This is a genomic window from Streptomyces sp. NBC_01233, assembly GCF_035989305.1.
Taxonomy (GTDB): domain Bacteria; phylum Actinomycetota; class Actinomycetes; order Streptomycetales; family Streptomycetaceae; genus Streptomyces.
Genome location: NZ_CP108514.1, coordinates 3366694 through 3590673, shown reverse-complemented (window position 1 = coordinate 3590673; position 223980 = coordinate 3366694). Strand labels below are relative to the sequence as shown.

The window sequence follows — 223980 nt, the reverse complement described above, 5'->3', positions numbered from 1 at the left end:
GCAGGAGTGGGCCACCCGCATGCGGTGACCTGGCGGTGATGTCACACAGAACAGGGGACGGGGTCCGTGCGGAGCGTCGCGCGGGCCCCGTCCCCTGTGACGGTCTTATGCCGTATCCCCGTGGTTACGCGGTGGGGCGACGGCGGCGGCCGGTGCCCGCGACCAGGGCCGCGCCCATGGCGAGCGCCACGCCGGCCCCGCCGAGGGCCCAGCTGGTGGCCGCGTCGGTGCCCGTCTCGGCCAGCTGACCACCGGTGGTGACCGGGGGCGTGTCCTTGACCGGGGTGGAGCCGCCGTCGGGCTTCGGCTGGTTGCCGGTGTTGCCGGTGTCGCCGCCGCCGTCGGGGGTGCCCGCGGTGATCGAGCTGTAGGCGAAGGCCACGTCGGACGTGATGCCGTCCACGCCGTGGTCGTCCGCGAGCACGACGAGGAAGATCGAGCCGACCGGGGCGTCCGCGGTGAACCTGGCCCGCAGCTGGATGTCGAACTTCGCGTCCTTGCCGACCGCGCGGTCGATGATCGTCCAGGCCGCCTGGCCCGACGGGTCGTTCTTGGCGTCGACCCAGCGCTCGCCGTCCCAGACCTCGATGGCGAGGTGCTTCGACTTGAGGGTTTCGCTGTTGTTGTCGAAGAAGACCGCGAAGCCGTAGTCGTCGATCTTCTCCTTGCCGGAGTTGTCGACGCCGAGCGAGAACGGCTGCCACGCGCCGCCCGCTGTGAAGCCGCCGGCGGGCAGGCCCTGCAGGGCGACCTTCGGTCCGTTGTTCTGCTGCTGCTCGTCGGGCGAGGTCACCTTGGACTCGTACCGGACGCGGTCCGCGGTGCCGCCCTCGGCCGTCGTGGACAGGGAGAAGCGGGAGGGCGGCGTGTCCTTGCCGAACTTCATACGAAGCTTGAGGTCGAAGACCTCGTTGTTTTCGACGTCGACGTCGGCGAGGCCGAGGCTGTAGACCTCCTCGGATCCCTCCGCCGCGACGGCGTGCCAGCCCCAGGTGCCCTTGGAGTCGGGCGCGTAGACCTCCGTCCGGATGTCGCCGGCCTCCCACCCGAAGGTGTCGAGGGTCCACAGGACCAGTTCGAGCGAGTAGTCGTCGACGGCGGGGCGGCCCGAGTTGTCCACGTGCAGGGAGAACTCGCTCCAGCCGGCGCCGGACGTGAACTCCTTCGGGAGGCCGTCCAAGGTCAGCTTCGGGGCCGAGGCGGCGGCCTTCCGGTCGGTCGTTCCGGCGCCCCCGGGCGTGACCGTCTCGGCCGGCTGCGGCTTCGGCTGGGCCTCCGGGGCAGTCGGCTGCTGCCCGGCCTCGGGCTTCGACGCCTCCGGGGCCTGCGGGGTCTCTCCGGTCTCCGGGGCGGTGTCGTCCTTCGGCGCCGCGTCCGGGGTCGTGACCGCCGGGTTGCGGACCTCGTCGGCCATGGCCGGCGTGGCCATCAGGACCGTCGGGCCGACCACCGCGGCGGCGGCGACCATGGCGATGCGCTTGAGCTTCATACGGATTTTCCCCCTTGGAACGGCCCAGGTGCGCGTGAGCGCATCCCCCCCGAGCCGAATGACCATCCTTTTGAACATGATCAGAGTAACGGGGCGGTAAAGAGCTCCTGTGGCAATTGAGGTTACGAATCGACACCGGAAGCGATCAGGAACCGGCATAAACAGGTAGCACGCGCCCGGATTCTGGACGAGCCCTTCCGCTGAGCGGACCTGCTCGCTACTGTCCCCGCATCGAACGCACCGTGGCAGCGCCGCCGCGGGAGCGCAGCCGGTGCCATGGCCGCTACCGGCGGCCTCTCCGTGCGCCGCCGCGGGACCGGCGGCGTTCCACCCCGAGAGTCACCGCCGCCCACCGAAAGAGGGAGAGGCGTCGTGACCGCGGAAACCTCCCAGACTCTCGACAGAGGGCTCAGAGTCCTCAAACTGCTCGCCGACACCGACCACGGTCTGACCGTCACCGAGCTCTCCAACCGCCTCGGTGTGAACCGCACCGTGGTCTACCGGCTCCTCGCCACGCTCGAACAGCACGCCCTGGTCCGCCGTGACCTCGGCGGCCGGGCCCGCGTCGGGCTCGGCGTGCTCCGGCTGGGCCGGCAGGTGCATCCCCTCGTACGCGAGGCCGCCCTGCCCGCGCTGCGATCGCTCGCCGAGGACATAGGGGCCACCGCGCACCTGACCCTCGTCGACGGCACCGAGGCGCTCGCCGTCGCCGTCGTGGAGCCGACCTGGACGGACTACCACGTGGCCTACCGGGCCGGCTTCCGCCACCCGCTGGACCGCGGGGCCGCCGGGCGGGCCATCCTGGCCGCCCGTCAGGGCTCCCTCATCGAACCCGGGTACACGCTGACGCACGGCGAGCTCGAAGCGGGCGCGAGCGGCGCTGCCGCGCCGCTGGTGGGGATCACCGGGCTGGAGGGCAGCGTCGGGGTCGTGATGCTGGCCGATGCGGTGCCGGAGCGGGTGGGGCCGAGGGTGGTGGACGCGGCGCGCGAGGTGGCCGACGCGCTGCGCTGAGCCGCGGGCTCGGCGGGGCTCCCGGTCGTCTGCCGGGTGCGGCGCCGTTTCCTGGGGCGCTGCCCCCGGACCCTCCCCCAGACTCCGTCCGGGGGGACCCCCAGCGCCTCACACGCCGACGGGGCTGAAAGAGCGCCTCACACGCCGGCGGGGCCGAAGTGGCCCGGCGGGGCTGAAGGGGTGGTCCGGCCGGGCCGAAGTCGTGTGCGGCTAGATTGGGCGGGTGCTCTCACGCCTCACACGTCTGTCGCGTCCCGTTGCCCTGGCCGTCTGTGCCGTGCCCGTGGTCGGGTTGTTCGTCGCCGCGGCCTTCGCGCCGTTGCCCTTCGTGGTCGCCGTTCCCGGCCCCACGTCCGACGTGCTGGGGTCCGACAAGGGCAAGCCGGTCATCACCGTCACCGGGGCGCCCGTCCGGGATACCGAGGGCCAGCTGCGGATGACGACCATCCGGGCCACCGGTCCCTCCTCGACCATGCGGCTGCACGAGCTCGTCGGCCACTGGTTCAAGACCGATCAGGCGGTCATGCCCAAGGAGGCCGTCTACTCCTCGGGCGGAAGCGACGAGGAGATCGAGAAGCACAACCTGGAGGAAATGGCCAAGTCGCAGTCGGCCGCGGCCGAGGCCGCGCTCGGCTATCTCCGCAAGGACCCCAAGGACGTGAAGGTCGAGCTCAACCTCGCCGACGTCGGCGGTCCGAGTGCCGGGCTCCTCTTCTCCCTCGGCGTCGTCAACAAGCTCGACGGCGACGGCAGTGGCGGCGATCTCACCGGCGGACGCAGCATCGCCGGTACGGGAACCATCACCGCCGACGGCACGGTCGGCGCCGTCGGCGGGGTGGCCCTGAAGACCCAGGCAGCGCGGCGCGACGGGGCGAGCGTGTTCCTCGTACCGAAGGCCGAGTGCGCGGACGCCCGGTCGGAACTCCCCGAGGGGCTGCGGCTGGTCCCCGTCACTTCGCTGACGGACGCGGTGGACTCCCTGCGTGCGCTGAAGCGGGGAGAGGACGTTCCGTCCTGCTGACGGAAGGCCCCCGGTCCAGGCCGCGCCAGGCCGGGAAGACCAGCGGGGCGAGCGTCGTCAGCAGGTAGGTGCCGCCGAACAGCAGCAGCGCCCGGCCGACCCCGAACCCGTCGACCAGCAGGCCCGCCGCCAGCCCGCCCATCGGCATGGTCAGCTCACAGCCCGCCATGGTCACCCCCGAGACGCGGCTGCGCAGCTCCTCCGGCACCTGCTCGTACATGACCGTGGTCAGGATCGGGTTGAGCACGCCCACGCCCAGGCCGGCCAGGGCCATCGTCACCGCGAGCGGCAGCGGCGTGTCGGTGAAGGCGGCCACCGCGTACCGGGTCGCCCCGGAGAGCAGGAAGGCCCCCGTGAACACCGCTCGGCGCGGGAACCGCTCGCCCCACACCCCGTAGAGCAGGGCGCCCAGCAGCGCGAAGCCGCCGAAGAGGGAGATCATCAGACCGAGCGTGGTGGCGCCGCCGAGGTGGTCCCGGCCGTGCACGGGCAGCAGTACCGAGGACCAGCCCTGGTCCAGGCCGTTGGTCATCATGACCATCACGGTGATGCCCAGCAGCAGCCGGGAGCGGATCAGGAAGGCCCAGCCCTCGGCGAGTTCGGTGCGGTACGCCGCGAAGGACACCTTCCCGGCGGCCGGCTGCGGCTCGGCGGCCGGGACCCCGCGCAGGAACGCGGCGACCAGGAGCGCCGACGCCCCGAAGGTCGCCGCGTCCAGCAGCAGCACGGTCTCGGCGCCGAACGCCGCGATCAGCACGCCGGCCACGGCGGCCCCGATCATCCGCGCCCCGCGCGAGACCGCGTCGTAGAGGCTGGCGGCGCGGGCGACGGTGGTGCCGGCGTGCTCGGCGAGGTTCGGCAGGAGCACGCCGCGGGCGGTCAGGCCGGGGGTGTGCACGAGGCCGCCGACGGCCATCAGCGCGCACAGCATCCAGAAGTCGAGCACGCCCGCGTGGTGCAGCAGCGGGATCGCGCCGACCGACAGGCCGCTGATCAGGTCGGAGGCGACGGAGATCCGGCGGCGGCCGATCCGGTCGATGACCGGTCCGCCGATCAGGGCCGCCAGGACGACGGGGAGGGTGGCGCAGAAGGCGACGACCCCGGCCCGGCCGGCGCTGCCGGTGGTCTGCAGCACGAACCACGGGACGCCGATGAGGGTGAGTGAACTTCCGGCTATGGAAATGGTGTTGGCGGCCAGTACGGCGGCCAGCGGGCGCCGGTTCACCGGGCGTGCGGGGTGCCGTCGGACCGGGTCGACGGGCGGCTGCCGGCGCCCCCGGGCGCCTCGCCGGTGCGGCGCGGGAGGGCGTGGGTGTGGAAACGGACCGTCTCCGTGCCCTCCTCCGCGGGCAGATCGCGGTAACGGTTGATCACGTCGTGCAGTTGGTGGACCAGTTCATCGGTCTGCGCGGCGGTCAGCCTCAGGGTGAAGTCGCTGAAGTCGGAGCCGGTCCGCCACTCGGTGGGCCAGGTGTGCGAGGTGGAGAGCCAGGTGTCGACCTCCTGCGCGTGGGTGGCGGCGATCTGGCGCAGGAAGACGTCGGCCGCGGTGCGCGTGGCCTCGTCGGCGCCGTCGACGAGCGTCTCGTCGAAGCGGGTGCCCTCGTGGGCGGCCCGCCACCAGCGCTCGCGGCCCTTGCCGTGCTCCGGCGCGTCCTCGACGAAGCCGTGCGCGGCGAGCTGGCGCAGGTGGTAGCTGGTGGCGCCGCTGGACTCGCCGAGGCGTTCGGCCAGCTGGGAGGCGGTCGCGGGGCCGTCCCGGCGCAGGGTGGCCAGCAGGCTCATCCGCAGGGGGTGGGCCAGGCCGCGCAGGGCGCGGGCGTCGAGGGCGCGGAGCTCGGGCTCGACGGGCTCCAACGGGTCGGGGTTCTTGGCCATGGCCCCACCGTAGAGTTGCAAAGAAATCTCTGCAATCATTTCTTTGCAACGTCTTCTTTGGAACTTTGGGCTCCGGAAAACCGGGGTCCTTCCGGGCTCAGGGCCGGGTGTCGTCCTTGGCCGCCTGCTCGACCAGCGGGATGATCCGCAGGGGTACCGGGTTCTCCATCACGATCGCCGTCGACGCCCTGACGATCCCCTCGAACCCGACGACGCGGTCGATCACCCGCTGCAGGTCGGCGTTGGACCGGGCCACGAGCCGGCACAGCATGTCCCCGTGCCCGGTGGTGGTGTGCAGCTCCAGTACCTCCGGCACCCCGTCCAGGTGGGCCCGTACGTCGGCCCCCTGCCCCTGCTTGATCTCCAGCGTGGCGAAGGCGGTCACCGGATACCCGAGGGCCGTCGGATCGACCTGCGGGCCGAAGCCGCGGATGACCCCGTTCGACTGGAGCCGGTCGAGGCGGGCCTGTACGGTCCCGCGGGCCACGCCGAGGCGGCGCGAGGCCTCCAGGACCCCGATCCGGGGCTCGCGGGCGAGCAGGACGATGAGCCGGCCGTCGAGTTCGTCGATGCCCATGGACGCCTCCGGGTGCCCACGCGTGCTCGTGGGTGGTCATAGTGCACAGATGTTTCAGCCATCCTGCGCTCAGACTGGTCAGCTTGTACAGGCAAATAGGAAACTATTGCGCAGCTTGTGGATCGGCGGGACTCTGCGCTCATGACTGAGACCCTCGACACCACCCCCCACACCGTGCGTGAGGCAGATCCCTTCCCGGTGAAGGGCATGGATGCGGTCGTCTTCGCCGTCGGCAACGCCAAGCAGGCCGCGCACTACTACTCGACCGCCTTCGGCATGAAGCTCGTGGCCTACTCCGGACCGGAGAACGGCAGCCGCGAGACGGCCAGCTACGTCCTGACCAACGGCTCCGCGCGCTTCGTGCTGACCTCGGTCATCAAGCCGGCGACCGACCACGGCCGCTTCCTGGCCGAGCACGTCGCCGAGCACGGCGACGGCGTGATCGACCTCGCCATCGAGGTCCCGGACGTCCGCGCGGCGTACGCGTACGCCGTCGAGCAGGGCGCCCGCGGCCTGGACGAGCCGTACGAGGTCAAGGACGAGCACGGCACCGTCGTGCTGGCCGCGATCGCGACGTACGGCCAGACCCGCCACACGCTGGTCGAGCGCGGCGACTACACCGGCCCGTACCTGCCGGGCTACGTGGCCGTCGACCCGATGGTCGCGCCCCCGGCCAAGCGCACCTTCCAGGCCATCGACCACTGCGTCGGCAACGTGGAACTCGGCCGGATGAACGAGTGGGTCGCCTTCTACAACAAGGTCATGGGCTTCACGAACATGAAGGAGTTCGTGGGCGACGACATCGCGACCGAGTACTCGGCGCTGATGTCCAAGGTGGTCGCGGACGGCACCAAGAAGGTCAAGTTCCCGATCAACGAGCCGGCGATCGCGAAGAAGAAGTCGCAGATCGACGAGTACCTGGAGTTCTACGGCGGCCCCGGCGTCCAGCACATCGCGCTGGCCTCGAACGACATCGTCGCGACGGTGCGCTCGATGCGCGCGGCCGGAGTCCAGTTCCTCTCCGTCCCGGACAGCTACTACGACACGCTCGGCGAGTGGGTCGGCGACACCCGGGTGCCGATCGACGAGCTGCGCGAGCTGAAGATCCTGGCCGACCGCGACGAGGACGGCTACCTGCTGCAGATCTTCACCAAGCCGGTGCAGGACCGCCCGACCGTCTTCTTCGAGATCATCGAGCGCCACGGCTCGATGGGCTTCGGCAAGGGCAACTTCAAGGCGCTGTTCGAGGCGATCGAGCGGGAGCAGGAGAAGCGCGGCAACCTCTAGGCCGCCCGCGCGGCTTCCGGGCCCCCCGGCCGACGCCGGGGGGCCCGCCCGTGTCCCGGCCGACGGCGTCGCGGCCCCGCGAGGGGAGGGCCGCGGCCGGACGGCCGGTCCCGGTCAGCGGGTGGACGGGGAAGGAGCCGGCTTCGGCTCCTGCGACGCCTTCGGTTCCTTCGGTTCCTGCGACGCCTTCGGTTTCGGCGTCGGGTTGGGCTTGGGCAGTTCCGGCTCGACCCACGGAGTGGCCGGCTGCAGGTGCTCCGGGCCGCCCGGCGCCGGCTGGCCGATCGCCGTCAGCGCCTCCTTCGCCAGCGGCCCGCGCAGCGGCGAGAAGTACGGGTTCGTCCGCATGGTCTCCTGGAGGTGGCGGCGGGCCGCCGCCACGTCCCCGAGGCCGCGCTCGATCATCGCCCGGTGGTACGAGAAGTCGGCGCTGCGCAGGCCCTGTTCCGTGGCCTTCTTCGCGTACTCCAGCGCCGCCGCGTCCTCGCCCGCCCGGTGCAGGGCCCACCCCAGCGCGTCCGCGACCTGCACGCTCTTGTGCCGCGACCACTCCTGCGACAGGCGCCGCACCGCCGCCTCCGGATCACCGTGGTCCGCCTCGTACAGGCCGAGGACCACGTCGTCGTCGACGCCGTTCTGCCCGTCCCGCGCCGTCATCGAACCGAGCATGTCGTACGGCACGCGTGCCTCCTGGGCCCGGCCCAGCGACTCCAGCAGCTCGCCCAGCTCCCGCGCCAGCTGCGGCACCGGGGTCCGCCCCAGCGCCAGCCGGTAGTCCCGCACCGCCTCCCCGGAACGTCCCAGCGCGGCCAGCGCACGGGCCCGGCCGCCCAGCGCCTCCGCCTGCGCCGGATCCGTCCGCAGCGCGCCTTCGTAGTGCCGCAGCGCCTCCGTCGCGTCGCCCCGCTCCCAGCACAGCTCCCCGAGCCGGAACAGCGCGTACGCCTTCTCCGCGGGCGCCTTCGCCGCGCCCGCCGCCTGCTCCATCGACATCACCGCGTCCTCGCGCCAGCCGCGGTCCCGGTAGACCTGCGAGGCCCTCACGTACGCCGCCAGGCCCGGCCGCAGCTCCAGCAGCAGCTCCATCGCCTTCTGGGCGCCCTTGTAATCGCCGAGCCCGGTGTACGCGTCCACGAGCACCGGGTACGCCGTCCACCGCTTCGGCGCCTGCGCCCGTACGAGCTCGCCCCACTTCTTGGCGTTCCCGAAGTCCCGACGGGCATTGGCCAGCGCGCCCATGCCCGTCATCGCGTCGAAGTTGCCCTTCTCGGCCGGGCGGACCTCCAGCGAGCGCTTCAGCGCCTTCTCCGCCTTCGGGAACCAGCCCGAGTCCGCCGTGCGCCGGGCCTGTTCGAGGTAGGCGGAGCCGAGGACCGCCCACGAGGCGTCGTCGTCCGCGTGCTTCGCGACCCACTTCTCCCGGTCCGCCACCAGCGCCGTCAGGTCCACCGCGGCCGCGGGCGCACCCATGCCCACCGCCGAGGCCGCGCGCTCGCTCGGCCCCGGCGGGCGGGCGTCGTCACCGGTCCGGGCGGGGCGGATCAGCAGGGCCCCGGCGATCAGGACCACGGCGACCGCGGCGGCCACGAGCGTCTTGCGGCCGGTGAAGGTCACGGGCGGCGCCGGTGTCTGCGTTTCCTCGTCGATACGGTCCATGGGGTCACTGTGCGTCAATATGAAGAGTTCGCGGAGGTGCCCGAAGAGGGGCGCGGGCGTGTTCACACCGATGGTCCCGCGACGACCTCTGGGAGGGGCCCCACCGGGGTGCCAGGCTGGTCCCATGGATGACGATCTCTCCGCACGTCTGCGAGCGAACCTCCTCGAAGGGCTCCCGGCCGACGCCCTGCTCACCGACCCCCAGGTGACCACCTCCTACGCCACCGACATGGCCGGCTTCTGCGCCGCCGGGACCCCGGCCGTCGTCGTACTGCCCCGGACCGTCGAACAGGTCCAGCACGTCATGCGCACCGCCACCGCCCTACGGATCCCCGTCGTCCCACAGGGCGCCCGCACGGGCCTGTCGGGCGGCGCCAACGCCTGCGACGGCTGCATCGTGCTGTCCCTGGTGAAGATGGACCGGATCCTGGAGATCAGCGCCGTCGACCGGATCGCCGTCGTCGAGCCGGGCGTGGTGAACGCCGTGCTTTCACGTGCCGTCGCCGAACAGGGCCTGTACTACCCGCCCGACCCCTCCAGCTGGGAGCAGTGCACCATCGGCGGCAACATCGGCACCGCCTCCGGAGGCCTGTGCTGCGTCAAGTACGGGGTCACCGCCGAGTACGTGCTCGGCCTCGACGTGGTCCTGGCCGACGGGCGGCTGCTGCGCACGGGCCGCCGAACCGCGAAGGGCGTCGCCGGATACGACCTCACCCGGCTCTTCGTCGGCTCCGAGGGCAGCCTCGGCGTCGTCGTCCAGGCCGTCCTCGCGCTCAGGCCCGCGCCGCCCCGGCAGCTCGCCCTGGCCGCCGAGTTCCCCTCGGTCGCGGCCGCCTGCGAGGCCGTCTGCGCCGTCATGGAGGCGGGCCTGACCCCCTCGCTGCTGGAACTGATGGACCGTACGACCGTCCGCGCCGTCAACGCCCTCGGCAAGATGGGCCTGCCGGAGGCCACCGAAGCCCTCCTCATGGCCGCCTTCGACACCCCGCACGCCCCGGAGGACCTCGCGGCCGTGGGGGAGCTGTGCACCGCCGCCGGGGCCACCGCCGTCGTGCCCGCCGAGGACGAGGCGGAGTCGGAACTGCTGCTGCAGGCCCGCCGGATGTCCTTCCCCGCGCTGGAGGCCCTGCGGCCCGCGACGATGATCGACGACGTGTGCGTACCGCGCTCGCGGCTCGGCGAGATGCTGGACGGGACGGCCGCCATCGCCCGCGCCCACGACCTGCTCATCGGGGTCTGCGCGCACGCCGGAGACGGCAACACCCACCCGATCGTCTGCTTCGACCCCGCCGACGAGGACGAGGTGCGGCGGGCCCGCGAGTCCTTCGGCGCGATCATGGCGCTGGGGCTGGAGCTGGGCGGGACCATCACCGGCGAGCACGGGGTCGGCGTCCTGAAGAAGGAGTGGCTCGCCCGCGAACTCGGCCCGGTGGGGCTGGAGATGCAGCGCGCCGTCAAGCAGGCCTTCGACCCGCTGGGGCTCCTCAACCCGGGCAAGCTCTTCTGACTCCGACTCCGACTCCGACTCCGACTCCGGCGCCGGCCGTACGGTACCGGGGCCGTCCGGCATCACAGGTCCCCGTCCGCAGACTCGTCCGACGGCCACGGGTCGCGCAGCCACAGGTCATCGGCGGGGGTCGGGGTGAGCAGCTCGGCCAGGGCCGCGTCCAGGCCGAGCCGCTCTGCCTCGGTGCCGGGCGGGACCATGCGCAGGGTGCGCTCCAGCCAGGCCGACACGGAGCCGGCGGGGGCCTCCAGGAGGGCGTCGCCGTCGGGGGAGCTGAGCGCCATGCAGAGGACGGACTTGTTGTCGACCTTGGTGGGCCAGATCCGGACGTCGCCGTGGCCGCACGGGCGGAAGACCCCCTCGACGAGCAGCTCGCGGGCGAAGGTCCAGTTGACGGGGGTGCTGGAGCCGGTGTGGAAGGTGATGTGGACGGCGTACGGGTCGTCCGTGAGGTAGAGGAGCCGGGCCGGGACGGGGATGCTGCGCTCGGGGGACAGGACCAGCTTCAGTTCCAGCTCGCGCTCGATGACGGGGTGGTGCATGACGGCCTCACTTCGGTTCGGTGCCGGGGCCTGATGGCGCCCCACACCCCGAGAGAGCGCCGATGTGCCCGGGTATGACGCGAGTTCCTGCAACGAACCGGAGATTGGCTGAATTCATTCGGCTGACCGAAAAGCGTTGGGGCGACGTTCGCTCAATGGCTTGGATTCTCCCGTTACCGGACCTGTCGGGCCGAGGTTCTTGGCTATGGTCCTCCCTTGCACAAGCCTCAAGCCACGATCGGAGTTGGGGACATGACGGCCTCCCCTGGTGACGGCGAGCACGCGGCCCGCGAGGGCTACTACCCCGATCCGTCCATCCCCGGATTCATCCGGTACTGGAACGGTGCGGCCTGGGTGCCGGGCACGAGCCGCCCCGCCCCCGCCCAGGAGACGGGGCCGGTGTTCCTGGACGAGACCTCCGTGACCGAGGCGCTGCCGGAGCCCGAAACGGAACGCGCGCGCGAACGGGAACGCGAACCGGAACGGGAACGCGAACCGGAACGCGGGCCGGAAGCCGTCGCCGAGCCCGAACCCGCGGTGTGGCAGGCCGACCCCCTGCACCAGGCCGGCTTCGGCGGGCCCCGCGACCACCGGGTCTCGTGGGGCAGCCCGCCCGAGCCCGAGCCCGAGCCCGAGCCCGAGCCCGAGCCCGAGCCCGAGCCCGAGCCCAAGCCCGAGCCCGAGCCCGAGCCCAAGCCCAAGCCCGAGCCCGAGCGGGGGGCCGGCCAGGCCGCCGCCCGGCCGACGGGGATCTCCCTGGCCCGTACGGCGGCCGCCGCGGCGGCGCCCGCACGGCTTCCCGCGCAGGCCTCCACGGGAATCCTGTCGGCGCGCTCCCCGGCCGCGCAGGCTCCCGCCCCGGCCGCTGCTGCCCCGGCCCCGGTCGCCCCCGCCCCCGTCGCCCCGGCATGGCCCGACGCACCCGGAGCCGGAGAGTCCGGAGTCACCTCCTCCTGGCCCGGGGCAGCCGCCCCCTCCCGGCCCGCCGCCCCGGCCCCCGCCGCCTCCCGGGCCGCCGCCCCCGCCCCCGCCCCCGCCCCCGCCCCCTCCCGGCCCGCCGCCCCGGCCGATCCGCACCCGGAGGCCGAGCTCCCCGCCGCCCCCCGCCCCGGCACGGCGCAGGCCGCCGAGGCACCCCGGCCCGAGGTGTGGGCGCCCCGGCCCGCGGGAGTCCGCCCGAAGGTGCCCGGCGCCGCGGCGCCGGCCCCGGCGGAGCCCCGGTCCAAGGGCTGGGAGCCGAGCGGGTCCGAGGGCGACCGCCCGGGGAGCTCCGCCTCCCGCCCGGCAGGCACCCGTACGCACCGTGAGGTGTTCGAGCGCATGGCCGAACGGGCGGTGCGCCCCGCCGGGCTGGTGCGCAGAGCCGTGGCCCGCGCGCTGGACTCCCTCGTCCTCGCCGCCGTCGCCGCGGCCGTCGCCCGGCCCCTCCTCCCCGAGGCCACCGCCCACGTGCAGGCCAAGGTCGACGCCGCCCGCACCAGCGGACGCACCACCACCGTCTGGCTGTTCGACACGACCATCGCCGGCCACCTGGGCGTGGTCCTCGGCGCGGTCCTCCTCTTCGGAGTGCTGTACGAGGCGCTCCCCACGGCCCTCTGGGGCCGCACCCCGGGCAAGAAGCTGCTCGGCGTGCGCGTGCTGTCCACCGCCACCCTGCGCCCGCCCGGCTTCGGCGCGGCCCTGCTCCGCTGGCTCGTCTACGCCTTCCTCGGCGTCCTGGGCAGCCTCTGGTGCCTCGTGGACCGCCCGCGCCGCCAGGCCTGGCACGACAAGGCGGCGAGGACCTACGTGGCCCGCTAGCCCGGCACGACCGGCCCCCTGCCGACCCGCCGGAGGCAACCGGCGCAGCCGACCGGACGTCTCCCCCGAACGGACGCCGTCCCGTTGCGGGGGTGACGGAGCCGGGTTCGACTCGGGCCATGAGTACCGACCAGCCGCCGCCGGGCGAGCCGCCCGAGGAGGACCCGTTCCGCAAGAAGCCCCAGGAACCGACGCCTCCGCCGGGCGGTTCGCCGTACGGGGCGCCGCCCCCCGGAAGCGGCGGAGCCCCGCCGCCCCCGGGAGGCCCGGGCGCCGGCGGATACCCGCCCCCGCCTCCCCCGTACGGCGGCGGTGACCCCTACGGCGGCGGCTCCGGCATGCCCGACCCGCTCGCAGGCATGCCGCCGCTCGCGGACACCGGCAAGCGGATCGTCGCGCGCATCATCGACTGGCTCGTCGTAGGCATCCCGGTCTGGCTCGTCTGGTTCCTCCTGGTGGGGTTCAGCGTCAACTGGGACATGGGCGACGCCGATGCGGGGGAGGACGTGCCCGACGCGGCCGCCGGCTGGTACAACGGCGCCTTCTTTCTGTGGTTGTTGATCGCGATCGTCGCCTACATCGCGTACGACTGGTACTTCAACGCCAAGAGCGGCAGGACCCTCGGCAAGAAGGCGATGGGTCTGCGCGTCGCCATGCTCAACGACGGCAGAGTGCCCCCGTCCAAGAGTTCCCTCGGCCGGGCGTGCGCCCTGTGGCTGCCGTGTCTCGTCCCTTGCTGCGGCGGCCTCTGGTGGATCGTCGTGTTCATCTCGATCCTGGTCGACAAGCCCTACCAGCAGGGCCTGCACGACAAGGCGGCCAAGACCGTCGTCGTCCAGTCGACCTGACGCGTACGCAGCGCGGCACCAGAGCACCGGAGCAGCGGCGCAGCACACAGCGGGCGGTCTCCCTCCGGGGAGGCCGCCCGCACCGCGTCGCTCAGTGGTGGACGGGGTGTTCGGCCTCGGCGGTCCGGGGGTCGGGCACCCGGGCGGCCGGCGTCGCACCCTCGTGGGAGGCGGGCTCCGCGGCGGGCGCGGGGGCCGCGGAGGCCCTCGTACCGGCCGCGTGGCGGCCGCGGCGGCGCGGCACGGGCACGGTGAGGGCGACGAGCAGACCCAGGGCGAGCGCGGCTGCGGAGATGACCGCGACCCCGAGCCCGGTGCTCGTCTGCGAGAGCAGCAGCATGGCGATCGTCGACACGATGACCGTGGCGGACCCGTAGGCGAGCTGTGCGACAGTCGGACGCGGCATGGCGATATCCGTCCTCGGGAGGGGAGGGGGAGTCGGCTCAACTAGGTCGCGCGTCAAGTGACTCTATGACGGGAGATGCCCGAGAGGAACCGCCGGTAAGCGTGACCTAACACACGGTGCCGGAGCACGGGGGGCGCACGGGATCATTTTCCGCGCCGCGGCAGAGGGGGAAATGGGGACGGGACGGACCTTCGGCGGGGTCGGGAAGCGCCCTTCGCCCCGTATGGCAGCGGAACGTCCGGATACCGGAACTCCCTGACCGCATAGTGCAGTTGTAAGGGGCAAGTCAAGGTCTGTCTTTTCTTGCTTCTCTCCGGTCAAATGTCGTCACTTGAGACGCGCGCCGCGCGGAACCCCCCGCTCCTATGGAGAAGTTCCGACCTACGTCGCGGCCGCGGGAGGGGAACGACATCAAGTGACCAGCAATTCCGCCAGACGGCGTGCGATACGCGCTGCCGCCGTCACCGTGACCATGGCTGCTTGTGCGACAAGCGCCACCTTCTTCACCGTCACCGCGGCCCAGGCCGAGGGCAAGGCCCCGGCTCCTGCGGCCGACCGGCAGGACCCGACCGCTCCTGCCAAGGTCGTCGAGCACGACCTGAAGGGCCCGTTCAGCGAGCAGCAGGCCCAGCAGCGCAAGGCCGCCCTGGACCAGGTGCTCCAGGGCAAGAAGGGCGTCGAGCAGCGCGGCGCCTCCAAGGTCGTCAAGCTCGACGACAAGAAGTACGTCGAGCTCGGCCGCGAGAAGACCGACAAGATCTTCACGATCCTCGTCGAGTTCGGCGACCAGGTCGACAACACGACCATGTTCGACCCGGACGGCCCCGGCCCGCAGCCGGCGGTTCCGAAGTACGGCGGCACCCCCGGTCCGCTGCACAACACGATCGCCCAGCCGGACCGTGCGAAGGACAACAGCACGGCCTGGCGCAAGGACTTCAGCCGCGAGTACTTCCAGGACCTGTACTTCGCGTCGGGTCAGGGCAGGGACTCGCTGAAGACCTACTACGAGAAGACCTCCTCGGGCCGCTACTCGGTCGAGGGCGAGGTCGCCGACTGGGTCAAGGTCCCGTACAACGAGGGCCGTTACGGCTCCAACTACTGCGGCCAGACCAACTGCTCCAACGTGTGGGACACCGTCAAGGACGGCGTCACCGCGTGGGTGGAGGCCCAGAAGAAGGCCGGGAAGACCGACGCCGAGATCAAGGCGAAACTGGCCCAGTACGACCTCTGGGACCGCTACGACTTCGACGGCGACGGCAACTTCAACGAGCCCGACGGCTACATCGACCACTTCCAGATCGTCCACGCGGGCGAGGACGAGTCGGCCGGCGGCGGCGTGCAGGGCACGACCGCGCTGTGGGCGCACCGCTGGTACGCCTACGGCACCGCGGCGGGCAAGACCGGCCCGGACAACAACAAGGCCGGCGGCACCCAGATCGGCGACTCCGGCATCTGGGTCGGCGACTACACGATGCAGCCCGAGAACGGCGGCCTCGGCGTCTTCGCGCACGAGTACGGCCACGACCTCGGCCTGCCCGACCTCTACGACACCTCCGGTGGCGGCGAGAACTCGGTCGGCTTCTGGTCCCTGATGTCGGCCGGCTCCTGGCTCGGCACCGGCAAGGACTCCATCGGCGACCTCCCGGGCGACATGACCGCCTGGGACAAGCTCCAGCTGGGCTGGCTGAACTACGACACGGCGAAGGCCGCGACGAAGTCCACCCACAAGCTGGGCGTTTCGGAGTTCAACACCAAGGACAAGCAGGCCCTGGTCGTCGAGCTGCCGAAGAAGCAGGTCAAGACCGAGGTCGTCGCGCCCGCCGAGGGTTCCGCCCAGTGGTGGAGCGGCATGGGTGACGACCTCAAGAACACCCTCACCCGGTCGGTGGACCTGACGGGCAAGACGTCCGCCGCGCTGTCCCTCAAGGGCTGGTGGGACATCGAGGCCGACTACGACTACCTCTACACCGAGGTGTCCACGGACGGCGGCGCCACCTGGACCGCCCTCGCCGGCACCGCCGACGGCACGGCCCTCCCGGCCGACGCCTCCGGCAGCCCGTCGCTCACCGGTGTCTCGGGTGCCTGGAAGTCGCTGAACTTCCCGCTCGACGCCTACGCGGGCAAGAAGGTCGACCTCCGCTTCCGTTACCAGACGGACGGAGGCGCGGGCGGCAAGGGCTTCACCGCCGACGCCGTGACCCTCACCGCGGACGGCTCCGCGCTGTTCACCGACGGCGCCGAGAACGGCGACAACGGCTGGACGGGCAAGGGCTTCTCCCGCATCGGCGCCAGCTTCAGCAAGGAGTACGCGCAGTACTACCTGGCCGAGAACCGCCGTTACGTCTCGTACGACCAGACCCTCAAGGTCGGCCCGTACAACTTCGGCTTCGGCAACACCAAGCCCGACTGGGTCGAGCACTACCCGTACCAGGACGGCCTGCTCATCTGGCAGTGGGACACCAGCCAGAAGGACAACAACACCAGCCAGCACCCGGGCCAGGGTCTGATCCTTCCGATCGACGCCAACGCCAAGCCCATGAAGTGGGCCGACGGCACCCTGCTGCGGAACAAGATCCAGCCGTACGACGCCGCCTTCAGCGCGTACTCGACGGATGCGTTCACCCTGCACAAGAACGGCGAGTCGCTGTTCCTGAAGCCGAAGCCGGCCAAGCTGGTCTTCGACGACCGCAAGGGCACGTACTACTACGACGAGAACCCGACCGGATCGGTGAAGGTCACTGACACCAACACCAAGATCAAGATCCTGAAGGAGACCTACGACGGTGAGGTCATGACCGTCGAGGTTGGCCCCTCCTCGAAGTAATTCGGTAAAACCGCAGGTCAAAGCGTGATCGGCCGTCGCCCTCTAGCGGGCGGCGGCCGATCGCGTTTAGATGCCCGGTACGAGTTTCTTATTGACGGGGGAGATGACAGCCATGCCCGATGGAGGTTTCGTCAGATTGCCAGGCGGCAGCGTGGTCGTAGCGCTCACGCTGCCGAGGCCGTGCGGAGAGGGCGGAAGTGTCCGCGTTCTGGTGCACGCCGCGAACCGGGCCCGCGCCCTGACCAGGCTGCGGAACCTCGGGATGCGTGCGGTGTACCTGCGGGGCAACGCGCACCCGCCGACGCCGGACGAGGTCACGGCCGTCCTGCACCACCCGGACGGCCTGCTGTGGCGCGGGGCGCCCGACCGCGCGCAGGAGCTCTGGCACCCCATCCGGGCCCTGCTGGGGACCTAGGACGGCTCCCGGGACGGCCCCCGGCCGCGTCCTAGCCGCCCTGGGCGTCCTCGTGGCCGCCCCGGCCCGCCTGGTGGCCCACCAGGGTCACCCCCGCCGCACGGAGCTCCTCCAGGGCCCGTGCGGCGGTGTGCGGGGCGACGGCGGCCGTCAGGTCCAGCAGGACCCGGGTGCCGAAGCCGGCGCGGGCGGCGTCGAGGGCGGTGGCCCTGACACAGTGATCGGTGGCGATCCCGACCACGTCCACCTCGGTGACCTGCCGGTCCCGCAGCCACTGGCCGAGCGTCGCCCCGTTCTCGTCGGCGCCCTCGAAGCCGCTGTACGCGGCCTCGTACGCGCCCTTGTCGAAGACGGCGGCGACGGCGCCCGAGGCCACGGCGGGGGCGAAGTTCGGGTGGAAGCCCACGCCCTCGGTCCCGGCGACGCAGTGGACGGGCCAGGAGGTCTCGAAGTCCGGCTCCGCCGGGGGGTGCGCGAAGTGGGCACCGGGATCGATGTGGTGGTCCCGGGTGGCGACGACGTGCCGGTACGCGGGCGTGGCCTGGCCGATGTACTCGGTGACGGCGGCGGCGACGTCGGCTCCGCCGGTGACCGCGAGGCTGCCGCCTTCGCAGAAGTCGTTCTGTACGTCGACGACGATCAGTGCGCGGTGCATTTCGCGTGCCCTTCGGCTTGACGGTGTGCTGCGGCGGGCCCTGCGGGAGGCTCTTCCCCCACCCCGCCCCTTCCCGAAACTGGGGCTCCGCCCCAGACCCCCTGCGGCGCTCCGCGCCCGCGCCCCCAACGCCGGCGAGGCCGGATTTCCAGCCCCTCCGGCGTGCGAGGAGCGGGGTCCGGGGCGGCGCCCGGGCTGCGGAGCTGCGGCTACACGTACTCCGTGGGGAGCACGGCCTCGCCGCGCGAGAGCTGCGTCGCGGACAGCGGCAGCCCGGCGCGGGCGGCGCAGTGGCGTTCGCGCGCGGCCTCCAGCGGCTCGCGGGCGACCACCTCGCCGGCCTTGACCAGCTGGGTCAGCAGCTGGTGGTCGGCCAGGGCCGAGGGGACCGGCCCGGTCCCGACGACCTCCGCCTCGGCGACGCCCTCCGCGTCCCTGCGCCGAGCCGCCCACTTGCGGCCGCCGATGGAGGTCTTGCCGCCCGTGGACTTCTTCGCCACCGGAGCCAGCGTCGCCTTGGGGTCCGCGGAGACGGCCCGCGCCACCAGCTTGTAGACCATCGAGCACGTCGGGTGCCCGCTGCCCGTCACGAGCTGCGTGCCCACGCCGTACGCGTCCACGGGCGCCGCCGCCAGCGAGGCGATGGCGTACTCGTCCAGGTCCGAGGTGACCACGATCTTCGTCGCCGTCGCCCCCAGCTCGTCCAGCTGCTGCCGCACCCGGTGGGCGACCAGCAGCAGGTCGCCGGAGTCGATCCGGACCGCGCCGAGGTCGGTGCCGGCCACCTCGACGGCGGTGCGGACGGCCTCGGCCACGTCGTAGGTGTCCACCAGAAGGGTGGTGCCCCGTCCCAGCGAGGCCACCTGCGCGGTGAAGGCGTCCCGCTCGCTGTCGTGCACCAGGGTGAAGGCGTGCGCGCTCGTGCCGACCGTCGGGATCCCGTACCGGAAGCCGGCCGCCAGGTCCGAGGTCGAGGCGAAGCCGCCCACGTACGCGGCCCGCGACGCGGCCACCGCCGCCAGTTCGTGCGTGCGCCGCGCGCCCATCTCGATCAGCGGGCGGTCGCCCGCCGCCGAGGACATCCGGGAAGCGGCCGCGGCGATCGCCGAGTCGTGGTTCAGGATCGAAAGGATCACGGTCTCCAGCAGCACGCACTCCGCGAAGCTGCCCTCGACCCGCAGGATCGGCGACCCGGGGAAGTAGACCTCCCCCTCCGGGTAGCCCCAGATGTCGCCGGAGAAGCGGTACGAGGCCAGCCAGTCCAGGGTCCGCATGTCGATGACGGCCCGCTCGCGCAGGAACTCCAGCACCGCGCCGTCGAAGCGGAAGTTCTCCACCGCGTCCAGCACCCGCCCGGTTCCCGCGACCACCCCGTAACGGCGCCCCTCGGGCAGCCGCCGGGTGAAGACCTCGAAGACCGAGCGGCGGTCGGCGGTGCCGTTGGCCAGGGCGGCCTGCAGCATCGTGAGCTCGTAATGGTCCGTGAAGAGCGCTGTCGACGGCACGTCCACCGGCAGGCCCAGGTCCGCAGGGTTCATGTCACGGATGCTAGCGCACATCTCGTCAAAGTGACGAGATCTAGGACCCGTTTGTGCGACGGGCCCTTCGCGGTGGCAGCATGGGACAAGTGAGTGTTGCTCCTGTAGAGATCGAACGCACCGAATCGGCCGAAGAGACCTTCGCGGTACCCGAACCCGACGTCCCCTGGGTGACCCTGGTGCACAACGACCCGGTCAACCTCATGAGCTACGTGGCGTACGTGTTCCAGGCGTACTTCGGCTATTCGAAGGACGTGGCGCACAAGCTGATGCTCGATGTCCACCACAAGGGGCGGGCGGTCGTGTCCAGCGGCACCCGCGAGGAAATGGAGCGCGACGTGCAGGCCATGCACGGCTACGGCCTGTGGGCGACCCTCTCCCAGGACCGCAACTGATGGGCGGCACGTTCCAGCCCCTGAAGGGCGGCGGCGGCGCCGCCATCGCGCTCGACGAGATCGAGATCTCCATCCTGCGCTCCCTGGCCGTCCAGATGCTCGAACTCATCGGCCCCGGCGAGCCGGAGCCCGCCGAGGACGCCGACCCGCTCGCCGCGCTGTTCGCCGAGGGTCCCTCCGAGCCCCCGACCGACCCCGCGCTGGCCCGGCTCTTCCCCGACGCCTACGGAGGCCCGGACGGGCCGGGGCCCAAGGAGGACCCGGAGGAGCTGCGCGCCCACTCGGCGGAGTTCCGCCGCTTCACCGAGAACGACCTGCGCACCCGCAAGCGGGAGGACGCGCTGGCCGTCGTGCGCAGCCTGGACGGGCTCACCCCGGCCGGTGACGGGGCGGCGGTGCTGGAGCTGACCGGGGAGCTGCCGCTGCGCTGGCTCGGCGCGCTCAACGACCTGCGCCTGACCCTCGCGGCCCGTCTCGACATCACCGAGGACGACGAGAGCGCGGCGCTGTTCCGGCTGCCGGACGACGACCCGCGCAAGCCGATGGTGATGGCGTACCTCTGGCTGGGCGGGCTGCAGGAGACGCTCATCGAGACGCTGTGACCCGAGCGCCGTGACCCCGTGGCCCGCTGTGGCCCGCCGAAGATCCTCTGAAGATCCTCAAGTGGGTACGACGTTCGCTCAGCGGACGCTCAAATCCGGATAACGATCAGATCACCGCGATGCGGTGATCTGATCCATTCACTCGCCTTTGTCCTGAATTTTTGATGCCCTGCGCCACATTTCTCCCCCTCGGGCAGCCGTAAGCACGTGATAGATCTTCACGACTGCCGAAGGGACGCCACCCATGTCCCCCGGCTCGCTTGGACCGGCGGACCGCCGGCGTGCAACTCCATCCGTATCCGGGGGGATCGAGGACCCGATCCGCAGCCAGTCAAGGCGCGGGTCGGCGTGGAGAAAGGCGCACCAGACATGACCTCTGTGCAGGTCGAGCAGCACGGCAAGACGCCCGGCGAGGGCACTCAGGGCGAGGGCGGCGAGGGATACCACCGCACGCTCGGCGCCCGGCAGATCCAGATGATCGCGATCGGCGGAGCCATCGGCACCGGCCTGTTCCTGGGCGCCGGCAAGGCGATCTCCAAGGCCGGCCCCAGCCTCATCCTGGCGTACGCGATCGCGGGCCTGGTCATCTTCTTCATCATGCGGGCCCTGGGCGAGCTGCTCATGTACCGCCCCGTCTCCGGCTCCTTCTCGGACTACGCCCGCGAGTTCCTGGGCCCGTTCTGGGGATACGTCACCGGCTGGACGTACTGGCTGTTCTGGGTGGTCACCGGCATCACCGAGGTCACGGCCGCCGCGCAGTACATGTCGTACTGGACCCACGACAGCTTCCCGCAGTGGGCCTACGCGCTGATCTTCACCGTCATCCTCTACGCCGCCAACCTGATCTCCGTGAAGCTCTTCGGTGAGCTGGAGTTCTGGTTCTCCATGGTCAAGGTCACCGCCATCGTCGGCATGATCCTGATCTGCGCGGGCATCCTCACCATCGGCTTCTCCGACGCGGCCGACACCGCCACCGTCACCAACCTGTGGAACGACGGCGGCTTCTTCCCCAAGGGCATCGGCGGCACGCTGATGACCCTGCAGATCGTCATGTTCGCCTTCCTCGCGGTCGAGCTGGTCGGCGTCACCGCCGGCGAGTCCAAGGACCCCGAGAAGACCCTGCCCAAGGCCATCAACACCGTGCCGTGGCGCATCGCCGTCTTCTACGTCGGCGCACTGATCATGATCCTGTCGGTCGTCCCGTGGACGCACTTCCAGCCGGGCGTCTCGCCCTTCGTCGCCGCCTTCGAGCGCATGGGCCTCGGCATCGGCGCCGCGATCGTCAACTTCGTGGTGCTGACCGCGGCCCTGTCCTCCTGCAACTCGGGCATGTACTCCACCGGCCGCATGCTGCGCGACCTCGCGCTCAACGGCCAGGGCCCGAAGGTCTTCACCAAGCTCACCAAGAGCGGCACCCCGCTCATCGGCACCACCGTCTCCGCCGGGCTGATGCTGGTCGGCGTCTGGATCAACTACGTCGCCCCGGGCAAGGCCTTCGACTACGTCGTCTCCTTCGCCACCATCTCCGGCATGTGGGCCTGGATCATGATCCTGGTCTGCCAGATCCGCTACCGGGCCAAGGCCGACCGCGGCGAGCTGCCGCAGTCCGCGTTCCGCGCGCCCGGCGCCCCGTACACGAGCTGGTTCGCGCTGCTCTTCATCGGCATGGTCATCGTGATGATGGGCGCCGACAAGGACTCCCGCGTCTCGCTGTACTGCGCCCCGCTGTGGGGTCTGATCCTGGGCGTCTCGTACCTGGTGATGAAGTCCCGCGACCCGCGCGGCGCGGCCTTCACCAAGGCTTCGTAGCACCCGAAGACCGTGGGTCCCGGCCGCCCGCCACGGCCGGGAACCGCGCTCCCGTGGCCCTTGTGTCCACCATGTGGGCCCTTGCGTACCACTCCTCGGTACGCAAGGGCCCGTCTGCTTATCCTGTCGCTCATGCTGACCCTCACCCAGGCCCTGTACGACCAGATCGTCGAGCACGCCCGCCGGGACCACCCCGACGAGGCGTGCGGCGTCGTGGCGGGCCCGGCCGGCACCGGCCGCCCCGAGCGGTTCATCCCGATGCTCAACGCGGCCCGCTCGCCCACGTTCTACGAGTTCGACTCGAAGGATCTGCTGAAGCTCTACCGCGAGCTGGACGACCGGGACGAGGAGCCGGTGATCGTCTACCACTCGCACACCGCCACCGAGGCCTACCCCTCGCGCACCGACATCACGTACGCGAACGAGCCCGGCGCGCACTACGTCCTCGTCTCGACGGCGGACGAGGACGGCCTCGGAGCGTTCCAGTTCCGCTCGTACCGGATCGTCGACGGCGTGATCACCGAGGAAGAAGTGCAGGTCGTCGAGGCCTACTGACCATCATGTGAGCGGTCGGCGTCCACGATGCGGGATCACACTCCAAACCCGGGACCGGGAATCGTTAACATGGCCGCATGGTTTCCCACGACGTGAGCATCGAGACGCCCGGCAGGCTGCTGCTCGTGGCGCGGCTGCACGTCGACCTGTGCCGCCTCGCCAGCGCCATCTGTCCTGCCGTCTGAGCACCAGAGCCCCTCCGCGGGGGGCCGACGAACCGCGCGCCGCACCTTCTCACGCCCCTGCATACGCCCTGACGACTGGAGACAGCCATGGCCATCGAGGTCCGCATCCCCACCATCCTCCGCACCTACACCGAAGGCGAGAAGGCCGTCTCCGGTGAGGGCGCGACCATCGCCGACCTCTTCGCCGACCTGGAGACCCGCCACAAGGGCATCCAGGAGCGCATCGTCGACGACGCCAAGGGCGGCGAGCTGCGCCGCTTCGTGAACGTCTACCTCAACGACGAGGACGTCCGCTTCCTCGACGGCATCTCCACCGCGCTCAAGGACGGCGACAGCGTCACCATCCTCCCGGCCGTGGCCGGCGGATCGAAGTAATGCGCTACGACTCCCCGCTCGCCGCGGTCGGCAACACGCCGCTGGTCCGGCTGCCCCGGCTGTCGCCCTCGGACGACGTCCGCATCTGGGCCAAGCTGGAGGACCGCAACCCGACCGGCTCGATCAAGGACCGCCCCGCGCTCCACATGGTCGAGCAGGCCGAGAAGGACGGCCGGCTGTACCCCGGCTGCACCATCCTGGAGCCGACCTCGGGCAACACCGGCATCTCGCTGGCGATGGCGGCCAAGCTCAAGGGCTACCGCATCGTGTGCGTGATGCCGGAGAACACCAGCCAGGAGCGGCGCGACCTGCTGGCCATGTGGGGAGCCGAGATCATCTCGTCGCCGGCCGCCGGCGGCTCGAACACCGCGGTCCGGGTGGCCAAGGAACTGGCTGCGGAGCACCCGGACTGGGTGATGCTCTACCAGTACGGCAACCCGGACAACGCGGGCGCGCACTACGCCACCACGGGCCCGGAGATCCTCGCCGACCTCCCGTCGATCACCCACTTCGTGGCGGGCCTCGGCACCACCGGCACCCTGATGGGCGTCGGCCGCTACCTGCGCGAGAACGTGCCCGGCGTGAAGATCGTCGCGGCCGAGCCGAGGTACGACGACCTGGTGTACGGGCTGCGCAACCTCGACGAGGGCTTCGTCCCCGAGCTGTACGACGCCTCGGTCCTGACGACCCGCTTCTCGGTGGGCTCGGCGGACGCGGTGACCCGCACGCGGGAGCTGCTGCAGCTGGAGGGGATCTTCGCGGGCGTCTCCACGGGAGCCGCCCTGCACGCGGCGATCGGCGTGGGCCGCAAGGCGGTGGCCGCGGGCGAAACGGCGGACATCGTCTTCGTGGTGGCCGACGGCGGCTGGAAGTACCTCTCGACCGGCGTCTACACGGCCGCGACCACCGAAGAGGCCATCGAGGTCCTCCAGGGCCAGCTCTGGGCCTGACCCCTGCGGGGCTGCCCGGCCGTCTCGGGTGCGGCCCCGCCCCCGGGGCTCCGCCCCGGACCCCGTGCCTCAAACGCCGGCGAGGCTCGATCTTTCAGCCTCGCCGGCGTTCGAGGACCGGGTCCGGGCCGGCCCGGCTAGGCGGACAGCAGGTCAGCGAGCACGGCCGCATGGCTGGCGGCCGGGTCCTTGACCGCGGTCAGGAGGGTGAGCGGGCCCGCCTCGGCCAGGGACCGGAGCCGCGCCAGCTCCGCCACCGCCTCCGACCCGGCCAGCTCCGCCTCGTACCGCTGCCGGAACTCCCCGGCGGAGCCGCCCCCGTGGAACCACTTGCGCAGCTCGTTCGACGGCGTGACCGCCTTCGGCCACTCGTCCACCCCCGCCGCCTCCTTCGCCAGGCCCCGCGGCCAGAGCCGGTCCACGAGCACCCTCAGCCCGTCCGCGCCCGGCTCCGGCGGGTCGTACACGCGCCGCAAGCGGATCACCGGTTTCACTGCCCGCCTCCCAGTCCCTTGATCTCGTCCCACACCGCCGGATCCAGCACCCCTCGCCGCGTCCGGAAATCCCACAGCGACACCTCCGCCGGACGGTCCGCCTCCAGGAAGGCCGCCCGGCCCTGCGCCCCCACCGTCCCCGGGGGCAGCGGGATCACCCCGGCCCGCCGGTCGTCGTACTTCCCGGTGATCCACGCGACCCGCGCGCGGTGGCCCCGTACCGACCGGACCGCCAGGACCAGACACGTACGGCCGTCCGCCAAGGACCACAGCTCGCCGGCGCGCGGGTGCGGCGGCGGACCGGACCCGTGCGCCGACGGGGCGCGGCGGGGGAGCCCCAGCCGTCCCCCGGCGACCAGCACCACCAGCGCCACTGCCACGACCGCGGCCACCGCCGGCCACCAGGACGTGTCCATGTCTCGACCGTAGCCGCGCCACCGGCACCCGGCACCCGGCACGGCCGCACGGCGGCATGGGCACTGTGCTCTAGGGCCGCACACCTGACCGCTTGCCATTACTGGGTATGAGTGGTGCAGGCGGTGACTTCCCCCACAACGGCCCGCCGCGGAGGAGCGACCGGACGTTTCGCGCCTTACGCTCGACGCACGCACGGCCCGCATTCCGTCCACGGACCGTCCACGGAGGTTCACGCTCCATGAAGCTCACCGTCGTCGGCTGTTCGGGGTCGTTCCCGTCCGCGGAATCGGCCTGTTCGAGCTACCTCGTCGAGGCCGACGGCTTCCGGCTGCTCCTCGACATGGGCAACGGCGCCCTCGGCGATCTCCAGCGCCACTGCGGTCTCTACGACCTCGACGCGATCTTCCTGAGCCATCTGCACGCCGACCACTGCATCGACATGTGCGCGTACTTCGTCGCCCGTTTCTACCGGCACGAGGGCGGCCGCTGCGGCACCATCCCCGTCTACGGGCCCGAGGGCACCGAGCGGCGCCTGACCACCGCCTACGACGACGTCCCCGACGAGCGCTCGATGAGCGAGGTCTTCGACTTCCGCACCCTGAAGTCCGGGAACTTCGAGATCGGGCCGTTCCAGATCCGCGCCGAGCGGGTCGCCCACCCCGTCGAGTCGTACGGCATCCGCATCGAGCACGGCGGCCGCTCGCTCACGTACTCCGGGGACACCGGGGCCTGCCCCGAGCTGGGGCTGCTCGCCGACGGCACCGACCTCTTCCTCTGCGAGGCCTCCTTCACGCACGGCAAGGAGGACATCCCGGACCTCCACCTGAACGGCCGCGAGGCCGGCGAGTACGCGCGCGGCGGCGACGTCGGCCGGCTCGTCCTCACCCACATCCCGCCGTGGACGGACGCGGCGCAGAACCTCGCCGACGCCCGCGCGGTCTACGGCGGCCGGGTCGACCTGGCGTACGCGGGCGCGGTCTACGAGGTCTGACGCATCCGAAGCATCCGACGCATCCGACGCATCAGCATCTGACGTACCGGAACACGCGGAAGCCCCCGCCCTCCCTTCTTGGGAGAGCGGGGGCTTCGACGTGTGGACGAGCGGGCCTACTTGGCCTCGGCCTTCAGCAGCTCGGCGAGCTCCTCGTCGGACTCGCGGCCCGGCGTCGGGAGGTTGAACTTGACGATCGCGAAGCGGAAGACGACGTAGTAGACCACCGCGAAGCAGAGGCCGACGCCCGCCAGCATCCACGGCTTCTCCGCGATGCCCAGGTTCAGCAGGTAGTCGACGAGGCCGGCCGAGAAGCCGAAGCCGTCGCGCATGCCCAGGGACCAGGTGAGGGCCAGGGAGATACCGGTCAGCACCGCGTGGATCGCGTACAGCACCGGGGCGATGAACATGAAGGTGAACTCGATCGGCTCGGTGACACCGGTGACGAAGGAGGTGAGCGCGAGGGAGAGCATCATGCCGCCGACGACCTTGCGGCGCTCGGGGCGGGCGCAGTGGACGATCGCGAGGCAGGCCGCCGGGAGGGCGAACATCATGATCGGGAAGAAGCCGGTCATGAACTGTCCGGCGGTCGGGTCACCGGCGAGGAAGCGGCCGATGTCACCGTGGACGGCGCCGGTCGGGGTGTCGAAGGAGCCGGCCTGGAACCACGGGAAGGAGTTCAGCAGGTGGTGCATGCCGATCGGGATGAGCGCACGGTTGGCGACACCGAAGATGCCCGCGCCGACGGCGCCGGAGCCGACGAGCCACTCACCGAAGTTGTGCAGACCCGTGCCGAGGACCGGCCAGATGAGACCGAAGACGATGCCGGCGAGCAGGCCCGCGAGGGCGGAGAGGATCGGGACGAGACGGCGGCCGCCGAAGAAGCCCGCCCAGTCCGGCAGCTTGGTCCGGTAGAACTTCTGGTAGAGCAGGGCCGTGATGATGCCCATCACGACACCGCCGAGGACACCGGCGTCGACCGTGGCGTCCACCAGCGCGACCTTGTGGTCGATGACCTTCTCGACCTGCGGCAGGTTGCTGTCGGTGAAGGTGGCGAGGACCTTCTTGAAGACCAGGTATCCGGTGACGGCGGCGAGGGCGGTGGAGCCGTCCGCCTTCTTGGCGAAGCCGATGGCGATGCCCACGGCGAACAGCAGCGCCATGTTCTCGAGGATCGCGCCGCCACCCGCGGCCATGTAGCCGGCGATTTTGGTGACGAACGTGGGGAAGACGTCCGCGTCGCCGAGCATGTCGGGAGCACCGAGGCGGAGCAGGAGTGCGCCGGCGGGCAGCACGGCCACGGGGAGCATGAGGCTCCGGCCGATGCGCTGCATGACGGCCATCACGCCAGCGCCCTTCTTCTTCTCGGCCGCGGGGGCGGCAGCCGTGGTCACAAGGTCCTCCAGTGGGCAAGGCGTCGCCAGGGGAAACGGGGACGGCGGCGTCTTCGAAAGGGGGGATACACGGGGGCTCGAACGCACCTCGTGGTCTACACCAATTGTGGTGTAGACCAGTTGTAACACGGTGAGGGATAGATAAGGAACCTTCGATTTCCTGTGGCCTGGATCACACGTCCCGGGGTATGCCGAAGGGCCCCCGGATCGTGATCCGAGGGCCCTTGACGGACCGGGTTCCCGCCCTGCCGGGGAGCGGGTTCAGGCCTTGGTGGTCTCCTCCTGCATCGCCTCGATCTCCTCGTCCGACTCCCGGCCCGGGGTCGGGATGTCGAACTTCGTGATCGCGAAGCGGAAGACCGCGTAATAGACGACCGCGAAGCCCAGGCCGATCGGAATGATCATCCAGGGCTTCGTCGCCAGGCTCCAGTTGATGACGTAGTCGATCAAACCGGCCGAGAAGCTGAAGCCGTCGTGGACGCCCAGGGCCCACGTCACCGCCATGGAGACGCCCGTCAGCAGCGCGTGGATGACGTACAGGGCGGGCGCCACGAAGAGGAAGGAGTACTCCAGCGGCTCGGTGATGCCCGTGACGAAGGAGGTCAGGGCCACCGACAGCATCAGGCCGCCGACCTCCTTGCGCCGCTGCGGCTTCGCGCAGTGCGTGATCGCCAGCGCTGCCGCGGGCAGGGCGAACATCATGATCGGGAAGAAGCCGGAGAGGAACTGCCCGGCGCTCGGGTCGCCCGCCAGGAACATCGGGATGTCGCCGTGAACCTCCTGGCCGTCCGGCTTGGTGTAGGTGCCGAACTGGAACCACACCGGCACGTTCAGGAACTGGTGCAGGCCGATCACCAGCAGCGCGCGGTTCGCGACGCCGAAGATGCCGGCGCCCCAGGAGCCCAGGCCCACCAGCCAGTCGGAGAAGCTCTCCAGTCCGGCGCCGATCGGCGGCCAGATCCACAGGCAGAGCACGGCGAAGGCGATCGCGACGAAGGTCATGATGATCGGGACCAGCCGGCGGCCGTTGAAGAAGCCGAGCCAGTCCACCAGCTTGACCCGGTGGTAGCGCTGCCAGAACCAGGCGGAGAGCAGGCCCATGACGATGCCGCCGAAGACCCCCGGGTTCTGGAACGTGTACTCGGCGAGGGTGAAGTCGGGCCCCAGGCAGCCGCCCCCGACGTCCCTGGTCCCCTCCGGGCAGGGCTTGGGGAAGGCCCGCAGGACCCCCCGGTAGGCGAGGAAGCCGACCACCGCCGCCAGCGCGGTGGAGCCGTCCGCCTTCTTGGCCATGCCGATCGCGACGCCGACGCAGAAGAGGAGGGGGAGGCCGAGGTCGGCGTTGAGGAGGGAGCCGCCCGCGCTGGCCATGACCCTGGCGACGTTCGTCCAGCCGAGCCCCTCCACGCCGAAGACGTCGGGCTGTCCCAGCCGGGTGAGGATGCCCGCCGCGGGCAGGACGGCGATCGGCAGCTGGAGGCTCCGCCCCATCTTCTGCAGGCCCTGGAACAGGCCGTTCCACCGCTTGGGTTGCGGCACTGCGGCGGCGCTCTTCGCGCTCATCGGCGTCCTCCCTGACCGGCCCGTTTTTGGCAGCCGCAACACTTGCGGCACACTGGTGTAGACCAGTTGTGGGCAGGTTGCTGCTGATCGTCATCATTCGACAGAGGCCGGTCATGCGCTCGCATAGATGCGCCAACCGTGCGTTACCGTGACAAAGCGGACCGCACGGGTGGCTCTCCATGTACCGGCCGCGCCGAGACCCGTTCTTCGAAACACTCAGGGAGAAACACATGGCCACCAAGGCTGAGAAGATCGTCGCCGGGCTCGGCGGCATCGACAACATCGAAGAGGTCGAGGGCTGCATCACCCGCCTGCGCACCGAGGTCGTCAACCCCGACCTCGTCGACGAAGCCGCACTCAAGGCCGCCGGCGCCCACGGCGTCGTCAAGATGGGCACCGCGATCCAGGTCGTCATCGGCACCGACGCCGACCCGATCGCCGCCGACATCGAAGACATGATGTGACCCGGACCCCCTAGTCCGGGCCCCACGCCCCACACCACAGCGGACCCCGTCCCGGAACCACCCGGACGGGGTCTTCGCGTTCCACCGCAGGGACTAGGCTCGGAGCCATGTCTCGCATCGACGGCCGTACGCCCGAACAGCTCCGCCCGGTCACCATCGAACGCGGATGGAGCAAGCACGCCGAGGGCTCCGTCCTCATCTCCTTCGGAGACACCAAGGTCTTCTGCACCGCCTCCTTCACCGAAGGCGTCCCGCGCTGGCGCAAGGGCAGCGGCGAAGGCTGGGTCACCTCCGAGTACTCGATGCTGCCGCGCTCCACCAACACCCGCGGCGACCGCGAATCCGTACGCGGCAAGATCGGCGGCCGCACCCACGAGATCTCCCGCCTCATCGGCCGCTCGCTGCGCGCCGTCATCGACTACAAGGCCCTCGGCGAGAACACCATCGTCCTGGACTGCGACGTCCTCCAGGCCGACGGCGGCACCCGCACCGCCGCCATCACCGGCGCCTACGTCGCCCTCGCCGACGCCGTAGCCTGGGGCCAGCAGAAGAAGCTCATCAAGGCCGGCCGCAAGCCGCTGACCGGCACCGTCGCCGCCGTCAGCGTCGGCATCGTCGACGGCGTCCCGCTCCTCGACCTCTGCTACGAGGAGGACGTGCGCGCCGAGACCGACATGAACGTGGTCTGCACGGGCGACGGCCGCTTCGTCGAGGTCCAGGGCACCGCCGAGGGCGAGCCCTTCGACCGCAAGGAACTGAACGCCCTCCTCGACCTCGCCGCCGGCGGCTGCGCGGACCTGGAAGCCATCCAGCTGGGCGCGCTCGAACTCTAGGCGGCAACCGCCGGGCCCGGCCCGGCGTCTAGGAAGACACGGGCGCACGGTGTCACAGCCGTGCGCCCGTCCACGCATCCGAATCCTGCTCCCGGGGAGAACCGCATGAAGCTCCGCATCGCGGCCATAGCCGTGGCCGCCGTACTGACCGTCCCGGCCCTGTCCGCCTGCGACGCGATCTCCACGGCGATGGACTGCGCCAACACGGCGGTGGCCATCACCGACGGCGCGAACGACCTCCAGCAGGCGGTCTCCCAGGCGGGCAACAGCCCGCAGGACGCCCAGAACGCGCTCGACCAGATCGAGGCCAACCTCAAGAAGATCGGCGACCAGACGGACAACGCCGACCTGGGCAAGGCCATCGACTCGATGAACACGGCCGTGAAGAACGTCCGCACCTCCATCGAGAGCGGCAACAGCGTCCCGGACATCCAGCCGGTCGCGGACGCGGCCAGCGAGATCTCCAAGGTCTGCACCCCGGGCTGATGGGGTCGGCGAGCCGGAAATAATGGGGGACATGACCTCCATGCCGCCCCGCCTGATCCTGGCCACCCGCAACGCGGGCAAGGTCTCCGAACTCCACGCCATCCTGTCCGAGGCCGGTCTGCCGCACACGCTGGTCGGCGCGGACGCGTACCCGGAGATCCCCGACGTCAAGGAGACCGGGGTCACCTTCGCCGAGAACGCCCTCCTCAAGGCGCACGCCCTCGCGCAGGCCACCGGTCTCCCGGCGGTCGCCGACGACTCCGGCCTCTGCGTGGACGTCCTGAACGGCGCCCCCGGCATCTTCTCGGCCCGCTGGGCCGGCGCGCACGGAGACGACAAGGCGAACCTCGAACTCCTGCTGGCCCAGCTCGGGGACATCGCCGACGAGCACCGCGGCGCGCACTTCTTCTGCGCGGCCGCCCTCGCCCTCCCCGACGGCACGGAACGCGTCGTCGAAGGCCGCCTCCTGGGCACCCTGCGCCACACCCCGTCCGGCACGGGCGGCTTCGGCTACGACCCGATCCTGCAGCCCCTGGGCGAATCCCGCACCTGCGCGGAACTCACCCCGGCGGAAAAGAACGCCATCTCCCACCGGGGCCAGGCCTTCCGCGCCCTCGTCCCGGCGGTCCGCGAACTCCTGGGCTGACGCGCGAACGGCGACGGCCGGTCACCTCATGACGAGACGACCGGCCGCTGCTGTGGGCCCGGTGGGACTCGAACCCACGACACACCGGACCTAAACCGGCGCCCTCTGGCCAGCTGGGGTACGGACCCGTGCGACCACCTTACTGGTCGACGGGGGTCCGTTGCGATGGGATGGTCGCCCTTGATCGTTTGGCGAAGGTCGGCGTCTGACTGTGGCAGGAGGGGCACAAATATCGGAGGTTCTCCCGGCGGTTGTCCAGCCGGTCACCGTTCACGTGGTCGATCTCCAGGACGAGTCTCTGGCCGCGCCAGACGTCCCCAATGCCGCACTCCGTGCATACATGTGGCACTCCGAGGTCGTCCAGGGCTCGGCGCAGGATCGCCGTCTTGGTGCGGGAGGAGCCGACTTCAAGTCGCCTCAGGATCTCCGTCGACGACATGCGTGCGGGGGAAGGGCGGCCGATCGTGTGTCCCTGCCCCGTGAAGTGCTCTGTCGACAGCGCGTATTCCTCGATGCTCCGCCTGGCTTTGGCGCGTGCGGCGCCGTCGAAGGGGTGGTGGCCGAGTGTGCGCATGACTCCCGCCATGCTCTTGGAGCCGGCGACCGCGGGTGCGATCTGCTCATGGTCGAACAGCCGACGTGACGAAGGGGTGTCCCGGCTGGGGAAGTGCGGCGTGTCTATCCCGAACCGTTCGAGGAGCCTGGCGATATGGACGGGGGCGCTGTTGTAAGGCTCGACGCCCATGTAGGCCAGCATCCCCGTGATGCTGTCCGTGTGGGCGGCCGCTTCGCGGAGCCGTTCCTCCGTGTAGCGCTGTCGGACCCGTTCAGGGAGTGGCTCGTCGACGAAGTGGGACGTGTCGATGCCGTAGTGAGCCAGCCTGTCACGCAGGTATCGCCGAGGGCCGGCCAGCAGCGGGGCGTCCAGAAGCCGCATGAGGTCGACCAAGCTGTTCGCCAGTGGCGCGGTTCGGCTCAGTAGGTCCCGCGTGTACTTGACCTCGCTCATGCCGCCCTCCTCGCCTTGCGGCCGCGGTACGTGTCCGTAGCCGCATGGCAGTTGGGGCACAGGATCCGGAGGTTTTCCCGCCGGTTGTCCCACCACTCGCCACTGATGTGATCGACCTCGTGTCGGAGTGGTTTGCCGTTCCATACCGTGCCAGCGCCGCACTCGGCGCATTCCTCGGGAACGCCGACTTTCAGCAGCTCTCGTCGCAAGCGCTCGCCGGGGACTCGGCCGTCCTGCGGGTCCCTGAGTGAGAGCGCAGGCCCCAGAGAGCCCTTGGGGCGCCCCCGGGTGGTGAGGAAATGCGATGTGCCGATGCCGAGAGCCGCGATCCGCCGCGCGATGTGTGTCTGGTTACCGCCGACGTTGCTGATACCGAGTCGGCTGACCACCTCCGAGATGGACGTGGATTCGGCCGCCAGCTCCCGGAGCCGCTCCTCCGTGTGCCGGGCCCATTTCGTGGGGAAGTGGGAACAGTCGATCTCCGCTTCCCGCATCTTCGCCCGCAGATAGCGCCTGCTGCCGCTGGTCGGCGTGCCGCCGCACCATCGGACTGCGTCGTCCCAGTTGTTCGTCTCGCGGGCCGCGGCTTCCAGCAGCTCTCGCGTGTATCGGACCGCCATCACTCTCCTTACCGGCCGCGTGCGCGGCACTCGTATGGAGTAACGGACCGATAGTCGGGCGGTTACGGCCGGTTTCGTCCGATAAGCGGAGCGGCCCCCACCGGGTGGGGTGCGGGCCGCTGCGTCGGGCGGGGGTGGGTCAGATGCCCAGGTCCTTGATGATCTTGGCTACGTGGCCCGTGGCCTTGACGTTGTAGAAGGCGTGCTCGACCTTGCCCGCCTCGTCGACGACCACCGTGGAGCGGATGACTCCGGTGACCGTCTTGCCGTACAGCTTCTTCTCGCCGTACGCGCCGTACGCCGTCAGGATCTCCTTCTCCGGGTCGCCGACCAGGGTGACCTTCAGGTGCTCCTTCTCGCGGAACTTCGCGAGCTTCTCCGGCTTGTCCGGGGAGACGCCGATGACGTCGTAGCCGGCCGTGGCCAGGACGTCCAGGTTGTCCGTGAAGTCGCAGGCCTGCTTGGTGCAGCCCGGGGTCAGGGCGGCCGGGTAGAAGTACACGATCACCTTGCGGCCCTTGTGGTCGGCGAGCGAGACCTCGTTGCCGTCCGCGTCGGGCAGGGTGAAGGCGGGGGCGGTGTCGCCCGGCTGGAGTCGCTCGCTCATCTGGACAGTCTCCTCAAGAGGGGATCGCTACGTCTCGAGACTAAGCTGACAGACTGTTCACCGGGGACTACCCCCCACCCGGACCACGACGACGGAGGCAGCGCGGTGCCCGAAGCCAGGACTCCCGCACAGATCGAAGCGGACATCGTCCGCCGCCGCGAGCAGCTCGCCGAGACGCTCGACGAGATCGGCGTGCGCGTGCACCCGAAGACGATCATCGGGGACGCGCGGGCCCGGGTCGTCTCGACCGTCGACCACACGGCCGGGCGGGCCTTCGCCACGGTGAACCGCGTCTTGACGGACCTGCGGGACGGCCTGCGCCACGACGACGGGACTCCGCGCCCCGAGCGGATCGTGCCGGTCGCCCTGCTCGCGGTGGGTGTGGTCGGTGTGGTTGTCCTGTCGGCACGACGCAGGCGCGCGTGACCCTGAGCGGCACGGGGCGGCCGCGGGCAGGTAGGTTCGGGTCGTGAGCGAGAACACCACCCACGACAAGCTGCCCATCCGCATGCTGCACGACCGCGTGCTCGTGAAGTCCGACCTGCCGGAGGGCGAGCGCCGCTCGGGCGGCGGCATCCTGATTCCGGCGACGGCCGCGGTGGGCAAGCGGCTGGCCTGGGCCGAGGTGGTCGCGGTCGGGCAGAACGTACGGACGGTCGAGCCCGGGGACCGGGTCCTGTACGACCCCGAGGACCGTGCCGAGGTCGAGGTGCGGGGTGCGACGTACGTGCTGATGCGCGAGCGGGACCTGCACGCCGTGGCCGCGGAGCGGCTGGAGGGGTCGGAGGACTCCACCGGGCTCTACCTCTAGCACCCGAACGGAAACGCAGAAGGGCCGGTGGCCTTTGTCACCGGCCCTTTTCGCTGCCCTTTGCCCGCCTTTTGCTACGGTGGAGGAGAACCCGACGAGACGCGCCGTACCGGGTACGACAAGACGACGCACCCCGTATCGCTCGATGTCTCGGAGGTGCCGTCATGGCCTGGGTTCTTCTTGTTGTCGCCGGTGTGATCGAAGTCGGCTGGTCGATCGGCATGAAATTCACCGAGGGCTTCACCCGGCTCTGGCCCAGTGTGTTCACGGGCGCCGGGATCGTCGCCAGCATGGTGCTGCTGTCCTACGCCGCGAAGACCCTGCCCATCGGTACCGCGTACGGGGTGTGGGTGGGCATCGGCGCCGCCGGCGCGGCCGTGCTCGGCATGGCGGTGCTGGGCGAGCCCGTCACCGCCTCCCGGATCTTCTTCATCTGTCTGCTGCTGGTCGCCGTGGTGGGGCTGAAGGTGACTTCCGGTCACTGACCGCGCTCGTCGGCGCTCATTCGAGGAACGCCGACGGTGGAGGGCGCAGGCCTTCGGCCGGCCCGCCGTCGGCGCCCTGGGTGCCCGTCGTCCCCTGGGTGCCCTGGGTGGTGCCGCCGTTGTCCTGCCCGCCCTGCGTCTGGCCGCCGTTGTCCTGGCCCGCGTTGTTCTGACCGCCCTGCGTCTGGCCGCCGTTGTCCTGGCCGCCGTTGTCCTGTCCTCCCTGGTTCTGGCCGCCGTTGTTGCGACCCCCTTGGTTCTGGCCTCCGTTGTCGCGGCCGCCCTGGGTCTGTCCGCCCGTCGGCGGGCTCGGCCGTACCGGAGGCCTCGGCGTGAACTCGTCCTCCGGCGTCTCCTGCGGAGGGTTGGATTCCGGGGAGGGGGGCGGGGGCTGCGCCGCGCCCGGCTGGAGTTCCAGGTCGAAGTCGACGGGGTCGGTGGCCTCCAGGGCGGTCTTCGTGTACGCGGCCCAGATCCGGGCCGGGTAGCCGCCACCGCCGATACGGGCCTCGCCGAGGGCGCCGTAGAGCGACTGCAGGGTCCCGGTGTCCGGGTCCTGGCCCATCATCGAGACGACCGTGACGAGGTTCGGGGTGTAGGCCGCGAACCAGGCCGAGCGGTCCAGTTCGCCGGTGCCGGTCTTGCCGGCGGCCGGGTGGCCGGCGGCCAGGGCCGCCGTACCGGTGCCGTTGTCCACGACGCTGACCAGCATGGAGGTGGTGGTGTCGGCGGCTTCGCGGCTGATGGCCTGGGTGGGGGTGCGCTCGGGCAGGCCGATCGTGTCGCCGCCCTTGGTGATCTTCTCCAGGAAGGTGTACGGGGTGCGGCGGCCGTGGTCGGCGAGGGTCGCGTAGGCCTGGGTCATGTCCAGGACGCTGGCCTGCATCGTGCCGAGCGCCATGGCGGGGCCCGGAACGAAGTTCGGGGTGTCCGCGGGGATGCCGAGGTCGATGGCGGTCTGCTTGACCTTGCTGGTGCCGACGTCGACCGCCATCTGTGCGTAGACGGCGTTGACGGAGAGGTCGGTGGCCGTGTTGACGGTGATGTTCCCGTACGAGACCCGGCCCTCGTTCTCGGGGTTGAAGCGGATCCGGCCGCCGACGACCGGGCGCCTGTTGTCGCCGTTGTAGACGGTGTTCGGGGTGATCCGGCGGCCGTCCTGGGTGCGGGAGTCGTTCTCGACCGCGGACGCGAAGACGAACGGCTTGAAGGTGGAGGCGACCTGGTAGTCGTGCCGGGTCGCGTTGTTGACGTACTGCTTGGTGTAGTCGATGCCGCCGTACATGGCGACGACCTTGCCGGTGGCCGGGTCGATGGAGACCCCGCCGGCCCGCACCAGCCGGTCCGCCTTGCGCTTTTCGGGGTCGAGTTTGCCGACCATCTGCTCGTCGACGGCGGCGACGAAGGCGTTCTGACGGCGCTTGTCGATGGTGGAGGTGATGCGGTAGCCGCCCTCGGCGAGGGTCTTGTCGTCGAGGATCTTGTTCTCGACGATGTAGTCCTTGATCGCCTCCACGAGGTAGCCGCGCTGGCCGGACAGGCCCGCGGCCGCGCGGACCTTGCCGGGCTCGGGGAACTGCGTCGCGGCGCGCTCGGTCTCGGACAGCCAGCCCTTCTTGACCATGCCGTCGAGCACGTAGTTCCAGCGGGCGAGTGCGCGGGGGCGGCTCTGGGGGTGGGCGACCACGTCGAAGGCGCTGGGGGAGTTGAGGAGGGTGGCGAGGTAGGCGCCCTCGGCGGTGGTGAGGTTGCTGACGTCCTTGCCGTAGTAGGCCTGGGCGGCGGCCTGGATGCCGTAGGCGTTGCGGCCGAAGTAGCTGGTGTTCAGGTAGCCCTCGAGGATGTAGTCCTTCGACTTCTCGCGGCCGAGTTTGATCGCGATGAAGAACTCTTTGACCTTGCGTTTGATCGTCTGTTCCTGGCCCAGGTAGTAGTTCTTGACGTACTGCTGGGTGATGGTGGAGCCGGACTGGGTGCCCTTGCCGGTCGCGGTGTTCCAGGCGGCGCGGAGCATCGCCTTGGGGTCCACCGCCCGTTCGGCGTAGAAGTCCCGGTCCTCGGCGGCCAGTACGGCCTCCTGCACGGTCCGCGGGATCTGGGAGAGCGGCACGTTGACGCGGTTGACCTCGCCGTCGCGGGCGATCTGGGAGCCGTCGGAGTAGAGGTAGACGTTGGACTGGGCGGTGGCGGCGGCGTTGGCCGGCGGGATGTCGACCAGCAGGTAGCCGGCGACGAGGGCGCCGCCGACGAGCAGGGCCAGGAGCAGGACGGCACCCAGGACCATGCGCCAGGTGGGGATGAGGCGGCGCCAGCCGGTCCGCTTGCGGCGGGGCTTCTTCCCCGGTGCGGGCGGGCGGGGTTGCGGCTCGGACTGACGTTGCTGCCGGTCCTCCGGTTGCCGGTCCCCGGGTTGCTGCCGGGGCCGCTGGTTCGCCCGTGGTCTCCGTGCTTCGGGCGGGGTGTCCGGGTCGCGAGGGGTCCAGCCCGGGGGTGGTGACTGGTCGCTCATCTCCAGGACTCCTCGACGCCGTTCGAAATATCCACTTCTGTACCTCATGGTGTCTACCCGATGGCCGGTGATTCCGCTCCGGACGGGCGTAAATCGGTCGCGTGGATCGCCCCTCCGCACTAAGCTCGCGCGCTTTGGCCGACGTAGGAACGACGTGGAAAACGGAGGGATACGGTGCGCCGGAGAGTGCGTCTCTACCTGGCGGTCGCGGCAGGGGGATTCAGGCGGTACGCCACCTACGGGACGGCGACCGCGGCCGGGGTGTTCACCAACACCACGTTCGGATTCATCGTCGCGTACACGTACATCGCGCTGTGGGACGAGCGTCCGGGGCTCGGCGGCTACGGCCAGGCGCAGGCCCTGACCTTCGTGTGGGTGAGCCAGTCGCTGCTCGCCGCAGGGGCGTTGATCGGTGGCGGCTTCCAGGAGGAGATCCAGGAGCGGGTGCGCACGGGCGACATCGCCGTCGACCTGTACCGGCCGGCGGACCTTCAGATGTGGTGGCTCGCGGCCGACATGGGCCGGGCGGGCTTCCAGCTGCTGGGGCGCGGGCTGGTCCCGCTGGTGGCGGGGGCGCTGGCGTTCCGGTTGGCGCTGCCCACCGATCCGCTGCGCTGGCTGCTGTTCCTGCTCTCCGTCGCGCTCGGACTGGTGGTGAGCTTCGCGGTGCGCTACCTGCTGGGGCTGCTCGCCTTCTGGCTGATGGACGGGTCCGGGATCAACATGATGGCCACCGTCGTCTCGATCTTCTTCTCCGGGATGCTGCTGCCGCTGACCGTCTTCCCGGGCGACTTCGGCGAGTTCGTGCGCGTCCTGCCGTGGGCGGCGATGCTGCAGGTTCCGATGGACGTCCTGCTGGGCAAGCACGCGGGGGCCGGGGGCGCGGCCGGGGCGCTGGGGTTCCAGGCCGGGTGGGCGCTCGTACTGCTGGGCGCCGGGCGGCTGCTGCAGTCGGCGGCGACGCGGAAGGTGGTGGTCCAGGGTGGCTGAGGCGGAGGCGGAGGCGGTGGAGGCGGCGGAGGCGGTAGAGAGGGTGGAGGCGGCGGGAGCAGTGGCGGCCGGGGTCGTCGAGGCGGTGCCGGGGCGGGAGTTGAAGGCCCTGGGGGCGGGTCCGCGCGGCGGGCGCGATCGCGTACGGGAGGTCCGGGAGGGGCTGCGCGGCTACGGGCTGATCGTGGCGATGTGGATCCGGTCGACGATGACGTACCGGGCGTCCTTCGCACTGTCCGCCTTCGGGAACGCGGCGATCACCCTGCTCGACTTCGTCGCGATCTTCATCATGTTCTCCCACGTGGACGTCCTCGGCGGCTTCACGTTGCCCGAGATCGCCCTCTTGTACGGGTCCTGCTCGGCCTCCCTGGGCCTGGCGGACCTGCTGATGGGGAACACCGACCGGATCGGTGCCCGGATCCGGGACGGCTCGCTGGACACGATGCTGGTGCGTCCGGTCCCGGTGCTCGCACAGGTGGCGGCGGACCGGTTCGCGCTGCGCCGGCTGGGCCGGGTCATGCAGGGGCTCGGGGTGCTGGGCTGGGCGCTCTGGACCCTGGAGGTGGACTGGACGGCCGGGAAGGTGCTGATGGTGCCCGTGATGATCGTGGCCGGGGCGGCGATCTTCGCGGCGGTGATGGTGACCGGGGCGGCCTTCCAGTTCGTCGCCGGGGACGCGGCGGAGGTGCAGAACTCCTTCACCTACGGCGGCTGCACGATGCTGCAGTACCCGCCGACGGTCTTCGGGAAGGACCTGCTGCGCGGGGTCACCTTCATCGTGCCGCTCGCCTTCGTCAACTGGCTGCCCGCGCTGCACGTCCTGGGGCGGCCCGATCCGCTGGGACTGCCCGGGTGGGTCGCGTACCTGAGCCCGCTGGTCGCCTTCCTGGTGTTCCTGCCCGCGTCGCTGGCGTGGCGCGCGGGAGTCCGTTCGTACCGAAGCACGGGGAGCTAGCTGTGGCTGACACGGATGCGCTGATCTCGCTGGACGGGGTCGAGAAGGTCTTCGACGTACGGCGCCGGGTGAGCCTGATGCGCCGGGAGAAACGCCGGGTGAGGGCGGTGGACGGGATCAGCTTCGAGGTCGCCCGGGGCGAGATGGTCGGCTACATCGGGCCCAACGGCGCCGGCAAGTCGACCACGATCAAGATGCTGACCGGCATCCTGACCCCGAGCGGCGGCCGGCTGCGGGTCGCGGGCATCGACCCGTCGCGGGAGCGGATGCGCCTCGCGCACCGGATCGGGGTGGTCTTCGGGCAGCGCACCACGCTGTGGTGGGACCTGCCGCTGAAGGACTCGTACGGGCTGATGCGGCGGATGTACCGGATCCCGGCGGCGCGGTTCGCGGAGAACCTGGAGCGCTGCGTGGACCGGCTGGACCTGGCCGAGCTGCTCGACGTACCGGTACGGCAGCTGTCGCTCGGGCAGCGGATGCGCGGGGACATCGCGGCGGCGCTGCTGCACGATCCGGAGGTGCTGTACCTGGACGAGCCGACGATCGGGCTCGACGTGGTGAGCAAGGCGAAGGTACGGGGCTTCCTGCGGCAGTTGAACGAGGAGCTCGGGACGACGGTGCTGCTGACCACCCACGACCTCCAGGACATCGAGCAGCTCTGCGAGCGGGTGATGGTGATCGACCACGGGCGGCTGATGTACGACGGGGCACTGGACGGTCTGCACGCGGCGGGCTCGGCGGGCTCGGCGGGGGAGAGCGAGCGGACCCTGGTGGTGGACCTGGAGCGGGAACTCGCGCCGATCGAGGTGGCGGGTGCGCGGGTGGTGAAGGTGGAGGGGCCGCGGCAGTGGCTGGCGTTCCCGGCGGGGACGTCGGCGGCCCCGCTGGTGGCGGCGGTGGCGGCGGAGTACCCGCTGGTGGACCTGTCGGTGCGGGAGCCGGACATCGAGGACGTGATCGCGCGCATGTACGCGGGCCGCGGCTGATCCTTCGGCTGGTCCGGCGGCTGTTGCGGCGGCTGGTTCGTCGGCTCGATCAGGGGAAAACCGGGGTCGATCTCAGGGACGTGCCCAGGGCCTCCCCATACAACTCCCGGGAAACCCTGCATAGTCTGGTGCGCATGAGTGACGATCGGCCGGAGAAGCCGTTGCCGGAGCTGAGGGCGTCGGATGCCGACCGGGACCGGGTGGCGGAGCGTCTGCGGGACGCCGTCGCCGAGGGCCGGCTCGACATGGAGGAATTCGAGGAGCGGCTGGAGGCGGCGTACAAGTCCCGGACGTACGCGGAACTGGAACCGCTGACGCGGGACCTGCCGGCGGCGGAGGGGCCGGCCGCACAGCCGGTACCGGTCGCCGGGTCGGCGGCGGCGCCGTGGGCGGGGCGGATCGGCGGGGCGGGCACCTCCACGCTGGCCGTCGCGGTCATGTCGGGGTTCCAGCGCAAGGGCCGGTGGACGGTGCCCGCCCGCTTCGACGCGGTGGCGTTCTGGGGCGGCGGCGAGCTGGACCTGCGCGAGGCGGACTTCGCACAGCGCGAGGTGGTCATCAACTGCGTCGCGATCATGGGCGGCATCGAGATCACGGTGCCGCCCGGGGTGGAGCTCGACGTACGGGGCTTCGGCTTCATGGGCGCCTTCGACCAGCGCCACAGCCCGGGCCCGTCCCGGCCGGGCGCCCCGCGGGTGGTCGTCACGGGCTTCGCCTTCTGGGGCGGCGTGGAAATCAAGGTCAAGAACCCGAAACCCCCGCTGGGCGGCCCCTCCCTCCGCAAAGAGCTGTAGCGGCGGGGCCTGCGGCAGCCCCCGAAGCCGGGCCTGCCCGTCCTCGCGGGGCCTGCGGGGCTGGCGCCCGACCCGGAGGCCCTGCCCGTCACCGGGCCTCCGGCTGGACGGTGCGTCGGCCGCCGGAGCCTGCGTCCCCGCGGCGCCCCGGCCGCCGCCGGCCGGAAAGGGCACGGGACGGCTGGTGGTTCGGGCCCGGGAACACCGGCCGGTCGCGGCAGCGAGACGGGACAGGGGCCGGTGGCCGGGCTGGGGGCCTGCTGCCCGGCGCGCCTGCGGCGGTCGGCTTGGGGGCACCGCCCCGTCGGCCGCGGCGGTTCGCGGCAAGCCCGGCGGTGGCTCGGCTCGTCGGGCCTGCGGCCCGAGCCGTCCTCCGGCGGTGCTCGGGGCCGGGGGCGCAGCCCCGTCCACACCGCGGGCCCGGGGCGAACCGTACCGCAGCCCCGCGGGAGCGAAACGGCGGGGCGCGGGGCAGCCCCGTACCGCAGCCCCCGCGGGAGCGAAAGGGCGTGGCGGGAACTCCTCGGGGTTCCCGGGAGTCGGATGCTGTGCAGACAAAACCGGCGCCCCCGGGGGAAGGCAGGAGCACGTGGAGAACCGCAGCACAGCCGGAGGCACCGCCCCGCCACCACCATCACCGTCCGCACCACCCGTACCGCCCCCCGCCCGCGGAGCGTTCGTGTTCAACGCCGCCGACGAGGAGCGCCGGCGCGGGGTCCGGCGGATGAAGACCATCGCGACCGGTCTGCTGGTCCTGGTCGCGCTGGTCTACGTACTGGCCAAGTACGCCCAGCACGCCTGGGGCGCCGGCGGCTGGGCCGCGTACGTGGCGGCCGCGGCCGAGGCCGGCATGGTCGGCGCGCTCGCGGACTGGTTCGCCGTCACCGCGCTCTTCAAGCGGCCGCTCGGCCTGCCCATCCCGCACACGGCGATCATCCCGACGAAGAAGGACCAGCTCGGCGTCACCCTCGGCGAGTTCGTCGGCGAGAACTTCCTCTCCTCCGACGTGGTCCGGGCCCGCCTCCACGCCCTCGGCATCGGCGGCCGCCTCGGCGCCTGGCTGGCCGAGCCCGCCCACGCCGACCGGGTCACGGCCGAGCTGGCGGCAGCCCTGCGCGGGGCCCTGACCGTACTGCGCGACTCAGACGTACAGGCCATTGTCGGCGAGGCGATCACCCGGCGCGCCGAGACCGCCGAGATCGCGCCGGGCATCGGCAAGACCCTGGAGCGGGTCGTCGCGGACGGCGGCCACCGCCGGGCCGTCGACCTCATCTGCGCCAAGGCCCACGACTGGCTCGTCACGCACGGGGACTCGATCACGGACGCGGTCCAGGGCGGCGCCCCGGGCTGGACCCCGCGGTTCGTGGACCGCAAGGTGGGCGAGCGCGTCTACAAGGAGCTGCTCCGTTTCATCACGGAGATGCGGGACATGCCCGAGCACCCGGCGCGCGGGGCGGTGGACCGTTTCCTGCGGGACTTCGCGGCCGACCTCCAGTCGGACACGGAGACGCGCGCGAAGGTGGAGCGCCTCAAGTCCGAGATCCTGGCGCGGGACGAGGTCCAGGACGTGATCGCCTCCGCCTGGTCGGCTATCCGGTCGATGATCATCTCGGCGGCGGAGGACGAGCAGAGCGAGCTGCGCCTGCGGGTCCGCGCCTCGCTGACCTCCCTGGGTGCGCGGCTGGCCACCGACAGCCGGCTGCAGGCGAAGCTGGAGGGCTGGATCGAGGGCGCGGTGGTCTACGTCGTCACCACCTACCGGACCGAGATCACCTCGCTGATCACGGACACGGTGGCGGGCTGGGACGCCGAGCACACCTCCCGCAAGATCGAGGCCCACATCGGCCGCGACCTGCAGTTCATCCGGATCAACGGCACGGTGGTCGGCGCCCTGGCGGGCCTGTTGATCTACTCGGTGTCCCGCGCCTTCGGGGCGTAGCCAGGGGTGGGCCACGGCCCCGGAAGCGGCAGCTCCGGCTGGGCGTGCCCGCGGGCGGTGACGCCCGGCGGCGCGGGGCGGGCCGCGCCCAGGGCGAGGAGTGATCGCAGCGCTGCGATCACGTCGGCCGGTCGGTCCCGGAGGATCGCCGGGGTCGTACTGGCGACCAGGACTCCGCGGGACTCCAGGCGCAGCCGGCGGTGCAGGGTCGCCTGCCAGGAGTCGCGCGTGTAGTGGTACTCCGCGGAGTCGACCTCCAGCGCCACCCCCTCCTCGGGCCAGTACGCGTCCGGGCTGGCGAGGAAGGCGTCGTTCGGGCCGTAGAGGCGGGCGTTCCACAGCGGGGCGGGGAGGTCCGTGGCGGCCAGGGTGTCGCGGGCGCGGCCTTCGGCGATCGAGCGGACTCCGGCGAGCAGTTCCGCGGCGGCCGTGCGGACGGCGGGGCGGTGTCGGATGCGGCCGGCGCGCAGTTCGGCGTGCAGGTCGTGCGGGTGGCACCAGCCGCCCTGGACGACGTTCGCGAGTACGGAGCGGACCAGGTCCGGGTCTTCGGTGCGGGCCGCGAAGTCCGCGGCGGCCCGGACCGGGCGGGTGCTGGGGACGCCGTGGATGTGGAGGGTCGCGGGCCAGCGTGAGGTCGAGCCGGGGCGGACGCGGCCGGCGGCCGCCACCGTGCGCGGGGAGCGGACGAGTACGTGCAGGGGGTCGGGCGGGGCGCCGCGGATGCCGAGGAGCGCGAGTGCGGCGCCGCCGGTGAGTGCGGCGGTCGCCCCGGACAGCGGATCGGCGGCGGGCTCGGCGGCGTACAGGACGGCGGACAGCGCCTGTTGCCTGGGGTCCGGCGGGCCGGTCTGCAGGAGGTACACCCGTGGCAGGAGCCTTTGCCAGGGCCCTCCGTGGCGGCTGCGGCCGCTGATGGTGGCGGCCGGGATCCCGGCCCGCTTGAGCTGGTGGTGGGTGGCCGTGTTCTGCTGGCGCTGGGCGACGGCGATGCGCGTGATCATGCCCCGGGTATGCCCGGTGGGGTGCGGGCGACGCTCAGGCCGAGGGGTGGTTCGGGGCGAGGAAGACGACGACGCCGTTCTCCGTTCCGGGCAGCGGGGTGACCTCGTGCCAGCCGAGCCGGCGGTAGGTGGCGACGGTGTCGGTGGCCACGCGTGCGGTGAGGAGCCAGGCGCGGGCGTCCGGGGCGTCGGCGGTGATCTCGGCGAGGAGGGCGCGGCCGGTGCCGTGGCCGCGCGCGTGCGGGCGTACGGCGAGCTCGTCGATCTCCAGGGCGCCGATGAGGAGTTCCCGTACGCGCTGCCGGCCGAGCTGCGCGGTGACCTGCCCGTAGGCTCGGTCGGTGGGGAAGGCCTTGGGGGTCAGCCAGGCGGTGGCGAATCCCTCGATGCCGACGGCCGACTGGGCGAAGGCGGTACGGAAACCTGTGCGGCGGCTGTCGGCCTGGAGCCGGGCGGCGAACTGGCGAATGGTTTCTTCGTCTTCGTTCCACGGCGGCGCGGAGAAGACCTCGCTGTAGGCGTCGGCCAGTTCGTCCGACAGGTCCAGTACGGCCGGTCCATAACAGATCACGTTTGCAGCTCCTTGGGCCGGCTTGGGCGGCTTCGGTCGTATCGCCCCTCTCAGAGAGTGAATCTACGCCGGGGAGGTTCCCTGGAGGGCAGGTGCGCGGATCCGGAGGGTGTGCGACAAATCCGACTTCCGTACGTTGCCGCGGACCGCCCGTATCGGCGGCGCCCGGGCGGGCGTTGAACCGGTGGAGCGCGAGGCCGAACGCGTCGCACGAATCACGAATCACGAATCGCAGGAACCGCACGACAACCCGGAGCCCAGCGTGCCCAACACCCTCATCACCCGCGTCCTGGTCGCTCTCGGGGGCTGCGCCGTGGCGTTCTTCATCATCCTGGGGGTGATGGCCGTGCTTCCCCGTGCGGTTCAGGACACCCTCCCGCCCGGTGTCCTCGGCGGAGCCGTCGTGGTGCTGGGGGTGGCGGCCGCGCGCCGCTTCACCCGCCGGCCGCGTTAGCCTCGACCGGTGACGTCCGAACGGCTGGAGGCCCCCACCATGGCGCAGATCCCCACCTCACTCGTGGCCGCGGGCGGCCTCGTCGGCGGCTACGCCGCCGCCCGCTGGACCGGCAAGCGCCCCCTCGGCGGCGTGGTCCTCGCGGCCGCCGGCACCGTCGCGGCCCGCGAATGGCACCGCCGCACGTCCCCGACGACCACGGCCCTCCTCGGCGCGGCCTACATCGCCGCATTCGCGGGCTCCCACCCCCTGGCGAAGAAGATCGGCCCCTGGCCGGCGGTCTTCACCGCGGCCGCCACGGTGGCCCTGGCCGCATACGCGGCGGCGGACCGCTAGGGGGCATCCGGCCCTCAGGCCCTCAACAGCCCCTCAAGCTTGTCGAAGCCCTGGGACCAGCCCTCGTCGTGCAGGGCGAGCCGCCCCTCGGTGGCGAAGCCGCCCTGCACGAAGACGAGCCGGGTCGAGCCCGTGCCGTCGTCGTGCAGCTCCAGGATCACGATCGTCTCCCGGTCCTCGGGGTCGGGGTCTTCCCAGCAGAAGGTGTACGACAGCAGGGCGGGCGGCTCCACTTCCAGGAATTCGCCGGTGAGGAAGAAGGACTCCCCTTCCGGCGGTTGCATCTCGATCCGATAGACCCCACCGGGCCGCAGATCGCTCTCCACCCGCGGAATGCTGAACCCGTCCGGCCCCCACCACTTCGACAGCTCCACGGGATCGGTCAAGGCCCGGAACACCACCCCGGGCGCTGCCGGGAACATCCGCACCATGCGAAGCCTGTGCGAGCCGTGCTGAGTCATCGCGCCCCCTGGGCACGCGGCGGAAAAAGCGACTCATTCCATTGTAGGAGGCTGGAACCGCACTGTCGCAGGGACGCCGCAGCTACGGGATGCGCCATCGCAGCTGCGCCGCCCCGGCGGATCAGCTTCAGCAGTCTCCGTTCCGGGGACCGAACCGTCTCACCCCCTGAGCCAGGGGGCACGCGCCGCTGCTCACCGCCAGCCTGGCAGCGCGCACGCCCAACCCCACGAGGGGCCAGGCGCCCTGTCTAGGCGCGACGCATTACAGCCAACCTGACTACATGCATGGCGCATTGAGCCGCCCACCTGCTTGGGTGAGAAGCGTGCAAGATGTCGCAATCGGCTCGACGCAGGAGGCGGTCATGGCACTACGGTTCGTCGGGATCGACCCCAACACGGACACGGGCCAGTGCCCGACCGTGTGGGTTGATGAGAACAATGCCGATGTGGTGTTGCAGGGGTGGAAGGCCGACCAGGCCACCGAGGCCGAGTGCCTGGAGACTGGTTCGATTCCGGACACCGAGGCAGTAATCCGGATTCCAGTCCGCATGGTGCAGATCTTGAGGGAGGCGTGCGATGCCGCGGAACAACGAGCCCGTACCGAGCTTTGACGAACTGCTCGACTCAGCACAGTACTCAGCCGTCCACCTGGAGATGCGCGACGCGTACGGCGTCGCGCACGAGTCCGCGGGCTTCGCCTCGTGGCTGAGCACCGGGGAGCGCGAGACCGACCCGGATTCCGACTACTGGCGCGGGTGGGTCGACCTGGTCCGTCGGACCGTAGCCCGGGGCGTGCAGGTCCGACGGGCTCGCATCGTGTCCGAGCCGCTGAGCGACTATGCCCGGTACGGCCACGCGGGCGCCTCGGTCAACATCGCGGCCGGGGAACAAGTGCGGTACCTGCCCCGTCGCGAGGCGTCGGACATCGCACTGCCTGGCAATGACTTCTGGCTCATTGACGACCGTGTCATCCGGTGGAACCACTTCACAGGCAACGGGGGCTCCGCGGGCGGGGAGATGTGCGAGGACCCGCGTGTGGCGGACCTTTGTGCCACCGCGTTCGAGACCGTGTGGAAGCGCGCCGTACCGTTCGCTGACTACAAGGTCTGACCGCCCCAAGCGCCAACTGGATCGCCGTCCATGCCCTCCCCTCTGTCCAGCGTCCAGGCAGCCCGTTCCGCACTCGCGGCACGGCTGCGGGACATGCGCCTGGACGCTGGGCTGGCCGGGCACGAACTATCCGTTGCCTGCGGCTGGGACCCTGCGAAGACCTCCCGCATCGAACATGCGAGGGCTGTGCCGTCCGATGCCGACATACGCGCCTGGTGCCGGGCGTGTGGTGCTGAGGACCAGTCCGCTGACCTGATTGCCGCTGCCCGTACCGCCGACTCCATGTACGTGCAGTGGAAGAGGCTGAACCGGGCTGGCCTCCGCCACCTTCAGCAGGAAGTCGTGCCCCTCTTCGAGCGCACGCGATCGTTCCGGGTGTACTGCTCCAACGTGGTACCCGGCTTGCTCCAGACCGAGAGATACGCGCGTGCTGTCCTGGGTGCTTACGGCGCCCTCCACCAGATCGCCACCGACGTGGAAGAAGCAGCCGCAGCCCGAGTGGCCCGGTCACAAGTGATCCGGGATGGCCGCCACCGCTTCGCGCTGCTCGTGGAGGAATCGGTCCTCCACTCAGGGATCGGACCAGCCGCCACCACGGCCGAGCAGCTCGCGTATCTCCTAGAAGTCATGTCCCTGCCGTCGGTCTCCCTCGGGATTCTCCCCGTCAGAACCGAACGGCCACTGTGGACGCTGGAGAGTTTCACCATCTACGACGACCTTCAGGTTGGCATCGAGTTGCTGTCGGCCCGCGTCACCATCACATCGCCAGGGGAGATCTCGCTGTACGCGAGAGCCTTCGGTGAACTGGCTGGACGGGCCATCTATGGGGCGGCAGCCCGTTCCGCGATCACCGCCGCCATCGACACCATCGCGTGAACGTGCGCAATTTTCCGCAAGAACATTGAGGCCCAACTTCGGCTATCCGTAGCTTCGTTGGAACAACGCCAACCCGTACAAAGGGTGGTGTCGCCCCCTCAGTGAGGCGGGGAACGGCGGATGCATTCGCAGCCGTCGAAGATCAAGTGATGGAGGTACGCGATGCACCGCGTGAAGCCCCCGATGAAGACCAGCCAGACCGTTACCGCCGAGGCCGTCCGCAGGCTTCAGCAGCGCGTGACGGCGTTCGCCGCGACTGGCACGACCAACAACTCCCCGACCACCTATCACCGGTAGATCCTGCCGATCGGCGTACCGGCGCGGAGGGGGCGTCCGATGTCCCCCTCCGCGTCACACCCCCGGCAACCCTGACCGACCGTGCAAAGGAGTTCGTCATGGCAGCCGCCCCCGTCGGCCTGGAACTGACCTTCCTGGGCCACCAGACCTGGCACATCACCGACGGCCTCTCCTCCGTCCTCCTCGACCCGATCCTTGCGCCCGCCTTCGGAGCCGGGAGCCTGGAGTTCGCGATCTGGCCGCCCCGCACCGTGGACACCCAGGGCATGCCCGCCCCGAACGCCGTGATCCTCAGCCACGAGCACCTGGACCACTTCCACCTGCCCTCTCTGGACCTCCTCGCCCGCACCGTTCCGGTCTACACCGGCACCACCACCCCGGCCGCCGTCACCGACGCGATCGAGGCCCTGGGCTTCGCCGTTCATCGCCTGGACCACACCCAGCCGCTGCACGTCGGCGACATCGAGATCACCCTCTACCCTGCCGGCGCCCGCACCCTCTTCTGGGAGAAGCGCGTCTCCCAGCCCCTGGTACGCCTGTCCGGCACCACCGGGAACGACGTCTTCATCGGCGTCGACGCGGACGTCTCCGACCTCTACATCGAGCAGCTGGCCCAGGGCGCCCTCGCCCCGCCCAGGCTCGCGGTCGTCTCGAACAATGCCCAGACCGTCCCCTTCGGAGCGCTCGGCGCTGACAACAATCTGCTCCCCGGCCTAGATGGCCCCCGCAACCGCACCACCGGCGTCCAGATCCTCAACGGTCTGCTCATCGACTACCTCAAGCCCCTGGACGGCGTTCGCGACGTCGCCCTGTGTGGCAACGGCTTCACCGCGCCGCGCAGCCCCCACGGCCCCTTCCTCTACGCCGACCACAAGGCCCTGGCCGCCACCGCAAACAAGCTCCAGCACCTCTTCCGCGTGCACGGCCCCCGCCCCGGCGACCGCCTGACCGTCCCGGTCGGCGACGGCCCGCTCACCACCTCCCGCGTTGCCTGGGTCACCCCCGACCCCGTGGCGGAGCAGACCGCCCTCGCCGCACTCGCGTCGTTCATCGACTCCCCGCAGCGCGTCGAGCCGACGCCTGTCACCCCGCCCCTGGACAAGGAGGAATGGGAGAAGGCCGAGACTCTGGTGGCCGAGGAGTTGCCCCGCCTGGCCCGCGAGCTGATCGCCACCCGCACCGGCGCCCTCGCTACAAGCATTCACGACTACCTCCACGGCGCCCTCGGCGCCCACCGCGCCGCACTCCGCTTGCTCGACCCGCCGGGCCGCCCCGGTGACGTCGACACCTACGCGTGGAACATCACCGGACCCAGGTGGGACAAGGCGGAGCCGACCAGCAGGGAGGAGGCCATGGCCGCTTATCCCTTCGGCATCGAGATCTACTTCCAGGACCTGGCCGCCGTCTTCCTCGGCCGCGCCCAGGTCTGGGATGTCGTCGGCGGCTCGTACCAGGGCTGGCACATCGGCGAGAACCTCGACTCCCCGGTCTACGCCCTCTTCGCGATCTACGGCGAGCACCAGCGCCCCGACCTCGCCGCCCGCTGCTACGCCCACAGCCTCGCCGCGCTCGGAGTCCACCAGGAGACCCCGGCATGACCACCGCCCCCGCCGGGCCGCTGGACGGCGCCGCCCGCACAAGGCCCGACGGGTGGCTGGCCACCCCGCTCACCACCGACCGGGCCGCCGCCGAACGCCAGGCCCACGTCATCCTCGCCCGCCACCACGACAACGAGCCGGGCCCGGTGTACTGCCTCACCGCCCGCTACCGCACCGCCGTCTTCGCCCTCGGCAGCCCTCCCCGCCGGGTCCTGAAGCGGCACGCGGACGAAGCCGCCTACCAAGGCGAGGTCCTCGCGTATGAGCTGCTGGCCGGCGAGTGCGTCCTGCCGGACCTGCACCGCGTCTGTGACACCTCCCGGACCCTGCTCGTTGACTACCTGGATCAGGCCGTCACCCTCACCAGCACTGATGCGTTTGACGAGCTGATCCGGGCGGTTGCCGCGATCCACACGGTCGCCGCCCGCTGGCATCCGGCGGTCATTGAGGCTATGGCGAGGTGGCGCGCCGGCGCCGCCGTCGACGCCCCGCCCCCGGAGTGGATCAACGACGCCGACGGCTGGCATCGGCTTCTCCAGCTCGTCCGAGAGGCTCACGGTCCCGACCACGTCCCCCTCGGACACCTCGACCTCAAGCCGGAGCACGTCCGTCGACGCGGCGACGGGCACCTGGCTCTCATCGACGCCGAAACCCTCCGCCCCGACATCACGGGGCTGGCCGACCTCATCACGCTCGCCTACATCGCAAGCGACGAGCCGCACCTGTCGCCCCGCTGGGTCCGCCACGCCTACCTGCACCACGTCAACGAACTCGGCGCCCAGTGGAACGACCACACCCTCAGACGCGCCCTGACAGCGTTCGCCGGCGCCACCGGCCTACGTTCCCTGCACGGCGCCCACGAGTGACCGGCACAGCGGTACCGTGCCAACTTCCCGACGCATAGGAGAACCCCAAAGTGCTGCGCGGCATCCGCACCGTCATGGTCTTCGTCGACGACCCCGAAGCCGCCGCCCGTTGGTGGGGCGACATCTTCGGATCCGAGGTCAAACTCGACATCAACGGCACCGCCGTCTACGCCTGGCTCGACCTCGACGGACTCGAGTTCGGCTTCCACCAGGCGTCCCCCAAAGCCAACCCCCACGGTGGAAGCACCGTCCCGTACTGGCCCGCCGAAGACCTCGACACCGAACGCAAGCGCCTCCTGGACGCTGGCTGCATCCACCACCGGGGCCCCCTCGACGTGGAACCCGGCCGGCGCATCTGCCAGCTCGTCGACCCGTTCGGCACGATCTTCGGACTCGACGGGCCCTGACTCCGGAGCCTGCCCATGCGCCACTGGCCCATCACCGGCCTGGAACTCACCACGCCTGACCTGATCCTCCGTCTCCCTACGGACACCGAACTCGACGCCCTCGCCCAAGTGGCCGCCGAAGGCGTCGTCCCCGACGGGGCCGTGTACTTCCCGCAGCCCTGGGCGTCAGCACCACCACCGGAGCGAGCGCGGAACGTCGTGCAGAACCACTGGTGGGCGCGAGGAGACTGGACCCACGACAGCTGGCGCCTCCTGCTCGCCGTCTTCCATGGCGAGCAGGTCATCGGGCAGCAGAACCTCTCCGCCCGCCACTTCGCCACGACCGGCGAAGCTCGCACCGGCTTCTGGCTCGGCAGCCGGTTCCAGGGACAGGGCTACGGAACCCAGATGCGGGCCGCCGCCCTCGCCCTCGCCTTCGACGGCCTTGGCGCTACCCGTGTCACCTCCACCGCGTTCGCCGACAACGCGGCTTCCCGGGCCGTGTCCCGACGGTTCGGCTACCAGCCCAACGGGGTGCACCGTGTCGCGGTGGACGGCTGCCCCTTCGACGAACACGAGGAAGTCATCGAGACGGCCGACTGGCGGGCCCACTCCCATCTCGTAACCGTCGAGATCAGCGGCCTGCCCGCCTGCATCACGTACTTCCGCTGACCGACCGCCGACACGTTGCGCCCATCCGCCGGTACGACCGAGGGATGCAGGCGCAGGGGAAGCTCCGCGCAGCGAGGCGTGCCTAGACCCAGTCGTTGTGCAGCCTGTCCAAGAATGCGCGCCAGGCAGCATCCTTGAACCAAATTGTGCTTCCTGCCGGTCGCTTGGAGTCCCGCACAGCGGTTGAGCCGGCGAGGAGGGCGGCCTCGACACACTCGCTATGCTCGGCCCCGCTGTAGGAGGACTTGACCCAGCCGTCGCTGCCTATGGCCGGTGAAATGAGGTGCATTACAACTCCTCGTGGACACGCTTGATTAGGGCTGATGATGCAGCCATGTCCAACGCTTGTGCGCGGAGGTACTCGAAGGCAAGCCGGTAGCGGTCCAGCTCTTTGTCCTGCTCCATGAACAGCGAACCTACGTGAGTGTCCACGTACACGACATCCAAGGATGGCTCGGGCCCGCCGATGATCACGAAACTGCCCATGGCGGCAGAGTGCGCACCCTTGGAGAAGGGCAGCACCTGCAAGGTGATGTGCTGAGACTCGTTGGCCTCAAGGAGGCGCTCGAGCTGAGCTTTCATCACCTGTCGCGAGCCCACAACACGTCGGATCACCGACTCGTCGAGGATGGCCCAGAGGTGCGGTGGCTTGGGGCGGTCGAGGATCTCCTGACGCTTCATCCGGATATCGACGAGCCGTTCGATCTCCTCGGGCGGCAGCCTCATCTCCGAGGCGTACTGGACGGCCTCTGTGTAGGCACGTGTCTGGAGAAGCCCGGGAACGTAGAGGCAGTTGAAGTGGTCCTCCCTCACGGCCTCGTCCTCCAGGGTGAGCAGCAGGTTCATGCTTTCCGGAATCGAGTCGGCGATGGAGTTCCACCACCCTTGCCGCTTCGCGCCCTTCGCGAGCTCCACGACTGCCTTCAGCTCGGCATCCGTGGCCCCGTATTCGCGGCACAACGCCTCCACGATGGGCCACTTCACCGGCCCTGCCTGAGTCTCGTAGCGGCTGACGGTTGCCTTGGAAACTCCGACGAGGTGGCCGGCATCCTCCAGAGTCATGCCCGCGCGGGCGCGCAGCTTGCGCATGGTCGCCCCGAGCTGTCGGCGTCGGGTGGTTGCTCTGGCTGACATGCGTACCGTCTCCCGAGGTGCTGTTCTGCTGCCGGAGTGGAGGCAACAAGGCTATGCGCGACGGACGTTGCGCCGTCGGGATTCACCCGGACGATTCTCGTGAGAAGTTACATGGTGAGACTTCTCAATGCGATACTCCACTCGTGACGCTACGCAGCGCAGTCGTACGGATACGGCTGGTGCCGGTGCTGTCGTGGCATGGGAGGGAGCTCCATGAGTGGATATCCGTCTGTCGACCGCCGGTCCCGCTGTGTTCTGCCGTTCACGGCGGAGGCTGCGGAACTGTGTCTCCTGCGACGCATCGTCAGAGATCAACTTGTTGTCTGGGGCCTCCCGGCCCTCGCTGAAGATGCGCAGCTGGCCGTCACGGAACTCACGGCCAATGTGATCAAGCATGTGGGTGCGGGCACGTCCGCGACGCTGGTCATGGAGTCAGAGCCTGCCGAGGCACGTCTTCGAGTAGAGATCCACGACAAGAGCCACACCACCCCCGTGATGGAGCGGCCGTCCCGTGAAGAAGAGTCCGGCAGGGGCCTGCACCTGCTGGCTGCGCTGGCGGTCGACTGGGGCACGGTTCTGACGGCAACCGGCAAGGCGGTCTGGTGCGAACTCGCACTCCAGCCGGACCGGCAGTACCGTCGGGTGCAACGCGGAGCGGCCGTCCTGGCGGCCTACCGCGGTCTCTCCGATAGCCCGCACCCTCCCGCCGCCTGGCGCCCGCAGGCCGTGGAGCAGTCGGTGGCTGATCTCATCGCCGACGTCCTCCACTGGCTAGCAGCACAGGGCTGCGACCCGGACGACATCCTGGACCGCGCCCAGACCCACTACGAGGCCGAGACGGGCGCGGCGTGAGGTGGGTGCAGTCGCGGAGTCCTGGAGGCTATCGCTGCGGAGGGCCCGCGACCTGCTCCATCTCTGCCCTCAGCTCATCGGGCGTACGCCATGACGCTCCGCGGTGGCTGCGATGACACATGCGGTGGCAATTGGCGCACAGCAAGGCAAGATCATTCAGCTTGGTCTCGCGCGGGCCCGAAATGTGGAGTGGCAGCGCGTGGTGCACTTCGATGTAGCCGTCCCCAAGCTCCCCGTACGCAGAACTGAAGTCGAAGGTGCAGACAGCGCACTGAAGAGGCAGTCCAAGTTTGTGGATCTGGCTGATCTTGCGCCTGCGCAATGCGGGGTTCCGCTCGCGAGAGATCGCCCACCGTGCAAGCAGTCGACCTTCAGCAGCGGTCGTTCCGTCCTCGTCTGCTTCATCGGGCTGCTCGGGGATCAGGGCAAGCTGGCCGGACCCGATGCCGGCCTCGATGGCCTGTGCAGCTTGAAGCATCGCGGCCTCGCGAGTGAGGAACTCCTCGATGATCCGCTTGTCCAGGCTCCCGCCCTTCGTGGGCCTGCCCGAGTAGCCGGGATGGTTGGAAGCAAGATCCGTGGTCTTGCGGGAGACACTCCCAACCGACCGGTACTCGGGAAGACGCTCGGCCAGGCCGCCACGCTCGGGCAGAGGCAAGGACCGGAGCAGGTCAGAGAGCTCGGTCACAGCTGGATCGCCGACCCGCAGCTCCCGCCAGCCGTTCTTGACTACGAGCGCGCAGGCCAGCAGCAGTTCATCCCATGTCCAGGCAGGGCTTCGCATGACGGATATCGTACAAGCGTTCGTTGTGACGTGGGGGAGTAATGGTTAAGCCGAATCGTGTCGCACACTTGGAGGGTTGTCAGTGGGGTCTGTCACCCTCTGTAAGGGCGGATTGCAAGGTGTGTCCGTCGCGTAAGTCTGGAAGGAGGGTGCATGACCAGCACTGACTCAGGTTCGAGGTTCACGTCGGTCGAGATCTGTGCTGGAGCCGGCGGGCAGGCCATTGGACTGCATCAAGCGGGTTTCAGGCACCTCGCGCTCGTAGAGATCGATACGCATGCGGTTGGGACGCTGCGTAAGAACATCGATGAGCGGAAGGAGTGGAGCTGGGAGAAGGAGCACTGTGACCTCCTACCTCCAACCGACGTCAAGCTGTTCGACCCCGACAAGCATCTGGAGAAGAGCGGCAGGCTGCTGCGGCAAAACGGTCTGGATCTTCTGGCCGGAGGCGTTCCGTGTCCGCCGTTCTCCCATGCGGGCAAGCAACTGGGCAAGGATGACGACCGCGATCTCTTCCCCCGGATGCTGCAGCTGGTTGAACAGCTGAATCCCCGCGCGGTGATGATCGAGAATGTCCGCGGGATCATGGACCCGAAGTTCTCCGACTACCGCGACTGGATCATGGCCCAGCTGCAGGGTGGTAAGTACCGCGAAGAGGACGGGAATGTAGTCGAGGTCAGAGGCCTCGACTACACGGTGTGCAAGTGGGGTGTCCTGGAGGCAAGTGATTTTGGCGTCCCGCAGCTGCGCCCGCGTGCCATCTTGGTGGCCATCCGGAACGACGTACTCAAGGACCTGAAGTACGAGTGGCCGTCCCCGACGCACGAGGATCCGGTGAGCGTCGCGGATGCCCTCAAGCAGACCATGCATGACCGGTACAAGGCCTACTTCAAGGGCGCCTACGCGGAACGCGCTCGCGAGGCGTATGACGCGTGGCTCGAGAAGGCGACAGACCGTGACGCTGAGCTGAAGGGCAAGGGGGGCGGCATTGCGCCCACTCTTGTTGGCGGTTCGAAGAAGCATGGTGGCGCTGACCTCGGACCCAGCCGGGCCAAGGCAGCCTGGAAGCAGCTTGGTGTCTCGGGACTCGGCGTTGCGAATGATGCCGAGACCTGCCAGAAGAAGGAATCCGAGGGCAGGGATCTCTTCGGACCCGATGGGCCGATGCTCACGGTGGAGCAAGCAGCGATCATTCAGGGATTCCCGAGAGGCTGGCATTTCGACGGCGGTAAGACCGCCCAGTACCGGCAGGTGGGGAACGCCTTCCCGCCTCCAGTGGCCGCTGCCGTAGGCAAGTCGATCATTGAGGTCCTGCAGGCTGCCCGGGAGCGAGATCGCGGACAGGCGTGATCAGACCGCGCCCGTGCCCGTATTCCTTGTGCGGGCACGGCGCTTCTGGACCTCTGCGGCAATCCGAACGGCGCATTCCCCCGACGGCTCGTGCTCCCAGAAGCGGAGCACTGTCCAGCCTGCCTCGCGGAGGCGCTGATCGGTGTCCCGGTCGCGGGCCATGTTGCGGGCCACTTTGTCTGACCAGTAGCCGGGGTTTGTCTTGGGTGGTACGTAGTGCTCGGGACATCCATGCCAGTAGCAGCCGTCGATGAACACTGCCACCTTCGACGGACGGAAGACGATGTCTGCCGTCCGTCGAAGACCGGGCAGAGGTCTCGCGGCTACGCGGTAACGCAGCCCTTGTGCGTGGAGCAGGCGTCGGACCAGCTGCTCAGGCTTGGTGTCCCGGCTACGGATCGCTTGCATGTTGCGTCGCCGGGCAGCAGAAGACGCCCATGACCCCTCTGGCGGTGACCACGCATCGCCGTCAGGCTCGTGCAGCACAAGACTCATCGGGATCTGCCTTTCCGGCTACCAGCCTGCCAGAGTGGCGGCCAGTTCTTCGTACGGCAGGACTCGCCGCTGCTCGACGCACTCCTGCCAGTCGTCCTTCTGCTGGCTGCTGCCCACTGCGTCGACGGCCGCGGTGAGGGAGTCGAAGGCGATGTGATAGACGGCGTCTACTTCGCCAGTTCCCCGTGCGATAGCTGCGATGCGGCTAGGCATCGGCTCCGCCGTAACTGTCACAAGGTGTGGCAGCCGCCCTCGGCGGTGCCTGATCATCTGGAGGAACTCATGCCGAATGTTCTGGACTCGGTCTGAACGGATGGTCCACTTGCAGGACACGGCGGCGTGCAGAAAAGAGTGCTTGTCCTCGGGGTCAGGGGACTCCTCGATGCCGACGGTGACATCAGGCTTGATCAGATAGTCCCGTCCGAGTTCAGCACGTAGTTCGGGGTGCTGGCGAAGCAGTTGCGAGAGCCTGGCCAGATGTGCGTACTGGCTGAATGAAGTGACCAGCTCTCGGTGATCCACTTGCCAGGCTCGGGCAGGGGCCAGCCGGCTGAGAGTGTCAGCCAGGTCGCGGCTTACAGCGTGCTCCAGGGCTGGGCCCAGCTCCTTGGGGTTGGTCCTGTGTACTACGGGTGCGATGTCAAGGTGCTCGAGTATTGCGGCGGCCAGAGCCTTGGACGGTTCGCTATTCGTATCTGCGGTGTTGGCGACGAGGGCCGGCGACTTGTCCAGTCGCTTCCAGCCCAGCAGGTGGCTGGCGAATGATGTGGTCATCTTTCGGGGTCCGCCTATTCGCTATGGGACGGAAGGGCCGGGGCCACAGCCGATACTTCTCCTGCGAGCGCGCAGGTCCACATCCGGCCGGCCAGGTGAACGCTCGGCTGCCCATTGTGGAGGTGCGTCACTTCGACGAGGCGCGTGCTTACGAATTCACCTTCCTGAGGAACTGGCAGACCGAGTTCGGCTGCGATCCGGCGGTGACTCCCGTAGTCCCCCATGATGACGATGCCCTCCTCTTTGAGGGCTGACCGGGCGCCGCCATTTCCGCGGACTCGCTTCATGTAGTCCTTTTGCTGCGCGACCGTACGTACAACACTTCGTCCGATGCGGCGATTCTGTGCGCGCCGGAATAGTTCATTGAGCCGAGCCTGGCCTGATTTTGGCGTCATGACCGCATCTCGGTCGGCTTCCTTCATGTGTAGCAGTACGTTCTCCGGGAGCTCTGTGTCATGCCAAAGCCAAAGAATCTTGTTCCGGTGCTCAGCCTTCACCGTGAGTTTCAGATCGCGGTTATTGCCCTTGTTCAGCCAGTCCGGCGTTATGCGTAGCAAGCCGGCGCTCCAGCGGCTCTTGTAGTCGTCTGCCCACACCAGAAGGCAGAGATGGCCCATTGCCTCGGGCGGGATCATCCAGGCGCCGAACTGCTGGGAGTATTTACAGTCAACATCGACGCCCGCGATCTCGTAGTCCATGTCGATGCCGTCGTCGAATGTGAACTCCCGCTGGAGATTGATCTCGACGAGCGTCCCCGCGTGAGTCTTCTCGGTCTTGAAGAGCGTCTTCCAGTCGTACCGGCCAGTGACCTCGCCGTTGAGAAGCTGGTCGATCGTGTCGCGGAGAACGGCGGCGAATCGCTGGCCTGCTGGGTCAAGTCGGAGGATGTGCTTGTGCACCGCTGACAGCTCCGGGTCACCCTCTAAGAGTGCCTGGGCGTGGATGTTGGTCGCGGCTGAAACATCCAGAGGAAGCAAGAGACTGTTCCTTGTCTGATGATGTGTACGTTGGTGCTGTGCATGGCGAACACGGCAGCCCCGATGCTTGTCAGGGCTGCCCGTGCCTGTTGTCTCAGCTACCTGACCGCATCGCCTGATAGCGGAGCAGGCGACGTGAAGAATCGTTGGCTGCGGTGGGCGGGACCACTGTGAACGCCATGATCACTTGCTGGGGATCTGCCGTCCCGTTTGTGACGGCAGAGAGGAGCCCTGTGTCGTTAGACGTGTCGACCACCGGATAGAGCAGGACGATGCCCGTGCGAGGCCCCACACCCAGTGCGCCCGCTCGGGCGCTGGTGACGTCCTCGCCTGCTTCCCTGATGACGGATTCGGCCCATCGACGGTGTTCCATACCGGAGATACGGCCGAAAGCGGCTTTGTCGAGCTGACGCTTGCGCCGGACCAGCGAGGTCGGTGCGGAGCCCAGCACGCTCGCTTCCACCCGTCGGCTCGATGTCGTCTGCGGTGCGACGAGCAGCCAGTCGTCCACCCTGGCGAGTTCGCCGTCGAGCTTGGAGAGGTAGCTGAGGTGCGGAGCGAAGTGGTTGTCGCCTTCCCACTCCAGCTGACGCAGGACGCTGACCAGGCTGGCATGCGGGATCAGTGACGTCCTGGCCTCGAACCTCCGGGTGAGGGGGCTGGTCTCGTCCGGAGGCAGCTCCAGCGTCTGCGCGGCCCGGCCGAACACGTCGAGGAGCGGCAGCCAGCGCTTGCCGTTGGCCTCGATCACCGAAGCATCGCGGGGATAGGCGGCCGGCTCGATAGGCCGCCCCGGTGACCGGATTTCCGTCAGTTCGGCGTTGAACATCTTGTTGCGTGCTGTCGGCTTGATGAGACCGAGATGCTGCGAGACCAGCGGGAGGACCTGAGTAGGCGTCAGCTGAGGCTCGCCGTCGATCATCTCCGCGTACTGGGCGAGTTCGGAACGGAATGCCTCCTCGTCCTGGCAGATCGCCTCGAACGCCTCGTACAGGTCGAGCGTCTTGTCCCTCCCGAAGGGTTCCTCCCGGCCGATGTAGAGGCGCACGAGGTCCCGGTAGCCGGAGCGGAACCCGAACCAGCGGCCCATCTGCATCAGGGTGTCGGCCTGCTGGGTCTTCCGGCGGTAGTAGGTGACGGTCAGACCCTCCACGGTGAAGCCGCGGGACAGTTTGGTGCCGCCAACGAGGATCTTCCAGACGTGCGGGGTGCGGTCGAAGTCCAGTCCGGGCTGCGCGTAGTCCTTTTCGTTCGCGCCATTGACGACGAGGACGGGACTCCCGCCGGATGCGATGAGCTGCCGGGCGCGGCTGACGTGGGGGCGTAGCCCCTCGTACGAGCCGGGGACGGGCAGACCGTCAGCTCGGGCGCCGCACACCAGCTTGTGGTCCGCTTCGAAGAGCGCGGCCAGGCGGCCGTGAGATTCGCTGCTCATGTAAGAGGAATCCCAGAGCGCCTTGATGCGGTCGGCGAGTACTGCGTGGTCCGCTACGCGCACCGACTCGTGAATCAGCATGGTGTGGTGGCGGAAGGCGCCTTCGGGAACGCCGTTCGCCGCTCGGTAGAGCTTCAGAGCTCCGGCCAGCACGAACGCGTCCATCGCTTCCAGCAGGCGGTCACCCGTACCGCTGTCGATGCCGCGCACGTGAGCGGCTTCCTGAGAGGTGGCGACCGTCCGCTCGGAGCTGGGCAGGTCGGAGTGCAGGTCGTGGAAGTCCTCCACTCCCATATATCCGACCGGGCGAGGGAGGGAGATCAGGAAGTCGCGCGGGAAGAGGTCGGCGGAGTCGTCGGGGTCGACGAATACGTTGGCGAAAGGGGTCGCCGTGTAGCCGATGTACTGGGCTCGCGGCATCAGGCGAAGAAGTTCGCAGACGAGACCGTTGATGGCGGACCGGTTGGCCTTGCCCCCTTCCCACGTGGCCGGGTTCGTGGTGTTGACGGACGCCTGGTCGGACTCGTCATCGATGATGAGTGCCGGTACCTCGCTGAGGATCGGGCCGATCTTCTTGAGGTCGTTGACGAGTTTCGTCAGGACCGACTTGTTCTTCTTGACCACCATGACGCGGGCTGCCGCATGGTGTAGGTTCGCCGGGTCATGGAGCGGAAGGGCCTTTTCCACTTTCTCGATGTCGAGCGCCCGGATGCCCCGCTCCAGGGACTGGTAGTCCTTGTCCTTTGTCGTGAGGCGTTCGATGTCGAACGCTCCCCGATGAGAAGGCCGGCCGCCGTGCGAGACGAACTTCGCGGGCCAGTCCTCGTCGTCCTGGTAGTCGACACCGATCAACGCGTCGAGATCGTCCGGGTCCGCGCCGCGGAGGATGTTCTCCTGTCCGATCAGCTCCATGTCGAGCCGCCGCTGCGTCTGGCCGCGCAGCAGGTTCAGCGTGCCACCCAGCACGATGACCAGCCGGTAGCCGGCGTCCATCGCCTTGGCTATGACACCGGTGAAGTTGGCGGTCTTGCCGGATTGCACATAGCCGACGACCAGACCCCGGGCCGCGTACGCCTCCGGCCGTGCCGGGTCCGCCAGCCGTTCGACGACATTGTGGGCAGCTTCCCCGAGGCTGGTGATTGCCGTCTCACTCCAGCCCTTGCGCCGCAGGAGGTCCTCGTACGCCGGCCAGTAGAACGCACGGGCCAGCGCCTTGTCCCGGGTGTACCAGGCCTGGTTGCTCTCGCTGATCACCACGGGCTGGGAGCCCTTGTCGACGGGAACAGCGGTGTCCAGTGCCTTGGACAAGTCGTCATCGAAGCGCAGGAGCGCGTACACGTCGGCCCGCCGGGCGTCCGAGCAGGGCGGCGCGCTGGACCAGTCGGCGGTCAGGACGGCGTCCCACTGGGCCAGGGAGCGGCTCCAGACCGTGATAAGCCCCGGGTCGCTCGCGGCGAGGCGTGCCCGGAAGACGTCAAGGTCGGCGTCGTGGCCGTCGTCCGTCTCCGACAGTCCGGCCGCGATCCGGCTGAAGCCCCTCGGGGCACGGCGCATGGCGGCGAGCACGTCGGTGTGAAGATTGAGCAGATTGTCAGTCACAGGGGGCTACGGCTCCAGTCCACGAGACATTTCACAACGCGCGGCAGACACCAGCACGCTGTTCCACAAGGCCATCTCGTCGTTGCGCTGGGCGCTCGACCGGCCCAGCCGGAAGTTCTTTTCGAGCATGAGGTAGAGCAGGCCTTTCAGCGCCGGAGCGTCATTCGCCCCCGCTCTCCGGCCGTTGTTGAAGGCTGGGCGGTACTCCTTGTTGAGCCGGACGGCGTGTTCCTCGCGGTCGATGTCGAAGAAGACGTCCGGCGGGAGTGATTCCCAGCGGAACGTGATCGGGTCCTCTCCCTCGATCTGCGGCAGCTCGTCCCGGAGGGTGCGCTTGAGCTTGGGATCGATTCCCTTTCCGGGCGGGACGGCACTCGTGCGCTGCACTTCAGTGGAACGCCGGGCAGCCTCGCGATAGACCGCTTCCGCTTCTGCCACGTACGCGGCAAAGGGATGGCCGTCCGTGTCGGAGGCCTTCTCGATACCGCGAGCGAATGCCGGTGTAACGCTGACCCCGTCCTTCTTCACGGTCAGGCTGAACACGCCGTTGGGTGACGAGGGAAGATCCAGCGAGATCCGGGCCAGGCTGTGGTGCGTCTCCGCGCTGCGGATGCCGTTCCAGCCGCCGGCCTGGACGAGGCGGTCATTGCGGTAGATGTAGAAGCCCTGCCGGTCCGCCAGTGGGCCGATGCCCCGGAAGGACACGAGCTGGGACCGGGGCGGCCACACATGGGCCTGAAGAGCCACGCCGCCGACGCCCTCGATGGGAGCCGTGTATGTCCGCGGGTAGCCCGCTCGCCCCGGAACCCGGTAGCCGAAGGGGTCGATCGGCTCCACCCCCCGGTGATCGAGTTCCTCCTTGGTGCGGACGTCCTCCACGACGAGGTCGATGTGGAACCCGTCCCGGGCCAGGAACCTGTGCAAGTAGAGACCGAGATGGGTCTCCAGCTTCTCGATCTGTTCGTTGAGGAACCGGTCGCTCTGGCCGGAAAGCACAGTGTCAAAGGCGCGGACGGCATCCCAGCGGACGATGGTGCCGTGCCATCCGATGACCCCGTCGTAGCGGTCGACCAGATCCTGGCAGTACCGCGGATCCACGATGTCGCAGCTGAAGTCCTGCTGCGCATGAGCGGTCAGCCAGCGCCGCCCCGCGGCGGGACTGCGCTTGGTGCGACTCACGACGGTCAGGGACTCGGCGTGCGAGAGCGAGGCAGCCTTCAGGCCGGCTCCGAAGTGGCCTAGCGCTCCGTCGGCATAGCCCTCGCGGCCGCCGACGATCATCGCGACGTCGAGAGCGGCGTCGTCCATTCCACGGCCGTCGTCGATGACCAGCAGGCTGACGAGCCGGTCGTCGGCGCGCAGAAAACTAATGACGACGTTGCGGGCGCCTGCGTCGATCGAGTTGTCCACGAGGTCGGCGATAGCGGCCTCGAATCCGTATCCCTGATGTGCCAGCGATTTGACGTAGCGGGCAGCTGGCGGAAGCTGCTTGCTGCCCAGTGTGGGTATCTCGAACTGCCAGTCGCCGGATGGTGAATAGGGCATATGAGCAGCAAACCTCTAGAGCGCAGGGATGGATTTATCCGAGAGTGGAGGAGCTTCCACTCCATATCTGCGGATGTCCGATGACGCTAACGCATAGCCAGATTTTCGGGCAGCCCTATGAGGTCACTGTCCGGGATGCGATACCGGCGGGTGCCTGAGCCGTCACCTCCGAGAGGCGCCGTGGCACTCCGCGTACGGCTTGCCCGAGGTGCACCAGCAGGGGGACGTGGGGGTGGGGGGCCAGGGGGTGGCCTTGCCGCGGGCTGCCAGGGTTGTGGCGTATTCGGCCAGGAGGGACGGGGAGGCCGGGGAGGTCTTTTCGGAGGCCGCGAAGGCCTCGTAGGACGGGACGCTCGCGGTGACGATGCCGAGGTTCGTGGTGCCCGAGGCGGCGAGGGCGCGGAGGGAGGTTTCGATCTCTCTCAGGTGGGCCTCGTGCGAGGTGTACTCCGAGGCGAGCGTGGGGTACGAGGTGAGGAGTTCGGCCAGTTCGCGTACGGGCCAGTGGAGGATCGCCACCGGGAAGGGGCGGGAGAGGGCCGCGCGGCGGTCGCCCAGTTCGGCGCGCAGGCGGGCGATCTCGGCGCGCAGTTCGGCGGGGTCGTCGGAGCCCAGCGCCCAGATGCGCTTCGGGTCGTGGAGCTCGTCGAGGGGGATCGGGCCGATGTGGCGGGTGTCGGCGACCATGTCCCAGTCGTCGTGCGGGCGCCCGAGGAGGCGGCGTACCCGGTGGCGGCCCGTCAGGAGGGCGGTGGTGGCCTGGGTGAGCGGGTCGTCCTCCGTGATGAGGAGGGTCGCCGCTTCGGTGAAGCACTCGTGCGAGGCCTCCAACTCGTCGTGGGCCTCCAGGGCTTCCGCGATGACCTCCCACGGCGCCGGGTCCTTCGGGGAGGCGGCGCGGATGCCCGAGATGAGGGCGCGGGCCTCCGCCTCGTGGCCGTACTCCCAGAGGTTCGCCGCCTGCAGGGCCTTGATCAGGTGGGGGTCGGACGGGGAGGAGGAGAGGAGTTGGTCGTAGAGGGTGCTCGCCCGGTCGCGTGCGTCGGCCAGTTCGAGGTGGGCCGCGGCCTGGAGGAGCAAGGGCTCCTGGTCCTCGGGGTAGCGGGTCGCCGTGCGGATGAGGCGCTCGGCTTCGGCGATGTGCTCGGCAGGCGTGTCGGGGCGCATGGTTCACACCGTACTGCTGCTGGTCAGTTGACGGGGGAGGACTTAGACCGACCGGCAGTAGGCGTCACTTGAGTCGTCGGGTGGTGGGGCGGGTGTCCCAGCGGTATTGGAGCGTCGCGCGGCGGATGAGCATGCGGAGCGTGACGATCGTGGCGGTGAGGTGCAGGTAGAAGTCCACGACGTTGCCGTTCTTCTCGGTGCAGCGCCGCAGTTTGCCGAAGCCGTTCATCCACGAGTGTGCGCGCTCCACCACCCAGCGTTTCCCGGCTTGGATTGGGGCGGGCACACCCTTGCGGGCGATCTCGACGGTGAAGCCGAACTCCTCCAGCGCGGTCCGGGTCTTCGCGCTGTCGTAGCCGCGGTCCAGGTTGACGTTGACCTGCTCGGGGAGTGGTCCGACCTGGGTTTTCACGGCGTCGAGGGTGGGGATGAGCAGGGGCGAGTCGTGCCGGTTGGCTCCGGCGGAGACCAGGCCGAGCGGAACACCGCGGGCCTCGGCTGCTACCGAGCGTTTCAGGCCCTGCTTGCCGCGGTCGACCGGGGAGCGGCCGGCCTTCTCGCCGCCGCAGGGCGCCTTGGTGATGCAGCCGTCGACCGACAGTTCGTCGAGTTCCAGGCCGATCATGCGGTCGTACGCCTCCAGGGCCAAGGCGTGCAGTTGCTGACATATCCCCAGGTCGGCCCAGTGTCTGACGCGGCGTCGGATAGTGCGGTCGGAGCAGCCGGGACTGGCGATGCGTTCGTAGCCGGAGCCGTGCACGAGGGCAGCGATCACGTGCTCGAAGACGATCCGGTCGGGGAGGCGCGGATTGTGGCAGCCAAGCGGATGGCCGTCCACGTGCGCGGGCAGCAGCGCCGCGAACTGGTCCCACAGGGGTTCGAGCAGGCATGATGGCAGGACAGGCACGAGCCCTCCGGTGATCACTGAGCGTAGAGAACTCCATGATCACTCAGGCTCGTGCCTGCCTTGCGCTCGGGCCGCCGATCACCGACACCCACGGCCCTACTGCCGGTCGGTCTTAGGGTGCCGCCCGTGCGAGATCGCGTACCTGTGGTGGTGCAGGGGAGCGGCCGGCGGGGGCGCCGGGCCGGTCTCGCGGGGGTGCTGTGGGCGGGCGCCGAGCTGATCGTCACCGTGGGGGTGGCGATCCTGTTGCTGGTGGTGCATCAGGTGTGGTGGACCAACCGGCAGGCCGCGGCTGCCGCGCAGGAGCAGGTCCAGGCGCTGGAGCGGGCGTGGGGTGAGGGGCCCGTCGCTGGTTCCGGGGTCGGTGGCGGTGGCGGGGACGAGGCCGGGGTCGGTGGCGGGCCGGTGGTGGGGCCGGAACCGAGCGGGCCGGCGGATTCCGGGGCGGCGCCCGCGGCGACCCGGGCCGCCGCCCGGCCCGCCGCCGGGCCGCCTGCGCGGGACCGGGCGTACGCCGTCCTGCGCGTTCCGCGCCTCGGCCTCGTCGTCCCCGTCGCGCAGGGGGTCGACAAGCGGGCCGTCCTCGACAAGGGCTACGCCGGGCAGTACCCCGGGACCGCCGGGCCCGGGGAGCGGGGGAACTTCGCGCTGGCCGGCCACCGGAACACCCACGGCGAGCCGTTCCGGTACATCAACCGGCTGCGGGCGGGCGACGAGCTGATCGTCGACCTGCGGGGGCGCAGGTACACGTACGTGGTCGGGAAGATCCTGAGCGAGACGACCGAGCGGGACACCGGGGTGATCGCGCCCGTGCCGCAGAGCCTGGTGAAGCCGGACCAGGGGTACGGCGAGCCCGGCGCGTACATCACCCTCACCACCTGCACGCCCGAGTACAGCTCCAAGTACCGGCTGGTGGTCTGGGGAACCCTCAAGTCCTCCTGACCCGTTCCGTTGTCAGCGGGGCCGGTTACCATCGAACGCGTACGTGACATCGCGCGCGGGAGCGGAGAGGGGGAGGTTCGTATGGCCGGCGTGTTCGCCAGGGCCTCGCGGGCCCTTGCCGTACTGCTCCCGCTGGTGCTGCTCGGGGGAGTCCTCGGACTCTTCGCCGGGGAGAGCGGGCTCGGCGCCGTCGTGGTGGCCCTCGCGGCCACCGTGGCCGTGGGCACCGAGGCCCTGGCCGCCGCCGCACGGCTCGTGCGGCCCGTCCCGCCGCACCGCATACGCACCGCGATGCGTGATCGCGAGCAACGCACGGCGTTCCTGCCGCAGCGTGACCCCGACGCCTCGGGCCGGTCGCGGCCCAGGGCGCCCGGCCGTGCCCTCCTGACGGCCGCGTAGGGGCGCGCAGTACATCTCGTTCCGTTCTCGTTCTCGCCTTCTGCTGACTGATCACTGTTGTCGCCCCTCGCGGGTCGTCACGCCGAAATGCATCTCTTTCGACGTTCGACGAGACCCTCCGGAGGGCCCACGTGTCCGTTTTCCCCCACCTTGTTGCTGCGCTGGGCCGGCTTCTCGAGCCGGTACTGGCCCAGTCCGCGACCGCTGCCGCGATCGTGCTGTTCACCGTGCTCGTACGGCTCGCCCTGCACCCGCTGAGCCGGGCGGCCTTCCGCGGGGCGACCCCGGCGGCGGGATGTCTGCCGCTGCTGCTGCAGCTGCCGGTGTTCTTCGTGATGTACCAGGCGTTCTCCTCGGCGAAGGTCGGCGGCGAGGCCAACGAACTGCTCGGGCACCGGCTCTTCGCCGCGCCGCTGGGCTCCCGGTGGACCGAGGCGTTGGGTGAGGGCGGCCCGTTCGGGGCGCAGGGGCTGGTGTTCCTCGGGCTGTTCGGCGCGATCGCGGCGGTCGCCGCGTGGAGTGCGGTGCGGGGCCGCGAGGCGGCGGCCGCGGCCGCGGCCGCCGCAGCCGCTGCCTCCGCGGCGACGCCGGCCGGCCGTGGCAAGGCCAAGCCGGGGGCGGCGAAGGCCAAGCCGGGCGCCGAGCCGGGCGCCGAGCCGGGCGCCAAGGCCGGGGTCGTGGCCGAGGTGAGTGCCGAGCAGCAGGAGGTCATGCGCAAGCTGGGCGGCGTACTGCCCCTGCTGTCCTTCGGGACGCTGATCACGGCTGCCGTGGTGCCGCTGGCCGCCGGGCTGTACCTGCTGACCACCACCGCGTGGTCGGTGGCGGAGCGGATCTGGCTGCAGCACCGCAAGGAGCGGGCCGAGCGTGCGGAGGCGGCCGAGCAGGCGGAACGGGTGGGACAGGCGGCGTAGGCGGAGCGGGTGACGGCCGGTGGAGCGGCGCGTTCCAGTCCGTGAACAGGGTCTTGCGGATTGGGCAGGCATCTTGGAGGATCAACCAATCCTCCGATGGCCGCAACCCATCGGCCGGCCCGGGGCACGCCCATGGGCCGACCACCCACGACCACGGGAGAATGCCCATGAAGCTGCTGCGTGTCGGACCCGTCGGGTCGGAGCGCCCCGCGCTGCTCGACCAGGACGGGACCCTGCGTGACCTGTCCCGCCTGATCACGGATGTGGACGGCGGCCTGCTCGCCGACGACTCCGTGCTGTCCCGGGTACGGGACGCGGCCGAGTCCGGTGAGCTTCCGGTCCTGGGCGCCGAAGGGCTGCGGATCGGTGCGCCGGTCGGCCGTATAGGCAAGGTCGTGGGCATCGGGCTGAACTACTTCGGGCACGCGGCCGAGATCGGCGCGGAGCCGCCAGCCGAGCCGATCCTGTTCCTGAAGGCCGCGGACACCGTGGTCGGCCCCGACGACACCGTGCTGATCCCGCGCGGCAGCGTGAAGACCGACTGGGAGGCCGAGCTCGGCGTCGTCATCGGCAGCACCGCCCGCTACCTGGACTCCGCGGAGGAGGGCCTCGCGCACGTCGGCGGCTACGTGCTGGTCAACGACGTCTCGGAGCGCGAGTTCCAGATCGAGCGCGGCGGCACCTGGGACAAGGGCAAGAACTGCGAGACCTTCACCCCGCTCGGCCCCTGGCTGCTCACCGCCGACGAGGTCCCGGACCCGCAGGCCCTGGACGTCAAGCTGTGGGTCAACGGCGAGCTGAAGCAGGACGGCAACACCTCGGACCAGATCTTCCCGGTCGGCGAGGTCGTCCGGTACCTGAGCCGGTTCATGACCCTGTACCCGGGCGACGTCATCGTCACCGGTACGCCGGCCGGGGTGGCCATGGGCCAGCCGGAGCCGAAACCGTACCTGCGGGCCGGTGACGTCGTGGAGCTGGAGATCGAGGGTCTCGGCCGCCAGCGCCAGGAGTTCAAGAGCGCGTAGGTCTTGGCGGCAGACGGCAGGGCCTGTTCGCGTGGTGTGGTGATGTGCTGCTCAGCCCTCGGCCGACAAGCCTGCTTCCTGTGCCCGGGCTTCCCGTCCGGGGGCGCCTGGTCGGACACGGTCGGGGCCGACCTGGCGGACGGCCAAGCGGCGTCGGTGGCATGTCACGGCGATTCAGGCAGGGTGGCGGGAAGCTCCACCACCACTCCCTCCCGGGACGACCTGTGGGCCGCCTCCAGTACGTCGAGGCACTGGGCGGCCTCGTACGCGGTGACCGGGTTCGGCCCGCCCTCGCGGAGGGCGGCGGCCACCATCGCGTAGTACGCCGGGTAGTCGCCCTGCTCGGTCGGCACCGGGGTTCCGCCGCCGGTCAGCGGGGACTCGCCGGAGCCCACCCGCCCCCACAGGTGCGGGGGCTCCTCGCCCCAGGGCGTCTCGCCGTCCGGCCGCAGCCCCTCGCGCAGGGCGCCTTCCTGCGGGTCGAGGCCGTACTTCACGTAACCGGCCCGCGAACCCAGTACGCGGAACCGCGGTCCGAGCTGGGCGGTGGTGGCGCTGACGTAGAGGTGGGAGCGGACCCCGTTCGCGTGCGTGACGGCGATGAAGGTGTCGTCGTCGGTCTCGGCGCCCGGGCGGCGCGCGTCGGCCTCCGCGTAGACCCGTACGGCCGGACCGAACAGCACGAGCGCCTGGTCCACGACGTGGCTGCCGAGGTCGTACAGCAGGCCGCCGATCTCCTCCGGGGCGCCCGACTCGCGCCAGCCGCCCTTGAGCTGCGGACGCCAGCGCTCGAAGCGGGACTCGAAGCGCTGGATCTCGCCGAGTTCGCCCTCCGCCAGGAGGCGGCGCAGGGTGAGGAAGTCGTTGTCCCATCGGCGGTTCTGGAAGACGGAGAGGAACGTTCCGCTGCGGTCCGCGAGGGCGGCGAGCGCGCGGGCCTCGGCGGCGGTGGCGGCGAGCGGCTTGTCCACGACCACCGGGACGCCGGCTTCGAGGGCGGTGGTGGCGAGCGGGACGTGCGTCCGGTTGGGGGAGGCGATCACGACCAGGTCGAGGTCCCGGTCCCACAGCTCGGCGGCGGTGGCGGCGATGTGGACGTCGGGGAACTCCGCGCGGGCCTGGGCCTGGCGGGCCGGGTCGGAGGTGACGACCGTGTCGAGGGAGAGTCCGTCCGTGGCGGCCACGAGGGGGCCGTGGAAGACGGAACCGGCGAGTCCGTAGCCGATGAGGCCGACGCGGAGGGGTGCAGGGGAGGAAGGGGAGGCGGGGTTGCTCATGGAACCACTTTGGCAACAGTGTTGCCGAAGTGCAAGGAAGGTGGACAATGGACTCGTGAACAGGGGTAGCGGGGACGAGCGCGGCGGGGTGAACCTGCCGGCGCTGCGCGGGTACAACGAGGCGCTGTTGCTGGATCTGCTGCGCGGCGCCGGACCGGTGGGCCTGGGCCGCACCGAACTCGCGGCCCGTACCGGGCTCACCCCGCAGGCCGTCAGCAAGATCACGGCACGGCTCGGCGCGGACGGGCTGGTCGCGGAGGCCGGACGCGCGGCGTCCACCGGCGGCAAGCCGCGCACCCTGCTCCGGCTGATGCCGGACGCACGTCACGCGGTCGGAGTGCAGCTGGACCGCGACGAGCTGCGGGCGGTACGGGTGGACCTGGCGGGCCGTGTCGTCGCCGAGAGCGGTGGCCCGCTGGACTTCGGGGCCGGCCCGGAGGCGGCGGTGGAGGCGGTCGTACGGGCGGTCGCGCGGGTCAGAGACCCGGCCGGGCCGCCGCTCCTGGGCGTCGGGGTGGCCGCACCGGGGCCGCTCGACCACCGGGCCGGGGCGATGGGGCGGGTGACGGGGTTCCCGAGCTGGAAGGGCTTTCCGCTGCGGGGGGTGCTGGAGGGGCGGCTGGGCCTGCCGGTGCTGCTGGACAAGGACACGAACGCCGGTGCGGCCGCGGCCGCCGGGGCGTGGCTCCGGGCCGCCTGGCCGGCTGCGGATGCGGCTGCGGATGCGGATGCCGGGCGGGACGCGGATGCCGGGCCGGATGCGGATGCCGGCGGCGGGCCCCGCACCTGCGTGTACCTGCACGTCGGGACCGGGCTCGGCGCGGGGTTGTGGCTCGCCGGTGGGGTCTACCGGGGTGCCCGCTCGGCGGCGGGGGAGTTCGGTCACCAGGTGCTCCTGCTGGACGGCCCGATGTGCCGGTGCGGGGCCCGGGGCTGCGTGGAGGTGCTGTGCCTGGGGGCAGTGGCCCGAGGTGATCTTCCCGAGGCGGCGCGGATCCTGGGGGAGGGTGCGGCCAACCTGGTCGCGCTGCTGGATGTGGACCGTGTGCTGCTCGGCGGGCGGGTGGTGGCGGCGGCGCCGGAGGTCTTCGTGGCCGGGGTCCGGGCCGTTCTCGCGGCCCGCGCGCTGGATCCGGCCCGGCCGGTGGTTGCGCTGGCGGGGGCCGGTGTGGCGGAGGGGGCGGCGGAGCTGGTGCTTGCGCCGTTGTTCGGGCGGGCGGGGTGACGCGGTGCCGGTGCCGGTGCCGGTGCCGGTGCCGGGTGCGGTGTGCCGGGTGCGGCGCCGTTGCCGGGGGCGCTGCCCCCGGACCCCCGCGCCTCAAACGCCGGCGGGGCTGAAGGAGGGTGCGCCTCAAGTGCGGGCGGGGCTGAAGGAGGGTGCGCCTCAAGTGCGGGCGGGGCTGAGGGGGTGCCTCAAGCGCGGGTGGGGCTGAGGGGGTGCCTCAAGCGCGGGTGGGGCTGAGGGGGTGTCTCAAGCGCGGGTGGGGATGATCGGCGGGGTTGACCCGTGCGGCATTCGGGCGTAAACCGGAACGACTCGGGCGTGGCTCCCGGGGAGGGGTTGCGCGGGGGTGGCAGGGTGCGGGCAGGGCCGGGGTGATTGTCACCTGGTCCGATCATCGTCCCGTCCGGCGAGCAGCGAAGGTCTTCCATGCGACTACGCAAAGCCCTTGCCCTCACCGCCGTACTCGTAGCCACCACCGCCCCCACCGCGGCCGCGGACATCGGGACCGGCGGCGGGGCCCGACCCGCACCCGCGCTGCCCTCCCGCGCGCACGCCACCTGTGGAGACGGGAAGAGCCACGCCTTCCCCATCGGGGCGCGCATCCGCGGCGGCCCGGCCGTGTACCGCACCGGCGGCGGCCCGCAGACCTGGTACCTGGACCTGACCAACACCACGGACTCCGAGTGCACGGCCATCCACCCCGTCGTCGTCTTCACCGACAAGGCCCGCACCCTGCGCCCCGCCCATCTGCGGATGGAGTTCGACGCGCCGGGCGGCACGTTCCCCGTCAGCCTGGAGCGGAGCGACCGCGACGAGATCATCGCCGTCTTCGACGGCGGCGACGCCTTCCCCGGCTTCACCGTCGGCCCCGGCGGCTCCAAGACCGTCAAGGTCGGGCTCGCCTTCGCCCCCGACGCCCCCACCGGGGAGGTCCTCGCCGACGCCGCCCTCGTCCAGCGCAAGGGCGACGACGGCGACTGGATCGGCGAGGCCGGAGGCTACCGGTTCTCCGTCGAGGGTCCGGAGGATCCCGTCGAGGCAGGCTCCCTCGCCCACACCGGCCCGCGCGAGTGGGCGTACGGGGCGGGCGCCGTCGCCGCCCTCGCCGCCGGCGGCGGGCTCCTGCTGGGAGCCCGTCGGCTGCGTACCGCCGATCGCCCCTGAGCGCCCCCGCGCCGCCCGCCAGCGAAGTCGGCTCCCGCGGGGCCGGGTGTGTGTCGGGGTGATCCCCGCAGGGTGCCCTTGGCCTCGCCGGCCGGAACGCAGCAGCCACGGACCCCGACGCGCCCCCGGGTTCCAGCGGGGCCGGGTGTGCCGGGGCGCTCCCCGCAGGGCGCCGAACGCAATCCCCTCGGCCCTCCGACCCCCCGCCACGTTCGGCGCCCGAGGAGACGCCCCGGCGCGCGCCCGACCCCACCCGAACCGACCCCGCCGCACCCCGACAGAGCCCCCGGCCCCTCGGCCCCCGGCCCCTCGGCCCCCGGCCGACCGGCCGACCGGCCGACCGGCCGACCGGCCGCGCCCGTGCAGCGACCCGTACGACGGTCCCGTACGGCGTCCCGAACCGCCCCGCATAGAGTCCCACCGTGGAAGAACAGACCCCGCGCCACCGCCCCGGCTCACCCGTGCGTTCCGGCATCCCCGAGCACGGCCGCATCCCCAAGTACTACGCCGTCAAGGCCCGGATCTCCGGGCTCCTCGACGAGCTCGGCGAGGGCGGCGCGCTGCCCACCGAGCGGGATCTCGCCGAGCAGTACGAGGTGTCCCGCGAGACCGTCCGCCAGGCCCTGCGCGAGCTGCTGCTGGAGGGCCGGCTGCGTCGTGCCGGCCGCGGGACCGTCGTCGCCGGCCCGAAGCTGGAGCAGCCGCTCTCCCTCGCCAGTTACACCGAGGGCGTGCGCCGCCAGGGCCGCCGCCCGGGCCGTCACCTCATCGGCCTGGAGCAGTTCCCCTGCCCGCCCGACCTCGCCCCCGGCATCGGCGCCGAACCCGGCGAGCCCGTCTGGCACCTGGAGCGGGTCCTGCTGGCCGACGACGAGCGCGTCGGCCTGGAGAGCACGTACATCCGGGTGGCCCGCGCCCCTCGCCTGGACAGCGATTTCCAGCCGGACTCCTCCTTCTACGGATACCTCCGCGACAGCCTCGACATCGCCTTCGGCGAGGCCGACGAGAAGTTGGAGACCGTCCTTGCGACCCCCCGCGAAGCGCTGCTGATCGGCACGCCGCCGGCTCTTCCCATGCTGCTCATCCACCGCTTCTCGCGGGATCAGGACGGCCGGCCCCTGGAGCGGGTCCGTTCGCTCTACCGTGGTGACCGGTTCAGCTTCACGACCCGCCTGCGGGCCGAATAGCCGCAGGTCGATCGACTCTTACCGGTTGTAAAGGGATATATGAGCACCGCACTCTGGTCACAGGAAGATAACGGGTCTAGTCCAAGTGTCGAGGGTCGTTCACCGGCGCGTTGCCGGACGGATCCTTCCGGGTCACGGTCCGCGCCCACCGTTGGCGACGTGAGAGTCATAGTCGTCGGAGGCGGCGTGGTCGGCACCATGCACGCCTGGCAAGCAGTCCAACGCGGCCACGAGGTCGTCCAGATCGAGCGAGAGGCGGAGGCCCGCGGCGCGTCACTGCGCAATTTCGGCCAGATCTGGGTCAGCGGACGGGCCGGGGGAGAGGAGATCGACACCGCCCTGCGGGCCCGCGAGCTCTGGGAGCGCATCGGCGCGGAGGTGCCCGGCCTGGGCTTCCGCGCCAACGGCTCCCTCACCCCCGTCCGCACCGACCGCGAGCACGCCGTAGCCGAGGCGGCCCTGGCCCGCCCCGACGCCGCCGCCCGCGGCTACGAGCTGGTCACCGCCGAGGAGGCGCGGCAGATCAACCCGGCCCTGCGCGGCGCCTTCGAGGCCGCCCTGTGGTGCGAGCGGGACGCGGCCGTCGAGCCGCGCACCGCGCAGCTCCACCTGCGGGAGGCGCTCCAGGCCACCGGCCGGTACACCTTCCTTCCCGGCCGGGAGGTGCGCGAGGTGACGGGCCCCGCCGCCGTCCGCGACGACCACGGCGACGTGCACCGCGGCGACGCGGTCGTCCTCGCCACCGGCGCCTGGCTGTCCGGCCTGGTCCGAGAGCTGGTCCCCGACCTGCCCGTGCGCCGCGTCCGGCTCCAGATGATGCAGACCGCCCCGCTCGGCGAGCGGCTGACGACGTCCGTCGCCGACGCCGACAGTTTCCGCTACTACCCCGCCTACAAGTCCCCCGCGCTCGATGCCCTCAACGCCGGGCAGGACCAGGCGCCGACAGCCGCCGCGCACAAGATGCAGCTGCTGATGGTCCAGCGCCGCGACGGCGGACTGACCATCGGCGACACCCACGAGTACGAGCACCCCTTCGCCTTCGACACCCTCGAAGACCCCTACGAACACCTCACCGGGGTGGTCGAGGGCTTCCTGGGCCGCCCGCTGCCGCGGATCCAGCGCCGCTGGGCGGGCGTGTACGCGCAGTGCACCGACACCACCCGCGTCGTCCACCGCCAGCAGGTGGCCGACGGCGTCTGGCTGGTGACCGGACCCGGCGGACGCGGCATGACCTGCTCGCCCGCCATAGCCGAGACCACCGCGAACGAACTGGGCTGGTAAGCCGGATGACCGACACCACGCACGCCACGCACACCACGCACGCCACGCACACCACGCACGCCACGCACACCACAACCGCCACGGCCACCACCGACACCCGCAAGCTGATCGTCCTCGACATGGCCGGCACCACCGTCGCCGACGGCGGCCTCGTCGAGCGCGCCTTCGAACGCGCCGCCGAGCGCCTGGGCGTCGAGCCCGGCACCCCCGACCACGCGGCCAAGCTCCAGTACGTCCGCGACACCATGGGCGAGTCCAAGATCACCGTCTTCCGTCACCTCTTCGGTACGGAGGAGCTCGCCCGGCGCGCCAACTCCGCCTTCGAGGAGGCGTACGCGGAGCTCGTCGACGGCGGCCTCATCGCCTCGGTGCCCGGCGCCCGCTCCGCCATCGAGAAGCTCCGCGCCGACGGCCGCACCGTCGTCCTGACCACCGGCTTCGCCCGCGTGACGCAGGACGCCATCCTCGACGCCCTCGGCTGGCAGGACCTCGCCGACCTCACCCTCTGCCCCGCCGACGCGGGCGGCCGCGGCCGGCCCTACCCGGACATGGTGCTGACCGCGTTCCTGCGCACCGGCGCCGTGACCGACGTACGCGACACGGTGGTCGCGGGCGACACCGCCTACGACATGCTCAGCGGCCGCCGCGCCGGCGCCGGGACCGTGGCGGGCGTCCTCACCGGCGCCCACGACCGCGCGGCGCTGACGGCGAACGGCGCGACCCACGTCCTCGGCTCCGTCGCGGAACTCCCGGACCTCCTGGCGGAGTCGTCGTGAGCGGCATCCGCTTCGACGGGGTCAGCGTCGCCTACGGCGGCACGACCGTCCTGGACTCCCTCGACCTGACCGTCGAGCCGGGCGAGGTGATGGCGCTGCTCGGCCCCTCCGGCTCGGGCAAGACCACGGCGCTGCGCGCGGTCGCCGGTTTCGTACGGCCCGTCGCGGGCCGGGTGCTGATCGGCGGCCGGGACGTCACCGCGCTCCCGCCGCACAAGCGCGGCATCGGCATGGTCGTCCAGCAGTACGCGCTCTTCCCGCACATGCGGGTCGAGGACAACGTCGCCTTCGGCCTCCGGGCCCAGAAGGCACCCAAGGGCGAGATCCGAGGCCGCGTCGCCGAGGCTCTGGAACTGACCGGCATGGGCGGCTACGCACGGCGCTACCCCCGCGAACTCTCGGGCGGCCAGCAGCAGCGCGTGGCCATCGCCCGCGCGCTCGCGATCCGCCCGGGGGTACTCCTGCTGGACGAACCCCTCTCGGCCCTCGACGCGCAGCTGCGCTCCGGGATGCTCGCCGAACTGGCCCGCCTGCACCGCGAACTGCCCGACGTCTCCATCCTCTACGTCACCCACGACCAGGTCGAGGCGCTCACCCTGGCCGACCGGATCGCCGTCATGGACAAGGCCCGGCTCCAGGACTGCGGGACCCCGCAGCAGCTGTACCGGGCCCCGCGCACCGAGTTCACCGCGTCCTTCGTCGGCAACGCGAACCTGCTGCCGGTGACGGTGGCCGAGTCCGGCGCGGTCTTCGAGGGCCGCGCACTGACCCTCGACCGCGGCCGCGCGGCGCCCGGCTCCACGGCCACCCTGTGCGTACGGCCGCACCTGCTCGGCCTCGGGACCGGCCCCAACGCTCTGAGCGGCACCATCGCCGAGGTCCAGTGGCGCGGCTCGACGCACCGGCTCTACGTCGACGTCGACGGCCACCGGGTCAAGGCGGACCTCCCCGAGCTGCGGGAGACTCCGGCGCTGGGGGACAGGGTCACGCTGCACTTCGAGCCGCGCGACGCCGTGCTGCTGGCCGCAGGGGTGTCGGATGGCTGAGACCATGCGGCGCGCGGCCGTGCCGACCCCCGCCGGGGAGGCTCGGGGCTCCGCCCCGGACCCCGTGCCTCAATCGCCGGCGGGGCTGGAATGTGCGGCGCGGCTGAAAGATCGGGGCTCCGCCCCGGACCCCGCGTCTCAATCGCCGGCGAGGCTGAATCGTGCGCTGGTATGGGCGCTGCCGCCCGTGGCCGTGCTCGCGCTGGTGTTCCTGTATCCCCTCGCACTGGTCGTCCGGCAGTCGCTCAGCCCCGAGAACGGCGGCGGCGCCTTCGACGCGTACGCCTCCGTCTTCGCCTCGCAGAGCTTCCGCGAGGCCCTCGGGACCACCGTGTGGCTGGCCGTCGGGGCCACCGCCGGCTGCCTCGTGCTCGGCTTCGCCCTCGCGCTGATCATCGCCTTCGTGCCCTTCCCCGGGGCCCGCGCCGTCGCGAAGTTCATCGACGTGTTCCTCTCCTTCCCCTCCTTCCTCGTCACCCTCGCCCTCCTCTTCATCTACGGGACCGTGGGCATGGCCAACGGGGCCTGGACCGGCCTCACCGGCGCCGCCGAGGGGCCCTTCCACTTCCTCACCACCCCCTGGGGCGTCCTCCTCGCGGAGATCACGTACTTCACGCCCTTCGTGATGCGCCCCCTGCTCGCGGCCTTCTCCCAACTGGACACCGCCCAGCTGGAGGTCGCCGCCGGCCTCGGCGCCCGGCCCGCCCGGATCGTCCGGCGGGTGATCCTCCCCGAGGCCCTCCCGGCGCTCGCCGCGGGCGGCAGCCTCGTCCTCGTCATGTGCCTCAACGAGTTCGGGATCGTCCTCTTCACCGGAGCCAAGGACGTCACGACCCTGCCGATGCTCATCTACGGCAAGGCCATCCTCGAATCCGACTACGCGGCCGCCTGCGTGGTCGCCGTCGTCAACATCGCGATCTCCGTCGGTCTGTTCGGCCTCTACCGGGTGGTGGGCAAGCGTGCTGGTGCATAGCAAGACCGGCCGCTGGGCCGCCTGGGGCCTCTTCGGCCTCCTCTTCCTGCCGCTGTTCGCCCTGCCGCTGCTCGTCGTGGTCGCGGCCTCCTTCGCCACCCACTGGTCGGGCGCCTTCCCCTCCGGGCCGACGACCGCGAACTACGCCTCCGCGGTACGCGGCGAATCCCTCCGGGCGCTGACCACCAGCCTGGTCACCGCCCTCGCCGCCAGCCTCCTCGCACTCGCCGTCGGCACCTGGGCCGCGCTGGCCGCCGCCACACTGAAGAAGCGCGGGAAGCGCGCCCTGGACGCGCTGTTCATGCTGCCCGTCGCGGTCCCGTCCGTGGTCGTCGGCCTCGCAGTGCTCGTCGCCTTCAGCCGGCCGCCGGTCCTGCTCAACGGCACCAGCTCGATCGTCATCCTGGCGCACACGATCCTTGTCACGGCGTTCGCCCACCAGTCGGTTTCGGCCGCGATCGTACGGCTCGACCCCGCGTACGAGCAGGCGGCGGCCTCCCTCGGCGCCCGTCCCGCGTACGTGCTCTGGCGGGTCAGGCTCCCCCTCCTGCTGCCGTCCCTCACGGCCGCGGCCGGGCTCTGCTTCGCCCTGTCCATGGGCGAGCTGAGCGCCACGATGATGCTCTACCCGCCGGACTGGATGCCCCTCCCCGTCCGCATCTTCACCGCCACCGACCGCGGTTCGCTCTTCGGCGGCTCCGCCGTCGCCGTGGTCCTGATGGCCGCCACCCTGCTGGTCCTCCTGGCCGTCTCCCGCATCCGTACCAAGGCCTCGTACCGCTGACTCCAGCCGGCCCCCACAGACTCCGGCCGGTCCCCGCAGATCCCGCTGATTCCCCGCTGACTCCCTTTCCCCGTAAGGAAGTTCCATGCCCAGCAAGCTCCTGCTCCGCAGTGCCGCCGCCGTCGCCGGCAGCCTCGCCCTCACCGCCTCCCTCACCGCCTGCGGCGGTTCCTCCTCCGCGGACTCCGCCGACTCCCGGGGCGGCGAGAAGGTCGTCACCGTCTACAGCGCCGACGGCCTCAAGAGCGAGAAGGGCGACGGCTGGTACGACAAGGTCTTCGCCGACTTCACCAAGAAGACCGGCATCGAGGTCAAGTACGTCGAGGGCGGCTCGGGCGAGATGGTGCAGCGCGCCGTCCGCGAGAAGACCAACACCCAGGCCGACGTGCTGATCACGCTGCCGCCGTTCATCCAGCAGGCCGACGGCAAGGGCCTGCTCCAGGCCTACGTGCCGCAGGGATCCGACAAGGTCAACGGCGCGGACAAGGCGCCCGACGGCAAGTGGACCTCGGTCGTCAACAACTACTTCGGCTTCGTCCACAACAAGAAGGAGCTCCCCGAGGCCCCCAAGACCTGGGAGGAGCTGCTCGACCCCAAGTACAAGGGCAGGCTGCAGTACTCCACCCCGGGCGTCGCGGGCGACGGCACGGCCGTCCTCGTCAAGTCGATGCACGACTTCGGCGGCAAGGAGCCGGCGATGGAGTACCTGAAGAAGCTCCAGGCCAACAACGTCGGCCCGTCCTCCTCCACCAGCAAGCTCGCGCCGAAGACGGACAAGGGCGAGCTGCTCGTGGCCAACGGCGACGTCCAGATGAACTTCGCGCAGTCCAAGTCCATGCCGAACCTGGGCATCTGGTTCCCGGCGAAGGACGGCGGCAAGCCCACCAGCTTCGCCCTGCCCTACGCGGCCGGCCTGGTCGCCAAGGCCCCGCACTCCGAGAACGGCAAGAAGCTCCTCGACCACCTCCTCGGCGAAGAGGCCCAGAAGCTGGTCAGCGAGGTCGGCGGCGGCTTCCCGGCGCGCACCGACGTCAAGCCGACCGACGCCAACGCCGTCGAACTCACCAAGATCATGGCGGGCGTGGAGATCTTCGAGCCGGACTGGGCCGACATCGACAAGAACCTCACCGGCTACGTCGACGCGTGGAAGTCGGCAACCGGAAGCTGACCGGTTACTTCCTGGCCACCCACGGCCGGCAGAGTGACCTGCCTGGGGGTCCCCCCCGGACGAAGTCTGGGGGATGGGTCTGGACCGAGGCCCGCACCTTCGGTCCGGACCCGGCGCACGTCCCCAGCGCCTTCCCACGATCACTCCCGGAGGAGTTCGTGCCCACTGCTGTCCCCGCCGGACGCACCCTCGCCGTGGCCACCACCGTCACCGCCCTGCTCGCCACCGCACTCGGCGCGCACGCCGCCACCGCCGACGAGGCCGCGGCCGCCGCCGGCACCGGCAAGGTCCTCGTCATCGGCATCGACGGCGCGGTCCTGGACCGTGTCAAGGCCGCCAACGCGCCGAACCTGCAGGGCCTGATGGCCCAGGGCCTCACCGCCCGCAGCACCCTCTACGCGAACCCGATGGCCGCCACCTCCTCGGGCCCCGGCTGGTCCACCATCGCCACCGGAGTCTGGCCCGACAAGCACGGCGTGAAGGACAACTCCTTCACCGGCAAGAACTACACCGCGTACCCGGACTTCCTGACCCGCATCGAGAACGCCAAGCCGGCGCTCAACACGTACGCGGCCGCCGACTGGGAGCCCATCACCTCCACCGACCAGAACGGCCCGATCTTCTCCGCCAAGATCGACAAGCGCCTCTCCCTCAAGGGCGACCGCGACGGCTACCGGGGCGAGGACCCGAAGATCGCCGCCGCGGCCGCCGCCGAGCTGCGCGACCAGAACCCGGACGCCGCCTTCGTCTACCTCGGCGAGATCGACGCGGCCGGCCACTCCTACGGCGCCGCCAGTCAGCAGTACCTCGACACCATCGCCCGCGTGGACGGGCTGGTGGGCCAGCTGCTCACCGCCGTCCAGAACCGCCCGACGTACGCCCAGGAGAACTGGAAGGTCCTGGTCACCACCGACCACGGCCACACCGACTCCGGTGGCCACGGCGGCTCGACCATCCAGGAGCGCGGCACCTTCGTCATCGCCAAGGGCGCGGGCATCCAGGCCGGTTCGGTCCGGGGCGACGTGAAGCTGGTCGACGTGGCCGCGACCGCGCTCGCCCAGGTCGGCGTCGCCGCCCCCGGCATCGACGGAGTCCCGCTGAACGCCCCCGGCATCGACGGAGTCCCGCTGAACGCCCCGGACGACGACCCCTTCGACACCCTGCGCCCGAACCTCCAGGCGCGCGTGGACGAGACGGGCATCCCGGCGGGAGCGAAGGGCTTCACGCACACCCCGCCCGCGGGCTGGTCCGTCGACAACTCCAAGATGGGCACCGGTGGCGTCACCGAGTGGGCCGGCTGGGCCTTCGCGACCGACGAGTTCTGGAGCCAGGCGCAGCGCGACCAGTGGCGCGAGCTGAACGTCCGCTCCCGTGACGTCTTCGCCGTCGCCGACTCCGACGAGTGGGACGACAAGAGCCACACGGGCGCCTTCGACTCCACCCTGATCACCCCCAAGTGGGCGGTCACCGGCGGCAGCACGCGCAACCTGACCTTCCAGACGCACTACCGCCAGGAGGCCGGCCAGACCGCCCAGGTCCTGGTCTCCTACAACGGCGGTGCCCCGACCGTCGTGAAGTCCTACACCGCCGACGCCGTCGCCAAGGCCGAGTCCCTCGCGCTGCAGGTCCCGGCCGGCGCCACCGACGTCCAGATCCGCTTCCGCTACAGCGGGAACAACAACTGGTACTGGACCGTCGACAACGTCCGCCTGGGCTGATCCAGGCCCTCGTGGTCCGGGCTGTGGACGGCCGAAGCGTCCACGGCCCGGCCCCGATAGGGTGGTACAGACTAGCGGTCAGAGGTCAGTCGTCACAGGCCACCGAGAGCGGAGAACAGTCCAGTGGCAGAGCGCAAGCCGATCGAATCCTGGCTCACCGACATGGACGGGGTCCTCATCCACGAGGGCACCCCGATCCCCGGCGCCGATGCCTTCATCAAGCGGCTGCGCGAGTCCGGCAAGCCCTTCCTGGTCCTGACCAACAACTCCATCTACACCCCCCGCGACCTCCAGGCCCGCCTGTCCCGGATGGGTCTGGACGTGCCCGTCGAGAACATCTGGACCTCCGCGCTGGCCACCGCGAAGTTCCTCGACGACCAGCGCCCGGGCGGCACGGCGTACGTCATCGGCGAGGCGGGCCTGACCACCGCCCTGCACGACATCGGCTACATCCTGACCGACCACGAGCCCGACTACGTGGTCCTGGGCGAGACCCGGACGTACAGCTTCGAGGCGATGACGAAGGCGGTCCGCCTGATCAACGCGGGCGCCCGCTTCATCTGCACCAACCCCGACGAGACCGGCCCCTCCACCGAGGGCCCGCTCCCGGCCACCGGCGCGGTCGCCGCACTGATCACCAAGGCGACCGGCAAGAAGCCGTACTTCGCCGGCAAGCCCAACCCGCTGATGATGCGCACCGGCCTGAACGCCATCGGCGCGCACTCGGAGACCAGCGCGATGATCGGCGACCGCATGGACACCGACGTGCTGGCCGGCCTGGAGGCGGGCATGCAGACCTTCCTCGTCCTCACCGGCCTGACCTCGATCGCGGACACCGAGAAGTTCCCGTACCGCCCGACCAAGACCGTCGATTCGATCGCGGATCTGGTCGACCTCGTCTGAGGCGTACGGCGTACGGCCGACAGGGCGTACCGCGTTTGAGGCGTACGGCTGACACGTACGGCGCCGTTCCGGATGCGGAGCGGCGCGCCGCGCGTGAGTCTCCTTGACGAGGAGGTTCACCATGCGCAGTGTCCCGATCGCTCTCCGTGCCGCCGCCGTGTCCGTCGCCCTGGCGGCGTTCTCCGCGGTGACCGTGCCCGCCGCCCTCGCGGGCGAGGAGGACCGCGGTGGCCGCGGCAGCATCACGGTCGACCCGGATCCGGCCCACCCCGGAGCGCAGGTCAAGCTGCGCGTCAACGGATGCGACGGCAGCAGAGGGTCGGCCAAGTCCGCCGTCTTCGTCGCGGACGTCGACCTCTACGGCCGCGACGGCGGCCGCAGCCTGCTCTACGGCGAGGCGGTGATCAGCTCGCACGCCTCGCCCGGCTGGCACTCCATCCGGGTGACGTGCGACGGCCGCGACAAGGTCAGCGGCTCCGTCCAGATCTCCCCGTACCGCCACCCCTCCCACCACGCCTCGCCGGTCTGGCCCGTCCACGCGGGCGGCGGCGGCATGTCCGCCGAGCTCGCGAAGGGGGCCGAGCCGGTCGCCGCCGCGGCCAAGAAGGACCACGACGACGGCCCGAGCCTGCCGCACACGGTGATCGGCGCGATCCTGGCCGCCGTCGCCACCCTGGCCGCCGCGGGCCGGGCGCTGGCCCTGCGCCGCCGCCGCAGCGGCGAGTGAGGTGAGCGGTGGATGAGGCGGGCCGTGCATGAGCGGGGGCCGGATGGTGGACGAGCGGGGGCCGGATGAGTGAGGTCAAGGCTTCCGCCGGCGGCCGGCTGCTGACCTTCGCCGCCTGGTCCGTGCTGGTGCTCGGCCTGTGGCTGTGGGGCCGCCAGCTCACCGTGGCGCCCGCCGCGCCCACCGGCCCGGCCGGCGGGGCGGTGGGCCTGGGACTGCCGGCCGCGCACGCCCCGCTCGCCGCGGCCCTGCCCCAGCGCGTCGACGTGCCCTCCATAGGCATCCAGGCCCCGGTGATCTCCCGGGGCCTGGACAAGGACGGCGCGCTCGAACCGCCCCCGTACGACAGTCCGGGCACGGTGGGCTGGTGGGGCAAGGGCGTCCAGCCGGGGACGGCCGGGACGGCGCTGATGGTGGGGCACGTGGACACCCGCTCCAAGCCGGCGGTGTTCTACGGCCTGAGCACGGTGCAGCCGGGTGACAAGGTGCGGGTGGTGCGGGCGGACGGATCGGTCGCCGAGTTCACGATCGAGGACGTACGGGTCTACGAGCGCGCGGCCTTCGACGCGCACAAGGCCTACGGCCCGCGGGTCCGGGGCCGGGCGGAGCTGAGGCTCGTGACCTGCGGGGGCACCTACGACAAGGCGGCCAAGGAGTACACGGCGAACGTGGTGGTCTCCGCCTACCTGACGGGCGTGGGAGCCCGCCCGGGCACGACGGTCTGACCGTGGCCGGCGGGGAAACGAAGAAGCCCCTCGCAGCTTTCGCTGCGAGGGGCTTCCTCCGTCTGTGCGCCGCCAGGGACTCGAACCCCGGACCCGCTGATTAAGAGTCAGCTGCTCTAACCAACTGAGCTAGCGGCGCTTGCTGACAGGGAAAACTCTACCCCACCTCCGCAGGTGCTCGTGACCAGCCACGCCCGCCTTGTCAGATTAACCCATGTTTGAGGGGTTTATCGTGCACGATATGTCTGCGCCGTGCACATCTGATGCTTTATCAGATGTGGGCCCGGCCGACCAGTGGACGAGCAGGGGACGAGCAGGGGAGTGGACGGATCCGCATGACGACGCAGCCTCCGACGCATGTGCAGATGCCGATGCCCGCTTTCGAGGAGTACGAGCCCGCGGGGGACTGCGTGTGCCGGGGATGCGCCCAGCGCCGCCGTTCCCTCGCCCGCGCGCGGGCCATACCGCTGAGGGACGGGGGGCACCCCGCGGCCCGCGGGGCCCGGCGGGCGCTGGTCCTGGCCACCGCCGCGGGAGTGGTCCTCGGCGGTGGCGGCGCCACCGCGGTGGCCGTGACCACTCCGGCCACCGGTCCGGTGGCCCTGGACGACCCCGGCTCCCCGCAGGGCGACCGGACCCCGCTGCACGGCCCGCAGGGCGGCCCGGTCGGGCGGCCCGGCGCCCCCGCCAAGCCCGGCGCCGTGAAGCGGATCGACCGCACGACGATCATCAACCGGGCGAAGCTGTGGCTGGACGCGCAGGTTCCGTACAGCATGTCCACGTACTTCACGGACGGCTACCGGCAGGACTGCTCGGGCTACGTCTCCATGGCCTGGAACCTCGGCTCGAACGAGTGGACCGGCAGCCTGGACAAGTTCGCCACCAAGATCACCAAGGATGATCTGCTGCCGGGGGACATGCTGCTCTTCCACAACCCGGCGGACCCCAACAACGGCTCGCACGTGGTCATCTTCGGCGGCTGGGTCGACGAGACGCGCAACCACTACGTCGCCTACGAGCAGACGCGCCCCAACACGCGGAAGCTGGCCACGCCCTACGGGTACTGGGCCAACGCGGCCAAGTACGTCCCGTACCGGTTCAACGGGGTGACGGGCGGGGTCGTTCCGGAGGTCCCGGGCGCCGTCCCCGAACCGCCCGCGGCGGGCCCGAAGCCGGGCGACGCCAAGGCCTTCCCGGGGGCGGACAAGTTCGCCCCGGGCGCCGCGAACGACTTCGTGGAACAACTGGGCCGGATGCTGATCGAGCGCGGCGCGTACCGCTTCTACCCCAAAGGGGTGGCGGACCGGACGTGGAGCGACCACGACAAGCTGGCCACCCAGGCCTTCCAGCGCGCACAGGGCTGGTCGGGCGCGGACGCCGACGGCATCCCCGGCGCGCACACCTGGCGCCTGCTCGTCGAGAAGCAGGGCGCCGGCATCCCGCCGTTGGTGGGCGCGGCGCCGGGACCGGGCGGAGTACGGGCCTTCCCCGGGGCCGCCGTGTTCCGCCCGGGCCAGTCCCACGCGGCCATCGAGGCCCTCGGCCGACAGCTGCGCAAGAAGGGCTTCGGCAAGTACTACACGTCCGGCCCCGGCCCCCGCTGGGGTGAGGCCGACCGCCGCAACGTCGAGGCCTTCCAGCGCGCGCAGGGCTGGCGCGGCGCCTCGGCCAACGGCTACCCGGGCCCGGAAACCTGGCGCCGGCTGTTCGCATGACGGAGGTAACGATGTTCCCCACGCGCACCACCTCGACGACGGGCACCCTCCGCGTACCGCCGACGGCAGCCGCGCCACACGCCCACCCGGCGTGGACGGCGGCACCGGAGCCCGCCGCCCCGGCCGGGCACGGCCGGGCCGCGCAGACGCCCGCGACCGCATCGTCCGCGCCGCGCTCCCACCCGGGGCGGGCGGCCGAGCCGGAGCCCGCGCCGCGCTCGGACCCCCGGTCGGCACCGGCCGCGCCCGATGTCCGCCCCGCGTGGACGACGCAGCCGGAGCCCGCCGCCGTCGCCCCGGCCGGACCGGGCTGGGCGGCACCGTCCGCACCGACACCCGACCGCGCGCCCGGATCCGCGCCCCGCCAGGATTCCGGCACGGCACCGGAAGCGCCGCGCTCCCGCCCGGGGTGGCCGGCGGAGCCCGCGCCTGCCTCCGCTCCCGCGGCCGCTTCCGCGTCGGCACCGTCCGCGCCGCCCGCCCGCCCGGCGGAGCCCGTCACCGGCCCGAATTCCCGTACGGCATCGGTCGCGGGGCGCGCGCACCCGGCGTGGGCGGCCGCGGAGCCGGCGCCCGTCGGCGTCGCCTCGTGGGGCCCCGCCCACGCTGCGCAGTCTGCTCCCGTGTCCGCGTCCGCGTCCGTGTCCCGCACGGACCCGGCGCGGGCGGCGGAGCCGGCGCCCGTTCCCACGGTCGGCCCGCACGCCCGCCCGGCACGGGCCCCGGAGCCGGCGCCCGTTCGCACGGCCTCGGTCGCGGGGCACCCGCACCCGGATCCGGCCACCGTCGCCCAGACCGGGCCCAGCCGCGGCACGTCGGCATCCCCCTCCGCGTCCCGCCCGGACTCCCGTAGGGCACCGGAAGGGCCGCGCTCGCACCCGGGGTGGGCGACCGGGCCGGAGCGCGCACTCGCTTCCGCGGCCGCGCCGCATGCACGCCCGGCGGGGTCCGTCCCCGGCCCGGACTTCTCGGGGCGCGCGCACGCGGAGCGGGCCGACGTCGCCCCGAGCGGGTCCGGCCGCGCCGCGCAGCCCGCGTCTGCACCCGCGGCGTGGGCGGCGCAGCCCGAGGCTTCGGCCTCGCGCGGCTCTGCCGTGGCCGCGCCGCGGCCGGGCTCCGATGCGGCAGCGGAGGCGCCGCGCGGGCACCGGGCGTGGGCGGCGGAGTCAGAGCCCGGGGCCCGCCCGGGTTCCCGTACGGCATCGGACGTGACGAGTGCGCACCCGGCGTGGTCGGCGGAGGCCGTGGCCTCGGGCTCGTTCGGGTCGGCCGCAGCGGCGGCCGTGGCCGTGGCCGCGCCGTGCGCGGATTCCCGTACGGCACCGGACGCGCCCCGCTCGCACCCGGCGTGGGCCGCGGAGCCGGAGCTCGCTGCTCCGGCGCCGGCGTCCGCCGCCGTGGGCGCGCCGCGCGAGGAGGCCGGGGCGAGCGACCCTGCCGCGACCTCGTTCGGCCGGGCCGCGGCCCCGGTGGCCCGCTCGGTGCAGGCCGACGAACCGGTGCCCCCGCACGGATGCGAGGTGCCGGCGGCGCGGGCCCGGTCCGAGTCCGAGCCGGTGGCCGCCACCGCGGCCCCGGAGATCCCGCACCCGCAGGACGCGGAGGCCCAGGCCCAGGCCGGGGTGGCCACCCTGAGCCTGCGGACCGTCGACCCCGAGCCCGGACCCGGCCCCGAACCGGTCGCCGAACCCGCGGACCCGCCCGGCGTGCCCGGGCCCGGCGTCGCCGAGATCGTCGCCCAGGCGGTGGCGCGCGGCCTGGAGGGGGACGAGGCCCGGGACCTCCCCGGCCTCCCGCCCCGCCGCGGCACCTCGGTCACCGAGGTGCCGGTGCACCTCCCCTTCCGCGGCGAGCCGAAGCCGATGCCCGCGCCCGCCACCCGGCCCGGCCGGTCACAGGCCGCCCCCCGGCCCGCCCCCGGCCGCCGGGTCCCCCGCGGCGACGACCGGCTCCGGGAGCACCGCGGCCCGGTGCTGCCCGGCTGGGTCGGTGTGGCGGTCGGCGGCATCGCACTCGCCGGATGCACGGCCGTGCTCTGGCGGGCCGGGGCCGTTCCCGCCGCCTTCGTGGCCGCCTTCGGGGCGACCCCCCGCGCCTACCAGGGCCTGCGCGCCGCCCACTGGCCCCCGCTCGCCTTCCTCGGCATCGTGGCCCTCGTGGCGCTCGGCGGTCTCGGCCGGGCCCGCACCGGCCACGCCTGGGTGCTCACCCTCTTCGGCCGCTACCGCGGCACCGTCCGCCTGACCGGCCTGACCTGGGTCAGCCCGCTCCTCCTGCGCCGCCGGGTCGACGTACGGCTGCGGCACTGGCGCAGCGACCCCATGCCCGCCGTGGACTCGGGCGGCCTCGCCCTGCAGGTCGTCGTACAGGTCGTCTGGCAGGTCAAGGACACGGCCCGGGCCACGCTCGCCGTCGAGGACCACACGGAGTACCTCGCCGAGCAGGTCGAATCGGCCATGGCCCGCGTGCTCTCCCAGCTCCCCGCCGACGCCTTCCACGAGGACGCCCCGACCCTTCGGGACGCCGAGGCGGTCGGCGACGCGCTGACCCGCATGCTGGCGGCCGAAACCGAGGCCGTCGGGATCGAGGTGTTCTCGGCCCAGCCGACCCGGATCGAGTACGCGGCCGAGGTCGCCGAGGCCATGCGCCGCCGCCGGGTCGCGGCGATCGACGCCAAGCACCGGGACACCGTGCTGACTTCGGTCGTGGACGCGGTGGACGACACCGTCCACCGCCTGACCTCGCGCGGGCTGGTCGAGCTCGACGACTACGAGCGCAAGGCCCTGGTGAAGGACCTCACGGTCGCCTTCTACACGGGACGCCCCGAGTAGCGCTCCGAGCAACGCTCCGGACGACGGGGCGGGGACGACGGGAACGGGTGGCCGGAAGCGACCGGACCACCCGTTCTCCCATTGGTATGGACATGGCCAACTCTCGTCAATAATCTGGGACTTGGTCTAGACCTGAAATCCCCACAGGTGCACACGCACACCCAGGCGCGCGCTCTCGTCGAACTCCCCCCACGTTCAAGGAGCATCATGCGTAACGTCCGCATGCCCGGACGGGCCGGCGTCGCCGCGCTCGGCCTCGGCCTCGTCGCCGGAATCACCCTCATGGGCGCCCCCAGCGCCAGCAGCCACGGCTACACCGACACCCCCATCAGCCGCCAGAAGCTCTGCGCCAACAAGACCGTCTCCGACTGCGGCGCCATCCAGTGGGAGCCGCAGAGCGTCGAGGGCTTCAAGGGCTTCCCGGCCGCCGGCCCCGCCGACGGCAAGATATGTTCCGGCGGGCTCTCGCAGTTCGCCGAGCTCGACAACCCGCGCGGTGGCGCCTGGCCCACCACCAGGGTGACCAGCGGGCAGAGCTACGCCTTCCGGTGGCAGTTCACCGCCAACCACTCCACCACCGACTTCAAGTACTACGTCACCAAGAACGGCTGGACCGGCACCAAGGCCCTCACCCGCGCCGACCTCGAACCCCAGCCGTTCCTCACCGTCGCCTACAACGGCGCCCGCCCCGCCATGACCACCGTCCACCAGGGAGCCATGCCGAGCGGCAAGAGCGGCCGACACCTGATCCTGGCCGTCTGGACCGTCAACGACACCCCGATGGCCTTCTACGCCTGCTCCGACATTCAATTCTGACGTATCGTCAGCTACCCTCCGGCGGCATGCGGACGACGACTGCACCCGAGACCGTCGCGGAGCTCATAGCGCGCCAATGGGGCGACCACCGGCCCGGGCTGAAACACGAAGGCGGTGTCCTCACCCACCACCGGACCGCCCAGGAGGCCGCCGCGCGCGCCGCGCTCCTCGTCGACCTCATGCCTCCGGGGGCCGAGCCGCACCTCGGGGTACTGCTCGACAACACCCCCGAGTTCCCGTTCTGGCTCGGCGCGGAGGCCCTGGCCGGGGCCGCCGTCGCCGGGATCAACCCCACCCGGCGCGGCCCCGAGCTGGCGCGCGACCTCCTGCACACCGACTGCCGGATCCTGATCACCGAGCGCGCCCACCTGCCGCTGCTGCGCGGGCTGGACCTGCCGGGCGTACGCATCCTGGTCACCGGAACCGAGGAGTACGAGGCCCTGCTCGCGCCCTACGCCGCGGCCAAACCCGGTGAGGCGGCCCTGAGCACCCCCGCCCCCGACTCCCGCCTCCTCCTCTACTTCACCTCCGGCTCCACCGGCGCCCCCAAGGCGGCCATCTGCACCCAAGGCCGGATGGCTGCGGCCGGTGCCTCCCTGGCCCGCCAGTTCTCCGTCACCCCGGACGACGTCCACTCCGTCTGCATGCCGCTCTTCCACGGCAACGCCGTCATCGCCGACTGGCTCCCCGCGCTCGTCGGCGGGGCCGCGGTGGCGCTGCGCCGGCGCTTCTCGGCCTCCGCGTTCCTGGACGACGTACGGGCGTACGGGGCCACCTACTTCACCTACGTCGGCCGGGCCATCCAGTACCTCCTGGCCACCGAGCCCCGCCCCGACGACCGCACCCACAGCCTGCGGCTCGGCTTCGGCACCGAGGCCGGGGCGGTGGACGCGGCGCGCTTCGCCGAGCGGTTCGGGGTCCGGCTGGTGGAGGGATACGGCGCCACCGAAGGCGGCGCCTCGGTCCAGCGGACCCCGGACACCCCGCCGGGCGCGCTGGGCCGGGCGGGCGCGGGGGACGACCTGGCGGTGGTCGACCCGGAGACGGGCGCGGAGTGCCCGGCGGCGGTACTGGACGGGGACGGCCGCCTGCTGAACGGCTCCGCGGCCATCGGCGAACTCGTCAACCGGGGCCGCAGCCTGTTCGAGGGCTACTGGAACAACCCGGCAGCGGAGGCCGACCGTACCCGGGACGGCTGGTACTGGACGGGAGACCTCTTCTTCCGCGACGCGGCGGGCTTCCTGTACTTCGCGGGCCGTACGGACGACCGGCTGCGGGTCGACAGCGAGAACCTCGCCGCGGCGGTGATCGAGAACATCCTGGCCCGCTGGGCCGACGCGGCGGCGGTCGCGGTCTACGCCGTCCCGGACGAGGTGGCGGGGGACCAGGTCATGGCCGCGGTGTCCCTCCGGGAGGGCGCGGTGTTCTCGCCGGCCTCCTTCGAGACCTTCCTCTCCGCGCAGCCGGACCTGGGCACGAAGATGTCCCCCCGCTACGTCCGCATCCTCCCGGCCATGCCGGTCAGGGCCACGAACAAGATCCACCGCGTCTCCCTCCGCCGAGCCGCCTTCCGCTGCGCGGACCCGGTCTGGCACCGGTCCCCTGCGGGGGGCTACGCCCTGCTGACCGAGGCCGATGTGGCCACCCTCCTCGCCAGGTACGAATCCCACGGCCGAACCGACCTCCTGAACCGCTGACAAGCCCGCCACCACCCCCGGGACGAGCCCGGCGGGGCTGCATTTCAGCCCCTCCGGCGTTTGAGGAGCGGGGTCTGGGGCGGAGCCCCAGGTCTTTCAGCCCGTCCGGCGTTCGAGGACCAGGTCCGGGCGGAGCCCGGGAAACGGGGAAAGGGCGGGGCGGGGAGAAGGCTCCGCGCAGCGGCCCCCACCCGGCCCGCGGCACGGCTCCGCGCCAGCGGTACCTGCACGGGCTCGGCCGCGCGGCTTCGCGTAGCGGGACCCACGCCAGCGGTGCCCGACCGGCTCGGGCGCGGGGTTCCGGGCAGCGGGGCCCGGGCCGGCTCGGCCGTGGGGTAGGGCCAGCGATACCTGTGGACGCCCCCTGGGGCCATGGTTCGCGCGGGCGGACCGCGGCTAGCGTGCACGCATGGATGACGCCCCGCGCAGCACCTGGCAGGCCCTGGCCCGCGGCCGCTACCTCCGCTCCGCCTTGCCCTGGCGAGCCGCAGGCTACCTCGCCGGCAGCACCCTCACCGGCCTCCCCGTCCTCCTCGCCCTCGTCCTCCTCGCCTGGGCCGGGCTGCGCTACCGCGGGGAAGTCGAACGGGGCCATCGCCCGCGATCTGGTGGTCTCCGAAGCGGCCGTCGGCAAACACATCGGGAACATCCTGGGAAAGCTCGACCTGCTGCCCGCCGAGGAGACCCACCGACGGGTCCTGGCGGTCCTCGCGTACCTCCGCGGCCAGGGCCGGTCCATTGGTTTTGAGCACCCCTGAGGACCAGGTAGTATTTTCTCTGTCAGCAGGCGCCGCTAGCTCAGTTGGTTAGAGCAGCTGACTCTTAATCAGCGGGTCCGGGGTTCGAGTCCCTGGCGGCGCACCTGTCCTTCGGACGGTTTCCGGTTCACCGGGAACCGCCCGAAGTGTTTTCCGGCCTGCGCACCGCCCGCCCGCCCCGCCGCTAGAGCGTGAGCGACAGCAGCAGCGGCGCGGCCTTCCGGTTCAGGGTGTCCGCCGCGGCGCGCAGCCGGTGTGCGTGCTCGACCGGCATCGACAGGGCCAGGCAGCCCACCGAGGCCCCGGCGGTGATCGGGACCGCCGCGCAGACCGTGCCCACGGCGTATTCCTGCAGGTCGAGCATCGGCACGGTGGCCGGCTGGGCGTCCAGCTTGGAGAAGAGGATCCGCTCGTTCACGATCGTCTTCGACGTGAGCCGGGCGATCTTGTGCCGGGACAGGTGGTCGCGCCGCCCGTTCAGGTCCAGCTGTGTGAGCAGGCACTTGCCGACCGCGCTGGCGTGCGCGGCGGAGCGGAAGTCGACCCATTCGTGCACCTTCGGGGTGCGCGGGCTGTCCGCGAACTGTGTGATCCTGACCTCGCCGTCCACGTACCGGCTGATGTAGACGGCAGCGCCGACGGAGTCGCGGAGCCGGTCCAGGGTCTCCTGCAGCTTGTCCGTGAGTGCTTGCTGTCGGTCGATGCCCGAGCCGAGCAGGACGAGGGAGTCCCCTATGGCGTAGGCGCCGTCGGACACCTGCAGGACATATCCCTCCCGGCGCAGCATGAGCAGCATCGGAGCGAGATGGACGGCGGGCAGGCCGGTCTCACGCGCGATCTGCACGTCGGTCACACCGCCGGTGTGCCGTGCGATCGTTTCGAGTACGCGTAGTGCGTACTGCACCGAGTGGAACGGCGCGGTCGGCTCGGGCTTCAGCGCCACGGTTTCCCCCTAGCAGGTTGTTACCGCTTGCCCTACCACGATAGCCATCAAGCGGCCCATGTGGAGCGCCTGTTGAGGAGATTGATGGCTCAATCAGGTCTCCCCGCCTGGATCTACTCCATTGGCATATGCCATGGTCACGCGCGCTGCCCCGGTCCGCCGGGAATGCCACGCCGCCGTCCACGGTTCGAATTCTTCGTACGGGCGACACGACGAGACGGGAGCGACGATGAGTGACAGCGGTGGCGCACATGGACAGCACGGCAGGAACGGCAGCATCCGGGGCGCCGCGCAGGGCACGGCAACCGTACCGCTCTCGGTCCTGGACCTCGTCACCGTCGGCGCCGGCAGCACCGCCCACGCGTCCCTGCGCACCAGCGTGGCCATCTCCCGGCTCGCCGAGTCCCGCGGCTACCACCGCCACTGGGTCGCCGAACACCACTCCATGCCCGGCGTCGCCAGCTCCTCGCCGGCCGTGATCCTGGCCCACCTCGCCGCGCACACCTCCCGCATCCGGCTCGGTTCGGGCGGGGTCATGCTGCCCAACCACGCCCCGCTCGCCATAGCCGAGCAGTTCGGCACCCTGGAGGCGCTCGCCCCGGGCCGGATCGACCTCGGGCTCGGCCGGGCCCCGGGCACCGACGGGCGCACCGCCGCCGCGCTGCGCGGGGCCGGGCGCCTCGACGAGGCCGCGGACGACTTCCCGCGGCAGCTCGTGGAGCTCACCCGCTTCCTCGACGACGACTTCCCGGACGGGCACCCGTACGCCCGCGTGCACGCCGTACCGGGCCCGGTGCAGGGACCCGCCGGGCGGCCGCCGCTGTGGCTGCTCGGCTCCTCCGGCTTCAGCGCCCGGCTCGCCGGCGAGCTCGGCCTGCCCTTCGCCTACGCCCACCACTTCTCGGCGGCCGGCACCCTGCCCGCGCTCGACCTCTACCGGCAGAGCTTCCGCCCCTCGGCCGTCCTGGACGCCCCGTACGCCGTCATCGGGGTCTCGGCGCTGGCCGCCGACAGCGACGCGGAGGCCCGCGCCCAGGTGCTCACGGGCGCACTGTCGATGCTGCGGCTGCGCACCGGGCGGCCCGGACTGGTTCCGACGCCGCAGGAGGCGGCGGCGTACCCCTTCTCCCCGGGGGAGCGGGAGTTCGTGAACGGCTGGCTCGCGAACATCGTCCACGGCACCCCCGACGAGGTCCGCACCGGACTGGACGACCTCGCGAAGCGGACGGGCGCGGACGAGCTGATGCTGACCGCCAACGCCCACGGCGGGGCGGCCCGGTTGCGCTCGTACGAGCTCGTCGCAGATGCGTACGACATGCCCGTGCAGGCGTCGACGGCCGACTGACCGCGTGCAAACGGGGTTTGGCTGGTTTGTTGACGAAACCTTGCGGGGGGATGTCTGAAGGCAGCCTTAAGCCGCTCGTCACCCGGGGTGGCGAGCGGTTTCTGATGTGCGCTCAGGTCTCTGACTTGGGGAGATGGCGCGAAAGTGGTCTAGTCCTTCTTTGGTCCGAACCATTGACGCCGGGCCGGAGCGATCGCTATCACTTCTCTCACCTGAACTTCTTGCTCTCTCCTCCCACCCCCACGGAGCAGTTCATGCACATCCGTAAACCCCTCATCGCAGCCGCCGCCACGGCCGCGCTGGCAGCCGGAGCGCTTGCCTCCTTCGCGGGACTCGGCACGGCCCAGGCCGCCGGCGCCGGAACCACCGCCGCGGCGGGCGGTGTCCGCATCGCCTACTACGACCAGTGGAGCGTGTACGGGAACGCCTTCTACCCCAAGCACCTCGACACCCGCGGCATAGCGGGCAAGCTGGACGTCATCAACTACTCGTTCGGCAACATCCACCCCACCGACCTCACCTGTTTCGAGGCGAACAAGGCGGCGGGCGACGACAACAACCCCAACGCCGGTGACGGCGCGGGCGACTCGTACGCCGACTACCAGAAGTCCTTCAGCGCGGCCGACAGCGTCAGCGGGGTCGCCGACAAGTGGGACCAGCCGATCGTCGGCGTCTTCAACCAGTTCAAGCAGTTGAAGGCCAAGTACCCGCACCTGAAGATCAACATCTCGCTCGGCGGCTGGACCTACTCGAAGTACTTCAGCGACGCGGCGAAGACCGACGCCTCCCGCAAGAAGCTCGTGTCCTCCTGCATCGACCAGTACATCAAGGGCAACCTGCCGGTCGAGGGCGGATTCGGCGGCCAGGGCGCCGCGGCCGGGATCTTCGACGGCATCGACATCGACTGGGAGTACCCGGGCTCGTCGGGCGGCCACCTCGGCAACCACTACGCCCCCGAGGACAAGCAGAACTTCACGCTCCTGCTCAAGGAGTTCCGCACCCAGCTCGACGCCTACGGCGCGGCCAACGGCGGCAAGAAGTACCTCCTGACCTCGGCCCTCCCGGCCGGCCAGGACAAGATCAAGTACATCGAGACGGACAAGATCGGCGCGTACCTCGACTACGCGAACATCATGACGTACGACATGCACGGCGCCTGGGACGGCGACGGGCCGACGTACCACCAGTCCCCGCTGTACTCCCCGGCCGGCGACCCCACCGACGTGATCGCCCCCGGCACCCAGAAGTACAGCATCGACAACGCCATCGACTCCTGGATCGACGGCAACCCGTCCTACGGCATCACGGGCGGCTTCCCCGCCAACAAGCTGACCCTGGGCTACGAGTTCTACTACCGCGGCTGGAAGGGCGTCCCCGCCGGGGCGAACAACGGCCTCGCCCAGTCCGCCACCGGCGCTTCGGGCGCCCGGCCCACCAGCCAGCAGGCCGGCATCGCCAACTACAAGGAGCTCGGCGGCCTCGTCGACAACCCGGCGACCACCTTCTGGGACGACCAGGCCAAGGCCTCGTACTTCTACAAGGACGGCGAGTTCTTCACCGGCCTGAACCAGAAGTCCATCCAGGCCCGGGTCGACTACGGCAAGCAGCGCGGCCTGGCCGGCGCGATGATGTACTCCCTGCTCGGCCTGGACAACAACACCACCCTGCTGAACCAGATCTCGGACGCGCTCGGCGGCGCCACGCAGCCGCCGGTCACCACGCCTCCGACGACCACCCCGCCCACCACGACCCCGCCGACCACGCAGCCTCCGACCGGCTGCGGATCGCTCCCGGCGTACGTCGCGGGCACCGTCTACACCGCCGGCAACGAGGTCTCCCACAACGGCCGCAAGTACAAGGCCCAGTGGTGGACGCAGAACGAGACGCCGGGCACCACCGGTGAATGGGGTGTCTGGAAGGACCTCGGCGCCTGCTGATCTCCCCCCACCCCGCGCCGAGCGACGCCTCCGCCCTGCCCCCTCTCTCCCGGGGGTGGGGCGGAGGTGTGTGACATGGTTGCCGGATTCGCGACACCGGTGTGTATTCGTGCCGCTACGCTCGGCGACAAGCTCGTTTCCGCTTGGGGGTGCCGTCTCATGGTTCAGGCCCGTGACATCGATCCCAGTGCCTCGCCGCTGGACTACTACGGCTTTGAGCTGCGCCGCCTGAGAGGGGAGGCGGGCCTGAAGCAGGCGCAGCTGGGCAGCATCATCTTCTGTACGGGTTCCCTGATCGGCATGATCGAGAACGGTCGGCGGGTACCGACTCGGGACTTCTCGGAACGGGTGGATGCTGCGCTCGGCACAGGTGGTGTGTTCTCCCGCCTGGTGGGTCTGGTCCTGCGGAGCCAGCTGCCGGCGTGGTTTCAGGCCTATGCGGAGATGGAGGCCAGGGCGACGCACATCTCCTCGTTCCAGCCTCAGTTGGTCTACGGGCTCCTGCAGACCGAGGCGTACGCGCGAGCGGTCCTCAAGGCGGGGTGGGGAGAGAAGCTCGACGAGGCGGTCGCCGCGAGGATGGAGCGGCAGCGCATCCTGACCCGGGAACGTCCGCCGCTCGTCTGGGTGGTGCTGGACGAAGCGGTGCTGCACCGGCCCTTCGGCGGCCGCGAAATAATGCGGGACCAGCTGAGCCACCTGCTGAAGTTCCGGGATTCCCGCGCGATGCGGATCCAGATCCTTCCCTTCAGCGCAGGCCATCACCCCGCCACTGTCGGGGCGTTCAACGTTCTCCGGTTCGAAGGCGACCCGGATATCGTCTATGCCGAGAGCTACGGTTCGGCTCATGTGACAGCGAATCCCGAGACGGCCAGCGACTGTGCACATCGCTACGACCATTTGCAGGCCGCAGCGCTCTCTCTGGAGGAATCGGCGGCTCTGATCGCCCGTGTAAGGGAGGAACGTTATGGAGACCATGCAGGACCTGACGGGCGTGCAGTGGCGTAAGTCGAGCTACAGCGGCGGGACCGGCGGAGACTGCGTCGAGTGCGCCCCTCTCGGCACCGTCGCCTGGCGCAAGGCCTCGTACAGCGGAACCACCGGCGGAGACGGCAAGGTCGCGGTCCGGGACTCCAAGCGACCCGACGGGCCCGCCTTCACGGTCGCCCCGGAGGCGTTCACCGCCTTCGTCCGGAGCCTCTGACCGTACGCCGAAGCGGCAGCCCTCCCCGAGGGCTGCCGCTTCGGGTCCGGCGGGCGGTCAGACCTGGTACTGGCCGACCGTGAGGAAGTGGCGCAGCTCCTCCGGGGTGCCGTTCAGCGCCTTCTCGGCCGCCGCGCGCAGCGCGTCGCTGATGCCCGGGCGGGCCAGGATCCGCACGACGTCCACGCGGTCGTCCTGGGCCCGGGCCAGGCGCAGGCCCGTCTTCAGGAAGGCGGTCCGGTCGGCCGCGGTGCCGTCCAGGGCCTTGTTGGCCTCGCGCTTCACGGCCTTGCCGGTGGACGGATTGGCGAACAGGACCTTGAGGATGGTGACCTTGTTGTCCTCGTCCTGGGCCTTCGCGAGGCCGGTGGCCAGGAACGCGACGCGGTCGGCGGCCGTGCCGTCCAGGGCCTTGTTGGCCTCGCGCCTGACCCCCTTGCCGGTCGCGGGGTCGGCCAGGAGCCTGAGGATGGTGACCTTGTTGTCCTCGTCCTGCGCCTTCGCGAGGCCGGTGGTCAGGAACGCCACGCGGTCCTCGGGGGTGCCGCTGAGGGCCTTGTTGGCTTCGCGGATCACGGCCTTGCCGCTCGCCGGATCGGCGAGGAGCTTGACGATGGCGAGGGCGTTCTCCGTGTCCGAGCCCACGACCGCGGCAGCGGCCGCCGGGACGGCGGCGGGCGCGGCGGCGAAGGACGGGGTGGAGAGCAGCAGGGCCGGCGCCAGGGCGCCTGCGGCAACGGCGAGGGCGGCTCGGGTCAGTTTCATGGGTCCCCCTGAATCGAATGACTGTCCGGTCGCGACAGCAAGAAGATCGTCACAAAGGGGCGTACCGCAGACAACTGCCCACGAGGCTAGGCCGTTCGGTTCCACCGCCGGGCGCATCTCACAGTCCGGGGCCCGCCGGGTGCGGGGCGGGCCCGTCGGGCTGAGCGGCGGCCTTCGCCGAGGACTTCTGCGACGCCGAGGACTTCTCCGAGCCCGCCGTCTGGCGCCCGATCATGCCGGCGATCACGTCCGGGGCCACCGCGCGCGAGAACAGCCAGCCCTGCCCGGTGTCGCAGCCGACGCGGCGCAGCCGGGCCGCCTGCCCGGCGGTCTCCACGCACTCCGCGGTCACCGTCAGACCCAGCCGGTGCGCGAGCTGGACCAGGGCCTCGACGATGGTCTCGTCGGCCGGGTTCGGGTGCGTGCCCTCCTCGTAGCGGAAGCCCCGTACGAAGGAGCCGTCCAGCTTCAGCACCGAGACCGGCAGCCGGCTGAGGTAGGCAAGGTTCGAGTACCCGGTGCCGAAGTCGTCGATCGCGATCCGCACGCCCATGTCGCTGAGCGCCTGCAAGGCCTGCAGCGGCCGGCCCGCGGAGCCCATCACGGCCGACTCGGTCAGCTCCAGCTGGAGCAGCTGCGGCGCCAGGCCCGTCTCGGCCAGGATCTCCGCCACGTCGCGCACCAGGTCGGAGTCCCACACCTGGCGCACGGCCACGTTCACCGACACGAAGACCGGCGCGTCGCTGGGCTGCTCGATCTGCCAGCGCCGCGCCTGCCTGCAGGCGGCGCGCAGCACCCACTGCCCCAACTGGACGATGGATCCGTCCTCTTCCGCAATTCCGATGAACCGATTCGGCGTGAGCGTGCCGAACTGCGGGTGGTTCCAGCGCACCAGGGCCTCGACCCCGCGCACCACACCGCTCTCCAGGTCCACCAGCGGCTGGTACTCCAGCTCGAACTCCCCGCACTCCACGGCCGGGCGCAGCGTCGAGGAGAGGGCCTGCCGGGTCATGCGGTGCGCGTTGCGCTCCGGGTCGAAGAGGGTCCAGCGGGCCTTCCCGTCGGCCTTGGCCCAGTACAGGGTCGTGTCGGCGGCCTGCATCAGCCCGGTCGCCGAGGTGCCGTCCGTGGCCCGCTCCACCACCCCGATCGACGCCGAGACCGACAGCCGCTGCCCGGCCAGGTCGAACGGCTCCTGTACGGCGGCCAGTACGCTCCGGGCCAGGTCCGCGAGCTGTTCGGTGCCGGTGGAGTCCTCGACCAGCAGGGCGAACTCGTCGCCGCCGAGCCGGGCGACCAGGTGCCCGCCGGTGCGCCCGTACCCGGACTGGTCGGCGCACTGGGTCAGCCGGGCCGCGACGGCGGTCAGCAGCCGGTCGCCGACGCGGTGGCCGAGGGTGTCGTTGACGGCCTTGAACCCGTCGAGGTCCAGGTAGCACAGCCCGATCCGGCCGGTGCCGCCGCCGTGCTCGTACGAGGAGGCCTCCAGGGCGGCGGAGAGCCGCTCGAAGAAGAGCGCCCGGTTGGGCAGCCGCGTGACCGGGTCGTGCATCTGCAGGTGGCGCAGCCGGGCCTGGAGGTCGCGCCGGTCGCTGATGTCGGAGACGGACAGCAGGACCTCCCCGGTCCCGGGTACGGGCCCCAGGGTGACCTCCGTCCACAGCGAGTGCCCGTCGGGGTGCTTGAGGCGGCGGGTGCAGCGCAGCCGGGCCTGCCGGCCGCGGAGCACCTCCTGGTACGCGGCCCAGGTGCGGGCCTCCGCGGCCAGGTCCACCAGGTCTGCGGCGCACTGGTGGACGAGGGCGTGCGGCTCGCTGCCCAGCAGTCCGGCGAAGGCCTCGTTCGCGGCGACGACGAAGCCGTCGCGGTCCACGACCGCCATGGCGAGGTGGGCCGCGTTGAAGGCGGCCCGGTAGTCGCGCCGCTCCGAATCGGCGCGCGACGGCACTGCCGGCACTGCCGGGTGACGCTCCGTAATGGCCGATCGGATGCTGTCGGCCGCCGAACCGGTTCCTTCTGAGGTTCCGCTCACCGTTGGCCCCGCAGTGTTCGTGAGTGTCCGTGCAGGAAAGTGTGCCGATCATAGAGGCTGCCGGGAGGCCCTATCCAGCGGCGTCGCCGCGTGAGGTGCCGGAGTTCGGCGTGATGACGGATCGTCGGACCAAGATCGCTTGATCGTTTCTGCGCGGCTGTGAACATGCGAAGCCCCTGACTGATCTCGGGTGATCGGTCGTGACGTTCTGTAGGCAGGTGCGTGAAGTCCGGGGGTCACCGGCTTGCCCCGTTGCTCACTCGTGTGGGGCAGCGGAACAGGGCATTAGTAAGACAATCGCCTCAAGGTGGCTAAATAGGCACGAATCCACCACCGGAGGTCGATGTGGCGCGACAGCAGACACCCGGGGGAGTGGACCGTTCCCGCATCCGAAGTACCGCTGCGGCGCTCACCTCCCTCACTGCGCTCGTCGCCATGTCGCTCGTCGCGGGACCCGCGGTGGCCGATCCCGGCGCCGGACCCTGCGCGCTGACCCGGACGGGGGCGCACCACTCGCTGGGCTTGGACAGCTGGAACGGCGCCTACCCCAAGCCCGAGCGCACACTCGATGCGGTCATGGTCTTCCTCTCCTTCCCCGACCACCGCAGCACCCTCACGACCTCGGCGATCGCCGGCGACTACTTCCCCGCCACCAGCGAGTTCTTCGAGCAGGCTTCGTACGGGCGGTTCCGGCTGGCCCCGCACCCGCAGAAGCAGTGGATCCGGATGCCCAAGCCGTCCACCGCGTACGGCATAAGGCGGGACTGGGCCCCCGGGGACCGGGCGGCCTACCTGAGGGACGCGGTCGCGGCCGCCGACGCCGAGGTGGACTTCGCCAAGTACGACGTCGTCTACTTCGTCGCCGACCCGGACGCGCCCGGGGTGGACTCCGACGCCACGAAGGTCGTCAACTTCGACCGCCCGATCGTCGCGGACGGCACCGAACTGCGGCGGATCGTCACCGTCTTCGAGCGGCACCCGCCGGACCGCAACGTGCTGGCCCACGAGACCGGCCACGTCTTCGACCTGCCCGACCTCTACCACCGGCCCACGGACGGCAAGGGCGACTGGGACACGTACGTGGGCGACTGGGACGTCATGGGCAGCCAGTTCGGGATGGCCCCGGACCTCTTCGCCTGGCACAAGTGGAAGCTGGGCTGGCTGGACGGCTCCCAGGTGGACTGCGTGCGGTCGGGCTCCTCGCTGCACACGCTCCAGCCGCTGGCGCAGGCCCCGCCGAGCGGCGGCACGGGCGGGACCCGGCTCGCGGTGATCCGTACGGGCCCCGGCAGCGCGATCGCCGTCGAGGCGCGGGGCTCCGCCGGCAACGACGGGGACACCTGCACGGAAGGGGTGCTGGTCTACCGGGTGCGCAACGAGGCGGCGTCCGGCGGCGGCCCCATCGAGGTGATGGACGCCCATCCGGACACGGAGGCGTGCTGGGACCGCTCGGTGTACCCGCCGCTCGCGGACGCGCCGCTGGAGGTGGGCGAGACGTACACCGTGCCGGGGGAGCGGATCACCATCGAGGTGGCGGACCGGACCCGGTCGGGCGCGTACACGGTGAAGATCACGACGTGATCGCGGGATGACCGCGGCGCGGCCGTGGCACGACGAAGAAGGCCCCCACTCGCGTGGGGGCCTTCTTCTCGTCTGTGCGCCGCCAGGGACTCGAACCCCGGACCCGCTGATTAAGAGTCAGCTGCTCTAACCAACTGAGCTAGCGGCGCTTGGTGACGAGGAAGACATTAGCAGGAGGATCGGCGGAACGAAAAATCGATATCCCCAGGTCCGGTCGGTGCGGGGCTGCGGGCCGCCCGTACGAAGGCCCAGAGCAGGGCCTCGGGCCCGGGAAGCCACGGCGTCCGCGCGTCGGGGGCGACCAGCCACCGGGAGGGGCCGGGGCCGGCGGCCAGCGGCGGCACGGTGACGGCGTCGCCGGGGCCGTGGCACAGGGGTGCCGGGGCGGTGCGGGAGCCTCCCCGCTCCTCCCACGCCAGCAGGGCCGGGAGCCGGTGGGCGGTGCCGGGGGCGGCGAAGAGCAGCATCCTGCCGCGGTGCACGGCGACCGGACCGGAGCCGGGGCCCTCGGCCCAGAGCAGGTCCAGGACGCGGCGCCCGAGGACGAGCGGAACGTTGACGACGTCGAAGGCGCTCCCGCAGGGCAGCGTGGCGGGCAGGCCGGGCCGGGCCTCCCAGAGCGCGAGGGTGCTCCCGGGGTGGGCGGATGCGGAGGCGAGCCAGGCAGCGCCCTGCGGGGTGACGTGGGTGGCGGGCGCGGTCCGCGCGGTCCGCGTGTCGAGGGCGGTGCAGCCGGGAGCCGTCGTCAGGGTCGTCATATGCCAGGTGTACCGGCCGTAGCGAGCCGGTTTCCGGGAGTTACCGGAAACCGGGACGCGGGGGGTGCGGCTGAGGTATGTTGCGCCCCGCATATGCCAGTCCGCTGTGCTTGGCCTCGATGGGCGTCCCGGGCTGCCCGTCGTTGCTGGGTGCGGCGCCGTTGCCGGGGGCCCGGGGCGGAGCACCAGGTCGCCCCGCGCAGCGGTCGGACCGGCTCCCGCTACGGCGTACCGGCGCTGCGCTGGAGGGATTCGCCGAACTCGATCATCTTCCGGGCGTAGTCCTCGGTCCACTCCGCCTGCTCGGCGATCACCGAGGGCGAGAGCCGGTCGAAGCGCCGCGGGTCCGCCAGCTGGGCCGCCGCCAGGGCCTGGAACTCCACGGCCCGGTCCTGGGCCGCCCGGAAGGCGAGGGCCAGCTCGGTCGCGCGGGTCAGCAGCTCCCGCGGGTCCTCGATCGATTCCAGGTCGAAGAAGTGCTCCGGGTCCCCCGCGGCCTCCGAGGGCTCGAAGAGGAGCGGCGCCGGCCGCAGCCGTCGCTCGGTCCGCTCGGGCTCTGCCATCCGTGTCCTCCTGCTGCGCGTGCGAAATGCTTCCGGGCCACCGTCCATTGTCCAACGCCACGCAAGACCCCACGCGATGGCATGGAACGCCTGTACGGCCGACGAGGTGCACGAGCAGGCCGACCGTCTCCGTGGCGGGGGAGTCGCACAGCTGATCGGTCGGCGCCGGCGGCGCGGCCCCGCCGGGTCACAGGGCGTTGAGGAGTGCGGCCTCCTCGGGGGGTGAGGCGGAGGGACCCCGCAGCGACGTTCTCGACCCGGTGGTCCGGGCCGTGCGGCGCGGGCCGGATGCGCACGCCGCGTACGACCACCCCGCCGGGAGCCTGCTCACGCCGTGACGGACTCCGCGGCGCGCTGCGCGGCCAGCGCGGCCACGTCGTCCAGCACGCCGGCCAGCTCGCCGGTGAGCGCCTCGGGGGCCTCGAAGCCCTCGGGCCCGATCAGCTTGGGGATGCCCGGGACCGCGACGGAGCGCTCGGCGGGCAGCATGCCGAGGCGGGTGAGCACCGGCAGCAGCATCTCGGCGGCCGGGACGCCGCCGGTGGGGCCGGCGCTGTAGCTGACGAGGCCGACCGCCTTGCCCTTCCACTCGTTGTAGAGGAAGTCGATGGCGTTCTTGAAGGGTGCGCTGAAGCCGCCGTTGTACATCGGCAGGACGAAGAGGAAGGCGTCGGCCGAGTCGACCAGGGCGCTCCAGTCGCGGGTGTGCTGGTGGGCGTAGTTGCCGGTCGAGGCGTATGCGGGCTCGTCGAGGAAGGGCAGCGCGATCTCGGCGAGGTCGACGGGGGTGACCTCGAAGCCGCCGTGCGCGCGGGCCTGCTCGGTGACCCAGTGGGCGAGGGGGCGGCCGGAGGAGGTGGGGCGGGTGGCGGCGGAGATGACGTGCAGGCGGGTCATGGAAGGAGCTCCCGGTCGATGGAGTTGTTGATGTGTCACCTATAAAACCCGCAAGGTGTGTGACGTGTCAACCAGATAGATGATGTGTCACCGACCTGGCTACAGTGGAAGGCATGACCCCCGCATCCGAGCCGCCCCGCTGGCTCACGGATCCCGAACAGGACGCCTGGTACGCGTGGCGGCGAATGTTCCCGCTGGTCAACGCGGAGATCGCGCGCGACCTCAGCCAGGACAGCGGGCTCTCCGAGGCCGACTACGACGTCCTGTCGGTGCTCGGCTCCACGGACGGCCACCGCATGCGGATCACGGCGCTGGCCGAACTGATGCAGTGGTCCCGCAGCCGGCTTTCCCACCAGCTCACCCGCATGGAGAAGCGCGGCGTCGTCCGCCGCGAGGAGGTGGCCGCGGACGGCCGGGGCGCGGAGGTCGTCCTCACCGGCACGGGCGTGGCCACGATCACGGAGGCGGCCCCCCTCCACGTGGAGTCGGTCCGCCGCCACCTGATCGACATCCTGACACCGGACCAACTCCGCACCCTGGCCGAGGTCGGCGAACTCCTCCGCGAACGCAAGGGCGCCAAGCGCAAGACCTGAGCCCCGGGCTGTGATGGGCAAGGCCCACGCCGCAGCACTCCGAGGTGACCGGGACTCGGCTCTGAAGCTCGCCGACCACGGGCGGCGCATCTTCGACGGAGCAGGCTCGTACGAACAGACCTCGGACCACGCCGTTCCCTGGTGGCGGATGAACGTCTTCCTGTCACTGCTGCTGGCCCGACTCGGTGATGAGAAGGGAGCCGTCAGCGCGCAGGAGGAAGCCCTTCGAGAGCTTCCCGAAACGCTTCCTCGCTTCCGTACCCACCTGGAGATGCACCGGGGTCTGATGCTGGCTCGGTCCGGTGACCGTGCGGGAGGGGTGGCGTATGCGCAGGCTGCCTTGGCTGCTCTGCCACCCGAGAAGCACTCCCTGACGCTGCGGATGCTCATGGATGAAGTGACCGGGCACTGAGGGCACCCGTAGCCCTATGGCCGCCATGAGACGCGGTGGTTGGACCAGAAATCCCACGTGGCCATCATCGCCTCCCAGCCGTCCAGTTACTTACCGAGGTAGCGCGCAACCGGTAGTCTGCGCCCATGACGACTGACACGAACCGCACCGAGCGGGTGCTCGGGATCCTGCGCCTCTCGCGCGATGTGGAGGGATCGACGAGCATCGAGCGGCAGCGCGAGGCGATCGAACATGCCGCCGCCCGGCCTGACCGTCACGCCCGCGTCGTGGCCTGGGCGGAAGACTCCGGGGTCTCGGGTGGGATGGACCCGTTCAAGCGCCCCGCGCTCGCCCCGTGGTTCGCCGAGCGCGCCGGGGAATGGGACACCCTCATGATCTACAAGATAGATCGGCTTTCCCGCAGGGTAGCCCATTTCTCGAAGGTGCTCGACTGGTGCCGCGAGAACGGAAAGACCATCATTTCCGTGTCCGAGGGAATCGACCTCAGCACACCGATGGGTACGGTATTCGCGCACATCATCGCGGCGTTCGCTCAGGGAGAGCTTGACACTATTCGAGGCCGCGTGGAGGCCGCCAAAGCGAAGCGGCATGCGGAAGGTTGGTGGATCGCAGGTCTGCCGCCATTCGGATACACGCTGGAACGCTTGGGCGACGGTAAAGGCAAATGGCTGGTTCAGAATCCCGAATATGCGGAGATGGCTCGCGGTTTCGCTAAGGCCGTCCTCGAAGGTCGGTCGCTGCGCTCGATGGCGAAAGAGCTGAACGAACGCAGGGTGCTTACCTGGCAGGACACCATTTCGGTGATGGCTGGCAAGCCTGCCAGGGGTTCGAAGTGGACGAGCGACAGCATTCGCGAGGTTCTGAAGAACCCTCGCATTGCCGGATTCTTCACCTACAAGGGAGAAGTGGTTGAAGACCCCGAAACGCTTAGGCCGGTCATGGTCACAGCTGAGCCGATCCTTGATGCGGCTACCTGGGAGAAGGTAGTTGCCCGCCTGGCTACGAATCAGCGCACTGCACGCACGACGAGGAGTAAGGCGATGCTTGTCGGTGTCGGGCGCTGCGGCGGTTGCGGTGGCGGTATCCAGAAAGCCGAGCGCACCATTACAAAGAAGACCGGCCCTACGGCCGGGGCAGAATACCGATACGTGTCTTACCGCTGCGCCAATAAAGCCCGGCACGGCATTTGCGGCCAAGGCCCTTTGCAGGTGCCTGCTGAGGCGCTGGAAGATTTCGTGACTGAATCCCTACTCGGAAACCTCGGCGACCTGCCGGTGATGGAACGTGTTGCGCTGACCGTCATTGATCCGAGTTTGGAGCTGAACAAGGTTACTGGCCGCCTGGCGATGTTGAACGAGGATTTCCTCGCTGGCGTATATGACAGCGAGGAGGAGGCGGAGCAGTACCGCACGATGCGCCGGAAGCTTGTCCGGCGCAGGGATGCTCTTAGGGGAGAGGCTGAGGCTTTCACGGAGCAGGCGAACACGTATCGTCCGACTGGGCAAACCTGGGCGGACATGTGGGCGGGGAAGACGGACGAGGAGCGTCAGGAGTTTCTGAAGCTCCACGGAGTGACGGTCAAGGTGTTCCGCGACATGGCGGAGCACTCGCGCTACTCGTTCTGGCTCGACCTGGGCGACATTCGCGGCATGGCTGCGGCTGCTGGCGTAACGGCGGACGTAAGCGCGGATGCGGGCGGAGTGGCCTATCAGGTGCCTGTGGAGGCTATAGAGGCTCTGACGGCCGACTCTGGCCTGTTGTGGGTCGATGGCAAGCTGACCGCTAGTGTCCTGCGCCAGTAGTTGATCGTTAGTTGTTGTGTGACTTCTGCTGCTGGTGCGTCTGTTCCTCGTCGGGGCCCGAAGCTGGAGCCGTTGCTGCTCTCTGCTGATGAGCGGGCGGCGTTGGAGCGGTGGACTCGTCGGGCGACATCGGCCCAGGCTCTGGCCCTGCGTGCTGGGATTGTGCTGGCGTGCGCCGGGCCGGAGGTGCCGCCGATCGTCGCGGTCGCACGGGATCTGCGGGTGACCGCGGACACGGTCCGCAAGTGGCGGCGACGGTTCCTGGCCGACCGGCTGGACGGGCTGGTCGACGAGCCCCGGCCCGGCCGGCCGCCCACCATCAGCGTCGACCAGGTGGAGAACGTCGTGGTCACGACACTGGAGGAACTCCCGAAGAACGCCACGCACTGGTCGCGCAAGTCGATGGCGGACCGCAGTGGCCTGTCGAAGTCGACGGTCGGCCGGATCTGGCGGAAGTTCCAGCTCAAGCCGCACCTGACGGACACGTTCAAGCTGTCGACGGACCCATTGTTCGTGGAGAAGGTCTACGACGTCGTCGGCCTGTACTTCAACCCGCCCGAGGGCGCGGTGGTGCTCTCGGTGGACGAGAAATCCCAGATCCAGGCCCTGGACCGGTCCCAGCCGGTCCTGCCGATAATGCCCGGCATGCCCGAGCGACGAACCCATGACTACGTCCGCAACGGCCTGACCACCTTGTTCGCTGCGTTCGATGTTGCCACTGGTGAGGTCATCAGTGCCCTGCACCGCCGACACCGGGCTGCCGAGTTCAAGAAGTTCCTGATCAGGATCGACAAAGAGGTGCCCGCGCATCTCCAGGTCCACCTGATCGTGGACAACTACGGCACCCACAAGACCCCGGCGATCAGGGCATGGCTGGCCAAACACCCCCGGTTCCAGCTGCACTTCACCCCGACCGGCTCCTCGTGGATCAACCAGGTCGAGCGGTGGTTCGGCTTCCTGGCCGACCAGATGATCCGCCGCGGCGCACACAAGAACGTCCAGGCCCTCGAAGCCGACATCCGCAAATGGGTCAAGAACTGGAACGAAGACCCCAAGCCGTTCATCTGGACCAAGACAGCCGAGGAGATCCTCGACTCCCTAGCCCGTTTCTGCCGACGAATCTCCGGCGCAGGACACTAGCTGTCCTTGAGGGTGAAGTGGACCGACGTACGTTCCTTACCGATGTTGCGGGGGCCTCGATAGCCCCTGTGGTGGCTTCAGAGCTGCTGTCCGCAGGATTTCGCCGCCCGGCTATCCGGCGGCCCTTCAGCAGACAGCTGGGAGGCCAAGCTCGCCACGTACGGGACCGAGTACATGTCGATGGGCGCGGCTGACATTCAGCGGCGCGTGTCGCGTGAGCTGGTGATCGTGCAGCAACAGCTAGATCCGTACTTCGCGGGTGGCTGAGTCAGGTGGAGTTGGTGTCTGGCCGTGTCCGGTCCGGGGGTGGCTGTGTTGATCCGGGTGTGACGAAGTCTTCCCGGTCCCCACGGCTGCGGACGGTGCGCCCGCGCATGGAATGTGTGGTCACCTCCGTGGTGGAGAAGCGTCTGGGCGCTCTGCCTGTCGCTGCCGAGTTTCTGCGCCGGCTTGATGTGGCCGGGACCGTCGACCGGCTGTGCCCGGGCCGCGACATCGCCCATGTGACGCACGGCCAGGTCATCGAGGTGCTGGTGGCCAACCGGCTGACCGCACCCGCACCCCTGTGGCGGGTGGACCGCTGGGCCCGGGAGTGGGCGGTGGAAGAAGTATTCGGAATTGAGGCGGAACTGCTCAACGACGACCGTCTGGGCCGGGCCCTGGACGCCATCGCCCCGCGGCTGAGAGAGCTCACCGACAGCATCGGGGCCCAGGCGATCGGCGAGTTCGGCATCGATGTGTCCACGTTCCACTGGGACATGACATCCATGTCGCTCTACGGCGCCTACCCGGCCGATGACCAGGACGAGGAGTATCCCCGCATCAGACACGGCCATCCCAAGGACCGCCGCTACGACCTCAAGCAGATCCAGACCGGCCTGGCGGTGACCGGCGACGGCGGTATCCCCCTGCTGTCCCGCGTCATCGACGGCGGAGCCGCGGAGATCTCCCAGATCACCGGCACCATGAACGCTCTGCGCGCGATGGCCGGACCGAAGAAGTTCCTGCTGATCGCCGACTCCAAGCTGATCTCATACGGCAACGTCACCGCCCTGATCGGGGCCGGGACCGATTTCATCGCCCCGGCCCCCGCTTCCAGGGTCGACGACGCCGTCTACGCCGCCCTCGACCTCGAGACGGCCACCGTCGTGGACTACACCCCCGCCCGCGACGAGAACACCCCCGCCGCAGCGCGTGAGACCTACCGGGTCCTGGAAGACATCCACCTTGTGACCGGGCCCCGCAAGAGCGATCCCCCGCTCCAGGTACGCCGGATCCTGGTGCACTCCACCGGCAACGCCAAAGGCCAGCAGCGGGCCCGCGAGAAACGCCTGGCCAAGGCCCGCGAAGACCTCGACAAGCTCCAGCACTCTGCCGGCGGCCGCTACTACAGCACCGCAGAGAAGATCGCCGCACGCCTCGGCGTGATCACCCGCACCCGCCGGGTCTCCGGCTGCCTGCACACCGAGATCACCACCGACGAAACCGGACGGCCCGCCCTGTCCTGGCACTTCGATCAGGACGTGCTCCAGGCCGAAGCCGCCGTCGACGGCTGGTACGCGCTGCTGACCACCCTCACCCCCGAACAGGCCGATCCCGGCGAAGTACTACGCCGCCACAAAGGCCAGGGCACCGTCGAGCGCCGATACAGCGACTTCAAGGGCCCCCTGGCCGTCACCCCTGTCTTCGTGCAGGACAACAAACGCGTCGCCGCACTGATCACAGTGATCTGCCTGGCCCTGCTGCTGTTCTGCCTGATCGAACGCCAGGTCCGCCGAGCCCTCGGCGGCGACCAGAAGATGCAGGGGCTCTACCCCGGCAACCAGAGGGTGCGGCCCACCGGCCGGATGATCCTCTACCACCTGTCCGACCTGCGGCTACGGGTCGGCAGCGCCACCGACCCACCCGTCATCGCCATCACCCGGGGCATCCAGCTCCACCTCCTCGACCTCCTCGGCCTGGAACCCACACATCCCCGCTGGCCAGAGACCTGAACGAACTACCCGCGAAGTACAGAGCTAGAAGAGCCCCGGCTGTGGTCCGTCGCGGCCCGGCTGATGACGCTGTACGCGAAGACCTTCCCGGGGTCGGATGGCACGAAGGCCGTGCACTGGTATCGCATGGCGGCCAAGTCGGCGGATGCATCCGAGAATGCCGACGCGCGCGTGTGGGTGCGCGGTAGAGCGGCCATCGCTCTTGGCTACGAGGGCGCATCTCTGCCCATCGCCGACGTTCTGGCCGACCAGGCCCTAGCGGTCACGGACAGGCCGTCTCTCGGCCTTCTGAATGCCGTGTACGGCAAGGCGCACGCCGCCGCCCTGAGAGGCGACAGAGCGACCGCTCTTGCCCTTGATGAGCGTGGCCGCCGGATGTTCGACAAGGCCGGTTCATATGAGCAGACCTCCGACTATGCCGTTCCGTGGTGGCGGCTCAACGTCTTTCGGTCGCTGCTGCTGGCCAGGCTGGGAGACGAGAAGGCGGCCGTGGAAGCTCAGGAGCAGGCGAGAGCCGAGCTTCCGGCGAGCCTGCCTCGGTTCGCGACGCACCTTGAGCTTCACCGGGGCCTCATGCTCGCGCGGTCCGGAGATAGCGCGGGGGGACTCGCCTACGCGGAGACTGCGATGTCAGCACTGCCGCCGGAGAAGCACAGCCTCACTCTGCGGATGCTGGTGAACGAAATCAAAGCCTAGGAAGCCAGCCCTGGGGCGGGGGCAAAGCCCTAGAGTCCCCGGCGGGTGCCAGGGGCTCTAGGGTGGCTCGCTAGGTCAAGCGGGCGCCCATGGCACCCGATGCTGTTGCAGGTGCTCCCAGACGGTGTACATCGCCTCCCAGCCATCCGGGCCGACTGGTAGTTGCCCGGATGAGTGGGGGAACTTCACCGTCACGCCCAGCTGGACCGGTTCCGTCGAGGGGTGGTCGTCCAGGAGTTCCGCTATGCCCGCCCGGGCCACCACCACGCACGCGTGCCGGTGCCGGGAGGCCAGGACGCACAGGCGGCCCGTCTCCAGGTGGAAGGCCGTCGCGTCCGGGCGGCCCGACAGGGGGTGGAGGACCACCGTGAGGTCGTACTCGCGGCCCTGGAGGCGGTTCGCGGTGTCCACCGTGACCCCGGTGACCCCGAGTCCGGCCAGCGCCGCGCGGACCGCGGCCGCCTGGTCACGGTGGGCGGTGCCGACCGCGATCCGGTCGGCCGTCAGCGGGGACGGGCCCTCGGACTGCTCGTCGGAGGTCACCGCTCCGCGGTCCAGGGCGCGGCGGACCACCAGGGCCACCGCCCCGACGGCCTCCGGGTCGGTGCGCGGGGTGTGCCGCGCGGGCAGCTCCAGCAGGCCCCAGCCCGCCTCGGCGGCCTCGTCCAGCACCCGGTCCGGGCCCGACCCGTCCGAGGGGACCCCGTACGACAGCCGCCGCTCGCCCGGGCCCGTACCGCTGCGGAACTGCGTGTACGGGTAGAACGCGCGGGAGACCAGCGGCGCCGCCGTGGCCGGGAGTCGCCAGGACACCGGCAGCCGGTGCTGCGGCAGCTGCGGATTGTGCGCGAGCAGCGTGCTCACCGCCGAGGCGGAGGGGTCGTAGGACAGGCCCGCCCACTGCTCCGCGCCGACCACGCTGAAGGGGTCCAACTGCCCCGGGTCGCCCACGAACAGCGCCCGCTCGAACAGCCCGGCCACGGCCAGCAGCGCGTCCGAGCGCATCTGGTACGCCTCGTCGACGATGGCGTGCTGCCAGGGCTCGACGTCCTTGACGAAGGCCCACTTCGCCGCCGTGGAGATGGTGACCGGCAGCTCCGCGAGGTCCCCCGGCTTCGCCGAGAGGGTCACCGAGGGCAGCTCCCGCAGCGCCGGGTCGTACGCGTCGCCCTCGCTGCTGTGCAGTCGGCCGACCCGCAGCTCCGGGTCCTTGTCGGCGAGCCGCAGCACCAGGTCGTCGACCTGTGCGTTCGTCTGCGCCACCACCATCAGCCGGCGCCCGGCCGCGGCCAGCTCCCGGGCCGCCCGCACCACGAGCGTGGACTTGCCGGCTCCGGGCGGGGAGTCGACGACCACGCCCCGCTCGGCCCCGTGCAGGGTGTCGTGCAGGATCGCGGCGGTCGCCTCGGCGGCCGCGGCCCCGGGGTCGAAGGATGCGGTCGCGGTCACAGCAGGTCCTCGTCGGTCACGGCATCGGGCAGGGGGACGGCGCTCAGGTGCCCCGGCGGGCCGCCGTGGGTCCACGGCGTCTGCTCCGGCTCCGGGAGCTTCGGGCCGCCGCGCGCGTCGTGCTCGAAGAGCGTCCAGCACACCCGGTCGCCCTTCTCCGGCACCGAGCCCGGCTCCGGCTCCCGGCCGCGGCCCATCTTGTCGAGGAGCCGCAGCACCAGCCGCCCGTCCTCCTCGAAGCGTACGAACTGCGCGCTCTGCGGGCGACCGTCCAGCGAACGGAACACCTTCCCGCCGCCCCCTTCCGCGAGCTGCGGCCGGTCCTCCGTGGCCACCGTCACCAGTGGGCGCGGGCTCGGCCGCTTCGACTCCGTCCACTCCATCACCACCTCGGTGACCTCGCCGGCGAAGGCCTCGCCCGCGAGGCGCCGGCCCGCCATGACCAGGGGGTCGTCCAGCGCCTCCTGCGCGTCCAGCCGCACCTGCTCGGTCTCCCGCGTGGCCAGCTTCTGGGCCGCCGTCACCGCGTCGTCGCGGCGCGGCTGCGGCGGCTCGCCCGCCCGTACGCGGTCCCGGTGGCCGGTGTACGACCAGCGGTCGCGCGTCCAGCGCTCCTCCGCGCGCTCACCCGGCGGCAGGGTGCGCAGCAGGTCGATCGCCTCCCACGTCGCCCACCAGGTGTTCGACATCTGGTCCACGACCAGCCGGCGCACGGCCTCCTCGGCCTTGCGGACCCCTTCGACGTTGCGCACCTCGCGGTCGTCGTCCCCGGGCCCGGCGGCCAGGGCCGTGCGCGCCGCGTCGTAGCGGGCGATCGCCGGGGCCAGCAGCTTGTTGTCGAAGGCCGGGTCGGTGGCCGGGCCGGCCGGCGGGCACAGCAGCCGGCCCTCCCCGTCGCGGCCCAGCTCCGCCCGGAGCGCCGCCTCGGCCCCCGAGAGGCCTTCGGGCGGGTCGATCCAGCCCAGCAGCGCGCCCAGGTGCTGGTCCTCCAGATTGCTCTGGCCGGTCGCCCAGTGCCGGGACAGCAGGTCCGTCGCCGCCAGCAGCATCGAGGATCCGGGCACCCGGGAGCGCTCGGCGAGGTGGGTGAACCAGCGGCCCAGCATCGGCACCTGCGAGGGCGCCGGATACGGATTCTCCGGTTCCTCCTCGGCGGTGCGCCGGAACCGCATCGACCGCCCCAGCAGCCGCAGGAACTCGATGCCCGCCCGGCTCGGCACGATCAGCTGCGGCGCGTCCACGCACAGCTCGGTCTCCACCTTGACCCGCTTGCCCGTCTCCGGGTCGGTCTCGCTGCGCTCGGCCGGCTCCACGGCGTCCGCGTACGCGTCGATGTGGGCCAGCACGTGGACCGCGAGGTCCGCGAGGAACGCCCAGCGCAGGTCCCGGTCGCGGGGCTGGGGTATCACGAACACCTGCGGCGCGTGCCGGTCCGTGCCGACCAGCGCGCCCAGCGGAGCCCCGGCCTCACCGGCCGTGGTCAGCGGCACGAAGACCATCGGGCGCTCGCTCAGGTGGCGGTGCCGTACGGTCGCCAGCGGCTGGGCGCGGCCCGCCCGTACGGCCTCCAGCCGGGCCAGCGTGTTCAGCAGGCTCATGCGACGACCCCCGCCGCCGACTCCAGCGCCTCGGCGCGCAGCCGCGCCGCGCGGTGCAGCGCGGCGGCGGTCGGATCCTCGGCGCAGCCGGCCCCGGCGGCCGCCGCGAGGGCCTCCTCGACGGTGGTCAGCGCGCCCAGCTCGCCCCGTACGGAACGGCCCAGCGCGGTCACCACGCCCGCGGTACGGGCCCGGTCCCGGCAGTGGAAGGCCAGCTCGCAGGCGGCTAGGCACTCGGGGGCGTAGGAGGCGTCCACCGCGGCCACGGCCTCGGACAGCTCCTCGGCGGTCCGCTCCGGGTCGAAGCTGAGGCCCTCGGGCAGCGCCGCGGCCAGCTCCTCGACCCGGGTCAGCCGGTCCAGCTGGCGCCGGGTCACGGAACGCTCGCGGCGGATGTCGACGGGGGAGGCGGTGGGCAGGTTGGAGAAGTCCTTCGGGCAGACCAGCAGCACGGTGTGCCCGACCTCGGCGCCCTCCAGCTTCCCGGCGGTCTTCTCCAGCGCCAGCACGTACACGGCGGCCTGGCGGGCGGCGGCGCCCACCTTCGCGGCGTCCGCGGCCCCGTCGATCATCGGGAACGACTTGATCTCCACCACGGTCCAGCGGCCGTCGGGATGCACGACCACGGCGTCCGGCTCCAGGTAGGCGGGGGAGCCGGCCACCTCCAGGGCCAGCATCGGGTGGTCCAGCAGGGTCCACGCCTGCGCCGCGGTGGCCTCGCGCAGGGCGAGCGCGGTGCGGGCGGCGCGGCCCTCGGGCCCGGCGGCCGTGAGGTCGGGGACACGGGCGCCCGCGCCGGGGGGCTCGGCGGCCGGGTCGAGGTGCGCGTGGACCAGCCGCAGCAGCTCGGCCCCGCCGTCGCCCTTGACCTTGGCCTCGAAGGAGTTCCCGCGGACTATGGCGAACTGCGACTGCCCGAAGGCGGCGGGCGAGCCGAGGGCCGTGGCGAGGGCGTTCTTGTCCACGCCGGCGCCGTCGAGCAGGGCCCGTCTGCCGCAGCCGGGGTTGGCGGCGAGGGCAGCCAGCGCCCGGGCGTCGAGCGGACGGGGCGGCACGGCCGGGCCGCGCAGGCCGGCGAGCCGCTGCCGCAGTGTGGTCGGCTGCGCGGGGCTGCTGGGCGGGTAGGAGCTCACGGGCGGAAGTGTCCCATCCGCCACTGACAATCGTGGACTTAGCGCGGAAACCGGCGCCGGGGGGCAGGTGGAGTCCTCCCCCGTCCACGTGTTGGATGATGGACGGACGACTGAATGACCGGAAAAACGCACTAACTCGCACCAACTCCTACGAACTCGCACGAAACGGGAGAACCCCATGGCCCCCCGCATCCTGCTGGCCCGCCACGGCCAGACGGCGTGGTCCCAGCTCGGCAAGCACACCGGACGCACGGACGTGCCCCTGCTGGAGGAGGGCAAGCGGGGTGCGAAGCTGCTCGGCGAGCGGCTGGCCCGCGACCCGTGGAACAACCTGCCCGGCATCGAGGTCCGCACCAGTCCGCTGGCCCGCGCGAGCGAGAGCTGCGACCTGGCGGGCTTCGGCGTCCGGGCGGAGCCGTGGGACGCCCTGCTGGAGTGGGACTACGGCGACTACGAGGGCATGACCCCGGCCGAGATCCAGGCGATCCGGCCCGGCTGGCTGATCTGGCGCGACGGGGTCCCGGGCGGCGAGTCCGTCGCCGACATCGCGGCGCGCGCGGACGAGGTCGTCGCCTGGGCCCGCTCGGCGGAGCGCGACGTCCTCGTCTTCGCCCACGGCCACATCCTGCGCACCCTCGCCGCCCGCTGGCTCGGCTTCGAAGCCTCCTTCGGCGCCCGCATCCGCCTGGAACCCACCTCCCTCTCGGTCCTCGGCTGGGCCTACGGCGCCCCCGCCCTGGAACGCTGGAACGACACCGGACACCTCGACGCCTAGGAGGGGTGTCCTTCGGAGCCGAAACCCGAAGGACACGTCCCAGGCGCCGTGACAACATCCGTGCCATGACCAACCCGCGCCCGGCGACTACGCGATCATCGCGATGTACTCCGTACGCGATGACGCCTGGTACCTGGAGCTGGAACGCGTCGCCGAACAGCGGAGCCTGTTGACCGCGGTCGTGCCCGACGAGGACCCGGCGCGGGAGCCGACGGTGTGTTTCGACCCCGACGGGCGGCGCGGCGACATCCCGTACGACGTCATGCGCTGGTTCATGGACCAGGTCGACGAGGAAGTCCGCACGTCCCGCGCCTGGATGAGGCTGCGGCCCGAACTCTTCGAGGTCGTCCACCGGTTGCGCCGGGAGTACCTGGGCTTCATCGACGACGAGGACTTTCCCGGCGTCCTGGCGGAGGTCCGTACCGCCGTCCCGGAGGCCGATGTGTCCGTCGTCCTGGCGGCCGCCTGCGGCCGCAGGCCCGACGGCACTCCCGCGGAATCCGCCTGAAAGGCGTCCGTCGCAACGGGGGCGGCTGCGCCGAGCGGCTGCGCCGGGGCCGGGCCGGTCGGCTGCGCCGCTCGTGCGGGGCCGGGGCGGCGGGCTTCGCCGGGGCTTGGGGGAGGGGTGGGGCCGGGCGCGCGCCGGGGCGTCTCCTCGGGCGCCGAACGTGGCGGGGGGTCGGAGGGCCGGGCCGCATTGCGTTCGACGCCCTGCGGGGAGCGCCCCGGCACGCACCCGTCCCCGGCGAAAGCGACGGGTCTCTTCAGCCCCTCCGGCGCTTGAGGAGCGGGGTTCGGGGCGGAGCCCCGGTCTTTCAGCCTGACCGGCGCTTGAGGCGCGGGGGTCCGCCGGGCGGAGCCCCAGCCGCGGCGCCGGGAACGGGCAGCGTTCCCGGGGTGGGGCCAAACCGGCGGGAGTTGGCCGGGGAGTCCGCTAAAACACGGCCGCCGCAAGGGAGTTGGGGAGCAGGGGCGGCTGGGAGGATGGGGCCATGACGATTACCTCCGTGGTGCTGCGGCGGCGCGTGGACGATCTCGGGCCGGCCCTGGACTTCTACGTACGGCTGACCGGCCAGCCCGGCGACCCGGTTCGAGTTCGCCGGACTGGACCTGGCGAGCGTCGGGCCGTTCCTGCTGTTCAGCGGGCCCGACGCGATCGCCGAGCGGTTCGCGGGAGTGGCCGCCACCCTCTCCGTGGCCGACCTGGACGCGGCGGTCGCGCACTGCGCCGCGTCCGGGGGCGAGGTGATCGCCGCCCCCGCCCCCACGCCCAACGGGCGCCGCGCGGTGGTGCGCCACCCCGAGGGCGGGGTCTACGAGTACCTCGGCTGCTGACGCTCCGCCGTCAGACCGAGGCGTGCCGGGCCAGGAAGGCCCCCACCCGAGGAGAGCGCTGATGCGGAACAAGCGCGCCCGCCGTCTCCGAGAGCATCGACCGGACCCGGGTGGACTGGACCTCGGTCAGCAGGTCCAGCACCCGGCCACCCGCCCAGGCGGCCTCGTCCGGGGCGCCCGCGCGGGCCAGGTCGCCGGCCAGCTCGGCGGTGTAGAGGGCGACGTTCCGGGCGAAGTGCGGATCCTGGAGGTCGGCGGCGCGCCGGGCGTGCCGGGCCGCGCGGGCGTGTTCCCCGAGCGCCGCCCAGCACCGCGCCTCCAGGAACTCCAGTTCCGCCTCGCCGAAGAAGGACATCCACTCGGGGTCGCCGTCGGCCCCGCCCCGGGAGAACTCCGTGTGGGCCCGGGTCAGCGCGTCCTCGCAGGCCTTGCGGTCGGCCAGCCCCGCCCAGCCGCCGGCCTCCCGCAGGGCGAGCAGCGACAGCAGCCGCGGGGAACCGAGGGAGCGCGCGGCCCGGCGGCCCGCCTGGGCCGCCCGTACCGCCTCGCGGGAGCGGCCGCAGTCCCGGGCCAGGAAGGCCATGTTGCTGAAGGCGTGCGCCTCCAGACCCGCGTCCCGCGCGACCCGGGCCGTCGCCAGGGCCTCCGCGTAGTGCGAGCGGGCGTCGTCGAAGCGGCCGGAGTCGTGGGCCAGCCAGCCGACCGAGACGGCCAGTTCGCCGGCGCCCGCGTGCAGCCGGTCCTCGGTGGACTGCCGGGTGGCCCCGGCGTCGAGCAGGGCGTAGGCGGTGCGCAGGGGCTCGGCGGCCCTGCGGTACAGGGCGTCGGCCCCGTGCCGGTCGTCCAGCAGGCGGATCTGGCGTACCGCGTCCTCGACGGCGGCTGCCTCGGACTCGCCGGCGCGGGAGGGGAGCCGGCGGGTGTCGCCGAGCAGGGTGAGGCTGAGCGTCGCGGCCGCCACGGTCGCGGAGCCGCCCGCCATGAACGCGCGACGCAGCACGTCGCTCTCCTTGGCACTGGAAGGGGAACGGTGGGTGGGGACGGGGGTGAGGGGATCGCGCTGCGCCGATCGCCCGCGCACGCTCTCGCGCGGGGAGAATCCCAGGTCGGCCAGGGCGCGGCCGGGGAACATATGGAGGAAGACCCGCTCGTACGCGTAGTTGGGGCAGCGGATCTCGCCGGACTCGACCCGGCCGATGTAGCGGGCGTCGCAGGAAACCGTTTCTCCGATCTCCTTCGCCGCCCGGCGCACCAGGGCCGCGAACTCGGCCGGGGAGTGCTGCCCGCGCAGCCGCCGGAACGTGGAGTTGGGTGAGTGGGGGGACGCCGCCATGGACGTGACCTCTCTGGCAAGGACCGCAGTGCCGGTGCTGTGACGTGTGAGGGTGGGGCCCGGCGCGCATGAACGTACCGCCAGCGTCGGGGTGTTCATGCGATGTTTGGCTACAAAACGGATATCTCACCCGCGATCCGCCATGAACTGCCATCCTTTGCAGCGTCTTGCCGCCGCACCCGTTGACGTTCCCGTGCGTTGAACCCATGCGGATACGGATCGAGGAGGGGTTCCCTTGGTGGAGGTCGGCATGGAGAGCACTGGAACGAACGCCGCGTCCGAGCCCGGCACGGCCCCGGGCCTCGATCTGGACCTGGTGACCGTGCCCACCCGGCAGGGTCTGGAGGCGGTGGACATCATCCGCCGCGCCGCCAGCCAGGCCGGCGGGGTCGGGCCCGTCCTGCACGACGGCTCCGGCGACACCCTCGGATTCCTCGTCCCGCCCGGCACCGCCGACGCCTGGGACCTGCCGGGCAGTGCCTGTACGCAGACCAACGGGCGCGGGATGCGCTTCGGCGACGCCGCCTCGCCCACCGCGGGCTCCACCGGCTGGCTGCTCCCGCCGGAGGCCGTCGGGCCGGTCACCGACCCCGCGGTGCTGCGCGCGGCGCTCGGCGAGGCGGCCCGGCTGATCGAGGCCGCGGACAACTGCCGCTGAACCCTCCCCGGCTGCCGCCCGGCACAATGGGGTGGTGGCAGACAAGGACAGGAACAAGGGCAGGCAGCGCGGACGCGGCAGCGCCGAGGCGGTCGCCGGACAGGTGGACGGCGGCCGGGCGGAGCTGGAGCCGGACCGCGAGCGCGCCGCCGCCTGGACCCTGCTGATCGACGGCGCCCCGCAGTCGCACGTGGACCTGGACGACCCCGGGTACCTGGACTTCGCGTACCAGCGGAGGATCGGCCACCTGATCGACCTCGTCGCGCCCGCCCGCCAGCCCCTGAACGTGGTGCACCTCGGTGGCGGCGCCTTCACCCTCGCCCGCTACACGGCCGCCTCCCGACCCCGCTCGACCCAGCAGATCGTGGAGATCGACGCCGCACTGGTCGCCTTCGTACGGGAACACCTGCCGCTGGACCCGCAGGCGCGGGTCCGGGTCCGCGCGGTGGACGCCCGGGCGGGACTGGCGAAGGTGCCGGACGGCTGGGCGGACCTGGTGATCGCGGACGTGTTCAGCGGCGCGCGCACCCCGGCGCACCTGACGAGCACCGAGTTCCTGGACGACGTACGGCGTGCCCTCGCGCCCACCGGGTGGTACGTGGCCAACCTCGCGGACGGTCCGCCGCTGACCCACCTGCGGAGCCAGATCGCGACGGCCGCGTCCCGGTTCACGGAGCTGGCGCTGGCCGCAGACCCGGTGGTGTGGCGGGGGAAACGTTTCGGCAATGCCGTCCTGGTGGCGTCCGACCGTGAGCTGCCCGTCGCGGAATTCACCCGCCGGGTCGCGAGCGACCCCCACCCGGGCCGGGTCGAGCACGGCCGGGCACTGGCGGACTTCGCGGGCGGCGCGGCCCCCGTCGCCGACGCCTCCGCGGTGGCCTCGCCGCAGCCGCCGCCCTCGGTCTTCCGCTAGCCGCGCGGGCTCCCGGCGCGGGTTCCCGCGGAGCCGCGGACCGGTTCCGTTTAGGTGCCCCCGTGGGGTCGCGGACCGGTTCCGGATACGAATTTCACAAATGCCGATAAAGATCCGCCGAGTACTCCCGGCGGGCAGCCGCCCTGCGTAGCCTGTGAACCCCTAGGAGGGCTTGCCCTGCTACGACGCGTTCAGGAGACGGCACGACCATGTCTGATTTCCCCGCAACCCCTGGTGCCCCCACCCCCGGCACCCCGAGCACAGCCGGTTCCGATTACACCCAGCGGCTGGCGCGCCTGGAGCAGTCCGGAATCAAGCGGCTGCTGCCCACACAGGCTCCGTACCGCTGGAACCTGCAGCGGCTGAACCTGGGCCGGGTCCTCGACATCGGCTGCGGGCTGGGGCGGAACCTGCTCCACTGCGGCCCGGACAGCGTCGGCGTCGACCACAACCCGCATTCGGTGCAGACCTGCCGCGAGCGCGGACTGAACGCCCACACCCCCGACGGGCTGACCGCCGCCCCGGACTGCGGTCCCGGGTCCTTCGACAGCCTGCTGGTCGCGCACGTGCTGGAGCACGTCGACGAGGAGACCGCGGCGGCGCTGCTGGAGGAGTACCTTCCGCTGGTCAAGCCGGGCGGCTCGGTCGTCATGATCACCCCGCAGGAGGTCGGCTACCGGTCCGACGCCACGCACATCCGCTGGGTCGACTTCGAGCAGCTGCGCAGCCACGCCGGCCGGGCCGGCGTGGCGGTCCGGCGGACCTACTCCTTCCCCTTCCCCCGGCCGATGGGCAAGGTCTTCCCGTACAACGAGTTCGTGCTGGTGGGCACGGTCCCGGCCTGAGGCTCAGGGCTCAGCGGCTCACGGGTCGACGATCTCCACCACCGGCGGGTGGTCGTGCCAGGTGCAGAACACCGACACCTCGCGGCCGTCCCGGGTGAAGGTGACCCGGATCCAGAAGTCCTGCTTCCACACCTGCATCCGCCAGCCGGCCGCCGGTGTCGCCGAGACCAGCTCGGCGGAGGACGCGCCCAGGGAGAAGACGACCCGGCCGCCGGAGACTGGATAGGCCTTCACTTTGCCCGGATCCTGCCCCTCCCCCTGCCCGTAGGGGGAAGGAGAGGCCGCGGGCGTCTGGGACGGCTTGCCGGGGGAGGCCCCGGCGGACGACGGCGCGGCCGGGGTCGGCGAGGCGGAGGGCGACGGGGACGCGGACGCGGATTCCGCCGGGGCGTCCGGCGGCTGCGCGCTCTGCGTCGAGGAGGACAGCGGCTGGGTGGCGAGCGGCACCGCGAGCGGCGGATCGTAGGCCGTCCCCGACATGACACTGTGCACGCCCCACCACGACAGCGTCACCGCCGCCCCGGTCGCCAGCGTCCAAGCCATGGCATGAAGAAGTCCTCGTCGCATCAGGGCACATACTGCACCACCCGTCACAAGAGCAGCCCGACACCCCGCTGAGTCCCTCGAATGGACTACGGTGCGGGCCATGGCAAGTGTGCTCGTGGTCGAGGACGACCAGTTCGTACGTTCCGCCCTCATCCGGCACCTGACCGAGGCCTCGCACACCGTGCGGAGCGTCGGCACGGCCCTGGAGGCCCTGCGCGAGGTCGCGCACCACCGCTTCGACGTGGTCATCCTCGACCTCGGGCTGCCGGACCTCGACGGGTCGGAGGCGCTCAAGATGCTGCGCGGCATCACCGACGTGCCCGTGATCATCGCGACCGCGCGCGACGACGAGGCGGAGATCGTCCGGCTGCTCAACGACGGCGCCGACGACTACCTGACCAAACCCTTCTCCGTGGAGCACCTCTCCGCCCGCATGGCCGCCGTCCTGCGCCGCTCCCGGGCCGCCGCCGGGGCCGAACCCCCCTCGCGCGTGCTGCGCGTCGGCGGGCTCGCCATCGACCCGCTGCGCCGCCAGGCCGAGCTCGACGGGACCGTACTGGACCTCACCCGGCGGGAGTTCGACCTGCTGGCCTTCCTCGCCGGGCGCCCCGGGGTGGTCGTGGCCCGCCGCGAACTGCTCGCCGAGGTCTGGCAGCAGTCGTACGGGGACGACCAGACCATCGACGTCCACCTGTCCTGGCTGCGCCGCAAACTCGGCGAAACGGCCGCCCGCCCGCGGTACCTGCACACGCTGCGGGGTGTCGGCGTCAAGCTGGAGCCGCCGCAGTGATGCCCCGATGAGATGGGCCCTCGTCAAGGTGTGCCTCGCGGTCACGGCCATGGTGGTCGTGGCCTTCGCCGTACCCCTCGGGCTCGTCGTCCAGGAGATGGCCAGCGACCGGGCCTTCTCCAACGCCGAGCGGCAGGCCGCCACCATCGGTCCGACCCTGTCCATCACCACCGACCCGGTCCAGCTGCAGAAGGCGGTGGAGTCCACGCAGATGGGCGCCGCCCGGCGGATGGCCGTCCACGTGCCCGCCATGGGCGACAGCGCCCCGGTGGAGATCGGCCAGGGCCGGGCGGGCGCGCACGCCGTCGGCGAGACCCGGCGGATCGGGCGGGCCACGACGGCCTCGGTGGCCGGCAGGGGTTCGGCGCTGCTCCAGCCGACCGCGCTCGGCTCCGGAGACATCGCGGTGGTGGAGATCTTCGTACCGGAGAGCGAGGTCAGCAACGGCGTCGCGACCGCCTGGGTGGTGCTCGCCGGCGTCGGGCTGGCGCTGATCGTGGGCTCGGTGGGCGTCGCCGACCGGCTCGGCGCCCGGCTGGTACGGCCGGCCGAGCGGCTCGCGGACGCCGCGCACCAGCTGGGCGAGGGCCGGCTCGGGGCGCGGGTGCCGGAGGTGGGGCCGAAGGAACTCCGCTCGGCGGCCGTCGCGTTCAACGCGATGGCGGACCAGGTGGTGGGACTCCTCGCCAATGAGCGGGAGCTGGCCGCCGACCTCTCGCACCGGCTGCGGACGCCGCTGACGGTGCTGCGGCTCAACACGGCCTCGCTCGGGGACGGCGCGGCCGCCGAACAGACCCGGGCCGCGGTGGAGCAGCTGGAGCGCGAGGTCGACACGATCATCCGTACGGCGCGGGAGCAGCGCCCGGCCACCGGCCTGGTCGGGGCGGGCGCCGGCTGCGACGCCTCCGAGGTGATCCGCGACCGGATGGACTTCTGGTCGGCGCTCGCGGAGGACGAGGGCCGCGAGGTGCGGCTCGCGGGGGTGGACCGTACGGTGCGGATCCCCGTGGCCCGGCCCGAGCTCGCCGCCGCCCTCGACGCCATGCTCGGCAACGTCTTCCGGCACACCCGCGAGGGCACCCCCTTCTCGGTGGACGTCCACGATGCCGGGGACGCCGTCATCGTGCTCGTCTCGGACGCGGGCCCCGGCATCGCCGACCCGGAGGCCGCCCTGCGCCGCGGCAACGACGGCGAGCGCGACGGATCGACCGGCCTGGGCCTGGACATCGTGCGCCGCGTCGCGGAGTCGACGGGCGGCGACGTTCGGCTGGGGCGCTCGGTGCTCGGCGGGACCGAGGTGCGGGTGTGGATCGGCCTGGACGGCCGGACCCTCGGCGGTCCGGGCGGCGGGGGGCGGGCGGGCCGCGGGCGGCGCGGCAACCGACGTAACCGGGGGCGCGCCTAGCGGGCGGCCCGTGCCCGTCTCGGTACGGTCCGTGGCATGGACACCCTCATCGTGGTGGCGGTCTTCTTCGAGGAGGGCTGCCACCGGTTCCTGCCGGACGACCCGAACCGGTATCAATTCTTTTACGACGTGGGGATCCTGGACTAGCCGGGCTCCCCCCGGCCGAGCGGAAGGAATCAGGCATGCGCTACGCAGTCCTCGGAACCGGGATCGTCGGCCGCACGCTGGCCGCCCGGCTCGCCTCCCTGGGCCACGAGGTGGTCATCGGCACCCGGGACCCCGGGACGACCGCCGGGCGCCCCGAGTACGCCGAGTGGCAGGCGGGGCAGCCAGGGGTGCGGCTCGCCGGCTTCGCGGAGGCCGCGCGGGACGGCGACACCCTGGTCAACGCCACCGGCGGGCAGGTCAGCATCACCGCGCTGACGGCGGCGGACGCCGCGCACCTGGACGGCAAGATCCTCATCGACGTCGCGAACCCGCTGGACTTCTCGCGGGGCTTCCCGCCGGGCCTGGACCCGGTGGACACCGACAGCCTGGGCGAGCTGATCCAGCGCACCTTCCCGGGGCTGCGGGTGGTCAAGACGCTCAACACGATGAACTGCCTGGTCATGGTCGATCCGGGCCGGGTCGCCGGCGAGCACCACGTCTTCCTCTCGGGCGAGGACGCGGACGCGAAGAAGGCCGTACGGGAGCTGCTCCACTCCTTCGGCTGGCCGGAGCGGAGCATCCTCGACCTCGGGGGCATCGAGACGGCCCGGGGCGCCGAGATGCTGCTCCCCGTATGGCTCCGGCTGATGGGCTCGCTCGGGCACACGGACTTCAACTTCCACATCCAGGGGGCGTCTTCAGGCTGACGGGCCCGGGGCCGGCTCTGAGCCCTGGCTCCCGCCGCACGGACGGGGGCGCATATGTTGCCGCGCCCCAGGGCCGCGCCGAGGGTGGGCGTGACGGAAGGAGCCACGCATGAGAGTCATGCTCAGGGCGCACTTTGACACGGCCGCCACCAACGAGGGCATCACGACCGGCTCGCTGCCCCAGGCGGTCAAGAGGCTGATGGACACGGTGAAGCCCGAGGCGGCCTACTTCGGTCTGCACGAGGGCGTCCGCTCCTGCTGGATCGTCTTCGACCTGCAGGACAGCTCGCACCTGCCGGCGCTGGTGGAGGACCTGTTCCTGCAGTTCAACGCCGAGCTCGAGGTCGGCCCCGTCATGAACGCCGAGGACCTGGCGAAGGGCCTGGCGGCGATGAAGTCCTCCCCGTCCTGACGGGGGCCGACACGACGGGAGCCGACACGACGGGGCCGACCTCGCGCCCTAGTACTGCAACCGCATGTGGCGTGACGGTCGGTGAGGTTGCTCGTTGTTGTGACTGTGTGATGAATCGCTGACGGTTGAGCAGATCGAGTCGTGGTCCGAGGGTGTAGCGGGGTTGCATGCCCGGTTCGGGCATCGTTTTGGCAGGTCGGAGCCACGTGATCGGGCTCTGGACTACATGACGGGCCTGCTTGCGCCGCTAGAGAAGAAGAACGGGTGGACGCTGGCCGAGCAGGTCGGCCAGCTCCGCCCGGACGGTGTGCAACGCCTGCTCAACCACTCCGAATGGGACGAGAACGCGGTCCGCGACGATGTCCGGGACTTCGTCGTGGAGACCATCGGCGCCAAGGATGGCGTGCTCATCGGGGACGACACCGGGTTCCTGAAGAAGGGCACCAGGTCAGCAGGGGTCCAGCGGCAGTATTCCGGCACCGCTGGCCGCACCGAGAACTGCCAGATCGGCACCTTCCTCGCCTACGCATCCGCCAAAGGGCGGGCGCTGATCGACCGGGAACTCTACGTCCCGAAGTCCTGGACGGACGACCGCGACCGCTGCCGGGCAGCCGGGATCGACGACACCGTGCCGTTCGCCACGAAGATCGAGCACCTCAAGTGGATGCTGCAACGCGCCATCGACGCGGCTGTTCCCTTCGCCTGGGTGACCGCGGACGAGGCATACGGGCAGGTCAAGCACTTCCGCGCCTGGCTGGAAGAACGCCAGGCCGCGTATGTGCTGGCCACCAAGGTCAACGACACCGTGATCACCGCCGACGGCCGGGACGCCCGCGTCGACGAGCTGATCGCGGCCCTGCCGAAGCAGGCATGGAAGCGGATCTCCGCCGGAGCAGGCGCCCACGGCCAGCGGATCTACCACTGGGCCCGCGTCGCGATCCGGCCCGCCTGGGAGGGCGGATTCGGGCACTGGGTGCTCGCCCGCCGCAACCTGTCCGACCCCACCGACATCGCCTACTACGTCTGCTATGGCCCCGTCACTTCCCGGCTGAAAGACCTGGTCAGGACCGCCGGAGCCAGGTGGGCGGTGGAGGAATGCTTCCAGACCGCGAAGGGTGAATGCGGGCTCGATCACTACCAGGTGCGGCTCTACCGGGCCTGGTACCGGCACATCACCCTGGCCATGGCCGTCCTGGCCTACCTCACGGCCATCCGTGCCGCAGAAGCCGCAAAAGGGGCAGCGGAGATGACGAGCAAGACCTCATACCCCTCAGCGTCCCGGAGATCCGCCGGATGATCGGGCACGTCGTCGTCACGCCCCGCTGCCACAGCAACGAGCACCGTCTGCACTGGTCACGCTTCCGGCGCCGCAGCCAGGCCCGAGCCCGCCGCTGCCATTACCAACGCCGAGGCCACGACCCACACATGCGGTTGCAGTACTAGTGGGGTGCCAGGTCCTCGTGCGGTCCGAGGTCCTGGTGGCGGGTTCCGGCGTCCTGGTGCGGTTCGGCGTCCTGCCCTGGTCCGGCGTCCTGGCGGGGCGGGAGGCCCGTACCGGCCCTTCCCGCAAGCGGCAGGGCCAGTACGGCGGAGGCGGCCACCGCGGCGCACGCGAGGGCGAAGGCCGCCCGATGGCCGTACGCGCTCGCCAGCGGCCCCGCAACGGCCGCGGCCAGCGCTTGGCCGAGGATCAGGCCGCTGCCGACGACGGTCATGGCCTCGCCCAGCCGCTCCGCCGGGCCGGCCCGTTCCACCAGGCCGAACAGCGCGATCAGGTGGGGCGCCACGGCCAGTCCGATGCCCGCGACGGCGAAGGCGGCTCCCCACAGTCCGGACACGGCCAGCAGCGGCAGGGTGAGCACCGCCTGGACGGCGATCGTCCACCGGAGCCGTACGGTCAGGTCCGCCGATCCGGGCCGGGAGACCGTGACGAAGCCGGCGAGGGAGCTGGTCACGGCCATGGCGGCCCACACCAGCCCGGCCGCGCCCGCCTCGCCGAGTGGGGACGGACGTGGGGGTGGGCTGGGACACGGACAACCTCCGACCGCACGCCGACCCTCCCGTTTCTCCGGCGCGCGCTGTTGCCCGTTGAGCGGGACCGTAGTGCCGGAACGCATCCTTCGGAAGCCCTCGGGACGGTGCGGCGGGTCAGCCGGTCGAGGGGCGTGTCCGGCCGGTCGGCCGTCAGCCGGGCTCCCCCGAGGTGAGCCGTTTGGCCTGGGCGCGGCCGACCTCGGCGGCGCGGTGCAGGTAGTCGGCGATCACGGTGAGCTCGGCGTCGGAGTAGCTCTCCAGTACGGCGCCGAAGGCGCGGCCGGGGGTGTCCCATGCCGCCCCGATCCGCTCGCGGGCCTCGGGGGAGAGGGAGACGAGGGAGCGGCGGCGGTCGTTCGGGTCGGCGTGCCGCTGGACGATGCCGGCCTTGACCATCCGGTCGACGAGGCGGGTGGCGGAACCGGAGGTCAGGCCGGTGAGGCGGGCGATATCGCCGGTGCTGACGGGTCCGGGCTCCATGTCGAGGAGGGCGACGCACTGCATGTCGGTGGGGTGGAGGCCGACGTGGTCGGCCATCGCCTGGTTGAAGAGGGAGTAGTCGGCGTAGTGCCGCTGGCTCTCGGTGACGATGCGCGCGAGCAGCTCGGCTCGGCTCCATTCCGCACCACCCGTACGAGTGGGATCGGTTGACATCGGCTCCTCCGTGCTTCAAATTTATCTGTGTGACGCAGAGAATGTGTCGCACAGAATCTGTGCCACGTATGGATTCTATCCCCAACTCCAGATGAGGAGCCAGCCATGTCGATTCTCGTCACCGGCGGCCGCGGTGCGGTCGCCCGCGGCCTCTGCGCCCACCTCGACGCCCACGGCGTCCCGTACCGCCTCGGCTCCCGCGAGCGGGGCACGCCCGGTGCGGTCCACTGCGACCTCACCGACCCGTCGACCTTCCCCGGCGCCCTCGCCGGTGTCCGCTCCGTCTTCCTCTATGCCGAGGCCGCCGGCATCGACGCCTTCGTCAAGGAGGCCGTCACCGCCGGGGTTGAGCACGTGGTGCTCCCGTCCTCCTCCTCGGTGCTCGCCCCGGACGCCGCCGGAAGCCCGCTGTCCGCGTCCCACCTCGCCGTCGAGCAGGCCCTGTCGGCCTCCCCGCTGCGCACCACCCTGCTGCGCCCGGGTTCCTTCGCGGGCAACGCCCAGGGCTGGGCCTGGTCCGTGAAGTCCGGCCGCCCGGTCCACCTGCCCTACCCCGGCGCCTACTGCGACCCCGTCCACGAGGCCGACCTGGCCGAGGCGGCCTTCGCCGTCCTCACCGACCCCGCCCTCGCCGGCCGCGCCGCCACACGGGCCGGACCTACGAGCTCACCGGGCCCGCCCTGGTCACCCCGAGGGCCCGGGCCGAGGCGATATCCGCGGCCCTGGGCGAGCCCGTCCGGTTCGTCGAGCAGACCCGGGAGGAGGCCCGCGCCCAGATGCCGACCTTCATGCCGGAGCCGGTCGTGGAGGGCACCCTGGGGATCCTCGGCGATCCGCTGCCCGCCGAACTGACACCGAGCCCCGCCGTGGAGCAGATCCTGGGCCGCGCACCCCGCCCCTTCGCCGACTGGGCCGCCCGCTCCGCCCCGGCCTTCCGCTGACGGTCGCCGCCCGCCGGCCCCGCCAGGTAGGGCTGGACTACTGCACGCTGAACTCGTGCGGGTGGGCCGGGCCTTGGGGGCAGGTGAAGATGTTGAGCTTGCCGTGGTTGCCGACGACCACTCCGGTCGGAGTGCGGTTGCGGTCGTCCGGCCGCTCCTCCAGCGGGATCCAGCTCGTACCGTCCGAGTGCCACTCGTTCGTTGCGATCGTCAGGAGCAGATCCATCGCCGAGCCGCAGGTGCGGCAGTCCATCGCCCCGGGCCCCGTGAGGTTCCACGCGGCGTGGCCGCCGGCCTTCCAGCCCGGAGCGATGGAGAGGTCGCACTGATAGCTCGGCACGGGGTCGCCGTCGCCGTCCGCTTCGCTCCCGTCGGCCTCGTACGCGGCCTCCTCCTGGGCGTCCTCCCACTCCTCGACGCGTGCGCCGAGGGCTCCGGTGAGCAGCTCGATGTAGGGGTACTCGGTGACCTCCTCCGGGTGCAGCACGCAGGGGCTCGGCACGTAGCCGTCGAAGCCGACCGGACCGGGGGCCGGCGGCTCGGCCAGGACCTGACGCACCTCTGCGGCACGGCGCCAGTGCAGGTGCACGTACATGCCGGCACCCGTGGGCCCGTGCGCGTCGAAGGGGCACCAGAACACCTGGAGCAGATCGCCGCCGTCCGGACCGGCGGGCAGGTCCGGCACGTCCCGGCCGTAGAGCTGGGCCACGGCCAGCAGCGGCCGGGGAACGGCCGCCGGCGCGCCGCGCCCGTGCGGGGCCTCGCACACCGGCCACGGCTCGTCGGCCGGCCACAGCATCGGCCCGCCGATGTGGCTGTCGCGCACCCTGGCCGCCCCGGCGCGCGGGTGCAACCGGGTCGCCGTACGGCGGTGGGCTGCCAGTTCGGGGAAGAGGGACTCCACGTCCAGGGGGCGCGGCGGCGTGGTGAGGCGCATGGGAGCGAATCTACAAGCCCGCGGGCATCACGCCCTTGCGGGCCAGGCGGGCGTACCAGTGGGCGCTGGAGCGCGGGGTGCGGGTCTGGGTCTCGTAGTCGACGTGCACGATGCCGAAGCGCTTGCTGTAGCCGTAGGACCACTCGAAGTTGTCCAGCAGCGACCACAGGAAGTAGCCCTCGACGGGGGCGCCGTCCGCCAAGGCGCGGTGGACGGTGGCGAGATGGGCCTCCAGGTAGGCGATGCGGAGCGGATCGTGCAGGTCCGGGGCGTAGGCCGCGCCGTTCTCGGTGACCAGCAGCGGCAGGCCGGGCGCCTCGCGGGTGAAGCGCATCAGCAGGTCGTACAGGCCGGTCGGGTCGATCGACCAACCCATGTCGGTCTGCTCGCCCGGGGGCTGGTGGAAGGCCACCGTGTCCGCGGCGGGCCAGGGGGAGTGGGCGGTGCCGCCGTGGCCGTCGGCGCGCGGGCCGTCCCCGCCGGGGGCCGCCGACACCACTGCCGGCGTGTAGTAGTTCACGCCGAGGAAGTCCAGCGGCTGGTGGATCAGCGCCTCGTCGCCCGTGCGGACGAAGGACCAGTCGGTCAGCGCGGCGGTGTCCGCGAGCAGGTCCTGCGGGTAGGCGCCGTGCAGCAGCGGCCCGGTGAAGATCCTGTTGGCGAGTGCGTCGATGCGGCGCGCGGCGTCCGCGTCGGCCGCCGAGCGGGTCAGCGGCCGCACCGCGCTGGGGTTGAGCGCGATGCCGACCCGGGACCGGGAGGGCAGGGCGGCGGCGGCCAGGCCGTGGGCCAGGTTCAGGTGGTGGGCGGCGCGCAGCGAGTCGGCGGGGGAGGTGCGGCCCGGGGCGTGCACGCCGGAGGCGTAGCCGAGGAAGGCGCTGCACCAGGGCTCGTTGAGCGTGGTCCAGAGCTCCACCCGGTCGGCGAGCACCTCCGCGACCTGGGCCGTGTACGAGGCGAAGGCGTAGGCCGTCTCCCGTTCGGGCCAGCCGCCGGCGGCCTCCAGCTCCTGCGGCAGGTCCCAGTGGTAGAGGGTCGCGCAGGGCGTGATCCCGTGGGAGAGCAGCTCGTCCACGAGCGCGTCGTAGAAGCCGATCCCGTCGGCGAGCACGCGCGGCCAGGACACCGAGAACCGGTACGCGCCGAGCCCCAGTTCGGCCATCATCCGGACGTCCTCGCGCCACAGCCGGTGGTGGTCGACCGCCACCTCGCCCGTGTGCCCGCCGTACACCTTCCCCGGCGTGGCGCAGAACGTGTCCCAGATGGAAGGCCCGCGCGAGGCGGCCGCGCCCTCGATCTGGAAGGCCGCCGTGGCGGTGCCCCACAGGAACCCCTCGGGAAATCGCATGTCCGTCATCCCTTGACCGCTCCCTGCATGATGCCGCCGACGATCTGGCGGCCGAAGACGATGAACACCAGCAGCAGCGGGAGCGTGCCCAGCAGGGCGCCCGCCATGATCACCGACTGGTCCGGTATGTAGCCCCGGCCCAGCCCGGTCAGGGCCACCTGCACCGTCGGGCTGCCGTTCTGGGTCAGCGCGACGATCGGCCAGAAGAAGTCGTTCCAGGCCATGACGAAGGTGAGCATCCCCAGCACCGCCATCGCCGGCCGGGCCGCCGGGAACACCACGTGCCACATGACCCGCAGGGAGCTCGCCCCGTCGGTGCGTGCGGCCTCCACCAGTTCGATCGGCAGCGCGTGCACCAGGTACTGGCGCATGAAGAACACCCCGAAGGCGCCCACCAGGGTCGGCAGGATCACCGCCTGGAGCCGGTCGGTCCACGACAGCCGCGCGATCAGCATGTAGAGCGGCACCACGCTCAGCTGCGGCGGGATCAGCATCGTCCCGATCACGAGCGACATCAGCATCCGGCGGCCGCGGAAGCGGAGTTTGGCGAAGGCGAAGCCCGCCAGGGTGGAGAAGAGCACGGTGCCCGCGGTGACCGTGCCCGCCACGATCACGGTGTTCAGCAGGGCGGTGCCCATGTTGGCGTCGGTCCAGGCGATCTGGAGGTTGCGCCCCAGGTTCCCGCCGAACCAGAACGGCGGCGGGGTCTGGGCCAGGCGCGTGCTGTTCCGGGAGGCCGCGATCGCCGTCCACACGAGCGGGAAGAGCGAGCCGGCGGTGAAGAGGCCGAGCACCAGGTACGTGAGCCGGCCCGCGCGCAGTGATCTCATCGGGAGTCCTTCCGTCCGCGCAGCAGCCGCGCCGCCCCGGCGATCAGCAGCAGGATCAGGAACATCGCCCATGCGATCGCCGAGGCCCGCCCGAGGTGCAGGTTCACCCAGCCCTGCTCGTACAGGTACAGCCCGAGCGTCTGGAACTGGTGGTCCGAGCCGCCCGTCGCGCCCGACCCGCCGTTGAACAGCAGCGGCTCCCCGAACAGCTGGGTCGCCCCGATCGTCGACACGACACAGGTGAAGAAGATCGTCGGCCGCAGCGAGGGCACCGTGACGTGGCGGAACTGCTGCCAGCGCGAGGCCCCGTCCAGCGCGGCGGACTCGTAGAGCTCGCCCGGCACGGCCTGCATGGCGGCCAGGTAGATCAGCGCGTTGTAGCCGGTCCACCGCCAGATCACGATGGTGGAGACCGCCAACTGCGAGGCGAAGGTGCCGTTCTGCCAGTCGACCGCCCCGAAACCGACCGTCGAGAGCACCCAGTTGACCATCCCGTAGTCCCGGCCGAAGAGCAGCACGAAGACGAGGGTGGCGGCCGCCACCGAGGTCGCGTACGGGGTGAGCAGCGCGACCCGGAAGAAGGCGGACCCGCGCAGCTTGTAGTTGAGCAGATGGGCCAGGCCGAGCGCGATCGCCAGCTGCGGAACCGTGGACAGCAGCCCGATGGTGAAGGTGTTGCGCAGCGCGTTCCAGAAGAACTCGTCGTCCCACAGCCGGGTGAAGTTCCTCAGCCCCACCCACGTCATGCTGTCGGGATCGGTCAGTTCCACCTGGTGCAGCGCAGCCCAGCCCGTGTAGAGCAGCGGGAACAGCCCGAAGGCGGCGAAGAAGAGGAAGAAGGGCGCCACGAAGGCGTACGGGCTGAAGCGCAGGTCCCAGCGGTAGCGGCGCGAGCGCCACACCTGGCCCGGCCGGCCCCGGCCGCCCCCCTCCGCCGCCGGCCGGTGCGGGCCGACGGCGGAAGGGGACAGGACAGCGGTCTCGTCCGTCACTTGCGCCTCACTGATCCAGGGCGTTGTCGATCGCCTTCACGGCGGCCTCCCAGCCCTCCTGAGGCGACCGGCCCTTCTGGTCGACCTGGAGCATGCCGATGTCCGCCAGGTTCTGCGCGATCACCAGGTCCTTCGGGCCGACCACCGTCACCGGCACCCCTTCGGCCGCCTTCGCGAAGATCTCGCCGATCGGGGCGCCGCCGAAGTACGCGTGCTGCGCGCCCGACACCGCCGGCAGCTTGTACGCGGCGCTCGCGCTCGGGAAGCTGCCCCGCTTCTCGAAGAGCTTCGCCTGCTGCGCCGGCGCCGTCAGCCAGGCCGCCAGCTTCGCCGCCTCCTCGGCGTGCTTGCCCGCCTTCGGCACGATGAGGAAGGAGCCGCCCCAGTTGCTGGGCTTCGGCGCCTGCGCCACGTCCCACTTGTCCTTGCCCGCCGGTCCCGCCTTGTCCTGGATGTAGCCGAGCATCCAGGCCGGGCAGGAGACCGTGGCGAAGGAGCCGTTGGCGAAGCCCTGGTCCCAGCCCGGGGTGAACTGCTGGAGCTTGGCGCTCAGCCCGTCGGTGGCGAAGGAGGCCGCCAGGTCGAAGGCCCCGTGCACCGCCGGGTTGGTCTTGTAGACGACCTTGCCCTGCTCGTCGTAGAAGCGCTGGGCGCTGCTTCCGGTCACCGCCGCCATCACACCCGACGCCGAGTCCACGAAGGCCTTTCCGTCGCCGGCCTTCGCCTTGTACGCCCGGCCCGCCTCCAGGTACTTGTTCCAGTCGCCCGCCCACAGCGCCCCGACCGCCGCCCGGTCGGTGGGCAGCCCGGCCGCCTCGAAGAGGTCCTTGCGGTAGCAGATGCCCTGCGGGCCTATGTCGGTGCCGAGGCCGACCGTGGCCCCGCCCTTCGCCGCGCTCGCCGTGCCCTGCGCCCACTTCCACGGCAGGTAGGCGGCCTTGTCGACACCGGGCGCCTTGCCGAGGTCGACGAGCTTGTCGGCCTGGGTGGCGGTGATCTCGGCGATGTTGTTGACCTCGACGGCCTGGATGTCCGCGAGCCCGCTGCCGGTGCCCAGGTGGGTGAGGAGCTGGGGGTAGTAGTTCTCGTTGCGCTCGATGGAGGTCTGCTCGATCCGGATCCCGGGATTCTGCGCCATGTACTCGTCGTAGAGCCCGGCCTCCTTCAGGCCGAAGGCCCCGAAGACCCCGACGGTGAGGGTGGTCTTCCCCTTGCCGCCGTCCTGGGCGCCGGCGTCCGGCTTCTCGGCCGGGTCCTGCGCGCATCCCGCGAGCAGCAGGGCGGCCGCTCCCACCGCGGTGACCACCGTGACGAGGTTTCTTCGCACTCGGGCTTGGGCTCGCATGTGCATCCTCCCTGAAGGACGGAACGTGCCGGGTGTTCTGTGACACAGTGTGGGAGCGCTCCCACAGTCGTCAAGGGGTAGATTCACAACCGGGAGGAAGCCATGAACGGGCACGGGCGCAGCGGGGGACGGCCCACGCTGGAGGAGGTCGCGGCGCGCGCCAGGGTAGGGCGCGGCACGGTCTCCCGGGTGATCAACGGATCCCCCAAGGTCAGCGAGCGTACCCGGGCCGCCGTCGAGGCGGCCGTGGCGGAGCTGGGGTACGTACCGAACCGCGCCGCGCGGGCGCTGGCCGCCAACCGCACCGACGCCATCGCCCTCGTCATCCCCGAGCCCGAGGCCCGCTTCTTCGCCGAGCCCTACTTCTCCGAAGTGGTCCGCGGGGTCGGCGCCGCCCTCGCCGAGACCGACGTCCAGCTCGTCCTGACCCTGGCGGGCAGCGACCGCGAGCGCCGCCGCCTCGCCCAGTACCTGTCCGGGCACCGCGTGGACGGCGTACTGCTCGTCTCCGTCCACGCCGGGGACCCACTGCCGGAGCTGCTGGCCGAGCTCGGCATCCCGACGGTGATCAGCGGCCGCCGCTCCGCCGCCGAGACCCTCCCCTGCGTGGACTCCGACAACCTGGCGGGCGCTGCAGAGGCCGTACGCCACCTCCTCGCGCGCGGCCGCCGCACGGTCGCCACGATCACCGGCCCGCTGGACGTGTACGGGGCCCAGTGCCGCCTCGACGGCTACCGGCAGGCCCTGGCCGCCGCCGGACACCAGGTCGACGAGCTGCTGATCTCGGTCGGCGACTTCACCGAGGACGGCGGCCGCCGGGCCATGCGCGAACTGCTGGAACGCCGCCCGGGCCTCGACGCGGTCTTCGCCGCCTCGGACGTCATGGCGGCGGGCGCCCTGCGGGAGCTGCGCGCGGCCGGCCGCCGGATACCGCAGGACGTGGCGCTGGTCGGCTTCGACGACTCGGTGGTGGCCCGGCACATGGACCCGCCGCTGACCAGCGTCCGGCAGCCGATCGAGGAGATGGGCCGCACCATGGCGCAGGTGCTGCTGGCGAGGATCGCCGGGGAGGCGGCCGAGGCGTCCGTCGTGCTGCCGAACCGGCTGGTGGTCCGCGAGTCCTCGTAGGAACGCAGAAGGCCCCGGTCGCTTCCGCGACCGGGGCCTTCCCGCAGGGTGAGTGACGGGACTTGAACCCGCGGCCACCTGGACCACAACCAGGTGCTCTACCAACTGAGCTACACCCACCATGTCCGGTCGGAAAACCGACCGGCCGAAGAAAAGGGTACAGGGTCCGGGAGGGTGCTCGCTCCACCCTTTCCCGCACCCCTCTCCGCGGGAGCCGCTACGCGCCCGGCGCGGCGTGCTTGGCGGCGATGCTCCGGGCCGTGTCCGAGTCGGGCCCGGGCTGCGGCACGAAGACCGCCTCCCGGTAGTAGCGCAGCTCGGTGATGGAGTCCTTGATGTCCGCCAGCGCCCGGTGGTTGCCGTTCTTCGGCGGGCTGTTGAAGTACGCCCGCGGGTACCAGCGCCGCGCCAGCTCCTTGACGGAGGACACGTCCACGATCCGGTAGTGGAGGTAGCTCTCCAGCGCGGCCATGTCGCGCAGCAGGAAGCCGCGGTCGGTGCCGACCGAGTTCCCGCAGAGCGGCGCCTTGCGGGGCTCCTTCACGTGCTCCCGCACGTACGCCAGGACCTGCGCCTCGGCATCCGCGAGCGTGGTCCCGCCGGCCAGCTCGTCGAGCAGGCCGGAGGCGGTGTGCATCTCGCGCACCACGTCGGGCATGGTCTCCAGGGCCGCGTCCGGCGGGCGGATCACGATGTCCACGCCTTCGCCGAGCACGTTGAGCTCCGAGTCGGTGACCAGTGCGGCCACCTCGATAAGTGCGTCGTCCGTCAACGAGAGCCCGGTCATCTCGCAGTCGATCCACACCATGCGATCGTTCATGTGTCCCACCTTATGCGGTCCCTTGCGGAGCGGACCGCATAAGCGGAAGGTCCCCCATCGGCGGTGACCGATGGAGGACCTCCCTTGCCGTACCCGTTGTGGGGGTTACGCGTGTTCCCGCAGGACCCGGCCCGGGGCGTACAGCTCCGTCACCGTCGGGCCCGCCGCGGCCAGGGCCGCCGCCGCCCGGTGGGGCTGCGGAGTGCGCTGGTGCGGAACCGGCCCCGCCGAGATCTCGGCCACCTGCGCCACGTCGGCCTGCGGTCGGCGTGCCCGGTAGGCGGAGCGGTAGGCGGCCGGGGAGGACCCCAGCTGCCGCCGGAAGTGACCCCGCAGGGCGACCGGCGAGCGGAACCCGCAGCGCCCGGCGACCTCGTCGACCGAGTAGTCGGAGGTCTCCAGCAGCCGCTGCGCCTGGAGCACCCGCTGGGTGATCAGCCACTGCAGCGGCGCACTGCCGGTGAGCGAGCGGAACCGGCGGTCGAAGGTGCGCCTGCTCATGTAGGCGCGGGCCGCCAGGGTCTCCACGTCGAACTGCTCGTGGAGGTGTTCCAGCGCCCAGGCGACGACCTCGGCCAGCGGGTCGGCGCCGATCTCCTCCGGCAGCGACCGGTCGAGATACCGCTCCTGTCCGCCCGTGCGGCGGGGCGGCACGACGAGCCTGCGGGCCAGGGCCCCGGCCGCCTCGCTGCCGTGGTCCGTGCGCACGATGTGCAGGCACAGGTCGATTCCGGCCGCGGTGCCCGCGGACGTGAGCACGTCGCCGTCGTCGACGAACAGTTCGCGCGGATCGACGTGGACGGACGGGTAGCGCTTGGCCAGCGTCGGCGCGTACATCCAGTGCGTCGTCGCGGGCCGGCCGTCCAGCAGGCCTGCGGCGGCGAGCACGAAGGCTCCCGTGCACAGTCCGACGATCCGGGCGCCCTCCTCGTGCGCCAGACGCAGTGCGTCCAACGCCTCGGGGGGCGGCGGTGATGTGATGGAGCGCCAGGCGGGAACGACGACCGTGCCTGCCCGGGCGATCGCCTCCAACCCGTATGGCGCGGTCAGTTCGAGTCCGCCGGTGGTCCTGAGCGGACCGTCCTCACCGGCGCACACGAGCAGTCGATAGCGTGGAACTCCCGCGTCCTGCCGGTCAATGCCGAACACGGAAAGTGGAATGGAGCTCTCGAAGATCGGTCCGCCGCTGAAGAGCAGCACCGCGACGATCTCCCTGCGGCGACGCCCCGCGAGCTTCCGGCCGGCGTCTGTGACGACGGCGGTGGAATCCTGGCTCATGGCGCTAAGCCCCCCTTGGGTGTCGCGACTCCTTGGTCTGGTCGCACCTGCACGTTTCCCCTCGGCCTTGCACGTGGATCCCCCGCCGTAAATACATGATCGAATCTACTGCGTCCCGTGGTGTCGGCGTGACAAGTTCAGCACGCAGCGCTATGTCGACTTCTCAACTTGGCGAAAAGCATTCGATCAGTAAGCGTTCCGCTCCGCTACCCGAATGGGAAGTCCGCCCACCGGCCGTGGCCAGTACCCGTAGGGCCGCTACGCCCCCCCGAGGTCTGTAGTCGCTGGTGGTGAGGGGGGTGGGGGGACATTCCGGCAAGGAGGGCACCCTGCCGGGAAGTTGGCTGAAAACATGCGTGTGTGGGTGTGCGAATGAGTCAGTCGTGCGGGGACCCGGCGCCGGAGCCGTGGCGGCCGCGGCGGTTCCCGGCCCCGCTGCGCGAGTGCCGGCGCCGGCGGGAGGGCGGAGGCCGTTCCTCCGCCAGGACCCTGGCGGCCGCCCGCTCGTTCTTCTCCGAGTGGCGCAGCAGAATCCGGCACGCGGCCGTCACGGCGAGCAGGCCGAGGGTCGCGACGGCCGCCCCGCCGAAGGAGGTTCCGTAGACGACGAGGACCACGGGGACGAGCAGGCAGCTGAAGGCGGCCCAGCGCACCACGTCACCCGAAGGGTCGTCATGGGTGCGTCCGGCCGACTGCACGGACGGGTGAAGGGTCGAGTGGTGGCCCGGGCGCGGAGACGGGGCGAAGTGCGGGCCCGGGTCGGCGCTCTGGAGGGACCGGACGGACTGCGTCGGCTGAGCTGGCTGGACGGGGTGAACCGGATGACCGGGCACGGCGTACTCCCTGCGGGCTCTTCCTGGACGGTCGGACTCGTGTCCAACGCCGCGCGGCGCGGCTCGGTCACTGCGCGCACGGGTGGCGGCGGGTCAACTCGTCACTGGCTGTAGGGGACAGTGGTCATTGCCAAGGAGCGCTCGCTCCGGCATGCTCCCTGGGACGCTCTCCAAGGGCGGCAAGCCCTGTGCAGGACAGGAGTGTCGCCGTACCCTGGTGGGTATGGGCTTGGGAAGATGCTTCCCGGACAGAGCTCCGTCACACTGCGTCGCCGATTTCGCCCCTGTTGCTTCCTCCAAGGACCCTTCGCCGAGACACCGATGGCCGGTCACGAATTCTCCGAACCCGCGGACCGCAAGCGCAAACGCCTCGCCGACCCCGCGTCGGCCGCCGATGTGCGCGCGGTGGAACAGACGCGCCAGCCCTGCGATCCGGCCTTCCGGCACGGAGTCGTTGTGGGATTCGACGGATCCACGTCGAGTGAGCGCGCCCTCGCGTACGCGATCGGCATGGCCCGGCGCTCCGGCTCGGGTCTGATCATCGTCCATGTCGCCAACCGGCTGCCCACCACCGTGTGGGCGGGGTGCGAGCCGCCGGTCTTCGTGGACGTGCCGGACCACCGCACCGAGGTGCTCGGGCTGGAACTCGCCTGCGCGGACTACCTGGCGGAAGTGCCGTGGATCCTGGTCGAGCGGGGCGGTGACATCTGCCACGAGCTGGAGGAGGTCGGCCGGGAGTATTCGGCCGACGCCATCGTGGTCGGCTCCACGCACGGGATCGTGGGCCGGATCTTCGGATCGGTGGCCGGCCGTCTGGCCAAGCGCGCGCAGCGACCCGTTGTTGTCATTCCGTGACCCCCTGTTAAGTCGATTGTGCGGTTGTGCCCTCGTGTAAAGGGTAGATAAATGCTGCTGGGACGCAGCAAACAACTGCAGATCGAAGGGAGCCCGCCGTGGACAATGGTGTCTCTGCGGGAAGCACGGCCTCGACTTCGACCCTCGGGAACATCGCCCTGGGTCTCACCCTTCTCGCATTCGGTATCGGCCACACCGGTGTCATCGACGGCGTGTCCGCTGCCAGTTCCGTGTCGCTCGCGATGTACGTCGGCGGCGCGGCCCTGTTCCTCCTCGGGCTCCTTGAGTACCGCGGCGGCAACGGGTTCAACGGCACCGCGTTCGCGGGCCTCGGCATCTTCTGGTTCACGTGGGCCAAGGGCGCGGGCGCTTCGGTCTCGGACGAAGCCGCCGGAACGTTTCTTGTCCTGTTCGCGATGCTCGCGCTGACCCTTGCGGTCGCCGCCGCGAGCGGTCTGTTCGGCCAGGGCGTCTACGGCCTGCTGACCCTGTCGCTCGTCCTGCTGGCGGTAGGTTCGTTCATGGACAGCGGCGGGCTCGCCAAGGCGGGCGGCTGGGTCGCCGCCGTGTCCGGACTGCTGGCCTGGTACGGGGCCACCGCGGCCCTGGCGCACTGGCCGATGGCCGTCGGCAAGTCCCGGCGCGGCGCGGTCGCCGCGAGCTGAGCACCACCGGGATCCGCAGGGATCCAAAGGGATCCAAAGGGATCGACCCCCGGGCGCACGGCGCACGGGGGTCGATCCATGTGACGGGGGGCCGTCGGCTACTCGACGGTGACCGACTTCGCCAGGTTGCGCGGCTTGTCGATGTCCCGGCCCATGGCCAGGGCCGTGTGGTACGCCAGCAGCTGGAGCGGGATGCCCATCAGGATCGGGTCCAGCTCGTCCTCGTTCTTGGGGACCACGATGGTGTGGTCCGCCTTCTCCTGCTCGCGGTGGGCGACCGCCAGGATCCGGCCGCTGCGGGCCTTGATTTCCTCCAGCGCCGCGCGGTTCTTCTCGAGCAGGTCGTCGTCCGGGACGATCGCGACCGTCGGCAGCGAGGGCTCGATCAGGGCGAGGGGACCGTGCTTGAGCTCGGAGGCCGGGTAGGCCTCGGCGTGGATGTAGGAGATCTCCTTCAGCTTGAGGGAGGCCTCCAGGGCCACCGGGTAGCCGCGCACCCGGCCGATGAACATCATCGACTTGGCCTCGGCGAACTCGGCGGCCAGCTTCTTGATGTCCTCTTCGCCGTCGAGGATCTCCTGGATCTGCGCGGGCAGCTTGCGCAGGCCCTCGATGATCCGCTTGCCGTCGGTGACCGAGAGGTCGCGGATGCGGCCCAGGTGCACGGCGAGCAGCGCGAAGGCCACGACCGTGTTGGTGAAGCACTTGGTGGAGACGACGCAGACCTCGGGGCCGGCGTGCACGTACACGCCGCCGTCGGCCTCGCGGGCGATCGCGGAGCCGACCACGTTGACCACGCCGAGGACGCGGGCGCCCTTGCGCTTGAGCTCCTGCACGGCCGCGAGCACGTCGTAGGTCTCACCGGACTGCGACACCGCGATGTAGAGGGTGTCGGGGTCCACGACCGGGTTGCGGTAGCGGAACTCGGAGGCCGGCTCGGCGTCCGCGGGGATGCGGGCCATGCCCTCGATGAGGCCGGCGCCGATGAGGCCCGCGTGGTACGAGGTGCCGCAGCCGAGGATCTTGACCCGGCGGATGCCGCGCGCCTCGCGCGGGTCCAGGTTCAGGCCGCCCAGGTGCACGGTGTTGAAGCGGTCGTCGATCCGGCCGCGCAGCACGCGGTCGACCGCGTCGGGCTGCTCGGAGATCTCCTTGTGCATGTACGTGTCGTGGCCGCCCATGTCGTAGGAGGCGGCCTCCCACTCCACGGTCTCCGGCGTGGCGGTGGTGGTGGCACCGCTGGTGGTGTAGGTGCGGAAGTCGTCGGCCTTGAGGGTGGCCATCTCGCCGTCGTCGAGGGTGACGACCTGGCGGGTGTGCGCGACCAGGGCGGCGACGTCCGAGGCGACGAACATCTCCTTCTCGCCGATGCCCAGGACGACCGGGGAGCCGTTGCGGGCGACGACGATGCGGTCGGCGAAGTCGGCGTGCATGACGGCGATGCCGTAGGTGCCCTCGATCGCCTTGACGGCCTCGCGGACCTTCTCCTCCAGGGAGTCGGCCTCGGAGCGGGCGATCAGGTGGACGATGACCTCGGTGTCGGTCTCCGACACGAAGACGACGCCGTCGGCCTCGAGCTTGGCGCGCAGCTCGGAGGCGTTGTCGACGATGCCGTTGTGGACGACGGCGACCTTGTTCTCGGCGTCGAGGTGCGGGTGCGAGTTGATGTCGCTCGGGGCGCCGTGCGTGGCCCAGCGGGTGTGCGCGATGCCGGTGGTGCCGGTGAAGCGCTTGGGGACGCGGGACTCCAGCTCGCGGACGCGGCCCTTGGCCTTGACCACCTTCAGGGTGGACGCCTTCGGGCTGTTCACGACGATGCCCGCGGAGTCGTACCCGCGGTACTCCAGCCGCTGCAGGCCCTCCAGCAGCAGCGGTGCCACGTCACGCTTGCCGATGTAACCGACGATTCCGCACATACGGTTTTGCCCCTCCTGAAGTTCGGTTCGTGTACTCGCCCGCAGCCGCGCCCGCGGCCGCCGGCTCAGCCGTAGACGATGCGGCGCAGCTGCCGGAGCGAGAGCTCCGGAGGCGCCACGGCGCGGTGCGGCAGCTCGGCCGCGATCCGCTCGAAGATCTCCGCGTTGACCGCTCCGCCGGACTGCAGTTCCCGGTGGCGGCGGCGGACGAACTCCTCGGTCGTCTCGTCGAAGTAGGCGAGCACGTCGAGCACCACCCGGGCGGCCTCGCCGCGCTGCAGCGCGGTGCTGCGCACCAGGTGGTCGACGAGGTCGTCATGCGACGGGCGGCGATCGAGCACTCGTAGATATTGTCGGCTAACGGCGCCGAACGCAAAGATCCTGCCCGAAATCGGGCAGGATCCCCCTGGTCTGGACCAGGGAATGCGTCGGTCCGGTTAAAAACGCTGCAAAACGGCCTGTTTCGCCGCGGTGAACTCCTCGGCCGTCAGGACCCCCGCCTGGTGCAGATCGCCCAGCTCGCGCAGCCGCCGCAGCAGGGCGTCGTGGTCCTCGGCGGGGGCGCCCGCCGAGGAGAGCTCCGCGGGCGCGGCGACGACGTCGGCCGGGCCCTCCGGGGGCGCCGTCGGGTGGGGCATCCGTACGGCCACGGCCGCCGCGACCAGCGCCATCAGCGGGTCCTTCTTGAAGCCGAAGAGCTCCACGGTGTGCGGGTCGTACTTGGGTGCCGGGGCCGGCGGGGCACCCGTCAGGGTGAAGCGCAGCCAGCCGTTCTCCAGGCCCTTCGACGGGGACCACTCCACCGAGCGCAGGTCGGCGATCCGGAATTCCCGCGGCCCTGCGGAGCGCTTGGCCTCCTCCGTGGTCCAGTTCCAGTCCAGGGCCACCCGGTCGCCGTCGAAGGCCGCCGTCCCGTCGCCCGCGCCCACCGCGATCGGCACCGGCGGCCCCGGCAGCAGGTACGTGTCCACCGGGCCGGGGTCCACCTGGTCCAGCAGCAGGGCGTTGCGGACCTCGTCGACGAAGTACTCCGCGACCCCGCTGCGGTCCGACTCCACGGTCAGCCGGTACGGGTCGGAGGCCTCCGGCAGGCGTCCGCCCGTCACCTGGAGCAGTGGGTCCGCGCCGTCACGCAGCCGCAGCCGGAGCCGGCCCGCCTTGCGGCTCGGCTCGTACGAGATCCCCGCGAGCGCGCGCAGCGGTACGACCACCTCGCCGAGGGTCTGCCGCAACAGCGCCACCCCCTTGTCGCGGCCCGGCACGATGCGCACCGCGTCCCCGTCGAAGCTCCAAGTGCCGTCCTTCTGGATGATTTCCGCCATCCGGCGATTCTCCCATCGTCGGAGACGGGCCAGTTGGCCTATACCTGGGCCATGAGAGTCCTGCGACTGCGACGCACGCTCGGCACCCTCCTCGCCCTCGGCGTCCTCGGTGGTTCCGTTTCCTGCACCGCCGCCCACGGGGACGACGCCAGACCCGGCGACGATCCGCCCGCGGCCCTCGCCCCCTTCGAGCGGCTGCTGCCGGCGCCGCACTCCGCGCGAGCCGAAGGGCCCGGCTACTCCTTCGGGGCCGGCACGGTCATCCGTACCGGCCGGGGGGCGGGCGAGGAGGTCCGCCGGGTGGGCGAGCTCCTCGCGGAGCAGCTGCGCGGCCCGAGCGGCCTGCCGCTGCCGGTGGTCGACGGGGCGCAGGGGGACGGGATCCGGCTCAGGATCGACGAGGAGGCCGAAGGACTGGGGGAAGAGGGGTACCGGCTGGAGTCCGGCCCCGGCGGGATCACCCTCACCGCGCGGACCCCGGCCGGGCTCTTCCGCGCGGGGCAGACACTGCGGCAGCTGGTGCCGGTGACCGGTTCCGGGACGGTGCCGGGCGGGACGGTCACGGACCGGCCGCGCTTCGCGTACCGGGGGGCGATGGTCGACATCGCGCGGCACTTCTTCTCGGTGGAGCAGGTCAAGCGGTACGTGGACCAGCTCGCCCAGTACAAGGTCAACACGCTGCACCTGCACCTGACCGACGACCAGGGGTGGCGGCTCGCGGTCGACTCCTGGCCGCGGCTGGCGGAGTACGGGGGCGCCGGCGAGGTCGGCGGCGGTCCCGGCGGGCACTGGACGAAGGACGAGTACCGGGAGCTGGTGGCCTACGCGGGGGAGCGGTACGTGGACGTGGTCCCGGAGATCGACATGCCGGGGCACGTGAACGCGGCGCTCGCCTCCTACGCCGAACTGAACTGCGACGGGAAGGCCCCGGACCGGTACATCGGGACGAAGGTGGGCTTCAGCTCGCTGTGCGTCGGCAAGGAGCGGACGTACGAGTTCATCGACGAGGTGCTCGGCGAGCTGGCGGCGCTGACCCCGGGCCGCTACCTGCACATCGGCGGCGACGAGGCGCACGTGACGCCGGCGGCGGACTATGCGTCCTTCATGGACCGTGCACAGGCGGTGGTGGGCCGGTACGGGAAGACGGTGGTGGCCTGGCACCAGCTGGCGGCGGCGCGGCCGGCGCAGGGGGCGGTGCTGCAGTACTGGGGACACGACAAGACCCCGGCCGCGGACCGGGCGGCCGTGGTGGCGGCGGCCAAGGCCGGGCACCGGCTGGTCCTGTCGCCGGCGGACCGGCTGTATCTGGACATGAAGTACGAGGCGGCGACGAAGCCGGGGCTGGCGTGGGCCGGGTACGTACCGGTGCGGCGGGCGTACTCCTGGAACCCGGGGTCCTACCTGGCCGGGGTCCCGGAGTCCGCCGTCCTGGGCGTGGAGGCCCCGCTGTGGACGGAGAACGTCGCGACGCGGGCCGACTGGGAGCTGATGGCGTTCCCGCGGGTCCTGGGCCTGGCGGAGCTCGGCTGGTCCCCGGCGGGCTCGCTGGACTGGACCTCGTACAGCCGCCGCCTGGCGGCGCAGCAGCCCCGCCTCGATGCGCAGGGCATCGGCTTCTACCGGGACCCGGACGTTCCATGGGCGAGGTAACTAGAATACATTTCTAGAAATCACCTCCACAACTGACCTTGCGGAGGAACACACTTGAATGCCGCGGGCGTCGCCTGTCACGGGGGTGCAGGCGACGCCCGCGGTGACCCGCCGGGCTGCCCTGGGGGGGCATGGCGCAAGTTCCGCGTACGGAACCCGTATGAAGTGATCATCCCGCCGTTCGGGGACGGCCGGTTTGTGTACCGTGCCGACGCTGACGTGTTCGAACGGACTGAAGCGGGGGACTCGCGTGTCGTTCAGCGAGGAGTGGCAGCAGCACAAGAGCGAAGCGTTAATGAGGCTGAACAGTGCGCCCGCGTACGACCCCGGTGGGACGGGGGAGTACGGAGGCGGTCCGGGCACCGCCGACTACATCGTCCACGCCGACGACCTGGGCCGGATCGGCCACGACGCGTACCAGCTCTTCAACGGGATGGACGGGGCCGGCAAGCACGCGAAGGCGGGCAGCGAGGCCGCCGCGACGGGACTCAAGGGCAGCGGATTCGACATGGGCGGCGCCCTGGCCGAGCTGAACGGGGTGTGGGACACGCAGGTCACCACCCTGAAGCAGGCGTGCGCGCACATCTCGAACCACCTGGAGTACAGCGCATCGAGCAACCAGGCGACGGATCAGTGGATCGAGACGGGCCTCAAGTCCCTGAGCGCGTCCAGGATCAACGAACTCTTCAAGTGAGGGAGCCGCAATGCCGACGTTCGAGCAGCTCCTGAACATCAACCTGGAGCCCCTGGACACCGCAGTCACCGACTGGACGCAGATGATCACCCGCCTCGAACAGCTGCGCACCGAGGCCGGCGCGATGAAGACCCGCGCCGACGGAGCCGTGTGGCGGGGTGAGAACGCCACGGTCACGCAGCCGTTCATAGCCAAGACCGCCAAGGAGTTCGGCGACGCCGTCACCGAGGCGGAGAGCGTCCGCGACCTCCTCAAGGACGCGGCCGAGAAGATCAAGGCGGCCAAGACCGAACTGAAGACGGCCTACGAGACCCCGCCGCCGGGGATCACCATCTACCCGAACGGTGTGCTGAGCCACCGCGTCCACCCCGACCGGCGCAGCAAGGACAGCGCCGAACCACTCGCCACCCAGGCGGACTTCGACGCCCTGCGGCAACGGCTCGAAGCCATCCTGGGTCGGGCCGCCGATGCGGACCAGCTCTGCGCCTGGGGTTTGCGCAGCCTGATCAAGGACCACCCGAACGACTTCGGCAGCACCGACTACAACTCCCTCCAGGACGCGGCGAAGGCCCGCCAGGGAGAGAAGGACGCCCAGGACCGCAAGGACGCCCAGGAGGCCGCCAAGCTCCTCACCCGGGTCGACCACCTGGACGACAAGGAGCGGTCCCGGCTCCTCGAACTCACCGAACGCGGCAAGAACTCTCCCGCGTTCAGCGCGGAGCTGCTCACCCACCTCGACTTCGCGGGCCGCACGGACCAGGAGGCACTGCTCCTGCTGGCCGCCAACCTGGAGGGCGGCGGCCGCGACGGCCAGATATCCGGCGCCGAAACCCGACTGCTCAACGCCCTCTCCGGCACCGTCGCCACGGCCACCGCCCCCGGCGCACCCCTCGGCCCCTTCATGGGCCCGGTCACCGGCTCCCACACCCCGTGGACCGACCGCCTCCTGGAACTCGCCCGCAACGGCAACGACCTGCCGGCGCAGCACCCGGGCTCGATCCAGGGCGGGGCACACGGCTACGGGGTCCTCACCAAGATGATGGGCGCCGGCGACGCCAAGTACGACGGAGCCTTCCTCTCCTCGGTCGGCAACTCGATCCGCGACTGGGAGACCCACACCAAGCACCCCTACGAGGGCATGGACAAGAACTGGGTCGGCACCCAGGAAGACCCCATGGGCGGCCTGATGAAGGCCTTCAGCCGCAACCCCGAGGCGTCCACGGCCTACTTCGACCCGGCCCACGGCGACAACCTGAACTACTTCCTCAAGGACCGCGACTGGCCCGGCGGCGACGTCGAGAACAAGATGCCGGCCGATCTGCTCAAGACATCCGCCCGCACCCAGTTCGGCGCCGCCCTGGAGGCCGCCGCAACCGGACACGCCCCCGGCATCCCGGTCCCGGAGATACCGGCCAAGCACGACCCGGTCCAGGCGGCGATCTTCTCTCAGACCGTGATGGCGTACGGGCACGGCATCGCGGACGACCCGTCCGAGATGCCGGCCGGACTGCGCAGCTCCATGGGCGGCATGTTCGCCGACTACGCGGGTGACGTGCACCAGATCCTGGGCAAGGACGTGGACACCAGGACGAGCTACAGCGGGCTCGACATTCCGCAGAAGGACCTGGTCCCCGTGATGCGGGCGATTGGGGAGGACCCCCGTGCCTTCGGGCAGATGCTCGACGCGCAGACGACGTACACGGCCCAGGAGATCAACAAGCACGACGGAGCGGCCTTCGTCCGGAAGGACGCTCCCGGCAGTGCCGAACTGGGCAGCTTCGTTGCCGAGTCCAACCGGGCACTGGGCACGATGGACGCGATCCGGGCCGATGTCATCTTCCAGAAGGGCGAGGACGAGAAGAGCGCCAACGGCTGGAACAAGATGATGCAGTACCACATGATCGGCGCTCCGGTCACTGGCATCCCCCTGGCCGGAGACACGCTTCAGCGGCTCGTGGACATCGGCACGACCGAGTACTTGAACAATCTCAATTCGCAGGTGGACAAGGAGACCCGAGGGAATCTCGCCTCTCAGTTCTCGGCCGGGCAGGACACTGTCAACGCCATGCTGAGGCAGGCCGTCACCGACAAGTTCCCGCCGGGCACCCAACTGGACCTGGACAGCGGCACGGGACAGTTCGAGGGCGTGCTCCAGCGGGATGGCAAGGCGGCCTACAACGACGGCCTCAACAACGGTTCGGGATTCATCGGAAGGCGGCGCTAGCGCGTGGGCAACGGAATGAGCCGTCGGCGGACGGGTCTGATCGCCGCACTGGCCGTGGCGGTACTGGCGGCCGGGACGATCGTGTTCGGCGTGCTGCGCGGGGGAGGCACGGACCAGGCCGGATCCGACTCCTTCTGCTGGGGGCTCCTTACGCGCGAGGACGTTGCCGCCTTCAGCTCCCATCCCGCCGAGCGGTACACCGAGAACACGAACCAGTTCGAGGACCCGAGTCTCTCGTACTGCGGTGTAGGCCCCGCCGGCGGCGGTACCGAGCTGTCGCTGGACATCAAACACGTCATCGGCGGGGACAGCATCTGGCGGGCGGCCGATGACATAGCCGCCGAATCGCCCTTCCGCTCGCCGATCGCGGGAGTGCCCGGCTGGGTCAACGCCACCTACGCCGGTCGGCTGCTGCCCGCGTCCTGCGCCCGTGCGCTCGGCAAGGGCGCGTGGCCCTACCTCCAGGTCCACGCGGGGGACCGGAAGAACACGGCGAAGGACGGCGTCCAACAGCAGAAGTTGGTCCACGTGCTGGCGACAGCCACGACCCGCTTGGCCGCCAAACTCGGCTGTACGGCCGGGCAGGAATCCACCCCGCCCGCAGATGCCCCGAAGCTGCTGGAGCCGCGCCCGCTGGATCCGGCGGCCGCCTGCGGGCTGCCGGGGTTCGCCCCGCTGGCTTCTACGGACAAGCCCTTTCAGGAGTACGTGACGCCTGGGGACTTCCGCCTCTGGTCGTGTTCCTTCGGCCCCGCAGGTGACGTGCACGGCCTTCGGAACGTCACGGTCACCCAGGATCCCGAGGTGCTCGCCATGACCGATGAAGACACCAGTGCCCAGTACGGCGAGGCCCGGCTGACCTGCGGGGGCAAACCGACCCTTCTCCAGCTCGGCCGCACGGACGAGGCGCCGCCGGGCGACGGCCCGTTGCGCACGGATGCGGAGATCCTCGCGGGATTCCGGGACGCGGTGGCCCGCCAGGCCCACTGCACCTGAGCCATGCGCGCCCGGCCCGCCCGCACGCTGCGGTGCGGTGGATTCATGGAAGGGTACGAGGAATGGTGCACGGGCTGAGGGCGCGTATTGCCGCCGTAGTGGCCGGAGCGGCCGTCATGGCGGGCGCGCTGGTGTTTGCCTTCGCGGGCGGTGAGGACGAGGTGCCACCACAGTCCAGCTTCTGCTGGGGCACGCTCTCCGCTGATGACGTGGCGACCCTGAGCCCGAAACCGTTCAAGCGGTACGGCTCGAAGGAGCACGGCCCCAAGAGATCACGTTCCTGCTGGGTATACGGCGACGACCGGAAGTACTACGAGTTCAGCCTTGAGATCAGGGATGTCGACGAGGGTATGGGCGTATGGCAGACGGCGGATGAAGTCGCGGCCGAGTCGTCATGGCGCGCTCCGATCAGCGGTGCACCCGGGTGGGTCAACACGACCTACGCGGGCGTTCTCCTGCCGGTCCCATGCGCCCGCGGTCTGGGCATCCCCGGTAGCTCGTACCTTCAGATCCACGTGATGGACGACCAAGAAGAAGCCTGGCGGGACGGTGAGGTCCAGAAGCGCATGACCGATGTCCTGATGAAGTCCGCGGCCAACCTGACCAGGCAACTCGGTTGCGCCGAGACGCCCTACACCTCGCCCGCCGAGACTCCGCGGCTGCTCACGCCCCGCCCGGTCGACCCGGCGAAGGCCTGCGGCCTGCCGGGCTTCGCCCCGCTGACGTCACCTGGCACTTCGTTCCAGGAGTACGTGACATCAGGAGACCTGCGCCTCTGGTCCTGCGCCATCGCTCCGGCAGGTGACGAGTTCATCGTGCGGCATCTGACCGTCACTCAGGATCCCACTGTGATCGCCACGAGTCGACGCGATGGCGGCAGCCGTGCCGACGAAGCGCTCCTCACCTGCGAAGGCATCCCCACACTGCTCCAGCTCGGACGGCCTTTCCGGTCGACCACCGAGAGTGAATCCGTCACCGGCGCGCTGCGCACGAACGCGGAGATCTTCGCCGGCTTCCGGGAAGCGGTGTCGAGCCAGGCGCACTGCGCCTGAAGCTGTGCGTACCGTCAGGGGCGGGCGGCGTCCTTCACGCCGCGGATGAAGCTGCCCCACGCGAGTGCGGTGCAGTGGATGCCGGGGCGGGCGGTGTCTTTGCTGTCCCGGACGGCCCGCCCGCCGTCGGCGGCCTCCGCCACCCCTACGCAGTCGCCCTGCTGGCCGGAGTAGGAAGACTTGCGGTACGCGCTGACGACACCCACGCTCCTCCAGCTCGGCCGCCCCTTCCAAAGCCCGGTCAGCGCAGAGCGCAGGGCCGCGGCCGAAGCCCTGCGCACGGACGCGGAGACCTTCGCGGACATCCGCGGCGCGGTGACGCGCCAGGCACACTGCACCTGATCCGCGCCGACCTGCGGCCACCGCTTGACTAAGGGTTGATCCAGTACCGCCGCACGGGGCCGTGTTCGGTGTCCCGGACGCCCTCGAGGACGCCGCCTTGGTGCTCGATCGTCTTCACCGAGGCAAGGTTGTCGGCTTTGCAGACGATCAGCACCCGGTCCAGGCCGAGGGCCCGCCCCTCGTCGAGCATTCGGCCCAGCGCCCAGGTGGCCAGCCCGCGCCGACGTGAAGACGGCCGGATTCCATAGCTGATGTGGCCGAACTGCAGCACGTAGTCGTTGGGCCCGTGCCGCAGCGCGATCCCGCCGTGCACCCGGTCACCCTCGACGATCCATCGGTACGTACAACCTCGCCCGGTTTCCGCCGCTTTCGTGTCTGACTGATCAGCGAGCAGTGCCACCCAGGCCGCGAAGCCGTCTGGCGAGTCGACCTCGTCGGACGGCCCCAGCCCGAATCCGTCCTCGTGGAGGCCGGGACCCCACTCGTCACGCGCCTCGCGCCAGGCGGCGTGTAGGCGGACGGTGGGCGCGATCAGTTCGGGCATGCGTCGACGATACCGATCCAGACCATCACGATCCACGGCTGGATCACTCGGCGTGAGCTGAGTCCTTCAGGCCGTGGATGAAGGCGGCCCAGGGCGCGGGGGTGCAGCGGATGCCGGGGCGGGTGGTGTCCTTGCTGTCCCGGACCGCGCGACCGCCGTTGCTCGTCTCCGCCACTTCAACGCAGTCGCCTTCGTGGCCGGAGTACGAAGACTTGCGGTATCTGCTGACGACTTCTGCGGTCATGATCCCTCTCGCGTGACGGGCGTCGTGTCCTTGAGCAACAGGCGGATTCGTTCAGCCGTTTGCTCAGGAGACAGTGCTGTCGAGCGTAGTCGGTCGAAGACGTTCACGTAGAGGGCCAGATCGTCCGGCGCTTCGATCACGGACGTGTTCGGCAGATTCTCGACGGCTACGGCTTCGACAGTCGGTTCTACCCCAAAGGAGAAGCTGACGAACGGCCCCGCGATACCTGCCGCCCGGCTTGCCGAGGCAGGCAGCATCTGAACGGTTACGTTGTGGCGTTCGCCGGCCTCAAGCAGGAGGCGCCACTGCGGGTGAGCGATGGCAGGTGTGGACGCCATGGAGGTGATCGCAGGTTCCCAGATGACTGCGGCGAACTGGGTTGCACCTTCGTAGATCCGCTTCTGGCGTTCCTGCCGCACCTGCACCAGCCGAGCCGCCCGCTCCGCCTCGATGGACGTCGGCGCCGAAGCGATGACGGCCTCGGCGTACTCGGTGGTCTGAAGCAGGCCTGGGATCAGTGCCGGCTGCCAGGAGCGGATGTACGTCGCGTCGTTCTCCAACGTGATGTGGTCCGTGTATCCCGACCGAAGGGTCTCCTGGTAGTCGAGCCACCAGCCACGCTGATTGCTGGTCTTGGCCCAGCCTTCCAGTCGTGCACGCTCGTCGGGGTCGTCGACGCCGTAACAGTTGAGCAGCGTACGTACTTCCAGTGCGGATGCAGTGGACTGCCCGCCTTCCAGGCGGCTGACCTTGGACACGGACCTCAAGATTGCCGCTGCTGCAGTCGCCTGATCCAGTCCGGCGGCCTCACGGTGGCGCCTCAGTGCGGCGCCGAGCCTCCGGCTTCGGACGGTGGGCCTCCCGCCTACGGGCATTGGGACTCCTCTCAACATCCTTGCCAGTCTGCCGCCTTGAGGGAACGCACGGCCAGCCTGTAACCCGTTCGAGTGATCTGCAAATTTGCAAGAGAGAGTCTTGCTGGAATCTGTCGAGTACCCCTACCTTGGATTCCGTAACGGGTCGTGCGCACCCAAGTGCGGTGTGTGATCTTCGGCTCGATGTAAAGACCCCCGCGACTGGGCGAACAGTCCGGGGGCGTGGCCAACGCTTACAAGGAGCGTCAACGTGCTGCATTTTATCGGGCTGGTGCCACCGCTACGGCAGTGGTGGCGTCGGCAGGTGCTCGTCCTCGCGACGTACGGGATCGATCTCGGGCCCCGGGTCATCCACGGGCGGGCGGTGGTCCGGTGAGCGAACGGGAGGAAGTGGTGCGGCGGTGGCGGCGGGAGGCGCGGTGCGTGCCGCTCGCGCGGGCCGAGCTGCGCAAGGCGCTGGCCGGCTGGGGGCTCTCCGAGCTGGAGGAGGACGCCCTGCTCGTGGCCTCGGAACTGGTGACCAACGCCGTGCGGCACGCCGTCGCACCCCGGGACCGGGAGATCGAGACGCGGTACGTGCGGCTCGCCAGCGGGGTGCGGGTTGAGGTGCATGACGCCAGTCCCGCGCGGCCCGTGGTCGGGGCTCCGCACCAGGACGATGACGGCGGGCGCGGGCTGCATCTGGTGGCGACGCTCGCAGACCGTTGGGCCGTCGGGGAGCGGGTCGGGCCCGGGAAGCGGGTGTGGGCCGAGTTGTCCGTGAAGGTGACGTGACGGCCTGGTTGCTGACCGCGGACCGGACCGGGAGTGCGGCGATCCATGAGGTCGAGTGCACCTCGTGTCACGCGGGGTCGGGACCGGCCGATGACGACGACGGGCCCGCGGTGTGGGCCCTGCGGCATGCGCGAGCGACGCGGCACACCGGGTACCGGCGGATCGTCACCGACTTCCAGCGGGCCCTGACGGCCGAGTGAAACACATGAGGCGTGTCCGCGAAGAGGCCAGTCAGGGTTTCGCGGACACGCGTTCGTGTCCGGGCTCTGGCTGGTCGGCGCTCAGGGTTTCCCTGCCCGGGGTCAGGCAGGAGAAGGCTGCTCCGGCCGGCGTGGTGCGGCCGTATCATGGGCCGCAGCAGGCAGGGACCGACATCAGCGGGGAGGTTCTCACATGAGCGCAGCGGAAACCGAGCACCCGGTTTACCCGCCGATCCGGCCGCGACTGTCGGTGGAGGAACTGCTGGCCGCGAAGAACACCCAGCCGATCACGTCCCTGGACGATCTGAAGGCGGACACTTTCGAGTCCGACGAGGAGCTGGACGAGTTCCTCGCCTTCACTTACGCCGAGCGTCGGCGCGACGTCGCCTGAGCCGCCGCCATGCAACCAGTCATCCTCGACACCGACGTCGCCTCTCTCACCCACAAGGGCAAGCTGACCGGCCCGCTGGCCACCCAACTGATCGGCCGCAAGCCACTGATCACCTTCGTCACCTTCGGCGAGCTGACCCAATGGGCGGAGATCCGGGACTGGGGCAGCGGACGACGCCAGGAACTCGCTGACTGGCTGTCCGGCATCCCCGTCCTGCCCGGGGACGAAGCCGTCGCCGCCACCTGGGGCAAGCTGTCTGCCGCCGGCAGGAAGGCAGGACGGCCGCAGCCGACCAACGACTTGTGGATCGCTGCCTGCTGCCTCACCTACGATCTGCCGCTTGCGACCTTGAACCTCAAGGACTACGAGTACTTCAAGGAAAAGCACAACTTGCGCATCCTCGGCGAGGAATAGCCCCTACGGGCATACGGCGCTGGCGGCGGACTGAGAAGACGCGCGGCGTGTCCGCGAAGAGGGCCAGTCAGGGCTTCGCGGACACGCCTGCACGTGCAAGGGCGGGCACGGGGCGCGAGGGACCGTATCGGACCCCGCGCCCGCCCCTTGTTCACCGCCGGGCGAAGGCCGCGACGGGGTTCTTGAGGGTGCCGATCAGCTGCAGGGCCGCGGACGGGTCGGAGAGGTCGACCATCTGCTTGTTGTTCCGCAGCTGGAGGCGGTTCAGGCAGGACAGCTGGAACTCCTCCGCGAACAGGTCGTACCGCGCGAAGCGCTCCGCGAGCTGCGGCATCGACTCCTGGTACGCGTGGCCGCAGTCGGCCACCGCCCGCCAGAAGGTGTCCTCCTCGCAGATGCCCTCGGTCGCCAGGATCGGGCCCAGGAAGCGGAAGAAGCAGTCGAACACGTCCGTGAAGACGGACAGCAGCTTCATGTCCTCCGGGATGTCCGCCTTGATCCGCTCGACCGCGGGCGGCAGGACCGCGTCCGGGTCCATGATCACGATCTCCTCGGCGATGTCCTTGAAGATCGCCCGCTTCACCACGCCGCCCTCGATGACGAGGATCGTGTTCTCGCCGTGCGGCATGTACGCGAGGTCGTACTGGTAGAAGCAGTGCAGGAGCGGGACCAGGTAGGCCCGGAGGTAGTGGTGCAGCCACTGCGCCGGACTCAGGCCCGACTCCTCGATCAGGGCGCCGACGAAGGACCTGCCCTCGGCGTCGACGTGCAGGAGCGAGGCCATGGTGGCGAGCCGCTCGTCGCCCTTGAGGGAGTTGACGGGGGACTCGCGCCACAGCGCGGCCAGCATTTTGCGGTACGGGGAATAGCGGTCGGTGGCGCGCTCGTACTGACGGTGGTGGTAGCCGATCGCCGCGCGCTCGCGGATGATCGAGAAGTCCACCGACTGCAGGACCTCGTCGCCCTCGATCAGCTGGTGCAGCCAGTCGTTGATGGCCGGCGTGGCCTCCATGTAGGCGGCCGAGAGACCGCGCATGAAGCCCATGTTGAGCACCGAGATGGCCGTCTTGACGTAGTGCTTCTCCGGCGCGCTCTGGTTGAAGAACGTACGGATCGACTGCTGCGCCAGGTACGCGTCCGAGCCCTCGCCCAGCAGCACCAGGCGGCGGCCCGCGATCTCGGCGGCGAAGGTGACCGTGGTCTTGTTCCACCACTGCCAGGGGTGGACCGGCAGCAGGTGGTAGTCGGCCGGGTCCAGGCCCAGGGCCTCCAGCTGCGCCGCGAAGCCGGCGATCGTCTCCTCGCCCAGCTCGGCGCGGACGAAGGAGTCGTGGTCCAGGCCCGCGCCCGCCGTGAAGGTGGAGACGTCCTTGCGGGCCGCCACCCACACCAGGTGGACCGGGCTCGCCGTCTCCGGGGCGTACGAGAGGTACTCGTGCACGCCGAAGCCGAGGCGGCCGTTGTTCGCCACGAAGCAGGGGTGGCCCTCGGTCATGCCCGTCTCGATGTCCTGGAAGGAGGACTTCGCGAGCACCTCGGAGGAGATCTGCGGCTTCGTGTACTTGAAGCCCGTGCCGGCCAGGGTGGAGGAGATCTCCTCCAGGTAGACGGGCAGGACCTCCGGGCTCAGGCCCAGCGCCCCGCGCAGCTCGATGTGGAAGTCGAGGGCGTCCAGCGGGAGCTCGGCGCCGTCCTGCAGGCGGGTGACCGAGGACTCGTCCACCGACCAGTGGTCGAGGGCGTGCAGGACGGCCTTGAACCGGTACTCCACCGTGGCGTCGTCGCTCAGGACCGAGTACCAGGAGTCGCCCAGCGGCTTCGGCGTCAGGAGGCGTTCGTGGGAGAACTCCGCGAGGGCCTTGCGGACCAGCGCGCGGTTCGCGCGGGCCCACAGTTCCGGGGAGAGGTGGGAGACGGCGTCGGCCAGGCTCATATCGACACTTCCTGGGTGATGCCGGTGGCTGCTTCGAACTGGGCGCGGGTGCAGAAGCTGAGGAGGGCTTCCTTCTCCGGCTTCTGGATCTCGCGCTCGGGGACGAAACCGACCACCGCGTTGAGGGCGTGCACCGCCGTGTTGCGGACGTCCGGCTCGACGACGACCCGCTCCGTCTCCGCGTCGGCGAAGAGGGCGGCCATCACCGTGGTGATCACGGCGCGGGTGAATCCGCTGAGGGGCTGGTCGCTCGGCGCGACGAGGAAGTGCATGCCGACGTCGCCGGGCTGGGCGTCGTACAGGCCGACCAGTTCCAGTTCGCCCGGGTCGTAGCTCTCCATCAGGAAGGCCGGGCGGCCCTCGTGGAGGCCGATGAAGGCCTGGTGGTGCTCGTGCGCGGCGATCCGCATGTACTCGCGCTCGACGTCCGGCAGCGAGGCGTCCTGCATCATCCAGAACGAGGCCTTGGGGTGCGTGACCCAGCCGTGCAGCAGCTCCGCGTCGGCGAAGGGGTCCAGCGGGCGGACGGCGAAGGTCCCGAGGGCCGCGTCGGTGCGGGCGAAGAGGATCTCACCGGTGGTGGTGCTCATGCGTGCGTGCCTTCCGGGGCTGCGAACTGCTGGAACGCGATGGACTTCTCGACCTTGTAGTACTCGCGGCCGAGGAGTTCGCCCACGATGTAGGCGTTGCGGTACGCGGCCATGCCCAGGTCGGGCGAGGTCAGGGAGTGGTTGTGGGTCGTGCCGTTCTGGAGGTACACCCCGCGGCCCGTGGTGTCGACGCTGTAGTTGCGGCCGGCGTCGAGGCGGCCGTGGCCGTCGAAGTTCAGCCGGTCGCGCACCGGGGCGAGGAACTCGGGTACCTGGTACTTGTAGCCGGTGGCCAGGACCAGGCCCTCGGAGGCGAGGGTGAAGTCCCGCTCCTGCTCCTCCTGGCGCAGACCCAGGGTGTAGGTGCCCGTGGTGGTGTCGTACGCCGTGCTGTTCAGGGAGGTGTTGGTCAGCAGGGTGGTCGGCACCTGCCCCGGCATGGTGACCTTCTTCTGGTAGAGCAGGTCGAAGACGGCGTTGATCAGGTCGCCGTCGATGCCCTTGAAGAGGTTCTTCTGCTGGGTCTCCAGCTGGTAGCGGGTGTCCTCGGGGAGGGCGTGGAAGTAGTCCACGTACTCGGGGGAGGTCATCTCCAGCGTCAGCTTCGTGTACTCCAGCGGGAAGAACCGCGGGGAACGCGTGACCCAGTTGAGCTGGTAGCCGTACGTGTCGATCTCGGCGAGGAGGTCGTAGTAGATCTCGGCGGCGCTCTGGCCGGAGCCGATCAGCGTGATGGACTTCTTCTTCTGCAGCTCCGCCTTGTTCTGCATGTAGGCGGAGTTGTGCAGGAAGTCGCCGCCGAGGCCGGCGCAGGCCTCCGGGACGAAGGGCGGGGTGCCGGTGCCCAGGACCAGGCGGCGGGCCCGGTGGGTCTCGCCCTTGTCCGTGCGGACCTCGTAGAGACCGGCCCGCTCGTCGTAGGTGACCTCGGTGACGGAGGTCGAGTACAGGACGTTGTCGAGCCGGTCGGCGGCCCAGCGGCAGTAGTCGTTGTACTCGGCGCGCAGCGGGTAGAAGTCCTCCCGGATGTAGAAGGAGTACAGCCGGTCCTGGTCCTTCAGGTAGTTCAGGAAGGAGAAGGGCGACGTCGGGTCGGCGAGGGTGACGAGGTCCGACATGAAGGGCGTCTGCAGGTGCGCGCCGTCCAGGAACATCCCCGCGTGCCACTCGAAGTGCGGCTTCGACTCGATGAACAGGCCGTTCAGTTCGTCGATCGGCGCGGTGAGGCAGGCGAGTCCCAGGTTGAAGGGACCGAGGCCGATACCGATGAAGTCGTGGGGCTCAGTGGTGGACGGCAAGGGATTCTCCCAGGAACTGCTCGGCGTGTGCGGCGAGGAGGTCGAGGACGGCAGCGATGTCGGCCGTCGTGGTCTGCGGGTTGAGGAGGGTGAACTTCAGGTACTGCTTCCCGTCCACCTTCGTGCCGGCGACGACGGCCTCGCCGGAGGCGAAGAGCGCCTTGCGGGCGTGGAGCTGGGCCTCGTCGAGGAGGTCGGCGGGGACCTCCTCGCCGGGCAGGAAGCGGAAGACGAGGGTGGAGATCTGCGGCTTGACGACGACCTCGAAGCGCGGGTCGGCGTCGATGATGTCCCAGCCGGCGGCGGCCAGGTCGATGACCTCGTCGAAGAGCGAGCCGACGCCGTCGGCGCCCATGACGCGCAGGGTCATCCAGAGCTTGAGCGCGTCGAAGCGGCGCGTGGTCTGGATGGACTTGTCGACCTGGTTGGGGATGCGCTCCTCGGCCATGCGGCGCGGGTTGAGGTAGTCCGCGTGGTACGTGGCGTGCTTGAGGGTGTCGCGGTCGCGGACCAGCATCGCGCTGGAGCTGACCGGCTGGAAGAACGACTTGTGGTAGTCGACCGTGACCGAGTCGGCGTGCTCGATGCCGTCGAGGAGGTGCCGGCGGGTGGGGGAGACCAGCAGTCCGCAGCCGTAGGCGGCGTCCACGTGCATCCACGCGGAGTGCTCGGCGGTCAGGCGGGCGATCTCGGGGAGCGGGTCGATGGAGCCGAAGTCGGTGGTGCCGGCGGTGGCGACGACGGCCATGGGGAAGAGGCCCTCGGCGGCGCACTCCTCGAGCTCCAGGGCGAGCACCGCGGTGTCCATCCGACGGTTGCGGTCGACCGGGACGGCGATGACGGCCTCGTAGCCGAGTCCGAGCATGGCGGCCGACTTCTTCACGCTGAAGTGGCTGGCCTCGGAGGTGAAGATGCGCAGCTTCGGGAGGAGTTCGGCCTTGGTGAGCTCGCGCCCCTCGTCCAGCTCCTTCTTCATGACGATGCGGCAGGCCTCGTCGCGGGCGAGCAGCAGGGCGTGGAAGTTGGACTGGCTGCCACCGGAGGTGAAGACGCCGTCCGCGGCGGGGCCGAGGCCGATGCGCTGGGCGGTCCAGTCGATGAGGCGGCGCTCGATCAGCGTGCCGCCGATCGACTGGTCCCAGGTGTCGAGGGAGGAGTTGACGGCCGAGAGGACCGCCTCGCCGAGCACCGCGGGGATCACGACCGGGCAGTTGAGGTGCCCGAGGTAGCGCGGGTGGTGGAAGTACACCGCGTCGCGCAGGTAGACGTCCTCCAGCTCGTCCAGGACGGCCGCCGCGTCCGCGAGCGGCTTGTCCAGGTCGATCCCGTTGATGACCGGGGCGAGTTCGTCGACGGATATACCGGTGTGGGGTCGCTCCGTGGTCGCGAGTTTGGCGGCGACGCGGTCGACGCCCTCGGTGACGGAACGCCGGTAGAGGTCCGCGGTCGTCTCATTCAGCAGATGCGAGCGCATCAACTTTCCTCCGGGCAGGGGGAGAAGGGGAGGGTGGGGCGTGTGATGTTTAGGTTAGCCTAACCTAAACTAATAAGCCAAATGGGGAAGGGCCCTGGCTGAAAGCCAGGGCCCTTCCCCAACGGCGTTACGGGGTACGGAAGTCGACTACAGCTCGGACGCCGGGTCCTCGCTCGGGGCCTTGCCGGCGTACGCCTCGGCGAGGAGCTGCTCCTCGCTCGCGCCGAGCCGCCAATAGCCGGTGAATCGCACCGCGCGGCGGTCGACGGATCGTTCCTGCACGAAGTGGCGGCGCACCGCGCGAACGGTGCCGGCCTCGCCCGCCAGCCAGACGTACGGGACCTCGGCGGCGGGCGGTCCGGCCGAGCGCAGCACGCTCAGCACCCGCTCGGTCCGCTCCCGGCCGTGGCCCTCGCGCACGATCCAGGTGATGTCCGCGTCGGCGAGCGTGTCCAGCGCGATCCGGTCGTCCTCGTGCGGGACCTCGAACCAGGCCCGGACCCGGGTCCCGGCGGCCAGCCGGTCCAGGATCGCGGCCGCGGCCGGCAGGGCGGTCTCGTCCGCGTACATCCAGACCGCGTCGGTGGCGGCCGGCGGCTGGAAGCGTACGGACTTGTTCTCCGCGACGGCCGGGCCGATGGCCGTGATCCGGCGGCCGGCGACCGCGCGTCCGGCCCAGCGGGAGGCCGGCGACGCGTCCCCGTGCAGGACGAAGTCGATGTCGACCTCGTCCGTCCCCTCGGGCGTGCGGCGCTGCTCGCGCACCGTGTAGGAGCGCATCACCGGCCGCTCCTCGTCCGGCATCCCGCGCCACGCGGCGAACCAGGTGTCCTCGTCCGTGGAGGGGAGCACGGTGTGCTCCTGGCCGGACGGGGGCAGGAAGAGCGACAGGCTCTGGTCGAAGCCGCCCGAGCGGAAGCCCGCGAGGGACTCCCCGCCGAACGTGACCCGCAGGAACGAGTGGCCGAGGCGGCGCGTGCGGACCACTTCGAGCGCGAAGAAGCGGAAGTGGGCGACGGCCGGAGCGGTGTCGTCGGACGCGGTGACGGTCATGCGGAGGATCCCCCTGGAAGTCGGAACGGCCTACGGGCGCCCGGGGTCACCGGGCGCCGCGGGTCGACCGGGTCAGCTGACCTTCTTGGCGTTCTGGATGGACTTCGCGAGGTCCTCGAGGAGCTGGGCGCACTTGGCGTACGAGTAGATCGGCTCGGTCACGCGCGGGGTGATCTGGCCGGCCTTGACCGCCGGGAGCTCGGCCCAGGTGGCCTTCGCCTTCAGCTCCTCCGGCTGCAGGGTGCCGGTGCGGTTGTCGAGCAGGACGACGTCGGCCTTGTACTTGCCGGCGTTCTCCCAGCTGAGGCTCTCGAAGAAGCCGCCCTCGTCCAGCTTCTCCGGGGTGACGAACTCGACGCCGAGCTGCTTGAAGTACTTCAGGTCGGCCGAGGTGTCCGGGGTGGAGACGTAGAAGAGGTCGGCGGAGCCCGAGCCCACGAGCACCTTGACGCCCGGGTTGGCCTTGGTGGCCTCGCGCAGCTTCGCGGCGGCGGCCTCGAAGCGGGCCTTCGCGTCGACGGTGGACTTGGCGTTCATGTCGGCGCCCAGGGACTTGGCGAGGTCCGCGGTGCGCTCCAGCGCCTTGTCGAGGGTGACGTCGCCGCCCACCTTGACCGCAGCGGCCGGGGCCAGCTTCAGGATCTTGTCCTTGGAGGCCTCCGGGACGTACCAGTAGGTGCCGTCCCAGCTGTTGGTGACGAGCAGCTCGGGCTGGAGCGCCGCGTACTTCTCGACGTTGAACTCGTCGTAGACGTTGCCGAGGATCTCGACCTTGGAGATGTCCATCGAGCCGGCCTGGACGTCGGCCTTGCCGTCGGCGGTCTTGGTCGGGCCGAAGACGCCCTTGACCGGGATGCCGTAGTCGTACAGCGCGGCGGCGGTGCCGGTGAAGGCGACGATGTTCTTCGGCTTGGACTTGGTGCCGACGTCGTTGCCGAGGTCGTCCTTGAAGGTCCAGGGGCCGGAGGCCGCGGCGCCGTTGTCCTTGCCGCCGTCGCCCTTCGCCGAGTCGGTGCCGCCGCACGCGGCGAGCGCCGCGACGAGGCCGAGGGCGCCGCCCGCCGCGATGAATCCGCGACGGGTGAGGGAGGAGGTTCGGGACTTGGGCATGTCGATGTCCGTTTTCGTGCGTGTCCGGGCGGCCACTGAGCCGTTCGTGGGGAAGGTTAGCCTAACCTTGGCCGAAAACGATAAGGGGGCCCTAACTTTTTTCGGGCCCCCTCGTTCCGCCCGGACGCGGACGAGCCCTGCGACTAGGCGGAGAAGCCCAGTTCACGGGCGATCAGCATGCGCTGGACCTCGCTGGTGCCCTCGCCGATCTCCAGGATCTTGGAATCCCGCCACATGCGGGCCACCGGGTACTCGTTCATGAACCCGTAGCCGCCGTGGATCTGCGTCGCCTCGCGGGCGTTGTCGACGGCGACCGTCGAGGAGTACAGCTTCGCGATCGCCGCCTCCTTCTTGAAGGGCTCGCCGGCCACCAGCCGGGAGGCCGCGTCGCGCCAGCCGATGCGGGCCATGTGGGCGCGCATCTCCATGTCGGCCAGCTTGAACTGGATGGCCTGGTTGTCGCCGATCGCCTTGCCGAAGGCGTGCCGCTCCCTGGCGTACTTCACCGACTCGTCCACACAGCCCTGCGCGAGCCCGGTCGCGAGCGCCGAGATGGCGATCCGGCCCTCGTCGAGGATGCGCAGGAACTGGGCGTAGCCGCGGCCCTCCGCGCCCACGAGGTTGGCGAGGGGCACCCGTACGCCGTCGAAGGACAGCTCGCGGGTGTCCGAGGCGTTCCAGCCCACCTTGGAGTAGGGGGCGGCCACCGTGAAGCCCGGGGTGCCGGACGGGACGATGATCGAGGAGATCTCCGGGCGGCCGTCCGCCTTGCGGCCCGTGACGGCCGTGACCGTGACCAGACCGGTGATGTCCGTACCGGAGTTGGTGATGAAGCACTTCGAGCCGTTGATGACCCACTCGTCGCCCTCACGGACCGCCGTGGTGCGGGTGCCGCCGGCGTCGGAGCCCGCGCCGGGCTCGGTCAGGCCGAAGGCGCCGAGGATCTCGCCGGAGCACATCTTCGGCAGCCACTCCCGCTGCTGCTCCTCCGAGCCGAAGAGGTAGATCGGCATGGCGCCGAGGGAGACCCCGGCCTCCAGGGTGATGGCGACCGAGGAGTCGACGCGGGCCAGCTCCTCCAAGGCGATGCCGAGGGCGAGGTAGTCGCCGCCCATGCCGCCGTACTCCTCCGGGAAGGGCAGGCCGAACAGGCCCATGCGGCCCATCTCGGCGACGATCTCGTAGGGGAACTCGTGCCGCTCGTACAGGTCGCCGATCTTCGGCGCGACGACGTCGTGCGCGAACGCCTCGACGGTACGGCGGAGTTCCTCGTGCTCAGGGGTGAGCCGGTGGTCGAGGGACATGGTGTGACTACTCCTTGTGGGAGAGGGCGCGGACGGTACGTGAGGGGCTGGGTCGCCCCAGCTGTTCGGCCATCCACACGCTCGTGGCGGTGAGGGCGGCCAGATCGACCCCGGTCTCGATGCCGAGGCCGTCGAGCATCCACACCAGGTCCTCGGTCGCGAGATTGCCGGTGGCGCTCTTCGCGTACGGGCATCCGCCGAGGCCGCCTGCGGAGGCGTCGACGGTGGTCACGCCGTGCTGGAGCGCGGCGAGGGTGTTGGAGAGGGCCTGGCCGTAGGTGTCGTGGAAGTGCACGCCGATGCGGTCGGTGCCGACGCCCGCCTCGTTCAGGCTGCCGAGCAGTTCCTGCACGTGGCCGGGGGTGGCGACGCCGATGGTGTCTCCGAGGCTCAGCTCGTCGCACCCGAGGTCGAGCAGGGACTTGGCGACCCGTACGACCTGGTGGACCGGGACGGGGCCCTCCCAGGGGTCGCCGAAGCACATCGAGAGGTAGCCGCGGACGTGCGCCTTCTCCTGCTTCGCGCGGGCCACCACGGGCTCGAACATGGCGAGGGACTCGGCGACGGTCCGGTTGAGGTTGCGGGCGGCGAAGGTCTCGGTGGCCGAGCCGAAGACGGCGATGCGGCCGGCTCCGAGGGCGAGCGCGCGGTCCAGGCCGCGCTCGTTGGGGACGAGGACGGGCAGGGCGACCCCGTCGAGGTCCGCGAGTTGCGGGAACAGCGCCTCGGCATCGGCCAGCTGCGGAACCCACTTGGGGTGCACGAAGCTGGTGGCCTCGACGGTCGTGAGCCCGGCGGCGGCCAGGCGGTGGATGAACTCCGCCTTGACCTCGGTCGGTACGGCGCTCTTCTCGTTCTGGAGGCCGTCACGGGCGCCGACCTCGTGGATCCGGACCCGGGCCGGGAGGCCGGGGGCCGGGACGGTCATGGGCAGGCCGTTCATTCGCTCTCCTCGTCCGGGGTGACGACGGCCAGGACCTGGTCCATCGCGACCGTGGTGCCGGGGGTCACGTCGAGCTCGGTGACGGTGCCGGCGTGCGGGGCGGAGATGACGTGCTCCATCTTCATGGCCTCGACGACGAGCAGGCTCTGCCCGGCCGTCACCTTGTCGCCGACGGCCACCTTGACGACGGTGACGGTGCCGGGCATCGGGGCGGCGAGGGTGTCCGCGCCGCCGCGTCCGGCTCCGCTGAGGTTTGCCACGACAGGGTCGTACGTCTGGACGTGCCAGCTGTCTCCGTCGCGGCCGAGCCAGGTCCCCTCCGGGGAGGTGGCGCGGCTGAAGCGGTGGGTGACGCCGTCGAGTTCGACGGTGACGGTGTCGGGGGTGCGGGTGACGATCCGGCCGCGGGCCGGTGCGCCGGGGCTCTGCCCCGGACCCCGCGCCTCAAACGCCGGCGAGGCTGGATCGGTGCCGGCCTCGTCGATCAGCAGCTCGTGGTCGGTGCGCTTGGCGCGGGACCGGACCGTCACCGGGTCCTGGCCGGGAAGGCGGAAGTGGTGCACCGTCCAGGCGGGGGTACCGCCCATGCGCCAGCCGCTGGCGGCGTCGAAGGGGTCGATCCACCCCTCCTGCCCGGCCGGCGTTTGAGGCGCGGGTCCGGGCAGAGCCCCGGGGCCCTGCGCCAGCAGCGCCGCCGCCGCGTACACCTCGTCCGGGACCCCCTCCGGCAGGAGGGAGGGGAGGTCGCGCTCCACCAGGCCGGTGTCCAGGTCGCCCGAGACCACGTCCGGGTGGGCCAGGAGCCTCCGGAGGAAGCCGGCATTGGTCTGGACGCCCAGGATCACGGTGTCGGCCAGAGCCGCCCGCAGCACCCGCAGGGCCGCCGCGCGGTCGGGCCCGTACGCGATGACCTTCGACAGCATCGGGTCGTACGTGGAGCCCACCGGCACGCCCGCCGTCAGCCCGGAGTCCGTACGCACCGCACCGCCGTCCGGCTCCGAGAGGGCCAGGACCGTACCGCCGGACGGCAGGAACCCGCGCGCCGGGTCCTCCGCGCAGACGCGGGCCTCGATCGCGTGGCCCGTCAGCCGGACCTCCGACTGGTCGAAGCCCAGCCGCTCGCCCGCCGCCACCCGCAGCTGGAGCTCCACCAGGTCCAGCCCGGTGATCAGCTCCGTCACCGGGTGCTCGACCTGGAGGCGGGTGTTCATCTCCATGAAGTAGTAGGAGGACGGGTCGCCGCCCGGGACGATGAACTCCACCGTGCCGGCGCCGACGTACCCGCAGGAGCGGGCCGCGTCGACCGCCGCCGCGCCCATCGCCGCACGGGTCTTCTCGTCGAGCAGGACCGAGGGCGCCTCCTCGATCACCTTCTGGTGCCGGCGCTGCAGCGAGCACTCGCGCTCGCCGAGGTGCACCACGTTCCCGTGGGCGTCCGCCAGTACCTGGATCTCGATGTGCCGGGGCCGGTCGATCCACCGCTCGACGAGGAGCGTGTCGTCGCCGAAGGAGGACCGGGCCTCGCGGCGGGCCGCCGCGATCTCCTCCGCCAGCACCACCTCGTCGCGGACCAGCCGCATGCCCTTGCCGCCGCCGCCCGCCGAGGGCTTCAGCAGCACCGGCATGCCGATCTCCGTGGAGGCCGCGACCAGTTCGGCGTCCGTCAGCCCGCTCCCCGAGGAGCCGGGCACGACCGGAACCCCGGCGGCCTTCACCGTCTCCTTCGCGCGGATCTTGTCGCCCATCAGGGAGATGGCGGAGGCCGGCGGCCCGATGAAGGCCAGCCCGGCGTCCGCGCAGGCCTGGGCGAAGGCCGCGTTCTCGGCGAGGAAGCCGTAGCCCGGGTGGACCGCCTCGGCGCCCGTGCGCCGGGCGGCGTCGAGGAGCCGCTCCACCGACAGGTAGCTCTCGGCGGCCGCGGCCGGGCCGATGCGGACGGCGGTGTCGGCCTCCCGTACGTGACGGGCGTCCGCGTCGGCGTCGCTGAAGACGGCCACGGAGCGGATGCCGAGCTGCCGCAGCGTGCGGATGACCCGGACCGCGATCTCGCCGCGGTTCGCGACCAGAACAGTGCTGAACATCAGTGAGGTCCTCACGTCACATACGGAAGATGCCGAAGCCCGAGTCGCCCAGCGGGGCGTTCGCGCACGCGGTCAGGGCCAGTCCCAGCACCTGCCGGGTCTCCATGGGGTCGATGACCCCGTCGTCCCACAGCCGCGCCGTGGCGTAGTAGGCGTTGCCCTGCTCCTCGTACTGCGCGCGGACCGGGGCCTTGAAGGCCTCTTCGTCCTCGGCCGGCCACTCCTGGCCCGCGCCCTCGATCTGGTCGCGCTTGACGGTGGCGAGGACCGAGGCCGCCTGCTCACCGCCCATCACGGAGATCTTGGCGTTGGGCCACATCCACAGGAAGCGGGGCGAGTACGCCCGACCGCACATCGAGTAGTTGCCGGCGCCGTACGAGCCGCCGACCACCACCGTCAGCTTCGGGACCCGGGCGCAGGCCACCGCCGTCACCATCTTGGCGCCGTGCTTGGCGATGCCGCCCGCCTCGTAGTCCCGGCCGACCATGAAGCCCGAGATGTTCTGGAGGAAGAGGAGCGGGATCCCGCGCTGGTCGCACAGCTCGATGAAGTGGGCGCCCTTCTGGGCGGATTCGGCGAACAGGATGCCGTTGTTGGCGATGATCCCGACCGGGTGTCCGTGGATCCGGGCGAAGCCCGTGACCAGCGTCTGGCCGAACTCGGACTTGAACTCCTGGAAGCGGGACCCGTCCACGATCCGCGCGATGATCTCGCGGGCGTCGTAGGGGGTGCGCGAGTCGACGGGGACCGCGCCGTACAGCCCGTGCGGGTCCACCTTCGGCTCTTCCGGAGCCTCGACCGACCAGGGCAGGGCCCCGCGCTCGGGGAGGGTCGCCACGATGTTCCGTACGATCCGCAGCGCGTGCGCGTCGTCCTCCGCGAGGTGGTCGGTCACGCCGGAGATCCGGGAGTGGACCTCGCCGCCGCCGAGCTCCTCGGCCGTGACCACCTCGCCGGTGGCGGCCTTCACCAGCGGCGGGCCGCCAAGGAAGATCGTGCCCTGGTTGCGGACGATGACGGCCTCGTCGCTCATGGCCGGTACGTACGCCCCGCCCGCGGTGCAGGAGCCGAGGACGGCGGCGATCTGCGGGATGCCGGCCCCCGACATGCGCGCCTGGTTGTAGAAGATGCGGCCGAAGTGCTCCCGGTCGGGGAAGACCTCGTCCTGCATGGGGAGGAAGGCGCCGCCCGAGTCGACCAGGTAGAGGCAGGGGAGACGGTTCTCCAGGGCCACCTCCTGGGCGCGCAGGTGCTTCTTGACGGTCATCGGGTAGTACGTGCCGCCCTTGACGGTGGCGTCGTTCGCGACGATCACGCACTCGCGGCCGCTGACCCGGCCGATTCCCGCGATGACCCCGGCGGCGGGGGCCGAGCCCCCGTACATGCCCTCGGCGGCCAGCGGGGCCAGCTCCAGGAAGGGGGATCCGGGGTCGAGGAGGGTGTCCACGCGGTCGCGCGGAAGGAGCTTGCCCCGGGCGGTGTGGCGGGCGCGGGCCTTCTCGCCGCCGCCGAGCCGGGCCGCGTCGAGCCGGGCGCGCAGGCCCTCGGTCAGCTCGCGGTGGGCGGCCTCGTTGGTCCGCCAGGCCTCGGACGCCGGGTCCGCGGCGCTCGTCAGCACTGGTGCCTGCTGCATCGGTCGAGCTCCCTTGCTCGTTCCACTTGCTCGGTACGCGCTGTTAATAAGCGTTAACGTCTGTGCCGCCTAGGTTAACGAGCGCTAACGGCCCTGTCTAGAATGGTTTCCCATGAGCACCAGAGCGGCCGCCCCCACCCGTCGCGAGCAGATCCTCAGTGAGGCCGCCCGCCTCTTCGCCGCGCGCGGATTCCACGGTGTCGGCGTCGACGAGATAGGTGCCGCGGTGGGCATCAGCGGCCCCGGCCTGTACCGGCACTTCGCGGGCAAGGACGCCATGCTCGCCGAGCTGCTCGTCGGCATCAGCGAACGGCTGCTGACCGGCGGCCGCCACCGGGTGGCGGAGGCGGCGGGCGCCCCGGAGCGGGTCCTGTCCTCCCTCATCGACGGGCACATCGACTTCGCGCTCGACGACCGGGCGCTGATCACCCTGCACGACCGGGAGCTCGACCGGCTGCGCGAGGCCGACCGCAAGCTCGTGCGGCAGCTGCAGCGCCAGTACGTGGAGCTGTGGGTGGAGACCGTACGGGAACTGCACCCGGAGGTCGGCGAGGCGGAGGTGCGCGTCTCCGTGCACGCGGTCTTCGGCCTGCTGAACTCCACCCCCCACCTGGCGGCCCTGGGGCGGGAGGCGACGGAGTCCCTGCTGCGCCGGCTCGCGCACGGGGCGTTCGGGGCGCTGTCGGCGTGACCCGGGGCGGCCGCCGACCGGAATGGACGCGCCGCCTCCGCCCGCGCGGCGGCAGAATGGCCCGTATGCCGAAGCCGATAGAGACGCCGAGCCGTGCCGAACTCATCGACCATCTGGTCCGCACGCGGATCGCGGGACAGGTCGCGACCCCGCGCGAGAACAACCTGAGCCACTACCGCAAGCTCGCCAACGGCGACCGGCACTACTGGCTCGGCCTGGAGCTGGGCGACCGGTGGACGGACGAGCAGGACGTGCTCGCGGTGATGGCGGAGCGGTGCGGGGTCGTGGACGACCCGGCGTTCCGGTACGGCCAGGACACCATCGACCCGGAGCTGACCGTGGCGGGCCTGGACCGGCTGGCGGCGCGGCTGCGCAAGGCGGCGCTGGACCGGCAGAGCGTGCTGTTCGCCACCGGGCACCCGGGCGGGCTGCTGGACGTCCACCGGGCTACGGCGGCGGCCCTGCGCGCCGCGGGCTGCGAGATCGTCGTCATCCCCCCGGGCCTGGTGGCCGACGAGGGCTCGGTGTGGCAGTTCGCGGACGTCGCGGTGCTGGAGCGGGGCGCGACCCTGTGGCACACCCACTCGCCGGAGCCGATGGCCGCGGTCCTGGACGGCCTGATGGCCGAGAACCGCCCGCAGCCGGACCTGGTCGTCGCCGACCACGGCTGGGCGGGCTGTGCGGCCCAGCGCGGCCTGGACGCGGCCGGCTACGCCGACTGCAACGACCCGGCCTTGTTCATCGGCGAGGCGGAGGGCGCCGTCCAGGTGACGATCCCCCTGGACGACCACGTCCGCGACCCCCGCTTCTACGACCCGATGGTGGCGTACCTGCTGAACGCGGCGGGCCTGCAGGACGCGTGACGCCGCAGGCGGCGGAAGGCCCCGGCCGGTACCGATCGGGCCGGGGCCCCTTCGTCGCCAGCCGGACGCTCCTGAGCGCGCATCGCCGGGCATCACCGGCATCACCGCGCGCCCGTGCGCGACTCGCCGGACCCGTTGTCAGTTGCGGCGATTACGGTCGGCCCATGGCGAAGCCTCCGAAGACGCACCACCCGCTGTCCGTTCTGGTCGACGATCCTCAAGGGCGCCGTCTGGGGCTGGACTTGCCGCCGGGCGAGGTCGTCGACAGGCCCGGGCGGCGGCGGTGGGGCAGGGCGGCGCAGCCGCTGCTGTGGGTGTCCGGCGAGAGCGTGGGCGTCGGTGCGCTCGCCGCGCACCGCAGCCCGGCACTCGCGGCCGCCGGGCTGCAGGCGGTGCTGTTCCAGGGCCGCCGCGGGCTCGAACGTTGGTGGGAGGACCGGGAGTTCCGGCCGGATCGGATGTCCGACCCCGATGACCTCCACGTCGAGCCGGTGCTGCGCGAGTTCTGGCGCAGGGTGGTCCCCGATCCGGAGGAGGGGGAGGAGGGCGAGGAGATCATCGCGCCCTTCGCCAGGGACTGGCCCGGGCTCGCGCAGTCATGGCCGGCGGGTGGGCCGGACGCGGCGGATCCGGAGGTCGCGGCCTGCGAGCTGGCGGACGAGCTGATCGGGAGCGGTTCCCTGCCGAGCCCGCGGCTCGCGCTGGTCCCCGCCGCCCGCGGAGCCGACGTACCCGCCGCGCTGGGCTGGGGCGGGCCGACCAACCACGAGAACGACACCGCCCTCATCAGTACCGTCCTGCGGTCCTGGGAGGAGCGCTTCGGCGCCCGCCTCGTCGCCCTCGGCTTCGACGAACTCCACGTGTCGGTGGCGGCCCCGCCGCGTACGGTCGCCCAGGCGCTGCCGGTCGCCGCGGAGCACTTCGCCTTCGCGCCCGACAACATCTGGCAGGGCTGCGGCACGATCCGCGCCTACGCGGACGAGGCGGTCACCGGCAGCGACCACTGGGGATTCTGGTGGGACTGAGCCCCCCGGTTCACGCGCGCGGAACGCGGACGACACCCTCCTGGATGACGGTCACGGCCAGTCGGCCGTCCTGGGTCCAGATGCGGGCCTGGCCGAGGCCCCGGCCGGCGGCCGCCGAGGGCGACTCCTGGTCGTACAGGAGCCATTCGTCCGCGCGGAACGGCCGGTGGAACCACATCGCGTGGTCCAGCGAAGCGCCGACCACGTCACCCACCGCCCAGCCGCCCCGGCCGTGCGCGAGCAGCACCGAGTCCAGCAGGGTCATGTCGGAGACGTAGGTGGCCAGGCAGGTGTGCAGCAGCGGATCGGCGCTGTCCAGCTTGCCGGCCGTACGGAACCACACCTGCGAGCGCGGCTCCACCGGCTCGCCGACGCTGCCCCAGGGCGGGGTCGTCGCGTAGCGCAGGTCCACCGCCTCCCGCGTCTCGATCAGCCGCTCCACCGTGCCGGGGTCGCGGAAGATCTCGCGGTACGCGGGCAGCGACTCGGCCGCGGTGGGCAGGGACTCCGGGTCCGGGGCGGACGGCATGGCGACCTGGTGGTCGAGGCCGTCCTCGTACGTCTGGAACGACGCGGAGAGGTGGAAGATCGGCTGGCCGTGCTGGACGGCGACGACGCGGCGCGTGGTGAAGGAGCGTCCGTCACGGATCCGGTCCACCGAGTACACGATGGGCGCGCCCGTGTCGCCGGTGCGCAGGAAGTACGAGTGCAGCGAGTGCGCGGTGCGGTCCGCGGGGACGGTCCGCCCGGCCGCGACCAGAGCCTGGGCCGCGACCTGACCGCCGAAGACGCGCGGGACCAGTGAAGGCCGGCTGGTACCGCGGAAGATGTTCTCCTCGATCTGCTCGAGGTCGAGCAGATCGAGGAGAGTCGTCAGTGCCTCGTTCATGGGGGAAGGGTAAGTGCCCGGTTGCCCGGATTCCTTACAGGCCCATGGCCTTGGCGATGATGGACTTCATGACCTCGCTGGTGCCGCCGTAGATGCGGTTCACGCGGTTGTCGGCGTACAGGCGGGCGATCGGGTACTCGTTCATGTAGCCGTAGCCGCCGTGCAGCTGGAGGCACTTGTCGATGACGCGGTGCGCGACCTCGGTGCAGAACAGCTTCGCGGACGCGGCCTCGGCCGCGGTCAGCTCACCGGCGTCCAGGGCCTCCAGGGCGCGGTCGGCGACGGCTTCGGCGGCGTCCACCTCGGCCTGGCAGGCGGCCAGTTCGAACTTGGTGTTCTGGAAGTGGGCGACCGGCTTGCCGAAGACGGTGCGCTCCGTCACGTACTCCTGGGCGAACCGGATGGCGGCCTTGGCCTGCGCGTACGCGCCGAAGGCGATGCCCCAGCGCTCGGAGGGCAGGTTCGCGCCGAGGTAGTAGAAGCCCTTGTTCTCCTCGCCGAGCAGGTCCTCGACCGGGACCTTCACGTCGACGAACGCCAGCTCGGCGGTGTCGGAGGTGCGCAGGCCCAGCTTGTCCAGCTTGCGGCCGATGGAGTACCCCTCGGACTTGGTGTCCACGGCGAAGAGGGAGATGCCGAAGCGGCGGTCCTCGGCGCTCGGGGCGGAGGTGCGGGCGCAGACGATCACGCGGTCGGCGTGCACGCCGCCGGTGATGAAGGTCTTGGAGCCGTTGAGGACGTAGTGGGTGCCGTCCTCGGAGAGCTTGGCGGTGGTCTTCATGCCCGCGACGTCGGAGCCGGTGCCCGGCTCGGTCATCGCCAGCGCCCACATCTCCTCACCGGAGACGAACTTCGGGAGGTAACGCTTCTTCTGCTCATCGTCGGCGAGCATCTTGATGTAGGGCAGGGCGAGCAGCACGTGCACGCCGGAGCCGCCGAAGTTGACGCCCGCGCGCGAGGTCTCCTCGTACAGGACGGCCTCGAACTTGTGGGTGTCCAGGCCCGCGCCGCCGAACTCCTCGGGGACGTTGATGCCGAAGATGCCCAGCTCGCCGAGCTTGTAGTAGAAGTCGCGCGGCGCCTGCCCGGCGGCGAACCACTCGTCGTAGACGGGGACGACCTCCGCCTCGATGAAGGCGCGGATCGTCTCGCGGAACGCCTCGTGGTCCTCGTTGAACACCGTACGGCGCACGGCCGGCTCCCTTCGGTCGCGGCAGTCCGCCGCCTGAATCTAAGCGCTTGCTCAGATTAAGTTACCGGCGGGTTGTCTCCCCTGTCCAGAGTGGGTGACCGACCTCATGCGCGGGCGGCGGCGCAGCCCGGGTGCGCTGGGCCCGCGGCCGGGTCGAGGTGTTCAGCGCGCGGCCGGGTCGGGGTGCTCGGCCAGCGCCTCGTGGGTGAGGTGGAGTGCGGCCCGCAGGACCGCGTCGCGGCGGCCGGGATGGGCGGTCCGGTGCCGCAGTTCGAGCTCCCGGGCGAGCCGCAGCCGCTGTGCGCAGTCCTCGCCGCGCAGGGCCGCGTCGAGGGCCGAGGCCGTCGACGCCGCCGCGCAGGGCCGGCGCCGTCGGCAGCCAGTGCAGGACCAGCACGCTCAGGACCACGCCCGCGACCACCCCCGCCAGCCGCTCCAGGGCCGGCCGGGGCGCCGCGAACACGTCGTCGCGCAGGATGAGGACGGCGGGCAGGGCCGCGGGCACGGGGCCGTGCTCGTGCCGAGCCACACGCACACGAACCAGGGGACGGTCGCGCACACCAGCAGCCGGGCGGCCGGTGCCAGGTGCTCACCGAAGGGGCGGCTCAGCGCTGCCAAGGACGTGCTGCCGAGCATGCGGCACATCGTAGGGGCGCCCGCGGTCCCGGACCGGCCCGCGGGAGCCGCGCGTCGCCGCGGTCAGCCGCCCGGCCCCCGCGGGGGCTCCTCCCGGCGCAGGGCGAACCACAGCTCCATCCGGGTGTCCGGGTCGTCCAGGTCCCGACCCAGCAGCTCCGCGCAGCGGGCCACGCGCTGGCGGACCGTGTTGCGGTGCACGCCCAGGGCGGCGGCGGTGCGGTCCCACCCGCCGTGGTGCGCCAGCCAGCCGCGCAGTGTCTCCCGCAGGACGGGGGAGAGGGGTGCGAGCAGGGCCGCGGCGTGCGCGCGGGCCTCCGCCTCGTCGACCAGGCCCGAGAAGCCGGGGGCTGCGTGCCGGGCCAGGGGGGTGCGGGCCGCCTCGGCGCGTTCCAGGGCCCGCCGGGCCTGCGCGTCGGCGGCGGGCAGCGCGTCGGGTGCGGCCGGGGCGCTGACCCCCAGCCGCCAGCCGGGCTGGGGGGTGGGCTCCCGGTCGGTGAGCAGCCGTACGCCGGCCTCGTGCGGGTCGAGCAGTACGGTGCCCAGCGCGGCCGCGAGGGCCTGCGGATCCCCGGAGCCGCGGGCGTGGACGACGTGCCAGGGCCCGGCCGCCAGGGCCCCGGCGGGATCACCGCCGAGCAGGAGCCGGGTGAGGGCCGCGGCCTCGTCGCCGGCCGGGCGGGGGGCGGTGAGCAGCGTCAGCAGGACGGCGGCGATGGAGGCGATGGTGTGGTCGCCGGGGGTCCGCCCCGGGGTGGCCAGGGCCAGCACCCGCCCGGCGCCCACGGCGTACGCGGCCAGGCTCGTGGCGCCGAGCGCGTCGGTGGCGGTGGCCGCGGCTCCCGGGGCCACACGGCGGGCCAGGGAGTCCACGGCGTCGAGCACGTCCGCGCCCGGCGCGGGCCCGGCGGCGAGTGCGCCCTGGGTGGGTCGGGGGGCCCCGGTCGTCCCGGCCGCCGATCGGGCGCTCGGCGTGGCGCCCGGGGTCCCGGTGGTCCGGGCGGTCCCGGTGGTCCCGGTGGTCCCGGCCGGACCCTCGGTCGGACCGCCGCCCCCCGCGCCCGTGGCGCCCGGGGTGAGCAGGGCGGCCCAGCCGCCGAGGCTCGCCGCCAGCCGGGACAGCACCGCCGGAACCGGATCCGGCCGGGCCGCGGCGGCCGCCAGTGCCTGCTGGGCCTCCGCGACCCGGCGCAGCTCCCGCGTACGGGCCTCCGCCATCAACCGCCCGACGGTACGGGCGACCGCCGTGAAGGGGGTCCCCGGCGGGACCTCGACGAGCGGGAGGCCGTACCGCTCGCACGCCTCGGCCAGGCCGGGCGGCACCACCTCGTGCACCGGGGTCACGCCGAAGCCGAGCGCGGCGGCTCCGGCGCGGGCGAGCCGGCCGACGTAGGCGGCGGCCCCGGCCTCCGTCAGCGCGGCCCCGGCCGTCAGCAGGAGCTCGCCGCCCAGCAGGTACGGGGAGGGGTCCGCCATCTCGGAGGCGTGTACCCCGTGCACCTCCGCCGCCCGCGGCCCCGCGAGGTGCCGCAGCTGGAGCGCCCGCTCACCGAGCAGCCCACCGAGCAGCACGGGCGGCGTCATCGGCTCCCGGGCGGGAGCCCCGGCCGGCGCCCCCGCCCCCGCCGCCGCACCGTTGCCGGGTTCCGGGTCGCCGGGAAGGGTGGTCATGGATACTCCGTATATTTCGTCTCCATCGGATGGATGAAACGTACACTCCCCACCCCCGCGCAGCCCGCTTACGCTCGAAGTACCGCACACGCAGGACCACCAGAAGGGCACCCCCCATGAGCACGCAGCCGCGCGGCCCCGTCGACTCCTCCCGCATCCCGCGCTACGCGGGCCCGGCGACCTTCGCCCGGCTGCCCCGCCTCGACGAGGTCGGTTCCGCCGACGTCGCCGTCGTCGGCGTGCCCTTCGACTCCGGCGTCTCCTACCGCCCCGGCGCCCGCTTCGGCGGCAACGCCATCCGCGAGGCCTCGCGCCTCCTGCGCCCGTACAACCCGGCGCAGGACGCCTCCCCCTTCGCCCTCGCGCAGGTCGCGGACGCCGGCGACATCGCCGTGAACCCCTTCAACATCAACGAGGCCGTCGAGACGGTCGAGGCCGCGGCCGACGAGCTGCTCTCCTCCGGCTCCCGCCTGATGACCCTCGGCGGCGACCACACCATCGCCCTCCCGCTGCTCCGCTCGGTCGCGAAGAAGCACGGCCCGGTGGCCCTGCTGCACTTCGACGCGCACCTGGACACCTGGGACACGTACTTCGGCGCCGAGTACACGCACGGCACGCCGTTCCGCCGGGCGGTGGAGGAGGGCATCCTCGACACCGAGGCGCTCTCGCACGTCGGCACGCGCGGCCCGCTGTACGGCAAGCAGGACCTCGACGACGACGCCAAGATGGGCTTCGGCATCGTCACCTCGGCGGACGTCTACCGCCGCGGTGCCGACGAGGTCGCCGACCAGCTGCGCCAGCGCATCGGCGACCGCCCGCTCTACATCTCGATCGACATCGACGTGCTGGACCCGGCGCACGCGCCCGGCACCGGTACCCCCGAGGCGGGCGGCATGACCTCCCGCGAGCTGCTGGAGATCATCCGCGGCCTGTCCTCCTGCAACCTGGTTTCGGCGGACGTCGTCGAGGTGGCCCCGGCGTACGATCACGCGGAGATCACCTCGGTCGCGGCCTCGCACACCGCGTACGAGCTGACCACGATCATGAGCCGTCAGATCGCTGCCGCCAGGCAGGGCCGATAGAACACAGCGCGGCGGCGAAGGCGAACCCGAAGGGCGAGTAAGCGCACGTGACGCACGACCACGACCTGGTACTCCGTCCCACCGAGGCCCAGACGGCCGCCGCCCTGGCCCCGCCGCCGGGGCGGACGGGCGGGGACCTGGTCGTGGAAACGCTGCGTTCGCTGGGCGCCACCACCGTCTTCGGGCTGCCGGGGCAGCACGCCCTCGGCCTCTTCGACGCGGTGGGGCGCTCCGACCTGCGCCTCGTCGGACTCCGTACGGAGAACAACGCGGGCTTCGCCGCCGACGCCTACGGCCGCATCACGGGCGAGGCGGTCCCCCTCCTCCTCTCCACCGGCCCGGGCGCGCTCATGGCCCTGCCCGCGCTCGCGGAGGCGGCCGCGGCCTCGGCCCCGGTCCTCGCCATCTCCTCGCAGGTCCCCGTCGCGGGTCTGGGCGGGGGCCGGCGCGGTCACCTGCACGAGCTGCGCGACCAGTCGGCGTCCTTCCGGGACGTGGTGAAGTCGGTCCACGTCGCCCGCACCCCGTCCCAGATCCCCTCCGTCGTCGCGGAGGCCTGGGAGTCGGCGCTGACGGCTCCGCACGGCCCGGTCTGGGTGGAGATCCCGGAGGACGTCCTGCGCACAGAGACGTTCATTCCCCAGGTCACGGGCATGGACGCGACCCCGCACGAGCTCGCCCCCCGCCCGGAACTCACCGCCGTGGCCGCGCACTGGCTCTCCTCGGCCGAGCGCCCCGTGATCATCGCGGGCGGCGGGGTCATCCGCTCCGACGCAGCCGGCAAGCTCAAGCAGCTGGCGGAACGCCTGGACGCCCCGGTGGTCACCACCTTCGGCGGCAAGGGCGCCTTCCCCTGGACCCACCCGCTCTCCCTCCAGTCCTGGCTGGAGGACCGCCACATGACGGACTTCCTGGAGGACGCGGACGTCCTGCTGGTCGTCGGCTCGGGCCTCGGGGAACTCTCCTCCAACTACCACACGTTCTTCCCCACGGGCCGGGTCGTCCAGATCGACGCGGACCTCGGCAAGCTGGAGTCCAACCACCCGGCCCTCGGCATCCACGCTGACGCCCGCCTGGCCCTCCAGGCCCTGCTGGAGACGGTCGCCGAGCGCAAGGACCCCGCCGCCCCGGAGCGCGTCCGCCTGGTCCTCGACGACATCGCGGCCCGCCTCGCCACCCAGGACGTCGCCCTGGAGCGCTCGCTCCTGACCTCGATCCGCTCCGCCCTCCCCCCGCGCTCCCCGTCCTTCTGGGACATGACGATCCTGTCCTACTGGGCTTGGTCCGCCTTCGACGCGAAGCACCCCAACACCATGCACTCGGCCCAGGGCGCGGGCGGCCTCGGCTACGCCTTCCCGGCCGCCCTGGGCGCCTGCGTCGCGGAACCGGGCACGCCCGTCCTGGCAGTCTCCGGCGACGGCGGCGCCATGTACTCGATCGCGGACCTGGCCACGGCCCGCCAGCACGACCTCGACGTCACCTGGCTGATCGTGGACGACGGCGGTTACGGCATCCTGCGCGAGTACATGACCCAGTCCTTCGGCAGCGCCACCGGCACGGAACTCGCCCGCCCCGACTTCGCCGCCCTGGCGGCGTCCTTCGACGTCCCGGCGACCACCACCACCCCGCAATCCCTGACCGCCGACCTCAAGAAGGCCCTCGCCACCCCGGGCCCCTCGGTCGTCGTCCTCCCGGCGCTCCTCAAGATGTTCGCTCCGACCCACCTCTGACCGCCGGCTCGCGCCCCGGCCACCCGGTCGTCCTGCGGACGCGTTCCTTCGGGTGATGACGCTGTGTCATCGAGCCGGGTGGGCCGGGGGTGTGGGACGTTGGGCGGCGGTCGGAGCCGGAGCGGAGGTGGTGGTGCCGTGATGCGCGCAGTCGTCCGCGGTCTTGCCGTGGCAGTGGTGTCCGGGATGCTGGCCGCGAGCGCGGGGTGCCAGAGCCCGGAGTCGGCCGACGGGTCCCCGACGCCGCTCCCGGCCCTGACGACAGGGGGCTCGGAGAGCAGCCCGGCCGCCTCGTCCTCGTTGTTCCTGGGGCAGGGGGCCGATGCCTCCGCCTCGCAGGTCAGCGTGCCGACCGTGAAGGTCGGCGAGCCGGCCGGCGGGGACGTCGCCGTGGTCAATCCGAGCAGCGACCCCGTCACCGTCCAGAACATCGCCGCCACCACCGACAGCGGCGCGACCTCGATCGTGGAGGACGCCTGCACGGGCGTCGAACTGCCGCCGGGCGGCAGCTGCCGGATCCGGGTGCAGCACATCGCGACGGAGGCCGGCCCCTACACCGGCGAGCTGACCGCGACGACCTCCGACGGCAACGTCCTGACCGCCGCCATCTCCGGTGAGGCGCTGGGCGAGGCCACCCCAGGCGGCGAGGACACCCCAGGCGACGAGGACACCACGGGCACGGAGACGCCGTCGCCGTCCCTCTCCCCCTTCCTCTCGCCCTCGCCGTCGTCGTCTCCGTCGCCGACTTTCGACGCCTACACTTCCGAGCCGTCCCTCACGGACTGATCTCGATCCTGACGGTGTCGTCGTCGGGCAGGACCACCAGCGTGCGCTCCGGCTGCCGGGGCAGGTAGGAGACGAGGTAGAAGCGGGCCGGCGTCTTCGCGAGGACGCGGAAGCCGAGGTACTGGTAGCGGTACGGGCCCCCGCCGCTGCCCAGGTCGTTGAAGACGATGCCCGGCGCGTGGTGGATCACGGGCACCCGGGAGTGGACGATCAGCCGCGGGCTGGAGACGTAGCCTCCCGCGGCGTCGCTCATGGCCTCGGTGCGGCCGGCCATCGCCACGTACCGCGCCATGCCGAAGAACAGGCTCATCGTCAGCACTCCGAGGAGCAGCGCGCCGGCCGCCAGCCACAGCCGGTCGGCCGTACGGCTCTCCCCGCTCCGCTCGTCCCGCCCGTCCGTGTCTGGGTCGCTCAGGCGCAGCTGAACGGCGAAGAACGCCAGCGTGGCACCCAGCGCCACCGCCAGACAGGGCACGAACTCGCGCGGCCAGCCCCCGGGGAGCCGTGGCAGCCGGTCTTCCCAGAAGAAGACCGGGAAGCCCGCCACCACCAGGAACAGCCCGGCCGCGAGCAGCCAGGCGGTCACCGTCCCGCGCCGGATCTTCCGCCCCGGCCCGGCCAGCAGCCGCCCCGCCCACCCCAGGGCCAACAGCAGGGCCAGCCCGCAGAACAGGAGGGACCAGAGCGGGAAGAAGATCGCGCCCGGGCTCCTGACCAGGTAGGCCTGGACGGAGAGCTGGAGGTCGGCCGTGGGCACGCCGAAGGTGGCGTAGTACGCCTCGGTGTAGGTGCTGCCGAAGTAGTAGAGGAGACCGAGGACGATGGTGCCCGGCGCCGCGATGTACGCCACCTTCTCCAGGAACGCCTTCGAAGGGCTCGCCGCCTGTGCGCCGGGCGCCTCCTGCGTACCGGGCGTCCGCGGTTCGGGCGGCGGCTGCTCCTGGGGCTCCGACATGCGCCCAGTCTGTCCGCGGGTCCGCGGCCCCGCACCCGGGGCCGCGCCGCCCGGCTGACCCGCAGGCGGAACCGGCGATCGAACCCGGCCGGCCCCGTCCGGACGCTCCCCGCGTGCGCCGGAGCCGCCCGGCGTACACGTTCGAATTGTTGCGGCGGGATGAAATCCGCCGGTCGGGGCGTTGCCGCTTGCGGCAGGACAGGACGAACGGGGAGGCATCACGTGACGGCGGCTGGGGAGAAACAGGGCTGGGGCAAGCGGCTGGCGGCCTACACCTGGCGGTACAGGCTCAACGTGCTGCTGGCACTCGGCTCCTCGCTGGCCGGCATGGCCGTCATGGCGCTCGTACCGCTGGTCACCAGGGTGATCATCGACGACGTCATCGGGGACCAGACCAAGTCCATGGGGCCCTGGGCCGGGCTGCTCATAGCCGCCGCCCTGCTCGTCTACGTGCTCACCTACATACGCCGGTACTACGGCGGGCGGCTCGCCCTCGACGTGCAGCACGACCTGCGCACCGACATGTACGACACCATCGCCCGCCTCGACGGGCGCCGCCAGGACGAGCTGTCCACCGGGCAGGTCGTCGGGCGGGCCACCACCGACCTCCAGCTGATCCAGGGCCTGCTCTTCATGCTGCCCATGACCATCGGGAACTTCCTGCTCTTCGGGATATCCCTCGGGGTCATGCTGTGGCTCTCCCCGCTGCTGACCGTCGTCGCGCTGCTGATGGCCCCCGCCCTCTGGTTCATCGCCAAGCGCAGCCGCAAGAAGCTCTTCCCCGCCACCTGGTGGGCCCAGGGCCAGGCCGCCGCCGTCGCCACCGTCGTCGACGGGGCCGTGACCGGCGTCCGCGTCGTCAAGGGCTTCGGCCAGGAGGAGCAGGAGACCGGCAAGCTGCGCGCGGCGAGCCGCCGGCTGTTCGCCGGCCGGATGCGCACCATCCGCCTCAACTCCCGCTACACCCCCGCGCTCCAGGCCGTACCCGCCCTCGCCCAGGTCGCCATGCTGGCCCTCGGCGGGTGGATGGCCACCAAGGGGCAGGTCACCCTCGGCACCTTCGTCGCCTTCTCCACCTACCTGGCCCAGCTCGTCGGCCCGGTCCGCATGCTCGCCATGGTCCTCACCGTCGGCCAGCAGGCCCGCGCCGGCGTCGAGCGGGTCTTCGAGCTCATCGACACCGAGCCCTCCATCCAGGAGGGCACCCACGAGCTGCCCGCCGACGCGCCCGCCACCGTCGAGTTCGACGACGTCCGCTTCGGCTACGACCCCGAGCGGCCCGTCCTCGACGGGTTCACGCTCTCCGTCGCGGAGGGCGAGACCGTCGCCGTCGTCGGGGCCTCGGGAAGCGGGAAGTCCACCGTCTCGCTGCTGCTGCCGCGCTTCTACGACACCGACGGCGGCGCGGTCCGCGTCGGCGGCCACGACGTCCGCGAGCTGACGTACGCGTCCCTGCGCGCCGCGATCGGGCTCGTCCCGGAGGATTCCTTCCTCTTCTCCGACACCATCCGCTCCAACATCGCCTACGGGCACCCCGCCGCGACCGACGCGCAGATCGAGGCCGCCGCCCGCGCCGTCCAGGCCGAAGGCTTCATCCGGGAGCTGCCCGCCGGGTACGACACCACGGTCGGCGAGCAGGGGCTCACCCTCTCCGGCGGCCAGCGCCAGCGCATCGCCCTCGCCCGGGCCATCCTCACCGACCCCCGGCTGCTCCTCCTCGACGACGCCACCTCCGCCGTCGACGCCCGCGTCGAGCACGAGATCCACGAGGCCCTGCGCTCCGTCATGGCCGGCCGGACCACCCTGCTGATCGCCCACCGCCGCTCCACGCTCGCACTGGCCGACCGGATCGCCGTACTCGACCGCGGTCGGCTCGCCGACATCGGGACGCACGAGGAGCTGGAGAGCAGGTCGGCGCTCTACCGCCGGCTGCTCACCGACCCCGACGCGCTCGGCGCCGGCTCGCCGCGGACCCCGGACGCCCCCCTGATGGCCGAGTTCGAGCGCGAGCTCGACCGCAAGCTCGAACGGGACATCGAGCTCGAAGCCGAGATCGACTCCGAGCCGGTCAACGCCAAGCGCCGGGTCGCGGCCGGGATCACCCCCGAGCTCTGGCGGCGCCGGGACGAGCAGACCGGCCAGACCCCCGCGGCCGCGGGCGCCGCGCCCGGAGCCGGTCACTCCATGGCCGGAGCCGTCGCCGGCATGCCGGCGACGCCCGAACTCCTGGCGCAGGTGGCCGCGCTGCCGCCCGCCACCGACGAACCCGAGGTGGACGAGACCCGCGCCGTGGCCGCCGAGGAGAGCTACGGCCTGCGCCGCCTGCTCCGCGGCTTCTGGGCGCCCCTCGCCATCAGCCTCGGCCTCGTCGCCGTGGACGCGGGCGCCGGACTGCTGCTGCCGATCCTGATCCGGCACGGCATCGACCAGGGCGTGGAGCAGGCCGTGCTCGGCGCCGTCTGGGTGGCCGCCGGGCTCGCCCTCGCCGTCGTCGTCGCGCAGTGGGCAGCGCAGTTCGCCGAGACCCGCATGACGGGCCGTACCGGCGAGCGCGTCCTGTACGCCCTCCGCGTCAAGATCTTCGCGCAGCTCCAGCGCCTCGGCCTCGACTACTACGAGCGCGAGCTGACCGGCAAGATCATGACCCGGATGACCACCGACGTGGACTCGCTCAGCTCGTTCCTGCAGACCGGGCTCGTCACCGCCGTCGTCTCCGTCTTCACCTTCTTCGGCATCCTGGTCGCCCTGCTCGTCCTCGACGTCGAGCTCGCGCTGATCGTCTTCGCGACCCTCCCCGTCCTCGTCGTCGGCACGATCGTGTTCCGCCGCAGGTCCGTCGCCGCCTACGAGCTCGCCCGCGACCGGGTCAGCCTGGTCAACGCCGACCTCCAGGAGTCCGTCTCGGGCCTGCGCATCGTCCAGGCCTTCCGCCGCGAGGGCTCCGGCGCCACCCGCTTCGCCGAGCGCAGCGACTCGTACCGCGAGGCCCGGGTCCGCGGCCAGTGGCTGATATCCGTCTACTTCCCCTTCGTCCAGCTGCTGTCCTCGGGCGCCGCGGCCGCCGTGCTGATCGTCGGCGCGGGACGGGTGGAGGCCGGGACGCTCACCACCGGCGCGCTCGTCGCGTACCTGCTCTACATCGACCTCTTCTTCGCGCCCGTCCAGCAGCTCTCCCAGGTCTTCGACGGCTACCAGCAGGCCACCGTCTCCCTGGGCCGCATCCAGGGGCTGCTGCGCGAGCCCACCACCACCCCGCTCTCCGAAGAGCCCCGGCAGGTGCCGGAGCTGCGCGGGGAGATCGCCTTCGAGGACGTCCGCTTCCAGTACGGGACGGCGGAGGAGCGCGGCGAGAAGGGGGAGGCGCTGGCCGGCATCAGCCTGCGGATACCCGCCGGGCAGACCGTCGCCTTCGTCGGCGAGACCGGAGCCGGCAAGTCCACGCTGGTGAAGATGGTGGCCCGGTTCTACGACCCGACCTCCGGCCGGATCACCGCCGACGGCGCCGATCTGCGGGAGCTGGACCTGACGGCGTACCGGCACCGCCTGGGCGTCGTCCCCCAGGAGCCCTACCTCTTCCCGGGGACCGTCCGCGACGCCATCGCCTACGGGCGGCCCGACGCGAGCGACGCCGAGGTGGAGGCCGCCGCCCGCGCGGTCGGCGCCCACGACATGGTCGCCACCCTCGACGGCGGCTACCTGCACACCGTCGCCGAGCGCGGCCGCAACCTCTCCGCCGGCCAGCGCCAGTTGATAGCGCTGGCCCGGGCCGAACTCGTCGACCCGGACGTGCTGCTGCTCGACGAGGCCACCGCCGCCCTTGACCTGGCCACCGAGGCCCAGGTCAACCAGGCGACGGACCGGCTCGCCGGCAAGCGCACCACCCTGGTGGTGGCGCACCGGCTGACCACTGCCGCGCGCGCCGACCGGGTCGTGGTCATGGACCGCGGCCGGGTCGTGGAGGACGGCACCCACGCCGAACTGCTGGCGCGCGGCGGCCGGTACGCCAAGCTGTGGCGCACCTTCGTCGGGGAGGACGAGCGCGCCGCGGCGTAGTACTTCCGTATCAGAATTCGCCGAAGAACAGGTTGCCCGGCGCGTCCTCGTCGTTGCCCGTGTAGTACTCGCGGACGGCGACGAGGAGCTCGTCCACGGTCAGGGTGCCGTCCCCGTCCTCGTCGATCCTCGCGAACAGCGCCTCGGCGTCCGCGGGCTGCAGTTCCGGGTTGAAGACCTCCTGCGCCTTGTGGAACTCCTCGGGGCTGATGCGCTCGTCGCCGTCGCTGTCGACCACCGTGAGGATCGCCTTCATCATCGGCCGGAACGAACGGTCGTACGCCGGCCCGCCCTGCGCGTACAGCCGCGTCATGCCCAGCTTGTACTCCTCGGGCGTGACCTTGCCGTCCCGGTCGATGTCCAGCTCCGTGAACAGGTCCTGCCAGAAGTCGGCCAGACCGCCCATCACCAGATCGGCCTTGGGCGAGGTGGCCGGCTCGTCGAGGGCCGACAGCAGCCGGGATCCGAGCGCGATGATGTCGTCGGCGTCGATCACCCCGCTCCCGTCGGCGTCCAGGTGCGTGAAGGCGCGCTCCAGCTTGCGGTCGAGCAGGTCGTTGGTCATGTCGGTGCCTTTCACGGCTACGGCGAGCGGCTTGCGATTACCTAGCGTAACGATTCGTTCGGCCGTGAACTCCCGCTCTACCCCTGGGAAGTTGTGGATGCACTCGTACGAGGGACGAGCGGCCCGGTCCTTGCGCATTGCAACCTTGGGCGGGGTTCGGGCGTCGTACGTACGTGCGTGCGCATGCCGTGCGTGTGACCGATCGGGGGGCAGGTTGTTGCAGGGGTGGAGGAGGCGGGCCCGCAGGGTCGCCTCCCTGGGGGTCTTCGCGACGGTGCTGTGGCTCTGCGCCGGCGGACTGTTCACGGCGCCGCCCGCGCGGGCGGCGGCCGACGGCTGCGGGGGCCGGCTGGCGCGGACGGTGTCCTTCGACACGGGCGAGCTGCGCGTCTACAAGAGCCGCAACCAGGCCTGCGCGGTGACCGTGGCCCGCGTTCCCGGTGGGCGGCGGCAGATGGCGGTGAGCATCCAGCCGCGCGGCGGAGCGCCCGTCCGGGAAGCGGGGCGATTCACCCGTCACGCCGGGCCCGTCACCGTAGGCGCGATCACCCGGTGCGTGTACGTAAGGGGCGGCGTGGGTGCCGGATCGGCCACCTCCGGCTGGATCCTGTGCTGAGGTCGCGGCCCAACTAGGTCTGTTCAGCGGTGCGTTGCCCCGGCTAGGTTCACGGCGACCGAAGTGAACTCAAGGGGAGGGTGAATGCGCAAGACGCTCGGATGGCTGCTGTCGCTCGTGGTGCTCATCGGCACCATGGGCGCGGCCGGCTCCACGGCGCAAGCGGCCACAGCCGCGCAGCCGTCGGCCGCCACGGACATCAAGGACCAGATCCTCGGCATTCCCGGGATGAGCCTGATCGAGGAGAAGCCGTACCCCGGCTACCGCTTCTTCGTACTGAACTACGAGCAGCCGGTGGACCACCGGCAGCCGTGGAAGGGCACCTTCAAGCAGCGCCTGACCCTTCTGCACAAGGACGTCTCGCGGCCGTCGGTGTTCTTCACCTCCGGCTACAACGTCAGCACCAGCCCGCGCCGCAGTGAGCCGACGACCATCGTCGACGGCAACCAGGTGTCCCTGGAGTATCGATTCTTCACGCCCTCCCGGCCCGACCCGGCCAACTGGGCGAACCTGGACATCTGGCAGGCCGCCAGCGACCAGCACCGGGTCTTCGTCGCCCTGAAGAAGATCTACAAGAAGAACTGGCTGGCCACGGGCGGCAGCAAGGGCGGTATGACGGCGACCTACTACGAGCGCTTCTACCCCCGCGACATGGACGGCGTCGTCGCGTACGTCGCGCCGAACGACGTCGTCAACAAGGAGGACTCGGCCTACGACCGGTTCTTCGCCAAGGTCGGCACCAAGGAGTGCCGCGACAAGCTGAACGCGGTCCAGCGCGAGGCGCTCGTGCGCCGCGAGCCGCTGGAGGCCAAGTACGCCGTGGCCGCGGCCGAGAACGGCTGGACCTTCACCACCGTCGGCAACCTCGACAAGGCCTACGAGGCCGTCGTGCTCGACTACGTGTGGGCCTTCTGGCAGTACAGCCTGCTCGCCGACTGCGCCTCCATCCCGACGGCCGCCACCGCCGGCGACCAGGAGATCTGGGACACGATCGACGCGATCTCCGGCTTCTCGGCCTACGCCGACCAGGGCCTGGAGACGTACACGCCGTACTACTACCAGGCGGGTACGCAGCTCGGCTCCCCGGACATCAAGCAGCCGCACCTGGGCAACCTCAGCCGCTACGGCTACCAGCCGCCGCGCAACTTCGTGCCCCGGGACATCCCCATGACCTTCCAGCAGGGGGCCATGGCGGACGTGGACAAGTGGGTGCGCAACAACGCCGACCAGATGCTCTTCGTGTACGGACAGAACGACCCGTGGGGCGCCGAGCCGTTCCACCTCGGGTACGGGGTGCGCGACAGCCACGTCATGATCGCGCCGGGCGCCAACCACGGGGCCAACGTCGCGAAGCTCCAGGACGGCGAGAAGACCCTCGCCACCGCGAAGATCCTGCAGTGGGCCGGGGTGGCTCCGGCCGCCACGATCGCCGACGAGTCGAAGGCGGCGCCGCTGGCGGCCGCCGACGCGCAGCTCGACCAGCAGGGCCTGGAGCGCGAGCCGCAGCTGCGGCCGTGACCGGGCCGGGACCACGGGGTCCCGGGCCACGGGCCGCGGGCTGACGCCGGGAACTAGAGCGTCAGGCCGTGGCCCAGCGGGTAGCGGCCCGGCACCGGGACCGGGAGGCGGCCGGCGGGCCGGACCGCCCCGGTGAGCACCCGGGCCGCCGCCCGCATCTCCACGTCCGTCCAGGAGTACGTCGCCAGCTCCGCCGCGCAGGCCGGCAGCCGGGCCGGGTCGTACGGATTGCGGACCGCCAGCAGGATCACCGGGACGCCGGACGCGATCAGGTCCGTCACCAGCCGACGTTGTGGGTTGTCCTCTTCCGGGACGTTGTACGTGCACACCAGCACCGCCGCGTGGCCGGCCGCAGCGGCCACCGCACGGGCGGGAGGCACCGCCGTGGCCCGGCAGCCCAGGGCGGTCAGCTCCCGCGCCAGTACGGCCGTGGGGGGCCCCGTGGTTCCCGTGGGGGAGGCCGGGTCCGTCCCCGTGACCAGCAGCCGGGGCCCGGACGTCGCATCGATCGGCACCAGCCCGCGGGGATTGGCCAGCAGGGTCGTCGTGACCGCCGCGATCTCGTCGGCGGCGTCCCGGTGCCTGCGGATGCCGACGGTGGCGTCCACCGCCTCGGCCGTGGTGTAGGCCTCGTCGAACAGCCCCCGGCGGGACTTCAGTTCCAGGATCCGCAGCACCGACTCGTCGATCCGGGCCTCCGTCAGCTCGCCCGCCTCGACGGCCGCCAGCACACTGCGGTACGCGAGCCCCAGGTCCGGCGGGTTCAGCAACTGGTCGCAGCCCGCCAGCAGGGCCAGTACGGGCACGCGGTCGTCCCCGTACTTCTGGCGGACCCCGGCCATGTCGAGGGCGTCGGTGACCACCACCCCCTGGAAGCCCAGGCGTTCGCGCAGGATGCCCGTGACGATCGGCCGGGAGAGGGTCGCCGGGTCCCCCGAGGGATCGAGCGCGGGGAAGACGATGTGCGCCGTCATGACCGCGTCCACGCCCGCCTTCACCGCGGCCCGGAACGGCGGCTCGTCCAGCTCCTCCCAGACGGCGCGCGTGTGCCGCATCACCGGCAGGCCGACGTGGCTGTCGGTCTCGGTGTCCCCGTGGCCCGGAAAGTGCTTCGCGGTGGCGGCCACTCCGGCGCCCTGGTAACCGCGCACCTGGGCGGCCACCAGGGCGGCCACGGCCTGCGGGTCGGAGCCGAAGGACCGGACGCCGATCACCGGATTGGCCGGGTTGACGTTGACGTCGGCCACCGGCGCGTAGTCCTGCCGGATGCCCAGGGCGGCCAGCTCGGCGCCCGCGATGCGCGCGGCCCGCAGGGCGTCGGCGGTGGAGCCGCCCGCGCCCAGCGCCATCGCCCCCGGGAGCAGCGTCGCGGGGGCGCCGATCCGGGCGACCGCGCCGTGCTCCTGGTCGGTGGAGAGCAGCAGCGGGATCCGGGCGCCGGAGGTGAGCGCGGCCTGCTGGAGGCCGACCGAGAGCGCGGCGATCTGGTGCGGGGTGCGGGTGTTGTGGGCCCAGGAGAAGTAGACGATCCCGCCGAGGTGGTAGCGGGAGACCAGCTCGGCTGCGGTGCGTACCCCGAACAGCGTCTGGTTCTGCTCGGCGTCGGCCGGGTCGGGGGCGGTCGCCGAGTGGCCGTACGCCCGCGAGACGAAGAGCTGCCCGACCTTCTCGTCGAGGCTCATCCGGTCCACGAAGCGGGCCAGGCGGGCCCGGTCGGGCCGGCGGCCCGGCGGGCCCTCGGGGGACCGAGGGTCGTCGGGGGTGCTGTGCGTGCCGAGCGCGGCGGAGGCGGCCCCCGCGGCGGTGACGGCGACCATGGCGGCTGCGGTGAGCAGGGTCCGGCGGGAGGCGTGGGGCGGCACGGGGCGGACCCTACCGGTTGCCCTCCGGGCGGGTCGGCCGTGTGGGGGCGTGTTGGCCAAGTACCACCGGTTGCCGCTGCCGCTGCCGCTGCCGCTGCCGCTGCCGCTGCCGCTGCCGCTGCCGCTGCCGCTGCCGCTGCCGCTGCCGCTGCCGCTGCCGCTGCCGCTGCCGCTGCCGTTGCCGCTGCCGGTGCGCTGTCGCCGGTGTCGCTGCCCGTGGTGCCGGGGCGGTCGGCGGGGTGGGGTCGGGTGTGGCGGGCTCCGTGGCTGCTGCGCGGTTACGTCGGCCAGTGGGACTGGAGGGTCTTCACGGCCTCGGTGATGGCGGGGCGGCGGGCGGCGCCGGTGCGCCACAGGGCGTACAGGCGGCGTACGGGACCCGGTTCCAGGGGGACGGCGACCGCGCCCGGCGGCAGCTGTCCGGTGCCGAGGCGGGGTACGACGGCGACCCCGAGGCCGGCCGCGACCAGGGCGACGATGGTGTGGTTCTCCTCGGCCACGTGCGCGATGTCGGGCTCGTAGCCGGCCGTGCGCAGGGTCCGTACCAGCCAGTCGTGGCAGACGCGGCCGGGCGGCTGGCAGACCCAGCGCTCGCCGCCGAGGTCGCTGCGCTGAATGGTCCGGCGCGTGGTGAACGGGTGGCCGGCCGGGACGACCAGGTCGCAGAGGTCGTCGCCGATCACCGCCTGCTCGATCCCCTCGGGAGCGGGCAGCGGGGCGATGTCCCAGTCGTGGGCCACTGCCAGATCGGTGACCCCTCGTGCCACCAGGTCGACGGACAGGTGCGGGTCCACCTCCGTCAGGCGCACCTCGAGGGCGGGGTGGCGGCGGGCCAGATCGGCCAGTACGCCCGGCATCAGCCCGCGCGCCGCCGAGGCGAACGCGGCCACCGTGAGCAGCCCGCTCGGCTGCCCGCGCCGCTCCTCCAGGGTGGTCTCGGCGCGTTCCACGATCGCCAGCAACTGCTGGGCGGTGTCGGCCAGATGGCGGGCCTCCTCGGTGAGCGCGACCCCGCGCCCGCGCCGCTCCAGCAGGGTGGTGCGGGTCTCCCGCTCCAGCTTGGAGATCTGCTGCGAGACCGCGGAGGGGGTGTAGCCGAGGGCGGCCGCCGCGCCCGCGACCGAGCCGTGGACGGAGACGGCGTGCAGGGCGCGCAGCCGGGCGAGATCGAGCATGTCCCTATCGTAAGCAATGCTTCATCGAGTGCGGAAGGGATTCGCGCTGGTGCTACACGGTTGGGGCGTCGATGGTGGGGTCATGCGTCCCGTACACACCGCTCTTGCCGTGCTCGTCGCTGCTGTTTGGGGGTTCAATTTCGTCGTCATCGAGATCGGTCTCGGGCATTTTCCGCCGTTGTTGTTGTCCGCCTTGCGGTTCTTGGTCGCCGCTCTGCCCGCCGTGTTCTTCGTCGGGCGTCCCAAGGTGGCCTGGAAGTGGATCCTCGGGGTCGGGCTGGCCCTCGGCATCGCGAAGTTCGGGCTGCTCTTCACCGGCATGGCGGCCGGGATGCCCGCCGGGCTGTCCTCGCTGGTGCTGCAGGTCCAGGCCGTTTTCACCGCCGTGCTGGCGGCGGTGGTGCTGCGCGAACGGCCCGGCCGGGTACGGATGTTCGGGATGGGTATCGCGCTCGCCGGGATCGCGGTGGCCGCCGCGGACGGGGGCACGGGCGGGCCGGTGCTCGGCTTCACCCTGGTCGTCGCGGCCGCTGCCGGCTGGGGAGTGTCCAACGTGCTGACCCGCAAGGCCTCCCCGCCCGACGCCCTGAACTTCATGGTGTGGGTGTGCACGGTGCCGGTGCTGCCGCTGTTCGCCTTGTCACTGGTGTTCGAGGGGCCCGAGCGGGACCTGGCCGCGCTGCGGGCCCTGGACTGGTCCGGGGTGGGCGTCATCGCGTACGTGGCGTGGGTCTCCACCGTCTTCGGGTTCGGAGTCTGGAGCCATCTGCTGGGCCGCTACCCGGCCTCGTCGGTGGCGCCGTTCTCGCTGCTGGTGCCGGTGTTCGGGATGTCCTCGGCGGCCCTGGTGCTGGGGGAGTCCGTCTCGGGACTGCGCTGGCTGGCGGCCGTGCTCCTGGTCGGCGGGGTCGCGCTCACCTCGCTGGCCCCCGCGCGCGCCTCGAACCGTACGGGGGTCGGTTCGGGCGTCAGTGCGGGGAGTCCTCCTGCAGCGGCAGTCGCCAGTCCTGCCCCGTCAGGCTCACTCCGTACGAGCGGTGCGGCCGCTCCGCGATCAGGGTGAACCCGGCCTTCAGGTAGAGCTCGCGGGCGTCGGTGAGCACGTCGTTGGTCCACAGCACCAGCTCGCGGTAGCCGACCGAACGGGCGAAGGCGACGACGGTGTCCACCAGCAGGGTGCCGATGCCGCGGCCGCGCCCCTCCTGGTCGACCAGGAGGAGGCGGAGCCGGGCGGTGCCGGGTGCGCCGTCCTCGCGTACGCACATCACCGAGCCGACCGGGCGGCCGTCCAGCTCCGCGATCCACACCCGTTCCAGGTAGGGATCGTGGTCCTGGGCGAAGTCCGCGACGATCCGGGCGACCAGGCCCTCGAAGTCGCAGTTCCAGCCGTACTCGGCGGCGTACAGCGCGCCGTGGCGCTGCACGATCCACCCGAGGTCACCCGGTTCCGGGTCCCGCAGCCGCACACTCTCAGCCATGGGCCAACTCTAGGCGGCCCGGATGGCTTCGGGCCCCCGGACGGGTTACTTCTTGCCGCCGCCGAGGACCTGGCCCAGGAGGTCGCCCAGGCCGCCGCTGTCGGCCGCGGCCGGGGCGGCGCCGGGGGCCGCGCCCGCGGTCGGGGCGCCCGCGGCCTTGCCGGCGGCCGCGCGCTTGGCGAAGACGGCCAGCAGGACCGGGATCAGCAGCTCGATGACCCTGGCGATGGTGGGGGCGGGGATGCCGGTCTTCTTCGAGACGGCGTTGGCCACGGGCTTGCTCACCTTGGCCAGCACCCCGGCCATCATCCCGCCGCCGAGCATGCCTCCGAGGCCGCCTCCGAGGGTGGCCACGCCCTGTAGCGGCGGCTCGGCCACCTCCTCGAAGGCCTGGCGCACCTCCACGCCGTCGTCGTCATCGGCGCCGGCCTTCTGCCGGAGGTCGCCGGTCATCGCGCCGACCGTCTGCGCGACGGTGTCCCGGGCGCCGTCGGTGTCGGTACCGAGGAGTGAGGCGATCTCGGTCAGCTTGTCGTCGCCGAGCTCGGTCAACACGTCTTCCTGGAGTGAGGATTCGCTCATGCCGGAAACGCTACTTCTGTGGTGATTCAGCGACACCTTGAGTAGGCGTCGGGTAACGGAAACGTAAAGCTATGGTTCCGGATGCAACCCTGCGGGGGTATCGCGGGTCGTATGTTGCGTCGGCACTTCCGGGGAGGGATTTGGGGGGATCGGGAAGTCCGACACGGGAGGGGTAACCGTGAGGGGGTCCGGCCGCGAGGCGGGACCCCCTTCGCGCTGTCCACAAGCCTGACGCGCTGTCGGCGCCACCCGGTAGCTTCGGGTCATGGCGACGAACGGTGCGGTGCAACTGGCGGTGGTCGAGGGGGTGCTCGAGCGCATCACCTATGCCAATGAGGAGAGCGGGTACACGGTCGCCCGCGTCGACACCGGCCGGGGCAGCGGTGACCTGCTCACCGTGGTCGGCTCGCTGCTGGGCGCGCAGCCCGGCGAATCGCTGCGCATGGAGGGCCGCTGGGGCTCCCACCCGCAGTACGGCAAGCAGTTCGCCGTGGAGAACTACAAGACCGTTCTACCGGCGACCATCCAGGGCATCCGCCGCTACCTCGGCTCCGGCCTGATCAAGGGCATCGGCCCGAAGATCGCCGACCGGATCGTGGAGCACTTCGGCACCGACACCCTCGACGTCATCGAAGCCGAACCGAAGCGGCTGATCGAGGTGCCCGGGCTCGGCCCCAAGCGGACGAAGCTGATCGGCGCCGCCTGGGAGGAGCAGAAGGCCATCAAGGAGGTCATGGTCTTCCTCCAGGGCGTCGGCGTCTCCACCTCCATCGCCGTCCGCATCTACAAGAAGTACGGCGATGCCTCCATCTCGGTGGTGAAGAACCAGCCCTACCGGCTCGCCGCCGACGTCTGGGGCATCGGCTTCCTCACCGCCGACCGGATCGCCCAGGCCGTCGGCATCCCGCACGACAGCCCCGAGCGGGTGAAGGCCGGCCTCCAGTACGCCCTGTCCCAGTCCACCGACCAGGGGCACTGCTTCCTGCCCGAGGAGCGGCTCATCGCCGACGGGGTCAAGCTGCTCCAGGTGGACACCGGGCTGGTGATCGACTGCCTGGCCGAGCTCGCCGCCGATCCGGAGGGCGTCGTACGGGAGCCCGTACCCGATCCGCAGGGCGGGCCGGACCCGCTGACCGCCGTGTACCTGGTGCCCTTCCACCGCGCCGAGCTGTCGCTGGTGGGGCAGGTGCGCCGGCTCCTGAACGCCGAGGACGACCGGATGCCGGCGTTCCGGGACGTGGACTGGGAGAAGGCCCTGGGCTGGCTCGCCGGGCGTACGGGGGCCACGCTCGCCCCCGAGCAGCGGGACGCGGTCAAGCTGGCGCTGACCCGCCGGGTCGCCGTCCTCACGGGCGGGCCGGGCTGCGGAAAGTCCTTCACCGTGCGCTCGATCGTCGAGCTGGCCCGGGCCAAGAAGGCCAAGGTGGTGCTGGCCGCGCCCACCGGCCGGGCGGCGAAGCGGCTGTCCGAGCTGACCGGGGCCGAGGCCTCCACGGTGCACCGGCTGCTGGAGCTCAAGCCGGGCGGGGACGCGGCGTACGACCGGGACCGGCCGCTGGACGCGGACCTGGTCGTGGTGGACGAGGCCTCGATGCTGGACCTGCTGCTGGCCAACAAGCTGGTCAAGGCCGTGGCACCGGGGGCTCACCTGCTGCTGGTCGGCGATGTGGATCAGTTGCCCTCGGTCGGGGCCGGGGAGGTGCTGCGGGACCTGCTGGCCGAGGGCGGTCCGGTGCCCGCGGTCCGGCTCACCCGGATCTTCCGGCAGGCCCAGCAGTCCGGCGTGGTCACCAACGCCCACCGGATCAACACCGGGGTACCGCCGATCACGGACGGGCTGCCGGACTTCTTCCTCTTCCCGGAGGAGGACACCGAGGCGGCCGGGGTGCTCGCCGTGGACGTGGCGGCGCGCAGGATCCCGGCCAGATTCGGGCTCGACCCGCGGCGGGACGTCCAGGTGCTCGCGCCCATGCACCGGGGCCCGGCCGGCGCCGGAAACCTCAACGGGCTGCTGCAGCAGGCGATGACACCGGCCCGGCCCGACCTTCCGGAGAAGCGGTTCGGCGGCCGGGTCTTCCGGGTGGGCGACAAGGTGACCCAGGTCCGGAACAACTACGAGAAGGGGGCGAACGGCGTCTTCAACGGCACCGTCGGCGTGGTCACCGGGCTCGACCTGGACGAACAGCGCCTGACGGTGCGTACGGAGGAGGACGAGGAGATCGGGTACGAGTTCGCGGAGCTCGACGAGCTGGCCCACGCGTACGCCGTCACCATCCACCGCTCCCAAGGGAGTGAATATCCCGCGGTGGTGATCCCGGTCACCACCGGAGCTTGGATGATGCTCCAGCGCAACTTGCTCTACACGGCGGTGACCCGGGCGAAGAAACTGGTCGTCCTCGTCGGGTCCCGCAAGGCCCTCGGTCAGGCGGTGCGTACCGTTTCCGCAGGCAGGAGGTACACGGCGGTCGCACCCAGGCTGTCCGGCCGGATACCGGTGGGAAACATCACCTAGATGATCGATCATTTGGGGTTCCACCACCGGTGTGGAGGGGGCAGGATGAGCAGCTTGGCGGCACTCAGTGCCGTCGAAAGCACCAAAGGCCGACCCCGAGTGCACTCTCCTGCGCCAAATGGGGGAAGGTAGAGGCAGTCAGGGCACCTCGAAGAAGAGGCACTACGTCGGTGAGGGATGACGTGAGCGACAACTCTGTAGTACTCCGGTACGCGGACGGTGAATACACCTACCCGGTGGTCGAGAGCACCGTCGGTGACCAGGGCTTCGACATCTCGAAGCTGCGGGCCCAGACCGGGCTCGTCACCTTGGACAGTGGCTACGGCAACACCGCGGCCTACAAGTCCGCGATCACCTACCTCGACGGTGAGCAGGGCATCCTGCGCTACCGCGGTTACCCGATCGAGCAGCTGGCCGAGCGTTCGACCTTCATCGAGGTCGCGTACCTGCTGATCAACGGTGAGCTGCCGACCGTCGACCAGCTCGCGTCGTTCCGCAACGAGATCACCCAGCACACGCTGCTGCACGAGGACGTGAAGCGCTTCTACGACGGCTTCCCGCGTGACGCGCACCCGATGGCGATGCTGTCCTCCGTGGTCAGCGCGCTGTCGACGTTCTACCAGGACAGCCACAACCCGTTCGACGAGACGCAGCGCAACCTCTCGACGATCCGGCTGCTGGCCAAGCTCCCGACGATCGCCGCGTACGCGTACAAGAAGTCGGTCGGCCACCCGGTGGTCTACCCGCGCAACGACCTCGGCTACGTCGAGAACTTCCTGCGCATGACCTTCTCCGTGCCGGCCCAGGAGTACGACCTGGACCCGGTCGTGGTCGCGGCGCTCGACAAGCTGCTGATCCTGCACGCGGACCACGAGCAGAACTGCTCGACCTCCACCGTGCGCCTGGTCGGGTCCTCGCAGGCGAACATGTTCGCCTCGATCTCGGCCGGCATCTCCGCGCTGTGGGGCCCGCTGCACGGCGGCGCCAACCAGTCGGTGCTGGAGATGCTGGAAGGCATCAAGAACGACGGCGGCGACGTCGACGCCTTCATCCGCAAGGTGAAGAACAAGGAAGACGGCGTCCGCCTCATGGGCTTCGGGCACCGCGTCTACAAGAGCTTCGACCCTCGGGCGAAGATCATCAAGGCGGCGGCGCACGACGTCCTCTCCTCGCTCGGCAAGAGCGACGAGCTGCTCGACATCGCGCTCAAGCTGGAAGAGCACGCGCTGGCGGACGAGTACTTCGTCTCGCGCAACCTCTACCCGAACGTGGACTTCTACACCGGTCTGATCTACCGGGCCATGGGCTTCCCGACCGAGATGTTCACCGTGCTCTTCGCGCTCGGCCGCCTTCCCGGCTGGATCGCCCAGTGGCACGAGATGATCAAGGAGCCGGGTTCCCGCATCGGCCGCCCGCGCCAGATCTACACGGGCGAGGTCCTGCGCGACTTCGTGCCCGTCGAGTCCCGCTGAACCGAGGCTCGCTGACCGAGGCCCGCTGACCCGAGGCTCTCCACCGCGCGGCGTGCGGCTGCGCGGACAGCACCGCAGGCAACCCCCAGGCATAAGAAAAGCGCCCCGCCGTCGATCCCCCCACGGGTCGGCGGTCGGGGCGCTTTCCTTTTCCCCGAAACGGATTCCCCCCACGGGACCCGAGTCGGGGCGTCAGTGTGCCGGGACCCGTTCGGTTCGGGAGGGCCGCTCAAAGCCTCCCGCGGGCACGCGTCCCGGCCGGCTGATGCCACAGAAGTCCCCCAGGGCTTCCGTCGAACGTCCCCCAAGACGTTCTTGGCACCGCCCCATTAGACCCGTGACGACCCCGGATGGTTACGTTGTGGTCACTGTGATCTGCGTCTCCCGTGAAGGAACTGTGTGCGTGGTGGGGAGGGAGACCCATTAGCGGAAGGAACGCAACCGGAGGCTGTTGGTCACCACGAAGACCGAGGAGAAGGCCATCGCGGCCCCCGCGATCATCGGGTTGAGCAGCCCGGCGGCAGCCAGCGGAAGGGCCGCCACGTTGTAGCCGAAGGCCCAGAACAGGTTGCCCTTGATGGTGGCCAGGGTCCGGCGCGAGAGCCGGATCGCGTCCGCCGCCACCCGCAGGTCGCCCCGTACGAGGGTCAGGTCCCCGGCCTCGATGGCCGCGTCGGTGCCGGTGCCCATGGCCAGCCCCAGGTCCGCCTGGGCCAGCGCGGCCGCGTCGTTGACCCCGTCGCCGACCATGGCGACCGTACGCCCCTGCGCCTGCAGGCGGCGTACGACGTCCACCTTGTCCTGCGGGAGCACCTCGGCGATCACCTCGTCGATGCCCACCTCACGGGCCACCGTCTCGGCGACGGCCTTGTTGTCGCCGGTCAGCAGCACCGGGGTGAGGCCCAGCGCCCGCAGCCGGGCGACCGCCTCGGCGCTGGTCTCCTTGACCGCGTCGGCCACGGTCAGCACCCCGCGCGCCGCCCCGTCCCAGGCCACCAGCACGGCGGTGCTGCCCTCGGCCTCGGCGGCCGCCCTGGCCGCGGCGAGCCCGGCCGGCAGGGTGATCGAACGGTCGGCGAGCAGCTGTGCGCGGCCCACCAGCACGGCGTGTCCGTCTACGACGCCCTGGACGCCGAGGCCGGCGAGGTTCTCGAAGCCGTCAGGGACCGGCAGGGCGCCGGCCCTCTCGGCCGCGGCGGTGGCGACGGCCCGGGCGATCGGGTGCTCCGAGGCGTGCTCCAGGGACCCCGCCAGCCGCAGGAGTTCGTGCTCGTCGACGCCCTCGGCGGGGTGGACGCCGGTGAGGGTCATCCGGCCGGTGGTGACGGTGCCGGTCTTGTCCAGGACCACGGTGTCCACGCGGCGGGTGGACTCCAGCACCTCGGGTCCCTTGATCAGGATGCCGAGCTGCGCGCCCCGCCCGGTGCCGACCATCAGCGCGGTCGGGGTGGCCAGGCCCAGGGCGCACGGGCAGGCGATGATCAGGACGGCCACGGCGGCGGTGAAGGCGGCGGTGGGGTCGTCGGTGATCAGCAGCCAGCCGACCCAGGTGCCGATCGCGAGCAGCAGTACGACGGGCACGAAGACCCCGGAGATCCGGTCGGCGAGGCGCTGCACCTCGGCCTTGCCGGTCTGGGCCTCCTCCACCAGTCGGGCCACCCGGGCCAGCTGGGTGTCGGCGCCGACCCGGGTGGCCTCGACGACCAGCCGCCCGGAGGCGTTGACGGTGGCTCCGGTGACGGAGTCGCCGACGGACACCTCCACCGGGACGGACTCGCCGGTCAGCATGGAGGCGTCCACGGCGGAACTGCCCTCGACGACCGTGCCGTCGGTGGCGATCGTCTCGCCGGGGCGGACGACGAACCGGTCGCCGACCGCGAGCGAGTCCACCGGGACACGAACCTCCCGGCCCGCGCGCAGGACGGTGACGTCCTTGGCGCCGAGCTCCAGCAGGGCCTTGAGGGCCGCGCCCGCCTTCCGCTTGGAGCGGGCCTCCAGGTAGCGGCCGAGCAGGATGAAGGCGACGACGCCCGCCGCGACTTCCAGGTAGATGGCGGAGGACCCGTCCGCCCGGGCGATGCCGCCCCCCTGGACTGTGAAGAGGGCGAAGCCGTGCCGCATGCCGGGCATGCCCGCGTGGCCGAAGAACAGGGCCCACAGCGACCAGGTGAAGGCGGCCAGCGTGCCGACGGAGACCAGGGTGTCCATCGTGGCGGCGCCGTGCCGGGCGTTGGTCCAGGCGGCCTTGTGGAAGGGGAGGCCGCCCCAGACGACGACGGGGGCCGCGAGGGTCAGGGAGAGCCACTGCCAGTTGTCGAACTGGAGGGCGGGAACCATCGCGAGCAGTACGACGGGCAGGGCGAGCGCGGCGGAGACCAGCAGCCGCTGGCGCAGCGCGGCCAGCGCCGCGTCGGGAGCCTCGGCCCGAGCCTCGGCCGGGGCCGGCGCCCGGGCCGCGTCCTCCGCGGGGGCCGGGGCGGGCGGCGGGGGCTCCTCGGCGGTGTAGCCGGTCTTGACCACGGTCGCGATCAGGTCCGAGACCTGCACGTCACCGGTGTAGGAGACGTGGGCCTTCTCGGTGGCGTAGTTCACCGTGGCCTCGACGCCGTCCATCCGGTTGAGCTTCTTCTCGATGCGGGCCGCGCAGGAGGCGCAGGTCATCCCGCCGATCGAGAGTTCGACCGCCGTTATCGGTCCGTCGTGCACTGTGCTGCTCATGTTCCGGCTCCAGGGGGAGGGCCGGGCCGTACGGGTCCAGTATGAGCTGGCCGGCACGGCCCGGCGGGGTACCGCGGGTGCGGGGGTGGTGCGGGCCGCCGCGGGTGCTGCCGAGGGAGCGGGTGGCGCTCAGACCCGGCCGGCGAACTCGTAGCCCGCCTCGTCCACGGCGGCGCGGACGTCCTCGTCCGCGAGCGGGGCGGTGGAGACCACGGTGACCTCGCCGGTCGCGGCGACGGCCTTGACCGTGCTGACGCCCGCCAGGGCGGAGATCTCGTTGGTCACCGCGCCCTCGCAGTGGCCGCAGGTCATGCCGGTCACCCGGTAGACGGTGGTGGTCTGGGTGTCCGTCTCGGCGGTCATGTCGTTCTCCTCTTCAGGGGCGTGTCCGGTCACCGGGAGGGGTGGCCGACGACTCCACCGTCCTCCCGACTCTTCGAGACTATACCCCTGGGGGGTATAAAAGCGAGTGTCGGAGTCCAGTCTTTCGCTCGCGCGCACAAAACTGGCCATCCTGGCTGAAACTCGCGCAAGTGGCGGATGTGGATCACCCGGAAGCCTCGCGGTCGGCCCGTACGGGCGCGAGCCGCCCGTGCTGCGGGACGGCGGTCGCCTTGGGGGCGGTCAGCCGGAGTGGGGCGTGGTGATCATCGGCTCCAGGTAGCGGAGCAGGACGGTCTTCAGCTCCGCGATGTACGCCTCCCGCTCGGCGCCCTCGTGGGCCAGGATCAGGTCCAGCGAGGACTTGAAGATGCCCAGGATCATGTTCGAGGTGTGGGTGAGCTCGGCGGGCCCGGACTCCGGGCAGAAGGTGTGCAGCACGCCCTCGATCCGGGCGAGCAGGCCGGTGTGCAGCTTCCAGTGTTCCTGGTCGATGGCGCCCGGGATGCCGGAGCCGTGCATGAGGGCCCAGAAGGCCGGGTTCTCGCAGTTGAAGGCGATGACCGGGTCCAGGACGGCGTCCAGCAGCTCGGGTAGGGGCCGCTGGAGGTTCTCGGGCAGGAAGGCCTGCCCGTGCATCTCGTGGGCCTGCTGGAGCAGCTGTCCGCCGAGCTCGACCGCGATGGCCTCCTTGTTCGGGAAGAACTGGTAGAGCGTGCCCGGCGACACGCCGGCCTCGCGGGCGATGGCGTTGGTGCTGGCCGCGGCGTAGCCGGTACGGCAGAACACCCCGGCGGCGGCGGCCAGGAGCTGGGAGACCCTGCGCTCGCCCCGTGCCTGGCGGCGGCGCGGTGCAGCGGTTTCACCGTTTTCAGTTGTTTTGCCCTTCGGTGTCCCCGGCATTCCAATCCCTTGCTTCCCGTGGGCGATTGACAAACGCGAGTGGTCACTCGCATTCTGGAGAAACGCGAGCGACTGCTCGTATTTGCCAGTCTATTTGGCCTGGCAATCACGGTGAAGGGGACACCGAGCCATGTCCGAAGTCAAGAATCCGCCGTCGTCCGGGGAGAGCGGCAGGTGGACCCGGTTCGTCACGGCCCGGCCGCGGCTCTCGCTGCTGCTCGCCCTGGTGGTCACGGCCCTGGCCGTGTTCGCGGGCGGCGGCGCCGCCGAACGGATGGGCAGCGGCGGCTGGGAGGACCCGGGCGCCCAGTCCACGTACGCCGCCAAGGCCCTGGAGCGCGAGTTCCCGGCCTCCCAGCCCAATCTGCTGCTGCTCGTCGATGCCCGCCCGGGAACCGCCGGCGTGGACGATCCCGCCGTCGCGGCCGAGGCGGAGCGGCTGACCGCGCAGCTCGCCGCCGAGAAGGGAGTCGTCGGCGTCGGCTCGTACTGGCGCACGCAGCTGCCCGCCCTGCGCTCCGAGGACGGCCGGCAGGCCCTCATAGCCGCCCGGATCCTGGGCGACGAGAAGACCGCCACCGCGGTGCTGGACCGGATCGTCCCGCACTACCGGGGTGATCACGGCCCGGTGCGGGTCTCCTTCGGCGGGCCGGCCGCGGTCCAGCGCGAGGTGACCGCCACCATCCAGGAAGACCTGCTGCGCGCCGAGATGATCGCCCTGCCGGTCACCCTCGTCCTGCTCATCCTCGTCTTCGGCAGCGCCGTCGCCGCACTGCTGCCCCTCGGCGTCGGCATCGTGGCCATCCTCGGCACCAACGCGGTGCTGCGCGGCCTCACCGAGTTCACCGACGTCTCCGTCTTCGCCCAGAACCTGACCACCGCGCTCGGACTCGGGCTCGCCATCGACTACGCCCTGTTCATCGTCCGCCGGTTCCGCGAGGAACTCGCCGCCGGACGGGACCCGGTGGCCGCCGTCGGGGCCACCCTGCGCACCGCCGGGCGCACGGTGCTGTTCTCGGCGCTCACCGTCGCCGTCTCGCTCTCGGCGATGCTGTTCTTCCCGATGTACTTCCTGCGTTCCTTCGCCTACGCCGGGGTGGCGGTGGTCCTGCTCGCCGCGGGGGCCGCGCTGATCCTGCTTCCGGCGGCCCTGGTGCTGCTCGGCGAGCGGGTCAACTCCCTTGACCTGCGGCGGCTGTGGCGGCGCGCGCGGCCGGCCGAGGCCACGGCCGAACCGGGGCGGGGCTGGGCACGAGTGGCTCTTCTGGTGATGCGCCGGGCTCCCGTCTTCGCGGTGGCCACCACGGCGGGACTGCTGTTCCTCGGACTGCCCTTCCTCGGCGTGAAGTTCGGCACGGTGGACGACCGGCAGCTGCCGAAGACCGCGGAGTCGCATGTGGTCCAGCAGCAGATACGGGACGCCTTCCCGGGCAGCCCCGGCGGAACGCTCACCGTCCTCGCCGAGGACGCGGCCGGGCCCGCCGAGCTCGCCGCCTACCGGGAACGCCTGGCCCTTCTGCCCGGGGTGGTCCGGGTCGACGGGCCGGTGAGCTCCGCGGACCCGTCGCGGTACGCCTACTTCTCGCTCAGCACCGAGGGCGAGGCGGTGGGGCAGCAGGCCCAGGACCTGGTCGGCGAGGTGCGCACGGTGGAGGCGGACTTCCGGACCTCCGTGACCGGAGAGGCGGCGGTGCTCGTCGACGCGCAGAAGGCGATCGGCGAGAAGCTGCCCGTGTCGCTGGCCGTGGTGGTGCTCGCCACGCTGCTGCTGGTGTTCCTGCTCACCGGGAGCCTGCTCATACCGCTCCAGGCGGTCCTGCTCAACGCCCTGAGCCTGACGGCGATGTTCGGAGCGGTGGTGTGGGTCTTCCAGGAGGGCAACCTCTCCGGACTGCTCTCCTTCACCTCCACCGGCGACATCGAGACCACTCTGCCGGTCCTGATGTTCTGCATAGCCTTCGGACTCTCCATGGACTACGGGGTGTTCCTCATATCCCGGATCAAGGAGGAGTACGACCGGACCGGGGACCACGAGGGGGCCGTGCGCACCGGACTGGCCCGTACCGGCGGGCTGATCACCGCGGCGGCCGTGATCCTGGCCGTGGTGATGGTGGCGATCGGCACCTCGCGGGTGACCAACACCAAGATGCTGGGGCTCGGGATCGCGCTGGCGGTGCTGATGGACGCCATGGTCGTGCGCAGCCTCCTCGTCCCGGCGGTCATGAAGCTGACCGGGAAGGCCACCTGGTGGGCACCGGGCCCGCTGCGCAGGCTGCACGAGAGGTTCGGGCTGAGCGAGGGGGAGTCCGTGGCGCCGGTGGCGGAGCGGAAGCCGGAGCCGAGGCCGGAGCCGGAGCCGGAGAAGGTGGCCGCCGGGACGGCCTAGTACTGCAACCGCATGTGGCGTGACGGTCGGTGAGGTTGCTCGTTGTTGTGACTGTGTGATGAATCGCTGACGGTTGAGCAGATCGAGTCGTGGTCCGAGGGTGTAGCGGGGTTGCATGCCCGGTTCGGGCATCGTTTTGGCAGGTCGGAGCCACGTGATCGGGCTCTGGACTACATGACGGGCCTGCTTGCGCCGCTAGAGAAGAAGAACGGGTGGACGCTGGCCGAGCAGGTCGGCCAGCTCCGCCCGGACGGTGTGCAACGCCTGCTCAACCACTCCGAATGGGACGAGAACGCGGTCCGCGACGATGTCCGGGACTTCGTCGTGGAGACCATCGGCGCCAAGGATGGCGTGCTCATCGGGGACGACACCGGGTTCCTGAAGAAGGGCACCAGGTCAGCAGGGGTCCAGCGGCAGTATTCCGGCACCGCTGGCCGCACCGAGAACTGCCAGATCGGCACCTTCCTCGCCTACGCATCCGCCAAAGGGCGGGCGCTGATCGACCGGGAACTCTACGTCCCGAAGTCCTGGACGGACGACCGCGACCGCTGCCGGGCAGCCGGGATCGACGACACCGTGCCGTTCGCCACGAAGATCGAGCACCTCAAGTGGATGCTGCAACGCGCCATCGACGCGGCTGTTCCCTTCGCCTGGGTGACCGCGGACGAGGCATACGGGCAGGTCAAGCACTTCCGCGCCTGGCTGGAAGAACGCCAGGCCGCGTATGTGCTGGCCACCAAGGTCAACGACACCGTGATCACCGCCGACGGCCGGGACGCCCGCGTCGACGAGCTGATCGCGGCCCTGCCGAAGCAGGCATGGAAGCGGATCTCCGCCGGAGCAGGCGCCCACGGCCAGCGGATCTACCACTGGGCCCGCGTCGCGATCCGGCCCGCCTGGGAGGGCGGATTCGGGCACTGGGTGCTCGCCCGCCGCAACCTGTCCGACCCCACCGACATCGCCTACTACGTCTGCTATGGCCCCGTCACTTCCCGGCTGAAAGACCTGGTCAGGACCGCCGGAGCCAGGTGGGCGGTGGAGGAATGCTTCCAGACCGCGAAGGGTGAATGCGGGCTCGATCACTACCAGGTGCGGCTCTACCGGGCCTGGTACCGGCACATCACCCTGGCCATGGCCGTCCTGGCCTACCTCACGGCCATCCGTGCCGCAGAAGCCGCAAAAGGGGCAGCGGAGATGACGAGCAAGACCTCATACCCCTCAGCGTCCCGGAGATCCGCCGGATGATCGGGCACGTCGTCGTCACGCCCCGCTGCCACAGCAACGAGCACCGTCTGCACTGGTCACGCTTCCGGCGCCGCAGCCAGGCCCGAGCCCGCCGCTGCCATTACCAACGCCGAGGCCACGACCCACACATGCGGTTGCAGTACTAGCCGGGAGCCGCCGGAGCCGGTCGGGAGGGCCGGGGTGCGGGCGGGGCCGGGGTGGCCCCGCCCGCACCGGGGGCGTGTCAGTCCTCGCGGCGCCCCCGGTTGCCGGGCCGGCGGGCCACCCAGGCCCGGACGGTCTCGGCGTACCAGTACGGCTTGGCCCCCTCCACGTGGTCGGGCGGGGGGAGCAGGCCGTGCTTGCGGTAGGAGCGCACGGTGTCCGGCTGGACCCGGATGTGGGCAGCGATTTCCTTGTACGACCACAGCTGTCGGTCGCTCATGCGGGACACCTCCTGGTCCACGCGGCAGGGTCGGCCGGGAGGCCGTCGGGGGAGCCGGCGCATGGACGCTGACGATCACTCGGTTGTGCCCGGGGAACGACGCGGAGTGACGACAGGGGAGGGGCTGTCGAACGCCTGTGACGGAAAACCCGCGTAGTGCGGATATGCGTGACACAAGGGGGACCCCTGTGACAGATGCGGCACAGGGGTCGGTTGCGGGGCAGGGAGGGATCAGCGGTACAGGGCCGGTCGCTCCGCCAGCTCCACGAGGGTGCGTACGCCGCTGCGCGCGGCCGCGAGGCCCGCCTCCGAGACGGCGGCCGCCGCATAGCCGTCCCACGCGTCCGGACCCGCCACCCGGCCGCGCGCGGCCGCGGCCACCCAGCGCCGCAGCTGCCGGTCGTAGGCGTCGGCGAAGCGCACCGTGAAGTCCTGGACGATCTCGCCGCCCCACCGGCCCGCCGACTGGACCACCATCGCGTGGCCGTCGCCGATCCGGGCGCTGCCCGCCTCGCCGACCGCCTCGCACTGCACCTGGTAGCCGAAGCCGCAGTTGACGAAGATCTCCACGTCGACGACGGCTCCGCCGGAGGTCTCCAGCAGCACCAGCCGGGGATCCTGCAGCCCCTCGGGGGCGGCCGCCGTGGGCCGGGGGGAGAGCACGGTCACGGCGGTGATCTCCTGCCCCAGCAGCCAGCGCGCCGCGTCCACCTCGTGCACCACCGAATCGCTGATCAGCATGTCGCTGGTGAAGAAGGACGGCGAGGAGGCGTTGCGGTGCCGGCAGTGCAGGAAGAGGGGGCGTCCGATCCCGCCCGCGTCCAACAGGTCCTTCAGCCGCTCGTACTCCGCGTCGAACCGCCGCATGAAGCCCACCTGGACCAGGCGCCGGCCCAGCCGCAGTTCGGCTTCCATGACGCGCAACGCCCCTGCCGGGTCCGGGGTCAGCGGCTTCTCGCAGAGCACCGGCAGCTCCCGTTCCAGGGCGTGCAGGATCGCTTCCTCATGGGCCGGCCCCGGGGAGGCGATCAGTACGGCCTCCACCCCCGGTGCGGCTATCGCGGCCGCCGGATCGGTGTGCGCACTCGCGCCGTCCAGGGCGCCCGCGACCTCCTTGACCCGGTCCCCGTCCGGGTCGGCCACGGCCACCACCCGGGCCCCGCCCACGGTCCGCCCGATCCGGCGCACGTGGTCGGCGCCCATCTTCCCGGTGCCGATGACGGCGATACCGAGCGTGCTGGTCATGTCGTGTTCCCTCCGGGTGGTCAGCGGGCGCCGCAGGAGCGCAGGTAGGAGCGGGTGCGCCGGGCGATCGGCAGCGGCCGGTCGGGCGGACAGGGGTACATGTCCTGCTCCACGATCGCGAACAGGTCCACGCCCAGCCGCTGGGCCGCCGCCAGTACGGGTTCCAGCGCGGGCACCCCCGACGGCGGTTCGCACATCACCCCGCGGCCCACGGCCGGCCCGAAGGGCAGTTCCTCCGCGAGGACTTCGGCGAGGATCCGTGGGTCGACCTGCTTGAGGTGGAGGTAGCCGATCCGCTCGGCGAAGGTTTCGATCGCCCGGACGCTGTCGCCGCCGCAGTACGCGTAGTGCCCGGTGTCCAGACAGAGCGAGACGAGGCCGGGATCGGTCGCGTCCAGGAAGCGGGCCACGTTCTCGGGGGTGTCGATGTGGGTGTCGGCGTGCGGGTGGACGACGATCCGCAGACCGTACCGGTCCTGGACCTCCCGGCCCAGCCGCTCGGTCTGGGAGGTCAGTTCACGCCATTGGTCCGGGGTGAGGACGCGGTCCTCGAGCACCTCCCCGGTCTTGTCGTCCCGCCAGAAGGAGGGGATGACGACGAGATGGGCCGCGCCCATGGCCTGGGTGAGCGCTGCGATCCGCGACACGTGCTCCCAGGTGTCCTCCCACACGGCGGGCCCGTGATGGAGTCCGGTGAAGACGGTTCCGGCCGAGACCCGCAGCCCGCGCTTGGCCGTTTCCTCGGCGAGTCGGGCGGGATCGGTGGGCAGATAGCCGTAGGGGCCGAGCTCGATCCACTCGTACCCCGCGTCGGCGACCTCGTCGAGGAAACGTTCCCAAGGGGTCTGCCGGGGGTCGTCGGGAAACCAGACACCCCAGGAGTCCGGAGCCGAACCGATGCGGATACGGGTCAACGCGGGCGGGGAGGACGTCATAGCGGCCACCTTAGGCGGGAGACGAGGCAGACGAGTGGGAGGACTGACTGTGACCGGCACCGGCGATCCGTTCGCGTTCGACCTGATCACGATGGGCCGGATCGGGGTGGATCTCTACCCGTTGACGACCGGCGTACCACTGGCCGAGGCGGAGACCTTCGGGAAGTTCCTGGGCGGCTCCCCGGCCAACGTGGCCGTCGCGGCCGCCCGGCTGGGACGGCGGGTGGCGGTGATCACCCGTACCGGCGCGGACCCCTTCGGCGGGTACCTGCGCTCCGAGCTGCGGGGGTTCGGGGTGGACGACCGGTGGGCGACCGAGGTCGCGGGCCTGCCCACGCCGATCACCTTCTGCGAGATCTTCCCGCCGGACCGGTTCCCGCTGTACTTCTACCGGCTGCCGAAGGCCCCGGACCTGGAGATCGCCCCGGATGAGGTGGACCTGGAGGCGGTACGGGCGGCCCGCGTGTTCTGGATGACGGGCACGGGCCTGAGCGAGGAGCCCTCGCGGGCGGCGACGCTGGCGGCGCTGGAGGCCAGGGCCCGGACGGGGACGACGGTGTTCGACCTGGACTGGCGGCCGATGCTGTGGCGCGAGAAACCCGGGCCGTACTACGAGCGGGCGCTGGCGTGGGCGACGGTGGCCGTCGGGAACGCCGAGGAGTGCGAGATCGCCACGGGCGAGTCCGATCCGTACGCGGCGGCGCGGGCGCTGCTCGCCGCCGGGGTGGAACTGGCGGTGGTCAAACGGGGCCCGGAAGGCGTGCTGGCGGTCCACCGCGACGGGACGGTGGCGGAGATCCCTCCGGTGGTCGTCGACGTGGTCAACGGGCTGGGTGCCGGGGACGCGTTCGGCGGGGCGCTGTGCCATGGGCTGTTGGCGGGGTGGGAGCTGGAGCGGGTCATCCGTTTCGCGAACGCGGCGGGGGCGATCGTCGCCTCGCGGCTGGTGTGCTCGTCGGCCATGCCGTACCCGCACGAGGTGGAGGAGGTGCTGGGGCGTGCCGGTGGTGTCTGAGTGGGGGATGTCCTGGACGAGGCTGGTCGTCCTCGACCTGGCGCCGGGGGAGGTGTACGCGCATGAGTGCGGGGAATCGGAGTGGATCGTGCTCCCGCTCGCGGGCGCGTGCGAGGTCCGCTCCTGGGGCTCCGCCCCGGACCCCGCGCCTCAATCGCCGGCGAGGCTTCACGACCGGGGCTCCGCCCCGCACCCCGGGCCCCAAGCGTCGGATGAGCGACAAGATCGGGGCTCCGCCCCCGCAGCGGAGCCGCAGGTCTTCGAACTACAGGGGCGGCGCGGGGTGTTCGACGGGGTCAGTGACTTCGTTTACCTACCGCGCGACAGCCGCGCCGACATCACCTCGGCAGAGGGAGGGCGGTTCGCGCTCGCGGGGGCCCGGTGCGACAACCGGCTCCCCGCACGGTACAGCCGGGCCGCAGACGTACCCGTCGAGCTGCGCGGCGCGGGTCAGTGCTCGCGGCAGGTCAACAACTTCGCCGCCGCCGGGGCATTCCCCGCCGACCGGCTGATCGCCGTCGAGGTGCTGACCCCCGGCGGGAACTGGTCCTCGTACCCGCCCCACAAGCACGACGAGCACCACCCCGGCGAGGAGTCCCGCCTGGAGGAGATCTACTACTTCGAGATCGCCCCGCACGGGGACACCCCCGGGCTCGGCTACCAGCGGGTCTCGCCCTCCCCCGCCGGGAAGACCGACATCCTCACCGAGGTGAGGACCGGGGACGCCGTACTGATCCCCGACGGCTGGCACGGGCCGTCCATCGCCGCCCCCGGGCACGACATGTACTACCTGAACGTGATGGCCGGGCCGGGCGAGACCCGGGAGTGGCTGATCCGGGACCACCCCGACCACGGCTGGATCCGCGGCAGCTGGGACGGCCAGGACATCGACCCCCGGCTCCCCTTCCCCTCCGAGGAGGCACCCCGGTGAGGCTCACCGTCGCCCAGGCGCTCGTACGCTTCCTGGCCCGCCAGTACACCGAGCGCGACGGCCGCAGGCAGCGCCTGATCGCCGCCACCTGGGGCATCTTCGGGCACGGGAACGTCGCCGGCATCGGGCAGGCCCTGCTGGAGGCAGGCCCGGACGCCATGCCCTTCCTCCAGGGGCGCAACGAGCAGGCCATGGTGCACGCGGCCGTCGGGTACGCCCGCCAGCGCGGCCGGCTCTCCGCGCACGCCGTCACCACCTCCATCGGGCCCGGTGCCACCAACCTCGTCACCGGCGCCGCCCTCGCCACGATCAACCGGATCCCGGTGCTCCTGCTCCCCGGGGACGTCTTCGCGACCCGGCCCGCCGATCCGGTGCTCCAGCAGCTGGAGGTCCCGTACGCCGGGGACCTCTCCGTCAACGACGCGCTGCGGCCCGTCTCCCGCCACTTCGACCGGATCACCCGCCCCGAGGCCCTGATCCCGGCCGCCCTGCAGGCCGTACGGGTGCTCACCGACCCCGTCCAGACCGGCGCGGTCACCCTGGCGCTGCCGCAGGACGTGCAGGCGGAGGCCCACGACTGGCCCGAGGAGTTCTTCGCCGAGCGCGTGTGGGGCGTACGGCGGCCACGGCCCGACCGCGCCGAGCTCGCCGCGGCCGCCGAGGCCGTACGGGGCTCCGCGCGCCCCCTGATCGTCGCCGGCGGCGGGATCCGGCACAGCGAGGCCCAGGCGGCCCTGGCCGCGTTCGCCGACGCCACCGGGATCCCGGTCGCCGTCACGCAGGCCGGCAAGGGCGTGCTCCCGTACGACCACCGCGCCGAGGTGGGCGGGATCGGCCACACCGGGACGGCCACCGCCGACGAGCTGGCCCGGGAGGCCGATCTGGTCATCGCCGCGGGGACCCGGCTGACCGATTTCACCACCGCCTCCGCGACCCTGTTCCAGAATCCGGCCGTCCGGTTCATCGGCCTCAACCTGGACCCGTACGACGCCCACAAGCTCGCCGCCCGGCCGCTGGTCGCCGACGCGCGCGAGGGGCTCGACGAGCTCCGGGAGGCGGTCGCCGGGTACCGGGTGGATCCCGCCTACGAGACGGCGTACGCAGAGCGCAAGAGCGCCTGGGAGCGCCGCGTCGACCACGCGTACGCCGTCTGCGCCCCAGACGAGGACCTCCCGCCCACCCAGGCCCAGGTGCTCGGGCTGCTCGACCGGCTGGTCGACGGGACCGACGTCCTGATCAACGCGGCCGGATCGCTCCCCGGCGACCTGCACAAGCTGTGGCGGGCCCGGTCGGCGGACCAGTACCACCTGGAGTACGGGTACTCCTGCATGGGCTACGAGATCCCGGCCGCCATCGGGGTGGCACTGGCCGCACCCGGCCGGCCCGTGTGGGCGCTGGTCGGCGACGGGACGTACCTGATGAATCCGACCGAGATCGTCACGGCCGTCCAGGAGGGCGTCCCGATCAAGGTGGTCATCCTCGACAACCACGGCTACGCCTCCATCGGCGGCCTGTCGGGGGCGGTGGGCGGCGAGGGCTTCGGCACCGGATACCGCTTCCGGGTGGCCGACGCCTCCTACACGGGGGACCCCCTTCCGGTAGACCTCGCCGCCAACGCGGCCTCCCTCGGGATGGCCGTGATCCGCGCCCGCACCGTACGTGACCTGCGCGAAGCCCTCGCCGAGGCCCGCTCGGCGACGCGCCCCACATGTGTCTACACACAGACCCGAACGCCCGACACTGTGTCGGGCCCACCCCCGGCACAGGCGTGGTGGGATGTTCCTGTGGCCGAGACCGCGACCCGCAAGGCGGCGGCCCAGGCCCGTGAAGAGTACGACCGGCAAGCCGCGCAGCGACGTCGCCATCTGTGAAGGAGCAAGGCAATGAAGACCGTCAACCACTGGATCGGTGGCAAGACCGTCGAGGGCGCGTCGGGCAACTACGGCCCGGTCACCGACCCGGCCACCGGCGAGGTCACCACGCAGGTCGCGCTCGCCTCGGCCGAAGAGGTCGACGCGGCGGTACAGGTGGCGAAGGAGGCCTTCCAGACCTGGGGCCAGTCCTCGCTGGCCGCCCGCACCAAGGTGCTGTTCGCCTACCGCGCCCTGCTGGACGCCAACCGCGACGCCATCGCCGAGCTGATCACCGCCGAGCACGGCAAGGTCCACTCGGACGCGTTGGGCGAGGTCGCGCGCGGCCTGGAGATCGTCGAGCTGGCCTGCGGGATCACCACCCAGCTCAAGGGCGAGCTCTCCACGTCGGTCTCCAGCCGCGTGGACGTCTCCTCCATCCGCCAGCCGCTGGGCGTGGTCGCGGGCATCACCCCGTTCAACTTCCCGGCGATGGTCCCGATGTGGATGTTCCCGCTGGCCGTGGCCTGCGGAAACACCTTCATCCTCAAGCCGAGCGAGAAGGACCCCTCCGCCGCCAACAAGCTCGCCGAGCTGATGAGCGAGGCGGGTCTGCCGACGGGCGTGCTGAACGTCGTGCACGGTGACAAGGTGGCCGTGGACGCGCTCCTGGCGCACCCCGACATCTCGGCCGTCTCCTTCGTCGGCTCGACCCCGATCGCCCGCCACATCCACACCACCGCCTCCGCCAACGGCAAGCGCGTCCAGGCGCTCGGCGGCGCCAAGAACCACATGCTGGTGCTCCCGGACGCCGACCTGGACGCGGCCGCCGACGCGGCGGTCTCCGCCGCCTACGGCTCGGCCGGTGAGCGCTGCATGGCGATCTCCGCCGTCGTGGCCGTCGGCTCCATCGCCGACACCCTCGTCGACAAGATCCGCGAGCGCGCCGAGAAGATCAAGATCGGCCCCGGCAACGACCCGACCTCCGAGATGGGCCCGCTCATCACGGCCGCCCACCGCGACAAGGTCGCCTCGTACGTCAAGGGCGCGGCCGCCCAGGGCGCCGACGTGGTCCTGGACGGCACCGGCTACACCGTCGAGGGCAACGAGAACGGCCACTGGATCGGCCTCTCCCTGCTCGACAACGTGAACACCGACTCCGACGCCTACCGCGACGAGATCTTCGGTCCGGTGCTGTGCGTGCTGCGCACGGAGACCTACGAGGAGGGCGTGGACCTCATCAACGCCTCGCCGTTCGGCAACGGCACCGCGATCTTCACCCGCGACGGCGGCGCCGCCCGCCGCTTCCAGCTGGAGATCCAGGCGGGCATGGTCGGCGTCAACGTCCCGATCCCGGTGCCGGTGGGCTACCACTCCTTCGGTGGCTGGAAGGACTCGCTCTTCGGCGACCACCACATCTACGGCAACGACGGCATCCACTTCTACACGCGCGGCAAGGTCGTCACGACCCGCTGGCCGGACCCCTCGGACGCGCCGGCCGGCGTGGACCTGGGCTTCCCCCGCAACCACTGACCCCTGCCCGCTCCGCGGTTCCGACTCGCCCCGACGCAGCCCCCGGCCAGCCCACCGGCCGGGGGTTCTGCCGTCCCCGGCCTGCTGCCTGCTCGAGTGGGCCCGTCCAGCCGGCGAGCTGCCGCTGTTCTGAGCCTCGATCAGGGCCGTGAACTGGGCAGTTGTTTGGTGAATTGGCCGGTTGTAGTCTCTTTGGCGAAACGGCGGTCGAATGGAAGCGCCCGGGTCTGATCGACCCGAGCGCGGAAGACAAAGCCGCCGTGCCGGGTCCACTTTCGGGCCCGATGACCTCACGAAGGGTGAGGTGCCCGAGAAGGCTTGATCGGTCGGGTTCGCTGACGACCTCAACGAAACGCTCCCCCCGGAGCGGCACAGCAAGCGGGCGCTGTGTGCAGGGCAGACAACCGTCTGTCTTCGTTGAGGTTGGGACGTTCCACCGAGCGAGTCCCCTCTTTCGAAGACGGCGGCCGTGGACCGTCTCAAGGAGGGACGACATGCAGGCCGACGAAGGCTCTCGGGTTCCCGAGCCGCACTGTCATGCCGCGCAGATCATCAACATCAACGTCGGGGACAACTCGCCGGTGACGCTGACGACAGCCAACCCGCAGGCCGGCGGCGCGGCTCGGAACGAGGCGGGTCCTCCCTCCCGTGCGTGGTCGTGGACGAGCACGCGCTACTGGACCATGGTGGGGTCGGTGGCAGGAGTCGTGGGCGTGATCTTCGGCGTCATCGAGATGCGGTAGCCGAAGAAGGCGTCGTCCTCCGGATCCCGGGTGACGTCAGAGCAGCGACCAGACGTCCGTCGCCGCGTTCGTGCTCCAGACGGCGTCGCCGTGGCCGTAGCCCGGGACCACCGTGAAGGCGACGCGGTCGTTGCCGGACGCGCGGATCAGTTCCGCGCCGCGGGGGTGGTCGCCGCGGCCCAGCTCGGTGTTGACCCAGACGACCTCGGCGGCGATGCGGTCCCAGGCGATCCGGTACGTGGCGTCGTCGCCCGCCCAGACCGCGGCGAGATCCCGCAGCAGGGCCGTCGGCAGGAGGCCGCTGCCGAGGGCGGCGGTCGCCGCGTGCCAGGTGGCCAGCGGGGTGCGGGTCAGCGTGCAGCGGTCCTCGGCGGGGCTGGCGCCGAAGGCGTAGGTCCCGGCGCTGTGGCCCTGGGCGTAGATCCAGTTCGCCGGTCCCGGGAGGGCGGCCGTGCGGATCAGTGCGAAGTGGGCGAGCCCGGCGTGGGTGAAGCGCCGGGTCGGGTCCGGCGGCCAGGGCGCCGGGGAGACGCCGTCCGGATCGGCCACCGCCTTGGCGATCACGGCCGTGAGTCCCGGATCGACGACGTGGACGCCCTGCGCGAGCTGGGTGGCGTACGCGTCGCGTGTATCGGCCGCCCGCAGCGCCGGATCGCCCGTGTACGGCCCGGTCGTGTCCAGAGCCACGACCCGGCGCAGCCGCGGCGAGGTGTCGTGCGAGGCCGCGTCCAGGGCGAGGGCGGCTCCTGCGGAGTGCCCGGCGTACTGGTAGGGCAGCCGCAGTACGGAGTCCAGCGCGCCCACCACCCGGGCCAGGTCCCGGCGGTGTGCCGCGAGCCCCCACTCGGCGGTGATGTCCGCGGCGGCCGCGGCGTCCTCGCGCGGGGTGACCCCGACGACGAGCAGGCCGCGGCGGCGCAGTTCGTGGGCGAGGTTGTGGTCGTCCGGGCCGCCCGGGGTGAAGAAGTCGGCCGCGAAGTTCAGCCCGCCGCCGGGCAGCAGGTACGCGATCCCCCGCGGCGCCCGTGTCGTGTCCGCGATCACGTCGACCGTGACGGGGGCCGGGCCGCCGTCGTCGAGCGGGAGGGTGAGCCGGATCCAGCCGTCGCCCGGAAGGTAGACGGCGGTGCCGGTGCCCAGCGCGCGCTCGATGCGGGTCAGCAGACCCGTGCCCTTGGCCGCGTCGCCGTGCTGTCGTTCCATCGAAGGTGCCTCCCCGCCCAGGGTGATGGCCGAATACCGTCACCCGAGGACACCTTCGCCGGTCAGAGCGCCTGAGCCAAGTCCGGGGCGGGTTCCACCTGTTCGTGTTCCGCGCGGCGCCGGCGGCGCAGCACCCACAGGGTGACCCCGGCGCCCGCCAGCACCAGGAACAGGCCCACGGCCGGCCAGGGGACGGCGATGAAGTCGGTCTCGGACCGCGAGACCAGATCGGGGTGGGCGGTCGCTCCCGCCGTGATCCTGACGGTCACCCAGTCGGACTGGGGGGCGTCCGGCCAGGGCTCGGTCAGCTCGATCCGCTGGCCCGGCAGCAGGGTCAGCTTCAGCTCGCGGGCCGGCCGGTCCAGCACGTCGCGCCCGAAGAGGCCCTCGGCGGAGACCGTCACCTTGGGCTCGACGACCATGTTGCCCCGGTTGACCAGCGTGTACGAGACCGTGGCGCGGGCGTCCTTGACCCAGGGCAGCAGCGGCGCCGACCGGCTGATCCGCACGTCCTCCACGCTCAGCCCCGGAGTCAGCGGCCCCGGCACCCGGAAGTACAGCCGGGCGCCCACCGAGCGCTTCACCCCGACCTGGACCTTGCCCTCCTGCTGCACGCCCTCCACGGCGGTGTTCAGGGCGACGATCCCGCCGACGTGGTCACCGGGCGTCGCGTCCGCCGGGACCTTCACGGTGAACGGGATGTCCTTGCGGCCCTTGGCCGGCACGGTGACGGTGCCCGCGGTCTCCGGCGGCAGCGCGATCCACGCGCCGACGTCCTTGGGCCTCGTCTCCACCGGCAGCAGCGCGAAGGCGCCGCCCGCCGGGGTGTTCACCGCGTCGGTGGCGAAGATCTGGAACGTCAGGTCCTTGTCGGAGGAGTTCAGGATCGTCACGCTGTCGGCCAGGGCGGTTCCGGCCGCGCCCTGGTGGAAGAAGTACGCCCGGTCGGTCATCGCCGCACCGGCCGCGGGCGTGGGGAAGACCCCCCAGGTGCCGTTGTCCGCGGCCCTCGCCGCGGTGGCCGGGAGCAGGCCCGTGCCCAGGAGCAGCAGGCCGAGGAGCAGCCCGTGCAGAGAGGTGCGGGTGCGGCTACGCGTACTGCTGCGGGTGCGCATGGGCGGTCTCCAGTCGGCGCCGGAAGGGGAAAGGGGTGGTGCGGCGCCGGAGCGCCGCACCACCCTGGAGGAGCGGGCCGTACGGGTCAGGCGATCGAGAAGGTCACGACCGTCTGGTAGGTGTCGGCGAACATGAAGGGCGGGAGCTGGATCATCCCGGCGCCGCCGACGGCGAACTCACCTCCGGTCAGCTCGTCCCCGCCGGCGGCCTGGGAGGCCACCTTCATCGGGACGTCGGAGATCGCGCCGGGCGTGCCCGCGGTGCAGGTGCTCGGGCTGTCCGGGTTGGTCACGGTGCAGGACGGCTGGATGCCGATCTGCGCCTTCGCCATCGAGTGGCCGGTGGCCTGGTTCAGGAACGGCGTACGCGTCGCCGTCACGTCCCAGCCGAGCGAGCCGCCGCGGAAGTCCTGGACGGTCGCGGCGTTGAAGACGCCGACCACCGACTGGGCCTTGCCGTTGATGGTGACCGAGCCGAAGCTGACGGCCGGCTGGCCGTCCTTCGGGCCGAGGGCCAGCGGTCCGGGGAGGACCTCGACGTCGACCGGGTTCTTGACGCCGGCCTGCTCCTCCACGAACACGAAGGGCTTGGAGGTGGTCGCACCGTTGATCTTGATCGCGTCGGCCTTCTTGGTGACCGTGAGGGTGCACGTGGCCACACCGGCGGCGTCCGCCGTGCCGTTGCCGTTGTCACCGGTCGGCGCGCCCCCGAGCAGGGCGGAGCAGGTCACGGGGCCGGGCGGCATGTTGGCGCCGCTGACGACGACCTCCTGGCCCGCCGGGCCGCTGTTGGGCGTCAGCTTCGTCGTGATCGGGTCCTTGGGCAGGGCCTCGACCACGACCGAGCCGAGCGAGGCGCTCGGGCGGGGCGCCGGGGTACAGGTGGTGGTGAAGACCGAACCGGAGAGGTCCGCGTCGGTCACCGCCAGGTCGAGGGCGACGTTGACCGTGGTGCCCTCGGTGCCGTCCGGGATCCTGATCGTTCCGGAGAACGCCTTGGGGTCGAGCGGCTGCCCGGCCACGACGCTGACGGTCTCGGGAGGGCTGGTGACCACCTGGGTGGTCGTCCCGACCTTGAGGGTGATCTTGGACGTGTTCACCGTGGTGACGGAGAACCCGGGGATCAGCGGGCTCGCGCCCGGGTCGATCGTGATCGGGACGACGTCGCCGGCCTTGGCGCCGTCGGGCAGGGTGACCGTCCAGTTCTGGTTGCCCGAGCCGTCGGGCTGCGGCGCCGGGGCGTCGCAGTTCTCGAAGACGGCGGTGGTCTTCGTCGCGGCCTGCGCGGAGCCTGCCAGGCCCACCACGCCGCCCGTCAGGGCCAGAGACAGGGCTCCCGCCCCGGCCAGCACTCTTCGTCGATGCGTTCTCGTACTCACTGGGTCGCGACTCCTTCGTCATGACGAACCCCTCCCCCCACCCGCTGTGTGGGGGAGGCCGAGCCGGTGCGGTGGCCGATATTGACGCGTCACGGTGATGAGAAGTCAATGACTTGCTTTCGCCCGAAGCACACAGAAATTGATGGGCCATCAGGGAGAGTCTGATGGCCCATCGGATACCGACTGGTCGGGGTGCCGGGGTGCCGGGGTGCCGGGGTGCGCGGGGTCTAGCGGTCGGTGGGGAGGTGGAGCAGCAGGTTGGGGGTGCCGGCCGGGAGCGCGGTGATCCGGTCGGGCACGGCGCTGTGCAGCAGCGCCTCGGTCACCTGCGCCGGGGTGCGTGCGCTGCCGCGCGCCAGGACGAGCGCGGCGACCCCCGCCACGTGCGGGGCGGCCATCGAGGTGCCGGAGGCGCGGGCGGTGGCGGTGGCGGAGTCCTTCCAGGCCGAGGTGACGCCCACGCCGGGGGCCGAGAGGTCCACACAGGGGCCGTGGCTGGAGAACGGCGCGCGCCGGTCGCCGGCGTCGGTCGCGCCGACCGTGATGGCCTGCGGGACCGAGGCGGGCGATCCCCCGCAGGCGTCCTTGCCGTCGTTGCCCGCGGCCACGGTGAAGGTGATCCCGGAGGCCACGGCCCGGATCACCGCCGCGTCGAGGGCGTAGCTGGGGGTGCCGCCCATGCTCATGTTGGCCACCGCCGGGGTCCCCGGGGCCTTCGCTGCGTCCTTCACCACCCAGTCGAGGCCCTTGAGGATGGACGACAGGCTCCCGGAACCGCGGCAGTCGGCCACCTTCACCCCGACGAGCGAGACCCCCTTCGCGACCCCGTACGTCTCTCCGCCCACGGTCGCCGCGACGTGCGTGCCGTGGCCGTTGCAGTCGCGGGAGCTCCCGAGGAACACCGCGTTGTAGCCGAACCGGGCACGGCCGCCGAACTCCTCGTGGAGGGTGTTGATCCCGGTGTCGACGATGTAGACGGTGACGCCCTCGGCCCTGGTGGAGTACGTGTACGAGCCGTCGAGCGGGAGCTCGCGCTGGTCGATGCGGTCCAGCGGCCAGGGTGCGTGCGCCTGGGCCTGGGGCTGCGTGCCGGCGGGGGCGGTGTCGCCGGCGCTCGTGTGGAACTCCGCGTCCGGCTCCACGGAGGCCACCCGGGGGTCGGCGGCCAGGGCGGCGGCCCGCGCGGCGCTGGTGCGGACGGCGAAGCCGTCGAGGACGGCATCGTAGACCGGCCCGACCTCGTCACCGGAGTCCGCTGCCTCGGCGGCCAGGGCGCGGGTCGGGGCGCGCGAGCTGGTGTCCTTGAGGACGACGACGTAGGGGGCGACGGCGGCTTCGGCGGAGGAACGGGCCGCGGAGGACGGGTGCGGCGGCAGGGCGGCGGCCGTGGTGGCCGCCGCGAGGAGTGCGACGGCGGCGGGCAGGAGCGGGACGAATGCGGTCATGCGGCCGATGCTCGGCGAGCGGCGGCGCGGGCGCGCGGAGGGTGCGCCGAGTGGGCGCACGACACGCCGCCGTGCGGGCTACGGGGTGAGGGGCCAGCCGCGCATCGAGAAGACGCCCTCGTCGCGGGCGCCGGCGGCGTCGTAGGTGGCCAGGGCGGCCTCGTTGTCGGTGTCGACCCCCACCCACATGCCGTAACAGCCGCGGGCCTTCGCCTCGTCGGCGAGGGCCAGCGTCAGGGCGCGGCCGATCCCGCGGCGACGGTACCCCTCGTCCACGGACAGTTCGTACAGGCACATCTCGGTGCCCTTGTCGGGGTGGCTCATCTCGATGCCGGAGACCATCCCGGCGGGCACTGCGTCGACGTAGGCGATGAGCATCACGTGCCCCGGGGCGGCGAGGAAGCGCTCGGACCACTCCTCGCGGGCGGGCCCGTCGAAGAGGGATTCGGCGGCGGCGAGCTCGGCGGGGGTGAGGGCCCGGCGGATGTCCATGCCGGCCACGATAATGCGCGCATGACGGATGGTGAGCCGAAGTCCGCCGCGGCGTGGCGGACCGCCAAAAACTCCCGACCGGACGAGCGCGGGGCGGGTTACGGTCACGGCACGGGCCTGATCGTCCGTCGAACGACTGAGGGGGAACTCGTGAGAAGTGCCGTCGTCACCGCGGAGGACGACCGGATCCGCTGGGTCGAGCTGCCGGGGGAGGAGCCGGCCCGGGTGTACGTGCACGGGCTCGGCTCCACCTCGCCGGCCTACTTCGCGGCGAGCGCCACGCATCCGCTCCTGGCGGGGCGGCGCTCCCTGCTGGTCGATCTGCTGGGCCACGGGCACAGCGACCGGCCCGAGGGGTTCGGTTACACCCTGGAGGCGCACGCCGACGCCCTGGCGGCCGCCCTCGGCGCGGCCGGGGTGGCGGGCGCCGAGCTGATCGCCCACAGCATGGGCGGAGCCGTGGCGATCGTGCTCGCCGACCGCCATCCCCACCTGGTCTCCCGGCTGGTGCTCGTCGACGCCAACCTGGATCCCGTTCCGTCCGGTCCCGCGGCGCCCGGGAGCAGCGGGATCGCCGCCTACACGGAGGAGGAGTTCCTGGCAGGCGGCTGGGCCGAGGTGCGTGACCGGGTCGGCGCGCACTGGTGGTCCACGATGCGCCTCGCCGGCCGGACGGCCCTCCACCGCTCGGCCGTCCACCTCGCGGCGGGCACCACGCCCACCATGCGTGAGCTGCTGCTGGAGTTGAAGGTTCCGCGCACCTACCTGCTGCCGGAGGCGGACGGACCGCTTCCCGGCGCCGAGGTCCTGGAGGCGGCCGGCGTCGCCGTGGTGTCCGTCCCCGACTGCGGGCACAACATCATGCTGGACAACCCCGACGGCTTCGCCCGCGCCACCGCGACGGCGCTGGCCTGAGGCCGGGCCGTCCCTTTCCGGGCTCGCGAAGACCGCCCGGACACGGCCGCTAGTTCCCGCCGCCCGGGGACGGGGTGCCGTCGGTCCAGGCGTAGACGCGCTTGCCGCGCACGGCGACCTGGTACTGGTGGGCGTCCCGGCACTCGGACCGCACCCCGGCCCGGAGGCTGCCCGGCCACCACCGGGCGTGCAGGTCCGGGGCGCCCAGCTGCTTCGGTGTGCCCGCGCTGCACTGCGGGCCGCCGAGCGGCGTCGCGCCGAGGGTGAACCGGATCATCCGGGCCTCGCCGTCGGTGCGCATCCGTATACGGACGTCGGTGGCGTCCCGGGGTATCCAGGACGGCAGCGCGAACCCGGACTGCGCGCGCGGGGGCGCATCGGCGGCGGTCGCGAAACGCCGGCCCTTCTCCTTGAACACCTGCTGGTCGATCCTGTCGGTCACGGGGTTGGGCGGCAGGTTGGGCAGGGCGAAGGCCGCGGTGGCGAGGACTCCCACCGTGGCGGCGGCGACGACGAGCGGGCGGCGGTTCATGCCGTCCAGTCTCGGCCGGGAGGTGCCCCGCGCGCGTCCCTCCGCAGGACGAACCGCGCGTGGGCCGGAAGTCTTATCCGGTCTCATACCTGGGAGTGGCACCGGTTCGGGTCCGACCGCCGCGCAGTAACCGGGCGGCGTCCGCGGGAGTTGGCCGGAGGTGATCCGTCCGCCCCGGCCCCGAGGACCTTCCATGCGCCGTCGCCGCCTCGTCCCCGCTCTCGCCGCCACCGCCGCCACCGCGGTGCTCGCCCTCGCGCCGGCCGCCTGGGCCGCACCGGAGGCCCCGGCCGACAAACCGCTCGTGCTCAGCCGCTGGACACAGCCCAGCGCCGCCAGCTACCAGGTGTGGGCCGACGCGCGCGAGCACCGGGGCGCGTGGGCCGCGTACGGCTTCGACTGGTCGACCGACCACTGCACCTCCTCCCCGGACAACCCCTTCGGCTTCCCCTTCGCCACGGCCTGCGACCGGCACGACTTCGGCTACCGCAACCACCGGGCGGCAGGGCTGTTTCCGGCCGCCAAGGCCCGGCTGGACGAGGCGTTCCTCGCGGACATGAAGCGGGTCTGCGCGCAGTACCCGGGCAGCCGCAAGAGCTCCTGCGAGGGCACCGCGTGGACGTACTACCAGGCGGTCAGGCTCCTCGGGATCCCGTAGGGATGCCGCAGGCGGCCCGCGTCTGCGACCAGTGCGCCTTCTTCCCGGCCGAGCAGGGCACCCCCGGCCAGATCGTCGAACACGGCCCCACCCCTGCCATGTTCTCCGCCCCCTCCGACCCTCGCACGGCGGACTGCGTCGAGGGCCGCTTCGGCTGACGCGGCCCGGGCGGGCGCCTGTCACCGCACCAGGTGCCGGACGAACCAGTCCCGGGCCAGGGCGGCCACCTCGTCCAGGGCTCCCGGCTCCTCGAAGAGGTGGGTGGCCCCCGGGACGATCTCCAGCCGGTTCTCGCAGCGCAGTTCGCGCTGGGCCCCGCGGTTGAGGTCGAGCACCGTCGCGTCCCGGCCGCCCACCACGAGGAGCGTGGGCGCCCGTACGGCGGCGAGCCGCGGGCCGGCGAGGTCGGGGCGGCCGCCGCGGGAGACCACGGCGCCGATTGCGGCGTTCGCACCGGCGTCCGGGGCGTCCGCCGCGGCCCACAGCGCCGCCGCGGCTCCGGTGCTCGCCCCGAAGTAGCCGACCGGGAGGGGCACGTGGAGCCGCAGCCAGCGGGTGGCCTCCGTGAGCCGGCCGGCCAGGGGCTCGATGTCGAAGACGTTGGCCCGGTCGGCCTCCTCGGCGGGTGTGAGGAGGTCGAAGAGCAGGGTGCCGAGCCCCGCCCGGTTCAGCTCCGCCGCCACCGCGCGGTTGCGCGGGCTGCGCCGGCTGCTGCCCGAGCCGTGGGCGAACACCACGACCGCCCCGGCGCCCTCCGGCAGGGTGAGGTCCCCGGCCAGGGTGAGGCCGCCGGCGTCCACCTCGACCGCGGCGGCCCGGGCGGCCGGGCCGGATGCCTGGCCCTGGCCGGGACCGGCCGCCGCCCGCGTCAGCAGGGCGACGACCTCCTCGTCGGGGGTCTGGGAGAAGTCCGCGTACCACTCGCCGACGGCGCGGAAGGCGCGCGGTGTGGAGAGGCACACCACTTCGTCGGCCTCGGTGCGCAGCCGGGCGACCGCGTCCGGCGGCGCCACCGGAACGGCCAGTACCACCCGGGCCGCGCCCTGCGCCCGTACGACCTCGCAGGCGGCCGCGGCCGTGGCCCCGGTGGCGATCCCGTCGTCGACCACGATCACCGTGCGGCCGGCGAGGGCCACCCGCGGCCGGTCGCCGCGGAACCTGCGCGCCTGCCGGGCCAGCTCGGCCTCCTCGGCGTGCTCGACCGCGGCGAGGTCCTGCGGCCGGACCCGGCTGCTGCGGACGATGTCCTCGCTGATGACGCGCACGCCGCCCTCGCCGATGGCGCCGAAGCCCAGCTCCCGGTGGTAGGGGACGCCGAGCTTGCGGACCACGATCACATCGAGCGGGGCACCGAGTGCCCGCGCCACCTGGAAGGCCACCGGGACTCCGCCGCGGGGCAGGCCCAGGACGACGGGATCCTCCCCCTGCAGGTGACGGAGCGCCTCGGCGAGACGCTCTCCCGCGTCCGTGCGATGGGTGAACAGCATGGGGGTTCACCCCCAAACAAGGGGAGACGGAAACCACGCACACGCCTACTTCGACGCAACCCCATCCACGGCCCGCCCGCAAGTCGGTGCCGGGTGTGAACGGCGTCGACGTACCCCTGACCTGCAGGAACGAACCTCATCGGGGAGTCGGGCCGGCGCGTGCCACGGTCATCGTGGACGCAGCCGGCCCCTGCTCGGCCGGCCCACGCTCAGGCAGCCCCCGCTCCGTAGCGGCGCAGCGCCAGCACGGCGTTGTGGCCGCCGAAGCCGAAGGAGTTGCTCAGGACCAGGTCCCCCGCGGAGGGCAGTGCTCTCGGCACCGGCCGCACCACGTCCAGGCCGATCGCGTCGTCGAGGTCGTCGCAGCCGAGGGTGGGCGGGATGAGGCGGTGGTGCAGGGTCAGCACTGCCGCGATGGCCTCCACTCCGCCCGCCGCACCCTGGAGGTGCCCGAGGTTGCCCTTGACCGAGGTGACGGGGACGGGCGGATACGCCCCCGAGCCCTCGAGCACGCCGCGCAGGGCCGTCGCCTCCGCCAGGTCTCCTTCCACGGTGGCCGTGGCGTGTGCGTTGACGTGGACCACGTCCACCGGGTGGGCCTCGGCGTCGGTGAGGGCGCGGCGCAGCGCCAGGGCAACCCCCTTGCCCGAAGGGTCCGGGCTGGCGATGTGGTGCGCGTCGGCCGAGAGCCCCCAGCCCGCGGCCTCGGCGTAGATGCGGGCGCCGCGCGCCAGCGCGTGCTCCTCCGCCTCCAGGACGAGCAGGCCGGCCCCCTCGCCGTGCACGAAACCGTCCCGGTCCTTGGCGAACGGGCGTGAGGCGTAACCCGGTTCGTCGTTCCGCGTCGACAGGGCCCGCATCGCGGAGAACGAGGCCATCACCGCAGGGGTGATCACGGCCTCCGTGCCGCCCGCCAGCGCCACGTCCACATGGCCGTACCGGATGCGGTCGATGACCTGCCCGATCGCCTCCGTCCCCGAGGCGCACGCACTCACCACCGTCCGGGCCTCGCCGGTGATGGCCAGGCAGATGGCGATCTGCGCGGCCGCCTGGGACGGGATGGCCATCGGCGCGGTGAGCGGGGGCACGGCGCGCGCGCCACGCTCGCGCAGTCTCCGGTCGCCGTCCACGAGGACGGGCGCGCCCCCGATGATGGTCCCGATCGACACCCCGACCCGCTCGGGATCGAGGCCGCTGGCCGCGGTGCCGGCCGGGTCGAAGCCGGCGTCCTGCCAAGCCTCCCGGGCGGCGAGCACCGCGAACTGGGAGGCCCGGTTCATCCGGCGGGCCCGGGCCGGCGGGATCCATTGCGTGGGGTCGGCCGTCACGGTGGCGGCGATGCGCACCGGGAGGTCGGCGAATTCCGGTCCCTCCAGGGCCCGTACACCGCTGCGCCCCTGCATCAGCCCCTGCCACATGTCGGCCGCGCCCACGCCGAGCGGGCTGACCGCGCCGAGCCCGGTGACGACCACGCGGCGCGGTGAGCGGGGCTGCGGAGCGTTCGTCGGACGCGGCGTGAAGCGGACCACTGTGCTGTCCTCGTCGGCGCTGCCCCGCAACTCGGCGTCGGACAGGGGCCGGCCCCCCTGCCGGTCCAGTCCCTCGTGCCACACACCCCAGCGGCGGGTGTACGCCCGCTCGACGATCCGGGAGCCGGAGGCGCACAGCACCGTGGCCAGGTCGCCGTCCCGGAAGCTTTCGGGCAGTTCCTGCCGGCAGGTCTGCGACTCCGGGGTCTCGTCGGCGCGAGGAACCGGGCGGACAAGGGACGGGGCTGGTGTAGCCGACAGGCTCATGACTGCGATGGCTTTCTCTGGATGCAGGGAACAGTGACGCCTAGACAAACACTTTAATTACTGCACGAAAAGGAATATCAGTTAAGGCCGTATAAAATCTCCATGCCGAGCCGGAGGGCGACCCGAGGGCTGTTCGGGTTATGTGTACGATGAAGATTGCTTGCATTCATGCAAGAGGGCGCGAATTTTCGCAATGTTCAGCATGTAGGCGGTTATTGGATTTATGTCCGATTTGCAGACTTCGTCGACAGGGCTCCCGGGCCTTCTCCGTGTGTGGCGGAGCGAGGCGGGTGCCAAGCTGCGGCGCGACAGGGCTCTGCCGCAGACCGAGATCGCCCAGCGGATGGGCGTCAGTGAGCGCTGGTACCGCAGCCTGGAGAGCGGAGCGGCCGTCTCGCTCACTCCGGAAGTGCTCGGACGGCTGGCCGAGGCCCTGGTGCTCGGCCCGGACGAACGCATGGTGCTGTACAGCCAGGCCCTCGGAGGGACGTCCTTCGGGGTGTCGGGCGGCCCTGATCCGGTGGACCCCGTGTCCACGCTCGTGCAGGTTGTCGAGGCGCAGACGTCCATGCCCGCCTACCTGACCGACCGCGCCTGGAACATCCTCGGCCACAACCGGCTGATGGCCGAGTGGTTCCCGTGGGTCACCGAGCCCGGCGCCAACCTGATCCGCTGGGCGCTCACCATGCCCGAGGCGCGCGAGCAGTTCGTCGACTGGCGTGCGCAGGTCGAGATCTACCTCGCATTGCTGCGTTTCGCCCTGGTCGGCAATCCTGATGATGCGGAATTGGTCACGCTGGCCGAAGAATGCCTGCGCATTCCCGAGGTGCGGGAGATCTGGGACGGGCGGACGCGTGTCGTGGCGTATCGCCACGGCCACCTTTTCCGGCTCTCGCTCCCCCATGTCTCCGCCGAGGAACTGGTCGTCACGTCCCAGGTGCTCGTGCCGCCGTACAGTCAGGGTCTGCGCTGCGTGATGGTCGTCCCCCGCAGTGCGGCCGACGTGCCGCATCCCTCCGTCGACTCATAACTCCGCCCCCCTGTAAGCGCATACCGGCCCCGGGCCCTCTTCGGAGGGTCTGGGGCCTCACTTTGTCACGGGGCCATACCCCTGTACAGCGGCAAATATTTGCCGCACTCTCCTCGGTCGACGATGTCGGTGGTAGTCCGTAAGGACCGGCAGAAAATTGCCGGTGATTTCATCGGGGCGGCAATTTATTGCCGCTTGACTGAATCTCGACCCGCTGTCAATGTTTCTGTCGTGCGAGAGCGGCGTAAGCCCCGAAGGGTCTTGGATTCTTCGCATACGCCGGGCAGTGCAGCTGCTCCCGCCTCCAAGCATTCGGGGTAGTCGCCTGTCGTTCCCTCGTTTTCATCCCTTTTCCTTTGATGCTGCGCGATGGAATTCTGATCGGGTATTCCGTCGCCGAGCCTTGGTCGCGCAACTCTGCAGCGCATTCGGAGAAGGGGCGGGCGGCCTCATATCAGAAGGCAAACACGTGATCATTCATGACGTCGTCGGCATCGGCTTCGGCCCTGCCAATCTGGCTCTGGCCATCGCACTGGAGGAGCAGGGGACGGGCCTCAGCGCCCGCTTCCTGGAAGCGCGGACGGAGCCGGCGTGGCAGCCGGGCATGCTGCTGGACGGGTCCGACATCCAGAACCACCCCTCGCGCGACCTGGTCTCCCTGCGCAACCCGCGCAGCCGCTACTCGTTCCTCAACTACCTGCACGAGAACGGCCGGCTGCTGGAGCACCTCAACCTGCCGATCGAGTTCCCGCTCCGCAAGGAGTACGCCCGCTACATCACGTGGGTGGCCCGCCAGTTCGGCCACGTCGTCGACTACGGCTGCCGGGCCGAAGAGGTCCGTGTGGTGGAGCAGGACGGCGAGTCGCTGTACGCCGTGACCGCGCAGACCGGTGAGACGTACCTGGGCCGGTCCCTGGTGGTGGCTCCCGGCCGCACCCCGTACGTCCCGGCCCCGTTCGACACCGCCGGCAGCCGGCGCATCTTCCACCTCACCGACTACCTGTTCAGGCTGCAGGAGTTCACGTCCGACCGCGCGCCCCGGTCCGTGGCCGTGATCGGCGGCAGCCAGAGCGCTGCCGAGCTGACCCTGGACCTGGCCCGCCGGTTCCCCGACGCCCGCGTCCGCAACCTGGTGCGGTCCTTCAGCCTGCGTCTGAAGGACACCAGCCCGTTCAGCGAGGAGGGCTACTTCCCCGCTTTCACGGAGTACTACCACCAGGTCCCGCCCGAGGCGCGGCGCCGGCTGGATGCCTACATGCACGCCACCAACTACTCCTCGGTGGACGGCGACGTCCTCAAGGAGCTGTACCTGCTCATGTACGAGCAGCGGCTGGACGGCGAGCAGAAGGTGTTCGTCGACGGCAACATCCAGGCCGTGGCCGCCGCCGAGCAGGACGGCAAGGCCGTCCTGGAGCTGCGCGAGCTCAACACGGGCGCCGTGGAGACGGACTCCTTCGACCTCGTCGTCGTCGCGACCGGTTTCCGCGACCTCGGCCCGGGCGAGCACCAGGAGCTCTACCCGCGAGTCCTCAAGGACGTGGCGGACCGCTTCCTGACCGAGGAGTCCGGGGCCCTGCGCGTGAGCGCGGACTACGCCCTGGAGGCCGCGGAGGCGTACGCCGGCACTCCGCCGCTCTTCCTGAACGGCTTGTGCGAGTCCTCCCACGGCATCGGGGACGCGGGCTCCTTCAGCCTGCTCTCGCTGCGCGCCCAGACGCTGCTGGACGCCATCCACAAGCGCACTCTCGTCCCGGCCGGCGCCTGACCCGTCCGCCGCCACCCCTCCTTGACGAAAGACACCAGACAGATGCCTTCGCTGACCCAGCCCCGGATCTCCACCGAGATCCCCGGCCCCCGCAGCACCGAGCTGCTCAAACGCCAGGCGGACAGGGAGTCCAACGCCCGCAGCTATCCGCGCCGGCTGCCGTTCGCGGTAGCCCGGGCCGAGGGCAGCCTGATCGAGGACGTGGACGGCAACGTCTTCCTGGACTGCCTCGCCGGCGCGGGCGTGCTCTCCCTGGGACACGGCCACCCGGACCTGGTCGCCGTTGCCGAGAAGCAGCTGAAGACCTTCGTGCACGGTCTGGACCTGCCCACCGAGACCAAGGACGACTTCACGCAGCAGCAGCTCGGCATGCTGCCCGAGTCGATGCAGCGCACCACCCGCATCCAGTTCTGCGGGCCCACGGGTGCCAACGCGGTCGACGCCGCCATCAAGCTCTGCAAGACGTACACCGGCCGCGGGGACATCATCTCCTTCCAGGGGGGCTTCCACGGCAGTACCCATGCGGCCATGGCACTGACCGGCCTCGTCGAGCAGAAGAGCCCGATCGCCAACGGAATGCCGGGAGTCCACTTCTTCCCGTACTCCTCGTGCCACGACTGCCCGCTCGGGATACGGCCCGACGTCTGTGAGACCAACTGCGCCACCTACCTGGAGAAGTCGCTGGAGGACCCCAACGGCGGCATCGCCAAGCCGGCCGCGGTCATCCTCGAACTGGTGCAGGGCGAGGGCGGCGTCATCCCCGCGCAGTTCGACTTCGTCCGCCGTGTCCGCGAGGTCACGCGCGAACTCGACATCCCGCTCATCGTCGACGAGGTGCAGACCGGCTGCGGTCGCACCGGGACGTGGTTCGCCTTCGAGCAGTACGGCATCGAACCCGATGTCATCGTCGCTTCCAAGGCGCTGAGCGGCATGGGACTGCCGGCCGCCGTGATCATGTACCACGAGCGGCTGGACACCTGGGCCCCCGGCGCGCACTCCGGCACCTTCCGCGGCAACCAGCTCGCCTTCGCCACTGGCGCCGAGGCCGTCCGCG

At 71.3% G+C, this 223980-nt stretch carries 211 protein-coding genes, 5 tRNA genes, 7 pseudogenes and 1 riboswitch (2 of these 224 cut by a window edge); of the genes and pseudogenes, 127 read left to right on the top strand and 96 right to left on the bottom strand.

Annotation, left to right across the window (positions count from 1 at the left end; genetic code table 11):
• Positions 1-28 carry the 3' end of a DEAD/DEAH box helicase gene (locus OG332_RS16875; protein WP_327414256.1) on the top strand. 1757 nt of this gene lie to the left of the window's left edge, so only the last 28 of its 1785 coding nucleotides appear in the window; the start codon falls outside the window, past its left edge; its stop codon occupies positions 26-28.
• A gap of 96 nt (positions 29-124) precedes the next feature.
• On the opposite strand, the gene OG332_RS16870 is transcribed toward OG332_RS16875, so the two are convergent.
• Complete coding sequence (locus OG332_RS16870; protein WP_327414255.1) at positions 125-1489, bottom strand: hypothetical protein; 1365 nt, start codon at positions 1487-1489, stop codon at positions 125-127.
• 372 nt (positions 1490-1861) lie between these two features.
• Between OG332_RS16870 and OG332_RS16865 the strand changes: the two genes are divergently transcribed.
• Positions 1862-2503 (top strand): IclR family transcriptional regulator, encoded by a 642-nt coding sequence (locus OG332_RS16865; protein WP_007264382.1) that lies wholly within the window; start codon positions 1862-1864, stop codon positions 2501-2503.
• Positions 2504-2726: 223 nt separating this feature from the next.
• Positions 2727-3524 (top strand): S16 family serine protease, encoded by a 798-nt coding sequence (locus tag OG332_RS16860; RefSeq protein WP_327414254.1) that lies wholly within the window; start codon positions 2727-2729, stop codon positions 3522-3524.
• On the opposite strand, the gene OG332_RS16855 is transcribed toward OG332_RS16860, so the two are convergent.
• The 3 genes from OG332_RS16855 to OG332_RS16845 all read right to left on the bottom strand — a co-directional run bounded on the left by OG332_RS16855 (position 3454) and on the right by OG332_RS16845 (position 5979).
• Positions 3454-4749 (bottom strand): MFS transporter, encoded by a 1296-nt coding sequence (locus OG332_RS16855; RefSeq protein ID WP_327414253.1) that lies wholly within the window; start codon positions 4747-4749, stop codon positions 3454-3456. The two genes, OG332_RS16860 and OG332_RS16855, sit on opposite strands and share 71 nt — an antisense overlap.
• Positions 4746-5402, bottom strand: a complete 657-nt coding sequence (locus OG332_RS16850; RefSeq protein WP_327414252.1) for an ArsR/SmtB family transcription factor — start codon at positions 5400-5402, stop codon at positions 4746-4748. Before OG332_RS16850 ends, OG332_RS16855 begins: the two co-directional genes overlap by 4 nt.
• Before the next feature lie 97 nt (positions 5403-5499).
• Positions 5500-5979, bottom strand: coding sequence for an Lrp/AsnC family transcriptional regulator (locus OG332_RS16845; protein ID WP_327414251.1), 480 nt, complete (start codon positions 5977-5979; stop codon positions 5500-5502).
• 141 nt (positions 5980-6120) lie between these two features.
• Between OG332_RS16845 and hppD the strand changes: the two genes are divergently transcribed.
• Positions 6121-7266 carry a 4-hydroxyphenylpyruvate dioxygenase gene (gene hppD / locus OG332_RS16840; RefSeq protein ID WP_327414250.1) on the top strand — a complete coding sequence of 382 codons (1146 nt, stop codon included), beginning with the start codon at positions 6121-6123 and terminating at the stop codon, positions 7264-7266.
• A gap of 114 nt (positions 7267-7380) precedes the next feature.
• Here the strand turns inward: hppD and OG332_RS16835 are convergent, their stop codons facing one another.
• Positions 7381-8922 (bottom strand): tetratricopeptide repeat protein, encoded by a 1542-nt coding sequence (locus OG332_RS16835; RefSeq protein ID WP_327414249.1) that lies wholly within the window; start codon positions 8920-8922, stop codon positions 7381-7383.
• A gap of 124 nt (positions 8923-9046) precedes the next feature.
• Here OG332_RS16835 and OG332_RS16830 point away from each other — a divergent pair, with 124 nt between their 5' ends.
• A complete protein-coding gene (locus OG332_RS16830; protein ID WP_327414248.1) occupies positions 9047-10429 on the top strand; it encodes an FAD-binding oxidoreductase in 1383 nt (460 codons plus the stop codon).
• 62 nt (positions 10430-10491) lie between these two features.
• Here OG332_RS16830 and OG332_RS16825 read toward each other — a convergent pair whose 3' ends face one another.
• Positions 10492-10971: an SsgA family sporulation/cell division regulator gene (locus tag OG332_RS16825; protein ID WP_327414247.1), complete on the bottom strand. Its 480-nt coding sequence runs from the start codon at positions 10969-10971 to the stop codon at positions 10492-10494.
• A gap of 252 nt (positions 10972-11223) precedes the next feature.
• On the opposite strand from OG332_RS16825, the gene OG332_RS16820 reads away from it, so the two are divergent.
• Entirely contained in the window at positions 11224-12771 is a 1548-nt protein-coding gene (locus tag OG332_RS16820) for an RDD family protein (RefSeq protein WP_327414246.1), read from the top strand.
• 119 nt (positions 12772-12890) lie between these two features.
• Positions 12891-13619 carry an RDD family protein gene (locus tag OG332_RS16815; RefSeq protein WP_327414245.1) on the top strand — a complete coding sequence of 243 codons (729 nt, stop codon included), beginning with the start codon at positions 12891-12893 and terminating at the stop codon, positions 13617-13619.
• Positions 13620-13710: 91 nt separating this feature from the next.
• Here OG332_RS16815 and OG332_RS16810 read toward each other — a convergent pair whose 3' ends face one another.
• Positions 13711-14025, bottom strand: coding sequence for a hypothetical protein (locus OG332_RS16810; protein ID WP_327414244.1), 315 nt, complete (start codon positions 14023-14025; stop codon positions 13711-13713).
• 472 nt (positions 14026-14497) lie between these two features.
• On the opposite strand from OG332_RS16810, the gene OG332_RS16805 reads away from it, so the two are divergent.
• Together OG332_RS16805 and OG332_RS16800 are read left to right on the top strand one after the other, a co-directional pair.
• Positions 14498-16849, top strand: coding sequence for an immune inhibitor A domain-containing protein (locus OG332_RS16805; protein WP_327419257.1), 2352 nt, complete (start codon positions 14498-14500; stop codon positions 16847-16849).
• 112 nt (positions 16850-16961) lie between these two features.
• Entirely contained in the window at positions 16962-17264 is a 303-nt protein-coding gene (locus OG332_RS16800; protein WP_327414243.1) for a hypothetical protein, read from the top strand.
• A gap of 31 nt (positions 17265-17295) precedes the next feature.
• Here OG332_RS16800 and OG332_RS16795 read toward each other — a convergent pair whose 3' ends face one another.
• Entirely contained in the window at positions 17296-17919 is a 624-nt protein-coding gene (locus OG332_RS16795; protein ID WP_327414242.1) for an isochorismatase family protein, read from the bottom strand.
• Positions 17920-18128: 209 nt separating this feature from the next.
• Complete coding sequence (locus OG332_RS16790; RefSeq protein WP_327414241.1) at positions 18129-19457, bottom strand: nicotinate phosphoribosyltransferase; 1329 nt, start codon at positions 19455-19457, stop codon at positions 18129-18131.
• Between the two features lie 80 nt (positions 19458-19537).
• Here OG332_RS16790 and clpS point away from each other — a divergent pair, with 80 nt between their 5' ends.
• The 7 genes from clpS to OG332_RS16755 all read left to right on the top strand — a co-directional run bounded on the left by clpS (position 19538) and on the right by OG332_RS16755 (position 24328).
• Positions 19538-19852: an ATP-dependent Clp protease adapter ClpS gene (gene clpS / locus OG332_RS16785; RefSeq protein ID WP_030717942.1), complete on the top strand. Its 315-nt coding sequence runs from the start codon at positions 19538-19540 to the stop codon at positions 19850-19852.
• On the top strand, positions 19852-20454 hold the full coding sequence (locus OG332_RS16780) for a DUF2017 domain-containing protein (protein ID WP_327414240.1): 603 nt from the start codon (positions 19852-19854) through the stop codon (positions 20452-20454). The genes clpS and OG332_RS16780 overlap by 1 nt, the downstream gene beginning before the upstream one ends.
• 369 nt (positions 20455-20823) lie before the next feature.
• Positions 20824-22263, top strand: a complete 1440-nt coding sequence (locus OG332_RS16775; RefSeq protein ID WP_327414239.1) for an amino acid permease — start codon at positions 20824-20826, stop codon at positions 22261-22263.
• A gap of 132 nt (positions 22264-22395) precedes the next feature.
• Positions 22396-22818 carry a M67 family metallopeptidase gene (locus tag OG332_RS16770; RefSeq protein WP_327414238.1) on the top strand — a complete coding sequence of 141 codons (423 nt, stop codon included), beginning with the start codon at positions 22396-22398 and terminating at the stop codon, positions 22816-22818.
• 77 nt (positions 22819-22895) lie between these two features.
• Positions 22896-23003 carry a putative leader peptide gene (locus OG332_RS16765; RefSeq protein WP_312847437.1) on the top strand — a complete coding sequence of 36 codons (108 nt, stop codon included), beginning with the start codon at positions 22896-22898 and terminating at the stop codon, positions 23001-23003.
• 87 nt (positions 23004-23090) lie between these two features.
• Positions 23091-23378 (top strand): MoaD/ThiS family protein, encoded by a 288-nt coding sequence (locus tag OG332_RS16760; RefSeq protein ID WP_327414237.1) that lies wholly within the window; start codon positions 23091-23093, stop codon positions 23376-23378.
• Positions 23378-24328, top strand: coding sequence for a PLP-dependent cysteine synthase family protein (locus tag OG332_RS16755; RefSeq protein WP_327414236.1), 951 nt, complete (start codon positions 23378-23380; stop codon positions 24326-24328). Before OG332_RS16760 ends, OG332_RS16755 begins: the two co-directional genes overlap by 1 nt.
• A gap of 137 nt (positions 24329-24465) precedes the next feature.
• On the opposite strand, the gene OG332_RS16750 is transcribed toward OG332_RS16755, so the two are convergent.
• Both OG332_RS16750 and OG332_RS16745 read right to left on the bottom strand, forming a co-directional pair.
• Positions 24466-24813 carry a DUF488 domain-containing protein gene (locus tag OG332_RS16750; protein ID WP_327419256.1) on the bottom strand — a complete coding sequence of 116 codons (348 nt, stop codon included), beginning with the start codon at positions 24811-24813 and terminating at the stop codon, positions 24466-24468.
• 5 nt (positions 24814-24818) lie between these two features.
• Positions 24819-25238: a hypothetical protein gene (locus OG332_RS16745; RefSeq protein WP_327414235.1), complete on the bottom strand. Its 420-nt coding sequence runs from the start codon at positions 25236-25238 to the stop codon at positions 24819-24821.
• A gap of 239 nt (positions 25239-25477) precedes the next feature.
• Here OG332_RS16745 and OG332_RS16740 point away from each other — a divergent pair, with 239 nt between their 5' ends.
• Positions 25478-26230 (top strand): MBL fold metallo-hydrolase, encoded by a 753-nt coding sequence (locus OG332_RS16740; RefSeq protein WP_327414234.1) that lies wholly within the window; start codon positions 25478-25480, stop codon positions 26228-26230.
• Positions 26231-26346: 116 nt separating this feature from the next.
• On the opposite strand, the gene OG332_RS16735 is transcribed toward OG332_RS16740, so the two are convergent.
• Together OG332_RS16735 and OG332_RS16730 are read right to left on the bottom strand one after the other, a co-directional pair.
• Complete coding sequence (locus tag OG332_RS16735) at positions 26347-27573, bottom strand: PTS transporter subunit EIIC (RefSeq protein ID WP_327419255.1); 1227 nt, start codon at positions 27571-27573, stop codon at positions 26347-26349.
• A 312-nt stretch (positions 27574-27885) separates the two neighbouring features.
• Positions 27886-29187, bottom strand: a complete 1302-nt coding sequence (locus OG332_RS16730) for a PTS transporter subunit EIIC (protein WP_327414233.1) — start codon at positions 29185-29187, stop codon at positions 27886-27888.
• A 179-nt stretch (positions 29188-29366) separates the two neighbouring features.
• On the opposite strand from OG332_RS16730, the gene OG332_RS16725 reads away from it, so the two are divergent.
• The 4 genes from OG332_RS16725 (at position 29367) to rdgB (ending at position 31616) form a co-directional block, all read left to right on the top strand.
• On the top strand, positions 29367-29651 hold the full coding sequence (locus tag OG332_RS16725; RefSeq protein WP_327414232.1) for a PTS glucose/sucrose transporter subunit IIB: 285 nt from the start codon (positions 29367-29369) through the stop codon (positions 29649-29651).
• Positions 29652-29758: 107 nt separating this feature from the next.
• A complete protein-coding gene (gene rph, locus OG332_RS16720; RefSeq protein WP_030717976.1) occupies positions 29759-30484 on the top strand; it encodes a ribonuclease PH in 726 nt (241 codons plus the stop codon).
• Between the two features lie 105 nt (positions 30485-30589).
• A complete protein-coding gene (locus OG332_RS16715) occupies positions 30590-30970 on the top strand; it encodes a hypothetical protein (RefSeq protein ID WP_327414231.1) in 381 nt (126 codons plus the stop codon).
• 40 nt (positions 30971-31010) lie between these two features.
• Complete coding sequence (gene rdgB, locus OG332_RS16710; protein WP_442816357.1) at positions 31011-31616, top strand: RdgB/HAM1 family non-canonical purine NTP pyrophosphatase; 606 nt, start codon at positions 31011-31013, stop codon at positions 31614-31616.
• A 53-nt stretch (positions 31617-31669) separates the two neighbouring features.
• Here rdgB and OG332_RS16705 read toward each other — a convergent pair.
• From OG332_RS16705 to bcp, 4 genes are all read right to left on the bottom strand, one after another.
• A tRNA-Leu gene (locus OG332_RS16705) sits at positions 31670-31744 on the bottom strand.
• A gap of 11 nt (positions 31745-31755) precedes the next feature.
• Positions 31756-32625, bottom strand: coding sequence for an HNH endonuclease (locus OG332_RS16700; RefSeq protein ID WP_327414229.1), 870 nt, complete (start codon positions 32623-32625; stop codon positions 31756-31758).
• Positions 32622-33245, bottom strand: coding sequence for an HNH endonuclease (locus OG332_RS16695; RefSeq protein WP_327414228.1), 624 nt, complete (start codon positions 33243-33245; stop codon positions 32622-32624). The genes OG332_RS16700 and OG332_RS16695 overlap by 4 nt, the downstream gene beginning before the upstream one ends.
• A 139-nt stretch (positions 33246-33384) precedes the next feature.
• Entirely contained in the window at positions 33385-33852 is a 468-nt protein-coding gene (gene bcp / locus OG332_RS16690) for a thioredoxin-dependent thiol peroxidase (protein ID WP_327414227.1), read from the bottom strand.
• 105 nt (positions 33853-33957) lie between these two features.
• Between bcp and OG332_RS16685 the strand changes: the two genes are divergently transcribed.
• From OG332_RS16685 to OG332_RS16675, 3 genes are all read left to right on the top strand, one after another.
• Positions 33958-34278: a DUF3618 domain-containing protein gene (locus OG332_RS16685; RefSeq protein WP_327414226.1), complete on the top strand. Its 321-nt coding sequence runs from the start codon at positions 33958-33960 to the stop codon at positions 34276-34278.
• 43 nt (positions 34279-34321) lie between these two features.
• The gene (locus tag OG332_RS16680; RefSeq protein WP_030009035.1) at positions 34322-34663 is read left to right on the top strand and encodes a GroES family chaperonin; all 342 of its coding nucleotides are present in this window, start codon (positions 34322-34324) and stop codon (positions 34661-34663) included.
• Positions 34664-34726: 63 nt separating this feature from the next.
• Positions 34727-34796, top strand: a riboswitch (guanidine-III (ykkC-III) riboswitch).
• A gap of 31 nt (positions 34797-34827) precedes the next feature.
• Positions 34828-35148 carry a DMT family transporter gene (locus tag OG332_RS16675; protein WP_319728230.1) on the top strand — a complete coding sequence of 107 codons (321 nt, stop codon included), beginning with the start codon at positions 34828-34830 and terminating at the stop codon, positions 35146-35148.
• 16 nt (positions 35149-35164) lie between these two features.
• Here OG332_RS16675 and OG332_RS16670 read toward each other — a convergent pair whose 3' ends face one another.
• Positions 35165-37657 (bottom strand): transglycosylase domain-containing protein, encoded by a 2493-nt coding sequence (locus OG332_RS16670; protein WP_327414225.1) that lies wholly within the window; start codon positions 37655-37657, stop codon positions 35165-35167.
• 186 nt (positions 37658-37843) lie between these two features.
• On the opposite strand from OG332_RS16670, the gene OG332_RS16665 reads away from it, so the two are divergent.
• The 5 genes and pseudogenes from OG332_RS16665 (at position 37844) to OG332_RS16645 (ending at position 43321) form a co-directional block, all read left to right on the top strand.
• Entirely contained in the window at positions 37844-38647 is an 804-nt protein-coding gene (locus tag OG332_RS16665; RefSeq protein WP_327419254.1) for an ABC transporter permease, read from the top strand.
• Positions 38648-38837: 190 nt separating this feature from the next.
• Positions 38838-39602 carry an ABC transporter permease gene (locus OG332_RS16660; RefSeq protein WP_442816356.1) on the top strand — a complete coding sequence of 255 codons (765 nt, stop codon included), beginning with the start codon at positions 38838-38840 and terminating at the stop codon, positions 39600-39602.
• Between the two features lie 2 nt (positions 39603-39604).
• Positions 39605-40588, top strand: coding sequence for an ABC transporter ATP-binding protein (locus tag OG332_RS16655; RefSeq protein WP_327414224.1), 984 nt, complete (start codon positions 39605-39607; stop codon positions 40586-40588).
• A 134-nt stretch (positions 40589-40722) separates the two neighbouring features.
• Positions 40723-41343 (top strand): annotated as a pseudogene (locus OG332_RS16650) (DUF1707 SHOCT-like domain-containing protein); the annotation flags it as partial.
• Between the two features lie 628 nt (positions 41344-41971).
• Positions 41972-43321, top strand: coding sequence for a DUF445 domain-containing protein (locus OG332_RS16645; RefSeq protein WP_327414222.1), 1350 nt, complete (start codon positions 41972-41974; stop codon positions 43319-43321).
• On the opposite strand, the gene OG332_RS16640 is transcribed toward OG332_RS16645, so the two are convergent.
• Complete coding sequence (locus OG332_RS16640) at positions 43291-44325, bottom strand: hypothetical protein (RefSeq protein ID WP_327414221.1); 1035 nt, start codon at positions 44323-44325, stop codon at positions 43291-43293. The two genes, OG332_RS16645 and OG332_RS16640, sit on opposite strands and share 31 nt — an antisense overlap.
• Positions 44326-44359: 34 nt before the next feature.
• On the bottom strand, positions 44360-44896 hold the full coding sequence (locus OG332_RS16635; RefSeq protein WP_327414220.1) for a GNAT family N-acetyltransferase: 537 nt from the start codon (positions 44894-44896) through the stop codon (positions 44360-44362).
• 109 nt (positions 44897-45005) lie between these two features.
• Here OG332_RS16635 and OG332_RS16630 point away from each other — a divergent pair, with 109 nt between their 5' ends.
• The gene (locus OG332_RS16630) at positions 45006-45350 is read left to right on the top strand and encodes a hypothetical protein (protein ID WP_327414219.1); all 345 of its coding nucleotides are present in this window, start codon (positions 45006-45008) and stop codon (positions 45348-45350) included.
• 39 nt (positions 45351-45389) lie between these two features.
• Complete coding sequence (locus OG332_RS16625) at positions 45390-45686, top strand: hypothetical protein (protein WP_327419252.1); 297 nt, start codon at positions 45390-45392, stop codon at positions 45684-45686.
• 14 nt (positions 45687-45700) lie between these two features.
• On the opposite strand, the gene OG332_RS16620 is transcribed toward OG332_RS16625, so the two are convergent.
• Positions 45701-46147, bottom strand: a complete 447-nt coding sequence (locus tag OG332_RS16620) for an SRPBCC family protein (RefSeq protein ID WP_327414218.1) — start codon at positions 46145-46147, stop codon at positions 45701-45703.
• A gap of 362 nt (positions 46148-46509) precedes the next feature.
• On the opposite strand from OG332_RS16620, the gene OG332_RS16615 reads away from it, so the two are divergent.
• The 9 genes and pseudogenes from OG332_RS16615 (at position 46510) to OG332_RS16575 (ending at position 51952) form a co-directional block, all read left to right on the top strand.
• The gene (locus OG332_RS16615; protein ID WP_327419251.1) at positions 46510-46758 is read left to right on the top strand and encodes a hypothetical protein; all 249 of its coding nucleotides are present in this window, start codon (positions 46510-46512) and stop codon (positions 46756-46758) included.
• Positions 46724-47257, top strand: a complete 534-nt coding sequence (locus tag OG332_RS16610; RefSeq protein WP_327414217.1) for a DUF6879 family protein — start codon at positions 46724-46726, stop codon at positions 47255-47257. Before OG332_RS16615 ends, OG332_RS16610 begins: the two co-directional genes overlap by 35 nt.
• Before the next feature lie 30 nt (positions 47258-47287).
• Positions 47288-47488 (top strand): annotated as a pseudogene (locus tag OG332_RS16605) (helix-turn-helix domain-containing protein); the annotation flags it as partial.
• A 51-nt stretch (positions 47489-47539) separates the two neighbouring features.
• Positions 47540-48133 (top strand): Scr1 family TA system antitoxin-like transcriptional regulator, encoded by a 594-nt coding sequence (locus OG332_RS16600; RefSeq protein WP_327419250.1) that lies wholly within the window; start codon positions 47540-47542, stop codon positions 48131-48133.
• Positions 48134-48304: 171 nt separating this feature from the next.
• The gene (locus OG332_RS16595) at positions 48305-48430 is read left to right on the top strand and encodes a hypothetical protein (RefSeq protein WP_327414216.1); all 126 of its coding nucleotides are present in this window, start codon (positions 48305-48307) and stop codon (positions 48428-48430) included.
• Between the two features lie 98 nt (positions 48431-48528).
• A complete protein-coding gene (locus OG332_RS16590; protein ID WP_327414215.1) occupies positions 48529-50028 on the top strand; it encodes an MBL fold metallo-hydrolase in 1500 nt (499 codons plus the stop codon).
• Positions 50025-50894, top strand: a complete 870-nt coding sequence (locus OG332_RS16585; protein WP_327414214.1) for a hypothetical protein — start codon at positions 50025-50027, stop codon at positions 50892-50894. The genes OG332_RS16590 and OG332_RS16585 overlap by 4 nt, the downstream gene beginning before the upstream one ends.
• 50 nt (positions 50895-50944) lie before the next feature.
• On the top strand, positions 50945-51301 hold the full coding sequence (locus OG332_RS16580; RefSeq protein ID WP_327414213.1) for a VOC family protein: 357 nt from the start codon (positions 50945-50947) through the stop codon (positions 51299-51301).
• 15 nt (positions 51302-51316) lie between these two features.
• The gene (locus OG332_RS16575; protein ID WP_327414212.1) at positions 51317-51952 is read left to right on the top strand and encodes a GNAT family N-acetyltransferase; all 636 of its coding nucleotides are present in this window, start codon (positions 51317-51319) and stop codon (positions 51950-51952) included.
• Between the two features lie 82 nt (positions 51953-52034).
• On the opposite strand, the gene OG332_RS16570 is transcribed toward OG332_RS16575, so the two are convergent.
• Together OG332_RS16570 and OG332_RS16565 are read right to left on the bottom strand one after the other, a co-directional pair.
• Positions 52035-52241 carry a DUF397 domain-containing protein gene (locus OG332_RS16570; protein ID WP_327414211.1) on the bottom strand — a complete coding sequence of 69 codons (207 nt, stop codon included), beginning with the start codon at positions 52239-52241 and terminating at the stop codon, positions 52035-52037.
• On the bottom strand, positions 52241-53086 hold the full coding sequence (locus tag OG332_RS16565; protein ID WP_327414210.1) for a helix-turn-helix domain-containing protein: 846 nt from the start codon (positions 53084-53086) through the stop codon (positions 52241-52243). The genes OG332_RS16570 and OG332_RS16565 overlap by 1 nt, the downstream gene beginning before the upstream one ends.
• Positions 53087-53284: 198 nt before the next feature.
• Between OG332_RS16565 and OG332_RS16560 the strand changes: the two genes are divergently transcribed.
• The gene (locus OG332_RS16560) at positions 53285-53938 is read left to right on the top strand and encodes an ATP-binding protein (RefSeq protein ID WP_327414209.1); all 654 of its coding nucleotides are present in this window, start codon (positions 53285-53287) and stop codon (positions 53936-53938) included.
• A gap of 28 nt (positions 53939-53966) precedes the next feature.
• Here OG332_RS16560 and OG332_RS16555 read toward each other — a convergent pair whose 3' ends face one another.
• On the bottom strand, positions 53967-54722 hold the full coding sequence (locus OG332_RS16555) for an HNH endonuclease (RefSeq protein ID WP_327414208.1): 756 nt from the start codon (positions 54720-54722) through the stop codon (positions 53967-53969).
• A 153-nt stretch (positions 54723-54875) separates the two neighbouring features.
• Here OG332_RS16555 and OG332_RS16550 point away from each other — a divergent pair, with 153 nt between their 5' ends.
• Entirely contained in the window at positions 54876-56072 is a 1197-nt protein-coding gene (locus OG332_RS16550; RefSeq protein ID WP_327414207.1) for a DNA cytosine methyltransferase, read from the top strand.
• Here the strand turns inward: OG332_RS16550 and OG332_RS16545 are convergent, their stop codons facing one another.
• The 7 genes from OG332_RS16545 to OG332_RS16515 all read right to left on the bottom strand — a co-directional run bounded on the left by OG332_RS16545 (position 56073) and on the right by OG332_RS16515 (position 64971).
• The gene (locus tag OG332_RS16545) at positions 56073-56567 is read right to left on the bottom strand and encodes a very short patch repair endonuclease (protein WP_327414206.1); all 495 of its coding nucleotides are present in this window, start codon (positions 56565-56567) and stop codon (positions 56073-56075) included. It lies immediately after the preceding gene.
• A gap of 18 nt (positions 56568-56585) precedes the next feature.
• Positions 56586-57341, bottom strand: a complete 756-nt coding sequence (locus OG332_RS16540) for an NgoMIV family type II restriction endonuclease (protein ID WP_327414205.1) — start codon at positions 57339-57341, stop codon at positions 56586-56588.
• 14 nt (positions 57342-57355) lie between these two features.
• Positions 57356-58318, bottom strand: a complete 963-nt coding sequence (locus tag OG332_RS16535) for a NaeI family type II restriction endonuclease (protein ID WP_327414204.1) — start codon at positions 58316-58318, stop codon at positions 57356-57358.
• A gap of 94 nt (positions 58319-58412) precedes the next feature.
• Positions 58413-61352 carry a Z1 domain-containing protein gene (locus tag OG332_RS16530; RefSeq protein ID WP_327414203.1) on the bottom strand — a complete coding sequence of 980 codons (2940 nt, stop codon included), beginning with the start codon at positions 61350-61352 and terminating at the stop codon, positions 58413-58415.
• 6 nt (positions 61353-61358) lie between these two features.
• The gene (locus OG332_RS16525; protein WP_327414202.1) at positions 61359-62897 is read right to left on the bottom strand and encodes an ATP-binding protein; all 1539 of its coding nucleotides are present in this window, start codon (positions 62895-62897) and stop codon (positions 61359-61361) included.
• 162 nt (positions 62898-63059) lie between these two features.
• Entirely contained in the window at positions 63060-64064 is a 1005-nt protein-coding gene (locus tag OG332_RS16520) for an SEC-C domain-containing protein (RefSeq protein WP_327414201.1), read from the bottom strand.
• Between the two features lie 64 nt (positions 64065-64128).
• The gene (locus OG332_RS16515) at positions 64129-64971 is read right to left on the bottom strand and encodes an IS5 family transposase (protein WP_327414200.1); all 843 of its coding nucleotides are present in this window, start codon (positions 64969-64971) and stop codon (positions 64129-64131) included.
• 126 nt (positions 64972-65097) lie between these two features.
• Here OG332_RS16515 and OG332_RS16510 point away from each other — a divergent pair, with 126 nt between their 5' ends.
• From OG332_RS16510 to OG332_RS16495, 4 genes are all read left to right on the top strand, one after another.
• Positions 65098-65913, top strand: coding sequence for a class E sortase (locus tag OG332_RS16510; RefSeq protein ID WP_327414199.1), 816 nt, complete (start codon positions 65098-65100; stop codon positions 65911-65913).
• 81 nt (positions 65914-65994) lie between these two features.
• Positions 65995-66312 (top strand): DUF6412 domain-containing protein, encoded by a 318-nt coding sequence (locus OG332_RS16505; protein WP_327414198.1) that lies wholly within the window; start codon positions 65995-65997, stop codon positions 66310-66312.
• Between the two features lie 131 nt (positions 66313-66443).
• Complete coding sequence (locus OG332_RS16500; protein WP_327414197.1) at positions 66444-67226, top strand: YidC/Oxa1 family membrane protein insertase; 783 nt, start codon at positions 66444-66446, stop codon at positions 67224-67226.
• A gap of 167 nt (positions 67227-67393) precedes the next feature.
• Positions 67394-68251 carry a fumarylacetoacetate hydrolase family protein gene (locus OG332_RS16495; protein WP_327414196.1) on the top strand — a complete coding sequence of 286 codons (858 nt, stop codon included), beginning with the start codon at positions 67394-67396 and terminating at the stop codon, positions 68249-68251.
• A gap of 164 nt (positions 68252-68415) precedes the next feature.
• Here the strand turns inward: OG332_RS16495 and OG332_RS16490 are convergent, their stop codons facing one another.
• On the bottom strand, positions 68416-69528 hold the full coding sequence (locus OG332_RS16490; protein ID WP_327414195.1) for a Gfo/Idh/MocA family oxidoreductase: 1113 nt from the start codon (positions 69526-69528) through the stop codon (positions 68416-68418).
• A 55-nt stretch (positions 69529-69583) separates the two neighbouring features.
• Between OG332_RS16490 and OG332_RS16485 the strand changes: the two genes are divergently transcribed.
• From OG332_RS16485 to OG332_RS16425, 13 genes are all read left to right on the top strand, one after another.
• A complete protein-coding gene (locus OG332_RS16485) occupies positions 69584-70753 on the top strand; it encodes an ROK family transcriptional regulator (protein WP_327414194.1) in 1170 nt (389 codons plus the stop codon).
• Positions 70754-71179: 426 nt separating this feature from the next.
• Entirely contained in the window at positions 71180-71917 is a 738-nt protein-coding gene (locus tag OG332_RS16480; RefSeq protein ID WP_327414193.1) for a hypothetical protein, read from the top strand.
• A 422-nt stretch (positions 71918-72339) separates the two neighbouring features.
• The gene (locus tag OG332_RS16475) at positions 72340-73104 is read left to right on the top strand and encodes a GntR family transcriptional regulator (protein WP_327414192.1); all 765 of its coding nucleotides are present in this window, start codon (positions 72340-72342) and stop codon (positions 73102-73104) included.
• A gap of 159 nt (positions 73105-73263) precedes the next feature.
• Positions 73264-74385 carry a TIGR03364 family FAD-dependent oxidoreductase gene (locus OG332_RS16470; protein WP_327414191.1) on the top strand — a complete coding sequence of 374 codons (1122 nt, stop codon included), beginning with the start codon at positions 73264-73266 and terminating at the stop codon, positions 74383-74385.
• A gap of 119 nt (positions 74386-74504) precedes the next feature.
• Positions 74505-75161 (top strand): HAD family hydrolase, encoded by a 657-nt coding sequence (locus OG332_RS16465; RefSeq protein WP_327419249.1) that lies wholly within the window; start codon positions 74505-74507, stop codon positions 75159-75161.
• Complete coding sequence (locus tag OG332_RS16460) at positions 75158-76207, top strand: ABC transporter ATP-binding protein (RefSeq protein ID WP_327414190.1); 1050 nt, start codon at positions 75158-75160, stop codon at positions 76205-76207. Before OG332_RS16465 ends, OG332_RS16460 begins: the two co-directional genes overlap by 4 nt.
• A gap of 4 nt (positions 76208-76211) precedes the next feature.
• Positions 76212-77180 (top strand): 2-aminoethylphosphonate ABC transporter permease subunit, encoded by a 969-nt coding sequence (locus tag OG332_RS16455; RefSeq protein WP_442816355.1) that lies wholly within the window; start codon positions 76212-76214, stop codon positions 77178-77180.
• On the top strand, positions 77167-77964 hold the full coding sequence (locus OG332_RS16450; protein WP_327414188.1) for an ABC transporter permease: 798 nt from the start codon (positions 77167-77169) through the stop codon (positions 77962-77964). Before OG332_RS16455 ends, OG332_RS16450 begins: the two co-directional genes overlap by 14 nt.
• Positions 77965-78049: 85 nt before the next feature.
• Positions 78050-79132, top strand: a complete 1083-nt coding sequence (locus tag OG332_RS16445) for a 2-aminoethylphosphonate ABC transporter substrate-binding protein (protein WP_327414187.1) — start codon at positions 78050-78052, stop codon at positions 79130-79132.
• 158 nt (positions 79133-79290) lie between these two features.
• A complete protein-coding gene (locus OG332_RS16440; protein ID WP_327414186.1) occupies positions 79291-80850 on the top strand; it encodes an alkaline phosphatase family protein in 1560 nt (519 codons plus the stop codon).
• A gap of 123 nt (positions 80851-80973) precedes the next feature.
• Positions 80974-81753 carry an HAD-IIA family hydrolase gene (locus OG332_RS16435; protein WP_319732742.1) on the top strand — a complete coding sequence of 260 codons (780 nt, stop codon included), beginning with the start codon at positions 80974-80976 and terminating at the stop codon, positions 81751-81753.
• A 121-nt stretch (positions 81754-81874) separates the two neighbouring features.
• Complete coding sequence (locus tag OG332_RS16430) at positions 81875-82480, top strand: hypothetical protein (protein ID WP_327414185.1); 606 nt, start codon at positions 81875-81877, stop codon at positions 82478-82480.
• A gap of 65 nt (positions 82481-82545) precedes the next feature.
• Positions 82546-83205, top strand: a complete 660-nt coding sequence (locus OG332_RS16425) for a class F sortase (RefSeq protein WP_327414184.1) — start codon at positions 82546-82548, stop codon at positions 83203-83205.
• A gap of 65 nt (positions 83206-83270) precedes the next feature.
• Here the strand turns inward: OG332_RS16425 and OG332_RS16420 are convergent.
• Positions 83271-83344, bottom strand: a tRNA-Lys gene (locus tag OG332_RS16420).
• Positions 83345-83570: 226 nt separating this feature from the next.
• Here OG332_RS16420 and OG332_RS16415 point away from each other — a divergent pair.
• The 6 genes and pseudogenes from OG332_RS16415 (at position 83571) to OG332_RS16390 (ending at position 91125) form a co-directional block, all read left to right on the top strand.
• A complete protein-coding gene (locus OG332_RS16415) occupies positions 83571-84920 on the top strand; it encodes a peptidoglycan-binding protein (protein WP_327419248.1) in 1350 nt (449 codons plus the stop codon).
• 1208 nt (positions 84921-86128) lie between these two features.
• Entirely contained in the window at positions 86129-87751 is a 1623-nt protein-coding gene (locus OG332_RS16410) for an SPFH domain-containing protein (RefSeq protein WP_327414183.1), read from the top strand.
• A gap of 222 nt (positions 87752-87973) precedes the next feature.
• A complete protein-coding gene (locus OG332_RS16405) occupies positions 87974-88567 on the top strand; it encodes a lytic polysaccharide monooxygenase auxiliary activity family 9 protein (RefSeq protein ID WP_327419247.1) in 594 nt (197 codons plus the stop codon).
• A 26-nt stretch (positions 88568-88593) separates the two neighbouring features.
• Positions 88594-90264 (top strand): AMP-binding protein, encoded by a 1671-nt coding sequence (locus tag OG332_RS16400; RefSeq protein WP_327414182.1) that lies wholly within the window; start codon positions 88594-88596, stop codon positions 90262-90264.
• Positions 90265-90839: 575 nt separating this feature from the next.
• Positions 90840-91022 (top strand): annotated as a pseudogene (locus tag OG332_RS16395) (LuxR C-terminal-related transcriptional regulator); the annotation flags it as partial.
• Positions 91023-91051: 29 nt separating this feature from the next.
• Positions 91052-91125, top strand: a tRNA-Lys gene (locus OG332_RS16390).
• A gap of 81 nt (positions 91126-91206) precedes the next feature.
• On the opposite strand, the gene OG332_RS16385 is transcribed toward OG332_RS16390, so the two are convergent.
• Positions 91207-91965, bottom strand: coding sequence for an IclR family transcriptional regulator (locus OG332_RS16385; RefSeq protein ID WP_030718073.1), 759 nt, complete (start codon positions 91963-91965; stop codon positions 91207-91209).
• A 229-nt stretch (positions 91966-92194) separates the two neighbouring features.
• Between OG332_RS16385 and OG332_RS16380 the strand changes: the two genes are divergently transcribed.
• From OG332_RS16380 to OG332_RS16365, 4 genes are all read left to right on the top strand, one after another.
• The gene (locus OG332_RS16380) at positions 92195-93310 is read left to right on the top strand and encodes an LLM class flavin-dependent oxidoreductase (RefSeq protein ID WP_327414181.1); all 1116 of its coding nucleotides are present in this window, start codon (positions 92195-92197) and stop codon (positions 93308-93310) included.
• 254 nt (positions 93311-93564) lie between these two features.
• Positions 93565-95247, top strand: a complete 1683-nt coding sequence (locus tag OG332_RS16375) for a glycosyl hydrolase family 18 protein (RefSeq protein ID WP_327414180.1) — start codon at positions 93565-93567, stop codon at positions 95245-95247.
• Positions 95248-95406: 159 nt separating this feature from the next.
• The gene (locus OG332_RS16370; protein WP_327419246.1) at positions 95407-96255 is read left to right on the top strand and encodes a helix-turn-helix domain-containing protein; all 849 of its coding nucleotides are present in this window, start codon (positions 95407-95409) and stop codon (positions 96253-96255) included.
• Positions 96215-96451 carry a DUF397 domain-containing protein gene (locus OG332_RS16365; RefSeq protein ID WP_327414179.1) on the top strand — a complete coding sequence of 79 codons (237 nt, stop codon included), beginning with the start codon at positions 96215-96217 and terminating at the stop codon, positions 96449-96451. The genes OG332_RS16370 and OG332_RS16365 overlap by 41 nt, the downstream gene beginning before the upstream one ends.
• Positions 96452-96508: 57 nt before the next feature.
• Here the strand turns inward: OG332_RS16365 and OG332_RS16360 are convergent, their stop codons facing one another.
• Complete coding sequence (locus OG332_RS16360) at positions 96509-97216, bottom strand: ALF repeat-containing protein (RefSeq protein ID WP_327414178.1); 708 nt, start codon at positions 97214-97216, stop codon at positions 96509-96511.
• A 118-nt stretch (positions 97217-97334) separates the two neighbouring features.
• Positions 97335-99248 (bottom strand): putative bifunctional diguanylate cyclase/phosphodiesterase, encoded by a 1914-nt coding sequence (locus OG332_RS16355; RefSeq protein WP_327414177.1) that lies wholly within the window; start codon positions 99246-99248, stop codon positions 97335-97337.
• A 345-nt stretch (positions 99249-99593) separates the two neighbouring features.
• Here OG332_RS16355 and OG332_RS16350 point away from each other — a divergent pair, with 345 nt between their 5' ends.
• Positions 99594-100829 (top strand): M6 family metalloprotease domain-containing protein, encoded by a 1236-nt coding sequence (locus OG332_RS16350; RefSeq protein ID WP_327414176.1) that lies wholly within the window; start codon positions 99594-99596, stop codon positions 100827-100829.
• 75 nt (positions 100830-100904) lie between these two features.
• Here the strand turns inward: OG332_RS16350 and OG332_RS16345 are convergent.
• From OG332_RS16345 to OG332_RS16330, 4 genes and pseudogenes are all read right to left on the bottom strand, one after another.
• Positions 100905-100978 (bottom strand) — tRNA-Lys (locus tag OG332_RS16345).
• Positions 100969-101587: pseudogene (locus tag OG332_RS16340) on the bottom strand (bifunctional DNA primase/polymerase). The gene OG332_RS16345 and the pseudogene OG332_RS16340 overlap by 10 nt, the downstream one beginning before the upstream one ends.
• A 221-nt stretch (positions 101588-101808) precedes the next feature.
• On the bottom strand, positions 101809-102150 hold the full coding sequence (locus OG332_RS16335) for a hypothetical protein (RefSeq protein ID WP_327414175.1): 342 nt from the start codon (positions 102148-102150) through the stop codon (positions 101809-101811).
• Positions 102151-102477: 327 nt separating this feature from the next.
• Positions 102478-103047, bottom strand: a complete 570-nt coding sequence (locus OG332_RS16330; protein WP_327414174.1) for an NADPH-dependent FMN reductase — start codon at positions 103045-103047, stop codon at positions 102478-102480.
• Between the two features lie 113 nt (positions 103048-103160).
• On the opposite strand from OG332_RS16330, the gene OG332_RS16325 reads away from it, so the two are divergent.
• The 6 genes and pseudogenes from OG332_RS16325 to OG332_RS16300 all read left to right on the top strand — a co-directional run.
• Positions 103161-103640 (top strand): MarR family winged helix-turn-helix transcriptional regulator, encoded by a 480-nt coding sequence (locus OG332_RS16325; protein WP_327414173.1) that lies wholly within the window; start codon positions 103161-103163, stop codon positions 103638-103640.
• Between the two features lie 7 nt (positions 103641-103647).
• Positions 103648-104052: pseudogene (locus tag OG332_RS16320) on the top strand (XRE family transcriptional regulator); the annotation flags it as partial.
• A 125-nt stretch (positions 104053-104177) separates the two neighbouring features.
• Positions 104178-105854 (top strand): recombinase family protein, encoded by a 1677-nt coding sequence (locus tag OG332_RS16315; protein WP_327414172.1) that lies wholly within the window; start codon positions 104178-104180, stop codon positions 105852-105854.
• Positions 105855-105872: 18 nt separating this feature from the next.
• The gene (locus OG332_RS16310) at positions 105873-106994 is read left to right on the top strand and encodes an IS630 family transposase (protein WP_442816100.1); all 1122 of its coding nucleotides are present in this window, start codon (positions 105873-105875) and stop codon (positions 106992-106994) included.
• Positions 106995-107368: 374 nt separating this feature from the next.
• Positions 107369-108988: an IS1634 family transposase gene (locus OG332_RS16305; protein ID WP_327414171.1), complete on the top strand. Its 1620-nt coding sequence runs from the start codon at positions 107369-107371 to the stop codon at positions 108986-108988.
• Between the two features lie 21 nt (positions 108989-109009).
• Positions 109010-109684 (top strand): annotated as a pseudogene (locus OG332_RS16300) (XRE family transcriptional regulator); the annotation flags it as partial.
• A gap of 75 nt (positions 109685-109759) precedes the next feature.
• Here OG332_RS16300 and OG332_RS16295 read toward each other — a convergent pair.
• The 3 genes from OG332_RS16295 to OG332_RS16285 are packed head-to-tail and all read right to left on the bottom strand — an operon-like array spanning position 109760 to position 113864.
• Positions 109760-111133 (bottom strand): AAA domain-containing protein, encoded by a 1374-nt coding sequence (locus OG332_RS16295; RefSeq protein ID WP_327414170.1) that lies wholly within the window; start codon positions 111131-111133, stop codon positions 109760-109762.
• Entirely contained in the window at positions 111130-112731 is a 1602-nt protein-coding gene (locus tag OG332_RS16290; RefSeq protein WP_327414169.1) for a hypothetical protein, read from the bottom strand. The genes OG332_RS16295 and OG332_RS16290 overlap by 4 nt, the downstream gene beginning before the upstream one ends.
• On the bottom strand, positions 112728-113864 hold the full coding sequence (locus OG332_RS16285; RefSeq protein WP_327414168.1) for a hypothetical protein: 1137 nt from the start codon (positions 113862-113864) through the stop codon (positions 112728-112730). The genes OG332_RS16290 and OG332_RS16285 overlap by 4 nt, the downstream gene beginning before the upstream one ends.
• A gap of 178 nt (positions 113865-114042) precedes the next feature.
• On the opposite strand from OG332_RS16285, the gene OG332_RS16280 reads away from it, so the two are divergent.
• The 3 genes from OG332_RS16280 (at position 114043) to OG332_RS16270 (ending at position 115974) form a co-directional block, all read left to right on the top strand.
• Positions 114043-114639, top strand: coding sequence for a histidine phosphatase family protein (locus OG332_RS16280; protein WP_327414167.1), 597 nt, complete (start codon positions 114043-114045; stop codon positions 114637-114639).
• Between the two features lie 103 nt (positions 114640-114742).
• Positions 114743-115147 (top strand): hypothetical protein, encoded by a 405-nt coding sequence (locus tag OG332_RS16275; protein ID WP_327414166.1) that lies wholly within the window; start codon positions 114743-114745, stop codon positions 115145-115147.
• Between the two features lie 668 nt (positions 115148-115815).
• Positions 115816-115974, top strand: a complete 159-nt coding sequence (locus OG332_RS16270; RefSeq protein ID WP_327414165.1) for a VOC family protein — start codon at positions 115816-115818, stop codon at positions 115972-115974.
• A gap of 10 nt (positions 115975-115984) precedes the next feature.
• Here OG332_RS16270 and OG332_RS16265 read toward each other — a convergent pair whose 3' ends face one another.
• Positions 115985-117307: a tetratricopeptide repeat protein gene (locus OG332_RS16265; RefSeq protein WP_327414164.1), complete on the bottom strand. Its 1323-nt coding sequence runs from the start codon at positions 117305-117307 to the stop codon at positions 115985-115987.
• Between the two features lie 250 nt (positions 117308-117557).
• On the opposite strand from OG332_RS16265, the gene OG332_RS16260 reads away from it, so the two are divergent.
• The 3 genes from OG332_RS16260 to OG332_RS16250 all read left to right on the top strand — a co-directional run bounded on the left by OG332_RS16260 (position 117558) and on the right by OG332_RS16250 (position 119723).
• Complete coding sequence (locus OG332_RS16260) at positions 117558-117965, top strand: hypothetical protein (RefSeq protein WP_327414163.1); 408 nt, start codon at positions 117558-117560, stop codon at positions 117963-117965.
• Between the two features lie 34 nt (positions 117966-117999).
• A complete protein-coding gene (locus tag OG332_RS16255; RefSeq protein ID WP_327414162.1) occupies positions 118000-118878 on the top strand; it encodes a spermidine synthase in 879 nt (292 codons plus the stop codon).
• Positions 118879-119087: 209 nt separating this feature from the next.
• Positions 119088-119723 (top strand): class I SAM-dependent methyltransferase, encoded by a 636-nt coding sequence (locus OG332_RS16250; protein ID WP_327414161.1) that lies wholly within the window; start codon positions 119088-119090, stop codon positions 119721-119723.
• An 18-nt stretch (positions 119724-119741) separates the two neighbouring features.
• Here OG332_RS16250 and OG332_RS16245 read toward each other — a convergent pair whose 3' ends face one another.
• On the bottom strand, positions 119742-120290 hold the full coding sequence (locus OG332_RS16245; protein WP_327414160.1) for a hypothetical protein: 549 nt from the start codon (positions 120288-120290) through the stop codon (positions 119742-119744).
• A gap of 79 nt (positions 120291-120369) precedes the next feature.
• Here OG332_RS16245 and OG332_RS16240 point away from each other — a divergent pair, with 79 nt between their 5' ends.
• From OG332_RS16240 to OG332_RS16220, 5 genes are all read left to right on the top strand, one after another.
• Positions 120370-121059, top strand: coding sequence for a response regulator transcription factor (locus OG332_RS16240; RefSeq protein WP_078893179.1), 690 nt, complete (start codon positions 120370-120372; stop codon positions 121057-121059).
• A gap of 7 nt (positions 121060-121066) precedes the next feature.
• Complete coding sequence (locus OG332_RS16235; RefSeq protein WP_327414159.1) at positions 121067-122464, top strand: sensor histidine kinase; 1398 nt, start codon at positions 121067-121069, stop codon at positions 122462-122464.
• Positions 122465-122646: 182 nt separating this feature from the next.
• Positions 122647-123318, top strand: coding sequence for an NADPH-dependent F420 reductase (locus tag OG332_RS16230; protein WP_327414158.1), 672 nt, complete (start codon positions 122647-122649; stop codon positions 123316-123318).
• A 109-nt stretch (positions 123319-123427) separates the two neighbouring features.
• The gene (locus tag OG332_RS16225) at positions 123428-123730 is read left to right on the top strand and encodes a hypothetical protein (RefSeq protein ID WP_327414157.1); all 303 of its coding nucleotides are present in this window, start codon (positions 123428-123430) and stop codon (positions 123728-123730) included.
• Between the two features lie 133 nt (positions 123731-123863).
• The gene (locus OG332_RS16220) at positions 123864-125027 is read left to right on the top strand and encodes an IS701 family transposase (protein WP_327419062.1); all 1164 of its coding nucleotides are present in this window, start codon (positions 123864-123866) and stop codon (positions 125025-125027) included.
• A gap of 142 nt (positions 125028-125169) precedes the next feature.
• Here OG332_RS16220 and OG332_RS16215 read toward each other — a convergent pair whose 3' ends face one another.
• Complete coding sequence (locus tag OG332_RS16215) at positions 125170-125691, bottom strand: hypothetical protein (protein WP_327414156.1); 522 nt, start codon at positions 125689-125691, stop codon at positions 125170-125172.
• A gap of 223 nt (positions 125692-125914) precedes the next feature.
• Positions 125915-126418, bottom strand: a complete 504-nt coding sequence (locus OG332_RS16210) for a MarR family winged helix-turn-helix transcriptional regulator (protein ID WP_327414155.1) — start codon at positions 126416-126418, stop codon at positions 125915-125917.
• A gap of 105 nt (positions 126419-126523) precedes the next feature.
• Between OG332_RS16210 and OG332_RS16205 the strand changes: the two genes are divergently transcribed.
• Both OG332_RS16205 and OG332_RS16200 read left to right on the top strand, forming a co-directional pair.
• On the top strand, positions 126524-127270 hold the full coding sequence (locus tag OG332_RS16205) for an SDR family oxidoreductase (RefSeq protein ID WP_327414154.1): 747 nt from the start codon (positions 126524-126526) through the stop codon (positions 127268-127270).
• Positions 127222-127359: a hypothetical protein gene (locus tag OG332_RS16200; protein WP_327414153.1), complete on the top strand. Its 138-nt coding sequence runs from the start codon at positions 127222-127224 to the stop codon at positions 127357-127359. Before OG332_RS16205 ends, OG332_RS16200 begins: the two co-directional genes overlap by 49 nt.
• Before the next feature lie 37 nt (positions 127360-127396).
• Here OG332_RS16200 and OG332_RS16195 read toward each other — a convergent pair whose 3' ends face one another.
• The 5 genes from OG332_RS16195 to OG332_RS16175 are packed head-to-tail and all read right to left on the bottom strand — an operon-like array spanning position 127397 to position 132811.
• Positions 127397-128296 (bottom strand): hypothetical protein, encoded by a 900-nt coding sequence (locus OG332_RS16195; protein WP_327414152.1) that lies wholly within the window; start codon positions 128294-128296, stop codon positions 127397-127399.
• Positions 128297-128306: 10 nt separating this feature from the next.
• A complete protein-coding gene (locus tag OG332_RS16190) occupies positions 128307-129653 on the bottom strand; it encodes a GH1 family beta-glucosidase (protein WP_327414151.1) in 1347 nt (448 codons plus the stop codon).
• Entirely contained in the window at positions 129650-130474 is an 825-nt protein-coding gene (locus OG332_RS16185; protein ID WP_327414150.1) for a carbohydrate ABC transporter permease, read from the bottom strand. Before OG332_RS16185 ends, OG332_RS16190 begins: the two co-directional genes overlap by 4 nt.
• The gene (locus tag OG332_RS16180) at positions 130471-131466 is read right to left on the bottom strand and encodes a carbohydrate ABC transporter permease (RefSeq protein WP_442816161.1); all 996 of its coding nucleotides are present in this window, start codon (positions 131464-131466) and stop codon (positions 130471-130473) included. The genes OG332_RS16185 and OG332_RS16180 overlap by 4 nt, the downstream gene beginning before the upstream one ends.
• A gap of 7 nt (positions 131467-131473) precedes the next feature.
• On the bottom strand, positions 131474-132811 hold the full coding sequence (locus OG332_RS16175) for an ABC transporter substrate-binding protein (protein WP_327414149.1): 1338 nt from the start codon (positions 132809-132811) through the stop codon (positions 131474-131476).
• Between the two features lie 102 nt (positions 132812-132913).
• Here OG332_RS16175 and OG332_RS16170 point away from each other — a divergent pair, with 102 nt between their 5' ends.
• Complete coding sequence (locus OG332_RS16170; protein WP_327414148.1) at positions 132914-133939, top strand: LacI family DNA-binding transcriptional regulator; 1026 nt, start codon at positions 132914-132916, stop codon at positions 133937-133939.
• Between the two features lie 47 nt (positions 133940-133986).
• Here the strand turns inward: OG332_RS16170 and OG332_RS16165 are convergent.
• The 4 genes from OG332_RS16165 to OG332_RS16150 form a co-directional block, all read right to left on the bottom strand.
• Positions 133987-134059, bottom strand: a tRNA-His gene (locus tag OG332_RS16165).
• 97 nt (positions 134060-134156) lie between these two features.
• The gene (gene orn / locus OG332_RS16160) at positions 134157-134759 is read right to left on the bottom strand and encodes an oligoribonuclease (RefSeq protein ID WP_327414147.1); all 603 of its coding nucleotides are present in this window, start codon (positions 134757-134759) and stop codon (positions 134157-134159) included.
• A gap of 105 nt (positions 134760-134864) precedes the next feature.
• A complete protein-coding gene (locus OG332_RS16155; RefSeq protein ID WP_327414146.1) occupies positions 134865-136037 on the bottom strand; it encodes a helix-turn-helix domain-containing protein in 1173 nt (390 codons plus the stop codon).
• Positions 136038-136414: 377 nt separating this feature from the next.
• The gene (locus OG332_RS16150; RefSeq protein WP_442816160.1) at positions 136415-136870 is read right to left on the bottom strand and encodes a hypothetical protein; all 456 of its coding nucleotides are present in this window, start codon (positions 136868-136870) and stop codon (positions 136415-136417) included.
• A 321-nt stretch (positions 136871-137191) separates the two neighbouring features.
• Between OG332_RS16150 and OG332_RS16145 the strand changes: the two genes are divergently transcribed.
• Together OG332_RS16145 and OG332_RS16140 are read left to right on the top strand one after the other, a co-directional pair.
• Positions 137192-137725, top strand: coding sequence for a universal stress protein (locus tag OG332_RS16145; RefSeq protein ID WP_327414145.1), 534 nt, complete (start codon positions 137192-137194; stop codon positions 137723-137725).
• Positions 137726-137823: 98 nt separating this feature from the next.
• Positions 137824-138390 carry an acetate uptake transporter gene (locus OG332_RS16140; RefSeq protein WP_327414144.1) on the top strand — a complete coding sequence of 189 codons (567 nt, stop codon included), beginning with the start codon at positions 137824-137826 and terminating at the stop codon, positions 138388-138390.
• A 98-nt stretch (positions 138391-138488) separates the two neighbouring features.
• On the opposite strand, the gene glmS is transcribed toward OG332_RS16140, so the two are convergent.
• From glmS to OG332_RS16125, 3 genes are all read right to left on the bottom strand, one after another.
• Positions 138489-140306, bottom strand: coding sequence for a glutamine--fructose-6-phosphate transaminase (isomerizing) (gene glmS, locus OG332_RS16135; protein WP_327414143.1), 1818 nt, complete (start codon positions 140304-140306; stop codon positions 138489-138491).
• Between the two features lie 65 nt (positions 140307-140371).
• Entirely contained in the window at positions 140372-140647 is a 276-nt protein-coding gene (locus OG332_RS16130; protein ID WP_030008735.1) for a hypothetical protein, read from the bottom strand.
• Positions 140648-140743: 96 nt separating this feature from the next.
• On the bottom strand, positions 140744-141628 hold the full coding sequence (locus tag OG332_RS16125; RefSeq protein ID WP_327414142.1) for a DUF4429 domain-containing protein: 885 nt from the start codon (positions 141626-141628) through the stop codon (positions 140744-140746).
• A 51-nt stretch (positions 141629-141679) separates the two neighbouring features.
• Between OG332_RS16125 and OG332_RS16120 the strand changes: the two genes are divergently transcribed.
• From OG332_RS16120 to OG332_RS16100, 5 genes are all read left to right on the top strand, one after another.
• On the top strand, positions 141680-143278 hold the full coding sequence (locus tag OG332_RS16120; protein WP_327414141.1) for a beta-N-acetylhexosaminidase: 1599 nt from the start codon (positions 141680-141682) through the stop codon (positions 143276-143278).
• Between the two features lie 250 nt (positions 143279-143528).
• Complete coding sequence (locus OG332_RS16115; protein WP_327414140.1) at positions 143529-143972, top strand: hypothetical protein; 444 nt, start codon at positions 143529-143531, stop codon at positions 143970-143972.
• Positions 143973-143982: 10 nt separating this feature from the next.
• Entirely contained in the window at positions 143983-146196 is a 2214-nt protein-coding gene (locus OG332_RS16110) for a DUF6571 family protein (protein ID WP_327414139.1), read from the top strand.
• Between the two features lie 3 nt (positions 146197-146199).
• Positions 146200-147192 carry a hypothetical protein gene (locus tag OG332_RS16105; protein ID WP_327414138.1) on the top strand — a complete coding sequence of 331 codons (993 nt, stop codon included), beginning with the start codon at positions 146200-146202 and terminating at the stop codon, positions 147190-147192.
• A gap of 116 nt (positions 147193-147308) precedes the next feature.
• Positions 147309-148244 carry a hypothetical protein gene (locus tag OG332_RS16100; RefSeq protein WP_327414137.1) on the top strand — a complete coding sequence of 312 codons (936 nt, stop codon included), beginning with the start codon at positions 147309-147311 and terminating at the stop codon, positions 148242-148244.
• A gap of 14 nt (positions 148245-148258) precedes the next feature.
• Here the strand turns inward: OG332_RS16100 and OG332_RS16095 are convergent, their stop codons facing one another.
• The 4 genes from OG332_RS16095 to OG332_RS16080 form a co-directional block, all read right to left on the bottom strand.
• A complete protein-coding gene (locus tag OG332_RS16095; protein ID WP_327414136.1) occupies positions 148259-148549 on the bottom strand; it encodes a DUF397 domain-containing protein in 291 nt (96 codons plus the stop codon).
• A 65-nt stretch (positions 148550-148614) separates the two neighbouring features.
• Entirely contained in the window at positions 148615-149130 is a 516-nt protein-coding gene (locus OG332_RS16090; protein WP_327414135.1) for a GNAT family N-acetyltransferase, read from the bottom strand.
• A gap of 43 nt (positions 149131-149173) precedes the next feature.
• Entirely contained in the window at positions 149174-149374 is a 201-nt protein-coding gene (locus OG332_RS16085) for a DUF397 domain-containing protein (protein ID WP_327414134.1), read from the bottom strand.
• Positions 149371-150249 carry a helix-turn-helix domain-containing protein gene (locus OG332_RS16080; protein ID WP_327414133.1) on the bottom strand — a complete coding sequence of 293 codons (879 nt, stop codon included), beginning with the start codon at positions 150247-150249 and terminating at the stop codon, positions 149371-149373. Before OG332_RS16080 ends, OG332_RS16085 begins: the two co-directional genes overlap by 4 nt.
• A gap of 250 nt (positions 150250-150499) precedes the next feature.
• Here OG332_RS16080 and OG332_RS16075 point away from each other — a divergent pair, with 250 nt between their 5' ends.
• The 5 genes from OG332_RS16075 (at position 150500) to OG332_RS16055 (ending at position 152028) form a co-directional block, all read left to right on the top strand.
• The gene (locus OG332_RS16075) at positions 150500-150625 is read left to right on the top strand and encodes a hypothetical protein (RefSeq protein WP_327414132.1); all 126 of its coding nucleotides are present in this window, start codon (positions 150500-150502) and stop codon (positions 150623-150625) included.
• The gene (locus OG332_RS16070; protein WP_327414131.1) at positions 150622-151023 is read left to right on the top strand and encodes an ATP-binding protein; all 402 of its coding nucleotides are present in this window, start codon (positions 150622-150624) and stop codon (positions 151021-151023) included. Before OG332_RS16075 ends, OG332_RS16070 begins: the two co-directional genes overlap by 4 nt.
• Positions 151020-151223: a DUF7848 domain-containing protein gene (locus tag OG332_RS16065; RefSeq protein ID WP_327414130.1), complete on the top strand. Its 204-nt coding sequence runs from the start codon at positions 151020-151022 to the stop codon at positions 151221-151223. Before OG332_RS16070 ends, OG332_RS16065 begins: the two co-directional genes overlap by 4 nt.
• 193 nt (positions 151224-151416) lie before the next feature.
• A complete protein-coding gene (locus OG332_RS16060) occupies positions 151417-151614 on the top strand; it encodes a hypothetical protein (protein ID WP_327414129.1) in 198 nt (65 codons plus the stop codon).
• A gap of 9 nt (positions 151615-151623) precedes the next feature.
• The gene (locus OG332_RS16055; RefSeq protein WP_327414128.1) at positions 151624-152028 is read left to right on the top strand and encodes a type II toxin-antitoxin system VapC family toxin; all 405 of its coding nucleotides are present in this window, start codon (positions 151624-151626) and stop codon (positions 152026-152028) included.
• Positions 152029-152179: 151 nt separating this feature from the next.
• Here OG332_RS16055 and OG332_RS16050 read toward each other — a convergent pair whose 3' ends face one another.
• From OG332_RS16050 to OG332_RS16005, 10 genes are all read right to left on the bottom strand, one after another.
• Complete coding sequence (locus tag OG332_RS16050) at positions 152180-153961, bottom strand: IucA/IucC family protein (RefSeq protein ID WP_327414127.1); 1782 nt, start codon at positions 153959-153961, stop codon at positions 152180-152182.
• A complete protein-coding gene (locus OG332_RS16045; RefSeq protein WP_327414126.1) occupies positions 153958-154551 on the bottom strand; it encodes a GNAT family N-acetyltransferase in 594 nt (197 codons plus the stop codon). The genes OG332_RS16050 and OG332_RS16045 overlap by 4 nt, the downstream gene beginning before the upstream one ends.
• Positions 154548-155849: a lysine N(6)-hydroxylase/L-ornithine N(5)-oxygenase family protein gene (locus OG332_RS16040; protein ID WP_327414125.1), complete on the bottom strand. Its 1302-nt coding sequence runs from the start codon at positions 155847-155849 to the stop codon at positions 154548-154550. The genes OG332_RS16045 and OG332_RS16040 overlap by 4 nt, the downstream gene beginning before the upstream one ends.
• Complete coding sequence (locus tag OG332_RS16035) at positions 155833-157323, bottom strand: pyridoxal phosphate-dependent decarboxylase family protein (RefSeq protein WP_327414124.1); 1491 nt, start codon at positions 157321-157323, stop codon at positions 155833-155835. The genes OG332_RS16040 and OG332_RS16035 overlap by 17 nt, the downstream gene beginning before the upstream one ends.
• A 147-nt stretch (positions 157324-157470) precedes the next feature.
• Positions 157471-158376 carry a siderophore-interacting protein gene (locus OG332_RS16030; protein ID WP_327414123.1) on the bottom strand — a complete coding sequence of 302 codons (906 nt, stop codon included), beginning with the start codon at positions 158374-158376 and terminating at the stop codon, positions 157471-157473.
• 72 nt (positions 158377-158448) lie between these two features.
• Positions 158449-159486 (bottom strand): ABC transporter substrate-binding protein, encoded by a 1038-nt coding sequence (locus OG332_RS16025; RefSeq protein WP_327414122.1) that lies wholly within the window; start codon positions 159484-159486, stop codon positions 158449-158451.
• A gap of 143 nt (positions 159487-159629) precedes the next feature.
• The gene (locus OG332_RS16020; protein ID WP_327414121.1) at positions 159630-160790 is read right to left on the bottom strand and encodes an acyl-CoA dehydrogenase family protein; all 1161 of its coding nucleotides are present in this window, start codon (positions 160788-160790) and stop codon (positions 159630-159632) included.
• Positions 160791-160797: 7 nt separating this feature from the next.
• A complete protein-coding gene (locus tag OG332_RS16015; RefSeq protein WP_327414120.1) occupies positions 160798-161733 on the bottom strand; it encodes a hydroxymethylglutaryl-CoA lyase in 936 nt (311 codons plus the stop codon).
• Positions 161730-163814: an ATP-binding protein gene (locus OG332_RS16010; RefSeq protein ID WP_327414119.1), complete on the bottom strand. Its 2085-nt coding sequence runs from the start codon at positions 163812-163814 to the stop codon at positions 161730-161732. Before OG332_RS16010 ends, OG332_RS16015 begins: the two co-directional genes overlap by 4 nt.
• Positions 163815-163830: 16 nt before the next feature.
• On the bottom strand, positions 163831-165447 hold the full coding sequence (locus tag OG332_RS16005; RefSeq protein WP_327414118.1) for a carboxyl transferase domain-containing protein: 1617 nt from the start codon (positions 165445-165447) through the stop codon (positions 163831-163833).
• Between the two features lie 112 nt (positions 165448-165559).
• Here OG332_RS16005 and OG332_RS16000 point away from each other — a divergent pair, with 112 nt between their 5' ends.
• From OG332_RS16000 to OG332_RS15990, 3 genes are all read left to right on the top strand, one after another.
• A complete protein-coding gene (locus OG332_RS16000; RefSeq protein WP_327414117.1) occupies positions 165560-166138 on the top strand; it encodes an SACE_7040 family transcriptional regulator in 579 nt (192 codons plus the stop codon).
• A gap of 56 nt (positions 166139-166194) precedes the next feature.
• Positions 166195-167001 carry a phosphatase gene (locus tag OG332_RS15995; RefSeq protein WP_327414116.1) on the top strand — a complete coding sequence of 269 codons (807 nt, stop codon included), beginning with the start codon at positions 166195-166197 and terminating at the stop codon, positions 166999-167001.
• A 164-nt stretch (positions 167002-167165) separates the two neighbouring features.
• Positions 167166-168026 carry a DUF4253 domain-containing protein gene (locus OG332_RS15990; RefSeq protein WP_327414115.1) on the top strand — a complete coding sequence of 287 codons (861 nt, stop codon included), beginning with the start codon at positions 167166-167168 and terminating at the stop codon, positions 168024-168026.
• A 10-nt stretch (positions 168027-168036) separates the two neighbouring features.
• Here the strand turns inward: OG332_RS15990 and tesB are convergent, their stop codons facing one another.
• The 3 genes from tesB to OG332_RS15975 form a co-directional block, all read right to left on the bottom strand.
• Complete coding sequence (tesB, locus tag OG332_RS15985) at positions 168037-168915, bottom strand: acyl-CoA thioesterase II (protein ID WP_327414114.1); 879 nt, start codon at positions 168913-168915, stop codon at positions 168037-168039.
• 34 nt (positions 168916-168949) lie between these two features.
• On the bottom strand, positions 168950-170107 hold the full coding sequence (locus tag OG332_RS15980) for an acyl-CoA dehydrogenase family protein (protein ID WP_327414113.1): 1158 nt from the start codon (positions 170105-170107) through the stop codon (positions 168950-168952).
• Between the two features lie 699 nt (positions 170108-170806).
• On the bottom strand, positions 170807-172414 hold the full coding sequence (locus tag OG332_RS15975; RefSeq protein ID WP_442816159.1) for a helix-turn-helix domain-containing protein: 1608 nt from the start codon (positions 172412-172414) through the stop codon (positions 170807-170809).
• A gap of 116 nt (positions 172415-172530) precedes the next feature.
• Between OG332_RS15975 and speB the strand changes: the two genes are divergently transcribed.
• From speB to OG332_RS15960, 3 genes are all read left to right on the top strand, one after another.
• The gene (gene speB / locus OG332_RS15970; protein ID WP_215020202.1) at positions 172531-173496 is read left to right on the top strand and encodes an agmatinase; all 966 of its coding nucleotides are present in this window, start codon (positions 172531-172533) and stop codon (positions 173494-173496) included.
• Positions 173497-173543: 47 nt separating this feature from the next.
• On the top strand, positions 173544-175226 hold the full coding sequence (locus OG332_RS15965) for a thiamine pyrophosphate-binding protein (RefSeq protein ID WP_327414112.1): 1683 nt from the start codon (positions 173544-173546) through the stop codon (positions 175224-175226).
• Between the two features lie 138 nt (positions 175227-175364).
• Complete coding sequence (locus tag OG332_RS15960; RefSeq protein ID WP_327414111.1) at positions 175365-176012, top strand: hypothetical protein; 648 nt, start codon at positions 175365-175367, stop codon at positions 176010-176012.
• Here the strand turns inward: OG332_RS15960 and OG332_RS15955 are convergent.
• Complete coding sequence (locus OG332_RS15955; protein ID WP_327414110.1) at positions 176002-176967, bottom strand: hypothetical protein; 966 nt, start codon at positions 176965-176967, stop codon at positions 176002-176004. The two genes, OG332_RS15960 and OG332_RS15955, sit on opposite strands and share 11 nt — an antisense overlap.
• Before the next feature lie 159 nt (positions 176968-177126).
• Between OG332_RS15955 and OG332_RS15950 the strand changes: the two genes are divergently transcribed.
• Positions 177127-181020, top strand: a complete 3894-nt coding sequence (locus OG332_RS15950) for an ABC transporter ATP-binding protein (protein ID WP_442816158.1) — start codon at positions 177127-177129, stop codon at positions 181018-181020.
• Between the two features lie 10 nt (positions 181021-181030).
• Here the strand turns inward: OG332_RS15950 and OG332_RS15945 are convergent, their stop codons facing one another.
• Positions 181031-181585, bottom strand: coding sequence for an EF-hand domain-containing protein (locus OG332_RS15945; RefSeq protein WP_327414108.1), 555 nt, complete (start codon positions 181583-181585; stop codon positions 181031-181033).
• 214 nt (positions 181586-181799) lie between these two features.
• On the opposite strand from OG332_RS15945, the gene OG332_RS15940 reads away from it, so the two are divergent.
• Entirely contained in the window at positions 181800-182201 is a 402-nt protein-coding gene (locus OG332_RS15940; protein ID WP_442816157.1) for a hypothetical protein, read from the top strand.
• Positions 182202-182285: 84 nt separating this feature from the next.
• Entirely contained in the window at positions 182286-183719 is a 1434-nt protein-coding gene (locus OG332_RS15935; protein WP_327414107.1) for an aminopeptidase, read from the top strand.
• A 53-nt stretch (positions 183720-183772) separates the two neighbouring features.
• On the opposite strand, the gene OG332_RS15930 is transcribed toward OG332_RS15935, so the two are convergent.
• On the bottom strand, positions 183773-185581 hold the full coding sequence (locus OG332_RS15930; RefSeq protein WP_442816156.1) for a glycoside hydrolase family 3 N-terminal domain-containing protein: 1809 nt from the start codon (positions 185579-185581) through the stop codon (positions 183773-183775).
• A gap of 278 nt (positions 185582-185859) precedes the next feature.
• Positions 185860-186756 (bottom strand): LysR family transcriptional regulator, encoded by an 897-nt coding sequence (locus tag OG332_RS15925; RefSeq protein ID WP_327414106.1) that lies wholly within the window; start codon positions 186754-186756, stop codon positions 185860-185862.
• An 82-nt stretch (positions 186757-186838) separates the two neighbouring features.
• Here OG332_RS15925 and OG332_RS15920 point away from each other — a divergent pair, with 82 nt between their 5' ends.
• Entirely contained in the window at positions 186839-187819 is a 981-nt protein-coding gene (locus OG332_RS15920) for an EamA family transporter (RefSeq protein WP_327414105.1), read from the top strand.
• On the opposite strand, the pseudogene OG332_RS15915 reads toward OG332_RS15920, so the two are convergent.
• Both OG332_RS15915 and OG332_RS15910 read right to left on the bottom strand, forming a co-directional pair.
• Positions 187725-188237: pseudogene (locus tag OG332_RS15915) on the bottom strand (GNAT family N-acetyltransferase); the annotation flags it as partial. The gene OG332_RS15920 and the pseudogene OG332_RS15915 sit on opposite strands and share 95 nt — an antisense overlap.
• Positions 188238-188279: 42 nt before the next feature.
• A complete protein-coding gene (locus OG332_RS15910) occupies positions 188280-188816 on the bottom strand; it encodes a DUF937 domain-containing protein (RefSeq protein WP_327414104.1) in 537 nt (178 codons plus the stop codon).
• A 265-nt stretch (positions 188817-189081) separates the two neighbouring features.
• On the opposite strand from OG332_RS15910, the gene recD2 reads away from it, so the two are divergent.
• Together recD2 and OG332_RS15900 are read left to right on the top strand one after the other, a co-directional pair.
• A complete protein-coding gene (gene recD2 / locus OG332_RS15905) occupies positions 189082-191328 on the top strand; it encodes an SF1B family DNA helicase RecD2 (protein ID WP_327414103.1) in 2247 nt (748 codons plus the stop codon).
• Between the two features lie 182 nt (positions 191329-191510).
• Positions 191511-192800, top strand: coding sequence for a citrate synthase (locus OG332_RS15900; RefSeq protein WP_327414102.1), 1290 nt, complete (start codon positions 191511-191513; stop codon positions 192798-192800).
• A gap of 423 nt (positions 192801-193223) precedes the next feature.
• On the opposite strand, the gene OG332_RS15895 is transcribed toward OG332_RS15900, so the two are convergent.
• From OG332_RS15895 to OG332_RS15885, 3 genes are all read right to left on the bottom strand, one after another.
• Positions 193224-195518: a heavy metal translocating P-type ATPase gene (locus OG332_RS15895; RefSeq protein ID WP_327414101.1), complete on the bottom strand. Its 2295-nt coding sequence runs from the start codon at positions 195516-195518 to the stop codon at positions 193224-193226.
• Between the two features lie 129 nt (positions 195519-195647).
• Positions 195648-195881, bottom strand: a complete 234-nt coding sequence (locus OG332_RS15890) for a heavy-metal-associated domain-containing protein (protein WP_327414100.1) — start codon at positions 195879-195881, stop codon at positions 195648-195650.
• 261 nt (positions 195882-196142) lie between these two features.
• A complete protein-coding gene (locus OG332_RS15885) occupies positions 196143-196802 on the bottom strand; it encodes a TetR/AcrR family transcriptional regulator (RefSeq protein WP_327414099.1) in 660 nt (219 codons plus the stop codon).
• Between the two features lie 130 nt (positions 196803-196932).
• Between OG332_RS15885 and OG332_RS15880 the strand changes: the two genes are divergently transcribed.
• The gene (locus OG332_RS15880; protein ID WP_327414098.1) at positions 196933-199188 is read left to right on the top strand and encodes an MMPL family transporter; all 2256 of its coding nucleotides are present in this window, start codon (positions 196933-196935) and stop codon (positions 199186-199188) included.
• Between the two features lie 81 nt (positions 199189-199269).
• A complete protein-coding gene (locus OG332_RS15875) occupies positions 199270-200433 on the top strand; it encodes an IS701 family transposase (protein ID WP_327419062.1) in 1164 nt (387 codons plus the stop codon).
• 223 nt (positions 200434-200656) lie between these two features.
• On the opposite strand, the gene OG332_RS15870 is transcribed toward OG332_RS15875, so the two are convergent.
• From OG332_RS15870 to OG332_RS15860, 3 genes are all read right to left on the bottom strand, one after another.
• The gene (locus OG332_RS15870; protein ID WP_327414097.1) at positions 200657-200857 is read right to left on the bottom strand and encodes a helix-turn-helix transcriptional regulator; all 201 of its coding nucleotides are present in this window, start codon (positions 200855-200857) and stop codon (positions 200657-200659) included.
• A 231-nt stretch (positions 200858-201088) separates the two neighbouring features.
• Positions 201089-202102 (bottom strand): Gfo/Idh/MocA family protein, encoded by a 1014-nt coding sequence (locus OG332_RS15865; RefSeq protein ID WP_327414096.1) that lies wholly within the window; start codon positions 202100-202102, stop codon positions 201089-201091.
• 20 nt (positions 202103-202122) lie between these two features.
• Positions 202123-203037: a sugar phosphate isomerase/epimerase family protein gene (locus OG332_RS15860; RefSeq protein WP_327414095.1), complete on the bottom strand. Its 915-nt coding sequence runs from the start codon at positions 203035-203037 to the stop codon at positions 202123-202125.
• A gap of 49 nt (positions 203038-203086) precedes the next feature.
• On the opposite strand from OG332_RS15860, the gene iolC reads away from it, so the two are divergent.
• The 5 genes from iolC (at position 203087) to OG332_RS15835 (ending at position 209109) form a co-directional block, all read left to right on the top strand.
• Positions 203087-204052: a 5-dehydro-2-deoxygluconokinase gene (gene iolC / locus OG332_RS15855; RefSeq protein WP_327414094.1), complete on the top strand. Its 966-nt coding sequence runs from the start codon at positions 203087-203089 to the stop codon at positions 204050-204052.
• A gap of 7 nt (positions 204053-204059) precedes the next feature.
• The gene (gene iolB / locus OG332_RS15850) at positions 204060-204983 is read left to right on the top strand and encodes a 5-deoxy-glucuronate isomerase (protein ID WP_327419240.1); all 924 of its coding nucleotides are present in this window, start codon (positions 204060-204062) and stop codon (positions 204981-204983) included.
• On the top strand, positions 204980-206854 hold the full coding sequence (gene iolD, locus OG332_RS15845; protein WP_327414093.1) for a 3D-(3,5/4)-trihydroxycyclohexane-1,2-dione acylhydrolase (decyclizing): 1875 nt from the start codon (positions 204980-204982) through the stop codon (positions 206852-206854). Before iolB ends, iolD begins: the two co-directional genes overlap by 4 nt.
• Before the next feature lie 12 nt (positions 206855-206866).
• Positions 206867-208366, top strand: coding sequence for a CoA-acylating methylmalonate-semialdehyde dehydrogenase (locus OG332_RS15840; RefSeq protein WP_327414092.1), 1500 nt, complete (start codon positions 206867-206869; stop codon positions 208364-208366).
• 494 nt (positions 208367-208860) lie between these two features.
• Complete coding sequence (locus OG332_RS15835) at positions 208861-209109, top strand: hypothetical protein (protein ID WP_327414091.1); 249 nt, start codon at positions 208861-208863, stop codon at positions 209107-209109.
• A gap of 36 nt (positions 209110-209145) precedes the next feature.
• Here the strand turns inward: OG332_RS15835 and OG332_RS15830 are convergent, their stop codons facing one another.
• The 5 genes from OG332_RS15830 to OG332_RS15810 form a co-directional block, all read right to left on the bottom strand.
• On the bottom strand, positions 209146-210312 hold the full coding sequence (locus OG332_RS15830; RefSeq protein ID WP_327414090.1) for a hypothetical protein: 1167 nt from the start codon (positions 210310-210312) through the stop codon (positions 209146-209148).
• Between the two features lie 62 nt (positions 210313-210374).
• The gene (locus OG332_RS15825; protein WP_327414089.1) at positions 210375-211427 is read right to left on the bottom strand and encodes a WxL protein peptidoglycan domain-containing protein; all 1053 of its coding nucleotides are present in this window, start codon (positions 211425-211427) and stop codon (positions 210375-210377) included.
• An 86-nt stretch (positions 211428-211513) separates the two neighbouring features.
• Positions 211514-212806 (bottom strand): hypothetical protein, encoded by a 1293-nt coding sequence (locus tag OG332_RS15820; protein ID WP_327414088.1) that lies wholly within the window; start codon positions 212804-212806, stop codon positions 211514-211516.
• Positions 212807-213033: 227 nt separating this feature from the next.
• Positions 213034-214251 (bottom strand): S8 family peptidase, encoded by a 1218-nt coding sequence (locus OG332_RS15815; protein ID WP_327414087.1) that lies wholly within the window; start codon positions 214249-214251, stop codon positions 213034-213036.
• 78 nt (positions 214252-214329) lie between these two features.
• Positions 214330-214743, bottom strand: a complete 414-nt coding sequence (locus OG332_RS15810; RefSeq protein ID WP_327414086.1) for a GNAT family N-acetyltransferase — start codon at positions 214741-214743, stop codon at positions 214330-214332.
• Between the two features lie 150 nt (positions 214744-214893).
• Here OG332_RS15810 and OG332_RS15805 point away from each other — a divergent pair, with 150 nt between their 5' ends.
• Entirely contained in the window at positions 214894-215658 is a 765-nt protein-coding gene (locus tag OG332_RS15805; protein ID WP_327414085.1) for an alpha/beta fold hydrolase, read from the top strand.
• A gap of 49 nt (positions 215659-215707) precedes the next feature.
• Here OG332_RS15805 and OG332_RS15800 read toward each other — a convergent pair whose 3' ends face one another.
• Positions 215708-216190 (bottom strand): hypothetical protein, encoded by a 483-nt coding sequence (locus tag OG332_RS15800; protein ID WP_327414084.1) that lies wholly within the window; start codon positions 216188-216190, stop codon positions 215708-215710.
• A 193-nt stretch (positions 216191-216383) separates the two neighbouring features.
• On the opposite strand from OG332_RS15800, the gene OG332_RS15795 reads away from it, so the two are divergent.
• Together OG332_RS15795 and OG332_RS15790 are read left to right on the top strand one after the other, a co-directional pair.
• Positions 216384-216848 (top strand): phospholipase, encoded by a 465-nt coding sequence (locus OG332_RS15795; protein ID WP_327414083.1) that lies wholly within the window; start codon positions 216384-216386, stop codon positions 216846-216848.
• A gap of 2 nt (positions 216849-216850) precedes the next feature.
• The gene (locus OG332_RS15790) at positions 216851-217006 is read left to right on the top strand and encodes a hypothetical protein (protein ID WP_327414082.1); all 156 of its coding nucleotides are present in this window, start codon (positions 216851-216853) and stop codon (positions 217004-217006) included.
• A gap of 21 nt (positions 217007-217027) precedes the next feature.
• Here OG332_RS15790 and OG332_RS15785 read toward each other — a convergent pair whose 3' ends face one another.
• Positions 217028-218335 carry a phosphoribosyltransferase gene (locus tag OG332_RS15785; RefSeq protein WP_327414081.1) on the bottom strand — a complete coding sequence of 436 codons (1308 nt, stop codon included), beginning with the start codon at positions 218333-218335 and terminating at the stop codon, positions 217028-217030.
• A 209-nt stretch (positions 218336-218544) separates the two neighbouring features.
• Positions 218545-220131 carry a beta-ketoacyl-[acyl-carrier-protein] synthase family protein gene (locus OG332_RS15780; RefSeq protein WP_327414080.1) on the bottom strand — a complete coding sequence of 529 codons (1587 nt, stop codon included), beginning with the start codon at positions 220129-220131 and terminating at the stop codon, positions 218545-218547.
• Between the two features lie 271 nt (positions 220132-220402).
• Here OG332_RS15780 and OG332_RS15775 point away from each other — a divergent pair, with 271 nt between their 5' ends.
• The 3 genes from OG332_RS15775 to OG332_RS15765 form a co-directional block, all read left to right on the top strand.
• The gene (locus tag OG332_RS15775; RefSeq protein WP_327414079.1) at positions 220403-221161 is read left to right on the top strand and encodes a helix-turn-helix domain-containing protein; all 759 of its coding nucleotides are present in this window, start codon (positions 220403-220405) and stop codon (positions 221159-221161) included.
• Between the two features lie 469 nt (positions 221162-221630).
• A complete protein-coding gene (locus OG332_RS15770; RefSeq protein WP_327414078.1) occupies positions 221631-222926 on the top strand; it encodes a lysine N(6)-hydroxylase/L-ornithine N(5)-oxygenase family protein in 1296 nt (431 codons plus the stop codon).
• 42 nt (positions 222927-222968) lie between these two features.
• On the top strand, positions 222969-223980 hold the 5' portion of the coding sequence (locus OG332_RS15765; protein WP_327414077.1) for an aspartate aminotransferase family protein. 347 nt of this gene lie beyond the right edge of the window; only the first 1012 of its 1359 coding nucleotides appear in the window; its start codon is at positions 222969-222971; the stop codon falls past the right edge of the window.

Coding starts and splice junctions, on each gene's coding strand:
- OG332_RS16280 (WP_327414167.1), top strand. CDS start 114,043: ATGGCCCCCCGCATCCTGCTGGCCCGCCACGGCCAGACGGCGTGGTCC.
- OG332_RS15890 (WP_327414100.1), bottom strand. CDS start 195,881: ATGACCGCCGAGACGGACACCCAGACCACCACCGTCTACCGGGTGACC.
- OG332_RS15830 (WP_327414090.1), bottom strand. CDS start 210,312: ATGGAACGACAGCACGGCGACGCGGCCAAGGGCACGGGTCTGCTGACC.
- OG332_RS16730 (WP_327414233.1), bottom strand. CDS start 29,187: ATGAGCGCGAAGAGCGCCGCCGCAGTGCCGCAACCCAAGCGGTGGAAC.
- OG332_RS16505 (WP_327414198.1), top strand. CDS start 65,995: ATGGCCGGCGTGTTCGCCAGGGCCTCGCGGGCCCTTGCCGTACTGCTC.
- OG332_RS16760 (WP_327414237.1), top strand. CDS start 23,091: ATGGCCATCGAGGTCCGCATCCCCACCATCCTCCGCACCTACACCGAA.
- speB (WP_215020202.1), top strand. CDS start 172,531: ATGAGCACGCAGCCGCGCGGCCCCGTCGACTCCTCCCGCATCCCGCGC.
- OG332_RS16360 (WP_327414178.1), bottom strand. CDS start 97,216: ATGAAACTGACCCGAGCCGCCCTCGCCGTTGCCGCAGGCGCCCTGGCG.
- glmS (WP_327414143.1), bottom strand. CDS start 140,306: ATGTGCGGAATCGTCGGTTACATCGGCAAGCGTGACGTGGCACCGCTG.
- OG332_RS16550 (WP_327414207.1), top strand. CDS start 54,876: ATGACCAGCACTGACTCAGGTTCGAGGTTCACGTCGGTCGAGATCTGT.
- OG332_RS16190 (WP_327414151.1), bottom strand. CDS start 129,653: ATGACGGACATGCGATTTCCCGAGGGGTTCCTGTGGGGCACCGCCACG.
- OG332_RS15955 (WP_327414110.1), bottom strand. CDS start 176,967: ATGTCGGAGCCCCAGGAGCAGCCGCCGCCCGAACCGCGGACGCCCGGT.
- rph (WP_030717976.1), top strand. CDS start 29,759: ATGTCTCGCATCGACGGCCGTACGCCCGAACAGCTCCGCCCGGTCACC.
- OG332_RS15815 (WP_327414087.1), bottom strand. CDS start 214,251: ATGACCGCATTCGTCCCGCTCCTGCCCGCCGCCGTCGCACTCCTCGCG.
- OG332_RS16095 (WP_327414136.1), bottom strand. CDS start 148,549: ATGTCCGCGAAGGTCTCCGCGTCCGTGCGCAGGGCTTCGGCCGCGGCC.
- OG332_RS16615 (WP_327419251.1), top strand. CDS start 46,510: ATGGCACTACGGTTCGTCGGGATCGACCCCAACACGGACACGGGCCAG.
- OG332_RS16090 (WP_327414135.1), bottom strand. CDS start 149,130: ATGCCCGAACTGATCGCGCCCACCGTCCGCCTACACGCCGCCTGGCGC.
- OG332_RS15910 (WP_327414104.1), bottom strand. CDS start 188,816: ATGAGCGAATCCTCACTCCAGGAAGACGTGTTGACCGAGCTCGGCGAC.
- OG332_RS16125 (WP_327414142.1), bottom strand. CDS start 141,628: ATGGCGGAAATCATCCAGAAGGACGGCACTTGGAGCTTCGACGGGGAC.
- OG332_RS16425 (WP_327414184.1), top strand. CDS start 82,546: ATGAGTGAGGTCAAGGCTTCCGCCGGCGGCCGGCTGCTGACCTTCGCC.
- OG332_RS16585 (WP_327414214.1), top strand. CDS start 50,025: ATGACCACCGCCCCCGCCGGGCCGCTGGACGGCGCCGCCCGCACAAGG.
- OG332_RS16035 (WP_327414124.1), bottom strand. CDS start 157,323: ATGCGCTCGCATCTGCTGAATGAGACGACCGCGGACCTCTACCGGCGT.
- OG332_RS16800 (WP_327414243.1), top strand. CDS start 16,962: ATGCCCGATGGAGGTTTCGTCAGATTGCCAGGCGGCAGCGTGGTCGTA.
- OG332_RS16380 (WP_327414181.1), top strand. CDS start 92,195: ATGAGTGACAGCGGTGGCGCACATGGACAGCACGGCAGGAACGGCAGC.
- OG332_RS16850 (WP_327414252.1), bottom strand. CDS start 5,402: ATGGCCAAGAACCCCGACCCGTTGGAGCCCGTCGAGCCCGAGCTCCGC.
- OG332_RS15925 (WP_327414106.1), bottom strand. CDS start 186,756: ATGCTCGATCTCGCCCGGCTGCGCGCCCTGCACGCCGTCTCCGTCCAC.
- OG332_RS15975 (WP_442816159.1), bottom strand. CDS start 172,414: ATGACCACCCTTCCCGGCGACCCGGAACCCGGCAACGGTGCGGCGGCG.
- OG332_RS16525 (WP_327414202.1), bottom strand. CDS start 62,897: ATGCCCTATTCACCATCCGGCGACTGGCAGTTCGAGATACCCACACTG.
- iolB (WP_327419240.1), top strand. CDS start 204,060: ATGTCCTGGACGAGGCTGGTCGTCCTCGACCTGGCGCCGGGGGAGGTG.
- OG332_RS16080 (WP_327414133.1), bottom strand. CDS start 150,249: ATGCCCGTAGGCGGGAGGCCCACCGTCCGAAGCCGGAGGCTCGGCGCC.
- OG332_RS16170 (WP_327414148.1), top strand. CDS start 132,914: ATGAACGGGCACGGGCGCAGCGGGGGACGGCCCACGCTGGAGGAGGTC.
- OG332_RS16610 (WP_327414217.1), top strand. CDS start 46,724: ATGCCGCGGAACAACGAGCCCGTACCGAGCTTTGACGAACTGCTCGAC.
- OG332_RS16545 (WP_327414206.1), bottom strand. CDS start 56,567: ATGAGTCTTGTGCTGCACGAGCCTGACGGCGATGCGTGGTCACCGCCA.
- OG332_RS16675 (WP_319728230.1), top strand. CDS start 34,828: ATGGCCTGGGTTCTTCTTGTTGTCGCCGGTGTGATCGAAGTCGGCTGG.
- OG332_RS15860 (WP_327414095.1), bottom strand. CDS start 203,037: ATGACGTCCTCCCCGCCCGCGTTGACCCGTATCCGCATCGGTTCGGCT.
- OG332_RS16790 (WP_327414241.1), bottom strand. CDS start 19,457: ATGAACCCTGCGGACCTGGGCCTGCCGGTGGACGTGCCGTCGACAGCG.
- OG332_RS16670 (WP_327414225.1), bottom strand. CDS start 37,657: ATGAGCGACCAGTCACCACCCCCGGGCTGGACCCCTCGCGACCCGGAC.
- OG332_RS16250 (WP_327414161.1), top strand. CDS start 119,088: ATGTCTGATTTCCCCGCAACCCCTGGTGCCCCCACCCCCGGCACCCCG.
- OG332_RS15950 (WP_442816158.1), top strand. CDS start 177,127: ATGAAATCCGCCGGTCGGGGCGTTGCCGCTTGCGGCAGGACAGGACGA.
- OG332_RS16660 (WP_442816356.1), top strand. CDS start 38,838: ATGTGGATCCGGTCGACGATGACGTACCGGGCGTCCTTCGCACTGTCC.
- OG332_RS16085 (WP_327414134.1), bottom strand. CDS start 149,374: ATGACCGCAGAAGTCGTCAGCAGATACCGCAAGTCTTCGTACTCCGGC.
- OG332_RS16780 (WP_327414240.1), top strand. CDS start 19,852: ATGGGCGGCACGTTCCAGCCCCTGAAGGGCGGCGGCGGCGCCGCCATC.
- OG332_RS16325 (WP_327414173.1), top strand. CDS start 103,161: ATGACCCCCGCATCCGAGCCGCCCCGCTGGCTCACGGATCCCGAACAG.
- OG332_RS16110 (WP_327414139.1), top strand. CDS start 143,983: ATGCCGACGTTCGAGCAGCTCCTGAACATCAACCTGGAGCCCCTGGAC.
- OG332_RS16715 (WP_327414231.1), top strand. CDS start 30,590: ATGAAGCTCCGCATCGCGGCCATAGCCGTGGCCGCCGTACTGACCGTC.
- rdgB (WP_442816357.1), top strand. CDS start 31,011: ATGCCGCCCCGCCTGATCCTGGCCACCCGCAACGCGGGCAAGGTCTCC.
- OG332_RS16820 (WP_327414246.1), top strand. CDS start 11,224: ATGACGGCCTCCCCTGGTGACGGCGAGCACGCGGCCCGCGAGGGCTAC.
- OG332_RS16430 (WP_327414185.1), top strand. CDS start 81,875: ATGCGCAGTGTCCCGATCGCTCTCCGTGCCGCCGCCGTGTCCGTCGCC.
- OG332_RS16465 (WP_327419249.1), top strand. CDS start 74,505: ATGGCCGGCACCACCGTCGCCGACGGCGGCCTCGTCGAGCGCGCCTTC.
- OG332_RS16005 (WP_327414118.1), bottom strand. CDS start 165,447: ATGCAGCAGGCACCAGTGCTGACGAGCGCCGCGGACCCGGCGTCCGAG.
- OG332_RS16725 (WP_327414232.1), top strand. CDS start 29,367: ATGTACCGGCCGCGCCGAGACCCGTTCTTCGAAACACTCAGGGAGAAA.
- OG332_RS16400 (WP_327414182.1), top strand. CDS start 88,594: ATGCGGACGACGACTGCACCCGAGACCGTCGCGGAGCTCATAGCGCGC.
- OG332_RS16330 (WP_327414174.1), bottom strand. CDS start 103,047: ATGACCCGCCTGCACGTCATCTCCGCCGCCACCCGCCCCACCTCCTCC.
- OG332_RS16050 (WP_327414127.1), bottom strand. CDS start 153,961: ATGAGCCTGGCCGACGCCGTCTCCCACCTCTCCCCGGAACTGTGGGCC.
- OG332_RS15870 (WP_327414097.1), bottom strand. CDS start 200,857: ATGAGCGACCGACAGCTGTGGTCGTACAAGGAAATCGCTGCCCACATC.
- OG332_RS16175 (WP_327414149.1), bottom strand. CDS start 132,811: ATGCGAGCCCAAGCCCGAGTGCGAAGAAACCTCGTCACGGTGGTCACC.
- OG332_RS16795 (WP_327414242.1), bottom strand. CDS start 17,919: ATGCACCGCGCACTGATCGTCGTCGACGTACAGAACGACTTCTGCGAA.
- OG332_RS16700 (WP_327414229.1), bottom strand. CDS start 32,625: ATGAGCGAGGTCAAGTACACGCGGGACCTACTGAGCCGAACCGCGCCA.
- OG332_RS16845 (WP_327414251.1), bottom strand. CDS start 5,979: ATGGGCATCGACGAACTCGACGGCCGGCTCATCGTCCTGCTCGCCCGC.
- OG332_RS16045 (WP_327414126.1), bottom strand. CDS start 154,551: ATGAGCACCACCACCGGTGAGATCCTCTTCGCCCGCACCGACGCGGCC.
- OG332_RS16625 (WP_327419252.1), top strand. CDS start 45,390: ATGGCGCAGATCCCCACCTCACTCGTGGCCGCGGGCGGCCTCGTCGGC.
- OG332_RS16640 (WP_327414221.1), bottom strand. CDS start 44,325: ATGATCACGCGCATCGCCGTCGCCCAGCGCCAGCAGAACACGGCCACC.
- OG332_RS16305 (WP_327414171.1), top strand. CDS start 107,369: ATGGAATGTGTGGTCACCTCCGTGGTGGAGAAGCGTCTGGGCGCTCTG.
- OG332_RS16565 (WP_327414210.1), bottom strand. CDS start 53,086: ATGTCAGCCAGAGCAACCACCCGACGCCGACAGCTCGGGGCGACCATG.
- OG332_RS16225 (WP_327414157.1), top strand. CDS start 123,428: ATGAGAGTCATGCTCAGGGCGCACTTTGACACGGCCGCCACCAACGAG.
- OG332_RS15840 (WP_327414092.1), top strand. CDS start 206,867: ATGAAGACCGTCAACCACTGGATCGGTGGCAAGACCGTCGAGGGCGCG.
- OG332_RS16260 (WP_327414163.1), top strand. CDS start 117,558: ATGGAGAGCACTGGAACGAACGCCGCGTCCGAGCCCGGCACGGCCCCG.
- OG332_RS15825 (WP_327414089.1), bottom strand. CDS start 211,427: ATGCGCACCCGCAGCAGTACGCGTAGCCGCACCCGCACCTCTCTGCAC.
- OG332_RS15785 (WP_327414081.1), bottom strand. CDS start 218,335: ATGCTGTTCACCCATCGCACGGACGCGGGAGAGCGTCTCGCCGAGGCG.
- OG332_RS15865 (WP_327414096.1), bottom strand. CDS start 202,102: ATGACCAGCACGCTCGGTATCGCCGTCATCGGCACCGGGAAGATGGGC.
- clpS (WP_030717942.1), top strand. CDS start 19,538: ATGGGACAAGTGAGTGTTGCTCCTGTAGAGATCGAACGCACCGAATCG.
- OG332_RS16405 (WP_327419247.1), top strand. CDS start 87,974: ATGCCCGGACGGGCCGGCGTCGCCGCGCTCGGCCTCGGCCTCGTCGCC.
- OG332_RS16620 (WP_327414218.1), bottom strand. CDS start 46,147: ATGACTCAGCACGGCTCGCACAGGCTTCGCATGGTGCGGATGTTCCCG.
- OG332_RS16015 (WP_327414120.1), bottom strand. CDS start 161,733: ATGAACGGCCTGCCCATGACCGTCCCGGCCCCCGGCCTCCCGGCCCGG.
- OG332_RS16020 (WP_327414121.1), bottom strand. CDS start 160,790: ATGTCCCTCGACCACCGGCTCACCCCTGAGCACGAGGAACTCCGCCGT.
- OG332_RS16415 (WP_327419248.1), top strand. CDS start 83,571: ATGCCGATGCCCGCTTTCGAGGAGTACGAGCCCGCGGGGGACTGCGTG.
- OG332_RS16555 (WP_327414208.1), bottom strand. CDS start 54,722: ATGCGAAGCCCTGCCTGGACATGGGATGAACTGCTGCTGGCCTGCGCG.
- OG332_RS16770 (WP_327414238.1), top strand. CDS start 22,396: ATGCTGACCCTCACCCAGGCCCTGTACGACCAGATCGTCGAGCACGCC.
- OG332_RS16490 (WP_327414195.1), bottom strand. CDS start 69,528: ATGAGCAACCCCGCCTCCCCTTCCTCCCCTGCACCCCTCCGCGTCGGC.
- OG332_RS16100 (WP_327414137.1), top strand. CDS start 147,309: ATGGCGGGCGCGCTGGTGTTTGCCTTCGCGGGCGGTGAGGACGAGGTG.
- recD2 (WP_327414103.1), top strand. CDS start 189,082: ATGGCGACGAACGGTGCGGTGCAACTGGCGGTGGTCGAGGGGGTGCTC.
- OG332_RS16275 (WP_327414166.1), top strand. CDS start 114,743: ATGTACTCCGTACGCGATGACGCCTGGTACCTGGAGCTGGAACGCGTC.
- OG332_RS16540 (WP_327414205.1), bottom strand. CDS start 57,341: ATGACCACATCATTCGCCAGCCACCTGCTGGGCTGGAAGCGACTGGAC.
- OG332_RS16835 (WP_327414249.1), bottom strand. CDS start 8,922: ATGGACCGTATCGACGAGGAAACGCAGACACCGGCGCCGCCCGTGACC.
- OG332_RS16765 (WP_312847437.1), top strand. CDS start 22,896: ATGGTTTCCCACGACGTGAGCATCGAGACGCCCGGCAGGCTGCTGCTC.
- OG332_RS16370 (WP_327419246.1), top strand. CDS start 95,407: ATGGTTCAGGCCCGTGACATCGATCCCAGTGCCTCGCCGCTGGACTAC.
- OG332_RS16740 (WP_327414234.1), top strand. CDS start 25,478: ATGAAGCTCACCGTCGTCGGCTGTTCGGGGTCGTTCCCGTCCGCGGAA.
- OG332_RS16060 (WP_327414129.1), top strand. CDS start 151,417: ATGAGCGCAGCGGAAACCGAGCACCCGGTTTACCCGCCGATCCGGCCG.
- OG332_RS16230 (WP_327414158.1), top strand. CDS start 122,647: ATGCGCTACGCAGTCCTCGGAACCGGGATCGTCGGCCGCACGCTGGCC.
- OG332_RS16240 (WP_078893179.1), top strand. CDS start 120,370: ATGGCAAGTGTGCTCGTGGTCGAGGACGACCAGTTCGTACGTTCCGCC.
- OG332_RS15790 (WP_327414082.1), top strand. CDS start 216,851: ATGCCGCAGGCGGCCCGCGTCTGCGACCAGTGCGCCTTCTTCCCGGCC.
- OG332_RS16600 (WP_327419250.1), top strand. CDS start 47,540: ATGTACGTGCAGTGGAAGAGGCTGAACCGGGCTGGCCTCCGCCACCTT.
- OG332_RS16805 (WP_327419257.1), top strand. CDS start 14,498: ATGGCTGCTTGTGCGACAAGCGCCACCTTCTTCACCGTCACCGCGGCC.
- OG332_RS15810 (WP_327414086.1), bottom strand. CDS start 214,743: ATGGACATCCGCCGGGCCCTCACCCCCGCCGAGCTCGCCGCCGCCGAA.
- OG332_RS16155 (WP_327414146.1), bottom strand. CDS start 136,037: ATGAGCCAGGATTCCACCGCCGTCGTCACAGACGCCGGCCGGAAGCTC.
- OG332_RS15800 (WP_327414084.1), bottom strand. CDS start 216,190: ATGAACCGCCGCCCGCTCGTCGTCGCCGCCGCCACGGTGGGAGTCCTC.
- OG332_RS16145 (WP_327414145.1), top strand. CDS start 137,192: ATGGCCGGTCACGAATTCTCCGAACCCGCGGACCGCAAGCGCAAACGC.
- OG332_RS15895 (WP_327414101.1), bottom strand. CDS start 195,518: ATGAGCAGCACAGTGCACGACGGACCGATAACGGCGGTCGAACTCTCG.
- OG332_RS16590 (WP_327414215.1), top strand. CDS start 48,529: ATGGCAGCCGCCCCCGTCGGCCTGGAACTGACCTTCCTGGGCCACCAG.
- OG332_RS16265 (WP_327414164.1), bottom strand. CDS start 117,307: ATGGCGGCGTCCCCCCACTCACCCAACTCCACGTTCCGGCGGCTGCGC.
- OG332_RS16480 (WP_327414193.1), top strand. CDS start 71,180: ATGCGACTACGCAAAGCCCTTGCCCTCACCGCCGTACTCGTAGCCACC.
- OG332_RS16335 (WP_327414175.1), bottom strand. CDS start 102,150: ATGGCAGAGCCCGAGCGGACCGAGCGACGGCTGCGGCCGGCGCCGCTC.
- hppD (WP_327414250.1), top strand. CDS start 6,121: ATGACTGAGACCCTCGACACCACCCCCCACACCGTGCGTGAGGCAGAT.
- OG332_RS16495 (WP_327414196.1), top strand. CDS start 67,394: ATGAAGCTGCTGCGTGTCGGACCCGTCGGGTCGGAGCGCCCCGCGCTG.
- OG332_RS16560 (WP_327414209.1), top strand. CDS start 53,285: ATGGGAGGGAGCTCCATGAGTGGATATCCGTCTGTCGACCGCCGGTCC.
- OG332_RS16870 (WP_327414255.1), bottom strand. CDS start 1,489: ATGAAGCTCAAGCGCATCGCCATGGTCGCCGCCGCCGCGGTGGTCGGC.
- OG332_RS16205 (WP_327414154.1), top strand. CDS start 126,524: ATGTCGATTCTCGTCACCGGCGGCCGCGGTGCGGTCGCCCGCGGCCTC.
- OG332_RS16745 (WP_327414235.1), bottom strand. CDS start 25,238: ATGGACACGTCCTGGTGGCCGGCGGTGGCCGCGGTCGTGGCAGTGGCG.
- OG332_RS16365 (WP_327414179.1), top strand. CDS start 96,215: ATGGAGACCATGCAGGACCTGACGGGCGTGCAGTGGCGTAAGTCGAGC.
- OG332_RS15885 (WP_327414099.1), bottom strand. CDS start 196,802: ATGCCGGGGACACCGAAGGGCAAAACAACTGAAAACGGTGAAACCGCT.
- OG332_RS16245 (WP_327414160.1), bottom strand. CDS start 120,290: ATGCGACGAGGACTTCTTCATGCCATGGCTTGGACGCTGGCGACCGGG.
- OG332_RS16775 (WP_327414239.1), top strand. CDS start 20,824: ATGACCTCTGTGCAGGTCGAGCAGCACGGCAAGACGCCCGGCGAGGGC.
- OG332_RS16235 (WP_327414159.1), top strand. CDS start 121,067: ATGAGATGGGCCCTCGTCAAGGTGTGCCTCGCGGTCACGGCCATGGTG.
- OG332_RS16010 (WP_327414119.1), bottom strand. CDS start 163,814: ATGTTCAGCACTGTTCTGGTCGCGAACCGCGGCGAGATCGCGGTCCGG.
- OG332_RS15795 (WP_327414083.1), top strand. CDS start 216,384: ATGCGCCGTCGCCGCCTCGTCCCCGCTCTCGCCGCCACCGCCGCCACC.
- OG332_RS16375 (WP_327414180.1), top strand. CDS start 93,565: ATGCACATCCGTAAACCCCTCATCGCAGCCGCCGCCACGGCCGCGCTG.
- OG332_RS15880 (WP_327414098.1), top strand. CDS start 196,933: ATGTCCGAAGTCAAGAATCCGCCGTCGTCCGGGGAGAGCGGCAGGTGG.
- OG332_RS16695 (WP_327414228.1), bottom strand. CDS start 33,245: ATGGCGGTCCGATACACGCGAGAGCTGCTGGAAGCCGCGGCCCGCGAG.
- OG332_RS16455 (WP_442816355.1), top strand. CDS start 76,212: ATGCGGCGCGCGGCCGTGCCGACCCCCGCCGGGGAGGCTCGGGGCTCC.
- OG332_RS16520 (WP_327414201.1), bottom strand. CDS start 64,064: ATGCGCCCCGACACGCCTGCCGAGCACATCGCCGAAGCCGAGCGCCTC.
- OG332_RS15990 (WP_327414115.1), top strand. CDS start 167,166: ATGGCGAAGCCTCCGAAGACGCACCACCCGCTGTCCGTTCTGGTCGAC.
- OG332_RS16445 (WP_327414187.1), top strand. CDS start 78,050: ATGCCCAGCAAGCTCCTGCTCCGCAGTGCCGCCGCCGTCGCCGGCAGC.
- OG332_RS15780 (WP_327414080.1), bottom strand. CDS start 220,131: ATGAGCCTGTCGGCTACACCAGCCCCGTCCCTTGTCCGCCCGGTTCCT.
- OG332_RS15945 (WP_327414108.1), bottom strand. CDS start 181,585: ATGACCAACGACCTGCTCGACCGCAAGCTGGAGCGCGCCTTCACGCAC.
- OG332_RS16315 (WP_327414172.1), top strand. CDS start 104,178: ATGACGACTGACACGAACCGCACCGAGCGGGTGCTCGGGATCCTGCGC.
- OG332_RS16830 (WP_327414248.1), top strand. CDS start 9,047: ATGGATGACGATCTCTCCGCACGTCTGCGAGCGAACCTCCTCGAAGGG.
- OG332_RS16025 (WP_327414122.1), bottom strand. CDS start 159,486: ATGCCCAAGTCCCGAACCTCCTCCCTCACCCGTCGCGGATTCATCGCG.
- OG332_RS16120 (WP_327414141.1), top strand. CDS start 141,680: ATGAGAGTCCTGCGACTGCGACGCACGCTCGGCACCCTCCTCGCCCTC.
- OG332_RS15835 (WP_327414091.1), top strand. CDS start 208,861: ATGCAGGCCGACGAAGGCTCTCGGGTTCCCGAGCCGCACTGTCATGCC.
- bcp (WP_327414227.1), bottom strand. CDS start 33,852: ATGAGCGAGCGACTCCAGCCGGGCGACACCGCCCCCGCCTTCACCCTG.
- OG332_RS15935 (WP_327414107.1), top strand. CDS start 182,286: ATGCGCAAGACGCTCGGATGGCTGCTGTCGCTCGTGGTGCTCATCGGC.
- OG332_RS16215 (WP_327414156.1), bottom strand. CDS start 125,691: ATGGCCGTGACCAGCTCCCTCGCCGGCTTCGTCACGGTCTCCCGGCCC.
- OG332_RS16195 (WP_327414152.1), bottom strand. CDS start 128,296: ATGCGCCTCACCACGCCGCCGCGCCCCCTGGACGTGGAGTCCCTCTTC.
- tesB (WP_327414114.1), bottom strand. CDS start 168,915: ATGAACGAGGCACTGACGACTCTCCTCGATCTGCTCGACCTCGAGCAG.
- OG332_RS16825 (WP_327414247.1), bottom strand. CDS start 10,971: ATGCACCACCCCGTCATCGAGCGCGAGCTGGAACTGAAGCTGGTCCTG.
- OG332_RS16000 (WP_327414117.1), top strand. CDS start 165,560: ATGAGCACCAGAGCGGCCGCCCCCACCCGTCGCGAGCAGATCCTCAGT.
- OG332_RS16575 (WP_327414212.1), top strand. CDS start 51,317: ATGCGCCACTGGCCCATCACCGGCCTGGAACTCACCACGCCTGACCTG.
- OG332_RS16185 (WP_327414150.1), bottom strand. CDS start 130,474: ATGAGATCACTGCGCGCGGGCCGGCTCACGTACCTGGTGCTCGGCCTC.
- OG332_RS16030 (WP_327414123.1), bottom strand. CDS start 158,376: ATGACCGTCACCGCGTCCGACGACACCGCTCCGGCCGTCGCCCACTTC.
- OG332_RS16755 (WP_327414236.1), top strand. CDS start 23,378: ATGCGCTACGACTCCCCGCTCGCCGCGGTCGGCAACACGCCGCTGGTC.
- OG332_RS16210 (WP_327414155.1), bottom strand. CDS start 126,418: ATGTCAACCGATCCCACTCGTACGGGTGGTGCGGAATGGAGCCGAGCC.
- orn (WP_327414147.1), bottom strand. CDS start 134,759: ATGAACGATCGCATGGTGTGGATCGACTGCGAGATGACCGGGCTCTCG.
- OG332_RS16735 (WP_327419255.1), bottom strand. CDS start 27,573: ATGGCCGTCATGCAGCGCATCGGCCGGAGCCTCATGCTCCCCGTGGCC.
- OG332_RS15920 (WP_327414105.1), top strand. CDS start 186,839: ATGCGTCCCGTACACACCGCTCTTGCCGTGCTCGTCGCTGCTGTTTGG.
- OG332_RS16810 (WP_327414244.1), bottom strand. CDS start 14,025: ATGCCGCGTCCGACTGTCGCACAGCTCGCCTACGGGTCCGCCACGGTC.
- OG332_RS15995 (WP_327414116.1), top strand. CDS start 166,195: ATGGCCCGTATGCCGAAGCCGATAGAGACGCCGAGCCGTGCCGAACTC.
- OG332_RS16290 (WP_327414169.1), bottom strand. CDS start 112,731: ATGAGCCTGCTGAACACGCTGGCCCGGCTGGAGGCCGTACGGGCGGGC.
- OG332_RS16570 (WP_327414211.1), bottom strand. CDS start 52,241: ATGCACCTCATTTCACCGGCCATAGGCAGCGACGGCTGGGTCAAGTCC.
- OG332_RS16055 (WP_327414128.1), top strand. CDS start 151,624: ATGCAACCAGTCATCCTCGACACCGACGTCGCCTCTCTCACCCACAAG.
- OG332_RS16815 (WP_327414245.1), top strand. CDS start 12,891: ATGAGTACCGACCAGCCGCCGCCGGGCGAGCCGCCCGAGGAGGACCCG.